The organism is Streptomyces sp. NPDC091972, assembly GCF_044756385.1.
Classification (GTDB): Bacteria; Actinomycetota; Actinomycetes; order Streptomycetales; family Streptomycetaceae; genus Streptomyces.
Genome location: NZ_JBIVSV010000001.1, coordinates 57070 through 283416 on the forward strand (window position 1 = coordinate 57070; position 226347 = coordinate 283416).

At 71.8% G+C, this 226347-nt stretch carries 211 protein-coding genes, 2 tRNA genes, 4 pseudogenes and 1 riboswitch (2 of these 218 cut by a window edge); of the genes and pseudogenes, 118 read left to right on the forward strand and 99 right to left on the reverse strand.

Annotated features, from left to right (window positions below):
* The 4 genes in view from opcA to tkt are tightly spaced (at most 19 nt apart) and all read right to left on the reverse strand, a layout consistent with a single transcriptional unit that may run on beyond the window.
* Nucleotides 1-57: the 5' portion of a glucose-6-phosphate dehydrogenase assembly protein OpcA gene (opcA, locus tag ACIQJT_RS00250; protein ID WP_365453950.1), read on the reverse strand. Its footprint begins 879 nt before the window's first position; the window shows 57 of its 936 coding nt (coding positions 1-57); it begins with the start codon at nt 55-57; the stop codon falls past the left edge of the window.
* Complete coding sequence (gene zwf / locus ACIQJT_RS00255; protein WP_365453953.1) at nt 54-1589, reverse strand: glucose-6-phosphate dehydrogenase; 1536 nt, start codon at nt 1587-1589, stop codon at nt 54-56. Before zwf ends, opcA begins: the two co-directional genes overlap by 4 nt.
* Nucleotides 1586-2731, reverse strand: a complete 1146-nt coding sequence (tal, locus tag ACIQJT_RS00260) for a transaldolase (protein ID WP_402638553.1) — start codon at nt 2729-2731, stop codon at nt 1586-1588. Before tal ends, zwf begins: the two co-directional genes overlap by 4 nt.
* A gap of 19 nt (nt 2732-2750) precedes the next feature.
* Nucleotides 2751-4826, reverse strand: a complete 2076-nt coding sequence (gene tkt, locus ACIQJT_RS00265; RefSeq protein WP_365453959.1) for a transketolase — start codon at nt 4824-4826, stop codon at nt 2751-2753.
* Nucleotides 4827-4972: 146 nt separating this feature from the next.
* Between tkt and ACIQJT_RS00270 the strand changes: the two genes are divergently transcribed.
* The 5 genes from ACIQJT_RS00270 to ACIQJT_RS00290 all read left to right on the forward strand — a co-directional run bounded on the left by ACIQJT_RS00270 (nt 4973) and on the right by ACIQJT_RS00290 (nt 9737).
* Nucleotides 4973-5887, forward strand: a complete 915-nt coding sequence (locus ACIQJT_RS00270; protein ID WP_402638556.1) for an AraC family transcriptional regulator — start codon at nt 4973-4975, stop codon at nt 5885-5887.
* 10 nt (nt 5888-5897) lie between these two features.
* Nucleotides 5898-6287: a VOC family protein gene (locus ACIQJT_RS00275; protein WP_402638558.1), complete on the forward strand. Its 390-nt coding sequence runs from the start codon at nt 5898-5900 to the stop codon at nt 6285-6287.
* 221 nt (nt 6288-6508) lie between these two features.
* On the forward strand, nt 6509-7399 hold the full coding sequence (locus tag ACIQJT_RS00280; RefSeq protein WP_402638560.1) for an alkaline phosphatase family protein: 891 nt from the start codon (nt 6509-6511) through the stop codon (nt 7397-7399).
* 5 nt (nt 7400-7404) lie between these two features.
* Nucleotides 7405-8718 carry an MFS transporter gene (locus tag ACIQJT_RS00285; RefSeq protein WP_402638562.1) on the forward strand — a complete coding sequence of 438 codons (1314 nt, stop codon included), beginning with the start codon at nt 7405-7407 and terminating at the stop codon, nt 8716-8718.
* Nucleotides 8715-9737: a TolB-like translocation protein gene (locus ACIQJT_RS00290; protein ID WP_365453974.1), complete on the forward strand. Its 1023-nt coding sequence runs from the start codon at nt 8715-8717 to the stop codon at nt 9735-9737. The genes ACIQJT_RS00285 and ACIQJT_RS00290 overlap by 4 nt, the downstream gene beginning before the upstream one ends.
* 57 nt (nt 9738-9794) lie before the next feature.
* On the opposite strand, the gene ACIQJT_RS00295 is transcribed toward ACIQJT_RS00290, so the two are convergent.
* Both ACIQJT_RS00295 and ACIQJT_RS00300 read right to left on the reverse strand, forming a co-directional pair.
* On the reverse strand, nt 9795-11180 hold the full coding sequence (locus ACIQJT_RS00295; protein WP_365453977.1) for a glycoside hydrolase family 16 protein: 1386 nt from the start codon (nt 11178-11180) through the stop codon (nt 9795-9797).
* Between the two features lie 188 nt (nt 11181-11368).
* Nucleotides 11369-12178: an SDR family NAD(P)-dependent oxidoreductase gene (locus ACIQJT_RS00300; RefSeq protein ID WP_402638565.1), complete on the reverse strand. Its 810-nt coding sequence runs from the start codon at nt 12176-12178 to the stop codon at nt 11369-11371.
* Nucleotides 12179-12240: 62 nt separating this feature from the next.
* Between ACIQJT_RS00300 and ACIQJT_RS00305 the strand changes: the two genes are divergently transcribed.
* Nucleotides 12241-13026: a helix-turn-helix domain-containing protein gene (locus ACIQJT_RS00305; RefSeq protein ID WP_402638568.1), complete on the forward strand. Its 786-nt coding sequence runs from the start codon at nt 12241-12243 to the stop codon at nt 13024-13026.
* A gap of 3 nt (nt 13027-13029) precedes the next feature.
* Here ACIQJT_RS00305 and ACIQJT_RS00310 read toward each other — a convergent pair whose 3' ends face one another.
* Both ACIQJT_RS00310 and ACIQJT_RS00315 read right to left on the reverse strand, forming a co-directional pair.
* Entirely contained in the window at nt 13030-14265 is a 1236-nt protein-coding gene (locus ACIQJT_RS00310) for an Ig-like domain-containing protein (RefSeq protein ID WP_402638570.1), read from the reverse strand.
* Between the two features lie 670 nt (nt 14266-14935).
* Entirely contained in the window at nt 14936-17038 is a 2103-nt protein-coding gene (locus ACIQJT_RS00315; RefSeq protein ID WP_402638571.1) for an MMPL family transporter, read from the reverse strand.
* Between the two features lie 211 nt (nt 17039-17249).
* Between ACIQJT_RS00315 and ACIQJT_RS00320 the strand changes: the two genes are divergently transcribed.
* Nucleotides 17250-17675, forward strand: coding sequence for a VOC family protein (locus ACIQJT_RS00320; RefSeq protein WP_365453992.1), 426 nt, complete (start codon nt 17250-17252; stop codon nt 17673-17675).
* On the opposite strand, the gene ACIQJT_RS00325 is transcribed toward ACIQJT_RS00320, so the two are convergent.
* Genes ACIQJT_RS00325 through ACIQJT_RS00340 form a run of 4 tightly spaced genes read right to left on the reverse strand, consistent with a single transcriptional unit; the run spans nt 17672 to nt 20792 of the window.
* Nucleotides 17672-18340 (reverse strand): response regulator transcription factor, encoded by a 669-nt coding sequence (locus ACIQJT_RS00325; RefSeq protein ID WP_365453995.1) that lies wholly within the window; start codon nt 18338-18340, stop codon nt 17672-17674. The two genes, ACIQJT_RS00320 and ACIQJT_RS00325, sit on opposite strands and share 4 nt — an antisense overlap.
* Nucleotides 18337-19533 (reverse strand): sensor histidine kinase, encoded by a 1197-nt coding sequence (locus tag ACIQJT_RS00330; RefSeq protein WP_402638574.1) that lies wholly within the window; start codon nt 19531-19533, stop codon nt 18337-18339. The genes ACIQJT_RS00325 and ACIQJT_RS00330 overlap by 4 nt, the downstream gene beginning before the upstream one ends.
* Before the next feature lie 57 nt (nt 19534-19590).
* Nucleotides 19591-20376 (reverse strand): IclR family transcriptional regulator, encoded by a 786-nt coding sequence (locus tag ACIQJT_RS00335; protein ID WP_402638577.1) that lies wholly within the window; start codon nt 20374-20376, stop codon nt 19591-19593.
* The gene (locus ACIQJT_RS00340; RefSeq protein ID WP_053847817.1) at nt 20373-20792 is read right to left on the reverse strand and encodes a MarR family winged helix-turn-helix transcriptional regulator; all 420 of its coding nucleotides are present in this window, start codon (nt 20790-20792) and stop codon (nt 20373-20375) included. Before ACIQJT_RS00340 ends, ACIQJT_RS00335 begins: the two co-directional genes overlap by 4 nt.
* A 218-nt stretch (nt 20793-21010) precedes the next feature.
* Between ACIQJT_RS00340 and ACIQJT_RS00345 the strand changes: the two genes are divergently transcribed.
* The 4 genes from ACIQJT_RS00345 to ACIQJT_RS00360 are packed head-to-tail and all read left to right on the forward strand — an operon-like array spanning nt 21011 to nt 24780.
* Nucleotides 21011-21928 carry an SDR family NAD(P)-dependent oxidoreductase gene (locus tag ACIQJT_RS00345; protein WP_402638581.1) on the forward strand — a complete coding sequence of 306 codons (918 nt, stop codon included), beginning with the start codon at nt 21011-21013 and terminating at the stop codon, nt 21926-21928.
* The gene (locus tag ACIQJT_RS00350; protein WP_402638584.1) at nt 21928-22803 is read left to right on the forward strand and encodes an amidohydrolase family protein; all 876 of its coding nucleotides are present in this window, start codon (nt 21928-21930) and stop codon (nt 22801-22803) included. The genes ACIQJT_RS00345 and ACIQJT_RS00350 overlap by 1 nt, the downstream gene beginning before the upstream one ends.
* A 10-nt stretch (nt 22804-22813) precedes the next feature.
* Nucleotides 22814-24328 carry a long-chain fatty acid--CoA ligase gene (locus tag ACIQJT_RS00355; RefSeq protein WP_402638586.1) on the forward strand — a complete coding sequence of 505 codons (1515 nt, stop codon included), beginning with the start codon at nt 22814-22816 and terminating at the stop codon, nt 24326-24328.
* Nucleotides 24325-24780: a MaoC family dehydratase gene (locus ACIQJT_RS00360; protein ID WP_365454014.1), complete on the forward strand. Its 456-nt coding sequence runs from the start codon at nt 24325-24327 to the stop codon at nt 24778-24780. The genes ACIQJT_RS00355 and ACIQJT_RS00360 overlap by 4 nt, the downstream gene beginning before the upstream one ends.
* A 32-nt stretch (nt 24781-24812) precedes the next feature.
* Here ACIQJT_RS00360 and ACIQJT_RS00365 read toward each other — a convergent pair whose 3' ends face one another.
* The 7 genes from ACIQJT_RS00365 to ACIQJT_RS00395 form a co-directional block, all read right to left on the reverse strand.
* Nucleotides 24813-26504, reverse strand: coding sequence for a histidinol-phosphatase (locus tag ACIQJT_RS00365; RefSeq protein ID WP_402638589.1), 1692 nt, complete (start codon nt 26502-26504; stop codon nt 24813-24815).
* Between the two features lie 19 nt (nt 26505-26523).
* On the reverse strand, nt 26524-28362 hold the full coding sequence (locus ACIQJT_RS00370; RefSeq protein WP_402638591.1) for a LamG-like jellyroll fold domain-containing protein: 1839 nt from the start codon (nt 28360-28362) through the stop codon (nt 26524-26526).
* Nucleotides 28363-28399: 37 nt separating this feature from the next.
* The gene (locus ACIQJT_RS00375; RefSeq protein ID WP_402638593.1) at nt 28400-31324 is read right to left on the reverse strand and encodes a glycoside hydrolase family 2 TIM barrel-domain containing protein; all 2925 of its coding nucleotides are present in this window, start codon (nt 31322-31324) and stop codon (nt 28400-28402) included.
* Complete coding sequence (locus tag ACIQJT_RS00380) at nt 31321-32160, reverse strand: carbohydrate ABC transporter permease (RefSeq protein ID WP_365454032.1); 840 nt, start codon at nt 32158-32160, stop codon at nt 31321-31323. Before ACIQJT_RS00380 ends, ACIQJT_RS00375 begins: the two co-directional genes overlap by 4 nt.
* Before the next feature lie 12 nt (nt 32161-32172).
* On the reverse strand, nt 32173-33123 hold the full coding sequence (locus ACIQJT_RS00385; RefSeq protein ID WP_053847828.1) for a carbohydrate ABC transporter permease: 951 nt from the start codon (nt 33121-33123) through the stop codon (nt 32173-32175).
* On the reverse strand, nt 33123-34409 hold the full coding sequence (locus tag ACIQJT_RS00390; RefSeq protein ID WP_365454038.1) for an extracellular solute-binding protein: 1287 nt from the start codon (nt 34407-34409) through the stop codon (nt 33123-33125). The genes ACIQJT_RS00385 and ACIQJT_RS00390 overlap by 1 nt, the downstream gene beginning before the upstream one ends.
* Before the next feature lie 64 nt (nt 34410-34473).
* Nucleotides 34474-35538, reverse strand: a complete 1065-nt coding sequence (locus tag ACIQJT_RS00395; protein WP_402638595.1) for a carbohydrate kinase family protein — start codon at nt 35536-35538, stop codon at nt 34474-34476.
* Between the two features lie 127 nt (nt 35539-35665).
* On the opposite strand from ACIQJT_RS00395, the gene ACIQJT_RS00400 reads away from it, so the two are divergent.
* The 3 genes from ACIQJT_RS00400 to ACIQJT_RS00410 all read left to right on the forward strand — a co-directional run bounded on the left by ACIQJT_RS00400 (nt 35666) and on the right by ACIQJT_RS00410 (nt 41036).
* Entirely contained in the window at nt 35666-36430 is a 765-nt protein-coding gene (locus ACIQJT_RS00400; protein ID WP_365454043.1) for a DeoR/GlpR family DNA-binding transcription regulator, read from the forward strand.
* Nucleotides 36431-36581: 151 nt separating this feature from the next.
* Nucleotides 36582-37919, forward strand: coding sequence for a 6-phospho-beta-glucosidase (locus ACIQJT_RS00405; protein WP_402638598.1), 1338 nt, complete (start codon nt 36582-36584; stop codon nt 37917-37919).
* Nucleotides 37920-37994: 75 nt separating this feature from the next.
* A complete protein-coding gene (locus ACIQJT_RS00410; RefSeq protein WP_402638600.1) occupies nt 37995-41036 on the forward strand; it encodes an alpha-mannosidase in 3042 nt (1013 codons plus the stop codon).
* A 150-nt stretch (nt 41037-41186) separates the two neighbouring features.
* Here ACIQJT_RS00410 and ACIQJT_RS00415 read toward each other — a convergent pair whose 3' ends face one another.
* A complete protein-coding gene (locus tag ACIQJT_RS00415) occupies nt 41187-42866 on the reverse strand; it encodes a carbohydrate binding domain-containing protein (RefSeq protein WP_402638602.1) in 1680 nt (559 codons plus the stop codon).
* 151 nt (nt 42867-43017) lie between these two features.
* A complete protein-coding gene (locus tag ACIQJT_RS00420) occupies nt 43018-44139 on the reverse strand; it encodes an ATP-grasp domain-containing protein (RefSeq protein ID WP_402638605.1) in 1122 nt (373 codons plus the stop codon).
* Nucleotides 44140-44402: 263 nt separating this feature from the next.
* On the opposite strand from ACIQJT_RS00420, the gene ACIQJT_RS00425 reads away from it, so the two are divergent.
* The gene (locus ACIQJT_RS00425; RefSeq protein ID WP_402638607.1) at nt 44403-45263 is read left to right on the forward strand and encodes a metallophosphoesterase family protein; all 861 of its coding nucleotides are present in this window, start codon (nt 44403-44405) and stop codon (nt 45261-45263) included.
* Nucleotides 45260-45940 (forward strand): 4'-phosphopantetheinyl transferase, encoded by a 681-nt coding sequence (locus ACIQJT_RS00430; protein WP_402638609.1) that lies wholly within the window; start codon nt 45260-45262, stop codon nt 45938-45940. Before ACIQJT_RS00425 ends, ACIQJT_RS00430 begins: the two co-directional genes overlap by 4 nt.
* Nucleotides 45941-46266: 326 nt before the next feature.
* Here ACIQJT_RS00430 and ACIQJT_RS00435 read toward each other — a convergent pair whose 3' ends face one another.
* From ACIQJT_RS00435 to ACIQJT_RS00445, 3 genes are all read right to left on the reverse strand, one after another.
* Nucleotides 46267-46515: a hypothetical protein gene (locus ACIQJT_RS00435; RefSeq protein WP_365454064.1), complete on the reverse strand. Its 249-nt coding sequence runs from the start codon at nt 46513-46515 to the stop codon at nt 46267-46269.
* A gap of 150 nt (nt 46516-46665) precedes the next feature.
* The gene (locus tag ACIQJT_RS00440) at nt 46666-47196 is read right to left on the reverse strand and encodes a toxin-antitoxin system, toxin component (RefSeq protein ID WP_365454067.1); all 531 of its coding nucleotides are present in this window, start codon (nt 47194-47196) and stop codon (nt 46666-46668) included.
* 32 nt (nt 47197-47228) lie between these two features.
* Nucleotides 47229-47885: a helix-turn-helix transcriptional regulator gene (locus ACIQJT_RS00445; protein WP_053848623.1), complete on the reverse strand. Its 657-nt coding sequence runs from the start codon at nt 47883-47885 to the stop codon at nt 47229-47231.
* A 224-nt stretch (nt 47886-48109) separates the two neighbouring features.
* On the opposite strand from ACIQJT_RS00445, the gene ACIQJT_RS00450 reads away from it, so the two are divergent.
* Nucleotides 48110-48760, forward strand: a complete 651-nt coding sequence (locus ACIQJT_RS00450; protein WP_053848624.1) for a hypothetical protein — start codon at nt 48110-48112, stop codon at nt 48758-48760.
* A 95-nt stretch (nt 48761-48855) separates the two neighbouring features.
* Here the strand turns inward: ACIQJT_RS00450 and ACIQJT_RS00455 are convergent, their stop codons facing one another.
* Both ACIQJT_RS00455 and ACIQJT_RS00460 read right to left on the reverse strand, forming a co-directional pair.
* Nucleotides 48856-49614, reverse strand: a complete 759-nt coding sequence (locus ACIQJT_RS00455) for a hypothetical protein (protein WP_402638612.1) — start codon at nt 49612-49614, stop codon at nt 48856-48858.
* A gap of 38 nt (nt 49615-49652) precedes the next feature.
* Entirely contained in the window at nt 49653-50393 is a 741-nt protein-coding gene (locus ACIQJT_RS00460) for a FadR/GntR family transcriptional regulator (protein ID WP_402638614.1), read from the reverse strand.
* 121 nt (nt 50394-50514) lie between these two features.
* On the opposite strand from ACIQJT_RS00460, the gene ACIQJT_RS00465 reads away from it, so the two are divergent.
* The 4 genes from ACIQJT_RS00465 to ACIQJT_RS00480 are packed head-to-tail and all read left to right on the forward strand — an operon-like array spanning nt 50515 to nt 54466.
* Complete coding sequence (locus ACIQJT_RS00465) at nt 50515-51552, forward strand: ABC transporter ATP-binding protein (RefSeq protein ID WP_402638617.1); 1038 nt, start codon at nt 50515-50517, stop codon at nt 51550-51552.
* A 14-nt stretch (nt 51553-51566) separates the two neighbouring features.
* A complete protein-coding gene (locus ACIQJT_RS00470; RefSeq protein WP_402640029.1) occupies nt 51567-52772 on the forward strand; it encodes an ABC transporter substrate-binding protein in 1206 nt (401 codons plus the stop codon).
* A gap of 3 nt (nt 52773-52775) precedes the next feature.
* Nucleotides 52776-53639 carry an ABC transporter permease gene (locus ACIQJT_RS00475; protein WP_365454079.1) on the forward strand — a complete coding sequence of 288 codons (864 nt, stop codon included), beginning with the start codon at nt 52776-52778 and terminating at the stop codon, nt 53637-53639.
* An 11-nt stretch (nt 53640-53650) separates the two neighbouring features.
* Nucleotides 53651-54466 carry an ABC transporter permease gene (locus tag ACIQJT_RS00480; protein WP_402638620.1) on the forward strand — a complete coding sequence of 272 codons (816 nt, stop codon included), beginning with the start codon at nt 53651-53653 and terminating at the stop codon, nt 54464-54466.
* A gap of 113 nt (nt 54467-54579) precedes the next feature.
* Here ACIQJT_RS00480 and ACIQJT_RS00485 read toward each other — a convergent pair whose 3' ends face one another.
* From ACIQJT_RS00485 to ACIQJT_RS00500, 4 genes are read right to left on the reverse strand one after another with little or no spacing between them, the layout of a single operon-like run.
* A complete protein-coding gene (locus ACIQJT_RS00485; RefSeq protein ID WP_365454084.1) occupies nt 54580-55377 on the reverse strand; it encodes an ABC transporter ATP-binding protein in 798 nt (265 codons plus the stop codon).
* 26 nt (nt 55378-55403) lie between these two features.
* Nucleotides 55404-56183, reverse strand: a complete 780-nt coding sequence (locus tag ACIQJT_RS00490; RefSeq protein ID WP_365454086.1) for an ABC transporter permease — start codon at nt 56181-56183, stop codon at nt 55404-55406.
* Entirely contained in the window at nt 56180-56953 is a 774-nt protein-coding gene (locus ACIQJT_RS00495; RefSeq protein WP_402638624.1) for an ABC transporter permease, read from the reverse strand. Before ACIQJT_RS00495 ends, ACIQJT_RS00490 begins: the two co-directional genes overlap by 4 nt.
* Nucleotides 56950-57921: an ABC transporter substrate-binding protein gene (locus ACIQJT_RS00500; RefSeq protein ID WP_365454090.1), complete on the reverse strand. Its 972-nt coding sequence runs from the start codon at nt 57919-57921 to the stop codon at nt 56950-56952. The genes ACIQJT_RS00495 and ACIQJT_RS00500 overlap by 4 nt, the downstream gene beginning before the upstream one ends.
* Before the next feature lie 161 nt (nt 57922-58082).
* Here ACIQJT_RS00500 and ACIQJT_RS00505 point away from each other — a divergent pair, with 161 nt between their 5' ends.
* Nucleotides 58083-58949: an IclR family transcriptional regulator C-terminal domain-containing protein gene (locus tag ACIQJT_RS00505; RefSeq protein ID WP_402638626.1), complete on the forward strand. Its 867-nt coding sequence runs from the start codon at nt 58083-58085 to the stop codon at nt 58947-58949.
* On the opposite strand, the gene ACIQJT_RS00510 is transcribed toward ACIQJT_RS00505, so the two are convergent.
* Genes ACIQJT_RS00510 through ACIQJT_RS00520 form a run of 3 tightly spaced genes read right to left on the reverse strand, consistent with a single transcriptional unit; the run spans nt 58864 to nt 61072 of the window.
* The gene (locus tag ACIQJT_RS00510; protein WP_365454096.1) at nt 58864-59802 is read right to left on the reverse strand and encodes a PDR/VanB family oxidoreductase; all 939 of its coding nucleotides are present in this window, start codon (nt 59800-59802) and stop codon (nt 58864-58866) included. The two genes, ACIQJT_RS00505 and ACIQJT_RS00510, sit on opposite strands and share 86 nt — an antisense overlap.
* On the reverse strand, nt 59799-60002 hold the full coding sequence (locus ACIQJT_RS00515) for a hypothetical protein (RefSeq protein WP_365454099.1): 204 nt from the start codon (nt 60000-60002) through the stop codon (nt 59799-59801). Before ACIQJT_RS00515 ends, ACIQJT_RS00510 begins: the two co-directional genes overlap by 4 nt.
* Nucleotides 59999-61072, reverse strand: coding sequence for a Rieske 2Fe-2S domain-containing protein (locus tag ACIQJT_RS00520; RefSeq protein WP_402638629.1), 1074 nt, complete (start codon nt 61070-61072; stop codon nt 59999-60001). Before ACIQJT_RS00520 ends, ACIQJT_RS00515 begins: the two co-directional genes overlap by 4 nt.
* Nucleotides 61073-61274: 202 nt before the next feature.
* Between ACIQJT_RS00520 and ACIQJT_RS00525 the strand changes: the two genes are divergently transcribed.
* The 3 genes from ACIQJT_RS00525 to ACIQJT_RS00535 all read left to right on the forward strand — a co-directional run bounded on the left by ACIQJT_RS00525 (nt 61275) and on the right by ACIQJT_RS00535 (nt 65018).
* A complete protein-coding gene (locus ACIQJT_RS00525; RefSeq protein WP_365454105.1) occupies nt 61275-61883 on the forward strand; it encodes a nucleoside deaminase in 609 nt (202 codons plus the stop codon).
* A 168-nt stretch (nt 61884-62051) separates the two neighbouring features.
* Nucleotides 62052-64106 carry a phosphocholine-specific phospholipase C gene (locus ACIQJT_RS00530; protein ID WP_402638632.1) on the forward strand — a complete coding sequence of 685 codons (2055 nt, stop codon included), beginning with the start codon at nt 62052-62054 and terminating at the stop codon, nt 64104-64106.
* A 63-nt stretch (nt 64107-64169) separates the two neighbouring features.
* Nucleotides 64170-65018 (forward strand): phospholipid scramblase-related protein, encoded by an 849-nt coding sequence (locus ACIQJT_RS00535; RefSeq protein WP_365454110.1) that lies wholly within the window; start codon nt 64170-64172, stop codon nt 65016-65018.
* 6 nt (nt 65019-65024) lie between these two features.
* Here ACIQJT_RS00535 and ACIQJT_RS00540 read toward each other — a convergent pair whose 3' ends face one another.
* Nucleotides 65025-65972, reverse strand: a complete 948-nt coding sequence (locus ACIQJT_RS00540; protein ID WP_402638635.1) for a hypothetical protein — start codon at nt 65970-65972, stop codon at nt 65025-65027.
* Entirely contained in the window at nt 65969-66811 is an 843-nt protein-coding gene (locus ACIQJT_RS00545; protein ID WP_402638638.1) for a phosphatase PAP2 family protein, read from the reverse strand. The genes ACIQJT_RS00540 and ACIQJT_RS00545 overlap by 4 nt, the downstream gene beginning before the upstream one ends.
* Before the next feature lie 233 nt (nt 66812-67044).
* Here ACIQJT_RS00545 and ACIQJT_RS00550 point away from each other — a divergent pair, with 233 nt between their 5' ends.
* A complete protein-coding gene (locus tag ACIQJT_RS00550; RefSeq protein ID WP_365454119.1) occupies nt 67045-67659 on the forward strand; it encodes a TetR/AcrR family transcriptional regulator C-terminal ligand-binding domain-containing protein in 615 nt (204 codons plus the stop codon).
* Nucleotides 67660-67809: 150 nt separating this feature from the next.
* Here the strand turns inward: ACIQJT_RS00550 and ACIQJT_RS00555 are convergent, their stop codons facing one another.
* Nucleotides 67810-68784: a DUF2510 domain-containing protein gene (locus ACIQJT_RS00555; protein WP_402638641.1), complete on the reverse strand. Its 975-nt coding sequence runs from the start codon at nt 68782-68784 to the stop codon at nt 67810-67812.
* 520 nt (nt 68785-69304) lie between these two features.
* Here ACIQJT_RS00555 and ACIQJT_RS00560 point away from each other — a divergent pair.
* Nucleotides 69305-71974 (forward strand): ATP-binding protein, encoded by a 2670-nt coding sequence (locus ACIQJT_RS00560; RefSeq protein WP_402638644.1) that lies wholly within the window; start codon nt 69305-69307, stop codon nt 71972-71974.
* 87 nt (nt 71975-72061) lie between these two features.
* On the opposite strand, the gene ACIQJT_RS00565 is transcribed toward ACIQJT_RS00560, so the two are convergent.
* From ACIQJT_RS00565 to ACIQJT_RS00600, 8 genes are read right to left on the reverse strand one after another with little or no spacing between them, the layout of a single operon-like run.
* Entirely contained in the window at nt 72062-72853 is a 792-nt protein-coding gene (locus ACIQJT_RS00565) for an SDR family NAD(P)-dependent oxidoreductase (RefSeq protein WP_402638646.1), read from the reverse strand.
* 49 nt (nt 72854-72902) lie between these two features.
* Entirely contained in the window at nt 72903-74024 is a 1122-nt protein-coding gene (pcaD, locus tag ACIQJT_RS00570) for a 3-oxoadipate enol-lactonase (RefSeq protein ID WP_402638648.1), read from the reverse strand.
* Nucleotides 74021-75352 (reverse strand): 3-carboxy-cis,cis-muconate cycloisomerase, encoded by a 1332-nt coding sequence (pcaB, locus tag ACIQJT_RS00575; protein ID WP_402638651.1) that lies wholly within the window; start codon nt 75350-75352, stop codon nt 74021-74023. Before pcaB ends, pcaD begins: the two co-directional genes overlap by 4 nt.
* Nucleotides 75349-75954, reverse strand: a complete 606-nt coding sequence (gene pcaG / locus ACIQJT_RS00580; protein ID WP_402638654.1) for a protocatechuate 3,4-dioxygenase subunit alpha — start codon at nt 75952-75954, stop codon at nt 75349-75351. Before pcaG ends, pcaB begins: the two co-directional genes overlap by 4 nt.
* Before the next feature lie 6 nt (nt 75955-75960).
* A complete protein-coding gene (pcaH, locus tag ACIQJT_RS00585; RefSeq protein WP_402638657.1) occupies nt 75961-76734 on the reverse strand; it encodes a protocatechuate 3,4-dioxygenase subunit beta in 774 nt (257 codons plus the stop codon).
* A gap of 17 nt (nt 76735-76751) precedes the next feature.
* A complete protein-coding gene (locus tag ACIQJT_RS00590) occupies nt 76752-77954 on the reverse strand; it encodes a thiolase family protein (RefSeq protein ID WP_402638660.1) in 1203 nt (400 codons plus the stop codon).
* Nucleotides 77951-78595, reverse strand: a complete 645-nt coding sequence (locus tag ACIQJT_RS00595; protein ID WP_402638662.1) for a CoA transferase subunit B — start codon at nt 78593-78595, stop codon at nt 77951-77953. The genes ACIQJT_RS00590 and ACIQJT_RS00595 overlap by 4 nt, the downstream gene beginning before the upstream one ends.
* Entirely contained in the window at nt 78595-79350 is a 756-nt protein-coding gene (locus ACIQJT_RS00600) for a CoA transferase subunit A (RefSeq protein ID WP_402638664.1), read from the reverse strand. Before ACIQJT_RS00600 ends, ACIQJT_RS00595 begins: the two co-directional genes overlap by 1 nt.
* 147 nt (nt 79351-79497) lie before the next feature.
* On the opposite strand from ACIQJT_RS00600, the gene ACIQJT_RS00605 reads away from it, so the two are divergent.
* Nucleotides 79498-79962 (forward strand): MarR family winged helix-turn-helix transcriptional regulator, encoded by a 465-nt coding sequence (locus ACIQJT_RS00605; RefSeq protein ID WP_402638666.1) that lies wholly within the window; start codon nt 79498-79500, stop codon nt 79960-79962.
* Here the strand turns inward: ACIQJT_RS00605 and ACIQJT_RS00610 are convergent, their stop codons facing one another.
* Nucleotides 79963-80979, reverse strand: coding sequence for a DUF3048 domain-containing protein (locus ACIQJT_RS00610; protein WP_402638668.1), 1017 nt, complete (start codon nt 80977-80979; stop codon nt 79963-79965).
* Nucleotides 80980-81174: 195 nt separating this feature from the next.
* Between ACIQJT_RS00610 and ACIQJT_RS00615 the strand changes: the two genes are divergently transcribed.
* Nucleotides 81175-82365 carry a zinc-dependent alcohol dehydrogenase gene (locus ACIQJT_RS00615; RefSeq protein ID WP_365454125.1) on the forward strand — a complete coding sequence of 397 codons (1191 nt, stop codon included), beginning with the start codon at nt 81175-81177 and terminating at the stop codon, nt 82363-82365.
* 681 nt (nt 82366-83046) lie between these two features.
* Here the strand turns inward: ACIQJT_RS00615 and ACIQJT_RS00620 are convergent.
* Nucleotides 83047-84108: an ATP-dependent DNA ligase gene (locus ACIQJT_RS00620; RefSeq protein WP_402638671.1), complete on the reverse strand. Its 1062-nt coding sequence runs from the start codon at nt 84106-84108 to the stop codon at nt 83047-83049.
* A gap of 65 nt (nt 84109-84173) precedes the next feature.
* Here ACIQJT_RS00620 and ligD point away from each other — a divergent pair, with 65 nt between their 5' ends.
* Complete coding sequence (ligD, locus tag ACIQJT_RS00625; protein WP_402638673.1) at nt 84174-85199, forward strand: non-homologous end-joining DNA ligase; 1026 nt, start codon at nt 84174-84176, stop codon at nt 85197-85199.
* Here the strand turns inward: ligD and ACIQJT_RS00630 are convergent.
* Nucleotides 85186-87378, reverse strand: coding sequence for an OmpL47-type beta-barrel domain-containing protein (locus ACIQJT_RS00630; protein ID WP_402638676.1), 2193 nt, complete (start codon nt 87376-87378; stop codon nt 85186-85188). The two genes, ligD and ACIQJT_RS00630, sit on opposite strands and share 14 nt — an antisense overlap.
* Nucleotides 87378-89810, reverse strand: coding sequence for a ThuA domain-containing protein (locus ACIQJT_RS00635; RefSeq protein WP_402638678.1), 2433 nt, complete (start codon nt 89808-89810; stop codon nt 87378-87380). Before ACIQJT_RS00635 ends, ACIQJT_RS00630 begins: the two co-directional genes overlap by 1 nt.
* Before the next feature lie 255 nt (nt 89811-90065).
* On the opposite strand from ACIQJT_RS00635, the gene ACIQJT_RS00640 reads away from it, so the two are divergent.
* The 3 genes from ACIQJT_RS00640 to ACIQJT_RS00650 all read left to right on the forward strand — a co-directional run bounded on the left by ACIQJT_RS00640 (nt 90066) and on the right by ACIQJT_RS00650 (nt 93144).
* A complete protein-coding gene (locus ACIQJT_RS00640) occupies nt 90066-91046 on the forward strand; it encodes a multicopper oxidase domain-containing protein (RefSeq protein ID WP_402638680.1) in 981 nt (326 codons plus the stop codon).
* 14 nt (nt 91047-91060) lie between these two features.
* Complete coding sequence (locus ACIQJT_RS00645; RefSeq protein ID WP_402638682.1) at nt 91061-91975, forward strand: ornithine cyclodeaminase family protein; 915 nt, start codon at nt 91061-91063, stop codon at nt 91973-91975.
* Between the two features lie 140 nt (nt 91976-92115).
* Entirely contained in the window at nt 92116-93144 is a 1029-nt protein-coding gene (locus ACIQJT_RS00650) for a LacI family DNA-binding transcriptional regulator (protein WP_402638685.1), read from the forward strand.
* 171 nt (nt 93145-93315) lie between these two features.
* Here ACIQJT_RS00650 and ACIQJT_RS00655 read toward each other — a convergent pair whose 3' ends face one another.
* On the reverse strand, nt 93316-94110 hold the full coding sequence (locus ACIQJT_RS00655) for a VOC family protein (RefSeq protein ID WP_402638687.1): 795 nt from the start codon (nt 94108-94110) through the stop codon (nt 93316-93318).
* Nucleotides 94111-94393: 283 nt separating this feature from the next.
* Between ACIQJT_RS00655 and ACIQJT_RS00660 the strand changes: the two genes are divergently transcribed.
* A complete protein-coding gene (locus ACIQJT_RS00660; RefSeq protein ID WP_365454152.1) occupies nt 94394-94669 on the forward strand; it encodes a WhiB family transcriptional regulator in 276 nt (91 codons plus the stop codon).
* A 178-nt stretch (nt 94670-94847) separates the two neighbouring features.
* Here the strand turns inward: ACIQJT_RS00660 and ACIQJT_RS00665 are convergent, their stop codons facing one another.
* The 3 genes from ACIQJT_RS00665 to ACIQJT_RS00675 form a co-directional block, all read right to left on the reverse strand.
* On the reverse strand, nt 94848-95825 hold the full coding sequence (locus tag ACIQJT_RS00665; RefSeq protein ID WP_053849156.1) for an acyl-ACP desaturase: 978 nt from the start codon (nt 95823-95825) through the stop codon (nt 94848-94850).
* A gap of 206 nt (nt 95826-96031) precedes the next feature.
* Nucleotides 96032-96808: a dimethylargininase gene (gene ddaH, locus ACIQJT_RS00670; RefSeq protein WP_402638690.1), complete on the reverse strand. Its 777-nt coding sequence runs from the start codon at nt 96806-96808 to the stop codon at nt 96032-96034.
* Nucleotides 96809-97371: 563 nt separating this feature from the next.
* Nucleotides 97372-98994 carry an ABC-F family ATP-binding cassette domain-containing protein gene (locus tag ACIQJT_RS00675; RefSeq protein WP_402638692.1) on the reverse strand — a complete coding sequence of 541 codons (1623 nt, stop codon included), beginning with the start codon at nt 98992-98994 and terminating at the stop codon, nt 97372-97374.
* 284 nt (nt 98995-99278) lie between these two features.
* Here ACIQJT_RS00675 and ACIQJT_RS00680 point away from each other — a divergent pair, with 284 nt between their 5' ends.
* Both ACIQJT_RS00680 and ACIQJT_RS00685 read left to right on the forward strand, forming a co-directional pair.
* Nucleotides 99279-99926 (forward strand): GPP34 family phosphoprotein, encoded by a 648-nt coding sequence (locus ACIQJT_RS00680; RefSeq protein WP_365454164.1) that lies wholly within the window; start codon nt 99279-99281, stop codon nt 99924-99926.
* A gap of 58 nt (nt 99927-99984) precedes the next feature.
* A complete protein-coding gene (locus ACIQJT_RS00685) occupies nt 99985-100821 on the forward strand; it encodes an isocitrate lyase/phosphoenolpyruvate mutase family protein (RefSeq protein WP_365454167.1) in 837 nt (278 codons plus the stop codon).
* Here ACIQJT_RS00685 and ACIQJT_RS00690 read toward each other — a convergent pair.
* Nucleotides 100815-101231, reverse strand: coding sequence for an SsgA family sporulation/cell division regulator (locus tag ACIQJT_RS00690; RefSeq protein WP_053849161.1), 417 nt, complete (start codon nt 101229-101231; stop codon nt 100815-100817). The two genes, ACIQJT_RS00685 and ACIQJT_RS00690, sit on opposite strands and share 7 nt — an antisense overlap.
* 250 nt (nt 101232-101481) lie before the next feature.
* On the opposite strand from ACIQJT_RS00690, the gene ACIQJT_RS00695 reads away from it, so the two are divergent.
* Together ACIQJT_RS00695 and ACIQJT_RS00700 are read left to right on the forward strand one after the other, a co-directional pair.
* Entirely contained in the window at nt 101482-102585 is a 1104-nt protein-coding gene (locus tag ACIQJT_RS00695; RefSeq protein ID WP_402638695.1) for a WD40/YVTN/BNR-like repeat-containing protein, read from the forward strand.
* 51 nt (nt 102586-102636) lie between these two features.
* A complete protein-coding gene (locus ACIQJT_RS00700; RefSeq protein ID WP_053849163.1) occupies nt 102637-102966 on the forward strand; it encodes a hypothetical protein in 330 nt (109 codons plus the stop codon).
* Between the two features lie 4 nt (nt 102967-102970).
* Here ACIQJT_RS00700 and ACIQJT_RS00705 read toward each other — a convergent pair whose 3' ends face one another.
* Nucleotides 102971-103267 (reverse strand): YciI family protein, encoded by a 297-nt coding sequence (locus tag ACIQJT_RS00705; RefSeq protein WP_365454171.1) that lies wholly within the window; start codon nt 103265-103267, stop codon nt 102971-102973.
* Nucleotides 103268-103309: 42 nt separating this feature from the next.
* On the opposite strand from ACIQJT_RS00705, the gene ACIQJT_RS00710 reads away from it, so the two are divergent.
* Both ACIQJT_RS00710 and mmpA read left to right on the forward strand, forming a co-directional pair.
* Nucleotides 103310-103999: an endonuclease V gene (locus ACIQJT_RS00710; RefSeq protein WP_402638698.1), complete on the forward strand. Its 690-nt coding sequence runs from the start codon at nt 103310-103312 to the stop codon at nt 103997-103999.
* Between the two features lie 62 nt (nt 104000-104061).
* Entirely contained in the window at nt 104062-104220 is a 159-nt protein-coding gene (gene mmpA, locus ACIQJT_RS00715) for a morphogenic membrane protein MmpA (RefSeq protein WP_402638700.1), read from the forward strand.
* A gap of 79 nt (nt 104221-104299) precedes the next feature.
* On the opposite strand, the gene ACIQJT_RS00720 is transcribed toward mmpA, so the two are convergent.
* The gene (locus ACIQJT_RS00720) at nt 104300-105478 is read right to left on the reverse strand and encodes a saccharopine dehydrogenase family protein (protein ID WP_402638702.1); all 1179 of its coding nucleotides are present in this window, start codon (nt 105476-105478) and stop codon (nt 104300-104302) included.
* Nucleotides 105479-105569: 91 nt separating this feature from the next.
* Between ACIQJT_RS00720 and ACIQJT_RS00725 the strand changes: the two genes are divergently transcribed.
* From ACIQJT_RS00725 to ACIQJT_RS00745, 5 genes are all read left to right on the forward strand, one after another.
* A complete protein-coding gene (locus ACIQJT_RS00725; protein ID WP_402638704.1) occupies nt 105570-105950 on the forward strand; it encodes an MmcQ/YjbR family DNA-binding protein in 381 nt (126 codons plus the stop codon).
* A 109-nt stretch (nt 105951-106059) separates the two neighbouring features.
* Nucleotides 106060-107214: a CaiB/BaiF CoA transferase family protein gene (locus ACIQJT_RS00730; protein WP_402638707.1), complete on the forward strand. Its 1155-nt coding sequence runs from the start codon at nt 106060-106062 to the stop codon at nt 107212-107214.
* Nucleotides 107211-108353, forward strand: coding sequence for an acyl-CoA dehydrogenase family protein (locus tag ACIQJT_RS00735; RefSeq protein WP_402638709.1), 1143 nt, complete (start codon nt 107211-107213; stop codon nt 108351-108353). The genes ACIQJT_RS00730 and ACIQJT_RS00735 overlap by 4 nt, the downstream gene beginning before the upstream one ends.
* Before the next feature lie 21 nt (nt 108354-108374).
* Nucleotides 108375-109589, forward strand: coding sequence for an acetyl-CoA C-acetyltransferase (locus tag ACIQJT_RS00740; protein WP_402638711.1), 1215 nt, complete (start codon nt 108375-108377; stop codon nt 109587-109589).
* A gap of 42 nt (nt 109590-109631) precedes the next feature.
* On the forward strand, nt 109632-111809 hold the full coding sequence (locus tag ACIQJT_RS00745; protein WP_402638714.1) for a 3-hydroxyacyl-CoA dehydrogenase NAD-binding domain-containing protein: 2178 nt from the start codon (nt 109632-109634) through the stop codon (nt 111807-111809).
* 75 nt (nt 111810-111884) lie between these two features.
* On the opposite strand, the gene ACIQJT_RS00750 is transcribed toward ACIQJT_RS00745, so the two are convergent.
* Nucleotides 111885-112619: a MerR family transcriptional regulator gene (locus ACIQJT_RS00750; RefSeq protein ID WP_365454198.1), complete on the reverse strand. Its 735-nt coding sequence runs from the start codon at nt 112617-112619 to the stop codon at nt 111885-111887.
* Nucleotides 112620-112839: 220 nt separating this feature from the next.
* Between ACIQJT_RS00750 and ACIQJT_RS00755 the strand changes: the two genes are divergently transcribed.
* The 5 genes from ACIQJT_RS00755 to ACIQJT_RS00775 all read left to right on the forward strand — a co-directional run bounded on the left by ACIQJT_RS00755 (nt 112840) and on the right by ACIQJT_RS00775 (nt 116965).
* A complete protein-coding gene (locus ACIQJT_RS00755) occupies nt 112840-114306 on the forward strand; it encodes an amino acid permease (RefSeq protein WP_402638716.1) in 1467 nt (488 codons plus the stop codon).
* A gap of 39 nt (nt 114307-114345) precedes the next feature.
* Complete coding sequence (locus ACIQJT_RS00760; protein ID WP_402638718.1) at nt 114346-114828, forward strand: macro domain-containing protein; 483 nt, start codon at nt 114346-114348, stop codon at nt 114826-114828.
* Between the two features lies 1 nt (nt 114829).
* The gene (locus tag ACIQJT_RS00765; RefSeq protein ID WP_402638721.1) at nt 114830-115765 is read left to right on the forward strand and encodes an adenosine kinase; all 936 of its coding nucleotides are present in this window, start codon (nt 114830-114832) and stop codon (nt 115763-115765) included.
* Nucleotides 115762-116175 (forward strand): hypothetical protein, encoded by a 414-nt coding sequence (locus tag ACIQJT_RS00770; protein WP_402638724.1) that lies wholly within the window; start codon nt 115762-115764, stop codon nt 116173-116175. The genes ACIQJT_RS00765 and ACIQJT_RS00770 overlap by 4 nt, the downstream gene beginning before the upstream one ends.
* An 85-nt stretch (nt 116176-116260) precedes the next feature.
* The gene (locus ACIQJT_RS00775; RefSeq protein WP_402638726.1) at nt 116261-116965 is read left to right on the forward strand and encodes a DUF6766 family protein; all 705 of its coding nucleotides are present in this window, start codon (nt 116261-116263) and stop codon (nt 116963-116965) included.
* Between the two features lie 56 nt (nt 116966-117021).
* On the opposite strand, the gene ACIQJT_RS00780 is transcribed toward ACIQJT_RS00775, so the two are convergent.
* The gene (locus ACIQJT_RS00780; protein ID WP_402638728.1) at nt 117022-118527 is read right to left on the reverse strand and encodes a M1 family metallopeptidase; all 1506 of its coding nucleotides are present in this window, start codon (nt 118525-118527) and stop codon (nt 117022-117024) included.
* 161 nt (nt 118528-118688) lie between these two features.
* On the opposite strand from ACIQJT_RS00780, the gene ACIQJT_RS00785 reads away from it, so the two are divergent.
* The 5 genes from ACIQJT_RS00785 to abc-f all read left to right on the forward strand — a co-directional run bounded on the left by ACIQJT_RS00785 (nt 118689) and on the right by abc-f (nt 126623).
* Entirely contained in the window at nt 118689-120665 is a 1977-nt protein-coding gene (locus tag ACIQJT_RS00785) for a Xaa-Pro dipeptidyl-peptidase (protein ID WP_402638730.1), read from the forward strand.
* On the forward strand, nt 120662-121900 hold the full coding sequence (locus ACIQJT_RS00790) for a M14 family metallocarboxypeptidase (protein WP_402638732.1): 1239 nt from the start codon (nt 120662-120664) through the stop codon (nt 121898-121900). Before ACIQJT_RS00785 ends, ACIQJT_RS00790 begins: the two co-directional genes overlap by 4 nt.
* An 88-nt stretch (nt 121901-121988) precedes the next feature.
* Entirely contained in the window at nt 121989-123689 is a 1701-nt protein-coding gene (locus tag ACIQJT_RS00795; protein ID WP_365454222.1) for a BCCT family transporter, read from the forward strand.
* Between the two features lie 213 nt (nt 123690-123902).
* Nucleotides 123903-124931, forward strand: coding sequence for an oxidoreductase (locus tag ACIQJT_RS00800; protein WP_402638734.1), 1029 nt, complete (start codon nt 123903-123905; stop codon nt 124929-124931).
* 48 nt (nt 124932-124979) lie between these two features.
* Nucleotides 124980-126623 (forward strand): ribosomal protection-like ABC-F family protein, encoded by a 1644-nt coding sequence (gene abc-f, locus ACIQJT_RS00805; protein WP_365454228.1) that lies wholly within the window; start codon nt 124980-124982, stop codon nt 126621-126623.
* Nucleotides 126624-126682: 59 nt separating this feature from the next.
* On the opposite strand, the gene ACIQJT_RS00810 is transcribed toward abc-f, so the two are convergent.
* The 3 genes from ACIQJT_RS00810 to ACIQJT_RS00820 form a co-directional block, all read right to left on the reverse strand.
* Entirely contained in the window at nt 126683-129061 is a 2379-nt protein-coding gene (locus tag ACIQJT_RS00810; protein ID WP_402638738.1) for a Tex family protein, read from the reverse strand.
* Between the two features lie 106 nt (nt 129062-129167).
* Nucleotides 129168-129299 (reverse strand): LPFR motif small protein, encoded by a 132-nt coding sequence (locus ACIQJT_RS00815; RefSeq protein WP_252100555.1) that lies wholly within the window; start codon nt 129297-129299, stop codon nt 129168-129170.
* Nucleotides 129300-129384: 85 nt separating this feature from the next.
* Entirely contained in the window at nt 129385-130254 is an 870-nt protein-coding gene (locus ACIQJT_RS00820) for a hypothetical protein (RefSeq protein WP_402638741.1), read from the reverse strand.
* A gap of 113 nt (nt 130255-130367) precedes the next feature.
* On the opposite strand from ACIQJT_RS00820, the gene ACIQJT_RS00825 reads away from it, so the two are divergent.
* Together ACIQJT_RS00825 and ACIQJT_RS00830 are read left to right on the forward strand one after the other, a co-directional pair.
* On the forward strand, nt 130368-131327 hold the full coding sequence (locus ACIQJT_RS00825) for a GlxA family transcriptional regulator (protein ID WP_402638744.1): 960 nt from the start codon (nt 130368-130370) through the stop codon (nt 131325-131327).
* 11 nt (nt 131328-131338) lie between these two features.
* The gene (locus ACIQJT_RS00830) at nt 131339-131974 is read left to right on the forward strand and encodes a DJ-1/PfpI family protein (RefSeq protein ID WP_402638746.1); all 636 of its coding nucleotides are present in this window, start codon (nt 131339-131341) and stop codon (nt 131972-131974) included.
* Here ACIQJT_RS00830 and ACIQJT_RS00835 read toward each other — a convergent pair.
* Nucleotides 131961-132719 (reverse strand): enoyl-CoA hydratase/isomerase family protein, encoded by a 759-nt coding sequence (locus tag ACIQJT_RS00835; RefSeq protein WP_365454243.1) that lies wholly within the window; start codon nt 132717-132719, stop codon nt 131961-131963. The genes ACIQJT_RS00830 and ACIQJT_RS00835 overlap by 14 nt on opposite strands.
* A gap of 69 nt (nt 132720-132788) precedes the next feature.
* Between ACIQJT_RS00835 and ACIQJT_RS00840 the strand changes: the two genes are divergently transcribed.
* Together ACIQJT_RS00840 and ACIQJT_RS00845 are read left to right on the forward strand one after the other, a co-directional pair.
* Nucleotides 132789-133394: a DUF308 domain-containing protein gene (locus ACIQJT_RS00840; protein WP_365454246.1), complete on the forward strand. Its 606-nt coding sequence runs from the start codon at nt 132789-132791 to the stop codon at nt 133392-133394.
* A 126-nt stretch (nt 133395-133520) separates the two neighbouring features.
* Nucleotides 133521-134045, forward strand: a complete 525-nt coding sequence (locus tag ACIQJT_RS00845) for an ATP-binding protein (RefSeq protein WP_053849007.1) — start codon at nt 133521-133523, stop codon at nt 134043-134045.
* A gap of 15 nt (nt 134046-134060) precedes the next feature.
* Here the strand turns inward: ACIQJT_RS00845 and idi are convergent, their stop codons facing one another.
* The 3 genes from idi to galE form a co-directional block, all read right to left on the reverse strand.
* On the reverse strand, nt 134061-134654 hold the full coding sequence (gene idi / locus ACIQJT_RS00850) for an isopentenyl-diphosphate Delta-isomerase (RefSeq protein WP_053849008.1): 594 nt from the start codon (nt 134652-134654) through the stop codon (nt 134061-134063).
* 186 nt (nt 134655-134840) lie between these two features.
* Entirely contained in the window at nt 134841-135776 is a 936-nt protein-coding gene (locus ACIQJT_RS00855) for a cation diffusion facilitator family transporter (RefSeq protein ID WP_402638750.1), read from the reverse strand.
* Nucleotides 135777-135928: 152 nt separating this feature from the next.
* Nucleotides 135929-136897, reverse strand: a complete 969-nt coding sequence (gene galE / locus ACIQJT_RS00860) for a UDP-glucose 4-epimerase GalE (RefSeq protein WP_365454249.1) — start codon at nt 136895-136897, stop codon at nt 135929-135931.
* A 277-nt stretch (nt 136898-137174) separates the two neighbouring features.
* On the opposite strand from galE, the gene ACIQJT_RS00865 reads away from it, so the two are divergent.
* The 20 genes from ACIQJT_RS00865 (at nt 137175) to ACIQJT_RS00960 (ending at nt 158194) form a co-directional block, all read left to right on the forward strand.
* Nucleotides 137175-138983 carry a DUF5941 domain-containing protein gene (locus ACIQJT_RS00865; protein WP_402638752.1) on the forward strand — a complete coding sequence of 603 codons (1809 nt, stop codon included), beginning with the start codon at nt 137175-137177 and terminating at the stop codon, nt 138981-138983.
* Nucleotides 138980-139732: a phosphocholine cytidylyltransferase family protein gene (locus ACIQJT_RS00870; protein ID WP_365454255.1), complete on the forward strand. Its 753-nt coding sequence runs from the start codon at nt 138980-138982 to the stop codon at nt 139730-139732. Before ACIQJT_RS00865 ends, ACIQJT_RS00870 begins: the two co-directional genes overlap by 4 nt.
* Nucleotides 139720-140781 carry an iron-containing alcohol dehydrogenase family protein gene (locus ACIQJT_RS00875; RefSeq protein WP_402638754.1) on the forward strand — a complete coding sequence of 354 codons (1062 nt, stop codon included), beginning with the start codon at nt 139720-139722 and terminating at the stop codon, nt 140779-140781. The genes ACIQJT_RS00870 and ACIQJT_RS00875 overlap by 13 nt, the downstream gene beginning before the upstream one ends.
* Entirely contained in the window at nt 140759-141538 is a 780-nt protein-coding gene (locus ACIQJT_RS00880; RefSeq protein WP_078959916.1) for a CDP-alcohol phosphatidyltransferase family protein, read from the forward strand. Before ACIQJT_RS00875 ends, ACIQJT_RS00880 begins: the two co-directional genes overlap by 23 nt.
* Nucleotides 141535-142419: a glycosyltransferase gene (locus ACIQJT_RS00885; protein ID WP_365454259.1), complete on the forward strand. Its 885-nt coding sequence runs from the start codon at nt 141535-141537 to the stop codon at nt 142417-142419. Before ACIQJT_RS00880 ends, ACIQJT_RS00885 begins: the two co-directional genes overlap by 4 nt.
* Before the next feature lie 106 nt (nt 142420-142525).
* Nucleotides 142526-143455: an ABC transporter permease gene (locus ACIQJT_RS00890; protein WP_365454262.1), complete on the forward strand. Its 930-nt coding sequence runs from the start codon at nt 142526-142528 to the stop codon at nt 143453-143455.
* A complete protein-coding gene (locus ACIQJT_RS00895; RefSeq protein WP_365454266.1) occupies nt 143448-144227 on the forward strand; it encodes an ABC transporter ATP-binding protein in 780 nt (259 codons plus the stop codon). The genes ACIQJT_RS00890 and ACIQJT_RS00895 overlap by 8 nt, the downstream gene beginning before the upstream one ends.
* Nucleotides 144228-144614: 387 nt before the next feature.
* Complete coding sequence (gene hpnC, locus ACIQJT_RS00900) at nt 144615-145517, forward strand: squalene synthase HpnC (RefSeq protein WP_402638758.1); 903 nt, start codon at nt 144615-144617, stop codon at nt 145515-145517.
* Nucleotides 145514-146464: a presqualene diphosphate synthase HpnD gene (gene hpnD / locus ACIQJT_RS00905; protein WP_365454271.1), complete on the forward strand. Its 951-nt coding sequence runs from the start codon at nt 145514-145516 to the stop codon at nt 146462-146464. The genes hpnC and hpnD overlap by 4 nt, the downstream gene beginning before the upstream one ends.
* Entirely contained in the window at nt 146464-146613 is a 150-nt protein-coding gene (locus ACIQJT_RS00910) for a DUF6380 family protein (protein ID WP_402638761.1), read from the forward strand. Before hpnD ends, ACIQJT_RS00910 begins: the two co-directional genes overlap by 1 nt.
* Nucleotides 146610-148004, forward strand: a complete 1395-nt coding sequence (gene hpnE, locus ACIQJT_RS00915; RefSeq protein WP_402638763.1) for a hydroxysqualene dehydroxylase HpnE — start codon at nt 146610-146612, stop codon at nt 148002-148004. Before ACIQJT_RS00910 ends, hpnE begins: the two co-directional genes overlap by 4 nt.
* A gap of 71 nt (nt 148005-148075) precedes the next feature.
* Nucleotides 148076-149140, forward strand: a complete 1065-nt coding sequence (locus ACIQJT_RS00920; RefSeq protein ID WP_402640031.1) for a polyprenyl synthetase family protein — start codon at nt 148076-148078, stop codon at nt 149138-149140.
* A 121-nt stretch (nt 149141-149261) separates the two neighbouring features.
* Nucleotides 149262-151253 carry a squalene--hopene cyclase gene (shc, locus tag ACIQJT_RS00925; RefSeq protein WP_365454279.1) on the forward strand — a complete coding sequence of 664 codons (1992 nt, stop codon included), beginning with the start codon at nt 149262-149264 and terminating at the stop codon, nt 151251-151253.
* The gene (locus ACIQJT_RS00930; RefSeq protein WP_365454282.1) at nt 151253-151894 is read left to right on the forward strand and encodes a 1-hydroxy-2-methyl-2-butenyl 4-diphosphate reductase; all 642 of its coding nucleotides are present in this window, start codon (nt 151253-151255) and stop codon (nt 151892-151894) included. Before shc ends, ACIQJT_RS00930 begins: the two co-directional genes overlap by 1 nt.
* Before the next feature lie 5 nt (nt 151895-151899).
* The gene (hpnH, locus tag ACIQJT_RS00935; RefSeq protein ID WP_280848174.1) at nt 151900-152922 is read left to right on the forward strand and encodes an adenosyl-hopene transferase HpnH; all 1023 of its coding nucleotides are present in this window, start codon (nt 151900-151902) and stop codon (nt 152920-152922) included.
* A gap of 4 nt (nt 152923-152926) precedes the next feature.
* Entirely contained in the window at nt 152927-154084 is a 1158-nt protein-coding gene (gene ispG, locus ACIQJT_RS00940) for a flavodoxin-dependent (E)-4-hydroxy-3-methylbut-2-enyl-diphosphate synthase (RefSeq protein ID WP_365454285.1), read from the forward strand.
* Between the two features lie 27 nt (nt 154085-154111).
* Complete coding sequence (gene dxs, locus ACIQJT_RS00945) at nt 154112-156013, forward strand: 1-deoxy-D-xylulose-5-phosphate synthase (RefSeq protein WP_402638768.1); 1902 nt, start codon at nt 154112-154114, stop codon at nt 156011-156013.
* Nucleotides 156010-157395, forward strand: a complete 1386-nt coding sequence (locus ACIQJT_RS00950; RefSeq protein WP_365454291.1) for an aspartate aminotransferase family protein — start codon at nt 156010-156012, stop codon at nt 157393-157395. Before dxs ends, ACIQJT_RS00950 begins: the two co-directional genes overlap by 4 nt.
* Nucleotides 157396-157469: 74 nt before the next feature.
* Nucleotides 157470-158075 (forward strand): XRE family transcriptional regulator, encoded by a 606-nt coding sequence (locus ACIQJT_RS00955; RefSeq protein ID WP_365454294.1) that lies wholly within the window; start codon nt 157470-157472, stop codon nt 158073-158075.
* Entirely contained in the window at nt 158072-158194 is a 123-nt protein-coding gene (locus ACIQJT_RS00960) for a DUF6126 family protein (RefSeq protein WP_053849724.1), read from the forward strand. The genes ACIQJT_RS00955 and ACIQJT_RS00960 overlap by 4 nt, the downstream gene beginning before the upstream one ends.
* A gap of 51 nt (nt 158195-158245) precedes the next feature.
* On the opposite strand, the gene ACIQJT_RS00965 is transcribed toward ACIQJT_RS00960, so the two are convergent.
* A complete protein-coding gene (locus ACIQJT_RS00965) occupies nt 158246-159043 on the reverse strand; it encodes a tyrosine-protein phosphatase (RefSeq protein WP_365454297.1) in 798 nt (265 codons plus the stop codon).
* Between the two features lie 207 nt (nt 159044-159250).
* Here ACIQJT_RS00965 and ACIQJT_RS00970 point away from each other — a divergent pair, with 207 nt between their 5' ends.
* The 4 genes from ACIQJT_RS00970 to ACIQJT_RS00985 all read left to right on the forward strand — a co-directional run bounded on the left by ACIQJT_RS00970 (nt 159251) and on the right by ACIQJT_RS00985 (nt 164639).
* Nucleotides 159251-161326 (forward strand): alpha-galactosidase, encoded by a 2076-nt coding sequence (locus ACIQJT_RS00970; RefSeq protein WP_402638772.1) that lies wholly within the window; start codon nt 159251-159253, stop codon nt 161324-161326.
* Between the two features lie 296 nt (nt 161327-161622).
* Nucleotides 161623-161793: riboswitch (cyclic di-AMP (ydaO/yuaA leader) on the forward strand.
* A gap of 4 nt (nt 161794-161797) precedes the next feature.
* Entirely contained in the window at nt 161798-162748 is a 951-nt protein-coding gene (locus ACIQJT_RS00975; protein WP_402638774.1) for a peptidoglycan DD-metalloendopeptidase family protein, read from the forward strand.
* Nucleotides 162749-162982: 234 nt separating this feature from the next.
* Entirely contained in the window at nt 162983-163708 is a 726-nt protein-coding gene (locus ACIQJT_RS00980) for a DUF6250 domain-containing protein (protein ID WP_402638777.1), read from the forward strand.
* 145 nt (nt 163709-163853) lie between these two features.
* On the forward strand, nt 163854-164639 hold the full coding sequence (locus ACIQJT_RS00985) for an SGNH/GDSL hydrolase family protein (protein WP_402640033.1): 786 nt from the start codon (nt 163854-163856) through the stop codon (nt 164637-164639).
* Between the two features lie 631 nt (nt 164640-165270).
* Here ACIQJT_RS00985 and ACIQJT_RS00990 read toward each other — a convergent pair.
* On the reverse strand, nt 165271-165879 hold the full coding sequence (locus ACIQJT_RS00990; protein ID WP_365454312.1) for a TetR/AcrR family transcriptional regulator: 609 nt from the start codon (nt 165877-165879) through the stop codon (nt 165271-165273).
* 48 nt (nt 165880-165927) lie between these two features.
* Complete coding sequence (locus tag ACIQJT_RS00995) at nt 165928-167106, reverse strand: Glu/Leu/Phe/Val dehydrogenase dimerization domain-containing protein (protein ID WP_402638780.1); 1179 nt, start codon at nt 167104-167106, stop codon at nt 165928-165930.
* Nucleotides 167107-167282: 176 nt separating this feature from the next.
* Between ACIQJT_RS00995 and ACIQJT_RS01000 the strand changes: the two genes are divergently transcribed.
* The 7 genes from ACIQJT_RS01000 (at nt 167283) to ACIQJT_RS01030 (ending at nt 174961) form a co-directional block, all read left to right on the forward strand.
* Nucleotides 167283-168458, forward strand: a complete 1176-nt coding sequence (locus ACIQJT_RS01000; protein ID WP_402638783.1) for an MBL fold metallo-hydrolase — start codon at nt 167283-167285, stop codon at nt 168456-168458.
* Nucleotides 168459-169408: 950 nt separating this feature from the next.
* Nucleotides 169409-172213 carry an ATP-binding protein gene (locus ACIQJT_RS01005; RefSeq protein ID WP_402638787.1) on the forward strand — a complete coding sequence of 935 codons (2805 nt, stop codon included), beginning with the start codon at nt 169409-169411 and terminating at the stop codon, nt 172211-172213.
* Between the two features lie 68 nt (nt 172214-172281).
* Nucleotides 172282-172716, forward strand: coding sequence for a roadblock/LC7 domain-containing protein (locus tag ACIQJT_RS01010; RefSeq protein ID WP_365454324.1), 435 nt, complete (start codon nt 172282-172284; stop codon nt 172714-172716).
* A gap of 2 nt (nt 172717-172718) precedes the next feature.
* Nucleotides 172719-173090 (forward strand): DUF742 domain-containing protein, encoded by a 372-nt coding sequence (locus ACIQJT_RS01015; protein WP_037716095.1) that lies wholly within the window; start codon nt 172719-172721, stop codon nt 173088-173090.
* Entirely contained in the window at nt 173068-173667 is a 600-nt protein-coding gene (locus ACIQJT_RS01020) for an ATP/GTP-binding protein (RefSeq protein ID WP_007386183.1), read from the forward strand. Before ACIQJT_RS01015 ends, ACIQJT_RS01020 begins: the two co-directional genes overlap by 23 nt.
* A gap of 58 nt (nt 173668-173725) precedes the next feature.
* Nucleotides 173726-174304, forward strand: coding sequence for a GAF domain-containing protein (locus ACIQJT_RS01025; protein ID WP_402638790.1), 579 nt, complete (start codon nt 173726-173728; stop codon nt 174302-174304).
* Between the two features lie 57 nt (nt 174305-174361).
* Nucleotides 174362-174961 (forward strand): TetR family transcriptional regulator C-terminal domain-containing protein, encoded by a 600-nt coding sequence (locus tag ACIQJT_RS01030; protein WP_365454330.1) that lies wholly within the window; start codon nt 174362-174364, stop codon nt 174959-174961.
* Here the strand turns inward: ACIQJT_RS01030 and ACIQJT_RS01035 are convergent.
* The 3 genes from ACIQJT_RS01035 to ACIQJT_RS01045 are packed head-to-tail and all read right to left on the reverse strand — an operon-like array spanning nt 174958 to nt 177089.
* Complete coding sequence (locus tag ACIQJT_RS01035) at nt 174958-175551, reverse strand: GPP34 family phosphoprotein (RefSeq protein ID WP_365454333.1); 594 nt, start codon at nt 175549-175551, stop codon at nt 174958-174960. The two genes, ACIQJT_RS01030 and ACIQJT_RS01035, sit on opposite strands and share 4 nt — an antisense overlap.
* Before the next feature lie 36 nt (nt 175552-175587).
* Nucleotides 175588-176742, reverse strand: coding sequence for a YbfB/YjiJ family MFS transporter (locus ACIQJT_RS01040; protein WP_402640036.1), 1155 nt, complete (start codon nt 176740-176742; stop codon nt 175588-175590).
* Nucleotides 176743-176798: 56 nt separating this feature from the next.
* Nucleotides 176799-177089: a muconolactone Delta-isomerase family protein gene (locus ACIQJT_RS01045; protein WP_365454336.1), complete on the reverse strand. Its 291-nt coding sequence runs from the start codon at nt 177087-177089 to the stop codon at nt 176799-176801.
* A gap of 108 nt (nt 177090-177197) precedes the next feature.
* Between ACIQJT_RS01045 and ACIQJT_RS01050 the strand changes: the two genes are divergently transcribed.
* The 9 genes from ACIQJT_RS01050 (at nt 177198) to ACIQJT_RS01090 (ending at nt 184505) form a co-directional block, all read left to right on the forward strand.
* A complete protein-coding gene (locus ACIQJT_RS01050; protein WP_402638794.1) occupies nt 177198-178136 on the forward strand; it encodes a LysR family transcriptional regulator in 939 nt (312 codons plus the stop codon).
* A 127-nt stretch (nt 178137-178263) separates the two neighbouring features.
* On the forward strand, nt 178264-178977 hold the full coding sequence (locus ACIQJT_RS01055; RefSeq protein ID WP_402638796.1) for an SDR family NAD(P)-dependent oxidoreductase: 714 nt from the start codon (nt 178264-178266) through the stop codon (nt 178975-178977).
* A gap of 32 nt (nt 178978-179009) precedes the next feature.
* Nucleotides 179010-179381: a YybH family protein gene (locus tag ACIQJT_RS01060; protein ID WP_402638798.1), complete on the forward strand. Its 372-nt coding sequence runs from the start codon at nt 179010-179012 to the stop codon at nt 179379-179381.
* A gap of 322 nt (nt 179382-179703) precedes the next feature.
* Nucleotides 179704-180732 (forward strand): L-threonine 3-dehydrogenase, encoded by a 1029-nt coding sequence (gene tdh, locus ACIQJT_RS01065; RefSeq protein WP_402638800.1) that lies wholly within the window; start codon nt 179704-179706, stop codon nt 180730-180732.
* Nucleotides 180733-180763: 31 nt separating this feature from the next.
* Entirely contained in the window at nt 180764-181957 is a 1194-nt protein-coding gene (locus ACIQJT_RS01070; protein ID WP_053850986.1) for a glycine C-acetyltransferase, read from the forward strand.
* Nucleotides 181958-181985: 28 nt separating this feature from the next.
* Nucleotides 181986-182888: a LysR family transcriptional regulator gene (locus tag ACIQJT_RS01075; RefSeq protein ID WP_365454351.1), complete on the forward strand. Its 903-nt coding sequence runs from the start codon at nt 181986-181988 to the stop codon at nt 182886-182888.
* 121 nt (nt 182889-183009) lie between these two features.
* Complete coding sequence (locus ACIQJT_RS01080) at nt 183010-183588, forward strand: XRE family transcriptional regulator (protein ID WP_365454354.1); 579 nt, start codon at nt 183010-183012, stop codon at nt 183586-183588.
* On the forward strand, nt 183585-184118 hold the full coding sequence (locus ACIQJT_RS01085) for a GNAT family N-acetyltransferase (protein WP_365454357.1): 534 nt from the start codon (nt 183585-183587) through the stop codon (nt 184116-184118). The genes ACIQJT_RS01080 and ACIQJT_RS01085 overlap by 4 nt, the downstream gene beginning before the upstream one ends.
* A 30-nt stretch (nt 184119-184148) precedes the next feature.
* On the forward strand, nt 184149-184505 hold the full coding sequence (locus ACIQJT_RS01090) for an MmcQ/YjbR family DNA-binding protein (protein ID WP_365454360.1): 357 nt from the start codon (nt 184149-184151) through the stop codon (nt 184503-184505).
* On the opposite strand, the gene ACIQJT_RS01095 is transcribed toward ACIQJT_RS01090, so the two are convergent.
* The gene (locus tag ACIQJT_RS01095) at nt 184495-185394 is read right to left on the reverse strand and encodes a transketolase family protein (protein WP_402638804.1); all 900 of its coding nucleotides are present in this window, start codon (nt 185392-185394) and stop codon (nt 184495-184497) included. The two genes, ACIQJT_RS01090 and ACIQJT_RS01095, sit on opposite strands and share 11 nt — an antisense overlap.
* Nucleotides 185395-185426: 32 nt before the next feature.
* Nucleotides 185427-186134 carry a transketolase gene (locus ACIQJT_RS01100; protein WP_365454366.1) on the reverse strand — a complete coding sequence of 236 codons (708 nt, stop codon included), beginning with the start codon at nt 186132-186134 and terminating at the stop codon, nt 185427-185429.
* 127 nt (nt 186135-186261) lie between these two features.
* On the opposite strand from ACIQJT_RS01100, the gene ACIQJT_RS01105 reads away from it, so the two are divergent.
* Nucleotides 186262-186338: transfer RNA gene (locus tag ACIQJT_RS01105), tRNA-Pro, on the forward strand.
* A 178-nt stretch (nt 186339-186516) separates the two neighbouring features.
* Here ACIQJT_RS01105 and ACIQJT_RS01110 read toward each other — a convergent pair.
* The 5 genes and pseudogenes from ACIQJT_RS01110 to glyA all read right to left on the reverse strand — a co-directional run bounded on the left by ACIQJT_RS01110 (nt 186517) and on the right by glyA (nt 192800).
* Nucleotides 186517-187128 (reverse strand): sarcosine oxidase subunit gamma family protein, encoded by a 612-nt coding sequence (locus ACIQJT_RS01110; RefSeq protein ID WP_365454369.1) that lies wholly within the window; start codon nt 187126-187128, stop codon nt 186517-186519.
* Nucleotides 187121-189946 carry a sarcosine oxidase subunit alpha family protein gene (locus ACIQJT_RS01115; RefSeq protein ID WP_402638808.1) on the reverse strand — a complete coding sequence of 942 codons (2826 nt, stop codon included), beginning with the start codon at nt 189944-189946 and terminating at the stop codon, nt 187121-187123. The genes ACIQJT_RS01110 and ACIQJT_RS01115 overlap by 8 nt, the downstream gene beginning before the upstream one ends.
* On the reverse strand, nt 189943-190224 hold the full coding sequence (locus ACIQJT_RS01120) for a sarcosine oxidase subunit delta (protein ID WP_402638811.1): 282 nt from the start codon (nt 190222-190224) through the stop codon (nt 189943-189945). Before ACIQJT_RS01120 ends, ACIQJT_RS01115 begins: the two co-directional genes overlap by 4 nt.
* A 33-nt stretch (nt 190225-190257) precedes the next feature.
* A complete protein-coding gene (locus ACIQJT_RS01125) occupies nt 190258-191478 on the reverse strand; it encodes a sarcosine oxidase subunit beta family protein (RefSeq protein WP_402638813.1) in 1221 nt (406 codons plus the stop codon).
* Nucleotides 191475-192800: pseudogene (gene glyA, locus ACIQJT_RS01130) on the reverse strand (serine hydroxymethyltransferase). Before glyA ends, ACIQJT_RS01125 begins: the two are co-directional and overlap by 4 nt.
* A gap of 95 nt (nt 192801-192895) precedes the next feature.
* Between glyA and ACIQJT_RS01135 the strand changes: the two are divergent.
* Nucleotides 192896-193555 (forward strand): GntR family transcriptional regulator, encoded by a 660-nt coding sequence (locus ACIQJT_RS01135; RefSeq protein WP_402638816.1) that lies wholly within the window; start codon nt 192896-192898, stop codon nt 193553-193555.
* A 115-nt stretch (nt 193556-193670) separates the two neighbouring features.
* Here the strand turns inward: ACIQJT_RS01135 and ACIQJT_RS01140 are convergent, their stop codons facing one another.
* A complete protein-coding gene (locus ACIQJT_RS01140) occupies nt 193671-193805 on the reverse strand; it encodes a hypothetical protein (protein ID WP_365454387.1) in 135 nt (44 codons plus the stop codon).
* A gap of 9 nt (nt 193806-193814) precedes the next feature.
* On the opposite strand from ACIQJT_RS01140, the gene ACIQJT_RS01145 reads away from it, so the two are divergent.
* A complete protein-coding gene (locus ACIQJT_RS01145; RefSeq protein ID WP_402638818.1) occupies nt 193815-194471 on the forward strand; it encodes a hypothetical protein in 657 nt (218 codons plus the stop codon).
* 5 nt (nt 194472-194476) lie between these two features.
* On the opposite strand, the pseudogene ACIQJT_RS01150 reads toward ACIQJT_RS01145, so the two are convergent.
* Together ACIQJT_RS01150 and ACIQJT_RS01155 are read right to left on the reverse strand one after the other, a co-directional pair.
* Nucleotides 194477-194756, reverse strand: a pseudogene (locus tag ACIQJT_RS01150) (DUF1905 domain-containing protein).
* A gap of 25 nt (nt 194757-194781) precedes the next feature.
* Nucleotides 194782-195459, reverse strand: coding sequence for a TetR family transcriptional regulator (locus ACIQJT_RS01155; RefSeq protein WP_402638820.1), 678 nt, complete (start codon nt 195457-195459; stop codon nt 194782-194784).
* A 75-nt stretch (nt 195460-195534) separates the two neighbouring features.
* Between ACIQJT_RS01155 and ACIQJT_RS01160 the strand changes: the two genes are divergently transcribed.
* On the forward strand, nt 195535-196212 hold the full coding sequence (locus tag ACIQJT_RS01160) for a class II aldolase/adducin family protein (RefSeq protein ID WP_402638822.1): 678 nt from the start codon (nt 195535-195537) through the stop codon (nt 196210-196212).
* Nucleotides 196209-197147, forward strand: a complete 939-nt coding sequence (locus ACIQJT_RS01165; protein ID WP_365454399.1) for a carbohydrate kinase family protein — start codon at nt 196209-196211, stop codon at nt 197145-197147. Before ACIQJT_RS01160 ends, ACIQJT_RS01165 begins: the two co-directional genes overlap by 4 nt.
* A gap of 186 nt (nt 197148-197333) precedes the next feature.
* On the opposite strand, the gene ACIQJT_RS01170 is transcribed toward ACIQJT_RS01165, so the two are convergent.
* From ACIQJT_RS01170 to ACIQJT_RS01185, 4 genes are read right to left on the reverse strand one after another with little or no spacing between them, the layout of a single operon-like run.
* Entirely contained in the window at nt 197334-197870 is a 537-nt protein-coding gene (locus ACIQJT_RS01170) for an NUDIX hydrolase family protein (protein ID WP_280848104.1), read from the reverse strand.
* A gap of 7 nt (nt 197871-197877) precedes the next feature.
* Nucleotides 197878-199059: an amidohydrolase family protein gene (locus tag ACIQJT_RS01175; protein WP_402640038.1), complete on the reverse strand. Its 1182-nt coding sequence runs from the start codon at nt 199057-199059 to the stop codon at nt 197878-197880.
* On the reverse strand, nt 199059-200462 hold the full coding sequence (locus ACIQJT_RS01180; protein ID WP_402638825.1) for a glutamine synthetase: 1404 nt from the start codon (nt 200460-200462) through the stop codon (nt 199059-199061). The genes ACIQJT_RS01175 and ACIQJT_RS01180 overlap by 1 nt, the downstream gene beginning before the upstream one ends.
* A gap of 40 nt (nt 200463-200502) precedes the next feature.
* Complete coding sequence (locus ACIQJT_RS01185; protein ID WP_365454405.1) at nt 200503-201315, reverse strand: SAM-dependent methyltransferase; 813 nt, start codon at nt 201313-201315, stop codon at nt 200503-200505.
* 201 nt (nt 201316-201516) lie between these two features.
* Here ACIQJT_RS01185 and ACIQJT_RS01190 point away from each other — a divergent pair, with 201 nt between their 5' ends.
* Genes ACIQJT_RS01190 through ACIQJT_RS01220 form a run of 7 tightly spaced genes read left to right on the forward strand, consistent with a single transcriptional unit; the run spans nt 201517 to nt 208396 of the window.
* A complete protein-coding gene (locus ACIQJT_RS01190; protein WP_365454408.1) occupies nt 201517-202149 on the forward strand; it encodes an XRE family transcriptional regulator in 633 nt (210 codons plus the stop codon).
* Between the two features lie 52 nt (nt 202150-202201).
* Nucleotides 202202-203527 (forward strand): M24 family metallopeptidase, encoded by a 1326-nt coding sequence (locus ACIQJT_RS01195; protein WP_402638827.1) that lies wholly within the window; start codon nt 202202-202204, stop codon nt 203525-203527.
* Complete coding sequence (locus ACIQJT_RS01200) at nt 203527-204504, forward strand: thiamine pyrophosphate-dependent dehydrogenase E1 component subunit alpha (RefSeq protein WP_402638829.1); 978 nt, start codon at nt 203527-203529, stop codon at nt 204502-204504. The genes ACIQJT_RS01195 and ACIQJT_RS01200 overlap by 1 nt, the downstream gene beginning before the upstream one ends.
* Nucleotides 204492-205472, forward strand: a complete 981-nt coding sequence (locus tag ACIQJT_RS01205; protein WP_402638831.1) for an alpha-ketoacid dehydrogenase subunit beta — start codon at nt 204492-204494, stop codon at nt 205470-205472. Before ACIQJT_RS01200 ends, ACIQJT_RS01205 begins: the two co-directional genes overlap by 13 nt.
* A 22-nt stretch (nt 205473-205494) precedes the next feature.
* Complete coding sequence (locus ACIQJT_RS01210; protein WP_402638833.1) at nt 205495-206841, forward strand: amidohydrolase family protein; 1347 nt, start codon at nt 205495-205497, stop codon at nt 206839-206841.
* Nucleotides 206838-207710 carry a cupin domain-containing protein gene (locus ACIQJT_RS01215; RefSeq protein ID WP_365454423.1) on the forward strand — a complete coding sequence of 291 codons (873 nt, stop codon included), beginning with the start codon at nt 206838-206840 and terminating at the stop codon, nt 207708-207710. Before ACIQJT_RS01210 ends, ACIQJT_RS01215 begins: the two co-directional genes overlap by 4 nt.
* Entirely contained in the window at nt 207707-208396 is a 690-nt protein-coding gene (locus ACIQJT_RS01220; protein ID WP_365454426.1) for an SDR family oxidoreductase, read from the forward strand. The genes ACIQJT_RS01215 and ACIQJT_RS01220 overlap by 4 nt, the downstream gene beginning before the upstream one ends.
* A 4-nt stretch (nt 208397-208400) precedes the next feature.
* Here ACIQJT_RS01220 and ACIQJT_RS01225 read toward each other — a convergent pair whose 3' ends face one another.
* Genes ACIQJT_RS01225 through ACIQJT_RS01250 form a run of 6 tightly spaced genes read right to left on the reverse strand, consistent with a single transcriptional unit; the run spans nt 208401 to nt 211832 of the window.
* Nucleotides 208401-209195 carry an SAM-dependent methyltransferase gene (locus ACIQJT_RS01225; protein ID WP_402638836.1) on the reverse strand — a complete coding sequence of 265 codons (795 nt, stop codon included), beginning with the start codon at nt 209193-209195 and terminating at the stop codon, nt 208401-208403.
* Between the two features lie 45 nt (nt 209196-209240).
* Complete coding sequence (locus tag ACIQJT_RS01230) at nt 209241-209888, reverse strand: endonuclease (RefSeq protein ID WP_365454432.1); 648 nt, start codon at nt 209886-209888, stop codon at nt 209241-209243.
* On the reverse strand, nt 209885-210217 hold the full coding sequence (locus ACIQJT_RS01235; protein WP_365454435.1) for a DUF3140 domain-containing protein: 333 nt from the start codon (nt 210215-210217) through the stop codon (nt 209885-209887). The genes ACIQJT_RS01230 and ACIQJT_RS01235 overlap by 4 nt, the downstream gene beginning before the upstream one ends.
* A 36-nt stretch (nt 210218-210253) precedes the next feature.
* Nucleotides 210254-210733: a DNA starvation/stationary phase protection protein gene (locus tag ACIQJT_RS01240; RefSeq protein WP_365454438.1), complete on the reverse strand. Its 480-nt coding sequence runs from the start codon at nt 210731-210733 to the stop codon at nt 210254-210256.
* Entirely contained in the window at nt 210730-210987 is a 258-nt protein-coding gene (locus ACIQJT_RS01245; RefSeq protein WP_053852095.1) for a WhiB family transcriptional regulator, read from the reverse strand. Before ACIQJT_RS01245 ends, ACIQJT_RS01240 begins: the two co-directional genes overlap by 4 nt.
* Nucleotides 210988-211031: 44 nt before the next feature.
* A complete protein-coding gene (locus ACIQJT_RS01250; RefSeq protein WP_402638840.1) occupies nt 211032-211832 on the reverse strand; it encodes a lysophospholipase in 801 nt (266 codons plus the stop codon).
* Nucleotides 211833-211919: 87 nt separating this feature from the next.
* Here ACIQJT_RS01250 and ACIQJT_RS01255 point away from each other — a divergent pair, with 87 nt between their 5' ends.
* Nucleotides 211920-213107: a thiolase family protein gene (locus tag ACIQJT_RS01255; RefSeq protein WP_365454447.1), complete on the forward strand. Its 1188-nt coding sequence runs from the start codon at nt 211920-211922 to the stop codon at nt 213105-213107.
* A 78-nt stretch (nt 213108-213185) separates the two neighbouring features.
* The gene (locus ACIQJT_RS01260; RefSeq protein WP_365454450.1) at nt 213186-213959 is read left to right on the forward strand and encodes a sulfite exporter TauE/SafE family protein; all 774 of its coding nucleotides are present in this window, start codon (nt 213186-213188) and stop codon (nt 213957-213959) included.
* On the opposite strand, the pseudogene ACIQJT_RS01265 reads toward ACIQJT_RS01260, so the two are convergent.
* Nucleotides 213939-214136, reverse strand: a pseudogene (locus ACIQJT_RS01265) (HAD hydrolase-like protein); the annotation flags it as partial. The gene ACIQJT_RS01260 and the pseudogene ACIQJT_RS01265 sit on opposite strands and share 21 nt — an antisense overlap.
* 78 nt (nt 214137-214214) lie before the next feature.
* Here ACIQJT_RS01265 and ACIQJT_RS01270 point away from each other — a divergent pair.
* A complete protein-coding gene (locus tag ACIQJT_RS01270) occupies nt 214215-214961 on the forward strand; it encodes a cobalt-precorrin-6A reductase (protein ID WP_402638843.1) in 747 nt (248 codons plus the stop codon).
* On the opposite strand, the pseudogene ACIQJT_RS01275 reads toward ACIQJT_RS01270, so the two are convergent.
* The 3 genes and pseudogenes from ACIQJT_RS01275 to ACIQJT_RS01285 all read right to left on the reverse strand — a co-directional run.
* Nucleotides 214951-215370 (reverse strand): annotated as a pseudogene (locus ACIQJT_RS01275) (hypothetical protein); the annotation flags it as partial. The gene ACIQJT_RS01270 and the pseudogene ACIQJT_RS01275 sit on opposite strands and share 11 nt — an antisense overlap.
* A 237-nt stretch (nt 215371-215607) precedes the next feature.
* Nucleotides 215608-216381: a precorrin-6A synthase (deacetylating) gene (gene cobF / locus ACIQJT_RS01280; protein WP_402638845.1), complete on the reverse strand. Its 774-nt coding sequence runs from the start codon at nt 216379-216381 to the stop codon at nt 215608-215610.
* Nucleotides 216382-216447: 66 nt separating this feature from the next.
* Nucleotides 216448-216966: a DUF309 domain-containing protein gene (locus tag ACIQJT_RS01285; RefSeq protein WP_402638848.1), complete on the reverse strand. Its 519-nt coding sequence runs from the start codon at nt 216964-216966 to the stop codon at nt 216448-216450.
* 99 nt (nt 216967-217065) lie between these two features.
* Here ACIQJT_RS01285 and ACIQJT_RS01290 point away from each other — a divergent pair.
* From ACIQJT_RS01290 to ACIQJT_RS01300, 3 genes are all read left to right on the forward strand, one after another.
* Nucleotides 217066-217139, forward strand: a tRNA-Pro gene (locus tag ACIQJT_RS01290).
* A 171-nt stretch (nt 217140-217310) separates the two neighbouring features.
* The gene (locus ACIQJT_RS01295; RefSeq protein ID WP_365454461.1) at nt 217311-217973 is read left to right on the forward strand and encodes an NUDIX domain-containing protein; all 663 of its coding nucleotides are present in this window, start codon (nt 217311-217313) and stop codon (nt 217971-217973) included.
* 87 nt (nt 217974-218060) lie between these two features.
* Complete coding sequence (locus tag ACIQJT_RS01300) at nt 218061-219044, forward strand: aldo/keto reductase (protein ID WP_402638850.1); 984 nt, start codon at nt 218061-218063, stop codon at nt 219042-219044.
* Between the two features lie 80 nt (nt 219045-219124).
* On the opposite strand, the gene ACIQJT_RS01305 is transcribed toward ACIQJT_RS01300, so the two are convergent.
* The 5 genes from ACIQJT_RS01305 to ACIQJT_RS01325 form a co-directional block, all read right to left on the reverse strand.
* A complete protein-coding gene (locus ACIQJT_RS01305; RefSeq protein ID WP_402638852.1) occupies nt 219125-219832 on the reverse strand; it encodes a TetR/AcrR family transcriptional regulator in 708 nt (235 codons plus the stop codon).
* A complete protein-coding gene (locus ACIQJT_RS01310; RefSeq protein WP_402638854.1) occupies nt 219822-220496 on the reverse strand; it encodes a family 16 glycoside hydrolase in 675 nt (224 codons plus the stop codon). The genes ACIQJT_RS01305 and ACIQJT_RS01310 overlap by 11 nt, the downstream gene beginning before the upstream one ends.
* Nucleotides 220493-221686, reverse strand: a complete 1194-nt coding sequence (gene wecB / locus ACIQJT_RS01315; protein ID WP_402638857.1) for a non-hydrolyzing UDP-N-acetylglucosamine 2-epimerase — start codon at nt 221684-221686, stop codon at nt 220493-220495. The genes ACIQJT_RS01310 and wecB overlap by 4 nt, the downstream gene beginning before the upstream one ends.
* A gap of 18 nt (nt 221687-221704) precedes the next feature.
* Nucleotides 221705-222988 (reverse strand): glycosyltransferase family 2 protein, encoded by a 1284-nt coding sequence (locus tag ACIQJT_RS01320; protein WP_402638859.1) that lies wholly within the window; start codon nt 222986-222988, stop codon nt 221705-221707.
* A gap of 108 nt (nt 222989-223096) precedes the next feature.
* Nucleotides 223097-224926 (reverse strand): DUF2334 domain-containing protein, encoded by a 1830-nt coding sequence (locus ACIQJT_RS01325; RefSeq protein WP_402638862.1) that lies wholly within the window; start codon nt 224924-224926, stop codon nt 223097-223099.
* Nucleotides 224927-225024: 98 nt separating this feature from the next.
* On the opposite strand from ACIQJT_RS01325, the gene ACIQJT_RS01330 reads away from it, so the two are divergent.
* Nucleotides 225025-226347: the 5' portion of a glycoside hydrolase family 15 protein gene (locus ACIQJT_RS01330; RefSeq protein ID WP_402638865.1), read on the forward strand. It continues 558 nt past the right edge of the window; 1323 of the gene's 1881 nt are visible here — the first part of the coding sequence; its start codon is at nt 225025-225027; the stop codon falls past the right edge of the window.

The following is a 226347-nucleotide window of genomic DNA, read 5'->3' on the forward strand; positions in this document are numbered from 1 at the left end:
CTGCACCAGCGCCTTGTTGATCTTGCTTGCCGTGGTGTCGGTCAGGTCGATCTTCATGGCCTGCGCCAGCTCCGTCCGTCTCGTGCGAGCATCTCGTCGGCTTCCTCGGGTCCCCAGGTGCCCGACGCGTACTGCGCCGGACGGCCGTGGTTCGCCCAGTGCTCCTCGATCGGGTCGAGGATCTTCCAGGACTCTTCCACTTCCTGGTGGCGCGGGAACAGGTTGGCGTCCCCGAGGAGGACGTCCAGGATGAGCCGCTCGTACGCCTCGGGGCTGGACTCCGTGAACGACTCGCCGTAGGCGAAGTCCATCGTCACGTCCCGGATCTCCATCGAGGTGCCCGGCACCTTCGACCCGAAGCGGACCGTCATGCCCTCGTCCGGCTGCACCCGGATGACGATGGCGTTGGAGCCGAGCTCCTCGGTGGCCGTGGAGTCGAAGGGCGAATGCGGGGCCGTCTGGAAGACGACCGCGATCTCGGTGACCCGGCGGCCCAGCCGCTTGCCGGTGCGCAGGTAGAAGGGGACGCCCGCCCAGCGCCGGTTGTCCACGTTCAGCTTGATGGCGGCGTAGGTGTCCGTGGTGGAGGCCGCGTCGATGCCCTCCTCCTCCAGGTAGCCGAGCACCTTCTCGCCGCCCTGCCAGGCGCCCGCGTACTGTCCGCGCACGGTGTGCCTGCCGATGTCCTCGGGCAGCTTCACGGCCCTGAGCACCTTCAGCTTCTCGGTGAGCAGCGACTCGGCGTCGAAGGCGGCCGGCTCCTCCATGGCGGTGAGCGCCATCAGCTGGAGCAGGTGGTTCTGGATGACGTCACGGGCGGCGCCGATGCCGTCGTAGTAGCCGGCCCGGCCGCCGATGCCGATGTCCTCGGCCATGGTGATCTGCACGTGGTCGACGAACGAACGGTTCCAGATGGGCTCGTACATCTGGTTGGCGAAGCGCAGCGCCAGGATGTTCTGGACGGTCTCCTTGCCCAGGTAGTGGTCGATGCGGAAGACCTGGTCCGGCTCGAACACGTCGTGCACGAGGGCGTTGAGCTCGCGGGCGCTCTTCAGGTCGCGGCCGAACGGCTTCTCGATGACCGCCCGCCGCCAGGACCCCTCGGGTGCGTTCGCCAGCCCGTGCTTCTTGAGCTGCTGGACGACCTTGGGGAAGAACTTCGGCGGTACGGACAGGTAGAAGGCGTAGTTGCCGCTGGTGCCGCGGGCCTTGTCCAGCTCCTCGACGGTCTGGCGCAGCTGCTTGAACGCCGTGTCGTCGTCGAAGTCGCCCGGGATGAACCGCATCCCCTCGGCGAGCTGCTGCCAGACCTCCTCACGGAACTCGGTCCGCGCGTGCTCGCGCACGGAGTCGTGCACGATCTGCGCGAAGTCCTCGTCCTCCCAGTCCCGGCGGGCGAACCCGACGAGCGAGAAGCCCGGCGGGAGCATCCCGCGGTTGGCGAGGTCGTAGACGGCCGGCATCAGCTTCTTGCGGGACAGGTCGCCGGTGACGCCGAAGATGACGAGGCCGGACGGTCCTGCGATCCGGGGGAGACGCCGGTCGCGCTCGTCGCGCAGGGGGTTCTCCCAGTCGGCGGTGATGGTCATTCCGCGTCCACTCCCTTGCTGTTCAGCGACTTCGTGACGGCGTCCAGCAGGTCCTGCCAGGCCGCCTCGAACTTGGCGACGCCCTCGTCCTCCAGCTGCTGCACGACCTCGTCGTACGAGATGCCCAGCGCCTCCACGGCGGCCAGGTCTGCGCGGGCCTGCGCGTAGCCGCCGGTCACCGTGTCGCCGGTGATCACGCCGTGGTCGGCGGTGGCGTCGAGGGTGGCCTCCGGCATGGTGTTGACCGTGCCGGGCGCGACCAGCTCGTCCACGTAGAGGGTGTCCTTGTAGGCCGGGTCCTTCACGCGGGTGGAGGCCCACAGCGGGCGCTGCCTGTTGGCGCGGGCGCCGCCGAGGGCGGTCCAGCGGGTCGAGGCGAAGACCTCCTCGTACGCCTGGTAGGCGAGCCGCGCGTTGGCGAGCGCGGCCTTCCCCTTGAGCGCGAGGGCCGCGTCGGTGCCCAGGACCGTCAGCCGCTTGTCGATCTCGGAGTCGACCCGGGAGACGAAGAAGGAGGCGACGGAGTGGATCGTGGAGAGGTCGAGGCCCTTCGAGGCCGCCTTCTCCAGACCGGCGAGGTAGGCGTCCATCACCTCGCGGTAGCGCTCCAGCGAGAAGATCAGCGTGACGTTGACGCTGATCCCGAGGCCGATGACCTCGGTGATGGCGGGGAGGCCGGCCCTGGTCGCCGGGATCTTGATCATGACGTTCGGGCGGTCCACCAGCCAGGCGAGCTGCTTGGCCTCGGCGATCGTCGCCCGGGTGTCGTGGGCGAGGCGCGGGTCGACCTCGATGGAGACCCGGCCGTCCCGGCCGCCGGTCGAGTCGTACACCGGGCGCAGCACGTCGGCGGCGGCGCGGACGTCGGCCGTGGTCATCATCCGTACGGCCTCGTCGACCGTCACACCCCGGGCGGCGAGGTCGCCGAGCTGCTCCTCGTAACCCGCTCCGGAGCCGATGGCGGCCTGGAAGATGGACGGGTTGGTGGTGACGCCGACCACGTGCTTCGTGGCGACGAGCCCGGCCAGGTTCCCCGACTCGATCCGCCCCCGGGACAGGTCGTCCAGCCAGATGGAGACGCCTTCGTCGGTCAGGCGCTTGAGTGCTCCCGCGGTCGCGGTCGCTTCGGTCACAGTGATCATCTTCTTTCTGGCGGTCGGATCAACCACGCGCGGCGGCCAGTGATTCCCTGGCTGCGGCGGCGACGTTCTCGGGGGTGAACCCGAACTCGGCGAACAGGGTCTTCGCGTCGGCGGAGGCGCCGAAGTGCTCGAGGGACACGATGCGTCCCGCGTCACCTGTGAAGCGGTACCACGTGAGACCGATACCGGCCTCGACGGCGACGCGGGCTCGCACGGACGGCGGAAGGACGCTGTCCCGGTACTCCCGCGGCTGCTCCTCGAACCACTCCACGGACGGCATGGACACCACCCGGGTGCCGATCCCCTCCGCCTCCAGCTGCTCCCGCGCGGCGACGGCGAGCTGGACCTCCGAGCCGGTGGCGACGATGACGACGTCCGGGGTCTCGGTGGAGGAGTCCCGGAGCACGTACCCGCCCTTGGCCGCGTCCGGGTTCGGGGCGTACGTCGGGACCCCCTGGCGGGTGAGCGCGAGGCCGTGCGGGGCCGGGTCGGTGGCATGCCGCTTCAGGATCTCGGCCCAGGCGATCGCGGTCTCGTTGGCGTCGGCCGGACGGACGACGTTCAGGCCCGGGATGGCGCGCAGCGAGGCCAGGTGCTCGACCGGCTGGTGGGTGGGGCCGTCCTCGCCGAGGCCGATGGAGTCGTGCGTCCAGACGTAGGTGACGGGCAGCTGCATCAGCGCGGACAGGCGCACCGCGTTGCGCATGTAGTCGGAGAACACCAGGAAGGTGCCGCCGTAGATCCGCGTGTTGCCGTGCAGGGCGATGCCGTTCATCTCCGCGGCCATGGAGTGCTCGCGGATGCCGAAGTGGACGGTACGGCCGTACGGGTCGGCCTCCGGCAGCGCGTTGCCCTTCGGCAGGAAGGAGCTGGTCTTGTCGATGGTGGTGTTGTTCGAGCCGGCGAGGTCGGCGGAACCGCCCCACAGCTCGGGAAGGACCGGACCGAGCGCCTGGAGCACCTTGCCGGAGGCGGCGCGGGTGGCGACGGACTTGCCCTCCTCGAAGACCGGGATCGCGGACTCCCAGCCCTCGGGGAGCTGGCCGGCGACGATCCGGTCGAAGAGCTCGGCCCGCTCGGGCTGCTCACCGCGCCATGCGGAGATCTGCTTGTCCCAGGCGGCGTGCGCCTCGGCACCCCGGTCCAGGGCCAGCCGGGTGTGGGCGAGGACCTCGTCGTCGACCTGGAACGTGCGCTCCGGGTCGAAGCCGAGGACGCGCTTGGTGGCGGCCACCTCGTCGGCGCCGAGCGCGGAGCCGTGGGCGGCCTCGGTGTTCTGGGCGTTCGGGGCGGGCCAGGCGATGATCGTGCGCATCGCGATGATCGAGGGGCGTCCGGTCTCCGCCTGCGCCGCCCGCAGGGCCGCGTACAGGGCGTGGACGTCGACGTCGCCGTCGGCGCCGGGCTCGATGCGCTGGGTGTGCCAGCCGTAGGCCTCGTAGCGCTTCAGCACGTCCTCGGAGAACGCGGTGGCGGTGTCGCCCTCGATGGAGATGTGGTTGTCGTCGTAGAGGAAGACCAGGTTGCCGAGCTTCTGGTGGCCGGCGAGGGAGGAGGCCTCGGCGGAGATGCCCTCCTCCAGGTCGCCGTCGGAGACGATCGCCCAGATGGTGTGGTCGAAGGGGGACTCGCCCTCGGGGGCCTCGGGGTCGAAGAGGCCGCGTTCGTAGCGGGCGGCCATCGCCATGCCCACCGCGTTGGCGACACCCTGGCCGAGCGGGCCGGTGGTGGTCTCGACGCCGGCGGTGTGCCCGTACTCGGGGTGGCCGGGCGTCTTGGAGCCGTGGGTGCGGAAGGCCTTGAGGTCGTCCAGCTCCAGCTCGTACCCGGAGAGGTAGAGCTGGGTGTAGAGCGTCAGCGAGGTGTGCCCGGGGGAGAGCACGAAGCGGTCACGGCCGGTCCACTCGGGATCGGCAGGGTCGTGACGCATCACCTTCTGAAAGATCGTGTAGGCCGCCGGGGCGAGGGCCATGGCGGTGCCGGGGTGTCCGTTGCCGACCTGCTGCACGGCATCCGCCGCCAAGAGGCGGGCGGTGTCGACGGCACGCCGGTCGAGTTCGGTCCATTCGAAGCGGTCCGGTGTCTGCGTGCTCATCTTCAAGAAGTCCTCGATCGGAGCGGGATGGCTGGTCTGACGTGTTCAAACTTAAAAGTCTGACTTTTACGAGGGAAGGTCGCCGTGTGTCAGCCTGTGGTGAAAGTGGGACACGGAACGCTCCAGGCAGGCGGCACGAGCAGGACATGGCGGACAGAACATCCCAAGCCTCCATCCAAGGTGGAGACGGTGACGGCGGTGTGGACGGGATCAGAACGTTCCCCTTCCCCAGCGAGCTGAGTGTGTGCGGAGTCGGCATGCAGGTCGGCCCCATGGAAGCCGACCGCACCTGGCACGCGGATGCCCCGTTGGAGCGCGTGCACCGCATCGACTTCCATGTCGTGATGCTCTTCGACGGCGGCCCCGTGCGCCACATGATCGACTTCGCCGAGTACGAGGCCACGGCGGGCGACCTCCTGTGGATCCGCCCGGGCCAGGTCCACCGCTTCTCACCGACGAGTGAGTACCGCGGAACCGTCCTGACCATGCAACCCGGCTTCCTGCCGCGCGCCACGGTGGAGGCGACGGGGCTCTACCGCTACGACCTCCCGCCGCTGCTGCGGCCCTCCGACGCCCAGTTGGCGGGCCTGAAGGCCTCGCTGGCCCTGCTGCGACGGGAGTACGAGGACATCACGACCCTTCCGCTGAGCCTGCACACCTCGGTGCTGCGGCACGCGCTGACCGCGTTCCTGCTGCGGCTCGCCCACCTCGCGGCGAGTTCGGCGGAGGCCGGGCGGCGCACCGAGTCGACGTTCACCCTGTTCCGGGACGCCGTGGAGAAGGGCTTCCACACGAACCACAGCGTCAGCGCGTACGCCGACGCGCTCGGCTACTCCCGCCGGACCCTGGTGCGCGCGGTGCGCGCCGCCACGGGGGAGACGCCCAAGGGGTTCATCGACAAGCGGGTCGTGCTGGAGGCGAAGCGGCTGCTGGCCCACACCGACATGCCGATCGGGCGGGTGGGGGCGGCGGTGGGGTTCCCGGACGCCGCGAACTTCTCCAAGTTCTTCCAACAGCACACCGACATGACGCCGGCCGCGTTCCGCGCGGACCTGCGATAGGAGGGACCGGATGGCCCGACTGCGCGACATCGTCCTCGACTGCGCGCGTCCCGCCGCCACGGCCCGGTTCTGGGCGGCCGCGCTGGACGGCTACGCCGTGGCTCCCTACGACGACGAGGAGTTGGCCCGGCTGCGGGCCCTCGGGATCACGGACGTCGAGGACGACCCGACCGTGCTCGTCGAGTCCCGCGAGGGCGGGCCCCGGATGTGGTTCCAGCTGGTGCCGGAGGGCAGGAGTTGCAAGAACCGGGTCCACCTGGACCTGGCCGCCCCGGACAGGCAAGCGGAGGCCGAGCGGCTGGTCGGGCTCGGTGCGACGGTCCTCGACAGGTTCCCGGACCATCTCGTGCTCGCCGACCCCGAGGGGAACGAGTTCTGCGTCATCGGTGAGGACGGGTGACATCCCGGGCGGGTGACATCCCGGGCGGCCGGTATCCCGTCAAACCGCGCATCCTGATGCCTGCTTGACCAACCCTTTGCTGTGCATGACCTGTGCGTGGGGCGATCTTTGCCTGGCGGAGCCCACGGTTCGCCCGGCCTTCACGCGGACCCGGCCGACGCCTCCTAGGGTTGCGGCGCCGCTCCCCCCGAACGTCCGTCACCTCTGTCCGGAGGACAGTCATGGCCGCCGTCAAGGCACCCCAGCGCAACCGACGTTCCCTCTCCGCACTCGCCGGAGCCCTCGCCCTCACCGCCACCTCGATCGGCGTGTGGGCCGCGACGGCCTCCACCGCCGAGGCGGCCGCTCTCCCCACCCCCGACCACGTCGTGGTCGTGGTGCTGGAGAACCACGCCTACTCACAGGTCATCGGCAGCTCCAGCGCCCCCTACCTCAACAACACCCTCAAGGCGGGTGGCGCCAACCTCACCCAGTCGTACGGCCTCACCCACCCCAGTGAGCCGAACTACTACATGCTCTTCTCCGGCGCCAACCAGGGCCGCACCGACGACAGTTGCGTCAGCGTCGGCTCGATCAACAAGCCCAACCTCGCCTCCGAGCTGATCGCCGCGGGCAAGACCTGGGCGAGCTACAACGAGTCGCTGCCGAGCCAGGGTTCGACGACCTGCAGCAGTGGGAACTACGCCCAGAAGCACAACCCCTGGTTCGGCTTCTCCAACGTGCCGACCAGCACCGCGAAGACCTTCGCGCAGTTCCCGACCGACTACACGACCCTGCCCAAGGTGTCCTTCGTCGTCCCGAACCTGTGCAGCGACATGCACGACTGCTCGGTCTCCACGGGCGACACCTGGATCAAGAACAACCTGGGCGCCTACGCCACCTGGGCCAAGACCCACAACAGCATCCTCGCCGTCACCTTCGACGAGGACAACAAACTCTCCGGCAACCGCATCCCCACCCTGTTCTACGGGCAGCACGTCGCCCCCGGCAGCTCCAGCTCCACGACCTACAACCACTACAACGTGCTGCGCACGGTGGAGGACCTGGCCGGTCTGAGCGCCCACGCGGGCAATGCCGCCTCGGCCTCCGACATCACCGGCATCTGGAACTGACGCCCGTGTACCTCGCGGACTCCCGGAGCACGGGTTCCCGCGGCACCGAGGCCGCCGTCGTCCCGGACTCCCGTCCGGGGCGGCGGCCGGCCGCCGTGCCCTCCACCGTGCTGGCGCTGGGCGCGGTCAGCCTGATCACGGACGTCTCCTCGGAGATGGTGACGGCCGTCCTGCCGCTGTACGTGGTCGCGGGCCTCGGCCTCTCGCCCCTCGGCTTCGGCCTCCTCGACGGCATCAACAACGGTGTCGGCGCCCTCGTCCGGCTGGCCGGCGGCCACCTCGCCGACCGGGGAAGCCGCCGCCACAAGGCCGTGGCGGGCCTCGGCTACGGCCTGTCGGCGCTGTGCAAACCGTTGCTGCTCCTCGCCCACACCCTTCCCGTGCTCAGCGCCGTGCTCGCCGTCGACCGGACCGGCAAAGGACTGCGCACCGCCCCACGGGACGCGATGATCTCCCTGTCGACCGAACCCGCCCAGCGGGGAAGGGCGTTCGGTGTCCATCGCACCATGGACACCACCGGCGCGCTCCTCGGCCCGCTCCTCGCCTTCGCCGTCCTGCGGGCCACCGTCGACGGCTACGACGCGGTCTTCGCGGTCAGCGGCTGCGTCGCCGTGCTCGGCGTCCTGGTGCTGGTGCTCTTCGTGCCCCGACGTATCGACGCCCCCGCCGACGCCGTACGACGGACCCCGCCGCCCGAACCGGACCGGCCCCCGGCGCTGCGCGACGCGGTCGGGCTGCTGAGGCGGCCCGAACTGCGCCGCCTCACGGTGTGCGCGGCCCTGCTCGGCCTGACCACCGTCAGCGATTCCTTCCTCTATCTGCTGCTCCAACGGGAAGGTAACCTGCCCGCCCACCTGTTCCCGCTGCTGCCGCTGGGCACCGCCGCCTGCTTTCTGCTGCTCGCCGTGCCGCTCGGCGCACTCGCCGACCGCGCCGGCCGCCGCCGGCTGTTCCTGGCCGGACACGGTGTCCTGCTGCTCGGCTACGGCCTGGTGCTCTCCCCGTGGCACGGTCTCCCGGCCGTGCTCGCCGTCCTCGTGCTGCACGGCACCTTCTACGCGGCCACCGACGGGGTGCTCGCGGCCGCCACCGCCGCGGTCGTCCCCGCCCGGCAGCAGGGCGCGGGGCAGGCGCTGGTCGGCACCGGGCAGGCGCTGGCCCGGTTCGCCTGTTCGCTCGCCTTCGGCGCGGCCTGGAGCCTGTGGGGCGGCCGGACCGCGCTCGCCCTGACCGCGGCCGCCCTGGCCGTCGGCGCCGTCGTGGCCGCGTTCGTCCTGCGCGGCACGGACGAGACCCCCACCACCGAGGTGCCCGCATGACGCGAACGACCCGTCTTGTGACCCTGCTCGCCGCCGTCGTGCTGCTCGGTGCGGTCGGCACCGGCTCGGTGCTGCACGCCGCCCACCGCTCGGACCGGCGGGACCGGCAGCAGGCCGACGGACCGACCGTGCGGGCCGGCACCGTCTCGCTCCGCCCGACGACCGGACGCCGCCTGCTGGTGCGCAACCTCGCCTGGGGCCCGCACCGCGACGAGATCGCCACGGTCCCCGCCGGCGACCCGCAGGGCCCGCGCACCGCCTCGGGCGTGAAGTGCCTGCGCTTCCACGCGGCGGCCGGCACCGGCATCTGTCTCCAGGCCGTGCACGGGGCGCTGGAGGACACCTACCGCGCGGTGGTGCTCGACTCCCACCTGCGCGAACGCCACCGCTTCCCGGCGGCCGGCATCCCCACCCGGGCCCGGGTCTCACCCTCGGGACACATGGTCGCCTGGACGGTGTTCGTCAGCGGGGACTCGTACGCCGGAACGAACTTCTCCACCCGCACGGCCGTCGTCGACACCCGCACCTGGGCGATCGACGACAACCTGGAGACCTTCCACATCGTCAAGGACGGCCACACGTACCACGCGGCCGACACCAATGTCTGGGGCGTCACCTTCGCCGACGACAACCGCTTCTACGCCACGCTGGCCACCGGCGGCCGGACGTATCTGGTACGGGGCGACGTCACCGCGCGCACCCTCACCACCCTGCACCGCAACGTCGAATGCCCCTCCCTCTCACCCGACGGCACCCGCATCGCCTACAAGAAGCGTGTCAAAGGGGCGTCCCCCGACGCCCCTTGGCGGCTGTACGTCCTGAACCTGCGGACCATGAAGGAGACCGCGACGGCCGAGTCCCGCACCATCGACGACCAGGCGCTGTGGGCCGACGACGACACCCTCGTCTACGCCCTGCCCGGCGACTACGGCTCCGATCTGTGGACCGTGCTCGCCGACGGCGGAGGCGCGGCCCGCCTCCTGATGAGCTCCGCGGTCGCCCCCGCCTACCTGGGGTGACACGGAGATGGTCCGCGAGTCCGCACGGCGCACTCGCGGACCATCTCAACCAGCCGGTCAGTGACCGAAGTTGAACCAGTTCACGTTCACGAAGTCGGCCGGCTGGCCGCTGGTGAAGGTCAGATAGACGTTGTGGGTGCCCGTGACGCCGCTGATGTTCGCTGGGACCGTCCGCCAGGACTGCCAGCCACCGGTGTTGGCGAGCGCGAAGCTGCCGATCGGGGTGGCGGTACGGCTGTCCAGGCGCACCTCGACCAGGCCGCTGACACCGCTCGCCGCGCCGCTCGCCACCCGGGCGACGAACTGCCTGGCCGCCGTGGAGCCGAAGTTGACGTTCTGGTAGAGCGCCCAGTCGCCGTTGGCGAGGGAGGCGATGTTCTGCCCGCCGCCGGTGTCGGTCGTGGTCTCGGTGCCGACACCGCTCTGGCTGCTGAAGGACTCCGCCTGGATGGTGCCGTAGGCGTCGACACCGCCCGTGGGCGGCGGCGTGGTACCGCCCCCACCCGCCGACAGCACCTGGACGTAGTCCACGACCATGGGCACGCCGGACTGGGTGCCGGAGTCGAGGCCGCCGCCGAACGCGTCCGGGAAGGCGCCGCCCATCGCCACGTTGAGGATGATGAAGAAGCCGTGGTTGGTGGCGTTGGCCCAGGTCGTCGCGTCCATCTGGCCGGCGTTGACCGAGTGGAACTGGGTGCCGTCGACGAAGAAGCGGATCGTCTCGGGGCTGACCGAGCGGTCCCACTCCATGGAGTAGGTGTGGAAGGCCGACTGGCAGGACGCGCCCGGACAGGGGACGTTGTTGCCGATGCCCGAGGTCTCGTTGCACGGGCCGCCGGGGTTGGTGCCGCAGTGCATGGTGGCCCACACGCGGTTCAGGCCCTGGACGTTCTCCATGATGTCCAGCTCGCCGACGCTCGGCCAGTTCTGGTAGTTGCCGCGGTAGGGAGCGCCCAGCATCCAGAAGGCGGGCCAGTAGCCCTCGGCCGCGGTGCCGGTCACGTTGGGCATCTGGATGCGGGCCTCGACGCGCAGCTTGCCGCCGGACGGGGGCTGGAAGTCGGTGCGGTTGGTCTCGATGCGGCCCGAGGTCCAGTTGCCGGCCGCGTCGCGCAGCGGGGTGATGCGCAGGTTGCCGTTGCCGTCGAGGGCGACGTTGCTCGTGCTGTTGGTCATCCTCTCGACCTCGCCGGTGCCCCAGTTGGCGGGGCCGCCCGGGTAGGAGGTGCCGGTCGCGTACTGCCAGTTGGAGGTGGAGACGCCGGTTCCGGCGGGGCCGTTGAAGTCGTCCAGGAAGACCTGCGACCAGCCCGAGGGAGGCGTGGGGGCGGAGGCGTCGGCGGGCAGGGTGGCGGCCGTCGCGAGGGCGGCCGCCAGTCCGAGGGTGCTCAGCACGGCGACGAGGGCCCGGCGCCGTCTGGGTATGCCGGAGGTTTCGCTCATGGGGGTGCCTCTCGGGTACGGGGTGGGGGTGCGAGTGCTCTTCGGGGGCGCTCTGAGAGCGCTCTCAAAGTGCGCCCAATGTGCTCTCGGCCACTCCGGTCGTCAAGAGGTGAAACAGTGAAAGTCGCCGCGCCGCAGGTGAGTTCACCGTGTGAAGGGGACGGATCGGTGCCCGCCGGCGCGTGGCCTCACGCCTTCGCGGCGAGCTCCCGCCACGCGTTCCACGTGGCCAGGCGCTGCCGGTAGGCCGCCTCCACGACGGGATAGGGGTACGTCCCGAGGAAGAGGCGCAGGGGCGGTTCGGCGGTGTCGACCAGGTCGAGGACGACCTGGGCGGTGGCCGCGGGGTCCCGGGGCGCGCGGGCCGCGGCGCCGGCCCGGCGTGCCTCGCGGACGGGGTCGTAGGCGTCGATGGGTTCGGCGTGCACCGCGGAGGAGCCCGACCAGTCGGTGCCGTACGGGCCCGGTTCGACGATGGTGACGCGGACGCCGAGCGGGCCGACCTCCTGGGCGAGAGCCTCGCTCATGCCCTCCAGCGCCCACTTGGAGGCGTTGTAGAGGCCGAGGGAGGGGAAGGCGGCCAGGCCGCCCAGGCTGGACACCTGGAGGATGTGCCCCGCGCGCTGGGCGCGCAGGACCGGCAGGGCCGCCTGGGTGACCCACAGCGGGCCGAGCACGTTGGTGTCCAACTGGGCGCGGGCCTGTTCCTCGCCGATCTCCTCGACCATGCCGAACAGGCCGTAGCCCGCGTTGTTGACGACCACGTCCAGGCGCCCGAAGGTGTCGGCGGCCCGTCGCACGGCGGTGAACGCGGCCGTCCGGTCGGTGACGTCGAGGGTGAGGGGCAGGACACGGTCGCCGTAGGTGTCGGCGAGGGGCTTCAAGGACTCGGCACGGCGGGCGGTGGCGGCCACGCGGTCGCCTCGGGACAGTGCGGCCTCGGCCCAGATCCGGCCGAAGCCGCGGGACGCGCCGGTGATGAACCAGGTCTTCTCCATGCCTCGACCCTGCGCCTTCGCCCTCACGGGAGCCAGCACCCCCGGAGGGTTACCCTTCCGCCATGGCGGCCGACAACGCGCTCGGAGAGTTCCTGAAGGCCCGGCGGGGCCGGGTCCCGCCCGCCCGCGCGGACCTGCCCGCCCACGGCAGGCGCCGGGTCGCGGGACTGCGCCGCGACGAGCTGGCCCGGCTGGCCGGCATCAGCGAGCCCTATCTGACCCGACTGGAACAGGGCGTCGACCGGCATCCCTCGCCCCAGGTGCTGGAGGCGCTCGCACGGGCGCTGGAGCTGGACGACGACGCCCGCGCCCACCTGTTCGCACTCGCCGCGCCCGGTCCCGCACGGACGGCGGAGACCGAAGTCGCCCCGGACGTGCACCGGTTGCTCGACGGGTGGGCGGGCACCCCCGCGTATGTGCGCGACCGGACGTTCGACGTGCTGGCCGCCAACAAGTGGGCCCGCGCGCTCGCCCCGATGTACGAGCCAGGGCACAACCTGGCCCGGGACGTGTTCCTCGACCCGGCGGCCCGCCGGCTCTTCCCCGACTGGCCCGCGATCGCCGCGCAGACCGCCGCCGCCCTGCGTGCCGAGGCCGGCCCGCGTGATCCCCGGCTCGCCCGGCTCGTCGCCGAGCTGGAGGCCGACGAGGACTTCCGCGCCCTGTGGGCGCGGCACGACGCGCGGCCCTCCCGCGACGAACTCAAACGCTTCGCGCACCCCGTCGTCGGCGAACTCACCCTGCGACGGCAGGCGTTGACCGTCGGGGGCGCGGAACAGCAGGTGATCGTCGTCTACCAGGCGGCTCCGGGAAGCCCCTCCGAGGCCGCCCTCGCCCGGCTCCTGTGACGGCTAGAGCGCGCTGCCGGTCTTCCAGTCCGACCACGACAGGTTCCAGCCGTTGAGTCCGTTGGACGCCTCGACGGTCCGCTCGCCGGAGTTCTTCACGATCACGACGTCGCCGAGCAGGGAGCTGTCGTAGAACCGGTAGCCGTCCACCGAGCTGTCGTTCGCGCCCTTCGTGTCGTGCAGGCCGATGCAGCCGTGGCTGGTGTTCTGGTGGCCGAACACCGCGGTGGACGCCCAGTAGTTGCCGTGCACGAAGGTGCCGGAGGTGGTCAGGCGCTGGGCGTGCGGGACGTCGGAGATGTCGTACTCGTCGCCGAGCCCGACCGTCGAGGACTCCATGCGGGTCTGCTCGAACCGTTCGCTGATCACCATGATCCCGGACCAGGTGGTGTGCTCGGCGTCGCCGCCGCTGACCGGGTAGGTGTCGACCGTCTCGCCGCCCCGCCGGACGGTCATCTCCTTGGTCGCCAGGTCGACCGTGCTGATCTGCTCGCGGCCGATGTGGAAGGTGACGTCCTTCGACTGCACGCCGTAGACGCCGTCCGCGCCCTGGACGTCCTTGAGCCGCAGACCGAGCGTGATCCTCGTGCCGGCCGCCCAGTAGGTCTCGGGCCGGAAGTCGAGCCGGGTGTCGCTGAACCAGTGGCCCACGATCTCCACCGCGGGCTCCGCGGTCACGGTGATCGCCTTCTGGACGGCGGCCCTGTCGGACACGGCACGGGTGAAGTTGATCGACACGGGCATGCCGACGCCGGAGGTGGAGCCGGCCTCGGGGGTGAAGTACCCCAGGAACGTCTCGCCGGGTGCTGCGGTGGTGAAGGTCGCCGTCTCCTCGGTGCCGCCCTGTGTCGTCACCGCGACCGTGTACCTCGTGCCCGAGTAGGGGTTCCTCGACGAGGTCCAGGCCGTCCTGTCGTCGTTGTAGGAGCCCTCCAGTACGGAGCCGTCGTTGCCGCTCACCTTCACCGAGGCGAGGGTTCCGTCGGTGACGACGACCTCGACGGGGGCGCCGAAGCCGGCCTTCGTGGCGCCGTCGGCCGGGGTGACCGTGACGACCGCCTTCTTCGTCGCCGCCCGCACGGACGCGGTCGCCGCCGGCCCCTGCGCGGTGTGCGCCGAACCGCTGCCGCACCCCGTCAGCAGGGTCGCGGCCGGTACGGCGCCGAGTGCGGCGAGGATCCCGCGGCGGGACCACTTCTCCGACTGCTCGGGCCGGTTCGATATGTGCGAGTCGCCCACGGGAGGCCTTCCTGAGATGTCCGCCTTTGCGGGTGCATCGTGCGCCTCGCACCTTGGGTGATCCTTTGAATCACCGGGCCGTGGGCTGAGATCTCGATGAGAGGCCCCCGAGGTGTGGCCCGGCCCTCCGCGGATGTGCCGGGGCGGTTTCGAGGGGTGTCCCTGGTCACCGGCGGGTGCAAACCGGGGCGGCGTCGAGGTCCGGCCCTGGCCGTGGGCATGCACCCGGGGGCTTCGGGTGGTGACTTCGAGGGGTGGCTCGGACCGCCGTCGGACAGCGGGAGCGGTGGCGCTCCGGCCGTCGGAGCACCACCGTCCGTGGTTGTCGGGCGTTCTTCGCCAGGGGCGCTCGGGCGTGGCCGCTTCCCGGGGCCCGGACCGGTGGTGCGCCCCGCCCGGCCGTCAGGCCCTCGTCGCCGCGGTCCGCTCGGGCGTGGCCACCTCCCGCAGCCCGAACCGGTCGTGCGCCCCGCCCGGCCGCCAAGCCCTCCTCGCCGTCGGAGCCTCGTCGCCAGGGTCCGCTCGACGGTGACCGCTTCCCGCGGCTCGGAGCGGTTGTGCGCCCCGCGCGGCGGTATCGGTGCCCGGGGGCCCGGCGGTCGGGCGGGGCGTGGTCGCCGGTTCCCGGGGACCGGCAACCATGGCTCCCTGGGCACCGGCCCCGTCGCCGTCAGGCCCTTGTCGCCGCGGTCCGCTCGGGCGTGGCCGCTTCCCTCAGTCCGAACCGGTCGTGCACCCTTCGCAGCGGCTTCGGCGCCCACCAGGCGCGTCGGCCGAGCAGCGCCATGGTCGCCGGGACCAGCAGCATCCGTACGACCGTCGCGTCGATCAGCACCGCCAGGGTCAGTCCGAGACCGATCTGCAGGATGGGGGAGAACCCGCCGGTCATGAAGGCGCCGAACACGACCGCGAGGAGCAGCGCGGCACAGGTGACGACCCGCCCCGACCGGCGCAGTCCGGTCACCACGGCCCCCTCGTCGCCGCCGCCGCGCTGCCGGGCCTCCCGCATCCGGGCCAGGATGAACAGCTCGTAGTCCATGGCCAGCCCGAAGGCGATCGACACGATCAGCGGCGGGGCGGTCAGGCTCAGCGCACCCAGCCCCTCGTCGCCGAGCAGCCCGGCCCCGTGGCCGTCCTGGAAGACCCACACCACCACACCGAGCGCCGCGCCCAGGCTGAGCAGGGTGGTCGCGATGGTGCGCAGCGGGATCAGCACCGAGCCGGTGAAGGCGAACAGCAGCACGAGGACGGCGGCCAGGACGGTCAGCGCCGCCCAGGGCGCCCGGTCGGCGAGCATCGCGCGGAAGTCGACCAGCCGGGCCGCGACCCCGGTCACCTCGACGGGCTGGTCACCGCGCAGGTCCCGTACCCGCTCGACCAGGCCGGTGGCCGCCTCGCCGTCCACCGTGCCGGGCGGCGGCAGCTCCACGACGGTGCTGCCGCCCGGCAGGTCACGGGACTCGGCGTGCGGGACCAGGGCGCGGACGCGGTCGGCGGTCGCGCGGTCGGTGCCGGGTCCGAGGAGGACGACCACGGGGGAGACGCCGGTGCCCTTCGGGAAGTGCGCGTCCACGGTGTCGTACAACTGCCGTGCCTCGGTGCTCGCGGGCAGCTGCCGGGCGTCGCCGATGGCGATGCGCAGGCCGGTCACGGGCAGCGCGAGGACCAGCAGGACCGGGACGACGGTGACCAGGACCGCGACCCGGCGGCGCTGCGCGAACCGGGCGAGGCGGGCGAAGACCCGGCCCTCCTCGTCCTCGGGACGTGCCTTCGAGGGCCGGATGCGCCCCCCGAACCTCGTGAGCAGCGCGGGCAGCAGCGTGACCGCGGCCAGCATGTCGACCACGACGACGGCCGCGGCGGCCAGGCCCATGCTGCGCAGGAACACGCTCGGGAAGACCAGCAGCCCGGTCAGGCTGACGGCCACGGTGAGGCCGGAGAACAGGACGGTCCGGCCTGCCGCGTCGACCGTGCGGTGCACGGCCTCGACCAGGTCCTCGGTGTGCCGTCGCTCCTCCCGGAAGCGGACCAGCAGCAACAGGGCGTAGTCGACGGCGAGTCCGAGCCCCAGCATGGTGGTGACCTGGATCGCGTACACCGAGATGTCGGTGACCTGGCTGAAGGCGAACAGTGCCAGGAAGGCGCCCGCGATCCCGCTCACCGCGATCACCAGCGGCAGCGCGGCGGCACGCAGTCCGCCGAACACGACGAGCAGCAGGGCGAGGACGACCGGCAGGGAGATCAACTCGGCGTTGCGCACGTCCTCCTGGGCCCGCTCGCCGAGCTGCCGGCCGAGCAGTTCGCCGCCGCTGACGTGGACGTCGGGCGCGTCGATCCGCTTGACGGTCTTGACGACCGTGTCCGTCGCCTCCTCCTCGGCCTCGTCGCTCAGGCCGCCCTCGAAGGTCACGGGGATGACGAGCGCCTGTCCGTCGCGGGCGGTGAGGCCGGGGGTGCGGTACGGGTCCGGCACGTGGGCCACTCCGGCGATCTCACGGACCTCGGCGACGGTCCGTTCGACCTGGGCGCGCAGCGCCGCGTCGGCGACGGCCTCGCCCGCGACGACCGCGGTGACGGACTCGCCGGACGGGTCGATGGCGGCGAGCCGGTCGTCGGCCCGGTCGGACTCGGTGCCCGGTACGTCGGGCACGTCGTCGGAGAGGTCGGCGAAGACACCCGTCCCGAGGCCGAAGCCCAGCATCAGGAAGGCGGCCCAGAGGCCGATGACGGTCAGCGGGCGGCGCGTCGCAGCCCGGGTGAGTGCGGAGAGCACGGGGGCCTCCCGGCGGGTCGGTGGTGCTCGGTGGTCGGTGGTCGGTGGCACCTCAGACTGCTGCCGCGGGCGTGCCCGCCGGATCGCCGGGGCGGGCGGTTTCGGCCCCTCCGCCGTACGGGTGAGGCGGGGTGGCCCCTCACTCCCGCGGGGGAGGAATCTCCGGTACCGGTCGGGGAGTTGACCGAGCAGACACCCATGAGGAGGCCGTATGTCCGAGGTACCGCCCGCTGTCCGTGAACTCCGGCTCGTCGTCACGGCGGACGACTACGACGAGGCGCTGCGCTTCTACCGGGACGTCCTCGGACTGCCCGAACGAGCAGCGTTCTCCTCGCCCGACGGACGGGTCACGATCCTGGAGGCCGGACGCGCGACGCTGGAGCTCACCGATCCGAACCACGCCGCGTTCATCGACGAGGTCGAGGTGGGGCGGCGGGCGGCCGGGCACATCCGCGTGGCGTTCCAGGTGGACGACTCGACCGTCATGACGGCGAGGCTGGCGCAGGCCGGGGCGGAGGTGGTCGCCGAACCGACCCGCACGCCTTGGAACTCCCTCAACTCCCGCCTGGAGGCGCCCGGTTCGTTGCAGTTGACGCTGTTCACCGAACTGGGGGACGAGGTCGGGGACAGGCCCTAGGGCGCACCCGGCGTCACCAGCCCCGTCTCGTAGGCGCAGATCACCGCCTGCACCCGGTCCCGCAGTCCCAGCTTGCCCAGCACGTTGCTGACATGGGTCTTGACCGTGTGCTCGCTGACGAACAGGGTCGTGGCGATCTCCGCGTTGGACAGGCCCCGGGCCAGCATCCGCAGGGTCTCCACCTCGCGGGCCGTCAGGACGTCCAGGCGGTCGGGGGCGGGTGCGGCGGCGGTCTCCTCGCGGCGGCGGCGCACGATGTCCGCGACCAGGCGGCGGGTGACGGTCGGCGCGAGCAGCGAGTCGCCGCCCGCCACCACGCGGACCGCGTGCACGAGGTCGTCCCGGCGCACGTCCTTGAGGAGGAAGCCGCTGGCGCCCGCGTACAGGGCGTCGTACACGTACTCGTCGAGGTCGAACGTGGTCAGCATGACCACCTTGCAGCTCGACCGGGCGCACACCCGCCGGGCCGCCTCCAGGCCGTCCATGACGGGCATCCGGATGTCGAGGAGCAGGACGTCGGGCGCGTGGCTGCGCACCGCCTCCACCGCCTCGGCGCCGTCCCCGGCCTCGGCGACCACCTCGATGTCCTGCTGCGCCTCCAGGATCATGGTGAAGCCGCTGCGGACCAGTTCCTGGTCGTCGGCGACGACCACCCGGATGCTCACCCGAGGGCCGCTTCCCGCTCGGCGGTCGCGGGCAGCCGTACGACGACCCGGAAGCCCCCCTCCGGGCCCGGACCGGCCTGCGCGCTGCCCCCGCAGGCGGCCGCCCGCTCCCTGAGCCCGATCAGCCCGTGGCCGCCCGCCGACTTCGCGGGGCCTGCGCCGTCGTCCGTCACCGTGAGGGTCAACCCGTCCTCCGACCAGTCGAGTTCCACCTGTGCGCAGGAAGCGTACGCGTGCTTCACCGTGTTGGTCAGGGCCTCCTGCACCGCGCGGTAGGCGGCGACCTCGGTGTCCTGGGGCAGCGGACGCGGCCGGCCGCGAACGCTCAGGTCGACCCGGAGCCCGGTGGATTCGGCGACCTGGCCGATCAGGGCGGGCAGCCCGGCGAGGTCCGGCTGCGGCAGCCGCACGGCACCGCCCAGGCGCTCCTCCTCCTTCAACACACCCAGGATCCGCCGCAGTTGGGCCATGGCGTCCCGGCCGCTGGCCGCGATCGCGTCGAACGCGGCCTCGGCGCGGGCCGGATCGCTGCGCACCACGACCGGCCCGGCCTCCGCCTGGACGACCATCAGGCTCACCGCGTGCGCGAGGATGTCGTGCATGTCCCGGGCGATGCGGGAGCGTTCCTGGGCGATGGCCCGCGCGGTCTCGGCGGCCCGCTCCCGTTCCAGCCGGCGGGCCCGGTCCTCGACGGCGGCGGTGTACGCGCGCTGGACACGGGCCAGGACGCCGAGGCCGTAGGCGCAGATCATGCCGGTGATGTGGAAGGCGTACTCGAAGGGCTCCGAGTGCTCCTTGTGCTGCATGGTCAGCACCGCCCCGAGCAGCCAGCCCGCCAGCATCGAGCGGCGCTGCCAGGGCAGGCTCTGGGCGGCCATGGTGTACAGGACGACCAGCCCGCCGTAGAGCACGTCGGGCGGTGGGGCGTGGTAGTAGGCCATGGCCGTGGTGGCCGCCGAGACGGCCAGGGCGCAGGAGCAGGGGAAGCGGCGGCGCCAGACCAGGGGGACGGCGGTGGCGGCGCCCAGCAGCCAGCCCGCCAGGGTCAGCCGGTCGTCGCCCTCGTCGGGGAACAGCCACTGAAGGGACGCGGCGAACAGCACCAGAAGGGCGAGCGCGCTGTCGACGACGTAGGGGTTCGTCGTCCTCAGACGGGTCACGACGGGGGCGTACCAGGACCGGGCGGCGGGCATGAGCGGCTCCTCGGGGCCGGGGCCGTTCCAGTATCACGACGCCGAGCGGCCGGGACCTCACCGGTGCGAGGGATATCCGGTGCCCGTCAGGGGCGTCACCGCCGGCTGCCAGCCCAGCGCCCGCGAGATCCCGAGCGCCGCGAGCCGTACCGCCGGGACCAGCGCCGGCACCTGGGCGTCGGCGTGCGCCACGACGACCGACACGGCCGCGACCACCGCCCCGTCGGGCCCCCGCACGGGGGCGGCCACCGACAGGGCGTCGTCGGTGACCTGACGGCTGCTCACCGCGACGCCGGTGCGCCGCACCTCGGCCAGGACCCGGCGCAGCCGCACCGGTTCGGCGATGGTGTACGGCGTGAAGACGGCGAGCGGGCCCGCGCAGTACTCCTCCTGCTCGTGCGGCTCGCAGTGCGCCAGCAGCACCAGGCCGACCCCGGTGGCGTGCAGCGGCCAGCGCGCCCCCACCCGGATGTGCACCCCGACCGACGAACGGCCCGCGATCCACTCGATGTAGACGACGTCCGCGCCGTCCCGCACCGCCAGCTGCACGTTCTCGTGGGTGGCTTCGTACAGGTCCTCCAGGTACGGCAGCGCGAGCTGCCTGAGCGCGACCCCGCGCGGCGCGAGCGCGGCGACCTCCCACAGGCGCAGTCCCACGTGGTAGACCCCGGCGTCGTCCCGCTCCAGCGCGCCCCAGTCGGCCAGCGCGCCCACCAGCCGGTGCGTGGTCGTCAGGGTGAGTCCGGCCCGCCGGCTGATGTCGGTCAGGGACAGTGCCGGGTGGTCGTGGTCGAACGCGGCGAGCACGGCCAGCAGGCGGTCCGGGGCGGAGCGCAGGGTCATGGCCGGTCGGCGACTCTCAGCAGGAGGGCCTGGAGGGTGTCGCGCTCGGCGGGGTCGAGCGGCGCGAGCAGGTCGTTGGTGACCCGTCTGCCCGCCTCGTCGGTGTCGCGCAGGAACGCCCGGCCCTTGTCGGTGAGCACGACGGTCTTGCTGCGGCGGTCGTCGGGGGAGGGGCGGCGCTCGGTCATGCCCAGCTTCTCCAGGTCGTCGACCAGGCCGACGATCGCGCTGGGGTCGTAGCCGAGCCGGGTGCTCAGCTCCCGCTGGAGGGCGCCCTCGGAGCCGGCCAGGTAGCGCAGCACCGCGTAGTGCCGCAGCCGCAGTCCCGACTCCTGGAGGAACGTGTTGAACAACTGACCCGAGCGCAGCCCCAGGCGGTACAGCAGATAGCCGGTGTCCGCGTGCAGCCCGCGCATCCACGGCTCCTCCGAGTCGATGGGCTTCGGGGTGACGTGCTGGCGTGTGATGGCGGGCTCCTCGTGCTCGGGGTGTCAGGGAGATTCCAGCATGACGCACCCGAAGGTCGCCAACAACTATTGACGTTGCCAATTATTGCTCTTAGCTTCGATCCCGGAGTCACACCGCGCTTTCCGAAGCCGCGTCACCCGCATTCCGTTCGTGAAGGGACCTCCTCGTGCCCAGCATCGATCTCACCGGCAAGGCCGCCGTCGTCACCGGCAGCGGCCGGGGCCTCGGCCTCGCCTACGCGCACGCCCTGGCCGCCCACGGCGCGTCCGTGGTCGTCAACGACGTCGACGAGGCCGTGGCCGAAGCGGCCGTGAAGTCCATCGCGGAGGCGGGCGGCACCGCCGTCGCCGAGGTCGTCCCGGTCGGCACCACCGAAGCCGCCGAGCGGCTCGTGAACCGGGCCGTGGCGGAGTTCGGGCGGCTCGACATCCTGGTCACCAACGCGGGCATCCTGCGCGACAAGGTGCTGTGGAAGATGACCGACGACGACTTCGACGCGGTCGTCACCACCCACCTCAAGGGCACCTTCACCTGCGCCCGCGCCGCCGCCGTCCGGATGCGCGAACAGGGCGAGGGCGGCACCCTGGTCCTGGTCGGCTCCCCGGCCGGCCAGCGCGGCAACTTCGGGCAGACGAACTACGCCGCCGCCAAGGCCGGCATCGCCGCCATGGCCCGCACCTGGTCCATGGAGCTGGGCCGCGCGAACATCACCGTCAACGCGATCGTGCCCGTCGCGGCCACCGCGATGACCGAGACCATCCCCGCCTTCGCCCCCTACGTCGAGGCCATGCGCAACGGCGAGCCGCTCCCCGACTTCCTCCGCAAGGGCGAGGGCTTCGGCACCCCCGAGGACTGCGCGGCCCTCGTCCCCTTCCTCGCCTCCGACGCCGCCCGGGGCATCACCGGGCAGGCCATCGGCATCGGCGGCGACAAGGTGGCACTCTGGTCCCATCCGCAGGAGATCAGGACGGCGTACGCCGACGGCGGCTGGACCCCCGAGACCCTGGCCGGCGCCTTCGCCACCTCGGTCGGCGCCGAGCTCCAGACCGTCGGCATCCCGGCACCGAAGCTTCCGGAGGCGTGATGGACATCGAGTCGCTGGTCGCCATCGACGTCCACACCCACGCCGAGGTCTCCTCCAAGGGCCACTCCTCCCTGGACGACGACCTCCACGACGCGTCCTCCGCCTACTTCAAGGTGGAGGGCAAGCGGAAGCCGACCCTGGAGGAGACCGCCGCCTACTACCGCGAGCGGAGGATGGCCGCCGTGATCTTCACGGTGGACGCCGAGTCCGCGACCGGCACCGCGCCGGTCCCGAACGAGGAGGTCGCGGAGGCGGCCGCCGCCAACTCCGACGTGCTGATCCCCTTCGCGTCGATCGACCCCTTCCGCGGCAGAGCGGGCGTCAAGCAGGCCCGCCGCCTGGTCGAGGAGTACGGGGTCAAGGGGTTCAAGTTCCACCCCAGCATCCAGGGCTTCTTCCCCAACGACCGCTCGGTGGCCTACGACCTGTTCGAGGTCATCGAGGAGACCGGCACCATCGCCCTCTTCCACACCGGACAGACCGGCATCGGCGCCGGGGTCCCGGGCGGCGGCGGGATCAGGCTGAAGTACTCCAACCCCCTGCATGTGGACGACGTGGCCGCCGACTTCCCGCACCTGAAGATCATTCTGGCGCACCCGTCGTTCCCCTGGCAGGACGAGGCCCTCGCCGTCGCCACGCACAAGCCGGGCGTGCACATCGACCTGTCCGGCTGGTCGCCGAAGTACTTCCCGCCGCAGCTCGTGCAGTACGCGAACACGCTGCTCAAGGACAAGGTCCTCTTCGGCTCCGACTTCCCCGTCCTCACTCCCGACCGCTGGCTCGCCGACTTCGAGAAGCTGTCGGTCAAGGACGAGGTGAAGCCGAGGATCCTCAAGGAGAACGCCGCCCGCCTGCTCGGGCTGACCAAGCCGTAAGGGGCCGTCCATGCGCAACGAGGGACTGGGGTCGTGGCCCGCACGCCGGGCCCGCAAGACCCCGCACCGCACCGCCCTGGTCCACGGTGGCACGACACTCACCTACGCCGGTCTGCACGCCCGCGTCACCCGCCTCGCGCACGCCCTGCGCGCCCGGGGCATCCGGCGCGGCGACCGGGTCGCCTACCTCGGCCCCAACCACCCCTCCTACCTGGAGACGCTGTTCGCGGCCGGCACCCTCGGCGCGGTCTTCGTCCCCCTCAACACCCGCCTCGCCGGACCGGAGATCGCCTACCAGCTCTCCGACTCCGGGGCCAGGGCACTGGTCCACGGTCCCTCGCACGCGGGACTCGTCGCCGGACTGCCGGGCGACACCGACGTCCGCACGTACGTCGAAGTCGGCGCGGAGTACGAGCGGTTGCTCGCCGAGTCGCCGGCCGAACCGGTCGACGAGCCGGTCACGCCCGACGACACCTGCGTCATCATGTACACCTCGGGCACGACCGGCCGCCCCAAGGGCGCGATGCTCACCCACGGCAACCTGACCTGGAACGCGATCAACGTCCTCGTCGACACCGACCTCATCGCCGACGAACGCGCCCTGGTCTCCGCCCCGTTGTTCCACACCGCGGGCCTGAACATGCTGACCCTCCCGGTGCTCCTCAAGGGCGGCACCTGCGTCCTGGTCGAGGCATTCGACCCCGACGCCACCTTCGACCTGATCGAACAGCACCGGATCACCTTCATGTTCGGGGTGCCGACGATGTTCGAGCAGGTGGCGAGCCACCCGCGCTGGCCGGACGCCGACCTGTCCTCCCTGCGCATCCTGACGTGCGGCGGCTCCCCGGTGCCGACCTCCCTCATCGCCGCCTACCAGGCACGCGGACTCACCTTCCTCCAGGGCTACGGCATGACCGAGGCCTCTCCCGGGACCCTGTTCCTGGACGCCGAGCACGCCGTCAGCAAGGCGGGTTCGGCGGGCGTGCCGCACTTCTTCAGCGACGTCCGGGTGGTACGGCCGGATCTCGCGCCCGTCGACGTCGACGAGACCGGCGAGGTGGTGCTCCGGGGGCCGCACGTCATGCCCGGCTACTGGGGGCTGCCCGAGGAGACCGCCGCCTCCTTCGCGGACGGCTGGTTCCGCAGCGGGGACGCGGCCCGCATCGACGAGGACGGATACGTCTTCATCGTGGACCGCATCAAGGACATGATCATCTCCGGTGGCGAGAACGTCTACCCCGCCGAGATCGAGGACCTGGTCCTCGGCCATCCGGACATCGCCGAGTGCGCGGTCATCGGCGTGCCGGACGAAAAGTGGGGCGAGGTGCCGCGGGCCGTCGTCGTCCCGCGCGAGGGCGCCACGCCCGACCCCGACGAGATCCTGGCCTCCCTGGCCGGCCGGCTCGCCAAGTACAAGATCCCCAAGTCGGTGGTGATCGCGGACGAACTCCCGCGCACCGCCTCCGGAAAACTCCTCAAGTCCCGGGTGCGCAAGCGCTACGGCAACAGCCAAGGAACCCCATGAGCCTCACCGTGAACGGCCTCGACGAACTCAAGAAGCTCGCCGGCAGCGACCTCGGCACCAGTGAGTGGATCGAGGTCACCCAGGAGCGCATCGACACCTTCGCCGACGCGACGGGTGACCACCAGTGGATCCACGTGGACCCGGAGCGCGCCAAGGACGGCCCGTTCGGCGCCCCCGTCGCCCACGGCTATCTGACCCTCTCCCTCTTCATCCCTCTCTTCACCGAACTGCTCGACGTCCGGGGCGTCACCACGAAGGTCAACTACGGCCTCAACAAGGTCCGTTTCCCCTCCCCCGTGAAGGCCGGCTCCCGCATCCGCCTGATCGCCAAGCTGACCGAGGCCGAGGACGTGCCGGGCGGGGTGCAGATCACCGTCGACGGGACGATCGAGATCGAGGGCGGAGCGAAGCCGGCGGCGGTGCTCCAGAGCCTTTCCCGGTTCTACGCCTAGGAAGTTCCCCGCACCCCTTCAGGGCGTCTGCCTCAACCGGTGACGTCGACGAAGACCGGGTTCGAGTAGAACCACGTGTCCTCCCACGGGTCCCCGTCGCCGGGCTCGTGGGGGATCGGGCCGTGCGGGTCGACGGAGGTGCCGAGGTAGCCCGTGCCGTGCCGCTTGCCGTCGCTGCCGCGCAGCCGGACGTAGAAGGACTCGTCCCCGGCGGTCAGCGGGACGCGCAGGGTGTACGTGCCCTTGCGGCCGGACACGTCCGTCGTCCGTACGACCCTGGTGTCCGGTGCCTGCCAGGCGTCCCGGTCGCCCACCGGACCGCGCACCGCGCCCCGGATCACGTCCACGTGCGCCAACTCGGGCAGGATTCCGTGGGGGTTCACGCGGGAGGCGCTGGTGACCGTCACGTACAGGGTGATCCGCTCGCCCTTGCGGACCCGCAGGCGCCCGCCCAGCGTGACACCGCGCCCCGCGTCGCAGTCCCGCTTCACACGGACGTCGAGTCCGTCGAGCAGGTGCCCGTGGTCCACCCAGACGCGGCCCGCGCGCAGGCCCGCCATCACCGGGCGGTAGCCGTACCGGGTCACGCCGACATGAGTGCGGCTGAATTGGCCGGGCCAGAAGTCGCTGCCGGGCTGCGGGGTGCCGGTGTTCACCGGGTCGGGCAGCCTGCCGGTGTTGTCGAAGTTCTGCCCGGCCGGCCAGTCGCCGTTCTTCCAGGTGTCGAAGACGGTGCGGTGGTTGTCGGAGTTCGTGGTGATCGAGAACAGGCCGCCCTCGGCCAGCATCGAGTCCCACAACCCGCCCACGGTCGCCGTCGCCCAGTCGAAACCGCCGTACGTCACGTACGCGTCCGCCGGATAGCCCGGCCAGGACTGCGCCGAGGGCTTGTTCTCGTACTCGCCGCGGACGGAGGCCGCCCCGCGCCGGCCCGGGATCGCCGCGCCCTGGGCGCCCGGCGCGCCCTCCATACCGATCATGATCTCCGGGGCACCTTCTCTCCCGCCGCCCCGCCCCGCGTCCCGCCAGTTCCGCATCTCGTGCGGCGAGTCGATGCCGAGCCGCAGCGGGTGGTTGGCGATGACGAGGACGTCGTCGACGTAACCCGAACGGCGCTGCTCCGCCAGCCACTTGAGAGCCTTGACGGCATGGGCCTCGTTGCGCGCGGTGTCGTCGGCGCCCGCGGAGCCCTCGGTGTAGCCGAGCAGCTTGCCGTCGTAGGCGAGCTCGAACTGCGTGAGAAGGTCGGTCTCGTGCGGGCCGGGTGCGGCGAACACCGTGCCGTGCTCGGCGGCCGGGATGTACCACTCCAGGCCCTGGAAGATCAGCTGACGCGGGTTCTCGGACCGCGCCCTGACGATCTCCGCGTGCTCCAGCTTCGCGCCGTGGTTCGCGTGCCCGAAGTTGGAGTGCTCGTTGAACACCATCCAGTCGAGGCCGTACCTGGCGGCGGCCCGCGCCTGCTGGGAGAAGGTGTACTTCGCGTCGTGGCTGTAGACGGAGTGCACGTGGTGGTCGCCGACGAGGTAGGCGAGGCGGGGGTCGTCGCCGCCCAGGCGAGGACGACCGGAGGCGGCCAGTGCCGGAGTCGCCGACCCCAGCGCGAAAGCCGCGCCGAACAGGCCCGCGCGGCGCAGGAGTCCACGTCGTGACACACCCTGCGCGTCGAGGTCGGCGGGGGAGACGGACGGGTCGGCCCAGGAAGGCAGCTGCTGCTCGGTCATGGTGATCCTCAAAAGCGGGTCAGTGAGTCATGAAGGACGAGACGGGCAGCGCCCGGGAGACGATCCGCACGTCGCCGAGGCGGCCGTGGAAGATCTGGTCGATCCTGTCGGCGTAGGTGTAGCCCCCCAGCAGCCAGGGCTCGCCGACCGAGGTGATCCCGACGGCCGACGCCTTCGGGTTGCGGACCACCGGGCAGCCCTGGACGTACAGCGTGGTGTGCTTCCCGTCGTTGACGACGGCGAGGTGCCACCAGGTCTCCAGCGGGGTCTCCTGGCCCCAGTTGGTGGCGATGCCCTCCTGGTCGGTCGGCCGCATAGCCCACTGCGGCTCACGGTCGTTGGACAACGACAGCGTGGCGAGCGGCTCGTCGGGGTCATCGGCCGTCCTGCCGGCGGCGCCGCCGGTACCGGTCCGGCTCACCAGGCCCGACCAGGCGTGGTGGTCCGGGTCCCAGTCCGCGGGGAGACGGTAGAACGCCTCGATGGTGTAACCGCCCCTGAAAGTCTCCGAGTTGAGGGGAGCGCCGTCGACCGTGCGCAGGTAGGCACCCCTGAGCGGCGACTTGTAGCCCTGGAACTCCAGGCTGCCGTGACCGGGCTGGTCGGGATGGTGGTCGGCGGACCAGCCGAGCGAACCGCCGCCGACCGACACGACGATGAGGTCGTTGCCGTGGCCGGAGAGGTCGCGGACCGTGCCGGAGACGGGCGACTCGAAGCGCCAGTACGCGGCCGTCCCGCGGATCAGCATCCTGGACACCGGACGGGCCGGCCGCTGCGGCACCGGGTCGAAGCCGGAGAAGCGCTTCTGGAAGTCGACGGCGACCGAGAACCGGTCGGCGTCACCGCTGAGTTCGATCTCCTGCCGCTCCAGTTCGTTGAGCCCCTCGGCGGCCCGGCCGAGGATCCACGGGGAGACCGTCTCCACGTCGATCACCCCGCGGTCGAGGTCGAAGCGGTACAGCCGGATCATGGCGGCGCCGCCGAAGTACCGGTTCTGATAGTTGGTCAGGTGCAGGTGGACGTCGTTGCCCGCCGTGTTCCTGAGGGTCGCCCGCCCGGCCGGCCAGTAGTGCCCGTTGAGGGTGAGGAAGATCTGGTCGTGGTCCTTGACCAGCCGGTCCCACAACTGCTGCCCGTACGCCGACAGGGTGTCGTCCTCGACGACCAGCTCGTGCGTGGTCAGGACGACCGGAGTCCTCGGGTGAGCGGCCAGGACCTTCTTCGCCCAGGCGTACCCCTGGTCCGAGAGCCGCCAGTCCAGCGCGAGCACCATCCACTCGCGGCCCGCCGCTCTGAAGAGGTGGTACGTGTTGTAGCCGTCGGCGGAGGCGCCGCCGAAGGTCCTGTGCCGTTCGAAACGGTCGGGACCGAACACGTCCAGGTACGGCGTCGGGCCACGCTGGTCGGTGCCGGACGGCTGCACGTCGTGGTTGCCCGCCAGGACGCTGTAGCCGACCCCGCGCCGGTCGAGCAGCGCGAACGCCTCGCCGATCGCGGCGAACTCGGCCGCGGTGCCGTTCTGCGTGAGGTCGCCGAGGTGGGACAGGAAGACGATGTTCTCCTCCTCGCCCTGCTCCAGCAGATACCGCAGCGAGGCCTCGACCGGCGCCTTGTCGATGCTCGGCCCGTCGAAGAGGTACTGCGTGTCGGGCATCACGGCGAGCGTGAAACGCCGGCTCTCCGTGTCGGGGCGCCACTTGGGCGAGGACGCGGAGGCGGTACCGGCCGCGGCGACGGGCAGGGCGACGCCCGCCGTGGCCGCGGCACCCAGCAGCGCCGTGGCCCGCAGGAAACCGCGCCGGCCGGCACCGGCCCGGGCGGCCTCCTGGCCGTGGTCGTGCTCATGCGAAGTACACACGTGTGCTCCAGGACATGACGGGGGGAACGGGGAGGGGTCAGAGCGTGCGTAGCGTCCAGCTCCAGCGGTGGACGCCCGGCGTGACGAGGTAGGAGGCGAAGGTGTCCGGGCCGCACGAGGCGGTGCCGAGGCCCCGGTGGGCGGCGTCGATGTGCACCACACAGCCCGCTCTAGGGACGAGTTCGTCGTGGTGGGCCACGGCGGTGAGGTCCGCCGCCCGGAATCGGGTCACGCCGACCTGGCGCGGTTCGTCCAGGACGACCGAGAGCCCTGTGGCGTCGGGTGCGCGAAGGCTGAAGTGCCGTACGCCGTGCCGCCCGCCGCTCTCCTGGGGGCGCAGATAGGGGGTGAACAGCTCGTCCACGGGGACCGAGTGGTGGCCGACGGGCGCCCCGGAGGCGCGGTCCGGGTACGACTCCCAGGGGCCCTGCCCGAACCACTCCATCAAGTCGAGCCCGGCGACCGTCTCGAACACGGAGCCGACCCGCGCCACATCGGCGAGGGCGTCCGGCAGTTCGGCCGACTCCTCGACGTGCACCCCGCCCTCCACCGCGGTGAGGACCTGCACATGACGGACCACACCCGCGTCGGACACGTACTCGGCACGGACGGTGACGCGTCCCGGGGTCTGCCGTATGTGCGCGACCTTGCGCACCAGGGCGTCCAGGCCCCAGGCGCGCCAGCGCGAGGCCGTCCCGCCCAGCTCGTCGTTGTCGGTGGGCGCCCGCCACAGGGACAGCGTGGGGGCGGCGGTGAGCAGCGGATGGACCAGGAGCCCGTCGTCGTCGACCTTGACGGAACGATTCTGCACCACCCTCGGTGCCTGGCGCTCCGCCTTCCGCAGACGCACCTGCGGCAGGCACACCACCGTCCCGCGCGGCGCCCACGGCTCGTCGCGCGCGGTCGTCACCCGCAGCGTCAGCCACGCCTCGCCGCCGTCCCCGGGCAGCTCGAAGGGCAGCGGCACCGCCGCCGTCTGGCCGGGCCGCAGGTCGGGCAGCTCGGCGGGCGCGGTCAGGACGCGGCCGTCGGCGAGGCAGAGCTCCCACTCGGCGGCCAGCCAGTCGAGGCCCCGGAAGTGCTGGTGGTTGCCGAGCACGATCCCCTCGTGCCGGAAGCACTCGATGCGCACCGGCGCCGCGATCTCCCGGTGCTCGTACATCACCGGCTTGGGCGTGCGGTCGGGAAGGACCACGCCGTCGGCGACGAAGGCGCCGTCGTGGTCGCCCTCGCCGAAGTCGCCGCCGTACGCCCAGCGGTACCCGGGCGCGGCGACACCGTTGTGATGGAGTCCGACGCCCCCACGTCCGACCGGTCTGCCGTCGTTCACACGCTGGAGGATGCCGTGGTCCCACAACTCCCAGATGAACCCGCCCTGAAGACCCGGCGTGGACTCGATGGCCGCCCAATGGTCCGCGAGCGTGCCGTTGCTGTTGCCCATGGCGTGGGAGTACTCGCACCAGATCAGCGGCTTGGTCTGCCGCCCGGACAGGGCGTGCTCCACGCACGCGTCGAGTGGGGCGTACATCGGGCAGGCGATGTCGGTGGCGTCGCCTACGGCCGCCCAGTCGAGCTTCGCCGCCCCCTCGTACTGCACCGGACGCGTCGGGTCGTGCCGCCGCAGCCAGCCCGCCGCAGCGTCGTGGTTCGCCCCGTAGTCGGACTCGTTGCCCAGCGACCAGATGATCACGGAAGGGTGGTTCTTGTCCCGCAGCACCATCCGCGAGACCCGGTCAACGAAGGCGTTCAGGTAGCGGGGATCGTCGGCGATCTCGTGGGCGTGGTCGTGCGACTCGATGTCCGCCTCGTCGACGACGTAGAGACCGAGCTCGTCGGCGAGGTCGTACAGCGCCGGGTCGTTCGGGTAGTGCGAGGTGCGGATCGCGTTGAACCCGAACCGCTTCAGCGTGACCAGGTCCGCGCGCATGTCGTCGTACGACACCGTCCGCCCGGTCAGCGGGTGGAAGTCGTGCCGGTTCACGCCCCGGACGAAGATCCGCTCGCCGTTGACGAGCAGGTCCCGGCCGGTGATCCGGACGTCGCGGAAGCCGATCCGGTGCCGTGCGGTGTCGGCGACCGTGCCGTCCGCGCGGTGCAGCCGGACGGTCAGCGTGTACAGCTCGGGCGTCTCGGCGGTCCAGGTGCGGACGTCCTCCACGACGGTCCGCAGCCGGGCCTCGCCGAGGAAGTCGGAGACCCGCTCGTCCTCCCGGTTGAACCGGTCGAACTCCGCGTCCTGCGCCAGCTCCAGTCCGTCCAGCTCCCCGCTGACGTACCAGCCCCCGGGCAGCGCGCCGGCCGCGTCCCGCACCCGGCAGTCCACCCGCAACGATCCGTCGCAGGAGGCCCGCACAGTCACGTCGGACAGGTGCAGCGGGTCCGTCGCGTACAGCAGCACCGACCGGGTGATCCCGCCGTGCCACCAGTGGTCCTGGTCCTCGATGTGCGAGGCGTCCGACCACTTGACCACGGTCAGCCGTACGACGGCCCGCTCGCCGGCGCGCACCCGTCCCGTCAGGTCGAACTCGGCCGCCAGGTGGGAGTCCTTGGAGATCCCGACGGGCCGCCCGTCCACATGGACGAGGAGCACGCTCTCGGCGGCCCCGACCTGGAGCACGATCCGGCGTCCGGCCCAGTCGGCGGGGACGTCCACCTCCCGCTCGTACACGCCCGTGGGGTTCGTGGCGGGGGAGTGCGGAGGGAACTCCGGGAAGGGCATGCGGACGTTGAGGTACCGCGGCAGGTCGCCGGTGTCCTGCATGGTCCAGGCGCCGGGGACGTGGGCCGTCGACCAGGAGCCGCCGACCGGCGCGTCCGGAGCGGGCAGCAACCGGAAACGCCAGTCGCCGTCCAGGGGGAGTGCTCCGGAGCGCCGGTCGACGGCGTTCGTGGGCAGCCGCCCCCAGGAGGTCACCTCGGGTGCCTCCCAGGGGCGCAGGGCGATCAGCGGATCGTCCGTCATCCGCGCACGGCTCCCTTCGCGAGGTCGCCGATGATCTGCTTGGCGCCGATCGCGAACACGATGAGCAGCGGGACGAGGGCGAGCAGGGCGCCGGTCATCACGATGCCGTAGTCGGTGGTGCCGTGGGTGCCGTTGAGCTGGGACAGCGCCACCTGGAGGGTCACGTTGTCCGGGTTGGTGAGGGCGATCAGGGGCCAGGCGAAGTCGTTCCACTGGCCCATGAAGGTGAAGATGCCGAGAAAGGCGAGGCCCGGCCGGACCACCGGGAGGGCCACGTGCCAGTACTGGCGCAGGAAGTTCGCGCCGTCCAGCCTGGAGGCGTCGAGCAGTTCGTCGTGGATGGCCGTCCTCATGTACTGGCGCATCCAGAAGATGCCGAAGGCGTTGGCCGCGGCCGGCACGATCAGCGCGGTCATCGAGCCGATCCAGCCGATCTTCGCCATGATCACGAACTGCGGGATGACCGACAACTGCGCGGGCACCATGAAGATGACCATGAGCAGCCCGAACAGCACGTTCTTGCCGGGGAATTCGAACTTGGCGAAGACGAAGGCCGCGAGCGAGTCGAAGAGCAGGACCAGGAAGGTCACCGACACCGCGACCAGCAGCGAGTTCCACATCGACCCGAAGAAGTCGACGGCGTCGAACAGGTTGCGGACGTTCTCCAGGAAGTGCGTGCCCGGCAGCAGCTTGGGCGGGTAGGAGAAGATCTCCGACGAGCTGTGCGTCGACATGATCACGGCCCAGTAGAACGGGAAGGCCGAGACGATCGTGCCGAGGACCAGCGGGAGGTGCAGCGCGATCCCTCTGCGGCGGGACCCCTTGATGGAAGCCATGACGGGCCCTTCCTAGTCGCCCCGGCGCTGCACGAGGCGCCAGTTGATGATCGAGAAGAGGACGACGACGAGGAAGATGCCCCAGGCCACCGCGGCGCCGTACCCGAAGTCGTTGTTGTCGAAGGTCTGCTGGAAGAAGTAGAGGACCATCGTCTGGCCGGAGTGGCCCGGACCGCCCGCGAACGTCGAGTCGTTGGAGGAGGTCTGGAGCAGCACCTGCGGCTCGGAGAAGCTCTGCAGGCCGGTGACGGTCGACACCACGAGGACGAACAGCAGGGTCGGCCGCAGCAGCGGGAGCGTGATCCGGAAGAAGGTCTGGACCGGGCCGGCGCCGTCCACCCGCGAGGCCTCGTACAGCTCGCCCGGTACGGTCTGGAGCCCGGCGAGGAAGATGATGGCGTTGTAGCCGGTCCACTGCCAGGTCATCAGGGCCGCGATGGTGACCTTGATGCCCCAGGGCGTGTTGAGCCAGGCCACCTGGTCGATGCCCACCGCGTGCAGGACGGCGTTCACCATGCCGGCGTTGGTGGAGAAGATCGAGCCGAAGACGATGGCGATGGCGACGACCGAGGTGACGTTCGGCAGGAAGTACGCGACGCGGTACAGGCCCTTGAAGCGGACCGCGGAGTTGAGCATCACGGCCGTGACCATCGCCAGGAAGATCATGGGGAAGGTGGCCAGCGCCCAGATGACGATCGTGTTGCCGATCGAGTTCCAGAAGTCGCTGTCGCTCAGCAGGTACTGGTACTGCGAGAGCCCGGCCCACTCCATCGAGCCGAGGCCGTCCCAGCGGTGGAAGGACAGGTAGAGCGAGAAGCCGACGGGGAAGAGACCGAAGGCGAGGAAGATCAGGTAGAAGGGGGAGATCGCGGCGTACAGGTGCCAGTACTTGCGCCAGCCCTTCGCGGGCCGGGCCGGCGAGGGCGGCGCCACCACGGGCGGGGTCTGCTCCAGAACGGCCATCAGTAGCTCACCCCCAGGTGCTTCGCGATCCGACGGCACTTGCTCATGGCGTCACTCCAGGCCTTCTTCGGGTCCTTGCCGAGGACGCCGACGTTCTTGATCTCGTCCTTGAGGGGCTGCCCGAGCGCGACGTCGAACGGGCTGTTGTAGGCGACCACGATCTTCTGCGCGGCGGGCCCGAAGACATCGGTGGTGACCTGACCGCCGAAGAAGGGGTCCGGCTCCTGCATCTGCCGGAGTCCGTAGGAGGCGGGCGTCGAGGGGAAGAGGCCCGCGTCGACGTAACCCTGCGCCTGGTTGGACGCGTTGAGGATCCAGGTGATGATCTCGAAGGCCCGCTCCGGCTCCCGGCACTCCTTGGTGATGGACAGGAACGAACCGCCGTTGTTCGCGGGGCTCACGGGCATCTGCGCCACCCGCCACCTGCCCTTGGTCCGCGGCACGCCGTTCTTGATGTCGAAGGAGGCCCAGGAGGCGTTGAGCTGGCTCGGCAGCTTGCCGTCCTGGATGGCGGAGAGCTGGTCCGGGGTACCGCTGACCAGGTCCGAGACGATGCCCCGCCGCTTGGCCTCCACGGCGAGCGCCCAGGCGCGGCGCACGTGCTCCTGGTCGCCGATGAAGTGGCGGTCCTTGTCGACGTACCGCTTCGCGCCCTGCTGCACGACGTTCTCGAAGACCGAGTTGACGTCGGTGAGCAGCTTCGCCCCCGACACGCGTCTGCCCAACTGCTCGCCCGCGTCGAAGAACTTCTCCCAGGTGTCGAGCCCGGCGGTCACGTCGTCGGGTTCGTACGGCAGTCCCGCCTTCCGGAACACGTCGTACTGGTAGTAGTGCGCGACCGGGCCGCAGTCGATCGGGAAGCCGACCATCGTGCCGTCGTCGGCGATGCCCTGGTCCCACTTCCAGGACAGGTACTGGTCCTTGTACTTCTCCGCGCCCAGCGTCCTGAGGTCGATGAACTGGTCGGCGTTGGGGAGGTAGGCGGCCATGTCCTCGCCCTTGAGCCCCGCGATGTCGGGGATGTGGGCCCGGCCGGTGAAGGTGGTGATGAGCTTGGAGCGGTACTGGCCGCCGATCTGGATGGCCTGGAGGTCCACCGAACCGCCGTAGCGGGCCTTGGCGTTCTTGACGACGGTGTCGCTCAGACCGCCGCTCCAGTACCAGAGGACCATGTTCCGGCCGGTGGAACCGGTCGGGACGGCACAGCCGGTGGCCAGGCCGCCGAGTGCCGCGGCGGCTGTACCGCCCAGGCCCGCGCGGAGCAGGCCTCTTCGTGAGAGCCGCACAGCTCCCACCGCCTTTCGATCTTTTCGGGACGTGCATGCGAAGAGCTTGTGGGGGGCTTGCGGATCAGTTCCGCCGTGCGGTGTCGGCTGGGGCGACGGGGGAGTGCGCGGCGGCCGGCCCGGCCGGGGGTGTGACCGGCGCGGGGTGCGGCGGCGGGCCCACGTCCGCGGGCAGGCGCTCGGCAAGGAAGCCGTACGCGCGCTTCAGGTCGGGGTCCGTCAGCGAGCGCCACCAGCGGTCCACTCCGTACCAGCCGGGGGCGGCCAGGGCCCCGCCGTGCCGCTGTACGGACAGACCCGCGGCGAGGACGGCGAACCGGAGCCGTTCCTCCAGCGGCCAGCCGCCCAGGGAGGCGGCGACGAACGAGGCGCCGAAGACGTCACCGGCGCCCGTGGCGTCGAGGACGTCGACGGGCAGGGCCGGGACGTCCGCGTACTCGCCGGTGAGCTGGTCGACGGCGACCGCACCGTCCCCGCCCCGGGTGACCACGGCCACCGGCACCAGCTCGGCGAGCGTGCCGAGGGCCGCGACCGCGCTGTCGGTGCGGGTGTAGGCCATCGCCTCGCCCTCGTTGGGCAGGAACGCGTGGCACAGGGCGAGCTGGTCGAGCAGGTCGGTGGACCACCGCTGGGTGGGGTCCCAGCCGACGTCCGCGTAGATCTGCGTGCCGCCGGCTGCGGCCTTGGCGAGCCAGGCGCGGGGTTCGGCCTCCAGGTGGACGAGGGCCGTGCGCGCCTCGGGCGGGTCGCCCATCAGCGCGTCCTGGGAGTACGGCGGCTCCTGGCCGTGGGTGACCAGGGCGCGGTCGCTGCCGTACGCGAGGGCGACGGTGACGGGGGTGTGCCAGCCGTCCGCGACCCGGGAGAGCGAGAGGTCGACGCCTTCCTGGCCCGCGAGGACCTCCTGGCAGTGGGCGCCGTAGAAGTCGTCGCCGAGGACCGTGGCCAGCGAGGTGCGCAGACCGAAGCGGGAGGCGGCCACCGCCAGGTTGGCGATGCCGCCGGGACCGCAGCCCATGCCGGCCGTCCAGATCTCCTCGCCGGGCGTCGGCGGCTTCTCCAGACCCGTCAGGACGAGGTCGTAGAAGAGCAGCCCGGTCAGCAGCACCTCGGGCCGGTCGTCGTCCACGTGCGCGCCTCTCGTCAAAACTCGTCAATTTCGATGACGGGAATCGTGCGCCGCTTGACGACATTGGTCAATACCCAAGCAGAACTGAGCATAGAAATGATTGAAGATGACGAGTAGTGTTCACGGCGTGCTGGCTGAACGACGACACCAACTCATCCTGCGGGCCCTGCGCTCGGGCGGCCCCGCGGCTGTGACCGACCTCTCCGAGCAGCTCGGTGTGAGCCCCGCCACCATCCGGCGCGACCTCGTCAAACTGGAGGAGGACGGGCTGCTCACCCGGGTGCACGGCGGAGCGCGCGCCGAGGAGGGCGACCAGCCCTTCGCCGAGGTCGCCGAGGTCCGGGTGGCCGAGAAGGACGCCATAGCCGCCCGCGCCGCGGCGCTGGTCCAGGACGGCCAGTCCGTACTGCTCGACATCGGCACCACCGCCTACCGGCTGGCCCGGCAGCTCCACGGCCGCCGGCTCACCGTGATCACCAGCAACCTGGTGGTCTACGAGGAGCTCGCCGACGACGAGGGCATCGAGCTGGTGCTCCTCGGCGGCATGGTCCGCCGCGAGTACCGCTCCCTGGTCGGCTTCCTCACCGAGGACAACCTGCGCCAGCTGCACGCGGACTGGCTCTTCCTCGGCACCAGTGGAGTGCGCCCGGGCGGGCAGGTGATGGACACGACGGTCGTCGAGGTGCCGGTCAAGCGGGCGATGATCCAGGCGAGCGACAAGGTCGTGCTGCTCGCCGACTCGGCCAAGTTCCCGGGCACGGGCATGGCGAAGGTCTGCGGTCCCGAGGCCCTGGACGTGGTGGTGACGAACGCGCCGGTCGACGCGGCGACCCGGTCCTCGCTGGAGGAGGCGGGCGTCGAGGTGGTCCTGGCAGGAAAGGGACCGGAGTGAGACCCCGCTCCCGTCCCCGTACGACAAGAACGGCTCGTGTGATCAGTGTGACAAGTGCAAGGAGGCCGCGCGTGTCCGCTTCCCGCGACGCGCTCGGTGACAGCCCGACCCACGCCCGGCCCGCCCGCCGGAGCACCTCTGGAGGACACCGGTGAAGCTGACGATTCTCGGCGGCGGCGGCTTCCGGGTCCCGCTCGTGTACGGCGCGCTGCTGACGGACCGCGCCGAGGGCAGGGTGACCGAGGTGGTCCTGCACGACCTGGACGCCGGCCGGCTCTCCGCCGTGGGCCGCGTCCTCGCGGAACAGGCCGCCGGCGTGCCCGACGCGCCCACGGTGACCGCGACGACCGATCTCGACGAGGCCCTGCGCGGCGCAGACTTCGTCTTCTCGGCGATCCGCGTCGGCGGTCTGGAGGGCCGTGCCGCCGACGAGCGGGTGGCCCTCGACGAGGGCGTCCTCGGCCAGGAGACGGTCGGCGCGGGAGGCATCGCCTACGGCCTGCGCACGGTCCCCGTCGCCGTCGACATCGCCCGCCGGGTGGCCCGGCTCGCCCCCGACGCCTGGGTCATCAACTTCACCAACCCCGCGGGCCTGGTCACCGAGGCCATGTCCCGGCACCTCGGCCACCGCGTCATCGGCATCTGCGACTCCCCGGTCGGCCTCGGCCGCCGTATCGCGCGCGTGCTCGGCGCCGACCCGAACGAGGCGTGGATCGACTACGTCGGCCTCAACCACCTCGGCTGGGTCCGCGGGCTGAGGATCGCCGGCCGGGACGAGCTCCCGCGTCTGCTGGCCGACCCGGACCTGCTGGGCTCCTTCGAGGAGGGCAAGCTCTTCGGCGTCGACTGGCTCCGGTCGCTGGGCGCCATCCCCAATGAATACCTGCACTACTACTACTTCAACCGCGAGGCCGTCCGCGCCTACCAGCAGGCCGAGAAGACCCGCGGCGCCTTCCTCGCCGACCAGCAGGCGCGGTTCTACGACGAGGTGGGCGCCCCCGGTGCGCGGGCGCTGGAGGTCTGGGACCGCACCCGCGCCGAGCGCGAGGCCACCTACATGTCCGAGAACCGGCAGACGGCCGGCGCCGGCGAGCGCGACGCCGACGACCTCTCCGGCGGCTACGAGAAGGTCGCCCTCGCCCTGATGCGGGCCATCGCGCGCGACGAACGCACCACCCTGATCCTCAACGTCCGCAACCAGGGCACGCTCTCCGTGCTCGACCACGAGGCCGTCATCGAGGTGCCCTGCCTCGTCGACGCCAACGGCGCCCACCCCGTCTCCGTCGCCCCGCTCCCGGACCACGCCACCGGCCTGGTCTGCTCGGTCAAGGCGGTCGAGCGGGAGGTGCTGGCCGCCGCCGAGTCCGCCTCGCGCACGACCGCGGTGAAGGCCTTCGCGCTGCACCCGCTGGTCGACTCCGTCAACGTCGCCCGCAGGCTCGTCGAGGGCTACACCTCGGTCCACCCTGGGCTCGCGTACCTTAAGTAGCGTCGGCTTTGGAAAGCGCTTTCCCCAGGCTTCCCGGCCTCACCAGCTCGCCCTCTCCCTCCCTGGAGACCCTTCATGCACGACGAACGCCGCCGCATCGAGGAGCGCGTCCAGCGCGCCCACGACCAGCGCATCAAGCCCGCGGTCTACGCGGCCACCGTCCCCTTCGAGGTGGCGGCCTGGCAGGCGCCGGGCGAGCCGGTCTCCTTCGAGGAGGCCGCGGCCGCCCGCTACGAGCCCTTCGCGATGAACACCCCGTGGGGGCCGCCCTGGGGCACCACCTGGTTCCGGATGCGCGGCGAGGTGCCCGCCGAGTGGGCCGGCAGGCGCGTCGAGGCCGTCATCGACCTCGGCTTCGTCGGCGACTGGCCCGGCAACCAGGCCGAGGCCCTCGTCCACCTGGCCGACGGCCGCCCCCTGAAGGCCGTCAACCCGCTCAACCAGTACGTCCCGATCGCCAACCCGGCCGCCGGCGGCGAGCGGATCGACTACCTGGTCGAGGCCGCCTCCAACCCGGACATCCTCAAGGACGACTTCTCCCGGCCCACGCCGATGGGCGACAGGCTCACGGCCGGCTCCGCGCCCCTCTACACCTTCCGGCGCGCCGACCTCGCCGTCCTCGACGAGGAGGTCTTCCACCTCGACCTGGACCTCCAGGTGCTGCGCGAGCTGATGGTCCACCTCGCCGACCACGAGCCCCGCCGCCACGAGATCCTGCACGCCCTGGACCGGGCCATGGACGCCCTCGACCTGGACGACGTCGCCGGCAGCGCGGCCGCCGTCCGCGAGGTCCTCGCACCGGTCCTGGCCAAGCCCGCACACGCGAGCGCCCACACGATCTCCGGGGTCGGCCACGCGCACATCGACTCCGCGTGGCTGTGGCCGATCCGCGAGACCAAGCGCAAGACGTCCCGCACCTTCTCCAACGTCACCGCGCTCGCCGACGAGTACGACGACTTCATCTTCGCCTGCTCCCAGGCCCAGCAGTACGAGTGGGTGCGCGACCACTACCCGCAGGTGTGGGCCCGCATCCAGGAGTCCGTGAAGAAGGGCCAGTGGGCCCCGGTCGGCGGCATGTGGGTCGAGGCCGACGGCAACCTGCCCGGCGGCGAGGCCATCGCCCGCCAGCTCGTCCACGGCAAGCGGTTCTTCATCGAGCACTTCGGCGTCGAGACCAAGGGCGTGTGGCTGCCGGACTCCTTCGGCTACACCGCCGCCTACCCGCAGCTCGCCAAGCTCGCCGGCAACGACTGGTTCCTCACCCAGAAGATCTCCTGGAACCAGACCAACAAGTTCCCCCACCACACCTTCTGGTGGGAGGGCATCGACGGCACCCGCATCTTCACCCACTTCCCGCCGGTCGACACCTACAACGCCCGCTTCAGCGGCGAGGAGATGGACCGCGCGGTCCGCAACTACGCGGAGAAGGGCGGCGGCACGCGCTCGCTGGCCCCCTTCGGCTGGGGCGACGGCGGTGGCGGCCCCACCCGGGAGATCATGGAACGGGCCCGGCGCCTCGCCGACCTGGAGGGTTCGCCCAAGGTCGTGATCGAGCACCCGGACGACTTCTTCGCCCAGGCCCGCGCCGAATACCCGGACGCCCCGGTCTGGGTGGGCGAGCTCTACCTGGAGCTGCACCGCGCGACCTACACCTCGCAGGCCCGCACCAAGCAGGGCAACCGCCGCTCCGAGCACAAGCTGCGCGAGGCCGAGCTGTGGGCGACGACGGCGGCACTGCACGCGCCGGGCTACTCCTACCCGTACGACAGGCTCGACCGGCTGTGGAAGACGGTCCTGCTGCACCAGTTCCACGACATCCTGCCGGGCTCCTCGATCGCCTGGGTGCACCGCGAGGCGGAGGCCGAGTACGCCCGCGTGGCAGAGGAGCTGGAGGCGCTGACCGCCGAGGCGGTGGCCGCGCTGGGCGCCGGCGGCACCCGGGTGTTCAACACCAGCCCGTTCGACCGGGCCGAGGTGGTCCGCACGTCCGAGGGGGCCCTGGCGTACGTCGAGGTGCCCGCGAACGGCAGCGCGCCCCTGGCGGACGCCGAGCCCGCCCGGCCGGTGCGGGCCGAGGGCCGCGTCCTCGACAACGGCCTGGTGCGCGTGGAGGTGGCGGAGGACGGCACCCTGTCGTCCGTGTACGACCTTCGGGCCGGGCGCGAAGTCCTCGGCGACAAGGGCAACCTGCTCCGCCTGCACACCGACCTCCCGAACTACTGGGACGCCTGGGACATCGACAAGCACTACAACAACCGCTACACCGACCTCCTCGAGCCCACGTCGGTCGAACTCGTCTCGGACGACCCGCTGCTCGGCGCGATCCGGGTGACGCGGTCCTTCGGCAAGGGCTCCACGATCACCCAGACCGTCACCCTGCGCGCCGGCAGCCCCCGCATCGACTTCGAGACCGACATCGACTGGCACGAGGCCGAGAAGATCCTCAAGGCCGCCTTCCCGGTGGACGTCCGGGCCGCGCACTCCTCCGCGGAGATCCAGTTCGGCCACGTCCAGCGGCCCACGCACACCAACACCAGCTGGGAGGCGGCCCGTTTCGAGGTCTCCGGCCACCGCTGGGTGCACGTCGGCGAACCGGGGTACGGCGTCGCGGTCGTCAACGACTCCACCTACGGCCACGACGTCTCCCGCACGGTCCGTGAGGACGGCGGCACGACGACCACGGTCCGCCTCAGCCTGGTCCGCGCCCCGCGCATCCCGGACCCGGAGGCCGACCAGGGCAGGCACCGCTTCACCTACGCGCTGCTGCCCGGCGCGAGCATCGAGGAGACCGTCGCCGAGGGCTACTCCCTCAACCTCCCACTGCGGGTGGCGGACGCGGCCGGTGCCCCCGAGCCGGTCGTCTCGGTCGAGGGCAGTGGCGTGACCGTCGAGGCGGTCAAGCTCGCCGACGACGGCTCCGGTGATGTCGTGGTCCGTCTCTACGAGTCCGGCGGCGGCCGCGCCCAGGGCGTGCTGCGCACCGGCTTCCCGCTGGCCGGCGCCCAGGTCACCGACCTGCTGGAGCGCCCCCTGGAGGACGCCGCCGTCGAGGAGGGGGGCGTGCCGGTCTCGCTGCGCCCCTTCCAGGTGCTGACGCTCCGGCTGCGCAGGGGCTGAGCGGGGCCGGACCGGGGGACGGGCCGGCGCTGATTCCCACGGAGCACGACGGAAACGGTGAAGCCCCTGGTCACGATCCCTTCCCGGGATCTGTGACCAGGGGCTTCGTCTTTCCGGCACCTGGGGTCCGGCCACCTGCCGTGGGACGGCTCAGCCGGTGAAGCCGGCCGTGATCGAGGTGAACTGCCAGGTGCTCTGGCTGATGCCGGAGCAGTTGCTGACGACTCCGCCGCCGGGGCACGGGCGGTCCCGGTTGACCGCCCAGTAGGCGAGCCGGGCGATGTGCCGGGAGTTCGCCCAGTCACGGATCTGCGTCCAGATCGCCGGGGTCGTGTTCTCCTGCTGGTCGGAGAGACCGTTCATGCCGGAGATGCCGATGTGGGAGTACGCGGTGGCGTCGTCCCAGCCGAAGGTGGACTTCAGCTTGTTCTTCAGCCCCTCCGTGGCGTTCACGGTGTTGCCGTACATGTCGGAGCCGCCGCCGAAGTCGAACGGCATGATGGTGAAGACGTCGATGCCGGCGTTGAGGGCCTTGGCCTGCTCGATGAGCCGGTTGCCCCAGTACGTCGGCCCGGTCGTCGTGGTGCCGAAGGTGAGGATCGTCCGCAGGCCCGGGTTGTTGGCCTTGACGATCTTCAGGGCGTTCAGGATCCGGTCCTGCACGGTCGCGTTCTCGAACTCGTCGGTGTTCTCGATGTCGACGTCGATGGCCTTGAGCCCGTAGGCGTCGATCACCTTCTGGTAGGCGCCGGCCAGCGCTTCGGGAGTCGAGCAGTTCGGCCCGAGCTTGTTGCCGCTCCAGCCGCCGATCGACGGGACGATGTCGCCGCCCGCGGACCGGATGGAGTTGATGACGGACTGGTCGTTGCCGCCGGTCAGCGGCCTGCTGCCGTCCCAGGCCGGGTTGCAGCCGCCGGAGGAGAGGATGAACGCCATCGTGAACCACTTGACGCCGGTCGCGCTCATCACCGAGGTCGCGCTCGGCGGGTCGCCCCAGCCGAGGTACAGGTAGGGAGCGGCCTGCTTGAACCCGGTTCCGCCACCGCCGCCCGTGTCGGTCGTCACGGACACCGCGTTGGAGGCGGCCGAGACGTTCCCGGCCGCGTCCCGGGCCTTCACGGTGAAGGTGTAGGAGGTGCCGGCCGCGAGCCCGCTCACGGTGGCACTCGTACCGGAGACGCTGAGCACCTGGTTGGACCCGCTGTAGACGTCGTACGCCGTCACCCCGACGTTGTCGGAGGAGGCGTTCCACGCCAGCGACACGGTGGAGGAGGTCTTCCCGGTGGACCGCAGGCTCCCGGGCACGCTCGGCGCCTGCGCGTCCGAACCACCGCCGCCACCGGGCCCGTCGAGGCTGATGTCGTCGGCGTAGTAGCTGCCCTGTGCGTACCAGCCGTGCACGTAGACCGTGGCGCTGGTCTGCGAGGCGCCGGTGGTGAAGGTGGTGGAGAGCTGGGTGTACGCCGAGGGCGAGGAGGTCCACGTGAACGATCCGCCGTCCACGCCGAGGTACACATAGCTGCCACGCACCCAGCCGCTCAGGCTGTACGACGTGTTGGGCTGCACGGAGACGGTCTGGCTGCACTTGGCGTTGTCGCTCGAACTCACCGCCCCCTGAAGGGCCTTGGAGCCCCCGTGGACGGGAGAGGAGACGACGGACCCGAGGTTGCCCGCGCAGGTCCAGGAGGAGAGGGTCCCGGACTCGAAGCCGGGGTTCGTCAGGACGTTGGCGGCCTGTGCCGTCTGGGGAAGAGCGACGGCCCCGACGAACGCGAGGGCGGCGGAACCGAGGAGGGCGAGGACTCTGGAACGTCTGAGTGGGTTGCGCACGCGATCTCCCTGAAGAAATGGGGGTGTTCGGGAGTGCAGAGAGGTGGTGCAGGGGGTGCGCAACCAAGTTGGTATGGACCAATCGTCGTGTCAAGGTGCACGACGGAATTGGTCCATACCGGTGAGGGAACCCCGCGGTGGGGGCGTCGGTCTAGAGCGGCAGAGCCCGAGCCGCTTCCACCGAGGGTGAGGGCGAGGGAACGGACGGCAGCAGCGGTGCGACCTCCTCGACCCGCTGGTGCGGCACCGACACGGGGCGCAGCGGCCTCGGCCCCGACACCACCGTGTAGTCCTGCCCGAGGAACGGCGGCTCGATCACTCCGGGGTCCTCACCCAGGGCCAACTGCACAGCCGCCCAGGGCACGTTGACCCCGCAGAGGGACAGCTGGTGCAGCCCGCCCGCCGGACGGGTGTTCACGTCCATCAGCACGGGCCGGTCGCCGAACATCCGGAACTGGATGTTGGACAGGTAGTGCAGCCCGAACCCCTCGGCGACCAGCCGGGCCGGCTCCAGCCACTGCTCGTGCCGCGTGAACCCGCGCCGCCGCCCGTTCTTGGTGCGGCCGATCGCCAGCCGCACCCGGTTGTCGGGCCCGGTGAGCGTGTCCACGGACACCTCGGGCTGCTCCAGACGCGGCATGACCAGCCAGTCCACCTGCTCGCCGGACCGCTCGAGCGCCTCGACGACCATGTCGAGCGACACGTACGGGCTGGGGAAGCCGTTGAGCTGCGAGAGGGAGAACGGCTCGCGGGTGACGACCCGGAAGCCGACCCCGCCCGCGCCGGACGCGGGCTTGAAGCAGGCCCGGTGACCGTCGGCCTCCAACTCCTCGACAGCCGCGACCAGTTCGTCCGCGGTCCGCACCCGCCACCACGGCGGCACCGGGACACCCACCGCCTGGACCGCCTCGTAGGCGATCACCTTGTCGTGGAAGACGGCCACGGCCTGGGGCGGCGGCGCGAGCAGCGCGGTGCCGATCGCGGCGAACTCGGCGCGGTGGGCGACGATCGCCGCCTGCTGAAGCCGGGGCACGAAGACGTCGATGCCGCGCTTCTGGCACTGGTCCAGGGCGAACTCGACGTAGGCGGCCGGGGACAGCCCCTCCGGCTCCAGCTCGGCGGTGTCGGCGGCGGCCAGCACGGGGGAGTCGGCGTCCCCGTGCGTCGCATGGATCTCGACGGCTCTGTCGCTGGGATTTCGGCGGAGCTGATCCATGAAGAACACGTTCTCCGCGTACGTGCGGTTGAGCCAGACGCGTACGCGAGAGTGCATTCAGGCCGCCTTTCGGGGTTTTCGGGCACGGCGAAGCGAGCCCGTGCCCGGGCAGGGTGATTGGAGGGACACCAAACCGCCCCTTGCGAAGGGAAGTTTCTGCGGTGGTGTTGGGGCGATCATACGGCTTTCAAGGGGCCACGCGTGCAACGCCCGTGTTACGGATTGACCGATCATGGAACGCCCCCGCTCCGGGCCACTCTTGTACCGGGAAACCAAATGTGTTCTCGTGGTCCCACTCGGGTGCTCGGAGGGGGCGAGAGGTGACAGGGACGGCCGGTGGCGCGGCACGGCTTCTGGCCGTGAGCGACCTGCACATCGGCTACCCCGAGAACCGCTCCCTCGTCGAGGCGATGCGCCCCGGCACCGACGACGACTGGCTCCTGGTGGCCGGTGACGTCGCCGAGACCGTCGACGACGTCCGCTGGGCCCTGGAGACCCTTGCCGGCCGCTTCCGCCAGGTCCTCTGGGCCCCCGGCAACCACGAACTGTGGACCCACCCGAAGGACACCGTCACCCTGCGCGGGGTCGCCCGCTACGAGCACCTCGTCGAGATGTGCCGACAGCTCGGCGTCCTGACCCCCGAGGACCCCTACCCGGTCTGGGACGGCCCCGGCGGACCCGTCGCCGTCGCCCCGCTGTTCCTGCTGTACGACTACTCGTTCCTGCCCGCCGGCTGCACCACCAAGGAGCAGGGCCTCGAGTACGCGCACGGCACCGGCATCGTGTGCAACGACGAGTTCCTGCTGCACCCCGACCCGTACCCGACCCGGGAGGCCTGGTGCCGGGCCCGGGTCGCCGAGACGGAGCGCAGACTCGCCGCCCTCTCCGCGGACCTGCCCACGGTCCTCGTCAACCACTATCCGCTGGACCGGCATCCGACCGACGTCCTGTGGCACCCCGAGTTCGCGATGTGGTGCGGCACCGAGCTGACCGCCGACTGGCACCGCAGGTTCCGCGTCGAGACCATGGTCTACGGCCATCTGCACATCCCCCGGACCACCTGGCACGAGGGCGTCCGCTTCGAGGAGGTCTCGGTGGGCTACCCGCGGGAGTGGCGCGAGCGGCCGGAGCCGCCCGGGCGGCTGCGCCGGATCGTGCCCGGGGAGGTCGGCGCCCGGTGATCGAGGAACTCCTGCCGGACTCGGTGGTGGCCGTCGAGGTCCACGGCCACGACGAGCCGGACAACGCCCGGCTGTACCCCGAGGAGGCCGCGCTCGTCGCGCCCGCGGTCCCCAAGCGCCGCCGTGAGTTCGCCGTCGTGCGGGCCTGCGCGCGCCGGGCCATGGAGAAGCTCGGTGTCCCGCCGCAGCCGGTGCTGCCCGGGGAGCGCGGTGCCCCGCGGTGGCCGGCCGGGCTCACCGGCAGCATGACCCACTGCGACGGCTACTGCGCCGCCGCGCTGGTCCGGGTCGCCGACCTGGCCTCGATCGGTATCGACGCCGAACCCCACGGACCGCTCCCGGAGGGCGTGCTGGAGAGCGTCTCCCTGCCGCAGGAGCGGGCCAGGCTGCGGGAGCTCGCCGAGGCGCATCCCGGGATCCACTGGGACCGGCTGCTGTTCAGCGCCAAGGAGTCCGTCTACAAGGCGTGGTTCCCGCTCACCGGCAAGTGGCTGGAGTTCACCGAGGCCGACATCGACATCCTCGTCGACCCGGGCCGGCCCGCCGGCGGCACCCTGCGCGCCGAGCTCCTCGTCCCCGGCCCCGTGGTCGGCGGCGCGCGGCGCGGCACCTTCGAGGGCCGCTGGACGGCCCGCGACGGCCTGGTCGCCACCACGGTGACGGTGCCGCACACCTGACCGCCGGGCCCACGGCGAGCTGGACGTCGCGGGACGGCCACCGGACCCCGGCAACACGACAGGACGTACGCTCGCGCCACCACGGCCGCCCGCCGGTGGGCAGACCTGCGGCGGCCGGCCGCGGTGGTGTGGCGTCCGTGGCTCGCGGCCGCGGGGCGCCGTCCGGTGCGGCGGGACCACGTGACCGCGCCGTCCCGTCCCGCCCGTCGGTGGGCAGGCCCGTGGCGGGACGGCTGTCCGCCGCGCAGCCCGCCGGGCGCAGCGGTCCTGTGGCTCAGGGCGCTGGGCGGCGGGGGTGCGTGGCTGTGCTGCGGCGTCCCGGGCGGTCAGGGCTGTGGGGTCTCCGGTGGGCACCAGGTGTGCAGGAGCCTGAAGAACGACTCCTCGTTGCCCGCGAGCCCCGCGTCCGCCAGGGCCTGCTCGGCCTCGGCGAGGACCGCCGGCGGGACGACCGGCGGCCGGGCGGCGTCGGGCGGGCCTGCCGCGGTGTCGAAGGCGGCTCGGACCGTGTGCAGCAGCCGCAGATACGCCTGGACGGCGGTGCGCTCACGGTCGGTCAGTACGGCGGTGGGCATCGGCGGCTCTCCCCAGGTCGGCGTCGGTCGCACCCCCGGACGGGGCGCGTCGGTCGCACACCGCACGGGCGTGCAACTCCAGCTTGCCGTCCGCCACTGACAATCCGGCTTCCGCGCCCGTTCCTTCGCCCGCCCGGCGGATGCGGAACCTCAGCTCTGCGGCCCCAGATACCCCAGGGACACCTCGATCCGCCCCGCCAGATGGTCCCGCTGCAACGGCCCCCGCAGCGGCGAACCCGCGAGCCACGTCCGGCACTTGCTCGCCAGCAGCAGGCCGAAGCTCTCCGCCTCCCGCTCGTCGTCGAGGTCGAAGCGGCTGCGGGCGGCGACCTTGCGGACCGTGGCCTGGAGGTCGGCGTCGTCGTGCAGGAGACGGGCGGCGACCGCGGCTCCCTCGACATGGTGGGAGCAGTGACCGGCGTTCATGTGCCACAGCTCGTGGCCGAGGATGACCAACTGGTGGTCGGGGGCGGTGCGTTCCTCGATCACCACGAGGTCCTGGTCGGCCATGTCGAGCCACAGTCCGCTGGCCGTGCCGGGCGGGAAGGGCGCCGTACGGAAGTGGACCGGGCGGCCCCGGCGTCTGCTCATCGCGTCGCACAGGGCGCCGTAGAGGTCCTGGGGCCGCGCCGGGGCGTCGAGTTCCAGTTCCGCCACCAACTCGCCGCTCAGGCGGCGCATGTGCCTACCGATGCCCACAGTTCTCTCCCGGATCAGGACTCGGGCCGCTTGACGCTCTCCAGGAGCATGTCCAGCCACTCGGCGACCTTGTCACGGTGCTGGTCGGTGGGCAGCTGCGCGGCCCGCCAGGCGATGCCGCGCACGCCGTGGTCCTGCAACAGCCGCTCCAGCGGGTCGCGGGCTGCCGCCGCGGCCTCCCGCTCCCGGTCGGCGAGCTTGTGCAGCAGCTCCTGCTCGGTGTGCTGGAGGGCGCCCGCGAGCGCCTCGGGGTCCTCGGCCGTGAGGAATCCGGCGTGCACCCGGAAGAACCGCTGGATGGCGTCGCAGTGCTCCATGGTGGGGCGCCGGTCGCCGTTGATGAGGGCGCCCGCCTGCTGCCGGGACATGCCCGCGCCGTCGGCGATCTCCTGCTGCGTGTACTTGCGGCCGTTGGGCTTGAGGCGGGTGCGGCGCAGCAGGTCGAGCCGTTGCAGGAACCGGGCCTGGACGTCGGGTTCGCCCGCCGGGCGCCCGCTCAGCAGGGCCTTGACCACGGGTTCGGGGACGCCCGAGGCGACGGAGAGGCGGCCGGTGTCGAAGACCTGTGCGTGCGGTACGCCGAGCCGGTCGGCGAGTGCGGTGACGCGGGCGACGACGGCCGTCAGTACGACCGTTGCCGCGTCGTCCGGGCTCTCGAGGCCATCCGACACCGACAGATCTCCTACGTCTCTCACCCGACTTCTCACAGGCGGTCGCCGTGAACTTCCCGGAGAGTAGCCCGTTGTTCGAACTCACATCCAGGTCTCGCCACAACTGTGGCCAATTTCAGCCGTCAACCGCTACGGAATGCCACGATAGTTGACACGACTCGTCCCGGGGAAGCAGGATCAAGGCGCCGCGTGAAGGCCGCATAGGCAAGAGGGGTGACCTCCCGATGGCGTATCAGGCAGGTGGGCAGCGGTCGGAACTGCGGCCCGCCCCCGAAGGGCTCGAAGCCCAGGCGTACCTTCAGGACTACGCCACACTCCTGGAAGCCGTCCCCTTCCCGTCCGTCGTCCTCGACCACCGCTGGGACGTCGTGCTCGCCAACACCGCTTTCGCGTCACTTTTCCGTGCCGTGGGTCCGCATCCGACGGCCATGCCGGGTGACAACTTCCTGCGGTTCGTCCTCTTCCATCCCGACGCGAGCAGCGTCCTCGGCGAGCACGAGTCGCGCTGGTGCCTGCCGATGCTCGCCCACTTCGCCGCCGCGGTGGAGCGGCACGGCCACGACCACGGCCTCCAGGCGATCCGCCGGGACATCGCCCAGGACCCGATCATGGACGCCGCCTACCGGCACGGCCTGCCGCACTGGATCCGCGCGGTCGGCGAACAGGCCGTGGAGCACGACGGCTCCGTACGCCCCCTCGTGCACCCCGACCCGCGCTGGGGCGCCACCGACTGCCGGGTCGTCGACGAGACCCCGCGCACTCTGCGCGACCTGGGCTACACGCGTCTGACGCTGGTGCTCCGCCCGGCCCCCGCCAGGCGCCGCCCGCGGCGCGCGGCGGCCCACCTCACGGTGGTGCCCGCCCCCGAGGCCTGACGGGCACCGTCGGCGTTCAGGTCGTCGACGGCGCCTCGTCAGTAGTTGCCGGTCCCCGTGGAGCAGGGGTGCTCCACGGGGCCGCCCGGTCCGGTTCACTCCGTCACCACCAGCACCAGCGGCACTCCCGCGCAGGGGATCAGCCGCACCCCGCCGGCCCGTCCCGGCCGGCCGGCCGCCAACGCCCCCGCGAGGTCGGGGCCCTTGTCGAGGGAGCCGACCAGGTGCCGCGGATCGCTGGACGCGGCGACCCGGCCACGGGCGTTCACCAGCCGTGCCGGGCCCGGGAGCCGGTGCAGCAGCGGCATCACGGCCGCCTCGAAGTGCCGCAGGTACACGTCCGCCGCGGCCACCCCGGCGAACCGGCCCGCCACCTCGACCGGCGCCGACAGCGTCAGGCTGTACTCGTCGGAGCAGAGGTAGTCGACGTACGGCCCGGCCACCGCCCGCTCCCCGGTGTCGCGGGGGAGCGCGAACCAGTCCCAGTGCGTGTAGTCGGCGTACGCCGAGTGCTCGGGGTCGAGGTCCGGCAGCAGCGGCCGTACGTCACCCTCCGCGCCCGTCTGCCACCATTCCAGCCACGCCGGTACGTCCGCCAGCAGGCCCGGGGCGGCGACGAACCCGACGCCGGACACCAGCGCGCACCGGGCGAGCCGTAGATGCAGGCCCGGGCGCAGGGCGGCCAGGTCGGCGGTGGCCGGGCGGCGGCCCTCGGCGGCCACGCGCTCCAGCAGGGCCGTGGTGTCGGCGCGGGTCGCGGCCACGGCGTCGAAGACCGTCTCGACGGCCGAGCGGACCCGTGCCGCGACCGACTCCTCCGGTGCCGTGCCGGGCACTGCCGTCGCGAGGCCCATGGCTGCCCTCCAGCGGACGGGGCCGCCGAGCGAGGCGGCTACAGCGTCAGACGCAGGGCGATCAGCCGTGCCGTCGACTCCCGTACGCATCGCTCGGCCAGCTCCCTGGCCGATTCGTGGACCCCATCCTGCACGGCCGAGATGACGAATCGGAGTCGCTCGGACACCTCTTCACGATATTCGCCGTCCCCGAGCACAAGACACAGCAGCGCCCCGACCTCCGTCTGCAATGCCACCTGCTCCCGCGTCAGCCGCGCCGACTGCGCGGCCGCCGCCAGCTCCACATGGAAGCGGCCGTAGAGACGACTGCACGCCGCCGCGTCCCCGGACCTCGTCAACTCCTCGGCCGTGCGCCGCAGATGGACGAGGTCCTCGGGCCCGGTGCGCTCGGCCGCGAGCCTCGCCGCCGTACCGGAGAGGGCGGCCCAGTGGTCGCCGAGGTCGCGCAGCTCCTCGGTGCTCCAGCCGCGCAGGCGGCCCCTGAGCCGTTCCTCGCCCGGGACTTCGGGCAGCGAGACGAAGGAGCCGCCGCCGCGGCCCCGGCGGGTGGTGACGAGCCCCTGCTGGCGCAGGGCCATCAGCGCCTCCCGCAGGGTCACCGTGGACACGCTGAGCCGGCCGGCCAGTTCGCTCTCGCCCGGGAGCTGCTCCCCGTCGGCGAGCAGCCCGAGCTCGATGGCGTCACCGATCCGGCGCACGACCGCGTCCACCCGGGCCCGGCTGTCCACCGGGGCGAAGACGGCCCTGCGGGCGTCGCCGTCGATGCGCTGCTGGTTCACGGCCACCACCTTGCACGTTGACTCAAGCTTTACCCTAAGGGGGCCTTGAGCTTTGAACTATGACTTCATATGTTTTCGGTCGATCGGTCAACGCCCGAGCGCGCCAGAAAGGTTCCCGCCCATGGAGGGAAGTGCGATCCGGCTGCACCACCTGCGGAAGTCGTTCGGGGAGACGACCGCCGTGGCCGGGATCGACCTGGAGATCCGGGACGGCGAGTTCTTCTCGATGCTCGGCCCCTCCGGCTCCGGCAAGACCACCGTCCTGCGCCTGATCGCCGGCTTCGAGACGCCCACCGAGGGCCGTGTCGAGCTCGCCGGGCAGGAGGTCACCGGCCTCGCGCCCTTCGAGCGGGACGTCCACACCGTCTTCCAGGACTACGCGCTCTTCCCGCACATGAGCGTCGAGCAGAACGTCGCCTACGCCCTCAAGGTCCGCGGGGTGCCCAAGGCGGAGCGGCTGGTGCGGGCCCGCAAGGCGCTCGGCGAGGTCCGCCTGGAGGGCTTCGGCAGACGCCGGCCGGCCCAGCTCTCCGGCGGACAGCGCCAGCGTGTCGCCCTCGCCCGCGCGCTGGTCGGCCGACCCCGCGTGCTGCTGCTCGACGAGCCGCTCGGTGCGCTCGACCTGAAGCTGCGGGAGCAGATGCAGGTCGAACTCAAGGCGCTCCAGCGGGAGGTCGGGATCACCTTCGTCCTCGTCACGCACGACCAGGAGGAGGCTCTGGCGATGAGCGACCGCATCGCCGTCTTCCACCGCGGACGCGTCGAACAGGTCGGCACCCCGGCCGAGATCTACGAACGGCCCGCCACCCGCTTCGTGGCGTCCTTCGTCGGCACCTCCAACCTCCTCGACGGGGACGTCGCCCGCCGGACCGTCGGCGCGGCGGGCACCTACAGCGTGCGGCCCGAGAAGATCCGGGTGCTGAAGGAGTCCGCGGACGCCGACGAGCCGGAGCACGCGAGTGCGACCGGGACCGTCGCCGAGGTGGTCTACCTGGGGGACGCCACCCGCTTCCTGGTCGACCTCGACGGCGGCGGCCGCCTCACGGCCCTCCAGCAGAACCTGGAGACGTCCTCCGAGGACGTGGCCGCCTACCGGGGCGCCCGGGTGCGCCTGCAATGGCACCGGCGGCACGCCGTGGCGGTGCCCACCACCGACTGACCCCCTTCTCGCAGATGGAGTACGTCGTGCGCATCCCCCTCACCGCGGCCGCGGCCGTCACCCTGCTGCTCGCCGCCACCGCCTGCGGCTCCTCCGACTCCGGCTCCGGCGGCTCCTCCTCCGGACTCAACCCGCCCGACCTCAAGGCGCCCACGAAACTCGGCGCCACCGAGGGACGGGTCAACCTGATCGCCTGGGCCGGCTACGTCGAGGACGGATCCAACGATCCCGAGGCCGACTGGGTCAGCGACTTCGAGAAGCGGACCGGCTGTCAGGTCGACTCCAGGACAGCGGCCAGCTCCGACGAGATGGTCAAGCTGATGAAGACGGGCCAGTACGACGCCGTCTCCGCCTCCGGCGACGCCTCCCTGCGCCTCATCGCCTCCGGGGACGCGGCCCCCGTCAACACCGACCTCGTCCCCAACTACCGCGACATCTTCAGCGGGTTGAAGGACGGCGCCTGGAACTCCGTCGACGGGCAGATGTACGGCATCCCGCACGGCCGGGGCGCCAACCTGCTCATGTACAACACCGGCAAGGTCAGCCCGGCCCCGACCTCCTGGTCCGCCGTCTTCGACGACGCGTCCAGGTACAAGGGCCACGTCACCGCCTACGACTCACCCATCTACATCGCCGACGCGGCGCTGTACCTGAAGGCGACCGAGCCCGGCCTCGGCATCAAGGACCCCTACGCGCTGGACCAGAAGCAGTTCGACGCTGCCGTCGCCCTGCTGAAGAAGCAGAACGCGAACATCGGCGAGTACTGGAGCGACTACCTCAAGGAGATCTCCGCGTTCAAGAGCGGCGACTCCGTGATCGGCACCACCTGGCAGGTCATCGCCAACCTCGCCGCCGACGAGGGGGCGAAGGTCAAGGCGTTCGTCCCCGCTGAGGGGGCGACCGGCTGGTCCGACACCTGGATGGTCTCCGCCAAGGCCAAGCACCCCGACTGCGCCTACAAATGGCTCGACTGGATCGTCTCGCCGAAGGTCAACGCCCAGGTCGCCGAGTACTTCGGGGAGGCGCCCGCCAACTCCGAGGCGTGCGACCTGACCAGCGACAAGAACTTCTGCGCGACCTACCACGCCTCCGACGAGGACTACTGGAAGAACATCGCCTTCTGGAACACGCCCATCGAGCAGTGCCTGGACGGCCGCACCGACGTCAGGTGCGTGCCGTACGCGAAGTGGGTGCAGGCCTGGACCGAGATCAAGGGCTGAGGCATGGCCTTGACGACACGGACCGCGGGGGCGCTGCACCGCCGCCCCCGCCTCCGGCTCGCCCTGCTCCTCACGGCCCCGCTGCTGTGGCTGGCGGTGCTCTACCTCGGCTCGCTGACCGTGCTGTTCGTCTCCGCGTTCTGGACGACCGACTCCTTCACCTCCGAGGTGGTCAAGGTCTGGTCGACCGACAACTTCCACGAGCTGTTCACCACGCCGGTGTTCCGGCAGGTGGTCCTGCGGAGTGTCGGCGTGGCGCTGGCGGTCACCGTCCTGTGCGCGGTGATCGCCTTCCCGGTCGCCTTCTTCACGGCACGGGTCGCACGGCCCCGGTGGCGACCGCTGCTGGTCGTCGCCATCCTCACCCCGCTGTGGGCGAGCTACCTGGTCAAGGTGTACGCCTGGCGGCTGATCCTGTCCGAGGGCGGGCTCGCCGACTGGATGCTGAGGCCGTTCGGGCTGACCGGACCCGGGTACGGGCTGACGGCGGCCGTGCTGACCCTGACGTACCTCTGGCTGCCGTACATGATCCTGCCGGTCCACACGGCGCTGGAGCAGGTGCCCGCCAACCTGCTCGACGCGTCGGCGGACCTCGGGGCGCGGGCCGGCCGGACCTTCCGCTCGGTGGTCCTGCCCATGGTGCTGCCGTCGGTGGCGGCCGGGTCGGTCTTCACGTTCTCGCTGAGTCTCGGCGACTACATCACCGTGCAGATCGTCGGCGGCAAGACCCAGCTCATCGGCAACCTCGTCTACTCCAACATCGAACTCAACCTGCCGATGGCCGCCGCGCTCGGCACGGTCCCGGTGGCCGTCATCGTGCTGTACCTGCTGGCACTGCGCCGCACCGGCGCGCTGAGTAGTCTGTAGAGGAGCCCGTCGTGCAACTCTCCCGTTCCGCACGGATCGCCCTGCGCGTCGGCGCCGGCCTCGGCTTCGCGGTGATCTACGTCCCGCTCGTGCTCGTCCTCGTCAACTCCCTGAACCCGGACCGGAGCGCGAGCTGGCCACCGTCCGGCCTGACCGTGCACTGGTGGTCGGTGGCCCGGGAGAACGCGGGAGCCCGTGAGGCGCTGTGGGTGTCGGTCAAGGCGGGCCTCGGCGCCACGGCCGTCGCCCTGGTCCTCGGCACGCTCATCGCCTTCGCCGTCGCCCGGCACCGGTTCTTCGGCCGGGGCACCCTCTCCTTCGTGGTCGTCCTGCCGATCGCGCTGCCGGGGATCGTCACGGGCATCGCCCTCAACTCGGCGTTCGGCACGGTGCTCGAACCGTTGGGCGTCGGCCTGGGCCTGTTCACGGTGGTCGTCGGCCATGCCACCTTCTGCATCGTCGTCGTCTTCAACAACGTCGTCGCCCGCCTGCGCCGCACCTCCGGTTCCTACGAGGAGGCCGCGATGGACCTGGGCGCGAACACCTTCCGCGCCTTCGTCGACGTCACCTTCCCGCTGGTCCGCTCGGCCCTCCTCGCGGGCGCCCTGCTCTCGTTCGCCCTCTCCTTCGACGAGATCGTGGTGACCACCTTCACCGCGGGCCCGGGCGTCGAGACCCTCCCCCTCTGGATCTTCGACAACATGACCCGCCCGCGACAGGCACCGGTGGTGAACGTGGTGGCCGCCGCCCTGGTGCTGCTGTCGGTGATCCCGATCTACGTCGCCCAGCGGCTCTCGGCGGACACGGCGACGGGGAGCAGGGTGTGAAGCAGGCTTTTCACGGCAGCCGACACCACTACGCAAGCGGCTTGCGTTTCTTGCGCACATGACGCGACGACTTGCCGAAGTTGGCAAGAAGGTCGGGGTCAGTGAGGCCACGGTCAGCCGGGTGCGTCCCGCACGGCCCCGCGCTTGGCCGCCTGGATCTGCTCGTACACATGGGTGCGCAGTTCGGCGAAGCGCGGGGCCACACGCGTGTGCAACTGGTCCCGCTCGTCCGGCAGATCGACCTTGAGCTGCTCCTGCACGACGGTCGGGGAGGCGGACAGCACGATCACACGCTCGCCCAGGTACACGGCCTCGTCGATGTCATGGGTGACGAACAGGATCGTGATGCCGCGCTCCCGCCACAGCCGGCGCACCAGGTCCTCCAGGTCGGCCCGGGTCTGCGCGTCCACGGCCGCGAACGGCTCGTCCATCAGCAGGACCTCGGGCTCGTACGCGAGTGCGCGGGCGATGGCGACGCGCTGCTGCATCCCGCCGGAGAGCTGCCAGGGGTAGGCGCCGGCGGCGTCCGCGAGACCCACCGACTCCAGCGCGTCGGCGACCAGGCCGCGCCGTTGCGTCCTGGTCAGGCTCTTCTGCTTCAGGGGGAGTTCCACGTTGTCGGCGACCCGCATCCAGGGGAAGAGGCTGCGGCCGTACTCCTGGAAGACGAAGGCCATCCCCGGCGGCGGGCCGCTCACCTTCCGGCCTGCCAGGCGGACTTCGCCGGCCGTCGGGTCGAGCAGGCCGCCCATGCACTTCAGCAGGGTCGTCTTGCCGCAGCCCGAGGGACCGACGAGACACACGAGTTCCCCGGCGTCGACGGTGAAGGTCAGATCGCGCACCGCCTCCACCCGGCGCCCGGACCCCTCGTAGACCTTCTTCAGGCCGGATACGCCAAGAAGCGCGTGCATGGACCGCCCTTTCGCGTTCGGATGATTCACGGGGACCGCCGGGTCGAGGCGCGCAGGCCGTGGTACCAGGCGAGGACCCGACGCTCGACCAACTGGAAGACGACGGAGAGCAGGAACCCGAGCAGACCGAGGACGAGGATCCCGGTCCACATGTCGGGGATCGCGAAACTGCGCTGGAACTGGACGATCGTGAAGCCGATGCCGTTGCTGGCCGCGAACATCTCGCTGATGACCATCAGGATGATGCCGATCGACAGGGCCTGGCGCAGGCCCGCGAAGATCTGCGGGCTCGCCGAGCGCAGCACCAGATGGCGCAGCCGGGAGTGCCCGGAGATGCCGTAGGAGCGGGCCGTCTCCACCATCACCGGGTCGACGGCGCGGACGCCCTCGACGGTGTTGAGCAGGATCGGCCAGACGCAGCCGCTCGCGATCACGGTGACCTTCATGGTGTCGCCGATGCCCGCGAACAGCATGATGACCGGGATGAGGACCGGCGGGGGGACCGCCCGCAGGAACTCCAGGACCGGTTCGCACACCGCGCGCACCCGCCGGTAGGAGCCGATGACCGTGCCGACGGCGATACCGGCGACGGCCGCCAGCGCGTAACCGGCCGTCAGGCGCCACAGGCTGGGCAGGACGTCGTCGCGCAGCCGCTCGGCGGTCCACACGTCCGGGAAGGTGCGCAGGATGGTGCGCAGCGGCGGCCAGAAGACGTCGGTGCTGCTGTCCGACGCCAGCCACCAGACCACCACCAGCAGGGCGGGCAGCGCGATGACGAGGGCCAGTTGGAGTGCGAAGCGCCTCACACCGCCACCTCCCCGCGCACCGACTGGTGCCAGGCCAGCGCCCGCCGCTCCACGGTACGCGCGCCGACGTTGATGAGCAGCCCCAGAAGTCCGGTCACCACGATCAGCGCGTACATCTCCGGCACCGCCTGCGAGTTCTGCGCCACCGCGATCCGGGCGCCCAACCCCGGTGCCCCGATGACGAGTTCACCGGTGATGGCGAGGATCAACGCGACGGCCGCGGCCAGCCTGACGCCGGTGAAGACGTACGGCAGCGCGGTCGGCCACAGCACGTGCCGGACCCGCGCCCAGGTGCCCAGACCGTAGGACCGTGCCGTCTCGTCGGCGACGGGGTCGACGTCCTGGACGCCGTAGAGCGTCTGGATGAGGACCTGCCAGAAGCTGGCGTACACCACGAGCAGCAGCACCGAGCGCAGTTCGCTGCCGTACAGCAGCACCGCGAGCGGGATGAGGGCGACCGAGGGGATCGGGCGCAGGAACTCGATCGTCGAGGCCGTCGCCTCGCGCAGGTACGGCACCACCGAGACGACCACGCCGGCGACGATCCCCGCCGAGGCGGCGATGGCCAGGCCCAGGGCCCAGCCGGTGAGGGTGTCGCCGAGCGCCGTCCAGAAGGCGCCGTCGGAGAGCTCGTCGGCGAGGGCGCGCGCGATGCGGCTGGTCGGCGGGAAGTACGCCTCCTCGACCAGGCCGAGCCGCGGCACCGCCTCGCCCAGGGCGAGGAAGGCCGCGAGCCCGGCGGCGCCCAGCGCCGCGTCCTGGAACCTCACGGAAGCAGCGCGCCGACGTCGGGGGTCTTCTTGAAGAACCCGTCGCCCTCGCCCAGCTCGGCGAGCGCCTCGACGGACTCCCTGTTCGGCTCGGCCGGCCATTTCGGCAGGGTCACCTGCGCGAGGACCGACGCCGGGATCTTGGTGTACGTCGTGATGACCGCGCGTGCCTCGTCCGGGTGGGCCTCGGCGTAGGCGAGGGACTCGGCGGTGGCCTGCTGGAACTTCTCGACCACGTCGGCGTGCTGCTGCTGGTACTGCGTCGACGTGAAGTACAGGGCGACCGTGGTGTCCTTGGCCACGTCCACCAGCGGGGAGGCGATCACCTGGCCGCCCTGGCTCTTGATGGTGGCGAGCGCGGGCTCGACCGCGCAGGCCGCGTCGACCTGGCCGCCGTCGAGAGCGGCCGGCATCTGGTCGAAGGCCAGCTCCACGAACTTCACCTTGTCGGGGTCGCCGCCGTCCTTGCGGACCGACTCGCGCACCGCGGACTCGTTGATGTTCTTCAGGGTGTTGATGGCGACCTTCTTGCCCTCCAGGTCCTTCGCGGACCGGATCGCGCTGCCCTTCTTGACCGCGATGCCCGCGAAGTCCTTGCCTTCCACCCCCGTCGAGGCGATGCCGTTGGAGACCGCCTTGACGGGCACCCCGGACGACTGGGCGATCAGCAGGGAGGTGACGTTGGAGAAACCGAACTGGAACTGCCCGCTGGCGACGCCCGGCACGATCGCCGCGCCGCCGGACGCAGTCGATATCTGGAGCTTGAGCCCGTGCTTGCTGTAGAAGCCCTTCTGCTGGCCGAGATAGATCGGCGCGACATCGACGATCGGGATGAGGCCGAGCTTGACGGTGGTGGTGCCGCCGGACGACGATCCCGAGTCCGAGGCCCCCGAGTCGCCGGACGAACCACAGGCCGACGCGGTGACCAGTAACGCTCCGGCCGCGAGGGCGACGAGCAGACGACGCATGGCTCCTCCTGTGCAGACTTCGTTGTTCCGACAGGCTGTGCTTACGACAGGCTGTGCGCAGACCGCACAGTGGTGCTCAGCGCGAAAGGTATTGGTCTCGCGGGTCGAGGTCAACACCTTTGGCTGACAATATTGTTGACACTTGCTCGACGGAGGCGACGATGTCCGAAGCAGCAGCCCGCGCCCCGCACTTCGTCCGCTCCCTGGAGCGCGGCCTCGCCGTGATCCGCGCCTTCGACGCCGACCACGCGGAACTGACCCTCAGTGAGGTCGCCCGCACCTGCGGACTCACCCGCGCCGCGGCCCGCCGCTTCCTGCTGACGCTCGCCGACCTCGGGTACGTGCGCGCCGACGGCCGCGCCTACCGGCTCACCCCGCGCGTGCTGGAGCTCGGCTACTCCTACCTGTCGAGTTTCTCGCTGGCCCAGATCGCCGAACCCCATCTGGAGCAACTGGTCGAGAACACAAGGGAGTCGTCGTCCCTGTGCGTGCTCGACGGCGACGACGTGGTGTACGTGGCCCGGGTGCCCGCGCGCCGTATCATGACCGCGTCGATCACCGTCGGCACCCGCTTCCCGGCCCACGTCACCTCGGTCGGCCGGGTCATCCTCGCGCACCTGCCGCCGGCGGAGGCCGAACTCAGGCTCGCCCGTGCCGTGTTGACCCCGCTCACGGCCCGCACGATCGTCTCCGCCGACCTGCTGCGGGCGGAGCTCGACCGGGTGCGGCGGCAGGGATACGCCCTCGTCGACCAGGAACTGGAGGAGGGGCTGCGCTCGATCGCCGCCCCGGTGCGGGACCGGGGCGGCGAGGTGGTGGCGGCGGTCAACATCCCCGTGCAGGCCGGGCGTACGAGCCTCGCCGCGGTCCGGCGCGACCTGCTGCCGCCGCTGCTGGAGACGGTCGCCGGGATCGAGACGGACCTGCGGATGTCCACCGGGGCTACAGGTCCAGCACGAGCCTCTTCCCCCGGCACCGGGACACGCAGATCATCATCGTGTCCCCGGCCTCCCGCTCCTCGTCCGTGAGCACGGAGTCCCGGTGGTCCGGGGTGCCGTCGAGGACATCGGTCTCACAGGTGCCGCAGGTGCCCTCGGTGCAGGAGAACAGCACCTCGACACCACTGGCGCGCACGGCGTCGAGCACGGAGACGTCCGGAGCGACGCTGATCGTCGTGCCGGTCCGCGCCAGCTCGACCTCGAACTCCGTGTTCTCGCCCTCCGGTTGCCCCTTCGGGGTGAACCGTTCCATGTGCAGCAGCCCGGCCGGGCAGCGCTGCTCCACTGCGTCGAGCAGCGGCCCGGGACCGCAGCAGTAGACGAGGGTGCCCTCGGGGACGTCGTCCAGCACCGAGGCGAGGTCCAGGAGCCCCGTCTCGTCCTGGGGGGCGACGGTGACACGGTCGCCGTAGCGGCTCAACTCCTCGGTGAACGCCATGGACGCGCGGGTCCGGCCGCCGTACAGCAGGGTCCACTCGGCACCCGCGGCCTCCGCCGCCGCGAGCATCGGCAGGACGGGGGTGATGCCGATGCCGCCCGCGACGAAGCGGTACCGGGGTGCCGGGCGCAGCGCGAAGTGGTTGCGCGGGCCGCGCACCCGGACCTTGTCGCCCCGCCCCAACTGCTCGTGCACATGGGCGGATCCACCGCGCCCGGCGGGCTCGCGCAGCACGGCGATCCGCCAGGCGGTGCGGTCGGCCGGATCGCCGCACAGCGAGTACTGCCGCTCCAGGCCGGGGCCGAGGACCACGTCGATGTGGGCACCGGGCTCCCACGCCGGGAGCTGTTCGCCCAGCGGGTGGCGCAGGGTGAGGGCGAACACCCCGTCGGCCGCGAGGTCCTTGCGGTCGACGACGAGTTCGGCTTCGTACGCGTCACTCATGAACCGTTTCCTTGCGACTCGTCGCCTTGCGGGGCGGGTCCCTGGGGTGAGTGCCCGTTCGGGTGGGCGAGCATCCACTCCCACATCTCGATCGGGTCCTGCGAGGTGTGCTCACGGCCGCAGTGACAGGTGCCGTGCAGGGTATCGGTGCCCGGCAGCCAGTCGACGCGGTAGATCTCCCCGGTGGGCGCGGCACTCACAGGACCTTCTCCACGGGCTTGTCGCCCTCCTCGACGAGGCGGGCGAGGATGCGGCGGGCGGCGAGACCGCCGGTGTCGATGTTGATGCTGAGCTCCTGGTAGCCGGAGCGCTCGGTGCCGAGCGTCTTCTGGAGCAGGTTGAGCGCGTCCACGTCCTGCATGACGACCGTGTGGTTGTTGCCCCGCAGGAACTCGGTGACCTCGGCGTCCTCGGTCGCCCAGTCGCGCGAGACCATCCAGAAGTCGTACACGTGACCGTCAACGGACGGCGTGATGGCGTACGTGATCTCGGTGTGGAAGCCGTTCGGGTCGCTGCCGTCGGCCTCGGGCAGCACGCCGACCGGGGCGATGCGGCTGTGCAGCAGGTACAGACAGGGTGCGTGGTACTCGATGTCCTGCCAGCGGGTGATCCGGCCCTTGATCCCGGTGGACCTGGCGTAGAACGGCGGGCACTCGGCGTCGTCCATGTGCCGGCTGACCCGGACGATGCCGGCGCCCTCGTCGACCTCCGTGCTGATCGGGGTCTCGGCGACCTCTGGGGTGCCGATGTAGCCGCCGTGCAGATAGGTCTCGTGGGAGAGGTCGAGGAGGTTGTCGACGAGCAGTCCGTAGTCGGCGTCGATCGGCTCCATGCCGCGCACGGTGACCCAGCCGGGGGAGTCGAGGTGCCTGGCCCGCGGAACGGTGCCGGCGTCGGCGAGGGCCGGGTCTCCGATCCACACCCAGACCAGGGAGTCCAGCTCGACCACGGGGTAGGAGGCGACCCGGGCGGTACGCGGTACGCGCTTCTGCCCCGGCACGTACACGCAGGTGCCCGTCGTGTCGTACGTGAACCCGTGGTAGCCGCACACGATCCGGTCGCCGTCGAGCCGGCTCGGCTTCTCGTGCAGCGGGAAGCGGCGGTGCACGCACCGGTCGGCGAGCGCGACGGGCGTCCCGTCCGCCTCGGTCCGGTAGAGGACGAGCGGTTCACCGAGGATCGTCCGGCCGAGCAGCTCCTCGCGCCCCACCTCTTGGCTGTAGGCGGCGACGTACCACTGGTTCCTGGCGAAGGCGGTCATGTGCGGCATCGTTGCGGCTCCCGTCTCTCTGCTGTGCTGGCATCGTCTTGGCGACCGGAGGGGCACGGCAACACCGCTTCCGTCTCACGGAAGAAGAAGGACGCGGAACCCGGTGGCACGGGCCGGGGCGGGTCCGAGCTCGTCGCGGACGCCGGGGGAACGCGCATGATGAGTGCCGAGATCGTTCGGCCCGGCCGCGGAGGAAGACATAGTGATCGACATCGCCAGGGAGTACCGCGTCACCCTGCCCGCCTGGATCGACGGCGAACTCGCCCGTGTGCCCGCCGCCCTGCCGTCCCGGGAGGACCGCATGCGTCTGGTGCACCGCCTCGCCGACCGCAACTGGCGCGCGGGCGACGGCGGCCCGTTCGCCGCGCTCGTCGCGGAACGCGAGACCGGCCGGATCGTCTCCGTCGGCGTCAACGTCGTCCTGTCCAGCGGGGTCTCCAGCGCGCACGCCGAGGTCGTCGCGCTCGGCCTCGCCCAGCGGGCGACCGGCGGCTGGGACCTCGGCGGTGCGGGACTGCCCGCGCACGAGCTGGTCGTCAACTGGCGTCCCTGCGTGCAGTGCTACGGCGCCACGATGTGGTCCGGCGTGCGCGGCCTGGTAGTGGCGGGGGAGGGCCCGGAGCTGGAGGAGCTCACCACGTTCGACGAGGGGCCGGTGGGCGCGGACTGGGCCGAGCAGTTCAGGGCACGGGGCATCGAGGTCGTCGGCGATGTGCTGAGGGACGAGGCGCTCGCGGTGTTCCGCGGCTACCGCAAGGCGGTCGACGAGGGCGAGGTCGCCGTCTACAACGCCCGCGGGGGAGCGGACTGATCCTCTCGCGCCGCGAGGAGCCGGAACACCGACCCCACCCGTACCCCCGACTTTCACATCAGCGCCACCGCACCCTTCCCTGACGTTTGTTGCTCTTGGAACACTCGCTGCGCGCACCTTCCGTCACCCTCGGGCCATCGATGCGCAGGATTGAGAGGTCCCTCACTCATGTCCGACGTCAACCGGCGCAGATTCCTCCAACTCGCGGGCGCCACCACCGCCTTCACCGCCCTGTCGAACAGCATCCAGCGCGCCGCCGCGCTCCCGGCCCACCACCGCACGGGGACGATCGAGGACGTCGAGCACGTCGTCGTCCTGATGCAGGAGAACCGGTCCTTCGACCACTACTTCGGCTCGCTCAGGGGCGTGCGCGGCTTCGGCGACCCGCGCCCGGTGACCCTGGAGAACGGCCGGTCCGTCTGGCACCAGACGGACCGGAACGGCAAGGAGATCCTGCCCTTCCGTCCCGAGGCCGACGACCTGGGCATGCAGTTCATCCAGGACCTCCCGCACGGCTGGAACGACGGACACGCAGCGTTCAACGGGGGCAAGTACGACAAATGGGTCCCGAACAAGGGGTCCACGACCATGGCGTATCTGACCCGCGAGGACATCCCCTTCCACTACGCCCTCGCCGACTCGTTCACCGTCTGCGACGCCTACCACTGCTCGTTCATCGGCTCGACCGACCCGAACCGCTACTACATGTGGACGGGCTACACGGGCAACGACGGGCAGGGCGGCGGCCCGGTCCTCGGCAACGACGAGGCCGGCTACGGCTGGACCACCTACCCCGAGCGCCTGGAGAAGGCCGGCGTCTCCTGGAAGATCTACCAGGACGTCGGCGACGGCCTCGACGCGAACGGCAGTTGGGGCTGGATCCCGGACGCCTACCGGGGCAACTACGGCGACAACTCGCTGCTCTACTTCAACCAGTACAGGAACGCCGAGCCCGGCGATCCGCTGTACGACAAGGCCCGCACCGGGACCGACTTCACCAAGGGCGAGGGCTACTTCGACCGGCTCAGGGCCGACGTCAAGGCCGGAAAGCTGCCCCAGGTGTCCTGGATCGTCGCCCCCGAGGCCTTCACCGAGCACCCCAACTGGCCCGCGAACTACGGCGCCTGGTACATCGCCCAGGTCCTGGACGCGCTCACCGCGGACCCGGAGGTGTGGGCGAAGACAGCGCTGTTCATCACCTACGACGAGAACGACGGCTTCTTCGACCACGTGGTCCCCGCCTTCCCGCCCGGCTCGGCGGCCCAGGGCAAGTCCACGGTCGACCCCGCCCCCGACCTCTTCAAGGGCGACGCAGGCCACCCGGCCGGCCCCTACGGACTCGGCCAGCGTGTCCCGATGCTCGTCGTCTCGCCCTGGAGCAAGGGCGGTTACGTCTGTTCCGAGACGCTCGACCACACCTCGATCATCCGCTTCCTGGAGCGGCGCTTCGGCGTCCACGAGCCCAACATCTCGCCCTGGCGGCGCGCGGTCTGCGGCGATCTGACCTCGGCCTTCGACTTCTCCCGCAAGGACACCAGGCCGGTCGCCCTGCCGGGCACCGACGGCTACGAACCGCCGGACCGCGAGCGCCACCCCGACTACGTGCCCGTCCCGCCCGCCGTCGGCACCCTGCCGAAGCAGGAGCCCGGCCTGCGTCCCGCCCGTCCCCTCAAGTACGTGCCGCGCGTGGACGGTTCGGTCGACGCGAGGAACGGCACCTTCACCCTCACCTTCGCCTCGGGCGCCAAGGCCGGTGCCGCCTTCCTGGTGACCTCCGGCAACCGCACGGACGGGCCCTGGAGTTACACCACCGAGGCCGGCCGGACGGTCTCGGACACCTGGAACTCGGCGTACTCCAAGGGGTCGTACGACCTGACCGTGCACGGCCCGGCCGGCTTCCTGCGCGCCTTCCGGGGGTCGAACAGGAGCGCCGGCCCCGAGGTGACCGCCCGCCACACCGGCGACGACGTCGAGCTGACGTTCACCAACAAGGGCTCCGGCACGGTCCGTCTGAAGGTGACGAGCGGCTACGGCGATCCCGCGCGCACCTTCACCGTGCGGGTCGGCGCCACCGTACGGCACACCTTCGGGCTCGCCAGGAGCCGCCGCTGGTACGACCTCACGGTCACCTCCGAGGCCGAGCCGGCGTTCCTCAGGCGATTCGCCGGACATGTCGAGAACGGACGTCCCGGGGTGAGTGATCCCGCCGTAATCACCAGGTAAAGCCGTACGCGGAGCGGTCGTACACATGGCCGGAATGCGGTGGTCCCGGGGTAGTGTGCCCCGGTGACCACGCATTCGAACACACCTGCAGGCTGGTACCCCGATCCGCACGGAGCCGCCCAGACGCTCCGGTACTGGGACGGGGCGCAGTGGACGCAGCACACCCACCAGGACCAGCAGGGGGCGGGGCAGGCCGTGCAGGCCCCGCCGGCCCCGGCACCGCAGATGCCCCAGCAGTCGGCCGGTCCCGACCCGCGCGTGCAGCGTCAGGTGCAGCAGCAGGCCGGCGTCACCGGCGGCGGTGCGGGCGGCGGCACGCTGTTCACCGAGCCGGTGCTCGTGGTCAACCAGAAGGCCAAGCTGATCGAGCTGACCAACGAGTACAAGGTCATGGACCAGCACGGCAACCAGCTCGGCTCCGTCACCCAGGTCGGGCAGAGCGCCTTCCGGAAGATCGTGCGGTTCTTCTGGAGCATCGATCAGTTCATGAAGATCAGGCTGGAGATCCGCGACGCCCACGGGCAGCCGCTCATGCTGCTGACCCGGCCGGGCAAGATCTTCAAGTCCCGGGTGATCGTGGAGCGTCCGGACGGTACGCCGGTCGGTGAGATCGTCCAGCAGAACATGATCGGGAAGATCAACTTCGCGCTGATGGTGGACGGCCGGCAGGTCGGCGCGATCAAGGCGGAGAACTGGCGGGCCTGGAACTTCGCGATCGTCGACCACACCGAGAACGAGGTCGCCCGGATCACGAAGACGTGGGAGGGGCTCGCCAAGACGATGTTCACGACCGCGGACAACTACGTGCTGCAGATCCACTACCAGCTGCCCGAGCCGCTGCTGAGCCTGGTCGTCGCCACCGCGCTGACGGTCGACACGGCGCTGAAGCAGGACGCCCGCGGGTTCGGCTGAGCGTCCCTACAGCGGTGTGAGGTGCCCCGGCCCCGGCTGCCGGGGCACTGTCATGTCCCGCAGGGCCGGTTCCACCGACGCCGTCGACGGTTCGAGGGCCAGGACCGCCGCCACCGGGTGGTCGTCGTCCACCGCCACCGAAGGCGTACGGGTCAGCAGCACCACACCCCAGGCCGCGAGGCCCGCGCCCGCCAGGGCGAGCAGCACGCCCGCCGCGCCGCCCCGCAGTCCCTCGCCCAGCAGGGACAGGCCGATCACCGCGGCGGCCAGCGGATTGGCCAGGGTCACCACCGCGAGCGGGGCGCCGAGGCCGTCACGGTAGGCGGTCTGGGAGAGCAGGAGCCCGCCCGCGGCGAAGGCCGCGACCAGCAGGGCCACGCCGATCACCTGGACACTCAGAAGTGACTCGGAACGGTCCGTCGCTGCCACCGTCACGGTCTGGGTGAGCGCGGACGCCACGCCCGAGGCGACCCCGGACGCCGACGCGTGCCGGATGCCGGGCTTGGCACCGGGACGGGCCAGCACGCCGATCAGGGCCGCCGTCACCGCCGCCACCGCCACCGCCTCGGACGTGCTCAGCACCTTGCCGGGCTCGGAGCCCGACGCCACCACGAGGATCGCGGCGAGGCCGGCCAGCGTGTACGCGGTGCCCCGCCACTCCGTCGCGCTGACCCGGCGACCGGCGATCCGGGCGCCCAGCGGCACCGCGGCGACCAGCGTGAGGGCGCCGAGCGGCTGGACCACGGTCAGCGGGCCGTACTTGAGGGCGACGACGTGCAGCAGCGCTGCCGACGCGTTGAGGGCGACCGACCCCCACCAGGCGCCCGAGCCCAGCATCCGCAGCACACCGGAACCGGGATCGCGGGAGGCGAGGCGCTCCTGGGCCACGGCCGCGGCCGCGTAGGCGACGGAGGAGAGCAGCGAGAGGGCGAGGGCGAGCAGGGTGGCGTTCATCGGCCCGCTCCGACCAGGACGTTCTCCTCGGACTCGGCCGGGACGGGCTTCCCCTGGGTCGGGGCCGCCGTGGTGGCCGTCCGGTGCCGGGAGCGGAGCGGGACGAGGGTTCCCCGGGGCGAGGTCAGGGGGCGGACGACGGCGAGGACGACGCCGAGCAGGGCCGTCACCACGATCGCGTCCATCCAGTAGTGGTTCGCCGTCCCGACGATCACCGCCAGGGTCACCAGCGGGTGCAGCAGCCACAGCCACCGCCAGCGCGAGCGGGTCGCCACGATCAGGCCGATCGCCACCATCAGGGCCCAGCCGAAGTGCAGCGAGGGCATCGCGGCGAACTGGTTGGAGAGGGAGTCGGTCTGCGGCGGGCCGTACACGGAGGGGCCGTAGACCTTCGCGGTGTCGACCAGACCGGCCGCCGCGAGCATCCGCGGCGGGGCCAGCGGGAAGACGAGGTGCAGCACCAGGGCGGCGCCGGTGAGGCCGGCGAGGACGCGACGGGCCCACAGGTAGCGGGCGGGACGCCTCAGGTAGAGCCAGACCAGGAAGGCGACCGTGGCCGGGAAGTGGACGGTCGCGTAGTAGGTGTTCGCGAGGTGCGCGAGGGTGTCGCCGTGCAGCAGCGGCGACTGGACCGAGCCCTCTTCGGGCAGGTGCAGGGTCCGTTCCCAGTCCCATACGCGGTCGGCGTTGCGGTAGGCCTCGGTGGTGTGGCCCGTGACCAGTTGCCGGCCGAACTTGTAGACGAGGAAGAGCCCTACGACGAGCAGGAGCTCACGGACGAGCGGCGGCCGCGCTGTGGCGCCCGGCTCCGCTTCTGAAGGCTCGGTGCGGGCATTCATTCCCCCGGCCCTTTCGCTGACGGTGGTGCTGATGCTGAATCCGAACAACGTGGTGACTCGTCCGGATTCCAAAACTCATCGATACGACCTCGTACCGATACGCCAGTGTACCGATACGGTCGGGTACCGGTACACTGGCGTATCGATTGACATACGACACACTGGAATCCGGGAATGAAACGCGGCGGCCGCGAAAGCAGACCGGCCGCCGGAGCGAAGGAAGGGAAGAGCTCATGACGTCGCAGGCCGCGGACGGACCGGAGACGGTCGCCGCCTCGCGCCGCTCCAAGATCACGCCCGAGCGTGAACAGGAGTTCTTCGACGCCGTGCTCGAACAGGTCCGCGAATGCGGATACGACGCCGTGACCATGGAGGGCGTCGCCGCCAGCACCCGGTGCAGCAAGTCCACCCTCTACCGGCAGTGGAAGACCAAGCCCCAGTTCGTGGTGGCCGCCCTGCGCTCCCGCCGCAGGGCGAAGTTCGACGGGATCGACACCGGATCGCTCGCCGACGACCTGCGCGAGGCCGCCCGCGCCGCGGGCCGGTGGTCGATGCACGACACCAAGCTGCTCCAGGCGCTCGGCCACGCCGTCACCCAGGACGCGGAACTCGCGCGGGCCCTGCGTGAGGCGCTGGTCGAACCTGAGATCGCCGCACTGAGGCACATTCTCCAGCGTGGGGTCGACCGGGGTGAGATCGCATCCGGACACCCGGCGCTGGAATACGTCCCGGCCCAGATGTTCGGCGTCATCCGCGCCCGGCCCGTCGTCGACGGGAAGTACGCCGACCCGGACTACCTGGTCCGCTTCGTCGAGGCCGCCGTACTGCCGGCGCTCGGCCTGACCTGAGACCCAGGCCGCCGTCCACGGGATGACTGGACGGCGACCTGTTCGCGCCGCACCGTGGGGACGGGGGCGGCGCGCACCCCCCGGCCGGGTGGGGTGCCTCCCGAGCGGGGAGGCGCCCCACCCGGCCGCCCCGGGCCCGGGGGCCGGGCGTCAGACGTCCTGGCCGCTGCCGCCGCCCGTCGACACCTTGATCCCCTTGGTGATGTCGTCGATCACGCTCTGGCCCTCTTCGACGTCGACACCGAAGCGCACCACCACGATCTGCTGCGGGTTCGCCGGGGACGGGAAGGCCAGGGACTCCACATAGCCGTCGGAGCCCTTGCTGGTGACCGCCTTCCAGCGGACCCGGTAGCCCTTCTGCCCGGCCACCGTCACCGCCTCGGAGTCGAGCACGTCGTGCGAGGTGATCGAACCGTAGGTCTTGCCGCCGTAGGACTGCTCCGCGTTCGCCTCGATGTCGGCCTTCGCGACCGCCTCGGCCGTGCTGCCCTTGGTGCCCAGGGCCAGGGCGGGCGCCGAGTAGGCACCGCCCTTCGTGCACTTCTGGGAGGTGTCGCCGGGGCAGGCATAGGAGTCGTTGGAGGTCACGGACGCGCCGACCTGGATCTCCTGGCCGTACCAGTCGTCCGGGACGGGAAGGCTGATCCCGTCGATGGAGTCGGTCACCGAACCGCTCTCGATCCTCGGCGCCTCGGACCCCCGCGGCGAGGGCGACGCGCCGCCGGAACCCCCGCTGCCGCCGGAGCCGCCGTTGCCGCCGAACGGTCCGCCCTGGCCGCCCGGGCCCTGCGAGGTGGCCGCGTCGTCCTTGCCGTTTCCGCTGTCGGCCAGGGCGTACACCCCCACGCCTATGCTCGCCAGCACCACGACCGCCACGGCCACGGCTATGCCCGTGCGGCCGCGCCGCGTTCCGGTCGGCGGCTGAGCGGGATACGGCGGATAAACCGGATAGGGCCCGGCGTCCCCGGGGCTCGCGACCTGTTCCGGGGGACCCCATGCGGCGGCCGATCCGGCGGGCCGGGTCCGCTCGGTCCACGCCTTGCCGTCCCACCAGCGCTCGGTGGCGGGACCGTCACTTGTCTGCCCGGGATCGGGGTACCACCCGGGGGGAGTCTCCTGCGTCATGCCCCCACCGTATGAGCACTCGGTGAAAGAGGGATGAGAGGGGCGCGGCCGATTCAGGCCGAGGTCCCGACGCGCGATCCAGCGCACCGGCCGTTCCCGCGCGGCCGGGGCGATCCGGCCGGTACGCCCTGATCGACCCCGAACCGTCCGCCGGGACGAGGAACTCGGGGACGTGGGCCGCCCCCCTTCAGACCCCGGGGCGTTCAGACCCTGCTCAGCTCTGGAGCCTCAACCGGGCGGCGGGCGGAACGAGGACGGTTGAGGTCGATGCGGACGCGATCGCGCGGCACCTCGGCAACGGGCGTCCCGCCTCCCCCCGGATGGACTCCAGGTGTTCCATGCACCAGGACTGACGGGCGGTCAGGTCCGTCCACGGCAGGTCATGGGCGGGGCGCGTCGCCCGCCCGTACCGCAGGTCACCCGACAAGGCAACAGGTACCCCGACCGCCCTCCGCTTCCGCACCCGGACGGCTACGCTCGAGATCTGTACGTCGTTCGGGCGACTTGGGGAGGTAGCGGGATGACGGAGGTACGGCCCATGGCGGCCGCCCCGGCCTCGCTGTGGGAACGCGACGAGGAACTCGCCGCCGTGGAACGGGTGATCGACTCCCTGTGCGCGGGCCGCACGTCCTCGGGCAGTGTGCTGGTCATCCGCGGCGAGGCCGGCTTCGGCAAGACCGCCCTGCTGGCCGAGACCCGCCGCATCGCCGAGGCACGCGGCTGCACCGTCTGGTCCGCCCGCGGCGGCGAGACCCTCAGGTCCGTCCCCTTCAACGTCGTACGCCAACTGCTCCAGCCGGCCCTCCTGTCGCTGATGCCCGAGGAGGCCCGCGAGTACCTCGGCGACTGGTACGACATCGCCGGCCCCGCCCTCGGCATCACGGACCCCGGTGAGCGCCAGGCCGACCCGCAGGGCGTGTGCGACGGACTGGTAGCCGCGGTGCGCCGGCTCGCGCGCCGGGACTGGCCCCTCGTGCTGATGGTCGACGACGCCCACTGGGCCGACCAGGAGACCCTGCGCTGGCTCGCCGCCTTCGCCGAGCGCCTGGACGACCTGTCCGTCCTGGTCGTGGTGGCCCGGCGCCCCGGCGAGGCCACCCCCGAGAGCGCCCGCCTCCTGGAGACCGTGGCCGCCGCCGCGGGCGGGCCCGTCACCAGCCTCAGCGCCCTCACCCCGGAGGCCACCGCGGGCCTCACCCGCGCGACCCTGGGCGAGCACGCCGACGCCCCGTTCTGCCGTGAGGTGTGGGCCGTCACCGGCGGCAACCCGTACGAGACCGTGGAACTCCTCGCCAAGGTCCGCGACAGCGACATGGAGCCCGGCGAGAGCTCCGCGAACGAACTGCGCGAGCTCAACCGCTCGGCCCGCGGCGGCGGACTCGTCGCCCGCCTGGAGGAACTCGGCATCGACGCCACCCGGTTCGCCTGGGCGGCCGCGATCCTCGGCACCGACATCTCCGTCGGCCTGGTGGCCAAGCTCGCCACCCTGAAGCCCGACACGGCGGCGCGCTGCGCCGAACTCCTGCGCAGCGCCCGCATCCTGACCAACTCCGGCGCGGAGGACGGCGAGCTGGAGTTCGTGCACCCGCTGATCGCCACCGCCGTCTACGACTCCATCCCGGACGCCCTGCGCACCGCCATGCACGGCATCGCCGCCCAGCTCGTCACCGACTCCGGGCTCGGTGCCGCGGCCGCCTCCCGGCACCTGCTCCAGGTCCACCCGGACGACGACGAGGAACTCGTCGAGCAGCTGCGCGAGGCCGCCCGCGAACACCTGCTCGTCGGCGCCCCGGACGCCGCCCGCCGCTGCCTGGAGCGCGCCCTCCTGGAACCCCCGGCACCCGAGGTCCACGCGCGCGTGCTCTTCGAACTCGGCTGCGCCACCCTCCTGACCGCCCCCGCCAAGACCATCGGCCACCTCCAGACCGCGCTCGCCATGCCCGGCCTCGAGGGCTCCGCACGGGTGGACGCCGTGATCCGCCTGTCCCAGGCGCTCATGCACAACAACCAGCTCGAGGAGGCGGTCCGCACCGTCGAGGCGGAGGCCGCCCGGCACGAGGAGGGCTCGGCCCGGCTCCGCCTCCAGGCCGTCCAGTACACCTGGGAGGGGCTCTACCCGGGCGAGGCCGGCTCACCGGACCGTTCCGAGCGCCTCGCGGCCCTGGCCGCGAAGTGCACCGGCCGGGACAACTCCGAGCGGGCCCTGCTGATCCTGCGGGGCTTCGACGCGATGGCCCGCGGCGAGAGCGCCGAGGAGATCGCCGAGGTCTGCGACCGCGCCCTCGTCAACGGCCGCCTCGCACCCGGCCTCGGCTGGACCGACACCGAGTGGGGCCTCGAACTGCCCCTCATGCTGGCCAGCGCGTACGCCTTCACGGACCGGCTCGACCGCGCCGAGGCCCTCTACAGCGACGCCCTGCGCACCTACGAGTCGGCCGGCTGGAGCGGCGGCCACCTCGCGCTCGCCCACGCCTACGTCGGCCTGGGGCACCGTCGGCGCGGCCGGCTCCGGGAGGCGGAGACCTCCCTGCGCGAGTCGCTGCGGCTCGCCGAACGGGTCGGACGCGGTCTGCCGCTGTACTGGTCGGCGACGTGCAACCTCGTCGACACGCTGCTCGCGCGAGGCCATGTCGAGGAGGCGTGGGCGATCGCCGAGCAGTACGGCTTCGCGCCGCCGTACCCGTCCACGATCGTGCTGCCCGACCCGCGGTCCGTGCGGGGACGGCTGTTGCTGGCCGTGGGCCGCACCAAGGACGGGATCAACGAACTGGACGCCGCGGAGAAGGCGGCGGCGGTCCGGGGCCACCACAACCCGGTGCTGGTGCCGTGGGCGGCCGACCTCGCGCGTGCTCTCGCCGTCGAGGACCCGGTGCGGGCCGCCCAGTTGGCCACGGAGGCCCGCCGGCACGCCGAGCGGCTCGGCACGGACACGGCGATCGGTGAGGCGCTGCGGTGTGCGGCGGCCCTGGAGACCGGGCAGCGGGCGGTGCGGCTCGCCGCGCAGGCGGTGGCGTACCTGGAGGCGTCGCCCTGTCAGTACGAGCACGCGGCGGCCCGGGTCGAGTACGGCATCGCGGCGCGGTCCGTGGCCGAGCTCAACCGGGGCCTGGCGCTGGCGCGTTCCTGCGGGGCGGACGGGCTGGCGGCGCAGGCCCGGGAGGTCCTGGAGACGGGGCGGGGGCTGCGCTGACCTCGTGCGCGGGCCGGCGGGGGCTGCGCTGACCTCGTGCGCGGGCCGGCGGGGGCCGGTCGCGCGGGTTCCCGCGCCGCTGGGCAGCTACGGCGCGAGGAGTCGGTCCGTCAGCGTCGCCAGGCGCTTCTGCACCTCCCTGTCGTACGTCTCCTCGTGCGCCCGCGCCGGACGCGTCCCGTCGAAGTAGCCGCCCGTTCCGAGATCTCGGGTGGCCAGGGCCAGCACACCGGGAGCCCCGTCCGCGACCGTCGACCACGGGGCGACGCCGCCCTCGCGCACCATCGCCGTGTCCATGAAGGTCGCCGGGTGCAGGACGTTGACCGCGACATCCGTGCCCGCCAACTCCTCGGCCAGGGCGAAGGTGTGGGCCGCGAGGGCGAACTTGGCACGGCAGTAGGCCGCGAACCCGTCATGGCCGCGGGTGAACTCCGGGTCGTCGAAGTCGATCGGCTCCTGGCCCGCGGACCCCACGTTGACGACGCGCGCGGGGGAGTTCGCCCGCAGCACCGGAAGCAGGGAGCGGGTCAGCGCCACCGGCGCCAGATAGTTCACCGCCAGCCGCAGTTCATGTCCGTCGGCGCTCACCTCCCGGCCCGTGCCGGGCGAGCCGGAGCCCACGCCCGCGTTGTTGACCAGGACGTCGAGCTCGGGGTGGGCGTCGGCGACCTTCGCGCCCAGCTCGCGCACCTGGTCCAGGGAGGCGAGGTCGGCCACGAAGCCCTCGGCCCGCCCCTCCGTCCGCAGTTCCGCCACCAGGCTCTCGGTGCGGTGCGGGTCACGGCCGTGGGCGAGGACGAGATGGCCGGAGCGGACCAGCTCGAAGGCGACGTAACGGCCGAGACCCGAGGTGGCACCGGTGATCAGGATGGTCGACATGCCCTCACGGTAGGCACATCGCCGTCCCTCGTGCCTGCCCCTGCCGGGGTCACCCTTCCGTCTCCTCCGCCAGCACCCGCTGGGCCGTGGCGAACGCCGAGTTCGCCGCCGGTACCCCGCAGTAGACGGCCGTCTGGAGCAGGACGGCCCCGATCTCCTCCGGGGTGAGGCCGTTGCGGCGCGCCGCCCGCACATGCATGGCCAGCTCGTCGTAGTGGCCGTGCGCGACCAGCGCCGTCAGGGTGATCATGCTGCGCTCGCGGCGGCTGAGCGTGGGGTCGGTCCAGATCTCTCCCCAGGCGTAGCGCGAGATGAAATCCTGGAAGCGGGCGGTGAACGGGGTCTGCCGGGCCTGCGCCCGGTCCACATGGGTGCCCCCGAGCACCTCGCGCCGTACCTCCATGCCCCGCTTGGCACCTCCGTCGAGGTGCGTGCGCAGGGCGGTGAGGACGGCCTCCGGGCACTGCGCCGGGGCCAGGTGCGAGGCCCCGGGGAGCTCGACGAGCGTGGCGCGCGGCACCCCGTCGGCGATCTCCCGCAGATGGGGCGGCGGGGTCGCCGGGTCCTCGCGGCCGGCGATCAGCAGGGTCGGCGCCAGGATCTGGGGCAGCCGCTCGCGCAGGTCGAAGGAGCCCAGGGCGTCACAGCAGGCCGCGTACGCCTCCGGATCGGCCTCGGCGTGGTCCCGTACGAGCTCCGGCACGCTGAAGTCGCCCGCGAACCAACGGGAGTTCGCGCTCTCCAGCAGCCACTCCATCCCCTCCCGGCGGACCCGTTCGGCCCGCTCCTCCCACGGCTTGCTGCCGTTGAAGTGGGCCGAGGAGCAGATCACCGTCAGCGACGCGACACGCTCCGGGTGGTGTACCGCCAGATGCAGACCGACCGCGCCCCCGAGTGACACCCCGGCGTACGCGAACCGCTCGACGCCGAGCGAGTCGGCGAGCGCCAGCACCAGATCGGCGAGGTCGCCCACGGTGGCGCCGGGGCCGATCAGGCCGGCCGCCGAACCGCCGTGGCCGGGCAGGTCCCAGCGGACCACCCGGTGGGTGAGGGACAGCTCCGGCGCCACCTTGTCCCACAGGGCGTACGAGGTCCCGAGCGACGGCCCCAGCAGCAGCGGGGGAGCGGAAGCGGGGCCCTCGGCGCGGTGGTTGAGGACTTGTGCGGTCAAGGTCGCTCCAGAGCACGGTCGGTGAGGGCACCGGCCGAGCCGGTGTAGTGGGTGGGGTCGGTGAGCTCGCCGAGGTCCACGTCCTTCAACTCGCTCTCTCGCGAAAGGAGTTCACCGAGAGAGGCACCTTCGGTGTGGGTCCGCCTGGCGAGTTCCGTCAGCAGTTCCTTGGCGCGGGCGCGTCCCAGGACGGGGGCCAGCTCGGCGGACAGCCGCTCGGAGACGATCAGCCCGTGGGTGAGGTCGAGGTGGGCGCGCATGGCGTCGGCGTGGACCCGGAGCCCCTCGGTCAGGTCGGCGGCGTCCCGCGCGGCTCCGCCGGCCAGCCGCAGCAGGTCCCTGAGGGGCTCCCACTCGGCGTGCCAGGCGCCGGCCGGCCGCTCGTCCTCGGCGGCCAGGGAGCCGTACAGCGTGGCCGCGAGCTGCGGCGCGCGCCGGGCGGCGGCGGCGATCAGCGTGGCCCGCACGGGGTTCGCCTTGTGCGGCATCGCCGAGGAGCCGCCCCCGCTGCCCTCCGCGACCTCGGCGATCTCGGTGCGGCCGAGCACGAGCACGTCGGCGGCGATCTTGCCCAGCGCGCCGGCGGTGAAGGCGAGACAGCCCGCGAGGTCGGCGATGGGGGTGCGCAGGGTGTGCCAGGGCAGTTCCGGTGCGCGCAGCCCGAGCTCCGCGGCGTAGGCCGCCGTGAGGTCCCGGGGGTCCTCGCTGCCGTACGCCGTGAAGGCCGCCAAGGTACCGGCGGCGCCGCCGAGTTGGACGGGCAGGGAGCCGCGCACCACCGCGACCCGGTCCCGCGCGTCCAGGACCAGCGAGCGCCATCCCGCCGCCTTGAGTCCGAACGTCGTCGGAACGGCGTGCTGCGTGAGGGTCCGTCCCGGCATCGCCGTGTCGCGGTGCTCGGCGGCGAGCCGGGCCAGGGCCTGCTGGACGCGGAGGAGGTCGGTGAGGACGAGGTCGAGCGTGCGGGAGGCGACCAGCATGGCCGCCGTGTCCAGGACGTCCTGGCTGGTGGCACCCCGGTGGACGTACGGGCCGTACTCCTCGCCGACCGCCTTGGTGAGGTCGGCGACCAGCGGGATGACCGGGTTGCCGCCGCCGCGCGCACGCTCCGCGAGGGACCGTACGTCGAACCGGGCCGCATCGGCCGCCTCGGTGACCGCGTCCGCCGCCTCCTGCGGGGCGAGCCCCAGACGGGCCTGCACCCGGGTCAGCGCGGCCTCCGCGGCCAGCAGCGCCTGGAGGTGGGCGGCGTCGGAGGTCGCGGAGGCGGCGGGGGAGGCCGCCCAGCCGGGGCCGAGCAGTCCGGTGTCCGGATCGGGAGAAGTCACTGGAACTCCAGGAAGACCGTTTCGCCTTCGCCCTGAAGGCGGATGTCGAAACGGTAGGTGCCGTCGCCCTGCCGACGCGCGATCAGCGTGTCGCGCCGCTCCTCCGGCACCCGGGCCAGCAGTGGGTCCGCGGCCAGGGCCGCCTCGTCGCCCGGCAGGTAGATCCGGGTGTACAGGTGCACCAGCAGCCCGCGCGCGAACACGCACACGCTGATGTAGGGGGCGCTCCGCCCACGCGCACCCGGCCGCAGCGTACGCGCGCTCCAGTGACCGTTGGCGTCGGTCTGGACCCGCCCCCAGCCGGTGAACTCCACGCCGTTGCGGCCGAGGTAGCCGCCGGTCGCGGGGTCGCGACGGATCGAGCCGTCGACGCGCGGGACGTTGCCGTCCGGGTCGGCGCCCCACAGCTCCAGGAAGGCGTCGGGCAGCGGGTTGCCCTCACCGTCGGTGACGTGGCCCTGGAGGACGATCGTGTCCGGATGGCCGACCGGGGCGATGTCGCCGCCGCCGGGGAAGGGCAGGGCGTGACCGTAGAAGGGGCCGACGGTGTGCGACGGGGTCGGCAGCACGGTCTCCGGACGACTGGTGTCGATCTTCGTCATGGCTGGTCAGCGTCCTTCTTCGATCCAGGTGGCCTGCGGTCCGTCGAGCACGATGTCCCAGTGGTAGCCCATCGAGAACTCCGGTACGGACAGGCTGTGGTCGTAGGTGGCGACGAGCCGCTGGCGGGCCGCGTCGTCCGTGACCGACTGGATGATCGGGTCGTAGGGGAAGAGCGGGTCGCTCGGGAAGTACATCTGCGTCACGAGCCGCTGGGTGAAGGCCGTGCCGAAGATCGAGAAGTGGATGTGGGCCGGCCGCCAGGCGTTGAGGTGCTGGCGCCAGGGATAGGGGCCCGGCTGGATGGTGGTGAAGCGGTAGAAGCCGCTGTCGTCGGTCAGCGTGCGCCCGACGCCCGTGAAGTTCGGGTCCAGCGGGGCGTCGTGCTGCTCGCGCTGGTGGGCGTAGCGGCCGGCCGAGTTGGCCTGCCAGATCTCGACGAGCTGACCGCGCAGCGGACGGCCGTCGCGGTCCAGGAGCCGTCCCTCCACGGTGATCCGCTCACCGATGGGCTCCCCTGTGTGCTGCCGGGTCAGGTCGTTGTCGATCTCGGTGATGTCCCGTTCGCCGAAGGCGGGGGAGTGCAGCTCGACCAGTTCCGGGTCCTGGGAGACGTCGATGCCGATCGGCGGCTGTTTCGGGTGCCGAAGGACCGAGGAGCGGTAGGGCGCGTAGTCGCGGCGCGGCTGGTGCTCGACGGGGGCGCCGTCGGCGAGCCGCTTCTCGTAGGCGGCGTGCTCGGCGGCGATTTCCCGGTCGATGTCCTGCTGGGTGAGAGTCATGGGATTCCTGCGTTCCGTTAGCGTTCGAGGACGAGAGCGAGACCCTGGCCGACGCCGATGCACAGGGAGGCGACACCCACTCCGCCGCCCCTGCGGGCGAGTTGGTGGGCGACGGTGCCCGCCAGGCGCGCACCGGAGGCGCCCAGCGGGTGGCCGAGGGCGATCGCCCCGCCCTGCGGGTTGAGGATCGCCGGGTCGAACTCGGGCCACTCGGCGACACATCCGAGCACCTGGGCGGCGAACGCCTCGTTCAGCTCCAGCACTGACAGGTCGTCAAAACCCTTGCCCGCCTTGGCGAGTGCCCGGTTGACCGCTTCGACGGGGGCGAGCCCGAAGTAGTGCGGGTCCAGGGCGTGGACTCCGGTCGCGGAGATCCGGGCCAGCGGCTCCCGGCCGGTCGCGGCGAGGCCCTCGTCGTCGACGAGCAGCAGTGCGGCGGCACCGTCGTTCAAGGGCGAGGCGTTGCCCGCGGTCACCGTGCCGCCGTCCTCGCGGAACGACGGCTTCAGCTTCGCCATGGCCGCGAGCGACGCGTCCGGCCGTACGCACTCGTCGGCGCCGAAGACGACCGGCTCGCCCTTGCGCTGCGGCACCGGCACGGGCGCGAGCTCGGCGTCGAACAGCCCCGCCGCCCGGGCCGCGGCCGCCTTCTGGTGCGAGGCCAGGGCGAACTCGTCCTGCTGCTCACGGCTGATCTTGTGCTTGTCGGCGATCAGTTCGGCCGACTCGCCCAGCGGGATCGTCCACTGCGGTTCCATCCGCGGGTTGACCATGCGCCAGCCCAGCGTGGTCGAGTACAGCTCGGCGTGCCCGGCGGGGAACGGCTTGTCGGACTTGGGCAGCACGTACGGCGCCCGGGTCATCGACTCCACACCCCCGGCGACGGCGACGGAGGCGTCCCCGACGGCGATCGCCCGGGCCGCCTGGATCACCGCCTCCAGACCCGAGGCGCACAGCCGGTTGACGGTCACGCCGGGAACGGAGGTGGGCAGACCGGCCAGCAGCCCGGCCATCCGGCCCACGTTCCGGTTCTCCTCGCCCGCGCCGTTGGCGTTGCCGAAGTACACGTCCTCGATCCGGGACGGGTCCAGGTCGGGTGTACGGGCGAGCAGTTCACGGATCGCGTGAGCGCCCAGGTCGTCCGGGCGGACCGGGGCGAGTGAGCCGTTGTAGCGGCCCATCGGGGTACGTACCGCGTCGACGATGTAGACGTTCCTCACCGCAGGTCCTCCGCGAGGGTCAGTTCGGCATCGGTCTTGGCGGTGATCTCCTCGACGCCCACCCCGGGCGCCGTCTCGACCAGCACCAGACCGTCCCCGGTGACGTCCAGGACGCCGAGGTCGGTGATGATCCGGTTCACGCACGCCTTGCCGGTCAGCGGCAGCGCGCACTCCTTGAGGATCTTCGGGCTGCCGTCCTTGGCGGTGTGGGTCATCACCACGATGACCGTGCGGGCGCCGTGGACCAGGTCCATCGCCCCGCCGATCCCGGTGATCAGCTTGCCGGGGATGGCCCAGTTGGCCAGGTCGCCGGTCTCGGACACCTGCATGGCGCCCAGCACGGCCACGTCGATGTGCCCGCCCCGGATCATGCCGAAGGAGAGCGCCGAGTCGAAGAAGGAGGCGCCCGGCAGCACGGTGACGGTCTCCTTGCCCGCGTTGATCAGATCGGGGTCGACCTGGTCCTCGGTGGGGTAGGGGCCGGTGCCCAGGATGCCGTTCTCGGACTCCAGGATCACCTCGACGCCCTCGGGGAGGTAGTTCGGGATCAGCGTCGGCAGTCCGATGCCGAGGTTGACGTACTGACCGTCCTGGAGCTCACGCGCGGCCCGCGCGGCCATCTGTTCCCGGGTCCAGGTCATCAGCTGCTCACCGTCCGCTGCTCGATCCGCTTGTCCCTCGCCTGCTCGGGCGTCAGCGCGAGGACCCGCTGCACGAAGATCCCCGGCAGGTGCACCGCGTCCGGGTCGATCTCGCCGGGTTCCACCAGCTCCTCCACCTCGGCGACGGTGACCTTGCCGGCCATCGCCGCGAGGGGGTTGAAGTTGCGGGAGGACTTGTTGAAGACCAGGTTGCCGTGCCGGTCGCCCTTCGCCGCCCGGACCAGGGCGAAGTCGGTGCGGATCCCGTGCTCGAGGACGTACTCCGTGCCGTCGAACTCCCGCACCTCCTTCGGCGGGGAGGCCAGGGCGACGCCGCCCTCGCCGTCGTAGCGCCAGGGCAGCCCGCCGTCGGCGACCTGGGTGCCCACGCCTGCCGGGGTGTAGAACGCGGGGATCCCGGCGCCGCCCGCCCGCAGCCGCTCGGCGAGCGTGCCCTGCGGGATCATCTCGACCTCCAGCTCACCGGCCAGGTACTGGCGGGCGAACTCCTTGTTGGCGCCGATGTACGAGCCGGTCACCCGGGCGATCCGGCCGGCGGCGAGCAGGACCGCGAGGCCCGACTCCATCGCCCCGCAGTTGTTGGAGACCACCGACAGGGAGCCGGTGCCCTGCTCGTACAGGGCCTGGATGAGCACGTTCGGCACACCGCTCAGCCCGAAACCGCCCACCGCGAGCGACGCGCCCTCAGGCACATCGGCCACCGCCTCCCGGGCCGTGGCGACCACCTTGTCCATCCGCGTAGCCCCATTCCAATTGCTCAGTGCACTGAGTATTTCAGCGAGGTTTCTCTTAAGCTGCCACTGTGGCAGCCTGGCGTCAAGACTCACTACTCTTCAGTGCACTGACTAAAACAGACCAGCCAACCTGACTCGGGAGCGCACATGGCCGCGGTGGACCTCACCACCCACCCCGGGCACCTCGCCCGGCGGCTCCAGCAGGCGCACTACCTGCTGTGGAACACGATGGTCTCCGAGGAGATCACCTCGCCCCAGTTCGCGGTCCTGAACGCGCTCGTCGCCGAGCCGGGGCTCGACCAGCGCACGGTGGGGGAGCGGGTCGGCCTGGACCGGTCCACCATCGCCGAGGTCATCAGCCGGCTCGGCCGGCGCGGACTGCTCGACAAGGTCCGCGACCCCCAGGACGGCCGCCGCTTCCTGCTGCGCCTGACCGACGACGGGGTGCGCACCCACCGCAAGCTGACCGTGCGCACCGCCCGGATGAACCAGGTCTTCCTGGCCCCGCTCTCCGAGGACGAGCAGAGCCGGTTCTTCGAGCTGATCCGCCGGGTCGCGGACGCGGCGGAGGGGCTCCGCAACCCCGCGGAGCCCCTCGTCACCCAGCCCTGATCAGGAGGCCTTCGCGAAGACGACCCACACCTGGCCCTCGGCGAAGTTCACCGGGGAGCCGTCCTTCGTGGTGAACTCCGTGCCGTCGGCGGCCTTCGCCCGCTTCCAGTTCACGTCGAAGGCGCGCCCGTCGCGCAGCACCTTCGCCTTCCCCGAGCCGACGGTCACCGTGTAGGGCGAGTTGTTGCCGAGGAAGTCGTGGAAGGCGGACTTGCGCACCTTCACGTACTGCACGACGACCGTGGCCGGGGCCAGCCTCTTCCCGTCGGCCGTCACGTCCGGTGCGCCGTCCATCGAGACCAGCCAGCGCTTCTTGCCCGGCGACCAGGTGAAGGTGAAGCGGGCGGCCGGGTAGCGGACCGTCTCCGAGGTGTCCCGGGTGCCTCCGGCCGGCGCGGGGCCGTAGCGGAAGCCTGTCGTCAGCGCGTCCGCGCCCGGCGTGGTCGGCACCAGGCGCTTCGGGCGCAGGTAGAGGTTGTGCGGGAGGACCTTGTCGGTGCCGCGGAAGTAGGCGTCGGCCGCCTTCTCGGGGGTCCGGGCGGTCAGCGGCGCCCCGTTGATCAGGGGCATCAGCTTGCCCTGGGCGCCGGAGAAGGCGAGCGTCGGGTCGTCGAACTGCCGCAGCAGCTCCAGGTCCGACTCGCGGGCACTGCGCACGGGGCCGACGGCCTTCGGCAGCTTTGTCGCGTACACGGCCATGAGACGGCTGAGGCCGCCCTCGACCTGCTCGGCGTAGACGACGTCCGCGGAGTCGAGGCCCGTCTGCGGCCGCGCCGCCCGTACGTTGTCGATCTTCACGGCGAGCACGGAGGGGTGGCGGGCCGTGCCGCTCGCCTCCGAGGAGTTCGGTTCCGAGGTGTCCGGTTGTGCCGTGCGGAACTGTCCGCGTCCGTCGTCGGTCGGGACACCGGGTGTGCCGTGTCCCGTGCAGCCCGCGGCGAAGAGGCCCGTGGCGGTCAGCAGTGCCGCCGCCGTACGGGCGCGTCTGGCGCGCGCCCCTTGCTCCGTACCCACCATGCCCACCGTGCCCGCCCGTCTCGTGTCTTTGATTGTGCGCTTATAAGTTCATTGGTGGCCATACCCGTCTGTTTCTGATTAGTCGCGTCGACTACGCCGATCGGCCCTGGATCGCGGTTGGGCGGGAGTCCCCCCGGGTACCCGGGGCGCCTGTCCGAGGACCGACACATGACCTGACGGAGGGAGTGCCGGGCGATGAAGGCAGTGACCTGGCAGGGCAAGCGGGACGTACGGGTGGAGGAGGTGCCCGATCCGAAGATCCAGGAACCGACGGACGCCGTCATCCGGATCACCTCGACCGGACTGTGCGGCTCCGACCTGCACCTCTACGAGGTACTCACTCCGTTCATGACGCCGGGCGACATCCTCGGTCATGAACCCATGGGCATCGTCGAGGAGGTCGGCGCCGCGGTCCCGGACCTCGCCGTCGGCGACCGGGTCGTGGTGCCCTTCCAGATCGCCTGCGGCAACTGCTGGATGTGCATGACCGGGCTCCCGACCCAGTGCGAGACCACCCAGGTCACCAGCGAGGGCATGGGTGCCGCCCTGTTCGGCTACACCCGTCTGTACGGTGCCGTACCGGGCGCCCAGGCCGAGTACCTGCGCGTCCCGCAGGCCCAGTTCGGGCCGATCAAGGTCCCCGAGGGCCCGCCGGACGACCGCTTCGTGTACCTCTCCGACGTGCTGCCCACCGCCTGGCAGGCCGTCGCCTACGCGGACGTCCCCGAGGGCGGCAGCGTCGCCGTGCTCGGCCTCGGACCCATCGGCGACATGGCCTGCCGGGTCGCCCAGGTGCGCGGCGCCGGGCGCGTCTTCGGCGTGGACCTGGTGAGCGAACGGCTGCGCCGGGCCCGGGCGCGGGGCGTGGAGACGTACGACCTCCGCAGCTTCGACAACGAGAAGGAACTGGTCCAGGCGATCCGCGACGAGACCGACGGGCGCGGGCCGGACGCCGTGATCGACGCCGTCGGCACCGAGGCCCACGGCAGTGCGGTCGCCCGCCTGGCCCAGAACGCCTCGGCCCTGCTGCCCCGGAAGATCAGCGGGCCGTTCGCCGAGCGCTTCAGCATCGACCGGCTCGCCGCCCTGCACACCGCCATCGAGCTGGTCCGCCGCGGCGGCACGATCTCCCTGAGCGGCGTCTACGGCGGCATGGCGGACCCGCTGCCCATGCTCACCATGTTCGACAAGCAGATCCAGCTCCGGATGGGCCAGGCCAACGTGCGTCGCTGGAGCGACGAGATCATCCCGTACCTCACCGACGAGGACCCGCTCGGCGTCGACGACTTCGCGACCCACCACGTACCGCTGTCGGACGCCCCGCACGCCTACGAGATGTTCCAGAAGAAGCGGGAGGGCGCGGTCAAGGTACTGATGCGGCCCTGACTTCGGCGGGCGGCACCGCGTCAGCCGAGCCGACGCTACGGGAGCGGCGCAAGCCGAGCCGCTGGGGTCTTGGCCCCACCGGCCGAACCCATGACGGTGAGTGCACCACACCAGCCGCGCGACGCACGCGGCACCAGTCCAGCCTGTACGGCCGGGGCCGCACCAGCCGAACCAACGCAGCCAGGACCCGCCACCAGCCACCCCCGCACGGTCGGAGCCGCTCCAGCCAGGCCGCGCACGGACAGGGCCGCCAAAGCCGGCGCTGCACGAGCCGCGCCAAGCCCAGGCCGGCCCAGCCCCCGGCTGCTGGTTTCCGGCCGCCCAGGTTCGGCTGGTGCGGTCGTGGCCTCGGCGGGTCCGGCGGGTGCCGTTCGGACCGCGCCCGGCTGTCGTGGACCTGACCGCGTCGGCTCTGCTGGTGCGGTCCGGCTCGAATGGCCGGGTGGCGTGGCGCCGGCCGCGCGGGCCCGGTCGCAGGAGGACCCGGTCGCGCGGGTTCGCCTGATGGGGTCCAGGCCCCCGCAGGCCCCGCTGGTGGCTCACGCCGCGTCCGCCCGGCTGGCTGGCTGGTGCGGTCCGGGCGGCTCCGACCCACCTGGTCGATCCGGCCGACGCGGTCCCCGCCTCTCCCGGCTCCGACCAACCCGGTCGACCCGGCCGGCGCCGTCCCCGCCTCGCCGTTCAGCCCAGGATTTCGTCCAGGTCGTAGCGCACCGGCTCCTCCAGCTGGGCGTACGTGCAGCTCTCCGGGGTGCGGTCGGGGCGCCAGCGGCGGAAGCGGGCGGTGTGGCGGAACCGTACGCCGTTCTCCATGTGGTCGTACGCCACCTCCGCCACCCGCTCCGGCCGGAGCGGCACCCAGGACAGGTCCTTCTTGCCCGACCAGCGGCTCGGCGCCCCGGGCAGCCGGGCGCTCTCGTGGGCGGCCTCCTCCGCCCAGGCGGCCCACGGATGCCCGGAGACGTCCGCCATCCGCAGCGGCTCCAGTTCTTCGATCAGCTCGGCGCGCCGCTTCATGGGGAAGGCCGCGGACACGCCGACGTGCTGGAGCGCGCCCCGGTCGTCGTGGAGGCCGAGCAGCAGGGAGCCGACCACGGGGCCGCTCTTGTGCAGCCGGTAGCCCGCGACCACGACGTCCGCCGTGCGCTCGTGCTTGATCTTGAACATGGCCCGCTCGTCCTGGAGATAGCGCAGGGTGAGCGGCTTGGCGATCACCCCGTCCAGGCCCGCGCCCTCGTACTCCTCGAACCACTGCCGGGCCACGTCGATGTCCGTGGTCGCCGGCGCCACGTGCACGGGCGGTGTCGTGCCGGACAGTGCCGTCGTCAGCAGGTTTCGGCGGTCGGTCAGCGGGACGTTCAGCAGGGACTCGTCCTCCAGGGCCAGCAGGTCGAAGGCCACGAACGAGGCCGGGGTCCGCTCCGCCAGGGTGCGCACCCGGGAGGCCGCCGGGTGGATCCGCTCGGTCAGCGCGTCGAAGTCCAGCCGTCCGTCCCGGGCGATGACGATCTCCCCGTCCATCACGCAGCGCTCCGGCAGCCGCTCCCGCAGCGCCTCCACCAGTTCGGGGAAGTACCTGGTCAGCGTCTTGCCGGTACGGCTGCCCAGTTCGACCTCCGCCCCGTCCCGGAACACGACGGCCCGGAATCCGTCCCACTTCGCCTCGTAGTGCATGTCCGGCGGGATCTTCGCCACCGACTTGGCGAGCATGGGCTTCACAGGGGGCATCACCGGCAGATCCATGGTCCGATTCTGCACGCGCATGCCCCGAAATGCCTGATATGCCGGGCTCGCTTACCGTGGCTCGCATGGGTGACGCGGTGGAACTGGAGGCGGGCGGCCGGACCGTACGGCTGTCCAGCCCGGACAAGATCTTCTTCCCGGAGCGCGGCTTCACCAAGCTGGACCTCGCCCGCTACTACCAGGCCGTCGCGCCCGGCATCCTGCGCGCCCTGCGCGACCGCCCCACCACCCTGGAGCGCTACCCGGACGGGGTGACCGGCGAGAACTTCTTCCAGAAGCGGGCCCCCAAGAACATGCCCGACTGGATCCCGACCGCCCACATCACCTTCCCCAGCGGCCGCAGCGCCGACGAGATGTGCCCCACCGAGGAGGCCGCCGTCCTGTGGGCCGCCCAGTTCGGCACGCTCACCTTCCACCCCTGGCCGGTCCGCCGCGCCGACGTCGACCACCCGGACGAACTCCGCATCGACCTGGACCCGCAGCCCGGCACGGACTACGACGACGCCGTGCGCGCTGCACACGAACTGCGGTCGGTGCTGGCGGAGTTCGGCGGTCTGCGGGGCTGGCCGAAGACCTCCGGCGGACGCGGCCTGCACGTCTTCGTGCCCATCGAACCGCGCTGGACCTTCACCCAGGTGCGGCGGGCGGCGATCGCGGTCGGGCGCGAGATGGAACGCCGGATGCCGGACCACGTGACCATCAAGTGGTGGAAGGAGGAGCGCGGCGAGCGCATCTTCCTCGACTACAACCAGACGGCCCGCGACCGCACGATCGCCTCCGCCTACTCGGTACGGCCCCGCCCGCACGCCCCCGTCTCCGCCCCCCTGCGCTGGGAGGAGGTCGGCGAGGCGCACCCGCGGGACTTCGACATCGCGACCATGCCCGCGCGCTTCGCCGAACTCGGCGACGTGCACGCGGACATGGACGATCACGCCTTCTCGCTGGAGCCTCTCCTGGAACTGGCCCGCCGTGACGAGCACGACCACGGCCTTGGCGATCTGCCGTACCCGCCCGAGTATCCGAAGATGCCGGGGGAGCCCAAGCGGGTACAGCCGAGCCGTGCCAGGAAGCCCGGTCCTACAGCTCCTTGATCCTGACGTCCCGGTACGAGATCACGTCCGTCGTGCTGTGCACCTGGAGTCCGATGTAGCCGGAGGAGAACCGCCGTCCGTCCGTGCCCGGGTCGTCCGAGCGGGCGGGGTAGAACTCCTGGCCGCCGATGTTGTCGAACTCGTTGATCAGCACGCCGTTGCGGTAGACCGAGTAGTGCTGGTCGACCACCCGGATCTCGTAGTCGTTCCACGTGCCCTTCTGGGTGACGCCCGCACCGGCGAGCCCCACCCGGTCGAAGCCGTAGACCGACCCGGTCTTGTACATGTCGCCGGACGGCGAGTCGAACACCTGCACCTCGTGGCCGTACTTGATGGCCGCCCACTCCGGCCGGGGCTCCTCCGGGTGGTCGTGGACCCACGGGAACCGCACGAACACACCGGAGTTGGCGTTGCCGGTGCCCGGGGCGTCGTCCCGCCACTGGAGCTTGAGCGAGAAGTCGCCGTACTTGCGTTCCGGGAACCAGAGCATGCCGAGACCGTCCCGCGTGGTGCCGGACGTGATCGTCCCGTCGCCGTTCGGGGCGAACGAACCGCCGCCCACCTGCTGCCACTTGGCGAAGGAGGCCGCGCTGCCGTCGAGGATCGTGCGGTAGCCCGCGGTCTGCCCCGGCCTGCCGATCCCGGACTCGCGGGCCGCCGCGTCGATCGCGTCGTACTCGCGCTCGTCGACGACCCCTTCCTTGTAGAGCTTGTCGAGGACCGTCTTCACGTGCTTGAGGAACAGCGCGTGGGACGTCCACTCCTTCTCGTCCTCGATCAACTCGTTGATACGGCACCGGCTGTTGGTGATCCGGTTCGGCACCCCGGAGTCGACCGTGCCGACGATCACCGTCAACCGCTCGTCGAGCTCGGCGCAGTTGGGCGCCGGGACCTGACTTGAGACCACAGTGAAGGTCACCGTGCGCGCCGCCGAGGTGTTGCCCGCCTTGTCGGTCGCCCGGTACGCCAGGGTGTGCGTGCCCGCCCGGTCGACGACCACGGGAGCGGTGTACGCGAGGTAGGGTCCGGCGTCGATCGAGTACTCGACCCCGGCGACACCCGAACCGCCCTCGTCCGTGGCGCTCACGGTGACGCGGGCGTTGCCCACGTAGGCCCCGTCGGAGTTCCGCGTGCCGTCCACGGTCACGCCGGTCACCGGCGGGACGGTGTCCTGCGGGGCCGCCGCGACCACCGTGAACCGGACGCTCTTCTCGGCGGCCACGTTGCCCGCCTTGTCGGTCGCCCGGTAGCGCACGGTGTGGGAACCGACCTGGTGCACCATCACCGGCATGGTGTACGGCTGCCAACTCCCGTCGTTCACCGCGTACTCGATGGTGTTGACCCCGGACCCGGTGTCGGACGCGGACACGGTCACCGTGGCCATGTCGATGTAGGTGCCGTCCGGGTTCTGCTCGCCGCTGACCGTCGCCGAGGTGTCCGGCGGGGTGGTGTCGTCGGAGGGCGGCGGGACGACCGTGAAGGCGACGCTCTTCTCGGCGGAGACGTTGCCCGCCTTGTCGACGGCCCGGTAGCGGACTGTGTGGTCGCCGACCTGGTCGACCACGACCGGGGCGGTGTACGGCTGCCAGGCGCCGGTGTCCCCGATCGCGTACTCGATCCGGTCGACGCCGGAGCCGCCGGCCTCGTCGGTCGCCGTGACCGCCACGCTCGCCGAACCGACGTACTGGCCCTGCGCGTTCTGCGTGCCGCTGACCTGGGCCGTGGCCGACGGCGCGGTGGTGTCCTCGCCGCTGCCCTCGGTCACCACGAGGATGCCCTGCATCTGGCCGTGGCCCGGGATCGTGCAGTGGTAGAAGTAGCGGCCCGGGGTGAGGGTGACCTCGGCGGTGTGCCGGCCGCCCATGTCGTCGTTGGGGTTGGCGAGGATGTTGAGCTGGACGTCGTCGTTGAACTCGGGGTCGCTGGTCACGAAGGTCAGCGTGTGCGGCATCCCGGTGGTGTTGCCGGTGGCCGCGCTGTTCTCGAAGACGATCGTGGCCGGACCCGCGACCGCGGTGGCCGGGGCCGAGGTGTACTTGGTGATGTCGTCGCCGGCGGTCCAGGTGAGTGTCTGGGCCGCCGCCGCGGCCGGGTCGGGCCGTGCCTCGGACGCCGACTGGAGGCCGAGCACCATCAGCAGGGCCGCCACCAGGACGGTCAGAGCTCTCCGGGGGTGCATCACTGCCCTCCTCTCGCGAGCTGTCCGGCGGCCGGGGTCGGCCCGCCGCCCGTGTAGGTGACCCGCCACAGCGCCGACTTGGCGTCCGAGGTGAAGAACCCGCGTCCGTAGTCGAGGACGTACAGCGCGCCGTCCGGGCCGAACTTCCAGGCCATGAGGTTCTTGATGCCGTCGTTGCCGATCGGCACGATCTTCTTCAGGGACTCGGAGTGGACGGGCAGCCCGCCCTCGCCGTGGTTCCCCGGGTCGGTGATGACCGCGTTGCGCGGCTGGTCGGCGTCGTAGAAGTCACCGACGAACCACTTGCCGTCCCAGTAGGAGGGCCACTTGACGGTGCTGCCGGCCGCGGCGGTGTCGTAGCGGTAGACCGGACCGTTCATCGCGGCCTGGCCGCCGCCCTTGAGCCAGGGCAGCAGGTACTTGGCCTGCTCCTGCTTGTAGGACGGGATGCCGCTCGCGTCGCGTGGGTAGTCCGGGGCACCGCCCTGCGGCGAGTACCAGATGTTGTTGCCGGTGACCGGCGGCAGGTTGACCAGACCGTCGTTGTTGGGCGACTCGTTCTTCGGATGGTCGCAGTCGTACCAGCCCAGCGGCTGGTCGGGGTTGGGCAGGTTGCGGTCCCGGTAGGGCTGCTTGTTGCCCATGCAGTACGGCCAGCCCCTGTTGCTCGCCTTGGTGATGACGGCGAAGGTGTCGTACTTGGCCGGGCCCCACGTCGTCGAGGGCGCGCCGGCGTCCGGGCCGACCCATCCGGCGTACAGGACGTCGGTCTTCTTGTCGACGGAGATCCGGGCCGGGTTCCTGACGCCCATGACGTAGATCTCGCCGCGGGTCTTGCCGCCGCCCTCGGCGGTCTCCTTGCCGGTGAAGAGGTTCCCCTCGGGCAGGGTGTACGTCCCGTCGGCCTCCGGGTGGATGCGCAGGATCTTGCCGTTGAGGTTGTTGGTGTTGCCCGCGGTGCGGCGCGCGTCCGCGAAGGAGACGCCCTTGTAGTTGGGCTGCGGGTTGTTGCCCGAGTAACCGCCGCTGAAGCCGCTGGAGTTGTTGTCACCGGTCGCGATGTACAGGTTGCCCTTCGAGTCCCAGGCCATCCCGCCACCAGCGTGGCAGCAACTGTGCACCTGTACCGGCCACTTGAGCAGGACCTTCTCGCTGTTCAGGTCCAGCTTGTTCGTGGCGAGGTCGAGCGTGAAGCGGGAGACCCGCCGCTCGGCCATCTGCGTGTCGCGGTTGAGGCGGGAGTGCGGGGTGTAGTGCAGGTACACCCAGCCGTTCTCCTCGAAGCGGGGGTCCAGCTCGATCCCGAGCAGCCCCTCCTCGACCTTGACCAGCTCGTCGCCGCCGCCCTTGTTGCCGAACACGGTCAACGCGCCCGCCAGGGTGACCTTCTTGGTGCTCGGGTCGTAGACGTGGATCTCGCCCTTGCCCTTGCCGATGTCGGGGTTGTTCCAGTCGGTGATCACGGGCTGGGAGGAGTCGGCGCCGCCCCGGCCGATGTACAGGACCCGTCCGTCGGGTGCGGTGACCAGGCCGTGCGGTTCGCCGATCTGGTCGTTCTGCCCCGGCTGGTTGGGCTGGGTGAGGCGCTCCGCCTTGTAGTTGGCGTTGATCGTGGCCTTGCAGTCGGCCTGGACGAGACGCGAGGTCCACAGCAGCGCGCCGCGCAGATGGGCCCGGAAGTCCGTCTCGTCGTACGAGGAGACCGTGCCGCCCATGCCCGTGTAGAAGGACCGGCCGCCGTCGTAGTCGCGGCACCAGCTCACCGGGTGGTCCCAGCCGTTGGCGCTCGCGCCGGGCTGGTAGGTCGACTCGCGCACCCGGGCCACGGTGTGCACGTCGCCGGAGGGGTTCTTCGTCCAGTTGAACCACTGGTCGGGGCGCTTCCACTGCACCGGCAGGTTCTTTGTCGCCGGGTGCTGCCGGTCGCCGACCTCGACGGTGGCCCGCTGGACGGCCGTCGGGCTGGAGGCGGCCGGGCGGGCGCCCACGAGCCCCGTGAACCAGTCGGAGTACGGCTCGGCGCGGGCCGCGTCATGGACGCCGACGAAACCGCCGCCCGCCTCCATGTAGGCCTCCAGGCCCGCTTCCTGCTCGGGGTCGAGGACATCCCCGCCACCGGTCAGGAAGACGATCGCGTTGTAACCGCCGAGCGCCTTCTCGTCGGTGAAGACCCTCGCGTCGTCGGTGGCCTCGGTCTCGAACCGCTGGTTCGCCGGACCGGACAGCCCGATGCTCTCGATCGCCGCGATCCCGGCGTTGACGACCGGCGACTCCTCCCCGCCGGCCGCGGAGCCGTAGAAGACCAGCACCCGCACGTCCCCGCCGCCCGGCGGCGACTTGACGGACATCGTTGTCACGGTCGGATCGGGAGCGGGCAGCGCCCCCGCGGCCGGTCCGGACATCAGCCCGGCGGCGACGACCCCCGCGGTCACGGTGGCCGTCCAGATCCGTCTCCTCGCACTTCCTCCGCTTCTCGCGCTCAACCCTCGTAAGTGCATGGGCACCTCCTCGGTCACAGCAACAGCGCCTTGGAAGCTAGACCCCTTTGCCTCACTCGCCAATACCTATGACCGGGATCGGACGAACTTTGTCCTGAGTGTGGATAAACGGCTCCGCGGCCGGTACCGTCTCACAGGTTCATCACAGGTACGTCTCGGCAAAACCCGTATCACGATGGGGAGTTCTGCATGGGCGCGCTGAACAGACGTGGCTTCAACCGGCGGGTGCTGCTCGGTGGCGCGGCGGTCGCGACATCGTTGTCGCTGGCCCCGGAGGCCCGCAGCGAGGCAGGTCCGGCGCAGGCGGCCCCGGGCGGCGGCGAGGTCAGGCGCATCAAGCTGTACGCCGAGAGAATGGCCGACGGACAGATGGGCTACGGCCTGGAGAAGGGGAAGGCGACCGTCCCCGGCCCGCTCATCGAGCTCAACGAGGGCGACACCCTGCACATCGAGTTCGAGAACACCATGGACGTCCGGGCGAGCCTGCACGTCCACGGCCTGGACTACGAGGTCTCCAGCGACGGGACGAAGCTCAACAACAGCGACGTCGAGCCGGGCGGCACCCGCACCTACACCTGGCGCACCCACGCCCCGGGCCGCCGCGCCGACGGCACCTGGCGGGCGGGCAGCGCGGGCTACTGGCACTACCACGACCACGTGGTCGGCACGGAACACGGAACCACCGGCATCCGCAAGGGCCTCTACGGGCCGGTGATCGTCCGCCGCAAGGGCGACATCCTGCCGGACGCGACCCACACCGTCGTCTTCAACGACCTGCTCATCAACAACAAGCCGGCGCACTCGGGGCCCAACTTCGAGGCCACGGTGGGCGATCGGGTCGAGTTCGTGGTGATCACGCACGGCGAGTACTACCACACGTTCCACATGCACGGTCACCGCTGGGCGGACAACCGCACCGGCATGCTCACCGGGCCCGACGACCCGAGCCAGGTCATCGACAACAAGATCGTGGGCCCGGCGGACTCCTTCGGCTTCCAGGTCGTCGCGGGGGAGGGGGTCGGGGCGGGCGCGTGGATGTACCACTGCCACGTGCAGAGCCACTCCGACATGGGCATGGTCGGCCTGTTCCTGGTGAAGAAGACGGACGGGACGATCCCCGGGTACGAGCCGCACGAGCACACCGGGCAGCGGACCGAGCACCATCACTGACCGATCATGGGCGGGTGACTCTTCTTCTCACGCGCGGCGACCTGGAGACGGTGCTGGAGCCGGCGACCTGCCTGGACGTGCTGCGGGACGGCTTCCGGGACGCGGACACCGAGTCGATCGCGGGACAGCGGGTGCGCACCGACCTCCCCTTCCCCGGTACGGCGACCGCGCTGATCCCGGGCCTGCTGCCCGGCGTTCCCGCCTACACGGTGAAGGTCAACGCCAAGTTCCCCGGCGCTCGGCCCGCCCTGCGCGGGGTGATCTGCCTGCACAGCGGTACCGACGGTGAACTGCTGGCGCTGCTCGACTCGGCGACGGTCACGGCATGGCGGACGGGGCTCGCGGCCGCGCTGGGCACGCACCTGCTGGCCGGGTCGGGGGAGACGGTCGGCGTCGTCGGGGCGGGTGCGCAGGCGGAGCTGATGGTGCGGGGCCTCGGGGTGCTACGGCCGCGCGGCGCCCTCGTCGTCCACGACACGTCCGCCGACCGCGCCGCGGAGTTCGCCGAGCGGCACGGCGGCCGTGTGCTGTCCTCCGCCGCGGAGGTCGCCGGGGCCGCCGTCATCGTCCTGTCGGCGACCTGGTCCCGGGAGCCGCTGCTGCACCTGCACGAGACCAGGCCGGGCCAGCACTTCACGAGCCTGGGCGTCGACGAGCCGGGCAAGGCGGAACTGGCGGCCGATCTGCTGGAAGCGGCACTGCTGGTGGTCGACGACCGCGAACTCGTCTCCGACGTGGGCGTGTTGCGGCGGCCGGACGCGACCCTGGGCGAGATCGTCCGCTCCGAGCACCCCGGCCGCGCGGCCGGCACGGACCGTACCGTCTACGCTCCCGTGGGCCTGCCCTGGCAGGACCTCGCGCTGGCCTGGGCGGCGTACGGGCGGGCCGACAGGGAAGGGATCGGGCGGCGAGTGGATCTGCTGGCCTGAAGTCGCTCACCCGATGTCCGGAAGACCGTGGCGTGCGGGGCGCTGGGCAGCCGGCCTCCGGCGCCCCTCCGGAGAGCGCTCTCACCGCGTCCTCGCCCCGGGGCTATCCTGATCCGCACCCGCCGACGAGGAGCCCCGAAGTGACCGAGACAGCGCCGCGCCCGACTCTGGAGGCCGTGGCGGCCCGGGCCGGGGTGTCGCGGGCCACCGTGTCCCGGGTGGTGAACGGCGGGGACGGGGTCAGGGAGCCGCTCGTCGAGCGGGTCCGCAGGGCCGTCGAGGAACTCGGCTACGTGCCCAACCAGGCCGCCCGCAGCCTCGTCACCCGGCGCCACGACGCCGTCGCCGTGGTCGTGGCCGAGCCGGAGACACGCGTCTTCGCCGACCCCTTCTTCGCGCTGCAACTGCGCGGGATCAGCAAGGAGCTGACCGCCCACGACAACCAACTCGTGCTGCTGCTCACCGAGGGCCGCGACGACCACGCCCGCGTCGGACGGTATCTCGCCGGAGGGCACGTCGACGGCGCGCTCGTCTTCTCGCTGCACCTCGACGACCCGCTGCCCGGACTGATCCAACGAGCCGGTGTTCCCACGGTGTTCGGCGGGCGGCCCGGCTGGAGCGACGGGACGACGGACGTCGTGTACGTCGACAGCGACAACCGGGGCGGCGCCCGCGCGGCCGTACGGCACCTCGCCGGACTCGGGCGCGGCCGCGTCGCCCACATCACCGGCCCCCTCGACCAGACCTCCGCGGCGGACCGGCTCGACGGCTACCGGGACGTCATGGGCGACGCCGACCCGGGGCTCGTCGTGCCGGGAGACTTCACCCCGGGCGGCGGGGAGCGGGCGATGCGGGAACTCCTCGCCCGCTGCCCGGACGTGGACGCGGTGTTCGCCGCCAACGACCTCACCGCCTCCGGCGCCCTGCGCGTACTGCGCGAGCACGGGCGCCGGGTGCCCGAGGACGTGGCCGTGATCGGCTTCGACGACATGCTGCCGGTCGCCGAGCAGACCGATCCGCCGCTGACGACGGTCCGTCAGGACATCGAGCAGATGGGCCGGTTGATGGCCCGCCTGCTGCTGCGGGACCTCGACCCCGCTCGCACGGGAGCCGCACCGGCGGGTGGTGTCGTCCTGCCCACCACGCTGGTGCGGCGCGCCTCCGCCTGACCCGATCGCCCGCCAGGGCCTGTCCGACAACTCCCGCCTGCCTCGCGACGCCAAGCACGCGCCCCCATCCTCGAACCTGCCGCACAGGACCCGGCCAGGGGGACCCCCGGAGCACGCACCTGACGCCGCGAGGCCGCCCTCCGGGCGACCACGGGAATCGTCGGACAGGTCCTAGGCCGCCTGCCGCGGATCGCTCTTGATCACCGCGAAGCGGGCGCCGTACGGATCGGCCAGCTTGGCGACCCGGCCGACACCGGGCACGTCCGTGGCGGGCAGCCGGACGGTGCCGCCCAGCTCCTGCGTCCGCGCGACCGTCGCGTCGGTGTCCGTGACCTCGAAGTACGGCATCCAGTACGGCCCGGCCTGCGCCTCCAGCGGATCGTCGACGAGCGGGACGATGCCGCCGAACATGGCGTCCTCGTCCTGGCCGTCCGGCAGCACGGTCGTGTACGTGCCGCCCGGGAAGTCGACACCGTAGGTCTCCAGGCCGAGCGCCGCGCGGTAGAAGTAGGCGGCCATCGGCAGGTCGGCCGTGTACAGCTCGACCCAGCACAGCGAGCCCGGCTCCTGCGTGACGTCGAGCCCCTTGTTCCGCCCGGGCTGCCAGATGCCGAAGGGCACGCCCGCCTTGTCGGCGAGGATCGCCATGCGGCCCTGGTCCATCACGTCCATGGGCTGCATCAGCACCGAACCGTGCGCCTCCTCGGCCGCCTTCGCGGTGGCGTCCGCGTCCGGCGTCTGGAAGTACACGGTCCAGGACGGCGGGCCCTGGTCCGGTGTGGTCTGCATGCCGCCCGCGGCGGTCCGGCCGCCGAGCCGGAAGAAGCCGTAACCGCCGGCCTCGGGCGGGCCCGGCTGGAACTCCCAGCCGAACAGGCCGCCGTAGAAGGTGGTGGCGCCGTCGATGTCGGGGGTGCCGAGGTCCAGCCAGTTCGGAGCGCCGGTGACATAACGGGTCGTGAGCATCTCTGCCCTCCTCTGAGGGGTCCCGTTGCCTGTACCGCCGAGTCTTGCACCGTCCACTGACAATCGCCGCCGGTACGCCGATGCGGGTCGGTGACGGCTCCGGTGGCCGCCCCGCCGGGGAACCCGGAGAGGTGCCGGCGGGGACGCGCCGGTGAACGGTTTCCGCGCGCCGCCGTGCCCGCCCGCACCGGGCAGGGGACCATCAAGGCGGCCGGAGGCCGTGAACGGCGGCGTTGATCGCGCGTTGATCGAACGTTTTTCGCCGCCCGGCACGATCTCGGCCATGCACATCGACACCATCACCCCGTCCGACCCCGCCTGGCAGGCACAGGCGTTGTGCGCGCAGACCGGGGCGGACTTCTTCTTTCCCGAGCCGGGCAGCTCGGTGCGGGAGGCGAAGCGCATCTGCGGCATGTGCGAGATGCGCTCGGCCTGCCTCGAGTACGCCCTGGCCAACGACGAACGCTTCGGCGTCTGGGGCGGCCTCTCCGAGAAGGAACGGCTGGCCATCCGACGCGGCTGCACAACCGACGAGGGGACGGGACGGGAGTGCGGTTAGGGGCCCGGGCCCGGCGCGGGCACACCGATGCGCCGCCGTACCCCTACGGCGGCGTCGGTGTCTGACAGGCCCAGGGAGAAGCCGACGGTCCGCCGGGCCGTGCCGCTGACACCCACGCCCGCGTGGCGATGCGGGCGGTGAGCCGCCTGCCGGATGTCCGCCGGGCCCGCCTGGGGCGTCAGGCTCCCGCGCGAGCCGCCATCCGCGCCTTGCGGGCCGCGAGCTTCTCGTCGAACTTCAGGGCCTCCGCGTCCAGCCCGTTCATATACAGACCGAGCTCGTCCTGCGCCCGCTGCCCCTCGGGCCCGAGGCCGTCGATCTCCATGACCTTCAGGAAGCGCAGGACGGGCTGGAGCACGTCGTCGTGGTGGATACGCATGTTGTAGATCTCGCCGATCGCCATCTGCGCGGCGGCCCGCTCGAAGCCGGGCATGCCGTGGCCGGGCATCCGGAAGTTCACGATCACGTCGCGCACCGCCATCATCGTGAGGTCGGGCGCGAGCTCGAAGGCCGCCTTCAGCAGGTTCCGGTAGAAGACCATGTGCAGGTTCTCGTCGGTGGCGATGCGCGCCAGCATGCGGTCGCAGACCGGGTCACCGGACTGGTGGCCGGTGTTGCGGTGCGAGACGCGGGTCGCGAGTTCCTGGAAGGACACGTAGGCCACCGAGTGCAGCATGGAGTGGCGGTTGTCCGACTCGAAGCCCTCGCTCATGTGGGCCATGCGGAACTGCTCCAGCTTGTCCGGGTCCACCGCGCGGGAGGCGAGCAGGTAGTCGCGCATCACGATGCCGTGCCGGCCCTCCTCGGCGGTCCAGCGGTGCACCCAGGTGCCCCAGGCGCCGTCCCGGCCGAAGAGCGAGGCGATCTCGTGGTGGTAGCTGGGGAGGTTGTCCTCGGTGAGGAGGTTCACCACGAGGGCGATCCGGCCGATCTCGGTGACCTTGGACTGGCCCTTCTCCCAGGCCTCGCCGTCCTCGAAGAAGCCGGGGAAGTTGCGGCCGTCGCTCCATGGCACGTACTCGTGCGGCATCCAGTCCTTGGTGACCTTCAGATGCCGGTTGAGTTCCTTCTCGACCACTTCCTCCAGCGCGTACAGCAGTCGCGCGTCGGTCCACTCGGAGGACGGGCTGCCGAGGTGAGGGGAAGTGATCGTCACAGGTACTCCAGGGGGACGCGACAGAACATGTACGGGGTCCGGCGGGCGGCGCCGGGAACCTACGGAATCGTAGGCTACGAAACCGTAGGTTACGAGGCCGTAGGTTAAGGGGGCCGTAAAGGCTCCTGATCAGCAGCGTTCCCCGGGCATGACAAGCGGCCCCGGAACCGCAGGTCCGGGGCCGCCGGAGTGAGGGGATCACCCGGTCAGGCGTACAGGTCGCGCAGCCGCACTGAGAGGCACGTCACACAGCCTTCGAGCTTCTCGAACTCGCTGATGTCGACCACGACCGGTTCGAACCCGAGGTCGGTGAGCAGCTCCGCGGTCTTCGGCGCGCTCGCCGACATGAGCAGCTTGGGGCCGCCCAGCAGGACGACGTGGGCGCCCGCCTCCTCCGGTACGGACAGGAAGCGCGGGAAGAGCGCGGGCCGGTCCACCTTGGGGATGTGCCCGATGACGGTCCCGTCGGGCAGCGCGGTGACCGCCGACTTCAGGTGCAGCACCTTGCTCACCGGCACGGCGACGACCCGGGCCCCGAGCGGTTCGAAGGCGGCCCGCACCTGCTGGACCCCGGCCGCGTTGGTGCGTCCGCCCCGGCCGACGTAGATCGTGTCACCGATCTTCAGCACGTCGCCGCCGTCCAGGGTGCCCGGTTCCCAGATCCAGTTCACCGAGCAGCCCAGGCGGGCCACGGCCTCCTCGACGCCCATGGTCTCCTCGCGCCGGGACTCGGCCCCGGGGCGCGCGATCAGGGCGACGTTCTTGTACATGACGACGGTGTCCTCGACGAACACCGAGTCCGGGCAGTCGTCCTCCGGGTCCACCTCGACGGTCTCCCAGCCGTGCGCGCGCAGGGCCTCGACGTACGCCTCCCACTGCTCGAGCGCGAGGTCGACGTCGACCTTCTCCCGCTCGACGTGCGTCACCAGACCTTCGGCGAGGCGCGGGCTGGGGCGGCGGACGAGGGCCTTCTTGCTGGGCACGAAAGAAACTCCGTATCGGCGGGGCAGGGGCGGCGCGCGTGACGGGCGCCGGTCAGCCATCATGCAGCGCCGGTCCGTGTCGACAAAACCCCCGCAGCCAGGCTGTGCCCCTCCTGAGACGCTCCGGGCCCGAGCTCCGTCACTCCCGTGACGGACCGCGCGCCCCGCACGGGCCTCCTGCCTGCCACACGCGCGCGTGCCGCTCACGCTCTCTACGGCGCCTGCCCGCGTGTGCCGCTCGGGGCCCGCGCGCGTGCCCCGCCCTCGCAACCGCGGCACCGACGCCGCCGTGGGCCCGACAGTACCGGCGCCCTCGCCCCCGCCGCCGGAGACCGCGGTGCCGCAAGCACGTGTGCCGCTCACGGTCTCCTGCGGCGACCGCACGCGCGTGTGTTGCTCTCGGGCCTCTCAGTACATACACGCGCATGGGCCGCGGCCTACGCCCCTCGCGGCAGCCGCACGGCCGTCCCAGTGCCCGCGTCGCCGGAGTGCGCGACGCCGGTCGCGGGACACCCGGTGGATGCCACGGGGACGGCGCCGCTCGGAGCGTGGGGGCGCCGTGGTCACGACAGCGACTCCAGGGTCTGTGGGGTCACCTCCCGCAGTTCCCCGTCCAGCATCAGCCAGCGTGTGATGCCGATCGACTCCAGGAACGGCAGGTCGTGGCTGGCCACGACCAGTGCGCCCTCGTACGACTCCAGGGCCGAGGTCAGTTGTCGCACGCTCGCCATGTCGAGGTTGTTCGTCGGCTCGTCGAGCATGAGCAGCTGGGGTGCGGGCTCCGCCAGCATCAGCGCGGCGAGGGCCGCCCGGAAGCGTTCGCCGCCGGACAGCGTCGACGCCTGCTGGTCGGCCCGGGCACCCCGGAACAGGAAGCGGGCGAGACGGGCCCGCACCCGGTTGTTGGTGGCGCCCGGTGCGAACCGCGCCACGTTCTCGGCGACCGACAGCTCACCGTCGAGGACGTCCAGACGCTGGGGCAGGAAACGGAGCGGGACGTGGGCCGTGGCCTCGCCCGACACCGCCTCCAGCTCCCCGGCGATCGTGCGCAGCAACGTCGTCTTGCCCGCGCCGTTGCGCCCGATCAGCGCGACCCGCTCCGGGCCCCGCAGGTCGAGGCCGCCCCTCACCCGAGCGCCGTAGGCGAGTTCCAGGTCCATGAGGGTCAGGACCGTACGGCCCGGCGGCACGGCCGTGTACGGCAGGTCGACGCGGATCTCGTCGTCGTCCCGTACCGCCTCCACGGCCTCGTCGAGCCGGTCCCTGGCCTCGGCCAGCTTCTCCTCGTGCATGATGCGGTGCTTGCCCGCGGAGACCTGGGCCGAGCGGCTCTTCAGCTTCATGACGGCCCGCGGCTCGCGCTTGGTGTCGTACATCTTCTGGGCGTAGCGCCTGCGGTGGGCCAACTTGACCTGGGCGTCCACCAGTTCGCGCTTCTGGCGGCGGAAGTCGGACTCGGCGACCCGCACCATCCGTTCCGCCGCCTCCTGTTCGACCGCGAGGGCCTCCTCGTAGGCGGAGAAGTTGCCGCCGTACCAGGTGACCTCCCCCGCGCGCAGGTCGGCGATCTGGTCGACCAGGTCGAGGAGTTCACGGTCGTGGCTGACCACCACCATGACCCCCGGCCAGGAGGCGACGGCCGAGTACAGCCGCCTGCGGGCGTACAGGTCCAGGTTGTTGGTGGGCTCGTCGAGGAGCAGGACGTCCGGCCGGCGCAGCAGCAGAGCGGCCAGGCGCAGCAGCACCGACTCGCCGCCCGAGACCTCGCCGATCCGGCGGTCCAGCCCGATGTGCCCGAGACCGAGTTCGCCGAGGGTGGCCAGGGCCCGCTCCTCCACGTCCCAGTCGTCGCCGACGGTCTCGAAGTGCTCCTCGGACACGTCGCCCGCCTCGATGGCGTGCAGCGCGGCCCGCTGCGCGGAGACGCCGAGCACCTCGTCGACCCGCAGTGCGGTGTCTAGCGTGACGTTCTGCGGGAGGTACCCGACCTCGCCGGCGACGCGCACGGTGCCGTCGGCCGGGGCGAGTTCACCGGCGATGAGCTTCAACAGGGTCGACTTCCCTGACCCGTTGACCCCGACGAGCCCCGTCCGTCCGGGGCCGAAGGCGATGTCGAGGCCCTCGAGGACGGGGGTGCCGTCGGGCCACGAGAAAAAGAGGGAGGTGCAGGTGACAGAAGCAGACATACGGGTCTCCGCGGTTGCTCGAAGCGAGAAGGGGCAAACGCGTATCGAGACACCCGCGACCACGGGAGGCGACAGGGAACCGGAGGGCACGGACAGGGTCCGGCACGTCGGAACGGCTCGTATGCCGAGGTCGCACGCGGCGGCACACACCTCAGGTGTGTGACACGGTGTCTCAGGACCTCAGACGAGCAACGTCCTTCTCCGATCGACGGCAACAGAAGCGTTCTACAACGTACGAGGCGGCCCCAGGGCTGTCAACGAGTTAACGCGCCTTAGGAGGCACCGTGCCCGACGGCCCGCTCTCCCTGCCGGCCCAGCTCTACCTGCTGGCCTGGGACACCTCGAAGTCCGAGACGGCCGGCGCCGCCCAGGTCCCCCAGGTGGTCCGGGCCGGTGCCCTCGTCGAGCTGGCCCGGCGCGGGCTGCTCCTCGACGTGGACGGGATCGCCACGCCGGTCGACATGGACGCCGAGACCGGGGACCCGGTCCTGGACGGGCTGCTCGAACTGGTCCGCGAGTCCCGGCCGCACCGGTGGCGGAGCTGGGTGACGCCCCACACCCGGGTCACCCTGGACGCCGTACGGGAACAGCTCACCGCAGGCGGGCACCTGGCCGCCCGCAAGCGGCGGGCCCTCGGGCTGTTCCCCACGGTGGAGTACGCCCTGGCCCGCCCGGCCGTCGTGCGGGCGCTCCAGGAGGAGGCCCGGCAGGTCCTGCGGGGACCGCTGTCGGCCGTGGACGTCCCCGAGCGGGACGCGGCCCTCGTCGCGCTCGCCGCGGCGGCCGGGCTGCGCACCCTGCTGCCGCGCGGGGAGCATCACGAGACCCGGGTCGAGGATCTGGTCGAGCGCTCCGGGCAGGTGGCGCCGGTGCTGCGGGAACTGGTCCACGGGGTCCGCGGGGCGGCGGCCTCGGTGGCGGCGCGCGCCTGAACGCCGGTGTCGGATTCCTGCCAGCACCGCTGCGGGGGCCGGTGGTTGGCTGGGACGCATGACCCACCAGGACACGCTCCGCGACCGCGCCCTCGCCTTCCGCTCCCTGCACGTCCCTGGCACCCCGCTCGTGCTGCCGAACGCCTGGGACCTCACCAGCGCCCGTGTCGTCGAGGACGCGGGCGCCGCCGCCGTGGCCACCACGAGCGCCGGGCTCGCCTGGGCCCTGGGCGCGGCGGACGGTGACCGCCTGGGCCGGGAGCGGGCCCTGGACGGCGTGCGGCGGATCGCCGCCGCGGTGGGCGTGCCGGTCAGCGCGGACATCGAGAGCGGTTACGCGCGGGACGCGGCGGGCGTCGCCGACACCGTGCGCGCGGTGCTCGCGGCGGGCGCGGTCGGGGTGAACATCGAGGATGCCCGGTACGGCGACGGGGGAGAACCACTGCGGCCGGTCGGCGAGCAGGCGGAGCGGATCGCGGCTGCCCGGCAGGCCGCGGACGCGGCGGGCGTGCCGTTGTTCGTCAACGCCCGGATCGACACGTTCCTGCGCGGAGCCGGGGGAGTGGACCTCACCGCGGAGCGGGCCGCCGCCTTCCTCGCCGCCGGCGCCGACGGGATCTTCGTCCCCGGGGCCGTCGACCCGGGGACCGTCAAGCTGCTCGTCGACGCGATCGACGGTCCGCTGAACGTCATGGCAGGACCCGGCGCCCCGTCCGTCGCCGAGCTGGCCTCACTCGGCGTGGCGCGGGTCAGCGTCGGCTCGGGCATCGCCCAGGCCGCGCACGCCCTGGTCCGCCGCGCCGCGCGGGAGCTGCTGGACGCGGGGACGTACGACGCGCTGGCCGACGGGCTCGACTACGGCGAGCTCAACGCCCTGCTGGGCGGAGGTCAGTAGGCGTCGCGCATCAGCTCGGCCAGGTCGTGGTCGAGGTCGAGCTGGAGGTGCTCCAGACCGGTCGGCACGAGGTCGTTGGTCGCTTCCAGGAACCGGCGCAGCTCGCCCGTGCGCACATGCACGACGGCGGTGCCCTCGGGGGCGTGGAACTCGAGAACGGTGCGGTCGTAGCCGTACGGCCGCACCCGGACGTCACCGTGGCCCTCGGGCTCGTGCAGGCCGGAGGTGAGCAGTTCGCGGCTGAAGGTCCAGCACACCTCGACGCCCTCCAGGGTGGCCGGGGCAGGGAAGGTCATGCGGACGGCGAACGGATCACAGCGGTCGTAGTGCAGGGTGGCGGGAATGCTCGGCATCCGCGGTGCCGCGGCGACGAGACGGGCCTCGACGGGCTGCTCGATGACGGTGGACAACGCCTTGCTCCCTCGTGACGGCTGACAGGGCTTCCGGGTGGGACGGGCACTGGAAGAGACGTCGGAATGAGTCAATCCGTGTACACGAAGGGCGAGTGACCTCTGTCACCGTCTTCATGCACCTGTGTGATCCAGTCCCTTTCCCGTGCCCCGGGAGGCACAGGTGACACCCGGCGCGCCGGTGGCCGGGCGTCCGAGGGCATCTGGACGGCGCCGGGAGCGTGGGCTAGCTTCGCCCGCCATGAGGCGCATGGGGATCACGCGAGGCAAGAGACGGACGGGCCTGACGATGCGGGCCATCACCGCGACAGCGGCCTGTGCGGCGGCGCTGGCCGCCCTGACCGCCGTACCGGCTGAGGCGCACGACCCGGACGGCCGTGCACCGCACTGGGAGCTCAAGGACAGCGGTACCCCCGAGGTGCGGTTCCGCGGGCTGTCGGCGGTCAGCCGGAACACCGCCTGGCTGGCCGGCACCCAGGGCACCGTGCTGCGCACCACCGACGGCGGGGCGAGCTGGCGCGACGTCTCACCGCCGGGTGCCGCCGAGCTCCAGTTCCGGGACGTCGAGGCGTTCGACGCGCGCCGCGCGGTGGTCCTGGCCATCGGGGAGGGCGAGGCGTCCCGCGTCTACCGCACCGAGGACGGCGGCGCGACCTGGACCGAGTCCTTCCGCAACACCGACGCCAGGGCCTTCTACGACTGCCTCACCTTCTTCGACCACCGCCACGGCCTCGCCATGAGCGACCCGGTGGACGGGAAGTTCCGCATCCTGTCGACCTCCGACGGCGGCCGCTCCTGGAAGGTCCTGCCGGACAAGGGCATGCCGGCCGCCCTCGACGGCGAGGCGGGTTTCGCCGCGAGCGGGCAGTGCCTGGTCAGTTCCGGGCCCCGGGACGTCTGGCTGGCCACCGGCGGCGCCGCACGCGCGCGTGTACTGCACTCCGCCGACCGGGGACTGACCTGGACGGCGTCCGACGCGCCGATCCCGGCGGGCGACCCGGCGAAGGGGGTCTTCGCGCTCGCCTTCCGCGACCGCGTCCACGGACTCGCGGTCGGCGGCGACTACCGCCCCGACCAGAGCTCGCCCAGCGCCGCCGCCCGCACCGGCGACGGGGGCGCGACCTGGCGGCCCGCCGCCGCCCCGGTGCCCGCCTACCGCTCCGGTGCGGCCTGGCTCCCGCACAGCCGTACCGCCGCCCTCGCGGTCGGCCCCACGGGCACGGACCTCACCCGGGACGGCGGCCGGACCTGGCGGACCGTCGACACCGGCTCGTACGACACCGTGGACTGCACGGCCGACGGCGGCTGCTGGGCGGCCGGGGAGAAGGGACGGGTGGCACGCCTGGAGAACTGAGTGGCGGAATGCGGGGTACCCGGCCGCCGACGGCGAAAGGAGTGATCCCCCATGCCAGCCGGTTCGAACTCGAAGCGGGAACGCCAGTACGAGCACATCAAGAAGAGCGCCGAGGACAGGGGTGAGAGCACCGGACGGGCCAAGGAGATCGCGGCGCGGACGGTCAACAAGGAACGCGCCCGCTCCGGGGAGTCCAAGACCGCCAGCCGCACCTCCACCAAGGACATGTCCTCGGGCAAGCGGGGCGGCCAGCGGTCCGGGAAGGGTTCCCAGGGCCCGACCTACGACCAGCTCTACGAGGAGGCCAAGCGCAAGGGGGTCAAGGGCCGTTCGGACATGAACAAGAGCCAGCTCCAGCGCGCCCTCGGCAACAAGGGCTGACCGGTCAGCCGGGCGTCTCCCGATACGGCTCCAGTGCCGGGGCCGTCTTCGTCGCGGCGAACTCGGTGACGCGGTACGCGCACACGCCGGCCGTGACGAAGGGGTCGCCCGCGGCGATCTCCTCGATCCGCGCACGGTCCTCCGCGACGGCGATGATCACCCCGCCGTCGCGGGGGTTCTTGGGCCCGGAGGCCAGGAACACACCCCGCTCGTACTGCTCCTCCAGCCAGGCGACATGCGCCGGCAGCACGGCGTCCACGGCGTCGAGCGGGGCGGTGTAGGTCAGTTCCAGTACGAACATGATCGCGAGCCTACGCCGCCCCGCCGTACGCTCGTGCCCACGATGACGACAGTGGACATCCCCGCGGGCTGGCCCGCGACCGAGGAAGAGGCCCGCGCGGTCCAGGACGATTTGCGGCCGCGGACGGTCCTCGACGAGCCGGGCCCGCCGCCCGGCACCGGCCGTGTCACCGGGGTCGACGTGGCCTACGACGACGACCGGGACGTGGTCGCGGCGGCGGCCGTGGTGCTGGACGCGGCGACCCTGGAGGTCGTCGCCGAGGCCACCGCCGTCGGCCGGATCTCCTTCCCGTACGTCCCCGGCCTGCTCGCCTTCCGCGAGATCCCCACGGTCCTCGCCGCCCTCGACGCCCTGCCGTGTCCGCCCGGCCTGGTGGTCTGCGACGGCTACGGCCTCGCCCACCCCCGCCGCTTCGGCCTCGCGAGCCACCTCGGCGTCCTCACCGGCCTGCCGACGATCGGCGTCGCCAAGAACCCGTTCACCTTCACCTACGACGACCCCGGCGCCCGGCGCGGTGCGTGGACGCCGCTGCTGGCGGGCCCGGAGGAGGTCGGCCGGGCCCTGCGCACCCGCGACGCGGTGAAGCCGGTCTTCGTCTCGGTCGGCCACCGCGTGAGCCTCGACAACGCCTGCGCCCACACGCTCGCGCTCACCCCGGCCTACCGCCTCCCGGAGACGACGCGCAGGGCGGACGCGCTGTGCCGACGGGCGCTGCGGGAGGCGACGTCCTGAGTACGTCGTCTGAGTATCTGTACGGATGTGCGGGCCCCGGCGCGCTCGGCAGGCTGTTCCGCATGACGACGCACCGCATGACCCACCGTTCCCCCAAGCCCCTCACCGACCCGAACCGGCCCGTCGAGCGCGCCGTGACCGCCGCGCTGGTGCTCGGCGTGCTCGCGGGGCTCGGCTGGATCGCGGCCATGATCTACACGGTGGTGGGCTGGTCGTTCTGACGGGGGCGCACCGGCTCGCCGCCGTACCGGCTTTCCGGCCGGCCGCCGCTAGGGTTGACCGGCCCCCCGCCGCGCGGGTTCACCGGGTCGCCGCCACCCGGAAGGTGATCCCGGCCCGCCGCAGGCGCTCGATCAGGGCGTCCCCCATCGCCACCGCCGTCGTGACCTGACCGGACGTCTCCGGGAGGTCGTCGAAGGCCAGGGACAGCGCCGACTCGGCGAACATCTTGGCCGTCTCGTCGTACCCGGGGTCGCCACCCTTGACCTCGGTGAACACCCTCCGGCCACCGCCCTCGCCGACGAAACGCACCGAGAACCAGCTCTTGGCACGCTTCTCGGGGCTCGGTCCGTCACCCGGCCTGACCCGGCCGGACAGCCAGCGCCGCGCGGGCGGCACCTGGGCCGCGGCGAACAGGGCGCCCACGGCCGCGACCCCGCCCACGGCCACCGGCAGCCGCCGTACGGCCGCGTAGTGCCGGTAGCGGAAGTCCGGGCCGTACCGCTCCAGCGCCTTCGCCGAGCGCCGCACGATCTGCGCGTCGATGGTCGGCAGCGGCAGGGCCCAGGCGCCCACCTCCGGCGCGTACCGCGGGGTGCCGGTCGGCGCGGCGGCCCGTCGGCCCACCAGGCGCGGTTCGTGCCGGGAGCGGTCCCGGGCGGCGGCGAGCATCTGGCGGCCGCGGGCGAACTGGTTGAGGGCCGACGCGAAGGTCCCGCCGGAGAACATGGCGTCCGCGGTCACGAACCCGTCGACGGTGAGCGGCACGCCCTCCGGCAGCTGCCGGACCGTGAACCAGGCACCCAGGTCGTGCGGGACCGAGTCGAAGCCACAGGCGTGCACCAGCCGTGCGCCCGTCTCACGCGCGCGTGCGTCGTGCCGGACGTACATCAGGTCCACGAACTCCGGCTCGCCGGAGAGGTCGAGGTAGTCCGTGCCCGCGTCCGCGCAGGCGGCGACGAGCTCCTCGCCGTACGTCAGATAGGGCCCGACGGTGGTGGCGACCACGCGCGCGTGCCCGGCGAGGGCGCGCAGCGACTCCGGGTCCGACACGTCGGCCGTGAGCACCCCGGCCTCGGTGCCCTCGGGCAGCCGGTCGCGCAGCGCCTGGAGCCTGTCCTCGCTGCGGCCGGCGATCGCCCAGCGCAGATCGTCCGGTCCGTGCGCGGCGAGGTACTCCGCGGTGAGCGCGCCCGCGAAGCTCGTCGCTCCGAAGAGCACGATGTCGTAGGGACGGTCCGACCTCTTCAGCCTGCTCATGACACTCCTGGATCCGCCGCACGCGCCGTTGTCGGTGGCCGAGGCTAGCGTGAGGAGTGCGGAGCCCGACGACGAACCCGGAGGTGGGGCGGTGACCGTGCCCAGGAATGCCCTGAAGAAGTGGGAGAAAGTGCGCGAGTTCGCCCTCGGGCTGCCAGGGGCGACGGAGGAGTTCCCGTGGGGCGAGACCGTCGCCAAGGTCAACAAGAAGGTGTTCGTCTTCCTGGGCATGAGCGACGGCAGCTACCCGATGGGCGTCACCGTGAAGCTGAAGGACGCCGAGGCCCACGCCCACGCGCTGACCTTCCCGGGCGCCGAGCCCGCCGGGTACGGCCTGGGAAAGGCCGGCTGGGTCCGCGTCCCGCTCGCGGAGAAAGGCGCCCCGGCGGCGGACCTGCTGTGCGACTGGGGCGAGGAGAGCTACCGCGCGATCGCGCCGAAACGGCTGATAGCGGAGCTCGACGAGCGGTGACCGCGCCGATAATTGGCTAAGCGCTTGCTCGTCCAGGTCTTGTGTCCACTGGAACGCGTTCTTAGCATCACTGGTGTTACATCGGTTGTGTCACGCCAATGGGGGCTGGATGACAACGGCAACGACGCCCGGGCACGGCCCGCTCACCGGCGTGCGCGTGGTCGAGCTGGCCGGCATCGGGCCCGGCCCGTTCGCCGGCATGCTCCTCGCCGACCTCGGGGCCGACGTCGTCCAGGTGTCCCGTCCGGGCGGCGCCGCCCTCTCGATCGACCCCGGCCACGACCTCACCAACCGGAACAAGCGCTCGGTGGTCGTCGACCTCAAGGCCCCCGGGGGAGCCGCGCGCGTGCTCGACCTCGCCGCCCGGGCCGACATCCTGATCGAGGGCAACCGCCCCGGTGTCGCCGAGCGCCTGGGCGTCGGCCCCGAGGACTGCCACGCCCGCAACCCCGCCCTCGTCTACGGCCGGATGACCGGCTGGGGCCAGGAGGGACCGCTGGCCCAGCGCGCCGGGCATGACATCGACTACATCGCGCTCACCGGCACCCTCGGCATGATCGGGGAACCGGGCCGCCCCCCGGCCGTGCCCGCCAACCTCCTCGGCGACTACGCGGGCGGTTCCCTCTATCTCGTCGTCGGCGTTCTCGCCGCCCTGCACCACGCGCGCGCGACCGGCACCGGCCAGGTCGTCGACGCGGCCATCGTCGACGGCACCTCCCACCTCTCCGCGATGATCCACGCCATGACCGCGGCCGGCGGCTGGCAGGACCGGCGCGGCGCCAACCTCCTGGACGGCGGCTGCCCCTACTACGGCACCTACGAGACCGCCGACGGCAAGTACATGGCGGTCGGCGCGCTGGAGCCGCAGTTCTACGACCTCTTCCTCGACCTGCTCGGCCTCCCGGACTACGCGGACGCCCGCAAGGACTGGACCCGCTGGGGCGACCTGCGCGAGGCGGTCGCGGCCCGCTTCCGCAGCCGTACCCGCGACGAGTGGGCGGCCGTCTTCGAGGGCACCGACGCGTGCGTGGCACCCGTCCTGTCGCTGCGGGAGGCCCCCGACCACCCGCACCTCGCCGCCCGCGGCACCTTCACCGACCACGGCGGCATCACCCAGCCCGCGCCCGCGCCCCGGTTCTCCGCGACCCCCACGGCCGTCCGTACCGGACCCGTCCGGGCCGGCGCCGACACCGCCGAGGTGGCACGGGACTGGGACGTGCCGGACCTCGTGAAAGACCAGGAACTCCGGAAAGGCCCCGAATGAAGCGGCAGCTGTTCGCCCCCGAGCACGACGCGTTCCGCGAGACCGTGCGCGCCTTCCTGGCCAGGGAGGTGCTGCCGCACTACGCGCAGTGGGAGAAGGACGGCATCGTCTCCCGCGAGGCCTGGCGGGCGGCCGGAAAGCAGGGCCTTCTCGGGCTCGCCGTGCCCGAGGAGTTCGGGGGCGGCGGCACCACCGACTTCCGCTACGCCACCGTCCTCGCCGAGGAGTTCACGCGCGCGGGCACTCCGGGACTCGCCCTGGGCCTGCACAACGACGTCATCGGCCCCTACCTCACCGGCCTCGGCACCGAGGAGCAGAAGCGCCGCTGGCTTCCCGGCTTCTGCGACGGCTCGCTGATCACCGCCATCGCCATGACCGAGCCCGGCGCGGGCTCCGACCTCCAGGGCATCCGCACCCACGCGGAGGACCGCGGCGACCACTGGGTGCTGAACGGCTCCAAGACCTTCATCTCCAACGGCATCCTCGCCGACCTGGTGATCGTCGTAGCGAGGACCACCCCCGAGGGCGGCTCCCGCGGACTGTCGCTGCTGGTCGTCGAGCGCGGCACGGCGGGCTTCGAACGCGGCCGCAACCTCGACAAGATCGGCCAGAAGGCCCAGGACACGGCCGAGCTGTTCTTCCACGACGTGCGCGTGCCCAGGGAGAACCTCCTGGGCGAGCACAACGGCGCCTTCGGGCACCTGATGACCAACCTCGCCCAGGAGCGCCTGAGCATCGCCGTCTCCGCGATCGCCGCCGCCGAACACCTCCTGGAGATCACCACCGCGTACGTCAAGGAGCGCGAGGCCTTCGGCCGGCCGCTCGCCACCAAGCAGCACATCCGGTTCGAGATAGCCGAGATGGCCACGGAGTGCGCCGTCACCCGGACGTTCGTCGACCGCTGCGTCGAGGACCACTCCGACGGGGGACTGGACGCCGTCCACGCCTCCATGGCCAAGTGGTGGGCGACCGAGCTCCAGAAACGGGTCGCCGACCGCTGCCTGCAACTGCACGGCGGCTACGGCTACATGAGCGAGTACCCGGTCGCGCGGGCCTTCACCGACGGCCGGATCCAGACCATCTACGGCGGCACGACCGAGATCATGAAAGAGATCATCGGCCGTTCCCTGCTGAGCTGACCCTCATCGAAAGGCTTCCCCGTGAGCACCGAAGCGTACGTGTACGACGCGATCCGCACCCCGCGCGGCCGCGGCAAGGCGAACGGCGCCCTGCACGGCACCAAGCCCATCGACCTGGTCGTGGGACTCATCCACGAGATCCGGGCCCGCTTCCCGGACCTGGACCCGGCGGCCGTCGACGACATCGTGCTCGGCGTTGTCGGGCCGGTCGGCGACCAGGGCTCCGACATCGCCCGGATCGCCGCGATCGCCGCGGGCCTGCCGGACACGGTCGCGGGCGTGCAGGAGAACCGCTTCTGTGCCTCGGGCCTCGAAGCCGTCAACATGGCCGCCGCCAAGGTCCGTTCGGGCTGGGAGGACCTGGTCCTCGCGGGCGGTGTCGAGTCGATGTCCCGGGTGCCGATGGCCTCCGACGGCGGCGCCTGGTTCAACGACCCGATGACCAACCTCGCCGTCAATTTCGTGCCGCAGGGCATCGGCGCCGACCTGATCGCCACGATCGAGGGCTTCTCACGGCGTGACGTCGACGAATACGCCGCTCTCAGCCAGGAGCGCGCGGCGACGGCCTGGAAGGAGGGCCGCTTCGACCGCTCCGTCGTCCCCGTCAAGGACCGCAGCGGCCTGACCGTCCTCGACCACGACGAACACCTGCGGCCTGGCACCACCGCCGACTCCCTGAGCAAGCTCAAGCCGTCCTTCGCGGACATCGGCGACCTCGGCGGCTTCGACGCCGTGGCCCTGCAGAAGTACCACTGGGTCGAGAGGATCGACCACGTCCACCACGCGGGCAACTCCTCCGGCATCGTGGACGGCGCCGCCCTGGTCGCGATCGGCTCCAAGGAGGTCGGCGAGCGCTACGGCCTCACCCCGCGCGCGCGGATCGTGGCCGCGGCCGTCTCCGGCTCCGAGCCCACCATCATGCTCACCGGCCCCGCGCCCGCCACCCGCAAGGCACTCGCCAGGGCCGGCCTGACCATCGACGACATCGACCTCGTGGAGATCAACGAGGCCTTCGCGGCGGTCGTCCTGCGCTTCGTGAAGGACATGGGCCTCTCCCTGGACAAGGTCAACGTCAACGGCGGCGCGATCGCGCTGGGCCACCCGCTCGGCGCGACCGGCGCCATGATCCTGGGCAGCCTGATCGACGAACTGGAGCGCCAGGACAAGCGGTACGGCCTCGCGACCCTCTGTGTCGGCGGCGGCATGGGCATCGCCACCGTCGTCGAGCGCATCTGACCCCCTCCCACGGATACGACGGATCACACGGAGCACTTCCACATGAGCACTCAGTCCACGACCATCCGCTGGGAACAGGACCGCACGGGCGTCGTCACCCTCGTCATCGACGACCCCGACCAGTCCGCTAACACCATGAACCAGGCGTTCCGCGACTCCCTCGCGGTGATCACCGACCGCCTGGAGGCCGAGAAGGACACCATCCGCGGTGTCATCATCACCTCCGCCAAGAAGACCTTCTTCGCCGGCGGCGACCTGCGCGACCTGATCCGGGTCACCCCCGAGACCGCGCAGGACCTGTTCGACGGCGGCCTCGCCATCAAGCGCAACCTGCGCCGCATCGAGACCCTGGGCAAGCCGGTCGTCGCCGCCATCAACGGAGCGGCCCTGGGCGGCGGTTACGAGATCGCCCTGGCCTGCCACCACCGCATCGCCCTCGACGCGCCCGGCTCCAAGATCGGCTGCCCCGAGGTCACGCTCGGCCTGCTCCCCGGAGGCGGCGGAGTCGTCCGTACGGTCCGCATGCTCGGCATCGCCGACGCCCTCCTGAAGGTCCTGCTCCAGGGCACGCAGTACGCCCCGCAGCGCGCCCTCCAGAACGGCCTGGTCGACGACGTGGCCGCCACGCAGGACGAACTCCTCGCCAAGGCCCGCGCGTTCATCGAGGCCAACCCCGAGTCCCAGCAGCCCTGGGACAAGCCCGGCTACCGCATCCCCGGCGGCACCCCCGCCCACCCCAAGTTCGCGGCGAACCTGCCCGCCTTCCCGGCGAACCTGCGCAAGCAGACAGGCGGCGCGCCCTACCCCGCCCCGCGCGCCATCCTCGCGGCCGCCGTGGAAGGCGCCCAGGTCGACTTCGAGACCGCGCAGGTCATCGAGGCGCGCTACTTCGTCGAGCTGGCGGCCGGCCAGACCTCGAAGAACATGATCCAGGCGTTCTTCTTCGACCTCCAGGCGGTCAACTCCGGCGCGAACCGCCCCAAGGGGATCGAGCCCCGGCAGGTCCGCAAGGTGGCCGTGCTCGGCGCCGGCATGATGGGCGCGGGCATCGCGTACTCGTGCGCCCGCGCGGGCATCGACGTGGTCCTGAAGGACGTGTCCGCGCAGGCGGCGGCCAAGGGCAAGGCCTACTCGGAGAAGCTCTGCGCGAAGGCGGTCTCCCGGGGCCGTACGACGCAGGAGAAGGCCGACGCGCTCCTGGCCCGCATCACCCCGACGGCAGACGCCCAGGACCTCGCCGGCTGCGACGCGGTCATCGAGGCCGTCTTCGAGGACACGGCGCTGAAGCACAAGGTCTTCCAGGAGATCCAGCACATCGTCGAGCCGGACGCGCTGCTGTGCTCCAACACCTCGACCCTGCCGATCACCGCGCTCGCCGAAGGCGTGGAACGCCAGGACGACTTCATCGGCCTGCACTTCTTCTCGCCGGTCGACAAGATGCCCCTGGTCGAGATCATCAAGGGCGAGCGCACGGGCGAGGAAGCCCTCGCGAGGGCCTTCGACCTGGTCCGGCAGATCAAGAAGACCCCGATCGTCGTCAACGACTCCCGCGGCTTCTTCACCTCCCGCGTGATCGGCCACTTCCTCAACGAGGGTGTCGCGATGGTCGGCGAGGGCATCGAGCCCGCGTCGATCGAACAGGCGGCGGCGCAGGCCGGCTACCCGGCCAAGGTCCTGTCCCTGATGGACGAGCTGACGCTGACGCTCCCGCGCAAGATCCGCAAGGAGACCCGGCAGGCGGTCGAGGAGGCGGGCGGCACCTGGACGCCCCACCCCGCCGAAGCGGTCATCGACCGCATGGTCGACGAGTTCGGCCGCACCGGCCGCAGCGGAGGCGGCGGCTTCTACGACTACGGAGACGACGGCAAGCGGTCGGCGCTGTGGCCGGGCCTGCGCGAGCACTTCACCCGGCCGGGCTCGGAGATCCCCTTCGAGGACATGCAGGAACGCATGCTGTTCTCCGAGGCCCTGGACACGGTCAGGCTCCTGGAGGAGGGGGTCCTGACCTCGGTCGCCGACGCCAACATCGGCTCGATCTTCGGCATCGGCTTCCCCGGCTGGACGGGCGGCGTCCTCCAGTACATCAACGGCTACGAGGGCGGGCTGCCGGGCTTCGTGGCACGCGCGCGTGAACTGGCGGACCGGTACGGCGAGCGTTTCACGCCCCCGGCGCTGCTGGTCGAGAAGGCGGAGAGCGGCGGCCGTTTCGCGGACGAGTGACCCGGACGCCGTGAACGCCGGGCGGGCGGTGCGGGCCCGCCCGGCGTCCGGGGCGGTGAGAGGACGCCGGAGACGTCAGGACCCCCCTCCCTCCGCCTCCGCACCCACCTCCGACGTCCACTCCCGCAGCTCCTCCTTCAGGGACCGCTGGAAGGTCGTCAACAGGGCCTGCACGACCAGGGGTTCCATGTGTGCGGACAGCGACTTCACGTCCCGCGCGGCACGTTCGGCCACCTCGCCCCGGAACAGCTGCGACAACTCGTGCGCGGCAGCCCGCGAGTGCTCGATGAGCACCTTCCGCGAGGCGAGGATCGCCTCCTGCGACAGCGGGACGTCGAGCAGGCCGACACCGAGCCGGAGCAGCCCCAGGTCCACGCGGTAGCCGTCACCGTCCCGCCGCACGACGTCCATCGCGGCGAGCCGCTCCAGGTCGTCGTCGCTCAGCTCCCGCCCCGCCCGCCGCCGCAGCTCCTCGCGCGTCACCCGCTCCACGACGTCCGGGGCCCAGGAGGCCACCACGGCCCGGTGGATCGCCAGGTCGTGGTCGCTCAGGTCGGCCGGGAGCTGCTGCACGTACCGCTCGATCGCCGCCAGCGTCATCCCCTGGTGCTGGAGCTCCTCGATCAGCGCGAGGCGTGCGAGGTGCTCACGGCCGTAGTGACCGACCCGGCGCGGACCGATCACCGGCGGCGGCAGCAGTCCTCGCGTGCCGTAGAAGCGGACCGTGCGGACCGTGACCCCGGCCCGCGCGGCCAGCTCGTCGACGGTGAGAGTCTGCTCCTCGGCACCGGGGGAGGGGTCGGTCGTCATGTGCAGCAGTATCGCTGTCTCACCACTTCTGTGACACCCGGTCGGCGGTCCCTCTCCGATCATGTGAGATGCGCCCCGCTGTGACGTCCGCCACCGCGTGCCGAGCCGTTTCCGGGGAAGGTGGCCCCTTGGCCTGTGCCTTTCACGAAGAGGTACGGGCCGACGCACGTCCGGACACCCGAGCGGGACCCGCCGGGGCGCACCAGAGAGTGGAACCACCGTGAGCAAGGACGCCGTGCAATCGGCACAGGCCGCCTCCCGCACCGACGTGGCCCGGGTGCCCGCCGACGCGGGCGACGCCGGTTACAGCAAGGACCTCAAGGCCCGCCACGTCAACATGATCGCCATCGGCGGCGCGATCGGCACCGGGCTCTTCCTGGGCGCGGGGGGACGCCTCCACACGGCGGGCCCGGCGCTGGCACTGGCCTACCTGGTCTGCGGGATCTTCGCCTTCTTCGTCGTCCGGGCCCTGGGCGAGCTGGTCCTCTACCGCCCCTCCTCGGGCTCCTTCGTGTCGTACGCGCGCGAGTTCCTCGGGGAGAAGGGCGCGTACGTCGCCGGCTGGATGTACTTCCTGAACTGGTCGACGACCGGCATCGCCGACATCACCGCGATCGCGCTCTACACGCACTACTGGAGCCTGTTCACCGACATCCCGCAGTGGACGCTGGCCCTCATCGCTCTCGCGGTGGCCCTCGCCGTGAACCTGATCTCGGTGAAGATCTTCGGCGAGATGGAGTTCTGGTTCGCGATCGTCAAGGTCGCCACGCTCGTCGGCTTCATGCTGATCGGCATCTTCCTGCTGGCGACGCAGCACGAGGTGGGCGGCCGGACGCCCGGCGTGTCGGTGATCACGGACAACGGCGGCGTCCTCCCGCACGGTGTGATGCCGGTCGTCCTCGTCATGCAGGGCGTGATCTTCGCGTACGCCGCCCTCGAACTGGTCGGTGTCGCGGCGGGCGAGACCGCGGAGCCGGAGAAGGTCGTCCCGCGTGCGGTGAACTCGATCATGTGGCGGGTGGGCCTGTTCTACGTCGGCTCGGTCGTCCTGCTGGCCCTGCTCCTGCCGGGCTCGGTGTACTCCGCCGACGAGAGCCCCTTCGTCACCGTCCTGTCGAAGATCGGGGTTCCGGCTGCCGGTGACGTGATGAACCTGGTCGTCCTGACGGCGGCGATGTCCTCGCTGAACTCCGGCCTGTACTCCACGGGCCGCATCCTGCGCTCGATGGCGACGGCGGGTTCGGCGCCGAGGTTCACGGCCCGGATGAACCGCAGCCAGGTCCCCTACGGCGGCATCCTCCTCACCTGCGCGGTCTGCGTCCTCGGCGTGGGCCTGAACTACCTCATGCCGAGCCAGGCCTTCGAGATCGTGCTGAACGTCGCCTCCCTCGGCATCATCAGCACCTGGGTCATCATCATGATCTGCCACCTGGTCTTCGTCCGCCGCGCCCGCTCGGGCCTGGTCACCCGCCCCTCCTTCCGCCTCCCGTTCAGCCCGGTCACCGAGATCACCACGATCGCCTTCCTCCTGGCCTGCCTCGGCATGATGGGGAACGACCCCGAGGTCGGCCGCAAGACCCTCCTGCTGATCCCCCTCATCGCGGTCCTGCTGGTGGCCGGCTGGTTCGGCGTCCGCAGCAGGGTGGAACGCACGACGGACCGAGAACTGACCGACCTCAGGAACTGACGAGGGGGCACTGTCAGTGGCAACCCTTACGGTGGCGTCATGGGGGAGATCAAGTACATCCGAGGCGACGCCACCGCTCCGTCCGCGAAAGGCGTGCAACTGATCGCGCACGTCTGCAACGACATCGGGGGCTGGGGCAAGGGATTCGTCGTGGCGGTGTCACGGCGCTGGCCGGAACCGGAGGCCGCCTACCGCGCCTGGCACCGTGGGCGCGCGTCGAACGATTTCGGGCTGGGCGCCGCGCAGTTCGTGCAGGTCGAGCGGTATGTCTGGGTGGCCAACATGATCGGGCAGCGGGGCATCCGCAAGGGCAGCAGGGGCGTCCCGGTCCGCTACGAGGCGATCGACGAGGCCCTCGGCCGGGTGGCCGACAAGGCGGTGGAGCTCGGCGCGTCCGTGCACATGCCGCGGATAGGGTGCGGACTGGCGGGAGGCCAGTGGAACCGCATCGAGCCCCTGATCGTCGAGAGGCTCCTGACGAGGGACCTCGCGGTCACCGTCTACGACCACGGGGAGGGCTGAGGTGCGCCGGGACATCGACGTGCTCGTGCTGGGCGGCGCCGGGGTGGACACCGTCGTGTACGTGCCCGAGCTGCCCCTGCCCTACGCCGACAGCTACATGATCGACTCCGGCATCCGCACCCGCGCCGGACAGACCGGGGACTTCGTCGCCGTGGGCCTCGGCGCCCTCGGCGTGCACACCCACCACCTGGACTTCCTCGGCGACGACCCGGAGGGCGACCTCGTCCGCGCCCTGCACCGCGACCGCGGCATCGCACTCACCGCCGTCCCCCAGCCCGCCGGCACCAAGCGGGCCGTCAACCTCGTCGGCCCCGACGGCAGGCGCCTGTCACTGTACGACACCAGCCGTGCCCACGCCGACGACCGGCTCCCCGCGGACATCCTCCGGCCGCTCGCCGAAGCCGCCCGCCATGTCCACGTCTCGATCACCCACCCGTGCGCCCACGCCCTCCCGCTCCTCAGGGAGACCGGCGCCACCCTCTCCACCGACCTCCACGACTGGGACGGCGAGAACCCGTACCACGAGGAGTTCGCCCTCGCGGCCGACGTGGTCTTCCTGTCCGCGGCCGCCCTCACCGACCCCGAGCGCACCCTGCGCGACGTCGCCGCCCGGGGCCGAGCCGAGGCGGTCGTCGCCACCGCCGGCGCCGAGGGCGCCTACCTCCTTGCCGACGACGCATTCACCCACGTCCCGCCGGTGACCCCACCCGCCCCCGTGATCGACTCCAACGGCGCCGGTGACGCCTTCGCCGCCGCCTACCTCTTCGGCCGCCTGGCCGGCGAGCCCCCGCACCGATGCGCCCTGTACGGCGCGGTGGCCGGCGCCCACGCCTGCACCGTGCCGTCGACGGAGACCGACGCGATCACCAGGGACGCGCTCCTCACCCGCCTGGCCGCTCTCTTGGAAGAGGAGGAAACGGGTACCCGGACCCGGTGAGCAAGCCGCACCGGATGAGCACCCTGACGTGCCTGGCCCTGCTGGGACTGGTCCTCTCCGGCTGCGGCAGCGTCCAGGAGCGCCGATCGGACGCCGGGACCTCGGCCGCCGGGTTCGAGCGGCTGCTGCGCGCCGACGACCCGGCCGGCCTCTGCGCGGCCCTGGCCCCGGAGACCCGCGGCGAACTGGAGGAGTCCGAGAAGGCGAGCTGCGCGAAGGCGATCTCCTCCCAGGACATCCCCCTCGGCGGCACCACTCACCGCGTCGACGTGTACGGCCGACAGGCCCGCGTCGTCCTCGACGCGGACACCCTCTTCCTCTCCCTGTTCCCCGACGGCTGGAAGGTCGTCGCGGCCGGCTGCACCCCCCGCCCGGGCCGGCCGTACCAGTGCATGCTCCAGGGAGGCTGACGAGTATGCGGACCCTGTTCACGCTCTGCCTGGTCGTCGTCCTCGGCGGCCTCGTCTACTTCACCGCCGTGGGGCTGATGCACCGATGACCACACGCAGACCGGCGACCACCCGCACCCGCGGTTTCCTCCGTGACAACGGCCTCGGCCTGGCCTTCGGCGTCGGATTCCTGCTGGCCCTGGCCGGACAGGCGATCGCGGGCTACGCGGACTTCAACAACCAGCTCGCCACCGAGGGACTCGCGCGGATCGGCTTCGGCGAGTACCTGATGTCCTCCGACTTCGCCGTCGACGTGACGGAGAACTGGCAGTCGGAGTACCTCCAGTTCTTCCTCTACATCACCGCGACGGTCTGGCTGCTCCAGCGCGGCTCGCCCGAGTCGAAGGAGATGCACAAGGCCGGGACGGAGTCCGACCGGGACCAGCGGGTCGGACGGTACGCCCACCGCGACTCCCCGCGGTGGGCCGCCGCCGACGGACTGCGCCGAGGGCTCTACTCGCACTCCCTCGGGCTGGTCATGGGCGCCGTCTTCGTCCTCTCCTGGCTGGCCCAGTCGATCAGCGGAGTCGCCGCCTACAACGAGGAGCAACTCCGCCGGCTGGAGGCCCCGGTGAGCTGGACCAGCTACATCGGGTCCGCGGACTTCTGGAGCCGCACCCTGCAGAACTGGCAGTCCGAACTCCTCGCGGTGGCCTCCATGGCCATCCTGTCCGTCTACCTCCGGCAGCGCGGCTCACCGGAGTCCAAGCCGGTCGGAGCGGCCCACACCTCGACGGGCGTCGAAGGATAGAACCGCCCCGGCCTGCCCCGGCCTGCCCCGGCCCCTCCCCGAAGCCGCCCCAGGCGCTACCCGACGTGCTCGTGCTCGTGCACGTCGTTCGTCGCCGCGATCCTCTTCCACGACCTCGGCTGAACGGGAGCCTCCGCGGTCCTCGCGATCGACGCACCCCGCGCCGCGGGCGCCCCCGGCTTCGACGGCTGGAACAGCCACGCGTCGAACAGCGCGGCCAGCGGCTGCCCCGACACCTCCTCGGCGTACCGCTGGAAGTCGGCGACCGACGCGTTGCCGTACGCGTGCTTCTGCGGCCAGCCCTTGAGCACCGCGAAGAACGCCTCGTCCCCGATTTCGTTGCGCAGGGCCTGAAGGGCCAGCGCGCCCCGGTCGTAGACGGCGATGTCGAACTGGTTCTCCGGACCGGGGTCACCCGGCCTGACCGTCCAGAACGCGTCGTCGGCCGGATGCGAGGCGTACACGTAGTCGGCGAGTTCCTGCGCGGTCCCCTCGCCCTCGTGCTCGGACCACAGCCACTGGGCGTACCGAGCGAAGCCCTCGTTGATCCAGATGTCCTTCCAGCCGCGCACCGACACCAGGTCGCCGTACCACTGGTGGGCCAACTCATGGACGACCACGGAGGTGTTGGAGCCGTTCGCGAACTGGCGCGGACTGTAGAAGGGCCGGGTCTGGGTCTCCAGGGCGTACCCGGTGGTCGTGTTCGGCACATAGCCGCCGAGCGCGCCGAAGGGGTACGGCCCGAAGTACCCGCTCAGCCAGTCGGCGATCTCCCCGGTCCGCTCGACACTCGCCCGTGCGGCACCGGAGTTGGCACCGAGGTCCTTGCTGTAGGCGTTGACGACCGGAATGCCGCTGTCGGTCGTGCCGGTGGTGATGTCGAAGCGGCCGACGGCGAGGGTCGCGAGGTAGGTGGCCTGCGGCTTGTCGGAGCGCCAGTTCCAGCGGGTCCAGCCGAGGCGTGAACTCGTCGACTGGAGCGTGCCGTTGGAGATGGCCTGGCTGCCGTCCGGCACCAGCACCGACACGTCGTAGGTGGCCTTGTCGAGCGGGTGGTCGTTGCTCGGGAACCACCACCAGGCGGCCTCGGGTTCGTTCGCCCCGACCCCGCCGTCCGGGGTGCGGTGCCAGCTCGTGAAGCCGTACGCCTGCTTCGACGACGGCACCCCGCGGTAGCGGACCACCACCGTGACGGAAGTGCCCTGGGGCAGCGGGGACTTCGGGGTGATCTCCAGCTCGTGCTCGCCGGAGGTGGTGAAGGACGCCTTCGCGCCGTTGACCCGCACCTCGCTCACGTCGAGGAGGAAGTCCAGGTCGAAGCGGGACAGGTCCTGGGTGGTGCGGGCCAGGAGGGTGGCGGTGCCCTCCAGTTCGTCGGTGGCGGGCTGGTACTTCAGCCGCAGGTCGTAGTGGGAGACGTCGTATCCGCCGTTGCCGTAGTCCGGGTAGTAGGGGTCGCCGATGCCCGGAGCGCCGGGGGAGAAGCCCGCCGCCGACGCCGGGATCGCCAGCATCAGGGAGGCCGCCGCGAGTGCGCCCGGTGCGATGAGTCTGCGGTGCACGAAAGCTCCAAGTCGTAGGGGCACGAAGTCTGTTCGCAGCCTATTCACCACCTGTGAGCTGGATGTGTCCACGAACACCCCTGTCACACGATCGCCATTCGGCCGTCACGGACCCAAGGGGCCCTCTTTTGTGCGGGAGTTGACCGCAGTACCGTCCGCGCATGCCGATACGCACGCGCTTCACGACCTGGAGACCGCTCGCGACCGCCGCCGCGGCCACCGCCGCCCTGCTGGCGACCTTCCTCGCCCCCGCGACCGCGCAGGCACTGGACAGGACGGGCCCGCGGGAGAGCCGGCCGGTCTACTCGTATGAGAACGCCGTCCGCGAGGCCGTCTGGGTGGACACCCGTCTCGACGGCGACGGGGACGGGAGGACCGACCGCGTCGCCGTCGACATCGTCCGGCCCCGCGAAGCAGCCCGGCAGGGCCGCAAGGTGCCGGTCATCATGGACGCCAGCCCCTACTACTCCTGCTGCGGGCGCGGCAACGAGAGCCAGCTGAAGACGTACGACGCGGACGGCCACGTCGTGCAGATGCCGCTGTTCTACGACAACTACTTCGTGCCCCGCGGCTACGCCTTCGTCGGTGTCGACCTCGCCGGGACCAACCGCTCCGACGGCTGTGTGGACGTCGGCGGCCGCTCCGACATCCAGTCCGCCAAGGCGGTCGTCGACTGGCTGAACGGCCGGGGCACCGCCTACACGAGCCGCACGGGCACCGCGAAGGCCAGGGCCGGCTGGACCAACGGCAGAACCGGCATGATCGGCAAGAGCTGGGACGGCACCATCGCCAACGGCGTCGCCGCGACCGGAGTCGAGGGTCTGCGGACCATCGTCCCGATCAGCGCCATCTCCACCTGGTACGACTACTACTTCTCCCAGGGCGCCCCGCTCTACGACTCCGGTCCCGACTGGCTCTCGAACTACGTCGACAGCCCCGACGCCCGCGCCAAGTGTGCCGCCGTCCAGCAGAAACTCGTCGACCAGGCGCCCCGCACCGGCGACCGGACTCCGCTGTGGACCGAGCGCGACTACGTGAAGGACGCCCGCAAGGTCAGGGCCAGTGTCTTCCTCGTCCACGGCATGCAGGACCTCAACGTCCGCCTCCAGCACGTCGGCCCGTGGTGGGACGCCCTCGCGAAGAACGGCGTCCAGCGCAAGATCTGGCTCTCCCAGACCGGGCACGTCGACCCCTTCGACTTCCGGCGCGCGGAGTGGGTCGACACCCTGCACCGGTGGTTCGACCACGAACTCCTCGGCTACGACAACGGCATCGACCGTGAGCCCATGGCCGACATCGAACGCCGGCCCGACCAGTGGGTCACCTCGAAGTCCTGGCCGCCGCGGGGCACGTCCCAGGCCACCCTGCGCCCCGCCCGGGGCGACCGGCCCGGCGTCGGCACCCTCGGTCTGACCAGGGCCAGGGGCACCGAGACCTTCACCGACGACCCCGCCCTCAGCGAGACCGACTGGGCCGCCCGGATCGACACCCCGACCCCCGACAAGGCGGGCTTCACCACCGGCACCCTCACCAGGGACCTCCGCCTGTCCGGCGCCTCCGAGGTGACCGTCACCGCGACGCCGACCACCTCGACGGCCCATCTCTCCGCCGTCCTCGTGGACCTCGGCCCCGACACCGTCCGCGACTACGCGGCGAGCGGGGAAGGCATCACCACCCTCACCGACCGCACCTGCTGGGGCCTGAGCACCACCGGTGACAGCGCCTGCTTCAAGGAGACGCGGGCGAGGACCACCGCCGTCGACCACACGGTGGTCAGCCGCGGCTGGGCCGACCTCGGTACCTGGGCCGACGCCGGGAAGGGCGTCCCGCTCACCCCGGGCAAGGCCTACACCATCACCCTGGACCTGGGCGCCACGGACCACGTCGTCCCTGCGGGCCACCGGCTCGCCCTGATCGTCGCGGGCACCGACAAGGACCTCATCGACCCGCCGTCCACCCGGCCCACCCTCACGCTCGACCTGTCCCGCACCTCGGCCCGCGTCCCGCTGGTCGGCGGCGCCTCCGCCTTCGCGCACGCGACGAAGGGCGCCGACAGGGCCGTACCGCAGGAGACAGGAGCCCTCGACGGTGTCCGGGCCCCGCGCACCGCCCACCGTGTCCCGGAGGGAGGACGATGATCCGAGCCGTCACCGCGAGCGTGGCGGCGCTCGCCGCGTCCCTGATCGCGGCACCGGCCGAAGCCGCCGAGGCCCCGCCCCGCACCGGCTTCGAGCAGTCGGCGGGCGCCCGCTGGACGAGCGAGGCCGAGGAGCTGGACTTCCTCACCCGGGTCGACCGGTCGAGCGGCCGGGTCTCCCTCGACCGCATCGGCACCACGAAACAGGGCCGACCCCTGCACCTCGTCCGGATCGGCGCACGCCACGCACCCGCCAAGGTGCTGCTCGTGTGCAGCCAGCACGGCGACGAGCCGTCCGGCCGCGAGGCCTGTCTGAGCAAGGTCCGCGACCTGGCGTACGCGAAGGACTCCCGCACCCGGCGCTTCCTCGACCGCACCACCGTGCTGGTCGTGCCCACCGCCAACCCGGACGGCCGGGCCGCCGACACCCGCGGCAACAGCGACGGCGTCGACATCAACCGCGACCATCTCGCCCTGGCCACCGCCGAGGCACGCGCCATGGCGCGGGTCGTACGGGACCGGCAGCCGGACGTGATCTACGACCTGCACGAGTACTCAGCCACCCCCCGCTACTACGACAAGGACCTCTTCGACCTCTGGCCCCGCAACCTCAACACCGCCGAGGCCGTCCACGACGAGGCCGAGACCCTGTCCCGGGCGTACGTACGACCGGCTGCCGAAGACGCCGGGTACACGACCGGCACGTACGGCATCTGGACCGACCCGGTCACCGGGGAACCCGTCCGGCAGGTCGCCGGTGACGGCCAGGAACGCATCCTGCGCAACATGTCCGGGATCAAGCACGCGGTCGGCCTGCTGATCGAGAGCCGGGTCGAACCGCTCGCCGCCACCGACGAGGCGGGCAACAACCGGCGCCGCGTGCACTCGCAACTGGCCGCGCTCAAGGGCCTGTTCCGGTTCGCCGAGGAGCGCCGCGGCCAGATCGAGAAGGCCACCGGCAAGGCCCGCCACCGGCCCTCGACGGGCCCCGTCCTCCTCGGCGGCGCCGACAACGACCCGCCCGAGCCGGCCGAGGTGATCCAGGACCCGCCCTGCGGCTACCGGCTCACCGACGCCCAGTACACGGAGGTGAAGGACGAACTCGCCCTGCACGGAGTGCGGACGAAAGGAACATACGTTCCCCTGGAACAGCCCCTGCGTGCCCTCGTCCCGCTGCTCCTCGACGCCCGCGCCCCGTACCACCTGACGGCCGGGGAGCCCGACACCGGCTGCTGAATCGGTCGAGATCTGCGGCACCTGTGGTAGGTCCTGGGGAACTGTGTGAAAACCGGGGTATCCACCGCTCCAGGGGAAGGTGCCGCAGATGACTGAAGACCTGAAGAAGAGAGGCGGCCGGGGATTTCCCGCGGGCATTCTCGGCCACGAGACCGACCGGGTGGTGTTCGGTGTCACCGCCGTCATCACCCTGGCCTTCGTGATCTGGGGCTGGGCGGCGACGGACTCCCTGGAGGACGTCTCCACCACCATGCTGAACGGGCTGATCCACAACGGCGGCTGGGCCTTCATGCTGGCCGCCTCGTGCTTCGTGGTGTTCGCCCTGTGGCTCGCGATGAGCCGCTACGGCCGCATCCACCTCGGCTCCGAGGGCGAGGAGCCCGAGTTCAAGACGGTGTCCTGGGTCGCGATGATGTTCAGCGCCGGCATGGGCATCGGCCTGATGTTCTACGGCGTCAGCGAGCCCCTCTCGCACTACACGACCCCGCCCCCGGGCACCGACCCCGCCAACTCCGGTGAACGCATGGAGACGGCGATGGCCACCACCCTCTTCCACTGGACGCTGCACCCCTGGGCGATCTACGCGGTGGTCGGGCTCGGCATCGCCTACAGCACCTTCCGCAAGCGCCGGCGCCAGACCATCAGCGCCGTGTTCACCCCCCTCATCGGGGAGAAGCACGCGAACGGCGCCGCCGGCCGGGTGATCGACATCCTCGCGATCATCGCCACCGTCTTCGGCTCCGCCGCCTCCCTCGGCCTCGGCGCCCTCCAGATCGGCTCCGGCTTCCAGGAACTGGACTGGATGGACGACGTCAGCACCGGCCTCCTCGTCACGATCATCGCCGTGCTGACCCTGGCCTTCGTGCTGTCGGCGGTCTCCGGCATCGAGCGGGGCATCCAGTGGCTGTCCAACACCAACATGGTGCTCGCCCTGATCCTCGCAGTGTTCGTGTTCGTCGCGGGGCCCACGATCATCGTCCTCGACCTGCTGCCCACCTCGATCTTCTCCTACCTCGGCGACCTGCCCCAGCTCGCCGGCCGCACCGAGGCCAGCGGCGGCAAGGGCGTCGCGGACTGGCTCGGCAGCTGGACCGTCTTCTACTGGGCCTGGTGGATCTCCTGGACGCCCTTCGTCGGCATGTTCATCGCCCGCATCAGCCGCGGCCGCACCATCCGCCAGTTCGTCGGCGGCGTCATCCTCGTCCCCAGCACGGTCAGCCTCGTCTGGTTCGCGATCTTCGGCGGTACGGCCATGAAGCTGAAGGAGGGCGGCGCGCTCGGCGGTGAGGACACCCCCGAGGGCCAGCTCTTCGGCGTGCTCCAGGAGTTCCCCGTCGCCACCGTGACCAGCCTGCTCGTGATGATCCTGGTCGGCATCTTCTTCGTCTCCGGCGCCGACGCCGCGTCCATCGTGATGGGCACCCTGTCCCAGAAGGGCGCCCTCGAACCGGGCCGGTTCGTCGTCGTGTTCTGGGGCGTGGTCACCGGAGCGGTCGCCGCGATCATGCTGCTCGTCGGCAGCGGCCAGGGCGACGCGCTCACCGGCCTTCAGAACCTCACGATCCTGGCCGCCGCGCCCTTCGTCCTCGTGATGATCGGCATGTGCGTCGCCCTCATGCGCGACCTGCGCCGGGACCCGGTCATCGTGCGCGGCGAGATGGGCTCCGAGGCCGTCGAACTCGCCGTGATCGAGGGCCACCGGAAGTACGACGGCGACTTCGGGATCCAGATCGGTCCGGGCCCCGGCACCGAGACGGAGGGCGACCCGCTGGGCCACGACCACGGCTGACCCCGGCGCGCGGCGGGAGGAGGCGAGCCCGTCCGCCTCCTCCGCGCGCCACGGTCACACCCGTTCCGACCGGTCCCCCTTCGACCACGCGTACGCCGCGGCGCCGGGCCGCGCCACCAACTCCCCCCGGCCGTCCGGCGGTTCCGCCGTCCCGCGGCGGCGGAATGAGGCATGCCGTGCTCAGACCGGCCCAAAGCCGGGAATACTCACACCATGTCTGCCGCATACGCGACCTTCGGCCTGGCACCGGCGATGCGTGCCGGTGGAGTTCTCGCCAACGGTGACGTCCAGGTGCACCGGGACTTCGTCGACTTCATCGTCGACGGCCGCCCGCTCCTCTTCCAGCTCTCCGACCTCGACGCCGTCTCCCCCCTCGCCTCCGACGTCCCGCCCGCCATCTTCACCGCCCAGGTCCGCAGCCTGCTGGGCGAGACGGAGGCCCCGCTTCCGAGCGGTCGCCACGTCATCTACGGCTGCCCCGAGTGCGCGGACCTCGCCTGCGGTGCCGTCACCGCCGTCATCGAGCGGGACGGCGACGACTTCATCTGGCGGGACTTCGCCTGGCAGACCGCCGAGGCCGTGGACCTCCAGCTCAACGGCTACCACGGAATCGGGCCGTTCCGTTTCCGGGGCGTCGAGTACCGGGCGGCGCTCGCCTCCCTCCTCCGGGACGGCGGCGAGTCCGAGGGCGCGCGCCGCCGCGTCCTGCTCATCGGCGCCCGTGTCGCCGTCCTCGCCAAACTGGCCGCCGCCCTGCGGACCATCGGCATCGGCGCCGACATCACCCGCGAGGTGGGCGACGTCCCCGCCGAAGAACTGCGCGGCTACGGCGCCGTCGCCTTCGGCCGCGCGGTCACCGAGGACGAACGAGCCGCCGTACGCCGCTCGTTCGCACGCGCCGGGGTCGACGTGGCGTACGTCGACGGTCTCGCCCCGATCGTCCCGCTGCTCGTGGCCCAGATAGAACACGCCCTGGACCGCAGCCCCCTCGAACAGCGCCGGCTGACCCGTCTGGTGGCCGCCGACGGCGAGGCGGGCGTCGAGGTCACCTCGCCCTGCCGGGTCCGCCTGACGGCGTACCGCCTGGACCGGCTGTACCGCACCCACGTGCGGGAGGTCTTCGACGGCGTCCTGGAGGCTGGCCGGCACCGGATCGCCCTGGACGCCAAGGCGGTCAGGGGGGAGTCGTTCGTGGTGGCGCGGACCTCGACAAGTGTGCTGGTGGAGGCGATGGCCCACTGATAACCGGGGAGCGCGCGGTCTCGGCCGGCCATTAGGATCGACGGTCTGATGACTGCCACCCTCGTCGCCAAGAACCTCGCCGCCGGCCACGGCGACCGCTCCCTGTTCAGCGGGCTCGACCTCGTGGTCGCCCCCGGAGACGTGATCGGCCTGGTCGGGGCCAACGGCGCCGGCAAGTCCACGCTGCTCAGGATGCTCGCGGGCCTGCTCGCACCCGAGGAGGGGGAACTCCGGCTCTCCCCGCCGACGGCCACCGTCGGGCATCTGCCGCAGGAGCCGGAGCGGCGCCAGGGGGAGTCCGTGCGCGCGTTCCTCGCCCGCCGCACCGGGGTCGCCGAGGCCCAGCGGGTGATGGACGAGGCGACCCAGGCCCTGGTCGACGGGGCCCCCGGCGCCGACGACGCGTACGCCACCAGCCTGGAGCGCTGGCTGGACCTCGGCGGCGCCGACCTCGACGAACGCGCCGAGGAGGTCGCCGACTCCCTCGGCCTCGCGGTCGACCTGGACCAGCCCATGACCTCCCTCTCGGGAGGCCAGGCGGCCCGGGCCGGTCTCGCCTCCCTCCTGCTCTCCCGCTACGACGTCTTCCTCCTCGACGAGCCCACCAACGACCTCGACCTGGACGGCCTGGAGCGCCTGGAGCGGTTCGTGAAGGGCCTGCGCGCCGGCACGGTGGTGGTCAGCCACGACCGCGAGTTCCTCACCCGCACGGTCACCAAGGTCCTCGAACTCGACCTGGTCCAGCAGCGGATCACCCTCTACGGCGGCGGCTACGACGCCTACCTGGAGGAGCGCGAGGTCGCCCGCCGGCACGCCCGGGACGACTACGAGGAGTACGCCGACAAGCGGGCCGCCCTCCAGGACCGCGCGCAGATGCAGCGCTCCTGGATGGACAAGGGCGTGAAGAACGCGCGCCGCAAGGCGGGCAACGACAACGACAAGATCGGCCGCAAGTTCCGCAGCGAGGCCAGCGAGAAGCAGGCCGCGAAGGCCCGTCAGACCCAGCGCATGATCGAACGCCTGGACGTGGTCGAGGAGCCGCGCAAGGAGTGGGAACTGCGCATGGAGATCGCCTCGGCCCCCCGCTCGGGCGCGGTCGTCGCGACACTGCGGGACGCCGAGGTGCGCCACGGCGACTTCGTGCTCGGCCCGGTGTCCCTCCAGATCGACTGGGCGGACCGGGTGGCGGTCACGGGCGCGAACGGCGCCGGCAAGTCCACCCTGCTCGGCGCCCTGCTGGGCCGGGTGCCGCTGACCTCCGGCCAGGCGTCCCTCGGCTCAGGCGTCCTGATCGGCGAGGTCGACCAGGCCCGCAAGCTGTTCCACGGCGAGGAATCCCTGCTGGACGCCTTCTGCGCGGCGGTCCCCGACACCGAACCGGTGGAGGTCCGCACCCTGCTCGCCAAGTTCGGTCTCAAGTCCGACCACGTCTCCCGCTCGGCGGCGACCCTGTCACCGGGGGAGCGGACGCGGGCGGCGCTGGCCCTTCTCCAGGGCAGGGGCGTCAACCTCCTGGTCCTGGACGAGCCGACGAACCACCTCGACCTGCCGGCGATCGAGCAGCTGGAATCAGCGCTGGACGCCTACGAGGGCACGCTGCTGCTGGTCACCCACGACCGCCGGATGCTGGACGCGGTGAGGGTGACGCGCCGCTTGGAGGTCGTGTCGGGCAAGGTGACGGAAGCGCTCTGAAGGGGCGCGGGGAACTGCGCGACCGGCCACAGCGGGCCCGCAGTTCCCCACGATCCGTCCTAGCGCCTGCCGTTCTTCGGATCGACCAGGCCCGCCTTGCGCAACGCGTCGGCCATCGCGCTGTTGGCCGGGGCAGGCGCCGACCGCTGCTGCTGACGCGGTTGCTGCCGCTGCCGCTGCTGAGGCGGCCGCCCACCCCGCTGAGGCTGACGCCGTTCCCCACCGGAGGACTTGGCCTGCGCCTCGTCGTCCAGCCGCAGCGTCAACGAGATCCGCTTGCGCGGGATGTCGACCTCCAGCACCTTCACCTTGACGATGTCACCCGGCTTGACGACATCCCGCGGATCCTTGACGAACGTCTTCGACAGCGCGGAGACATGCGCCAGACCGTCCTGGTGGACGCCGACGTCGATGAACGCCCCGAAGGCCGCCACGTTGGTCACGACCCCCTCCAGCACCATCCCGGGGACCAGGTCGGAGATCTTCTCGACGCCCTCCTTGAAGGTGGCCGTCCTGAAGGCGGGCCGGGGGTCGCGCCCCGGCTTCTCCAGCTCCTTGAGGATGTCGGTCACGGTGGGCAGACCGAACGTCTCGTCGACGAAGTCCTGCGGCCTCAGCGACCGCAGCACACCGGTGTTGCCGATGAGGGAGGCGACCTCCTGCCCCGCGGTCTTCACCATCCGCCGCACCACCGGGTACGCCTCGGGGTGCACGCTGGAGGAGTCCAGCGGGTCGTCGCCGCCCCGGATCCGCAGGAAGCCCGCGCACTGCTCGTACGCCTTGGGCCCCAGCCGCGCCACCTTCTTCAGCTCGGTGCGGGACTTGAAGGGGCCGTTCGCGTCGCGGTGCGCCACGATGTTCTCGGCGAGCCCGGACGTGATCCCGGAGACCCGGGCGAGCAGGGGAGCGGACGCCGTGTTGACGTCGACCCCGACGCCGTTCACACAGTCCTCCACCACCGCGTCCAGCGAGCGCGACAGCTTCACCTCGGACAGGTCGTGCTGGTACTGGCCGACGCCGATCGACTTGGGGTCGATCTTCACCAGCTCGGCCAGCGGGTCCTGGAGCCGGCGCGCGATGGAGACCGCTCCGCGCAGCGACACGTCCATGTCGGGCAGCTCCTGCGAGGCGAACGCGGACGCCGAGTACACCGACGCGCCGGCCTCGGAGACCATCACCTTGGTGAGCTTCAGCTCCGGGTGCCTGCTGATCAGTTCACCGGCGAGCTTGTCGGTCTCGCGGGAGGCCGTGCCGTTGCCGATCGCGATCAGCTCGACCGCGTGTTCCTCGGCCAGCCGGGCCAGTTTCGCGATCGCCTCGTCCCACCGGTTGGCCGGGACGTGCGGGTGGATGACGTCGGTGGCGACGACCTTGCCGGTCGCGTCGACCACGGCGACCTTCACGCCGGTACGGAAGCCGGGGTCCAGGCCGAGCGTCGCGCGGGTGCCCGCGGGGGCGGCGAGGAGCAGGTCGCGGAGGTTGGCCGCGAACACGTTGACCGCCTCGTCCTCGGCGGCCGTCCGCAGGCGCAGCCGCAGGTCGATGCCGAGGTGCACCAGGATGCGGGTCCGCCAGGCCCAGCGGACGGTGTCCGTCAGCCACTTGTCGCCGGGCCGGCCGCGGTCGGCGATCCCGAACCGGTGGGCCACGATGCCCTCGTAGGACGAGGGTCCCTCGGTGGGCTCCTCCGGCTCCAGGACGAGGTCGAGGACCTCCTCCTTCTCGCCCCGCAGCATCGCGAGGACCCGGTGCGAGGGAAGGTCGGTGAAGGGCTCCGAGAAGTCGAAGTAGTCGGCGAACTTGGCGCCCGCCTCCTCCTTGCCCTCCCGCACCTTCGCGGCCAGCCGCCCGCGCACCCACATGCGCTCGCGGAGCTCGCCGATCAGGTCGGCGTCCTCCGAGAACCGCTCGGTCAGGATGGCCCGGGCACCGTCCAGCGCGGCCTGCGCGTCGGGTACGCCCTTGTCGGCGTCGACGAACGCGGCGGCCGCGGCGAGCGGTGCGACACCCGGGTCCCCTAGCAGGCCCTCGGCGAGCGGCTCAAGGCCCGCCTCACGCGCGATCTGCGCCTTGGTGCGCCGCTTCGGCTTGAACGGCAGGTAGATGTCCTCGAGGCGCGCCTTGGTCTCCGCGCCCAGGATGCGCGCCTGGAGCTCCTCGGTGAGCTTGCCCTGCTCGCGCACCGAGTCGAGGATCGCGGTGCGCCGCTCCTCCAGCTCCCGCAGGTAGCGCAACCGCTCCTCGAGCGTGCGCAACTGCGCGTCGTCGAGCATCTCGGTCGCTTCCTTGCGGTAGCGGGCGATGAAGGGAACCGTGGAACCGCCGTCGAGCAGTTCCACGGCAGCCTTGACCTGCCGCTCCCGTACGCCGAGTTCCTCGGCGATCCTGCCTTCGATCGACCCTGCGCTGCTGGACCCGCTGGACCCGGGTGTCGTCACGATCCGGTACCGCCTTCTCACTGAGGTTGCGCGGCAATTGTGGCAGGCGGCACCGACAGTGGGGGATCAGGGCGCGGATCAGGGCGCGGTCATCGTGCCGTGGCCGTCAGGCCCGGCGGCTCCGCGTGGAGCCGGACGCGCCGCCGAAGAGCCGGGCCAGTGCCCGGAAGGGCAGGGTGACCACGGTGGCGATGGCGCCACCGATCTGGCGCAGGACGTCTGCGATAGCGCGGAACATGTGCATCCCCTTTCCTCTCCCGGCCACGACGACCGGGACAGGACGGGTACCTCCGGGACGGCCGGGCAATCTTCGCGGCCGGAAGTCAGCGCTTGCCGATCAGGTCCGCGGGATAGGCACCCGCGGCCACCGCCGCCCGCGCGAAGCCCACCGCGAGCTCCGTCAGCCGCCGGACGCCCTCGGCCCCGAGGTGCTCGTACGGGGCCCGGTCCAGCCGGTCCGTCTCCGCCTCGATCTCCTCCCGCAGGGCGGCGCCCCGCTCGGTCAGTTCGCCGTCGGCGTCCAGCAGCCCGCGCGCGCGGAGCCGTCCCCGGGCCGCGTCCCACTCCTCCCGGGTCCAGCCGCGCGTGGTGAACACCCAGGACGGCGTCATGCCCCGGCCCGTCGCGGTGTGGGTCACCAGAGCCTCGAGACCGTCCAGTTCGGCGGACATCAGGGCGGCGAGATGGCCGTCGCCGCGGTGCTCGCGCAGCAGCGTCGAGGCGTGCCAGAACGCCAGATGGGGCTCGCCGGGAACCGGTAGGTCGGCGTGGGCCGAGTACAGCGGGCGCGCGGCGCGCGAGCAGGCCTCCGCGGCCCGCAGCGCGAGCCGCGCCGCCTCGGCCATCCCGTCCGAGGCCACCGTCTCGTCCCCGAGCAGCCGGCGCAGGGTCGCGTCGACGGCACGCGCGCGTGCCGCGAGGACCTGTTCGGGCGCGGCGGTGCGCCACACGGCCGGCACGTGCTCGGCCACCAGCTCGTACTTGTAGTTGTAGAACGCGGCCGCCACGGTCCCCGGGCCCACCGGCCCCAGCGCGGCGGCCCGCACCGCGAAGTTGACGGCCCGCGGGTGCGTGACGCCGATCGCGGCCAGCTCCCTGCCCAGCTCGGGGGAGAAGTAGTGCGCGGAGTGCAGCGAGTTGAGCGGGTTGTGACAGCGGCGGCCGGCGCGCGGTTCCAGGACGGCAGTAGTCATGCCGAGCAGGTTACCGACCGCTTGGTATCCCGTCGTGGGGTGTGCCGGGCATGGCAGGAAAGGTGGGGAACTCGTCATTGCCGCCATCGCGCCACCGGCCAAGAATCGAGGACATGGCCCAGCGAACCGTTCTCCTCGTCCTCTTCGACGGCGTCCAGAGCCTCGACGTCACCGGCCCGCTGGAGGTCTTCGCCGGCGCCGAGCAGCTCGTACCGGGCACCTACCGCCTCCGTACCGCCTCGCTGGACGGCGCTCCCGTGCGCACCTCCAGCGGCCTGACCGTCGTACCGGACGAAGCCCTCGCCCGGGCCGGCGCCCCGCACACCCTCCTGGTGCCCGGCGGCCGGGGCACCCGGCGCCCCGACGCGCTCCTCACCGACTGGCTGCGCGTGCACGGGCCCCGGGCCGAACGCCTGGTCTCGGTGTGCACCGGCGCCATCCGGCTCGCCGAGGCGGGCCTCCTGGACGGCCGCCGGGTCACCACGCACTGGGCCTACTGCGACAAGCTCGCCCGCGACCACCCGGCCGTCGAGGTGGACCCCGACCCGATCTACGTCCGCGACGGACAGGTGTCGACGTCCGCCGGCGTCACCTCGGGCATCGACCTCGCGCTCGCCCTGGTCGAGGAGGACCTGGGCCGGGACGCCGCCCTGGCCATCGCCCGCCACCTCGTCGTCTTCCTGCGCCGGCCCGGCAACCAGGCCCAGTTCAGCGCCCAGCTCGCCGCCCAGACCGCGCAGCGCGAGCCGCTGCGCGAGGTCCAGCAGTGGATCACCGAGCACCCGGCCGGCGACCTGAGCGTCGAGGCCCTCGCCGCGCGCGCCCGCCTCTCGCCCCGCCACTTCGCCCGTGCCTTCCAGGCCGAGACCGGCATGACCCCGGGCCGGTACGTCGACCGGGTCCGCCTCGAACACGCCCGCCGCCTCCTGGAGGACACCTCCGACGGCATCGAGGAGATCTCCCGCGCCAGCGGCTACGGCACCGCCGAGGGCATGCGCCGCGCATTCGTCAAGGCGCTCGGCACGGCCCCCTCCGAGTACCGCCGCCGCTTCCACCCGACCCCCGCCCACTGAAAGGACACCCCGTGCAGATCGCGATCGTCCTCTACGACCGCTTCACCGCCCTGGACGCCGTGGGACCGTACGAGACCCTCGGCCGCCTCCCCGACGCGGAGACCGTCTTCGTCGCCGAGCGGGCCGGTCCCGTGCGCACCGACACCGGCCGGCTGGCCCTCACCGCCGACCGGACGCTCGCCGAGGTGCCGGGCCCCGACATCGTGATCGTGCCGGGCGGCCCCGGCCAGACCTCGCAGATGGAGAACCCGGTGCTGCTCGACTGGCTGCGCGCCGCCGACGCCACCAGCACCTGGACCACGTCCGTGTGCACCGGTTCCCTGCTGCTCGCCGCGGCGGGCCTGCTCCGGGGCCGCCGCGCGACCTCCCACTGGCTGGCCCTGGACTTCCTGAAGGAGTTGGGTGCCGAACCCACGGGCGAGCGGGTCGTGTTCGACGGCAAGTACGTCACCGCCGCGGGCGTCTCCTCCGGGATCGACATGGGCCTCACGCTGCTCGGCAGGATCGCGGGCGACGAACACGCCCGGGCCGTGCAGCTCCTGACCGAGTACGACCCGCAGCCGCCCTACGACGCCGGCTCGCCGCAGAAGGCGCCCGCGCACCTCGTCGAGGAGTTCCGCTCCAAGAGCCGCTTCATCCTGACGTAGTCCAGGTGAAGCGCGGCGTCCTGCGTTCCAGGAAGGCGGCGACCCCCTCCGCGGTGTCGCCGCTGCCGCGTGCCTGCCCGGACCAGTGGGCGTCCCGGTCGGTGCGGCCGTTCGCGAACTCCTTCGCGGCGGCCTGCGTGAGCTGCGAACGGGACGCCAGGACCCGGGTGAACTCCCCGACCCGCTTGGTGAGTTCGCCCTCCGGCAGCACCTCGTCGACCAGGCCGGTGCGCAGTGCCCGCTCCGCGTCGATCAACTCCCCTGAGAACAGCAGGTACTTGGCCGCGGCGGGGCCGACCAGCGCCACCAGCCGCCGGGTGGAGGAGGCCGGGTACACGATCCCGAGCTTCGCCGGTGTCACCCCGAACAGCGCGCCCTCCTCGGCGAACCGCAGGTCGCACGCCGCCGCGAGCTGTGCCCCGCCGCCCACGCAGTGCCCGCGGACGGCCGCCAGCGTCGGCTTCGGGAACGCGGCGAGGGCCTCCTCGGCCAGCATCGCGAGCCCCTGCGCCTCCTCGGGCGACCGGCGCAGCGTGGAGATGTCGGCGCCCGCGCAGAACGTCCCGCCCGCACCGGTCAGCACGAGCGCCCGGACACCGGGGTCGGCGGCCAGCGTGTCCAGCAGCGGCGGCAGCGCCCGCCACATCGCGGCCGTCATGGCATTGCGCTTGGCCGGATGGTGGATCACGACGGTGGCAACCGCGTCGGTGACGGTGTGCAGCAGCTGCGGTTCCGGGTACTCCATGGGTCGGATGCTAGCCCCACGCCCCGACCGTACGATCACGAAGGGGTCCGCAGTGCGAGGAGGCCCCGCATGGCAGTGAACAAGGCGGAGAACCCGGAGACGGCGAAGCTGAGCCGCGGTTTCGGCTGGCTCGCGGCGCTCGGCGTGGTCCTGGTGATCGCCGGACTGGTCGGGCTGGTCTACACCGGGGTGGCCACGCTGACCTCGATGATCCTGTTCGGCTGGCTCCTGCTGATCGGCGGCGTGGTCGGACTGCTGCACGCGGTCCAGGCCCGGGACTCCAACTTCTTCTGGCTCGGTGTCGTGGTCGCCGCCCTGAACATCGCGGCCGGTGTCGTCGTCATCGTGCGGCCGGAGGCTGCGGCAGCGGCACTGACCATGTTCGCCGCGCTGCTCTTCCTGACCGGAGGGGTGTTCCGGCTGGCCGGCAGCCTGGTGGTGCGGGGACCGCAGTTCGGCTGGACGCTCGTGCAGGGCGCCTTCGGACTGCTGCTGGGCATCCTGGTGCTGGCCTCCTGGCCGAGCAGCAGCAAGTACGTGATCGGCTGCTTCTTCTCGCTCGGCCTGCTCTTCGACGGCCTCGGGCTCGTCGCCACCGGCTTCGGCGGACGCAAGATCGTCGGGATGGTCACCGAACAGCAAGAAGCCGCCGCCAAGCCGACACCCTCCGAATAGTTCCGTGCGAATCCGGTCAGGGGCGCTCGATATGCGCTGACTTCTGTTCAGGCATCCGGACCGGAGCGAGCCGCTGCCAACACTCGACCTGTGGTGACAATCGAGCGCAAGGGTGGCGACCGAGGAATGGACGACCAGGGGCGCGGGTCGGACCCTCGCCCGCCGGACAGCGGAGAGGACCCCTTCCAACCGCCTCCCCTCGGCCCGGGCACACCGGACCCGCTGCCGTACGAGGGCGTGTGGCGGTTCACCGCCCCCGCCGTCGACGCCTCGGTCCCGCAGGCGCGGCACGCCGTGCGGGACCTGCTGCACCGCCAGGGAGTGCCCGTCTCGGACGACCTCGTCCAGGGCCTCCTGCTGATCGTCTCCGAGCTCGTCACGAACGCCGTCCGGCACGCGGCCCTGCTCTCGCCGATGCTCGCCGTGGAGGTGGCCGTGGGCGCGGAGTGGGTGCGGGTCTCCGTGGAGGACAACCACCCCTACCGGCCGACCGCCCTGGAGGCCGCGCACAGTGAGACCGGGGGCCGGGGACTGCTGCTGGTGCGGGAGATCACCCGGGAGGCGGGCGGCGTCTGCGACGTCGAGCACACGGCCGGCGGCGGCAAGGTGATCTGGGCCGCCCTGCCGCTCAAGTCCGTGCGCGTGTCCTGAGCGCCCGCGCGCTCCTCACCAGCCGGCGGACGGGCCCGTCAGCTCCCTGACCGCGGGACGGGCCGCGTCCAGCACCGTCATGAACCACGCGGAGAAGGGGTCCTTCGCGTGCCGCTCCGCCAGCTCGGCCGGGGTCACGAAGGCGGTCGTGGCGACCTCCTCCGGGTCCGGGCCGAGCGGGGCCTGCACCATGCCGACGAACAGGTGGTTGTACTCCTGCTCGACCAGGCCCGAGTCCGGGTCCGGGTGGTTGTAGCGGACCGTGCCCGCCTCGGCGAGCAGCGACGGGGAGACCCCCAGCTCCTCGTACGTGCGCCGGGCCGCCGCGGCGAAGGGCGCCTCGCCCGGGTAGGGGTGGCCGCAGCACGTGTTGGACCACACGCCGGGGGAGTGGTACTTGCCCAGCGCGCGCTGCTGGAGGAGCAGCCGGCCCCGTTCGTCGAAGAGGAACACCGAGAAGGCGCGGTGGAGCTGGCCCGGCGGCTGGTGGGCGGCGAGCTTCTCCGCGGTGCCGATCGTCACACCGTGCTCGTCGACCAGTTCCAGCAGGATCGCGTTCGCGGCGCCGTTCGACGGAGTGTGCGTCGTGGTGGCAGGTGTGGTCGGCATACCCATCCTTCACATCGGTCTTCGCGCCCCAAGTGTGCCGCACCGATCCGGCACTCCCGGCAGTTGTCGTGCCCGGCGCGGCGGGCGGGGAACCGCTCGGGGCGGGGCTGTGCGATGGAGGACGCGAAGGTGCGCCGGATCGCTGCATTCCGTCGGAACAGGCGTTTCATGCACCGTACACGTGTGTCAGTGGCACAGGTGCGCCTCGTGCTCCGCGTGCCCGACCGGCTCCAGCTGGAAGGTGCAGTGCTCCACGTCGAAGTGGTCGCCGAGGCAGTTCTGGAGCTCGTGCAGCATCTTCTCGTGGCCGATGGCGCTGAGCACGTCGGAGCGCACCACCACGTGCGCCGACAGGACCGGCATGCCCGAGGTGATCGTCCAGGCGTGCAGGTCGTGCACGTCCTCCACGCCGTCCAGGGCCAGGATGTGGGTCCGCACCTCCGCCATGTCGACGTCCTTGGGCGCCGCCTCCAGCAGGACGTCGAGGGTCTCGCGCAGCAGCTTGACGGTGCGCGGCACGATCATCAGGCCGATGACGAGCGAGGCGATCGGGTCGGCGGCCTGCCAGCCCGTGGTCAGGATCACCACCGCCGAGATCAGCACCGCGAGCGAACCCAGCGCGTCGGCCGCGACCTCCAGGAAGGCCCCTCGCACGTTCAGGCTCTCCTTCTGGCCGCGCATCAGCAGGGTCAGCGAGACCATGTTCGCCACCAGGCCGATCGCACCGAACACAATGGTCAGCCCGCCCTCGGTGCCGACCGGCGTGACGAACCGCTGGATCGCCTCGTACAGGACGTAACCGCCGACCCCGAGCAGCAGCAGGCAGTTCGCGAGGGCGGCGAGGATCTCGGCGCGGGCGTACCCGAAGGTGCGGTTGCCGGTCGCCGGGCGGCCGGCGAAGTGGATGGCGAGCAGGGCCATGCCGAGGCCGAGCGCGTCCGTGGCCATGTGCGCCGCGTCGGCCACCAGGGCGAGGGAGTCGGCGACGACCCCGCCGACGATCTCGACCACCATGACGGTGAGCGTGATCCACAGGGCCACCCGCAGCCTGCCGACGTACGCGGCGGTCGCCGTGCCGCCGGGCGGCGCGTGCGTGTGCCCGTGATCGTGCCCTGCCCCCATGGAAGCCGCCTCCGTCGCGTCGATCCCGAACATCCCGTCCGGGATCACAGTCAACTACGGGTGGGGGGTACCCGGCAACGCGGCACTGAACACCGTTGTCATGTGCCCTGACCTGCGGAAACGAAACGCAGGTCAGGGCGGCCCCGACGGGTTCAGCCGTGGTGCAGCAGCCATCCGCGCCAGGCGGACTCGATCATCTCGCGCACCCCCCGGCGGGCGCTCCAGCCGAGCGTCTCGGCGGCCCGGGCGGCCGAGGCCACCGAGACGGGGGCGTCCCCCGGGCGCCGGGGCTCCACGACCGCGGGCCGTCGGTCTCCGGTCACCTCTCCGATCACCGTGACCATCTCGCGCACGGAGACGCCCTCGCCGCGACCGATGTTGACCGTCAGGTCCCCGCGCCGGTCGCCGTCGGACAGCCGCCGGGCCGCCGCGAGGTGCGCCTCGGCGAGATCGGACACATGGATGTAGTCACGGATGCAGGTGCCGTCCGGGGTCGGGTAGTCGTCCCCGAAGATCCGCGGGGCCTCGTCGCGGGTGAGACGGTCGAAGACCATGGGCACGATGTTGAAGACACCGGTGTCCGCGAGCTCCGGCGCCGCCGCCCCGGCCACGTTGAAGTAGCGCAGGCACACGGTGGAGATCCCGTGCGCCTGTCCGGCCGCCCGCACCAGCCACTCCCCGGCGAGCTTCGTCTCGCCGTACGGGTTCACGGGGGCGCAGGGCGTCTCCTCCGTGATCAGGCCCACATCGGGGTTGCCGTAGACGGCCGCCGAGGAGGAGAACAGGAAGCGTTCGATCCCGGCCTCCGCGACCGCCTCCAGGAGGGTCGCGAGACCGCCGACGTTCTCCTGGTAGTAGCGGGTGGGCTGCGCCACCGACTCGGCGACCTGCTTGCGCGCCGCGAGGTGCACCACACCCGTCACCGCGTGCTCGGCCAGCACCCGCTTCAGCAGTCCGCCGTCCAGCGAGGAGCCGCGGACCAGCGGCACGTCGGCGGGCAGCCGCGCGGGCACCCCCGCCGAGAGGTCGTCCAGGACGAGCACCCGTTCCCCGGCCCCCGTCATGGCCCGCGCCACATGCGCCCCTATGTACCCGGCACCGCCGGTGATCAGCCACGTCATGGTCGTCCACCCTATGCCGACGCTCCCGGAGCCTGGCGATGTCCCGGATGTCCGCTCTGCGGAGGGCGGTTTGTGGGCGGGGGCCGTGATCACCCATGATGATCGCGGCAAAGGCCGGGGGAGTCGCTGTCGATCGGCCCGTTAACGGGCGGTGAACGCAGCCTTCTTGGCATCCGATAGCCTCTGCCGACATGCCGCCCGCCTGGTCCAGCCAAGGGGCGCCCCCATCGTGCACATGACCGGCGCCCGCGCGCCGGCACCCAGGGAGTGAGTTCGGTTGTCGACCGCCATCCTCACCGGTCAGCCGGTCCCCGGATCGTCGATCGAGGGTGATCTGCGGTCCCTCGGCTTCGACGTGCAGGTCGCCGCGGACGCCGCCGACGCCGAGCGGCTGGTCGCCGAGGCGCCCTGCGACCAGCGCGTCGCCCTCGTCGACGCCCGGTTCGTCGGCCACGTGCACGCGCTGCGCCTCGGCCTCACCGACCCCCGCTTCTCCCTCGCCGCCGTACCCGGAGCCGTCACCGCGCAGCCCGACGGCCGCGCGACCCTGACCCGGGCACTGGCCCGCGAGAACTCCGCGGGCGGCGGCACGGCCCTCGCAGTGGACAGCCTCCCCGACCGCATCGTCACCGCGCTGGCCGACGACGGCGCCGAGGTGCACCGCCCCGAGCTCGGCAGCCTGGTCGCCGCCGTCCCCGCCGACCCCCAGGCCCGCAACGAGGCACGGCAGGCCGTCGCGGACGTCGACGACGAGGCCGTACGCCTCAAGTCCGCCGTGAAGTCCCGGGACGGCTTCTTCACCACGCACTTCATCAGCCCCTACTCCCGCTACATCGCCCGCTGGTGCGCCCGCCGCGGCCTGACCCCGAACCAGGTCACCACGGCGTCCCTGATCACCGCGCTCGTCGCGGCGGCCTGCGCGGGCACCGGCACCCGGGGCGGCTTCGTCGCCGCGGGCGTCCTGCTCATCGCGTCCTTCGTCCTGGACTGCACCGACGGCCAGCTCGCCCGCTACTCCCTGCAGTACTCCACCCTCGGCGCCTGGCTCGACGCCACCTTCGACCGGGCCAAGGAGTACGCCTACTACGCCGGCCTCGCCCTGGGAGCGGCCCGCGGCGGCGATGACGTCTGGGCCCTCGCGCTCGGCGCGATGGTCCTCCAGACCTGCCGGCACGTCGTCGACTTCTCCTTCAACGAGGCGAACCACGACGCCACCGCCAACACCAGCCCCACGGCGGCCCTCTCGGACAAGCTCGACAGCGTCGGCTGGACGGTGTGGGTGCGGCGGATGATCGTCCTGCCCATCGGGGAGCGCTGGGCGATGATCGCGGTGCTGACCGCGCTGACGACTCCGCGGATCACCTTCTACGCCCTGCTCGTCGGGTGCGCCTTCGCGGCGACGTACACCACGGCGGGGCGGGTGCTGCGCTCGCTGACCCGCAAGGCCCGGCGGACCGACCGGGCCGCGCAGGCGCTCGCGGACCTCGCCGACTCCGGCCCGCTCGCGCAGGGTGTCGCGGGCGTCCTCAGGGCTCCCGCGCGCCGCCTGCCCGGCTTCGCCGCCCCCCTCGTGGCCCTGCTCGGCGGCCTCGTCCTCGTCGGCCTCGCCTGGCAGCCCGGCTTCGGTGGCCCCCTTGTCGTGGCCGGCGCCGTGATCTACGCCGTCACCTCGGGCCTCGCCGTCGCCCGTCCCCTCAAGGGCGCCCTCGACTGGCTCGTCCCGCCCTTCTTCCGCGCCGCGGAGTACGGCACCGTCCTGCTGCTCGCGGCCGAAGCGGACGTGAACGGAGCGCTTCCCGCGGCTTTCGGCCTGGTGGCGGCCGTCGCCTACCATCACTACGACACGGTGTACCGCATCCGCGGCAACGCCGGAGCGCCCCCGGCCTGGCTGGTGCGCGCCGTCGGGGGGCACGAGGGGCGGACACTGCTCGTCACCGTCCTGGCCGCGCTGCTCACCGCTTCGCAGTTCACCGTCGCGCTCACGGTCCTGGCCGTGGCCGTGGCCCTGCTGGTGCTCGTCGAGAGCATCCGCTTCTGGGTGTCCGCAGGGGCGCCCGCCGTACACGACGAAGGAGAACCCGCATGATCGGCCTCGTGCTGGCGGCCGGCGCCGGACGCCGACTGCGCCCCTACACCGACAGCCTCCCCAAGGCTCTGGTGCCGGTGGGCCCCGCGGGCATAGAGGGCGAACCGACGGTCCTGGACCTCACCCTCGGCAACTTCGCCGAGATCGGTCTGACCGAGGTCGCGGTCATCGTCGGCTACCGCAAGGAGGCCGTGTACGAGCGCAAGGCGGCCCTGGAGGCGAAGTACGGCCTCAAGCTCACCCTCATCGACAACGACAAGGCCGAGGAGTGGAACAACGCCTACTCCCTGTGGTGCGGCCGTGACGCCCTCAAGGACGGCGTGATCCTCGCCAACGGCGACACCGTGCACCCGGTCTCCGTCGAGAAGACGCTGCTCGCCGCCCGGGGCGAGGGCAAGCGGATCATCCTCGCCCTGGACACGGTGAAGAACCTCGCAGACGAGGAGATGAAGGTCGTCGTCGACGCCGAGCGCGGCATGACGAAGATCACCAAGCTGATGGACCCCGCCGAGGCCACCGGTGAGTACATCGGCGTCACCCTCATCGAGGGCGACGCCGCCCCCGAACTGGCCGACGCGCTGAAAACGGTCTGGGAGACCGACCCGCAACAGTTCTACGAGCACGGCTACCAGGAGCTCGTGAACCGCGGCTTCCGTATCGACGTCGCGCCGATCGGCGACGTCCCGTGGGTGGAGATCGACAACCACGACGACCTCGCCCGTGGACGGGAGATCGCGTGCCGGTACTGACAAGGCTGATCCCCTCGCCGGTCGTCGTGGACATCCGCCCGGGTGCCCTCGACGACCTGGCGTGCGTGCTCGCCGACGAGCGGATCTCGCACTCGGGCAAGCTGGCCGTCGCGGTCAGCGGCGGCTCGGGCGCGAGGCTGCGCGAGCGGCTCGAGCCCTCCCTGCCCGGGGCCACCTGGTACGAGGTCGGCGGCGGCACCCTCGACGACGCGATCCGGCTGGCCGGCGACATGAAGGCCGGTCACTACGACGCGGTCGTCGGACTGGGCGGTGGCAAGATCATCGACTGCGCCAAGTTCGCCGCCGCACGCGTCGGCCTGCCCCTGGTCGCCGTACCGACCAACCTCGCGCACGACGGCTTGTGCTCGCCCGTCGCGACCCTCGACAACGACGCGGGCCGCGGCTCCTACGGCGTGCCCAACCCGATAGCGGCCGTCATCGACCTGGACGTCATCCGCGAGGCCCCGGTGCGCTTCGTGCGCGCGGGCATCGGTGACGCGGTCTCCAACATCAACGCGATCGCCGACTGGGAGCTGGCGAACCGCGTCAAGGGCGAGAAGATCGACGGACTCGCCGCCGCCATGGCCCGCCAGGCCGGCGAGGCGGTGCTCCGGCACCCGGGCGGGGTCGGGGACAACGACTTCCTCCAGGTGCTCGCCGAGGCCCTGGTCCTCACCGGCGTCGCGATGTCGATCTCCGGCGACTCGCGGCCCGCGTCCGGCTCCTGCCACGAGATCAACCACGCGTTCGACCTGCTCTACCCCAAGCGTTCTGCCGCCCACGGCGAGCAGTGCGGCCTGGGCGCGGCCTTCGCGATGTACCTGCGCGGAGCCCACGAGGAAGCGGCCTACATGGCCGAGGTCCTGCGCCGGCACGGACTTCCGGTACTGCCGGAGGAGATCGGCTTCACGCCCGCGGAGTTCGTGCGCGCCGTGGAGTTCGCCCCGCAGACCCGTCCCGGCCGCTACACCATCCTCGAACACCTCGACCTCAAGACCGACCAGATCAAGGACATCTACGCCGACTATGTCAAGGCCATCGGTAGCTGAACTCCGTCCGGTCGTCCACCCCGCTGGGGTCAAGGACCGGCGCAGCGGTGAGCACTGGATGGGACGCCTCTACATGCGTGAGGTGTCCCTGCGGGTGGACCGCTACCTGGTGAACACCAGGGTCACGCCCAACCAGCTCACGTACCTGATGACCGTCTTCGGTGTCCTCGCGGCCCCGGCACTGCTGGTGCCGGGGATCCCGGGCGCCGTGCTCGGCGTGGTGTGCGTCCAGATGTACCTGCTCCTCGACTGCGTCGACGGCGAGATCGCGCGCTGGAAGAAGCAGTACTCGCTCAACGGCGTCTACCTCGACCGCGTCGGCGCGTACCTGACCGACGCGGCCGTCCTGACCGGCTTCGGTCTGCGCGCCGCCGACCTGTTCGGCAGCGGCCGCATCGACTGGCTGTGGGCCTTCCTCGGCACGCTCGCCGCCCTCGGCGCGATCCTCATCAAGGCGGAGACCGACCTGGTCGGTGTCGCCCGGCACCAGGCCGGCAAGCCGCCGGTGCAGGAGTCGGCCGCCGAGATGCGCTCCTCCGGCATGGCGCTGGCCCGCAAGGCCGCCTCCCTGCTCAAGTTCCACCGGCTGATCCTCGGCATCGAGGCGTCGCTGCTGATCCTGGTCCTCGCGATCGTGGACCAGGTGCGCGACGACCTGTTCTTCTCGCGGCTCGGCGTCGCGGTGCTCGCCGGCATCGCCCTGCTCCAGACGCTGCTGCACCTCGTGTCCATCCTCGCCTCCAGCAGGCTGAAGTGAGCCGCGGCATGAAGGTCGGCGCGGTCGTCATCACCATGGGCAACCGCCCCGAGGAGCTGCGTGCCCTGCTCGACTCGGTCGCCAAGCAGGACGGCGACCCGGTCGAGGTGGTCGTCGTCGGCAACGGCTCGCCCGTCCCGGACGTCCCCGCGGGCGTGCGCACCGTCGAGCTGCCGGAGAACCTCGGCATCCCCGGCGGCCGCAACGTCGGCATCGAGGCCTTCGGCCCCAGCGGTCGAGATGTCGACATACTGCTTTTCCTCGACGACGACGGTCTCCTGCCGAACCACGACACCGCCGAACTGTGCCGGCAGGCCTTCGCCGCCGACCCGAGGCTCGGCATCGTCAGCTTCCGCATCGCCGACCCCGAAACCGGCGTCACCCAGCGCCGGCACGTCCCCCGGCTGCGCGCCTCCGACCCGATGCGCTCCTCCCGGGTCACCACCTTCCTCGGCGGCGCCAACGCCGTACGCACCCAGGTCTTCGCCGAAGTCGGCGGCCTCCCGGACGAGTTCTTCTACGCCCACGAGGAAACCGACCTGGCATGGCGGGCCCTCGACGCGGGCTGGATGATCGACTACCGGTCCGACATGGTGCTGTACCACCCGACGACCGCGCCCTCGCGGCACGCGGTCTACCACCGCATGGTCGCCCGCAACCGCGTCTGGCTCGCCCGCCGCAACCTGCCCGCGCTGCTCGTCCCGGTCTACCTCGGTGTCTGGATGCTGCTCACCCTCGTGCGCCGCCCCTCACGGCCCGCCCTCAAGGCGTGGTTCGCCGGTTTCCGGGAAGGCTGGAGCACGCCGTGCGGACCGCGCAGGCCCATGAAGTGGCGTACCGTCTGGCGCCTGACCCGACTGGGCCGGCCCCCGGTGATCTGACAAGCTCGTTCCCGAGAGCGGCCGGGCCGCACCGCGGCCCACGCTCGTGCCCTGCCCGCCCAGGCCGCGCATCCCGAAGCATCCCGAAGAGGAAAGCTATCCACCAGTGAGTGAGACAACGCACGACGGCACGGTCGCGCTGAGCGCGCCCGCGTCGCCCGACGAGGGCCTCACGGCGGCACAGCTCGCCGACCGGTACGGCCTGTCCGTGAGCGGTGCCAGGCCCTCGCTCGTCGACTACGTCCGCCAGCTCTGGGACCGGCGCCACTTCATCCTCGCGTTCTCGCGGGCGAAGCTGACCGCCCAGTACAGCCAGGCCAAGCTCGGCCAGCTCTGGCAGGTGGCGACGCCGCTGCTCAACGCGGGCGTGTACTTCTTCATCTTCGGCGTCATCCTCAACGCCAGCCGGGGCATGTCGAAGGACGTGTACATCCCGTTCCTGGTCACGGGTGTCTTCGTGTTCACCTTCACGCAGAGCTCCGTGATGGCGGGTGTGCGCGCCATCTCCGGCAACCTCGGCCTGGTCCGCGCGCTGCACTTCCCGCGGGCGTCCCTGCCGATCTCCTTCGCGCTCCAGCAGCTCCAGCAACTGCTCTTCTCGATGATCGTGCTGTTCGCCGTGGCGGTCGGCTTCGGCCACTACCCGGACCTGTCCTGGGCGCTGATCGTCCCGGTGCTGATCCTGCAGTTCCTCTTCAACACCGGCCTGGCGCTGATCATGGCCCGCGCGGGCGCCAAGACGCCCGACCTGGCGCAGCTCATGCCGTTCGTGATGCGCACCTGGATGTACGCGTCCGGCGTGATGTTCTCCATCCCGATCATGCTGGCCGACAAGCCGCAGTGGCTCGCCACGGTGCTCCAGTGGAACCCGGCGGCCATCTACATGGACCTCATGCGCTTCGCCCTGATCGACGAGTACGGCGCCGAGAACCTGCCCGACCACGTCTGGGCGGCCGCGGGCGGCTGGGCCGCGCTCTTCGCGCTGGGCGGCTTCGTGTACTTCTGGAAGGCGGAGGAAAGGTACGGCCGTGGCTGAGGACACCAGGGACGGACGCACCCCCACCGTCATCGCGGACGAGCTGCACATCGTCTACCGCGTCAACGGCGCCAAGACCGGCAAGGGCAGCGCGACCGCCGCGCTGAGCCGCATCCTCAAGCGCGGGGAGGAGCGGGGCGTGCGCAAGGTGCACGCCGTCAAGGGCGTCTCCTTCGTCGCCTACAAGGGTGAGGCGATCGGCCTGATCGGCTCCAACGGCTCCGGCAAGTCGACCCTCCTGCGCGCCATCGCCGGGCTGCTGCCCGCCGAGAGCGGCCGCGTCTACACCCACGGCCAGCCCTCCCTGCTCGGCGTCAACGCGGCCCTGATGAACGACCTGACCGGCGAGCGCAACGTCATCCTCGGCGGCCTCGCCATGGGCATGTCCCGCGAGCAGATCAAGGAGCGCTACCAGGAGATCGTCGACTTCTCCGGGATCAACGAGAAGGGCGACTTCATCACTCTCCCGATGCGCACCTACTCCTCCGGCATGGCGGCGCGTCTGCGCTTCTCCATCGCGGCCGCCAAGGACCACGACGTCCTCATGATCGACGAGGCCCTCGCCACCGGCGACCGCAAGTTCCAGAAGCGCTCCGAGGAACGCATCCGGGAGCTGCGCAAGGAGGCCGGCACGGTGTTCCTCGTCAGTCACAACAACAAGTCGATCCGTGACACCTGCAACCGCGTCCTGTGGCTGGAGCGCGGCGAGCTGCGCATGGACGGCCCGACCGACGAGGTCATCAAGGAGTACGAGAAGTTCACGGGCAAGTAGTCCACCCCGCCCCGGACGAAGAACACCTCTCCGCTCGATCGGGCCCCGCCGGAACTGTTCCGGCGGGGCCACACGTCTGCAAAGGAAGCGTCAACTTCGGCGCCCCTTAGGAATCTTGGGGCCAATCGGTGTGTTGTTGTGATGTGCAGGACACCCCGACGATCCTTGCCGCGTTGTACAACGTAAGCTGTACCGGTGCCCAATCGCGGCAAGTGGGGCGATAATGCGCGACTCCCGATCACTGGGACGCCGCGCGGAGGGCTGGGCGGCGTGTCCGAAATAGTGCGTATTGGGTCGGCGGTGTAGAACGGGAGATGTGACGGCGATGGCTACGGAAACTCCCCAGCTCAACGCAGCACGTGCCGTCCCCGCCCCGGGCAGGCAGCGATGACGGAGACCGGCACGACGCGCCCCGGAGCGACGGAGCGCGGAACGCTCGACAAGGCCGCGGCGGAGAACTTCCCCGTGGCTCCCTTCTTCCTGCCCAAGGACTGGCGCACCGACCTGATGGCGGTCTACGGCTTCGCGCGCCTCGTCGACGACATCGGCGACGGCGACCTGGCCCCCGGCGGCGCCGACGCTCGCCTGCTCGGCGTGCCGCCCGAGGAGGCCGAGGACCGGCTGGTCCTGCTGGACGCCTTCGAGGCCGACCTGCACCGCGTCTTCTCCGGCGAGCCCCGCCACCCCCTGCTGCGCCGCCTCCGGCCCACGGTCCGCCGCCGCTCCCTCACCCCCGAGCCCTTCCTCGGCCTGATCGCCGCCAACCGCCAGGACCAGCTCGTCACCCGCTACGAGACCTACGACGACCTGCTCGCCTACTGCGAGCTGTCCGCCAACCCCGTCGGCCGTCTCGTGCTCGCCGTCACCGGCACCTCGACCCCCGAACGGATCCGTCTCTCGGACGCGATCTGCACGGCCCTCCAGATCGTCGAGCACCTCCAGGACGTCGCCGAGGACCTCGGCCGCGACCGGATCTATCTGCCCGCCGCGGACATGAAGCGCTTTCATGTCCAGGAGGCGGACCTCGCCGTGAAAACCGCGGGCGCATCGGTGCGCGCTCTGGTTGCATACGAGGCACAACGCGCCCGCGAACTCCTGAATGAAGGCGCCCCCCTGGTGGGTAGCGTCCACGGCAGGCTGAAGCTGCTGCTCGCAGGGTTCGTGGCGGGGGGAAGGGCGGCGCTCCGCGCGATCTCCGCCGCCGAACACGACGTACTTCCCGGCCCGCCCAAGCCCGGCAAGCTCCAGTTGCTGCGCGAGGTGGGCGTCACTCTGCGAGGAGAGGGGTGATCCGGACGGTGGAGGCACCACCACACGCGTCCGCGCCGGTACTCGCCGCCTACAGCTACTGCGAGGCCGTGACCGGACAGCAGGCCCGTAACTTCGCGTACGGCATCAGGCTGCTGCCGACGTCCAAGCGGCGTGCGATGTCGGCGCTCTACGCGTTCTCGCGGCGCGTCGACGACATCGGCGACGGCGCGCTGGCGGCCGACGTCAAGGCGGCGAGACTCGAGGACACCCGGGCGATGCTGGCCCGGGTGCGGGAGGGCTCGGTCGACGAGGACGACACCGATCCGGTGGCCGTCGCCCTCGCCCATGCCGCCGAGACCTTCCCGATCCCGCTGGGCGGCCTGGACGAGCTGATCGACGGCGTCCTGATGGACGTACGCGGCGAGACCTACGAGACCTGGGACGACCTGAAGGTCTACTGCCGCTGTGTCGCGGGCGCCATCGGGCGGCTCTCGCTCGGCGTGTTCGGCACCGAACCCGGGGCGCGCGCCGCCGAACGCGCGCCGGAGTACGCCGACACGCTCGGTCTCGCGCTCCAGCTCACCAACATCCTCAGAGACATCCGTGAGGACGCCGAGGGCGGACGCGTCTACCTGCCCGCCGACGACCTCGCCAAATTCGGCTGCTCGGCCGGCTTCACGGGGCCGAAACCGCCGGAGGGCGCCGACTTCGCGGGCCTCGTGCACTTCGAAGTGCGACGGGCCCGCGCCCTTTTCGCCGAGGGCTACCGGCTGCTCCCCATGCTCGACCGGCGCAGCGGCGCCTGTGTCGCCGCCATGGCCGGCATCTACCGCCGACTGCTCGACCGCATCGAGCGCGACCCGGAGGCGGTGCTGCGCGGGCGCGTCTCACTGCCCGGCCGGGAGAAGGCGTACGTCGCCGTCCGCGGTCTGTCCGGCCTGGACACCCGGCACGTGACGCGGCGTGCCGTCAGGAGGCGTGCCTGATGGATGACGTGGACAATTCGGTCCAAAGTGATGCCGCCGGAAAAGAACGGCACGCAACCCTCCGCTCGACGACGGCGTCCCTGACTGCGACGACCGGCCGTGCACCGTTCGAGCACCACGGCGTCCGGGCAGGGGAGGGGGTGCGATGACCGACGGACAGCGGTCCGGACGGGACGCCGTCGTGATCGGCGGCGGGCTCGCCGGCATCACCGCCGCGCTCGCGCTCGCCGACGCCGGGGTCCGCGTCACCCTGCTCGAAGGCAGGCCGCGCCTGGGCGGACTCGCCTTCTCCTTCCAGCGCGGCGAACTGACCGTCGACAACGGACAGCACGTCTACCTGCGCTGCTGCACCGCCTACCGCTGGTTCCTCGACCGCATCGAGGGGACGGCGCTGGCGCCGTTGCAGGATCGTCTCGACGTGCCCGTGCTCGATGTGACCCGGCCCGAGGGCCGGCGGCTCGGCAGGCTGCGGCGCGACGCGCTGCCGGTGCCCCTGCACCTGGGACGCAGCCTCGCGACCTATCCGCACCTCTCACTCGCCGAGCGGGCCGGGGTGGGGCGTGCCGCGCTCGCGCTCAAGGGCCTCGACCTCGCCGATCCGAGCCTGGACGCACAGGACTTCGGCAGCTGGCTGACCGCGCACGGTCAGTCGGCGCGTGCCGTGGAGGCCCTGTGGGACCTGGTCGGGGTCGCCACCCTCAACGCGGTCGCGGGCGACGCCTCGCTGGGGCTCGCCGCGATGGTGTTCAAGACCGGTCTGCTGTCCGACCCGGGCGCCGCCGACATCGGCTGGGCCCATGTCCCGCTGGGTGAACTGCACGACCGGCTGGCCCGCAAGGCGCTCGACTCCGCGGGCGTGCGTACCGAGGTCCGTACACGCGTCACCTCCATCTCCACTGAGGACAACGGCACTTGGAGCGTCCAGGTTCCCGGGGAGACGCTCCGGGCCGACGCGGTCGTGCTTGCCGTGGCCCAGGGCGAGGCTGCCGACCTGCTGCCGGAGGGCGCGCTGGACACCCCGGAAAGACTCCGCGAGATCGGCACCGCGCCGATCCTCAACGTCCACGTGGTCTACGACCGCAAGGTGCTCGACAAGCCGTTCTTCGCGGCCCTCGGCACCCCCGTGCAGTGGGTCTTCGACCGCACCGCCGCCTCCGGGCTGCGCGAGGGCCAGTACCTCGCTCTGTCCCAGTCGGCCGCGCACGAGGAGATCGACGAGCCGGTGGCCGAGCTGCGCCGCCGCTACCTGCCCGAGCTGGAGCGGCTGCTGCCGCTCGCCCGTGGCGCCGAGGTGAAGGACTTCTTCGTGACCCGGGAGCGCACGGCCACCTTCGCTCCCGCCCCCGGTGTCGGACGGCTGCGGCCCGGCGCCCGTACGAAAGCCCCCGGCCTCTATCTGGCCGGCGCGTGGACCGCCACAGGGTGGCCCGCGACCATGGAGAGTGCGGTCCGCAGCGGTGTGAGTGCGGCGGACGCCGCTCTCGCCGCCCTGGGCCGGCCCCGCCCCGCCCGTCTCTTCGAGTTCGAGGAGGCCGCGTGATGCTCGACCAGCACGGCGTATCCGGCCCCAGCACCTCCGGTACCGCAACAAGAGGAGAGACTGTGCCCACTGTGCCCCCGGCCGAGACGGCCGCTGCGAGGCCCGCGGTGGACGTGACCGCGCTCCTGGAGCGCGGCCGGACCCTGGCCACTCCGGTGCTGAAGGCGGCCGTGGACCGCCTCGCATCCCCGATGGACACCGTTTCCGCCTACCACTTCGGCTGGATCGACGCCCAGGGCAACCCGGCGGACGGGGACGGCGGCAAGGCCGTGCGACCCGCCCTCGCCGTCCTCTCCGCCGAGGTCACCGGCGCCGCGCCCGAGACCGGCATCCCCGGCGCGGTCGCCGTCGAACTGGTCCACAACTTCTCCCTGCTGCACGACGACCTGATGGACGGCGACGAGCAGCGCCGCCACCGCGACACCGTGTGGAAGGTGCACGGCCCCGCCCAGGCCATCCTGGTCGGCGACGCCCTGTTCGCCCTGGCCAACGAGGTCCTCCTGGAGCTCGGCACCGTCGAGGCCGGCCGCGCCACCCGCCGGCTGACCGCCGCCACCCGCGCCCTGATCGACGGCCAGGCCCAGGACATCTCCTACGAACACCGCGACCGCGTCAGCGTCGAGGAGTGCCTGGAGATGGAGGGCAACAAGACCGGCGCCCTGCTCGCCTGCGCCTCCTCCATCGGCGCGGTGCTCGGCGGCGCGGACGACCGCACCGCCGACACCCTGGAGAAGTACGGCTACCACCTCGGCCTCGCCTTCCAGGCCGTCGACGACCTCCTCGGCATCTGGGGCGACCCGGTCTCCACCGGCAAGCAGACCTGGAGCGACCTGCGCCAGCGCAAGAAGTCCCTGCCGGTCGTGGCCGCGCTCGCGGCGGGTGGTGCCGCCTCCGAGCGGCTCGGCGAGATCCTCGCCGCCGACGCCAAGAGCAGCGACTTCGAGAACTTCTCCGAGGAGGAGTTCGCGGCCCGCGCCGCCCTCATCGAGGAGGCGGGCGGCCGCGAGTGGACGGCCGCGGAGGCCCGACGTCAGCACACCATCGCCATCGAAGCGCTGAACGCCGTCGACATGCCCGGCCCGGTGCGGGACAGGTTCACGGCGCTCGCCGACTTCGTCGTCGTACGAAAGAGATGATCACTATCGGTCGAATAGCCCTCGCGTAGTCGCCGGCCGGTGCTGCGAGGAAAGGACAGGCACCGGCCGACGGCGGACCCACAGCAGAGCACCACATTGCACACTGCACGAAGGGGAAGCCATGACAGCGACGACCGACGGAAGCACCGGGGCCCTGCCGCCCCGCGCTGCCGCGGCCAGCGAAACCCGTCTCGAGACCCCCGTGGCGGCCGGGATACAAGAAGCCGCCGTGCGTGCCGTCCAGCGCGCCACCGACCACCTGCTCGCCCGCCAGGACGCCGAGGGCTGGTGGAAGGGCGACCTCGAGACCAACGTCACGATGGACGCCGAGGACCTGCTGCTCCGCCAGTTCCTCGGCATCCGCGACGAGTCGACCACCCGCGCCGCCGCCAAGTTCATCCGCGGCGAGCAGCGCGAGGACGGCACCTGGGCCAGCTTCTACGGCGGGCCCGGCGAACTCTCCACCACCGTCGAGGCGTACGTCGCCCTCCGCCTGGACGGCGACGCTCCGGACGCCCCGCACATGGCGAAGGCCGCCGCCTGGATCCGCGCCCAGGGCGGTATCGCCGCCGCCCGGGTGTTCACCCGTATCTGGCTCGCCCTGTTCGGCTGGTGGAAGTGGGAGGACCTGCCCGAACTCCCGCCGGAGCTCATCTACTTCCCCAAGTGGGTCCCGCTCAACATCTACGACTTCGGCTGCTGGGCCCGCCAGACCATCGTCCCGCTGACGATCGTCTCCGCGAAGCGCCCGGTGCGTCCCGCGCCCTTCCCGCTCGACGAGCTGCACACCGACCCGGCCGACCCGAACCCGGCCAAGCCGCTGGCCCCGGTGGCGAGTTGGGACGGCGCCTTCCAGCGGCTCGACAAGGCGCTGCACCAGCTGCGCAAGGTCGCCCCGCGCAGACTGCGCAGAGCCGCCATGAACAGCGCGGCCCGCTGGATCATCGAGCGGCAGGAGAACGACGGCTGCTGGGGCGGCATCCAGCCCCCGGCCGTGTACTCGGTGATCGCCCTGCACCTGCTCGGCTACGACCTCCAGCACCCGGTCATGCGGGCCGGTCTGGAGTCGCTGGACCGGTTCGCCATCTGGCGCGAGGACGGGTCCCGGATGATCGAGGCCTGCCAGTCGCCGGTGTGGGACACCTGCCTCGCCACCATCGCGCTCGCCGACGCGGGCGTGCCCGCCGACCACCCGCAGCTGGTGAAGGCCGCGGACTGGATGCTCGGCGAGGAGATCGTGCGGCCCGGTGACTGGGCGGTCAAGCGGCCCCAACTTCCCCCGGGCGGCTGGGCGTTCGAGTTCCACAACGACAACTACCCCGACATCGACGACACCGCCGAGGTCGTCCTCGCCCTGCGCCGGGTCCGGCACCACGACCCCGAGCGGGTGGAGAAGGCCATCGGGCGCGGGGTGCGCTGGAACCTCGGGATGCAGTCGAAGAACGGGGCCTGGGGCGCCTTCGACGTCGACAACACCAGTCCGTTCCCCAACCGGCTGCCGTTCTGCGACTTCGGCGAGGTCATCGACCCGCCGTCCGCCGACGTCACCGCCCACGTGGTGGAGATGCTGGCCGTCGAGGGGCTCGCCCACGACCCGCGCACCCGGCGCGGCATCGAGTGGCTGCTGGCCGAACAGGAGCCGGACGGCTCGTGGTTCGGACGCTGGGGCGTCAACTACATCTACGGCACCGGCTCGGTGGTGCCCGCGCTGACGGCCGCCGGACTGCCCGCCTCGCACCCGGCGATCCGGCGGGCGGTGGCCTGGCTGGAGAAGGTGCAGAACGACGACGGCGGCTGGGGCGAGGACCTGCGCTCCTACAAGTACGTCAAGGAGTGGAGCGGTCGCGGCGCCTCCACCGCCTCGCAGACGGCCTGGGCGCTGATGGCGCTGCTGGCCGCGGGGGAGAGGGACTCCAAGGCCGTCGAGCGCGGCATCGAGTGGCTCGCGAGCACCCAGCGCGAGGACGGCTCCTGGGACGAGCCCTACTTCACCGGCACCGGCTTCCCCTGGGACTTCTCCATCAACTACCACCTCTACCGGCAGGTCTTCCCGCTCACCGCCCTGGGCCGCTACGTCCACGGAGAACCGTTCTCCCGGACCGAGGCCCTCTGATGAGCACCCAGCCCGCCACCGCCCCGCTGCTGATCGCCTGCGCGCTCGGCATCGAGCACCTCGCCCTGCGCACCGGCGAGCGCGGCGGGGCCGGCGGGCCGGTCACCCTGCTCAGGACGGGCATGGGCCCCAGGGCGGCGGAACGGTCCGTCACCCGGCGCCTGGCCGACCCCGCCCTCGCCGGGGCCGCCGTACTGGCCACCGGCTTCTGCGCGGGGCTCGCCCCCGGGATGCACCCCGGCGACCTGGTCGTCGCCGAGGAGACCCGGGACCCGGACGGAACCGTTCCGTGCGCGGAGACCGACCTGCTCGTCAAGGAGCTGGTACGGGCCGTGCCGGGACGCACCGTGCACACCGGACCCCTCACCGGATCCGATCACGTCGTCCGCGGTCAGGAGCGGTCGGCGCTGCTGGCCACCGGCGCGATCGCGGTCGACATGGAGTCCGCGGCCACGCTCCTGAGCGCCGTGCGCACGGGCGAGCGCCCGGTTGCGGCCGTCCGGGTGGTCGTGGACGCTCCACAACATGAACTCGTCCGGATCGGCACGGTACGCGGTGGAATATCAGCCTTCCGTGTTCTTCGTTCCGTCCTTCCCGCTTTCTATGAATGGCACCGTTCCTTGCTGCTCCCCAGGAGGTGAGCCAGATGGCCATGCCACTGCGCCAGTCCATCAAGGTCGCTACGTACTTGGCCGAACAGAAGCTCCGCAAGCGGGACAAGTTCCCGTTGATCGTGGAGCTCGAGCCCCTCTTCGCGTGCAACCTCAAGTGCGAGGGCTGCGGCAAGATCCAGCATCCCGCGGGGGTGTTGAAGCAGCGCATGCCGGTCGCGCAGGCCGTCGGAGCGGTGCTGGAGTCCGGTGCGCCGATGGTGTCCATCGCCGGCGGTGAGCCGCTGATGCACCCTCAGATCGACGAGATCGTGCGGCAGTTGGTGGCGAAGAAGAAGTACGTCTTCCTCTGCACCAATGCCATGCTGCTGCGCAAGAAGATGGACAAGTTCACGCCCTCGCCCTATTTCGCCTTCGCCGTGCACATCGACGGGCTGCGTGAGCGGCACGACGAGTCCGTTGCCAAGGAGGGCGTGTTCGACGAGGCGGTGGAGGCGATCAAGGAGGCCAAGCGGCGCGGCTTCCGGGTCACCACCAACTCGACCTTCTTCAACACCGACACCCCGCAGACCATCATCGAGGTGCTCAACTTCCTCAACGACGACCTCCAGGTCGACGAGATGATGATCTCGCCCGCCTACGCCTACGAGAAGGCACCCGACCAGGAGCACTTCCTGGGCGTGGAACAGACCCGCGAGCTGTTCAAGAAGGCCTTCGCGGGCGGCAACCGGCGCAAGTGGCGGCTCAACCACTCCCCGCTCTTCCTGGACTTCCTGGAGGGCAAGGTCGACTTCCCGTGCACGGCCTGGGCGATCCCCAACTACTCCCTGTTCGGCTGGCAGCGACCCTGCTACCTGATGAGCGACGGGTACGTGCCGACGTACCGCGAACTCATCGAGGAGACCGACTGGGACAAGTACGGCCGCGGCAAGGACCCGCGCTGCGCCAACTGCATGGCGCACTGCGGCTACGAGCCCACCGCCGTCCTCGCCACCATGGGCTCGCTGAAGGAGTCGCTGCGCGCCATGCGCGAGACGGTCTCCGGAAACCGCGAGTAGCGCCATGACCGCCATTCCCTTGGGCGTCCCCGAGGTACCGGTCCGGCCGATCGCCGAGCGGCGCGCGTCGCGGCAGATCATGGTCGGGCCGGTGGCGGTCGGGGGCGGGGCCCCGGTGTCGGTGCAGTCGATGACGACGACCCGTACGTCCGACATCGGCGCCACGCTCCAGCAGATCGCCGAACTCACCGCGTCCGGCTGCCAGATCGTCCGCGTCGCCTGCCCCACGCAGGACGACGCGGACGCCCTCGCGACGATCGCCCGCAAGTCGCAGATCCCGGTGATCGCGGACATCCACTTCCAGCCCAAGTATGTGTTCGCCGCCATCGAGGCCGGCTGTGCGGCGGTGCGCGTCAACCCCGGCAACATCAAGCAGTTCGACGACAAGGTCAAGGAGATCGCGCGGGCCGCGAAGGACCACGGCACGCCCATCCGGATCGGGGTCAACGCCGGGTCGCTCGACAGGCGGCTGCTCCAGAAGTACGGCAGGGCGACTCCGGAGGCGCTGGTCGAATCGGCGCTGTGGGAAGCCTCGTTGTTCGAGGAGCACGGCTTCCGGGACATCAAGATCTCCGTCAAGCACAACGACCCCGTGGTGATGGTGGCCGCCTACCAGCAGCTCGCCGAGCAGTGCGACTACCCGCTGCACCTGGGGGTCACCGAGGCAGGGCCCGCCTTCCAGGGAACGATCAAGTCGGCGGTGGCCTTCGGGGCACTGCTCAGCAGGGGCATCGGCGACACCATCCGGGTGTCCCTGTCCGCGCCGCCCGCCGAGGAGGTCAAGGTCGGCATCCAGATCCTGGAGTCGCTCGGGCTCAGGCAGCGGCGCCTGGAGATCGTCTCCTGCCCGTCCTGCGGGCGCGCGCAGGTGGACGTCTACAAGCTGGCGGACGAGGTCACCGCAGGTCTCGAAGGCATGGAAGTGCCCTTGCGGGTCGCGGTGATGGGGTGTGTGGTCAACGGTCCCGGCGAGGCGCGGGAGGCGGACCTGGGGGTCGCCTCCGGCAACGGCAAGGGGCAGATCTTCGTGAAGGGCCAGGTCGTCAAGACCGTCCCGGAGTCGAAGATCGTGGAGACCCTCATCGAGGAGGCGATGAAGATCGCCGAACAGATGGAGCAGGACGGCGTCGCGTCGGGGGAGCCGGCCGTCACCGTGAGTTGAACAGCACGGACCGAAGGGGGCCCGACCGTGACCATTCTGGAGAACATCCGGGGACCACGCGACCTGAAGGCGCTGTCCGAGTCGGATCTCGGTGAACTGGCCGAGGAGATCAGGGAGTTCCTGGTGCACGCCGTCGCCAGGACCGGCGGTCACCTCGGGCCCAACCTGGGGGTGGTGGAACTCTCCATCGCGCTCCACCGGGTCTTCGAGTCGCCGGTCGACCGCATCGTGTGGGACACCGGCCACCAGAGCTATGTGCACAAGATCCTGACGGGACGTCAGGACTTCTCCAAGCTGCGCTCCAAAGGCGGCCTGTCCGGCTATCCCTCGCGCGCGGAGTCCGCGCACGACATCGTGGAGAACAGCCACGCCTCCACCGCCCTCGGCTGGGCCGACGGGCTCGCCAAGGCCCGCCAGGTGCGGGGGGACAAGGGGCATGTGGTCGCGGTCATCGGCGACGGCGCGCTCACCGGCGGCATGGCCTGGGAGGCGCTGAACAACATCGCGGCCGCCAAGGACCGGCCGCTGATCATCGTCGTCAACGACAACGAACGGTCGTACTCGCCGACCATCGGCGGCCTCGCCAACCACCTGGCCACCCTGCGCACGACCGACGGCTACGAGAAGGTGCTGGCCTGGGGGAAGGACGTCCTCCTGAGGACCCCGGTGGTCGGCAACACCATCTACGAGTCCCTGCACGGCGCGAAGAAGGGCTTCAAGGACGCCTTCGCCCCGCAGGGCATGTTCGAGGACCTCGGGCTGAAGTACGTCGGCCCGATCGACGGACACGACATCGGGGCCGTCGAGTCGGCGCTGCGGCGCGCGAAGCGCTTCCACGGACCGGTGCTGGTCCACTGCCTCACCGAGAAGGGACGCGGTTACGAGCCCGCCCTCGCCCACGAGGAGGACCACTTCCACACCGTCGGGGTGATGGACCCCCTGACCTGCGAGCCCCTCACCCCGGCCAACGGGCCCTCCTGGACCTCGGTGTTCGGAGACGAGATCGCCGCGATCGGGGAGGAGCGGGAGGACGTCGTGGCGATCACGGCGGCCATGCTGCACCCCGTGGGGCTGGGGAAGTTCGCGGCGCGGTTCCCCGACCGGGTGTGGGACGTCGGCATCGCCGAGCAGCACGCGGCGGTCTCCGCGGCGGGCCTCGCCACGGGCGGGCTGCACCCCGTCGTCGCGGTGTACGCCACCTTCCTGAACCGGGCCTTCGACCAGCTCCTGATGGACGTCGCCCTGCACGGGTGCGGGGTCACCTTCGTCCTCGACCGGGCCGGGGTCACGGGGGTGGACGGGGCCTCCCACAACGGCATGTGGGACATGTCGATCCTCCAGGTCGTGCCCGGACTGAGGATCGCCGCGCCCCGGGACGCCGACCAGCTCCGGGCGCAACTGCGGGAGGCGGTCGCCGTGGACGACGCGCCGACCCTGGTGCGGTTCCCGAAGGAGTCGGTGGGTCCGGCGGTGCCGGCGGTCGACCGGGTGGGGGGCCTGGACGTCCTGCACCGGTCCCCGGGAGTGGCGGACGTCCTCCTGGTCGCCGTGGGCGTGATGGCGCCGGTCTGCCTCCAGGCCGCCGAACTGCTGGAGGCGCGCGGGATCAACTGCACGGTGGTGGACCCCCGTTGGGTCAAACCCGTCGACCCCGCGCTGCCGGGCCTCGCGGCGGAACACCGGCTGGTGGCCGTCGTCGAGGACAACAGCCGGGCCGCCGGCGTGGGCGCAGCGGTGGCCCTGGCCCTCGGGGACGCCGAAGTCGACGTGCCCGTACGGAGGTTCGGGATCCCGGAGCAGTTCCTCGCGCACGCCAAGCGGGGTGAGGTGCTCGCCGACATCGGTCTGACGCCGGTCGAGGTGGCGGGACGGATCAGCGCGAGCCTGGCCGTGAAGGCCCAGGCCGACGTCAAGGAGACAGCTGAATGACCACGGAGTTCGACCTCGGCAGACTCCTGGCCGAGCGCGGGGCCGAGCGCTACGAGCTGCACGGCAAGTACCTCAACCACCAGCTCCCGCGCATGCTGCACACCATCGGCTTCGACAAGGTCTACGAGCGCGGCGAGGGCGCCTACTTCTGGGACGAGGACGGCAACGACTACCTGGACATGCTCGCCGGGTTCGGGGTGATGGGCCTGGGACGCCACCACCCCGTCGTCCGCAAGGCCCTGCACGACGTCCTCGACGCCTCTCTCGCCGACCTCACCCGCTTCGACTGCCAGCCGCTGCCCGGGCTGCTGGCGGAGAAGCTGCTCACCCACAGCCCGCACCTGGACCGGGTGTTCTTCGGCAACAGCGGCACCGAAGCGGTGGAGACCGCGCTGAAGTTCGCCCGGTACGCCACCGGGAAACCCCGCGTCCTCTACTGCGACCACGCCTTCCACGGACTGACCACGGGCTCCCTGTCGGTCAACGGCGAGTCCGCCTTCCGGGACGGGTTCGCGCCGCTGCTGCCCGACACGGCCGTGCCTCTCGGCGATCTCGACGCCCTGGCCGCGGAGTTGCGGAAGGGCGACGTGGCCGCTCTGGTCGTCGAGCCGATCCAGGGCAAGGGCGTGCACGAGCCGCCGCCTGGATATCTGCGGTCCGCGCAGGAGCTGCTGCGCCGGCACAAGGCGCTGCTCATCGCCGACGAGGTGCAGACCGGGCTCGGCCGGACCGGGGACTTCTACGCCTACCAGCACGAGGACGGGGTCGAACCCGACCTGGTGTGCGTGGCCAAGGCGCTCTCCGGCGGCTATGTGCCGGTCGGCGCCACCCTCGGTAAGGACTGGATCTTCAAGAAGGTCTACTCGTCGATGGACCGGGTCCTGGTCCACTCGGCGAGCTTCGGGTCCAACGCCCAGGCGATGGCGGCCGGGCTCGCCGTCCTGTCGGTCATGGAGAACGAGCAGATCGTCGCGAACGCCCGCGCCACCGGTGACCTGCTCAGGTCTAGGCTCACGGAACTGATCGACAAGTACGAGCTGCTCGCCGACGTGCGCGGCCGGGGCCTGATGATCGGCATCGAGTTCGGCAGGCCGAAGTCGCTGAAGCTGCGCAGCCGCTGGACCATGCTCCAGGCCGCGCGCAAGGGCCTGTTCGCGCAGATGGTCGTCGTCCCGCTGCTCCAGCGGCACCGGATCCTCACCCAGGTCTCCGGCGACCACCTGGAGGTCATCAAGCTGATCCCGCCCCTGGTCATCGGGGAGAAGGAAGTGGACCGGTTCGTCGACGCCTTCACGGACGTCATGGACGACGCCCACAGCGGAGGCGGGCTGATGTGGGACTTCGGCAAGACGCTGGTGAAGCAGGCGGTGGCCAACCGGTGACCGCCCCCTCGTCGGGCTTTTGCCTCTGAGGCAATGAATTTGCCGCAGAGGCAATACTCCGGCTCAATGGAGGTATGACCTCCCCGGAAGCCTTCACGGAGCTGCCCTCGGTGGCTCCCCAGCTTCGCGCACTGCGCCGTCGTGCCTCCCTCACCCTGGAGGCCGCGGCCGGTGCCGCGGGGCTGTCACCCGCCCATCTCTCCCGGCTGGAGACCGGACAGCGCCAGCCCTCGCTGCCGATGCTGCTCGCGCTGGCCCGTATCTACGGTACGACGGTCTCGGAACTTCTCGGTGAGACCGCGGCCGACCGGGACGCCGTGGTCCGCGCCGCCGACATGGAACCCACCGAGGCGGGCGGCTGGACGTACTTCCAGGCGGGCGCGGCCGGCCGGGGGATGCAGGCCCTGCGGGTGCAGGTGCCGCACGGCTCCCAGGGCGACATCGTGCGGGTGCATCCCGGCGAGGAATGGCTGTACGTCCTCAAGGGGCGGCTCCGGCTCCGCCTCGGGGACTCCACGCACCGGCTGGGCCCGGGCGACAGCGCGCACTTCGACTCGCTGACCCCGCACCGCATCGCCGCCCAGGATCCCGACGGCGTCGAGCTCCTGTTCGTCCACACCCTGTTGCAGAGCCCCACGGCCACGCTGTGCCTGGGCCCCACCCCTGGAGAGACGTCATGAGTGACATGGAGGAGAAGTTCCCCCGCGCCCTGTGGGTGCGCCTCATCATCTACCTGGCCGTCGGCCACGTCTTCGCGGCCTTCATCTACTTGCTCTTCGAGGTGGGAGCCGGGCAGTAGCGGCCGTACGGTTCCTCTTCTGGGGGGAGGGGGCAGGGGCGGCGCTGCCGGTCAGTCGAGCAGGCGCTCGCGCAGCCGCTCACGGATCTCGGGAGTCAGGCCGAGCCCTTCCTCCAGATAGGCGTCGACGCCGCCCCATGTCTCCTCGATGGTGTCGAAGGCCGCCGTCAGGTACTCGGCGCGGGCCTCGAACAGGGGGCTGAGCAGCTCCATGACCTCGGGGGAGTAGGCGTCGGCGGAGGTGCTGGTGCGGCGGACCTTGTAGCGCCGGTGCTTGGCGTTCGACTCCAGGTAGTCGGCGATGATCGCCTCGCGCTCCACGCCCAGGGCGAGCAGGGTCACCGCGACGGACAGCCCGGCGCGGTCCTTGCCGGCCGCGCAGTGCATGAGGGCGGGCACGCTGTCCTCGGCGAGGGAGCGCAGCACCTGGGCGTGCTCGGCGGTGCGCTCCTTGATCATCGTGCGGTAGGAGTTGATCATGCGGTCCGCGGCCTTGCCGTCGCCGAGAAGCTCGCGGAGCTGCTCTATGTCGCCGTCGCGGACCATCTTCCAGAACCAGGTCCCCTCCGCCGGGTCGCTCAGCGGCAGGTTCACATTGGTGACCCCCGGCAGCTCGACGTCGGGGCCCTCCAGCTTCTGGTCCGCCGCGTTGCGGAAGTCGAAGATCGTGTGCAGCCCCAGGGAGGCGAGGAAGGCCGCGTCGTCCTCGGTCGCGTGCGCGAGGTGACCGCTGCGGAACAGCACTCCGTGCCGCACCCGCCGCCCGTCCGCCGTCGGCAGTCCGCCCACGTCGCGGAAGTTCCGGACTCCTGCCAGTTCGGGTTCGGTCGACGGGATCTGCTGCGTCACGGGGGCTCCTCCCAGCCGGGCTCCGCCGACGCGGCTCGTCGGCGGGGCACGTCCTCGACGATACGACATGGATTCCTGGGCCAATGAGTTGTCCACAGGGCCGGTAATGACTTGTCCACAGCCATTGCAGCCAGGGCCGTCCGCCCTTGATGATGTTGGGGCCTGAGCGCCCCTGTTGGCACCTGTTCGGATCTGTGAGGAAGCACCATGCTGGAGATCGCCGAGAACGGCCGTACGTGGATTCTGTCCGGGCCGGCCAGCAGTTACGCCCTGCACCTCACCGCCGAGGACGAGCTGCTGCACCTGCACTGGGGGCCGAGGATCGCCCTGGCCGACGCCGAGGCCCTCGCCGTGAGTCCGCTGCCCGAGTACTGGCCCTTCGAGTCCCCGCTGGACGGCCGCGAGGAGTACCCCGTCGAGGGCGGTCCCCGCTTCACCCGACCCGCCCTGTCCGTCCGCACCGACGAGCGGCGCGGCACCGAGTGGAGCTTCGAGGCGTACGACACCGAGGGCGACGAGCTGCGGCTGCGGTTCCGCGACGGCGGACTCACCGTCACGCTGCACTACCGGATGCGCGACGACGTCCTGGAGCGCTGGGTGACCCTCGACAACCAGGGCCCGGCCCCGGTCGAGCTGCTGCGCGCCGACTCCGCCACCTGGACCCTGCCCGACCGCGAGGACGGCTGGCGGCTCTCCCAGCTGCACGGCCGCTGGGCCGCCGAGTCCCTGCTCACCCGAACCCCCCTCACCTACGGCGAGAAGGTCATCGGCAGCCGTCGCGGCCACACCGGGCACCAGCACCTGCCGTGGGTCGCGCTCGACACCGACGCCACCGAGGAGCGGGGCGAGGTCTACGGCGTCGCCCTCGGCTGGTCGGGTTCCTGGCGCATCGCCGTGGCGCAACTGCCCGACGCGCGCGTGCAGATCACCGGCGGCGCCGGACACGACGACTCGGGGCTGCTCCGGCTGGCGGCCGGGGAGTCCTTCACGACGCCCGTCTTCGCGGGCCTCTGGAGCGACGCCGGCCACGGCGGCGCGAGCCGCGCCTGGCACGCCTACCAGCGGGCGTACGTCATCCCGGACGCGGACCAGGACCGGCCCGTGCTGTTCAACTCCTGGGAGGCCACGAACTTCGACATCTCCGAGGAGCAGCAGGGCACCCTCGCCCGGCGGGCCGCGGCGATCGGTGTCGAGCTGTTCGTGGTCGACGACGGCTGGTTCGGCGCCCGCACCAGCGACCGGGCCGGCCTCGGCGACTGGGTGCCCAACCCCGACCGGTTCCCCTCCGGCCTCAAGCCGCTCGGTGACCAGGTGCACGCGCTCGGCATGCAGTTCGGCATCTGGGTCGAGCCGGAGATGATCAACCCGGACAGTGAGCTGTACCGCGCCCACCCGGACTGGGTGCAGTTCCAGACAGGACGAAAGCGGACGGAGTTCCGCAACCAGCTCGTGCTGAACCTCGCGCGCGAGGACGTCCAGGAGTACCTCTGGGAGCAGCTCGACACCCTGCTCTCCTCGGCCCCGATCGACTACGTGAAGTGGGACTTCAACCGCTGCTTCACCGATGCGGGCTGGCCAGGCGACGCCTACCCGCAGCGCCTGTGGGTCGACCATGTGCGCGGCTTCTACGCCCTCCTGGACCGGTTGCGGGAGGCCCACCCGGGCGTGGCCTTCGAGTCCTGCTCCGGGGGTGGCGGCCGGATCGACCTCGGGGTGCTCAGCCGCACCGACCAGGTGTGGACCTCGGACAACACCGACCCCCTGGACCGGCTCGCCATCCAGCACGGCTTCAGCCAGATCCATCCCGCGCGAGTGATGGCCGCCTGGGTCACCGACAGCCCCAACACCCAGCTCAACGGCAGGGTGAGCTCGCTGCGGTTCCGGTTCGTGAGCGCCATGGCCGGAGTGCTGGGAGTCGGCGGGGACCTCACGGAGTGGACCGACGAGGAGCTTGCCGAAGCCCGTCGGTGGGTGGACCTCTACAAGGAGATCCGGCCCGTGGTGCAGCGCGGCGACCTCCACCGCCTGCGGCCTCCGAGGGGCGGGCTGAGCGCGGTGCAGTACGTCCTCGGGGACGAGACCGTCGTTCTCGCCTGGCTCCAGGCGCAGTCGTACGGCGAGCCCGTCCCCGCGCTGCGGCTGCGCGGACTGGACCCGACAGCGACGTATGAATGCCTCGAAACGGGTGAAGTGCACCGAGGGGGCGTACTGCTGCATCACGGACTTCGTACCGGTTTGCGCGGAGATCTCGATGCGGCTGTTATCCGGCTGCGCCTCATCTAGGGCATCTGTCCTGTTTGGTGCTTTGCGCCCAACTCCGCTCAGGATGAGGGGCCCTGTGAATTCGTGGCGTGAGCAGCGTCATATCCGTGACGGTGCGTCGCGCGTCATGTTCACGTAATTCATGGGCCCCTCAAGGGGATTTGGCTGGGTGAAGGGTGCCCTATTCACGCAGGGTGACCGGTAATTCCCATGAGGGATCAACGGAAACGCCCGCACGGGCAACCCCTCACTTGTCCCTTTGCGTCTTGCTCGTTTACGTTCGCCACCGATCCGGTCGGACGCCCAATCCTGCCGCCGAACGGATTCCGCACATCCACTCACCCGTGTACGGCAGGAGCGGGGGACCCACAGGCACAACCGCCTGTTCCGGTCTCCGGAACAGGCTAGGGGTCAAGTCGCGTCTCGGCGCGGCCGAGCATCTCCAGCTCGCACCCGACAGCTCACCTCGCAGGCGCCGGAGAGGAATTCGTCATGCCCGCGAAGGGTAAGCACCGCCGTCCGAAGTCCCAGCGCTTCGCCCGCTCGATCGCCGTCGCCGGAACCGGGGGCGCCGCGCTCGCCCTCCCGCTCATGGGGGCCACCGGAGCGCACGCCGCGCCTTCCCAGTCCGTTTCGGAAAAGGCCGTTCAGTCGCTTCCGGTCACGCAGAAGTCCGTTGAAAAGACGGCCGCGAAGAAGGACAGCGCGAAGACCGCGACCGTGCGCACCTATTCGGTGCGGGTCGGCGACTATCTCTCGAAGATCGCCGACGAGCAGCACGTCAGTGGTGGCTGGAAGAAGCTGTACGCCGAAAATCGTGAGGCCGTCGGTGACGACCCGTCGCTGATCCACCCCGGTCTGAAGCTCTCGATCGGCAAGAAGGCCAAGACGGGCGCCACGAAGTCCCAGTCGTCCTCTTCGTCTTCCTCGGCGAAGACCGAGAAGGCGAAGACCCAGAAGGCGGAGGCGAAGAAGTCCTCGTCCGCCAAGCCTGCGACCGCCACCCAGAGCACCCGGAGTGCGACCACCGCCGGCGGCTTCACGCTTCCGGTCAGCGGTGCCACCGTCGGCACCGGGTACCGCGTCTCGGGCAGCATGTGGTCCAGCGGCTACCACACCGGCGTCGACTTCGTCGTCCCGACCGGCACCTCCCTCAAGGCCGTGGGCGCGGGCACCGTCGTCTCCGCGGGCTGGGGCGGCGCCTACGGCAACCAGGTCGTCATCAAGCTGGCCGACGGCTACTACGCGCAGTACGCCCACCTGTCCCAGCTCTCCGTCTCGGCCGGCCAGGCCGTGACCGCGGGCCAGCAGATCGGCCTCTCGGGGGCGACCGGCAACGTGACCGGCCCGCACCTGCACTTCGAGATCCGCACCACGCCGGACTACGGCTCCGACGTGGACCCGGTCGCCTACCTCCGTTCGAAGGGCGTCGCCGTCGGCTGACGACGCCTCATGTGCCACCGAAGGCCGGACCCCGATCCCCGGGTCCGGCCTTCGGTGTGTGCGGGGAGAGCGCTGCGGCTGTACCGGCCTGCGGTTTCATGATCGCTTCGTTGCGTTCTTGTGGCGGGCGCGCTCGGGGCGTCGACAGGCGGGGGAGGGGCGGGGCACAGTGAACTCCATTGCCGCGCAAGCGCTTTCTGGGGATCCAGTCCCTGCACGAAAGGACCGTCCGCCATGACGACCACGCGTAGAGCCTTCGGAGCCCTCGCCGCCGGTGCCGCCCTGGCGGCCCTCGCCCCCGCGGCCCCCGCGAGCGCCGCGGGTGCCGCGCCTCGCCACCGCCGCCTCCTCGCCCATGACGACTTCCGGCACGGCCTCGCCCGCTGGGCCGTGGAACTGGAGCAGGGCGGCACGGTCACCGCGCGGCGCGGGATCCTGGAGGTCGACGTGCCGGCCGGTGCGACGATCTGGTTCCGGCAGCCGCTCGAAGGGCCGTACGTCCTGGAGTACACCGCCACGCCCGTGTCCGCGGGCGGGGTCAACGACCGGGTGTCCGACCTGAACAACTTCTGGAACGCGGTCGACGTCCGGTCCCCCGACGACCTCTTCGCCACCCACCGGAGCGGGGCGCTCGCGGAGTACGACCACCTGAAGACGTACTACTCCGGCTACGGCGCCAACTACAACACCACGACACGGCTGCGCCGCTACGTCGGTGAACCGGGCGTACGGCCCCTGGTCCTCGACTACACCGAACCGCTGCTGGTGGCGAACGAGCCGAACCGGGTGCGGATCGTCTCCGACGGTTCCACGGTGCGGTGGTGGAACAACGGGCGGCTCGTCTTCGACCACGTCGACCCGGAGCCGTACACGCGCGGGCACTTCGCGTTCCGGACCACCTGGAGCCACTTCCGGATCAGCGACTTCAGGGTGTGGCGGTCGCAGCGTCAACATTCCTGATGAGAGGCCTATTCCTGGTTTGCCCAACACTTTAGGAGTGGCTTATCTCACCGCCCGTCAAGCTCTTCCTACGGTCGCGTAGGTCACATTCGAAGGTGAATCATGAACGGCTGTGGCAGACGATTCGAAGAATGACAGCAGCTCAGTGATCGGGTCGTACGTGGCGGTGGGGGACAGCTTCACCGAGGGCGTCGGCGACCCCGGCCCCGACGGGGCGTTCGTCGGCTGGGCCGACCGGTTCGCGGTGCTTCTCGCCGACCGGCGCCCCGAGGGCGACTTCAGGTACAGCAATCTCGCCGTCCGCGGGAAGCTCCTCGACCAGATCGTCGAGGACCAGGTTCCGCAGGCCGTCGAACTGGCGCCGGACCTGGTGTCGTTCTGCGCCGGCGGCAACGACATCATCCGGCCCGGTACCGATCCCGACGAGGTCGCCGAGCGCTTCGAGCGGGCCGTCGCCCGGCTCACGCAGGCGTGCGGCACGGTCATGGTGACGACCGGCTTCGACACCCGAGGCGTGCCCGTGCTCAAGCATCTGCGCGGCAAGATCGCCACGTACAACGGACATGTGCGGGCCGTCGCCGACCGGTACGGGTGCCCGGTGCTCGACCTGTGGTCCCTGAAGACCGTCCAGGACCGGCGGGCCTGGGACAACGACCGGCTGCACCTCTCTCCCGAGGGGCACACGCGCGTGGCGCTCCGCGCGGGACAGGTGCTGGGACTGGAGGTCCCGGCGGACCCTGACCAGCCCTGGCCGCCACTGCCTCCGCGCGGGACGCTGGACGTGCGGCGGGACGACGTGCACTGGGCGCGCGAGTACCTGGTGCCGTGGATCGGGCGCCGGCTGCGGGGGGAGTCCTCCGGGGACCATGTGACGGCGAAGGGTGTGCTGTCGCCGGACGACATCAAGACGCGGATCGCGCAAGTGGCCTGAGGCATGGGTGAGGCCCGTGCGCCGGGCCCGTGTGCCCTGGGGGAGTGGTCGGAGCGTGGGCGGGGCGCCCGGTGGGCGTTCCGCAGCGCACGGTCGGCTGGGCGGGCTCCGTGGGGGCAGGTGGCTCGAAGCGCGGGCGGTGCCGGTGCCTGGGCCGGGGTGGGCGCGTCCGGCGTTCGTGTGGGGGCCTTGTGCCGCCGCCTGGGCCATGTGTGGTTGCTGGGCGGGCGTCGAAGCGCGGAGTGGTTGAGACGTGCGGGCTGCTGGTGTGTCGCGGGCCGGGGCGGGGTGCGTACGGCTTCCGTGGCGGGGGTCCGGCGGGGGTTTCGCATGCGTGTGGTCGCTAGGGCGGGCCATGTGGGGTGAAGTGGTCCCAGCTGTGGGTTCTGCGGGTTCTGCGGGTTCCTGGTCCGGGGCGGGTTGTGTTCGGCGCCGGTGTGGGGCCTTGTGCGGGCGTCCGGGTCGTGTGCGGTTGCCTGGGCGGGCTCGTGGCGTGAAGTGGCTTGAGGCGTGCGTGGTGCCGGTGTGCATGGCTTGAGGCGTGAGTGGCGCCTGTGTGCCAGGGCTCGGGCGGGGTGCCCCCGGAGGCCGTGTCGGGGCGGCCGCCGGGCGTCCCGGCTGCGTGTCGGCGCTACGCGGGCTTCGCGGGGTCCAGTCCGAGTTCTCGTGACAGGGCCTCGTCCACCCACTCCTGGGCCCGGTACCTGGCCACCGCGCCCGCGTAGGACGTCAGTTGGACGGCCAGGCCGTCCAGGAGGGCGGTCAGGCGCAGGGCGGTGGCCTCCGGATCCGGGCAGTGGAACTCGCCCGCCGCCACGCCCTCGGCGATCACCTCCGTGAGCGCCGCCTTCCACCGTCTGTCGAGGTCGCGGGTGACCTCCCGGAGCGCCGGATCGCGCAGGGCCACCGCCCAGCCCTCGATCCACAGGCGCCAGCCCTTGGCCTGGCCCGTCGGGGCGTACCAGCGCACGGCCGACCGGAGCCGGCGGAGAGCGCTGGTCCGGCGGCCGAGGAGCTTGCGCAGACGGGCCAGGTCTTCCTCGGCGGCGTAGGTGAACGCGGCGGCGACCAACTGCTCCTTGGAGGAGAAGTGGTAGAGCACCAGGGCGTTGCTCACCCCGAGCGCCGAGGCCACGTCGGCGATCCTGACGGCCGCCACGCCCCGCGCCTCGATCTGCTCGATGGCGGCCCGCAGCAGCTCCTCGCGCCGCTCGGCCACCGTCAACCGCACTCTCGCCACGGGGTCACCCTAGTCCGTCCCCTGTGCGGCACCGCCTGACGGGCCAGGTCAGCGGTACCGGCCGAACCGCTCCGCGATCACCGGCAACCGGTCAGCGACCAGCGCGTGCGCGGCGGCCCGCGGCGAGATGCCGTCGGTCTCCGCGCGCGCCAGCACCTGCCCGACCAAGGCGCGCATGGACCGTCGTACGTGTGCGAAGGCCTCGTCCGCGTCCGGGCCGATGTCGCCGAACAGGGTCCACCACCACCAGGCGTTCGTGCCGGAGTTGACCACCACGTCCGGCAGCACGGTCACCCCGCGCCCGGCCAGCAGGGCCTCCGCCGCGGGCAGCACGGGCATATTGGCCGCCTCGACGATCCAACGGGCCCGGACCCGCTCCTGGTTTCCGGTGTCGATCGCGTACGACACCGCCGCGGGCACGAGTACCTCCGCGTCCAGGGAAAGCCAGGCATCGCCCGGCAGTTCGCGGTCGTCGGAGCGGAGCGCGGCGCGGTCCACGGTGCCGTGGGCGTCCCGGGCGGCCAGCAGCGCCTCGACGTCGAGCCCCGCCGGGTTGAAGACCGTGCCCTTGATGTCGGCGACGGCCACGACCGTGAGCCCCGCGCGCGTGAGGAAGCGGGCCGTGGCCCCGCCCATGGTGCCGAGTCCTTGCACGGCCACGCGCGTGCCCGCGTACGGAACTCCGGCCGAGTCCAGGGCCGTGAGCACCGACTCGGCCACCCCGCAGCCGCCCGCCAGGGCGTCCAGCCCGATGCCGTCCACCTCCACGGCGAACGCGTCCGCGAGCCGCCGCCGGGCCGCGGCCTCGTCGTCGAGCAGCGGATAGACCGCCTGGATCGAGGAGATCAGGCCGGCCTCCGCGGCGGCCCGGTCCACCAGGTCCTGGCTGAGCCCGAGATCCTCGCCGGTCGTCCAGAAGTTCTCGATGTACGGCCGCACGGCCCGCAGGTAGCGCACGAGCAGGCCGTACGCCTCCGGGTCCCGGGGGTCGCAGTCGATGCCGCCCTTCGCCCCGCCCAGCGGGACGTACCGGGCCGCGGGGTCGTAGTGCAGGGCCTCCTTCATGGTCATGCCGCGGGCGAGCCCGGCGACTTCGTCCAGCGTGCAGCCCGGGCGCATCCGCAGACCTCCGCTGGCGACACCCCGCACCAGCCGGTCGACGACCAGGAAGCCCTGGCGGCCGGTGACGTGGTCGGTCCAGGTGAGCGACAGCAAGGGGGTGGTCACACGGGCTCCGGTACGGGCGGACGGCTACTGAACGGGGAGTCAGTATTGGCATCCGGCCGAACCCTGTCAACGTGATCGGCTCCGGCGGCGTCCTCACGGGTGTGACCGGGCAGACCCCGGCACTGTCAGAGGGGCGGACCATAATGGATGCCTCAGCGACTCCACCTGGAGGTACCGTGACCGGCTTCCGTCCCCTGAGCTCCGGGCTCCGCGCGCTGCAGCCCGCGGCCTTCGGTGCGGACCCGAGCGGTGAGCGCATGGCGCGCATCCGTAGATCCCCCCACTTCGCGGACGGTGTCTTCCAGAACCCCGGCGGAACCGCCCGGACCCGGCCCGAGGGGTCGGCGCTGGAGTTCGCCAAGACCTTCTTCGACAGCGACGGACGGCGGCAGCGGGCTCCCGAAGGCCGGATCCCCGTGCACGCCACGACCCTCGCCGACCTCTCCAGGCCCCCCGCCACCGGGCTGCGGCTGACCTGGATGGGGCACTCCAGCGTGCTCGCGGAGATCGACGGGCGACGGGTTCTGTTCGACCCCGTGTGGGGTGAGCGGTGCTCCCCGTTCCCCTTCGCCGGGCCCCGGCGGCTGCACCCCGTGCCCCTGCCGCTCGCCGCGCTCGGGCCGGTCGACGTCGTCGTCATCTCCCACGACCACTACGACCACCTCGACATGCCCACGATCAAGGAACTGGCCGGCACGGACACCGTCTTCGCCGTGCCGCTCGGCGTGGGCGCCCACCTCGAGCACTGGGGCGTGTCCGCGGACCGGCTCCGCGAGCTGGACTGGCACGAGTCGACCCAGGTCGCCGGGCTGACGCTGACGGCCACCCCGGCACGGCACTTCTGCGGGCGGGGGCTGCGGAACACCCAGCACACGCTGTGGGCGTCGTGGGTCGTCGCGAGTGGGGAGCACCGGATCTACCACAGCGGTGACACCGGCTACTTCGAGGGGTTCAAGGACATCGGCGCGGCCTTCGGGCCCTTCGACGCCACGATGATCCAGCTCGGCGCCTACTCGGAGTTCTGGCCGGACATCCACATGACGCCCGAGGAGGCCGTGCGGTCCCATCTGGACCTGCAGGGCGGGGACGCGGCCGAAGGCGTGCTGCTGCCGATCCACTGGGGCACCTTCAACCTCGCGACGCATCCCTGGGCGGAGCCCGCCGAGCAGACGATGCTGCTGTCCCACAAGGCCGGGGTCGCCCTGGCCACGCCTCGGCCCGGTGAGCCGTTCGAGCCGGGGGCGGTCCCGGCGGTCGATCCGTGGTGGCGGGGCGTGGCCAGGGCGCCTGTCGGGGGATGGGCCGAGTTGCCGACGGTTGTGGGGGAGCCGGAGCCGTCGGCCGAGCGGTGAGTTGAGAGCGGGGGGCGACGCCGGTACCTGTGCGGCGCTGGGTTCGGTGGAAGGCCTGTCCCCGCGGCCCTGCCCGCCCCACCCCCGGCCGGCACCGCAACCCGCCCAGCGTCGGACCCAGCGCCGGGCAGTGCCGCTGCGGTCGACCGGACGGTCCGTGACTTGCCGTGCCGAGGGATTCCGACAGCCGTGCCCGGCCCCGTACCGGGATCCCGCCGCTGACGTGACCACCGGCACCCCGCCGGCCGCCCTCGGCATCCTCGCGGGCCGCGCCGACCGGGCGGAAGCCGACGGCCCTGAGGCCCGCGATCAGTTCGACGGCCGCCGTCGCGTGCGTTGGTCCCGCCTCGGTCCCACCTCGGTTCCGTCATCGGGACGGGCCCCCGCAGCGTGGCCCGGTGGGCTTGGACGCCGACACGGTCAGTGACGATCCGGAAGGCTCGGGCCAAGGCTCCGGAGGGGTGCCGGAGGGCCTGCCGTACCCGCGAGGCGGGGCGGTGCGACGACCGAGGCGCGCCTACGCGCCGGGTGTCTCGTCGGCCGCGCGTGACCGGTTCTGACCAGGGCTGATCGGTATTCACTCGTTCGAGGGTGCCCAGTGGGTCGGGTTGTCGTTCTGTCGTGCGAGTCCTCATACCAGAGCGGGACGCTCCACGGGCGAGTTTGTCAACTGCCGCTCGCACATGATGCGTTGGCGACTACTGTGAGTGTCCGCCGGGCGACGAGGTGTTGAAGTCTTCGGTTCTCTCGACCGGTACGCCATGACGCATGCCCACGGCGAACAGCCGAGGTGCGGGAAGGAGGGAGGCGACGCGCCGGTGACCGACGACCATGCCGCCGCACGAGCCGCCCGGAAGCCCGTAGGGGCACACGCCGGAGCCCGCCGACCCGGGCCGGCCGGCCCGGAGCCCTCCGGTCAACAGGACCGACGGACCAGTACAAGGACACCGATGTCTCACCTCCGCGCACCGGCCGCACGCGCAGACCGCCGCGAGGGCGGGCGGCACGGGCGGCCGGTCGCCCGTCCCGCCCCCTCGCTGCCTGAGACGCACATACGGCCGCAACTGCTGCGGCTGGCCGTGCTCCCGCCCATCGCGGTCGCCCTCAGCGGCTGCGCGGCCGTCCTGTTCACCGTCCGCTCCACCGGGGCCCAGCCCAGCCTCGTCCTGTGGGGTGTCCTGGCCGGCGCGGTCTCGGTGACCCTCGCGGGCATCCTCATCGCCGCCGTCGCGGCCGACCGCGCCGCGAAGACGGTGAGCGACCGCGTCGGAGCGCTGCGCCGCAGCAGCGCGCGCCGCGAGGCCGATCTGCGGGCCCTCGTCGAGGGACTGCGCCGCGGCGAGATCCCGTCCGCACGCACCCCGCGCGGCGGTCCGCCCGACGGCGCCGACGACTTCGAACTGCTCGCCGCCGACCTGGCCCGGGCCCACGACGGGGCCGTCACCGCCGTCGTCCAGGCCGCCCAGCTCTCCAGCCAGGCCGGCAGCGAACAGAAACTGGAGGTCTTCGTCAACCTCGCGCGGCGGCTCCAGTCGCTGGTGCACCGCGAGATCTCGATCCTCGACGAGCTGGAGAACGAGATCGAGGACCCCGACCTCCTGAAGGGGCTCTTCCACGTCGACCACCTCGCCACCCGGATCCGCCGGCACGCCGAGAACCTCGCCGTCCTCGGCGGTGCCGTCTCGCGCCGGCAGTGGAGCAACCCGGTCTCGATGACCGAGGTGCTGCGCTCCGCCATCGCCGAGGTCGAGCAGTACTCGCGGGTCAAGCTCGTGCCGCCGATCGACGGCACCCTGCGCGGGCACGCCGTCGCCGACGTCATCCACCTGCTCGCCGAACTGGTCGAGAACGCCACGGTGTTCTCGGCACCCCACACCCAGGTGCTGCTGCGCGCCAACCTCGTGACCTCCGGGCTCGCCGTGGAGGTCGAGGACCGCGGGCTCGGCATGCCGGTCGCCGAGCAGCACCGGATGAACGCCCTGCTGGCGGACCCGGACCAGGTCAACGTCGCCAGTCTGCTGGCGGACGGACGCATCGGGCTGTTCGTGGTCTCGCAGCTCGCGAAGCGGCACGGAATCCACGTCCGGCTCCAGTCCAACATCTACGGCGGTGTCCAGGCCGTCCTCGTCGTGCCGCAGACCCTGCTGGGTTCGGCGCCCGGAGCGATCGGAGCACAGCACCCGGAAGCGGCGGGGACGGGCGGCGCCGCCGGAGCGGCGGGGGCGGCCGTGGCACCGCGCGGGCCGGGCCAGGCACGGCCGGCGCACGAGGCACGGCACCGGGGAGCGCCCGCGGAGCCGCGCCCCGGAAGCGAACCGCAGCGGCGGGAGCACCGGGGCACGGAGTCCGGTCCGAACGGCAGTGCGGCGCCGGCGGCGAAGAACGGCACGATGGTTCCGCGGGGCGCCCGCCACGGACGCGACCGCCGCGAGCCAGGGGTGAACGGCAGTGGCCGCGCGGCGGGCCACGGTGGTCGTGTGCCGGGCGGCAGCGCGGACGTACCCGCCGGCGACGGGCCTGCGGCGGACGGCGGCGCGGCCGTGTCACGCCGTGGGGGACGTGGGCCTGGCGGCGGGCCTCTGCCCGGCGGCGATGGGTCCGCCCTGAACGGCGGCCCGGGCGTACCGGGTGCCGGCAGCCCGGTGTCCAGTGGAGCCTCACCGGCCCTTGGCAGCGGATCCGCGCTGAACGGTGGCCCGGCGGTGCCGGACGGCAGCGGCCCGGGGCACCTCGCGGGTGGGGCCGCGTCCGGTGGGAGTGGGGCCGGCGCCGGTCACGAGGGCACGGTGCCCGATCGGCAGCCCGGTGAGGGAGGCGGGCCCAACGGCGGAGCGCGTTCCGGGCGCCCCGCCCCGCTGCCCGTGCGCGGTGCCCGCGGGTCGCGGCCCACGCCCGCCGACGCCGTGCCCGGGATCAGGCCCGACGACCGGCCGCTGGTCGCGGAGCACGTGATCGCACCGCCCACCCCGCGCGCCGGGACCGTGCGCGGCACCATGGGCAAGCCCCAACTGCCCCGGCGCCGCGCCCAGGAGCACATCGCCCCGCAACTGCGCGGCGGACCGGCACCCCGGCAGGACGCCGAGCACCTCGCCGGTCACGACCCGGGACTGATGGCGGCCTTCCAGCGCGGGATCAGCCTCGCCGAGGCCCAGCAGCACCTGGAGTCGGATGACGGTGAACCGACCACGGCCGTGCCTCTGTCCCTGCCGGTGCCGTCGCCGCGTACGGAGGCCGACCACATGGTGTCCGGTCACACGGAGTCCGCCCACGTGGAGTCCGCCCACATGGAGTCCCCCCTCGTGGGGCCCGGCCCCACAGTGCCCGGCCACCCAGTGCCCGGCCACATGTCGCCCGGCCCCATGGAGGGCCCCCAACCCGCTGCCCGGGACGCGGCCGCCATGGAGTCCGCCCACATGGAGCCCACCCACACGGACCCTGCCCACATGGCTCCGGACCACCCGGACCCGGCGGCGACGGCCCGTCCGCACCGGGACACCGCCTATCCGGGCACGGACACCGGGGACCCCACAACCTCGGCGTCCGCCGCTCCGGAGTCCCGTCGCGCCCCGTCCCCCCACCCGTCCGCGTCCTTCGACTTCGCTATCGACCCGGACGCCCGCCGCACGGACGCCGCGCCGACGAGCGACGCCGCCCCTGACCCGACCTCCATGGAGCGGCCCCACATATCCGAGCCGCACGGCCTCGATCACGACCGCACCACCCCCCGGCACGACGGGAGCGCACCCGCCGGATGACCACCCCCGCGTTCACCCCACCCCCCAGCGCTCCCGCAGACCTTCGTACCTCAAGGAGTCGATCCACCATGGCGAGCGAAGCGCCGACCGGCCATGTATCCGATCTCGACTGGCTGATGAGCGGCCTCGTGCAGCGCGTGCCGCACACCAGGAGCGCGGTTCTGCTGTCCTGCGACGGACTCGTGAAGTCGGTCCACGGCCTCGACGGGGACAGCGCCGACCACATGGCGGCCCTGGCCTCCGGCCTGTACTCCCTCGGCCGCAGCGCGGGCGTCCGCTTCGGCGACGGCGGAGAGGTCCGCCAGGTCGTCGTCGAGCTCGACTCGACGCTGCTGTTCGTGACCACCGCCGGCTCCGGCACCTGTCTCGCCGTCCTGGCGGGACGCGAGGCCGACGCCGCCGTGCTCGGCTACGAGATGGCGATGCTCGTCAAGAGCGTGCGCCCCTACCTGGTGACCGCGCCCCGGCAGCACGCCGTCGATTCCCCGGCGATGAGGCCTTGAGCGTGGCGGCGGCCGGCGACGGGCCCTGGCTCGACGACGCGGCCGGGCGGCTGGTGCGGCCCTTCACGGTCAGCAACGGCCGCACCCGGCCGTCCATCGCGTTCGACCTGCTGTCGCACGTGATGGCCACCGGTGCCACCCCCATCGGCTACCTCGGCCCCGAGCACGCGCAGGCGCTCGACCTGTGCCGCGCGCCCGTCTCGGTCGCCGAGGTCGCCGCCCATCTCAAGCTGCCGGCGGTGGTCACCAAGGTGCTGCTGTCCGACCTCGTCGACTGCGGGGCGCTGACCACCAAGCCCCCCGAGTTCACCCACAACCCGACTGACCGGGCTCTTCTGGAGGCAGTGCTCGATGGACTACGACGACAGCTCTGATCCCTTCCCCACCGCACTGAAGATCCTGGTGGCGGGAGGGTTCGGGGTAGGCAAGACCACCTTCGTGGGTGCGGTCAGCGAGATCGCCCCCCTCAGCACGGAGGAACTGCTCACCACGGTCAGCGCCGCGACCGACAGCCTCGACGGCATCGAGAACAAGGTCGAGACGACGGTGGCCATGGACTTCGGCCGGATCACCCTCGACCCGGAGCACGTCCTGTACCTGTTCGGCACGCCCGGACAGGAGCGGTTCTGGTTCATGTGGGACGAGCTCTCCGAGGGCGCGCTCGGCGCAGTGATCCTCGCCGACACCCGCAGACTGGAGGACTGCTTCGCGGCCGTGGACTTCTTCGAGCAGCGCGGCCTCGGATTCATCGTCGCGATCAACGAGTTCGACGGGGGGTACCGCTACGACCCCGAGGAGGTCCGCGCCGCCATCGACCTCCCGCCGGAGATCCCGATCGTGCGCTGCGACGCCCGGATCTCCAGTTCCGGGGTGCAGACCCTGCTCACCCTCGTACGGCATCTCATCGCCCACAGCCCGGCGCCCGCGCCGAGCCACGGCGCCCACATGTGACCCCCGCACACACCGCCACGGAGCCGCACATGACCGACGTCGACAGCGACGGCCGCCCATGACCTACGACCCACCGCGCCCGGCTGGCCGGCTGCTGCTCACCCCGGAGGACAAGGAGGCCCCGGACCGGGCGCGACGGCTGCGCCTGCTCGGGCTGGGGGAGCATCCGGAGCCCGCCCTCGACACCTTCGCCGAGTGGCTCGCCGGGCACACGGGGGCGCCGTACGCGATGGTCAACTTCCTGGGTGAGCACCGGCAGTTCTTCGCCGGTCTCAGGATTCCGGCGGCCCGGCCCCCGGTGGACGGCGAGGAGGCCAAGCCGGAAGTGGGCCGCTATATGGCGCGCGATCATGGGTTCTGCCCCCATGTGGTCGCCCGCCGCAAGGCACTGGTCCTGGAGGACGTCCGTGACTACCCGCGGTTCGCGGGCAACCCGGTCGTCGACGAGTTCGGCATCCGCTCCTACCTGGGGGCCCCGCTCATCGACTCCACCGGGATGGTGCTGGGCACGGTGTGCGCGGCCGACGTGGAGCCGCGACCCTGGGGGAAGTCCGGCCTGGAGACCATCAAGTCGTCGGCGGCGGACCTGGTCGCGCGTCTGGAGCGACGACACGCCGACGGGCTCCCGGTGCTGTGACGGGCGAGACGGCCCCCTTACTAGCCGACCGGTCTAGTATCCGCGTACTCTTGCCGTGTGGGACGCACCAGTGATGCCAAGGAGAAGATCCTCGGTGCCGCGCGCTCGCTCATCGAGGCGCGCGGCTACTCGGCGCTGGGCGTGGCCGAGATCTGCAAGGCGGCCGGGGTGCCGAAGGGCAGCTTCTACTACTTCTTCGAGTCCAAGGAGGCCCTCGCGCTCGCCGTCGTCGACGAGCACTGGGCGGCCCAACGGGCCGAGTGGCAGAGCGCGTTGGGCGCGGACACGGATCCTTTGCGGCGGTTGCGCGCGCTCTTCGAGCTGACCGAGGCCGGCCAGCGCGCCGTGCAGGAGGGCCGCGGCACGGTGGCGGGCTGTCTGTTCGGGAACCTCGCCCTGGAGCTGAGCAACCACGCCGAGCCGGTGCGCGGACGGCTCCAGGAGATCTTCGACGCGCAGGTCGACATGGTGGAAGCCGTCGTCGCCGAGGCCCGGGAGCGCGGCGAGGTCACCGTGTCCGACACCCGGCAGGCGGCGCGGGCGGTGGTGGCCCAACTGGAGGGCCAGGTGATGTTCGCCAAGCTCTACAACAGCCCCCAGCGCCTGGGCGCGCTGTGGGACAACTGCCGGGCACTGCTCGGCGCGACCGGCTCCTAGTAACCGCGCCAGACGTTGTCGAAGGCCGCGTCCTCGATGACCTTGCGCTGGCGCACGGCCTCCAGTTCCATCACCGCGTCCCCGACCGCGGCCAGCACGGCGGCCGCCTCGTCGGTGAGTTCTCCGGCCGGTTCCCCGCCGATCCCGGCGGCGGCCGCGAGGGCGGCGAGGACGGGTTCGCCCGCCGCCCGGCGCTCCTCGGCCTGCCGCCGGGCCGCCGAGTCGACCAGCTCCGTCCGCCCGGTCCGCAGCGGGATCCGGCGGCCGCGTCGCCGGTCCGTGACTCCGGTCCGCTCCAGGTCGTCGACGTAGGCCGCGGACAGCCCGCGGCCCCGGCGCCACAGCCAGTCCTCGACCGACTCGTACGGTTCCTGCCGTACGAGCGCCTCGGCGGCCTCGTCCAGCAGGCGGTCGCCGGTGGGGGAGGGGGCGTTGGGCAGGAGGCGGTCGCCGTCCAGGACGAGGGCGCGGGCGTCGAGCAGGTCGAACACCTCGGCCGCCGCGAGCGCGAGCGAGAGATCGCCCTGTTCCACCGGCTTGTCGGCGGCCACGTCGAGGGCGACGATCGCGAGATCCCGTGCGGTGGTCATCGGCGGCTCCATGTCGGTCGGCCGGGTGCGGCGGTCTCAGGGGCCGGCCGGACCGGGCCGGGCGTCCCGGGTCGATTCTCGCTGCTGTCCGGGCACCGTGGCACCCGAAGCGACCATGTGGTGCGGATGACCGATGCGCAGCACCCCGGCCGCCACGGCCGCGGCCAGGACCACGAGGGCCGCCGTCAGCAGTGCCGGGTGGTAGCCGTAGTGCAGCAGCGGGGCCACGGCCAGGGGGCCCAGGATCTGACCGACCGAGTACCCGGCGGTCAGCAGCGCGACCGAGCGGGGGAACCGCAGATGTGCTCCGACGGCCAGGGCGAGCGTGCTGACGCCGATGAAGGTGGCGCCGAACAGCACCGCCGAGCCGAGGGCCGCTGCCGTACCGCCGACCAGGGCGGGCAGCGCGATGCCGGCCGCCTGGACCACGAGGGCCGTGAGCAGCAGCCCGGGACGGGACCAGCGGCGACCCAGCCGGGCCCACAGGGCCGCGGACGGTACGGCGGCCAGGCCCACGAGCACCCAGGCCCCGCTGCCGACCCAGCCGGGGGAGTCCTGTCCGACGGCGGCGACCAGGAAGGTGCCGGCGACGATGTAGCCGACGCCCTCCAGCGTGTAGCTGACGAACAGCGCCCCGAACCAGCGGTGCGTGCGGGGTCTCGCGGCGGTGCCCGCCACGGGAGCGACGGGTGCCTCGTCCGGCGGTAGCTGCCACGAGACGGCGGCGAGCAGCGCGGTGAGGGCGGCGGCGGCCCACCAGGCGGTGCGCCAGTCGCCGACGGGCCGTACCGCCAGGACCAGCAGGCCGGACAGGGCGATGCCGCCGCCGACCCCGCCGAACCCCCAGCCGGGCAGGTGCGACGGGTGGTCCCGCAGGAGGTGCAGGAGGGACCCGGCCGCGACGACGAACACCAGGGCGCTCGCCACGCCGGCCAGCAGCCGCAGCACGGCCCAGACAGTGGTGCTGTGGGTGAGGGGCATCGCGGCGACGGTGCCGGTCAGCAGGAGCAGACAGGCGCGCGGTACGGCGCGCGACCGGACCAGGACGGGGGCCAGGGTGCCCGCGAGGGCGCCGAGGAGGTAGCCGGCGTAGTTGGCGGTGGCCAGGGTCGCGCCGGCCCCGGCGGACAGGCCGGCCTGGGTGTGCATCAGGGGCAGGATCGGGGTGTAGGCGAAGCGGCCGACCCCCATGGCCGCCGCGAGCGCGGCCGCGGCCCGGGTGACGTGACGCCAGGGGGAGGGAGCGCTCACTTGGTGCCGGGGTCGTTGGGGTGCGGCTGGAGCGGGGTGACGGTGAGGGTCATCCACGGCCGCAGGGGCAGGGTGCCGAGCACCTTCGTGTGGAGCTCCTCCTCGTCGGCGGCCCGCCACACGCCGATGCTGCGCAGCTCGCCCACCGGGCGCCAGAGCCGGGACAGATGGCCCGAGGCGGCCAGTTCCCTCGCCCGGACGGCCTCGGCGGCCCGCCGCCGGTCCACCTCGGCCTGTCCGGTGCCCTCGGGAACGGTGGTGGTGATCTCGACCAGGAACTCTTCCATGACGCGCTCCACTCGACGTTGGTGAGCCCATCGTGCGCGCGTCACCTGCGCCGATGCCACGACCGGCTTCCTCGCTGCTGAGAGGCGCAGCCTCCCAGCGCGCGTACGATGACGCCCGTGGAACTGCGTCAGCTGCGCTACTTCGTCGCGGTCGCCGAGGAGCTGAACTTCGGCCGGGCCGCCGAGCGGCTCCTGATCGCCGGTCCCTCGCTCTCCCAGCAGATCAAGGCGCTCGAACGGGACCTGGGCGTCCGGCTGTTCGACCGGGACCGCCGCAAGGTGTCCCTCACCGCTGCCGGTGCCGCCCTCCTCCCGCACACCCGCGCCCTGCTGGACCGGGCCGAGGACCTCAGACACCGGGCCGGCCGGCTGTCCGGCTCGCAGTCGGTGCGGCTCGGATACGTCAACTGGCTGCCCTCGGACCTGATGGCGCGTACGGCGGCGGTGGCCCAGGTGCACGTGGACGCCTGGGTCGCCCCCTCCCACACCCAGGCCGCGCGCGTCGCCGACGGCAGCCTGGACCTCGCCGTGTGCTGGGTGCGCACCGACGACCTGCGCAGGCTCGGGCTGCGGGCCCGGCTGATCGGCGCCGACCGGCTCTACGCCGTGTCCAGGGGCGGCGACAGCGGCGAGGTGCCCGACGTGCCGGCCCGGGACACCGACGTGCTGATCGACGACGACCTCACCGCCTGGGCGTCCTGGAACGTGTACGGCGAGGAGCTCGCGCGGGCCACCGGCGCCCGGACGGTCCGCATCTCCGACGGCGCGATCACCGGTCCCGCCTTCTTCGACCACGTGCGCCGCTGCACCCGCCCGGTCGTCAACTCGCCCAAGGGGCAGACGAGTCCGCTCCCACCGGACCTGGTGCGCCGCGAGATCGTCGCACCGAAGGTGTACTGGACCTGGTCCCTGGTCCGGCGCGAGAACGAGGACCGCGCCGGTGTCCTGGCCGTCGTCGACGCGCTGTGCGAGGACGTCGGCGACCTCGGCATCCATGCCCCGGACGCCTGGCTGCCCGCCGACGACCCGTACGCGATCCCGGGCTGACCTGCACTGGGAGCCGGTGCCTCCCAGACGGGAGGAAGCCGGTCCTTCCCCCGCCCGTCGGACCGGCCTACCTTCCAAATAGTCGACCGGTCGGCTAGTACCGGTCACCGACTCGGAGAAGGTCACCATGAGCACCCAGAACCAGAAGGTCGCGATCATCACCGGCGCCTCGCAGGGGATCGGCGCCGCCCTCGTCGAGGGCTACCGCAAGCTCGGATACGCCGTCGTCGCCACCTCCCGCACCATCGCGCCCGTCGACGACGCGGACGTCCTCACCGTCCAGGGCGACATCGCCGACCCGGCGACCGCGGAGCGCGTCGTCGCGGCCGCCGTGGAACGGTTCGGGCGCGTCGACACCGTGGTCAACAACGCGGGCGTCTTCGTCGCCAAGCCGTTCACCGAGTACACGGCCGAGGACTTCGCCACCGTGACGGGCATCAACGTCGCCGGTGTCTTCCACCTCACCCAGCGGGCCGTCCCGCACCTGCTCGCCCAGGGCGGCGGCCACATCGTCAACGTCACCACCAGCCTCGTCGACAACGCGGACTCCAGGGTCCCGTCCGTGCTCGCCTCGCTGAGCAAGGGCGGCGTGCAGTCCGCCACCAAGTCCCTCGCCGTCGAGTACGCCACCCGCGGCATCCGCGTCAACGCCGTGTCGCCCGGCACCATCAAGACGCCCATGCACCCCGAGGAGACCCACGAGTTCCTCTCCGCCCTGCACCCGGTCGGGCGGATGGGCGAGATGAGCGACATCGTCGACGCCGTGCTCTTCCTGGAGACGGCGCCGTTCGTCACCGGCGAGATCCTGCACGTCGACGGCGGCATGAGCGCCGGCCACTGATGAAGCGTCAACTCACGGAAGGAGCAGCGGACATGACCGGCGAAGCCGACGACAAGGCGATCCTGAGCGGGGTCCTCGACCGGTGGAAGTCAGGTGTCGGCGCCCACCGCCCCGAGCAGGTGGCCGCCCTCTTCACCGAGGACGCCGTCTTCCAGGGACTGCACCCCTACAGCGTCGGACGGCGGGGCGTCGCCGAGTACTACGACTCCCAGCCGCCCGGCCTGAAGGCCGCCTACCGGATCCTGGAGACACGACGGCCGGCCGACGGCCTCGTCCTGGGCTACCTGGACGTCGAGTTCTCGTTCACGGACCGGCCCCCGCTCGCCGTCAAGCTGGCGGTGCTCCTGACCCGCGTGGAGGACGACTGGTACATCGCCCACTACCAGGTCTCCCGCCTCGACTAGGGCCCGCGCGTCGGTCCTCGACGCCGTGCCGTGTCCGCGAGCCGGGCCCGCGATGCCGCCGGGCCCGGCTCGCGGGGCGCCGGGTGCCGGCCGCGCGGTGCGGCCACGGGTGCCCGGGTTCACCCCGGTGGCCCACGCCGCCGACCTGGCGCCGGCCGGTCCGCGGATCGGCGGGCCGCCGAGCGGCGGCGCGTTCCCGGGGTCCGTGCGAAGGTGTGAAGCGGAGCTGTGGCACCGCTTAAGAAAGTCTCGATGGACCGCGGCGGTGCCGTACGGCAGATTGCTGGGCGTTTCCACCCCTCGTACCCACAGGAGCCGTACCTTGAAGGCGCTGGTCAAGGAGAAGGCGGAGCCCGGGCTGTGGCTCGCGGACGTCCCGGAGCCGGCCGTCGGGCCCGGTGACGTGCTGATCAAGGTGCTGCGTACCGGTATCTGCGGCACCGATCTGCACATCCGGAACTGGGACGGCTGGGCCCAGCAGGCGATCCGGACCCCGCTGGTGCTCGGGCACGAGTTCGTCGGCGAGGTCGTGGAGACCGGGCGCGACGTCACGGAGACCAAGGCCGGCGACCGGGTGAGCGGTGAGGGGCACCTGGTCTGCGGGAAGTGCCGCAACTGCCTCGCGGGACGCCGTCACCTGTGCCGGGCCACGGTCGGGCTCGGCGTCGGCCGGGACGGGGCCTTCGCGGAGTACGTCGTGCTGCCCGCCGCCAACGTCTGGGTGCACCGCGTCCCCGTGGACCTCGACGTGGCCGCGATCTTCGACCCGTTCGGCAACGCCGTGCACACCGCGCTGTCCTTCCCGCTCGTCGGAGAGGACGTGGTGATCACCGGCGCCGGACCGATCGGGCTGATGGCGGCGGCGGTCGCCCGGCACGCGGGCGCCCGCAACGTCGTCGTCACCGACGTCAGCGAGGAGCGCCTGGAGCTCGCCCGCAAGATCGGGGTGAGCCTCGCGCTGAACGTGTCGGAGGCGCAGATCGCCGACGGCCAGCGGGAGTTGGGGCTGCGCGAGGGCTTCGACATCGGCCTGGAGATGTCCGGGCGGCCGGAGGCCCTGCGCGACATGATCGCCAACATGACGCACGGCGGCCGGATCGCGATGCTGGGACTGCCGGCCGCGGAGTTCCCGGTCGACTGGGCCCGGATCGTCACCTCCATGATCACCATCAAGGGCATCTACGGCCGTGAGATGTTCGAGACCTGGTACGCAATGTCGGTCCTCCTGGAGGGCGGCCTCGACCTCGCCCCCGTGATCACCGGCCGGTACGGCTACCGCGACTTCGAGGCGGCGTTCGCCGACGCGGCGAGCGGCCGCGGCGGCAAGGTCATCCTCGACTGGACCAACTGACCTGACTGGACGACGGACTTAGGGACTGACGATGTTCGACTCCGTGCGCGACGACCTGCGCGCCACCCTCGACGAGATCCGCGCCGCCGGCCTGCACAAGCCCGAGCGCGTGATCGACACCCCGCAGTCGGCGACCGTGCACGTCTCCGCGGGCGGCCGCACCGGCGAGGTCCTGAACTTCTGCGCCAACAACTACCTGGGCCTCGCCGACCACCCCGAGGTGGTCGCCGCCGCCCACGAGGCCCTGGACCGCTGGGGCTACGGCATGGCCTCGGTCCGCTTCATCTGCGGGACGCAGGAGGTCCACAAGGAGCTGGAAGCGCGGCTGTCCGCCTTCCTCGGCCAGGAGGACACGATCCTGTACTCCTCCTGCTTCGACGCCAACGGCGGTGTCTTCGAGACCCTGCTGGGCCCCGAGGACGCGGTGATCTCCGACGCCCTGAACCACGCGTCGATCATCGACGGCATCCGGCTGTCGAAGGCCCGCCGGTTCCGCTACGCCAACCGTGATCTGGCCGACCTGGAACGGCAGTTGAAGGAGGCCGCGGGCGCCCGGCGCAAGCTGGTCGTCACCGACGGCGTCTTCTCGATGGACGGCTACGTGGCGCCGTTGGCGGAGATCTGCGACCTCGCCGACCGCTACGACGCCATGGTCATGGTCGACGACTCGCACGCGGTCGGCTTCGTCGGCCCCGGCGGCCGCGGCACCCCCGAACTGCACGGCGTCATGGACCGCGTCGACATCATCACCGGCACCCTCGGCAAGGCGCTCGGCGGCGCCTCCGGCGGTTACGTGGCCGCGCGCGCCGAGATCGTCGCCCTCCTGCGCCAGCGCTCCCGGCCGTACCTCTTCTCCAACACGCTCGCCCCGGTGATCGCCGCGGCCTCCCTGAAGGTCCTCGACCTGCTGGAGTCGGCGGACGACCTGCGGGTGCGGCTGCGCGAGAACACCGCGCTGTTCCGGCGCCGGATGACCGAGGAGGGCTTCGACGTCCTGCCCGGCGACCACGCCATCGCACCCGTGATGATCGGCGACGCGGCGAAGGCGGGACGCCTCGCGGAGCTGCTCCTGGAGCGGGGCGTGTACGTGATCGGCTTCTCGTACCCGGTGGTCCCGCAGGGACAGGCGCGTATCCGGGTGCAGCTCTCGGCGGCCCACTCCACCGAGGACGTGAACCGCGCGGTCGACGCCTTCGTCGCGGCCCGGGCCGAGCTGGCGGAGTAGGTCCGGACCTGTTGCGATAATCGATCCCATGATCGAGGCACGGCGGCTCCACATCCTCCGTGCGGTGGCCGACCACCGCACGGTCACGGCGGCTGCCGCCGCGCTCTATCTCACGCCTTCCGCGGTCTCGCAGCAGCTCACGGCCCTGGAGCAGGAGACCGGCCACCGCCTGGTGGAGCGCGGCGCCAAGGGCGTACGGCTGACCCCCGCCGGTGAGATCCTGCTCAGCCACACCAACGCGGTCCTCGCCCAGCTGGAGCGGGCCGAGGCCGAGCTGGCCGCCTACAGCTCGGGCGCGGCCGGCACGGTCACCGTCGCCGCCTTCGCGACCGGGATCGCCCTGGTCGTGGCGCCCGCCGTGGCCCGGCTCGCCGCGACGGCACCCGGCATCCGCATCCGCGTCCAGGACGCCGAGGGCGACGCCAGCCTGCCGATGGTCCTGGACCGGCAGGTCGACGTGGCGGTGGCGGTGGAGTACCGCGGGGCCCCGCCCGCCGACGACCCGCGCCTCGCGCACGTGCCGCTGTACGCCGAGCCCTTCGACGCGGTCGTACCGGTGAGCCACCGGCTGGCCGACGCGGGCGAGGTGCCGCTGGCGGAGCTCGCCAAGGACCCGTGGATCGGGCCCTACCCGGGCAACCCCTGCCACGACGTCGTGGTCCTCGCCTGCGAGCACGCCGGTTTCCAGCCACGCCTGGAGCACTCCTCCGACGACTTCCGCGCGGTGGTCGCCCTGGCCTCGGCGGACGCGGGAGTGGCACTGGTACCGCGTTCGGCGCTGATCGGGATGGACCTCACGGGAGTGGTCGTACGGCCCGTCGACGGGGTGGCCCCCACGCGCCGGGTCTTCGCGGCCGTACGGCGGGGAGCCGAGGAGCACCCCCTGATCCGTCCCGTCCTCGACGCACTCCAGGCCGTCGCCCAGGAGTAGGAACCGGCCGCCGGTCGAACACCATGACCGGGACCTCTACGGCACGCACTGGCGCGGACGCCGGCGGTGTTCGGTGGCAGGGAGTAGCGCTTCGTCCCGTATCCGGGATATCTTCCCGGATGTGAAACGAGACGGAACCGGGCCCGACCCGGTCGACACCCGCCTCGGTCTTCGCCTCGCCGAGCTGCGGGCCGAACGCGGCTGGTCCCTGGGCGAGTTGGCCGAGCGCAGCGGGGTCAGCAAGTCCACCCTCTCCCGTGCCGAGCGGGCCGAGATCAGCCCCACGGCCTCGCTGCTCAACCAGCTGTGCGGGGTGTACGGGCGGACCATGTCCCAACTGCTCAGCGAGGTCGAGACCGAGCCCGCCCCGCTGGTGCGGGACACTGACCAGCCGGTGTGGGAGGACCGGACCTCCGGGTTCGTCCGGAGGTCCGTGTCGCCGCCGCACCCCGGACTGCGCGGTGAACTCGTCGAGGGACGGCTCGCCGCCGGCGCCGACATCGCCTACGACCGGCCGCCCGTGCCCGGCCTGGAGCAGCACATCTGGGTCCTGGAGGGCACGCTCGACGTCACCGCCCAGGACGTCGTGCACCACCTCGGCACCGGGGACTGCCTGCGGCTGCGGGTGTGGGGGCCGACGCGGTTCCGGTGCGCGGGGCCCGATGCGGCGCGGTACGTGCTGGCGGTGGTCCTGCCATGATCATCACCCGCCTCGACGAGACCCGACTGGCCCAGCGCGCGGACGAGTTGGCGGAGCTCCTCGTCGACACCGTGGACGGCGGCGCCTCCGTCGGATTCCTCGCACCGATGGACCGCGCGGCGGCCGTCGCCTGGTGGAAGGAGCGTGCCGGCGCGGTGGCCGCGGGGCACGTGGCGGTGTGGGCGGCGCTCGACGGTCACCGCGCGGTCGGCACCGTCGGACTCGCCTTCCCCGACAAGCCCAACTCCCGGCACCGCGCGGAGCTGGTCAAGCTGATGGTGCACCGGGACGCCCGCGGGCACGGCCTCGGGCGCCGGCTCCTCGGCACCGCTGAGCAGGCCGCCCGCTCCGCCGGCATCACCCTGCTCCACCTGGACACCGAGACCGACAGCCCCGCCGAGCGCCTCTACGGCTCGGCCGGCTGGACCCGGGCCGGCATCATCCCCGACTACGCGGCGGACCCCGCCGGGGTGCTCCGGCCGACGACGCTCTACTACAAGCGGCTCGCAGGCACCGCTCCGACCAGGTGATTGTCAGTGGCGGCCGCTACGGTGCCTGTCATGCCGGACGCCGAAGACGTACGCCGAGTCGCCCTGTCCCTCCCGGACACGACGGAGAAGATCGCCTGGAGCATGCCCACGTTCCGGGTCGCGGACAAGATGTTCGCCACGCTGCCCGAGGACGAGACCTCCATCGCCGTGCGCTGCCCCAAGGAGGAGCGCGACGAGCTGGTGCTGGCCGAGCCGGAGAAGTTCTGGATCGCCGACCACGAGGCGCAGTTCGCGTGGGTGCGTGCCCGGCTCGCGGCCATCGAGGACGAGGGCGAGCTGCGGGACATCCTCGCCGACTCCTGGCGGCAGGCGGCCCCGACCCGGCTGCTCGACGCCTACCCGGAGCTGGGGCTGCCTAGGGGGTGAGGAAGGCGCCGATCCGCTCGCGCAGCGACCGGGCGTCCAGCCCGTGCGCGGCGACGTGTTCCTCGATCGTGCCGTACCGCCGCAGCTCACGGCGGCCCACCCCCAGGCCCAGCACCCGGTGCGGCACGTCGGCCAGGGCGTTGTTCGCCGCCGCGGTCGAGGTGCCCGCCAGGTAGGGCTCGACCAGGACGACATCGGCGCCCGCCGCCCCGGTGGCCCGGCGCAGCGCGGCCGCGTCGAAGGGCCGTACGGTCGTCGCGTACAGGACGGTGACGTCGAGGCCGTCCGTGGCGGCGAGCACGTTGTCGAGCATGGGCCCGACGGCCACCACGACCCCGGAGCGTCCCTCGCGCACGGTGCGGAACCGCCGGCCGTCGACGGGGAGCGCCTCCCGGTTGGCCTGGAGGGACAGCCGTACGTACACCTTGTCGTCGCCCGCGGCGACGGCGTGCCGCAGCAGGGTCTCGGCCTCGTCGGGGTGGCCCGGCACATGGACGGTCCAGCCGTCGAGGGTGTCCAGCAGGGCCACATCGCCGGGCGCCATGTGCGTGTATCCGCCCGCGGGCCAGTCGAAGGACGCGGCCGCGCTCACCAGGACCGCCCCCGTGTCCTGGTGTCCCAGGTCCAGCTTGACCTGCTCGAAGGGTCGCTCGACGAGGAAGCCGGCGAAGGTGTGCAGCACGGGCCGCAGCCCGGTCAGCGCCAGGCCGGCGCCCGCCCCGACGAGGAGCTGTTCGCGGATGCCGACGTTGACGACCCGGTCGGGATGCCGGCGGGCCGCCTCGGTGAAGCCGTCCCTGCCGATCTCGGCGAGGACGACCGCGACCCGGGGATCCTCGTCCAGCAGTCGCGAGGCGACGGTGGTGAAACGCTCACGCATGGTGTCCATGGAGCGGTGAACCTCTCTCGGAATCGGGATGCTCAGGCGGACTTCGGCTCGACGCGGGCCACGACCACGTGCGGCCGGCCCGGATGCGGCGCGGTGAACGCGGCGTGCAGCGCCTCGTGGTCACGGCCGTCCACGGTGACCGCGGACCAGCCGGCGGCCTCGAAACGGGCCGCGATTCCCCCCGGCCGGGCATGGCTGGCGGAGGCGTTGTCGACGACGACCGTGTGCAGGCGGTCGAGCCCGGCGGGCCCGGCGAAGGCGATCGCCTCGTGGTTGCTGCCCTCGTCCAGCTCGGCGTCCCCGACCAGCACCCACACCCGCGGATCGTCGAGGCCCTGGGCGCGCAGCCCCAGCGCGGTGCCGACGCCGATCGGCAGCCCGTGGCCGAGCGAACCGCTGCCGATCTCGGCTCCCGGCACCAACACGCGGTCGGGGTGGTGGCCGAGGGGCGAGTCGTACGAACCGAACCCGGGCAGCCAGTCCACGGGCAGGAACCCCTTCGCGGCCAGCACCGCGTAGTACGCCATCGGGCCGTGCCCCTTGGACAGCAGGAACCGGTCCCGCCCGGGGTCGTCGGGGCGCTCGGGGCGCACCCGCAGCACACGGTCGTAGAGCACCCACAGCACGTCAAGCGTGGACGTGGCCGCAGGTCCGTGCTTCTCGTCGCCCGTCATCAGCCCCATGAGCCGGGGCAGGTCGTCGTAGCCGTACCTCTGTCCTCGTTCCTCGGTGATCGTCATACGGACGATCGTGCAACCTCAACCAAAGTCGAGGTCAAGCGGAGAAAGGAGTGCGCGACCACCGACCTGAGTGCGGTATGGTTTCTCTGCGCGTTCGGCCAGGGGAAAGCCCAGGTCAGACGGGCACCGGGACGTGGCGCAGCTTGGTAGCGCACTTGACTGGGGGTCAAGGGGTCGCAGGTTCAAATCCTGTCGTCCCGACCAGCTTTGTTGCAGGTCGGAGGCCGTTCTCTCATCCACGGGAGGGCGGCCTTTCGTGTCGGTCATGGGCGGGCTTGCCAGCCGGCGGAAGAAGCGGCTGCCTCGGCGGCCCGACGAGCTGTCGGTGCCGTGTCCCGCGCCGGGCCGGCGTCCCCCGGTGTGAGGGGGCGGGGACACGTGTTCACGGCCGGCCGTACTCGCTCATCGCGTCGACGAGCCAGCGGGCCAGGTAGTCGGCGAACGACGACCGCGGCAGCAGACGGTAGGTCGGGGCGTCGTCGGTCTGCCACAGCAGCACCGCGACCGGACCGACCGTGGTCGACACCGCGCGGCCCGGGCCGAAGGCGCGGGGGTGCAGGTCCAGCGGGCAGCCCTTCTCCAGCACCTCGCGAGCACAGGGGCCGCTCAGCTCCAGGGTGGTGCGGTTCGCCGACACGTCCACGACCGAACCGGGCTCGCCCCCCAGGGCCTCCCGCAGTTCCGCGGTCACGGTGCCGGCGTCGGTCCGGGACAGCACGAGCCACTCGTCGGGGCCCAGCCAGACGGCCGTACGGTCGCCTCGGGACGCGGTGTCGCCGCAGTGGCGGGGGAGCGGCGCCCCCAGTGCCGTCCCGATCCGGCCGGCCGCCGCTGAGGCGGGGTCGACCCGTACGTTCACCATCGTGAGGAACGGCAGCTCGGCCAGCGTGACGCCCCGGGCGCCGGTGACGGCGGCGGCGCGCATCAGCTCCTCCAGGTGGGACAGGGGACTGGTGCGCAGGGCCACCGGGCCCGCCGTGGTCGGTTCAGCCATCTCGCCTGGTCCCTTCGGGGTCGTAGAGGACGAAGTCGGTCACCTCGACCGGCACCAGCGCCTCACCCACCGGGGCGAGCAGGGTCTGGCCCTTCCTCGCCCGGCCGTCGGCGACCAGGGCGAGGGCGAAGGGGCGGCCGAGGGCCGGGCTGTGGTAACTGGAGGTGACATGGCCGAGCATCGGCACCGGGACCTGCCCCAAGTCGACGTCGGGTGCGACGAGTTGGGTGCCCTCGGGCAGCCGGGTCGTGCGGTCGGCCGGGAGCAGGCCGACCAGCTGCTTGCGGTCGGTGCGGGAGGTGTCGGCGCGGGCGAAGGACCGCTTGCCGATGAAGTCCTTCTGCCGGGAGACCACCCAGTCCATGCCCGCGTCCTGCGGGGTGACCGTGCCGTCGGTGTCCTGGCCGACGATGATGTAGCCCTTCTCGGCGCGCAGGACGTGCATCGCCTCGGTGCCGTACGGGGTGATGCCGTACGGCCTGCCGACGGCGTCCACCTCCTCCCAGACCGAAAGGCCGTACCAGGCCGAGACGTTGATCTCGTAGGCCAGCTCGCCGGAGAAGGAGATCCGGCAGATCCGGGCCGGAACACCGGAGGCCAGGGTCGTCTCGCGGAAGGCCATGAACGGGAAGGCCTCGTTCGACAGGTCGACGTCCGGGGCGAGATGGGCGACGACCGCGCGTGACTGCGGGCCCACGACCGCGATCGTGGCCCACTGCTCGGTCACCGAGGTGCAGTGCACGTCGAGTTCGGGCCACTCGGTCTGGAGCCACTCCTCCAGCCAGTCCAGGACGTTCGCGGCGCCGCCGGTCGTCGTCGTCATGAAGTAGCGGTCGTCGTCGAGGCGGAGCGTCACGCCGTCGTCGAAGATCATGCCGTCGGGCTTGCACATCACGCCGTAGCGGCCCGTGCCGGGCTTCAGCTTCTTGAAGGCGTTCGTGTAGATCCGGTTGAGGAACTCGCCCGCGTCCGCGCCCCGGATCTCGATCTTGCCGAGCGTGGAGGCGTCCATGAACGCCACCCCCTCCCGGGCCGCCCGGCACTCGCGCGCCACGGCCGCGTCCATGTCCTCACCGGCCTGCGGGTAGTACCGGGGGCGCTTCCACTGTCCGACGTCCTCGAACTCCGCGCCGTGCGCCACATGCCAGCGGTGGATCGAGGTGGTCCGCTCCGGGTCGAACAGCGCACCTCGTTCCCGCCCCGCCAGGGCGGCGAACGCGATCGGCGTGTACGGCGCCCGGTAGGCCGTGGTGCCGATCTCGCCCAGGGAACCGCCGAGGGCCTCGGCGATCACCCCGATCGCGTTGACGCCGGACGTCTTGCCCTGGTCGTTCGCCGTGCCGAGCGAGGTGTACCGCTTGACGTGCTCGACGCCCCGCATCCCGGCACCGGTGGAGCGCCAGACGTCGGCGACCGTCACATCACGCTGGAGATCGACGAAGTGGCTGTCCCACGTGCCGGGTTCGCCCTCGCGGGCGGGCACCAGCCACAGGGCGCGCGTCGGACCTGGTGCGCGCCGCGGGCTCTCGGCCGGCACGGGCACCGGGAAGCCCGCCGCCGTCGCCGCCAGCGCTCCGGCCCGCGCCCCTTCGGCCAGACAGCCGCCGAGGTCGTACGTCCCCCGGGCCGCCCCCACGACCTGCTGGTCCCGTACGGTCCCGTCCGGGACGAACGCGACGAGGTCCGTGTCCCAGCGCAGCCTGCCCTGGCGCTGCGAGTGCAGGTGCACCACCGGACTCCAGCCGCCCGACACGGCGAGCAGGTCGCAGTCGAACGGCCGGGCCGCGCCCGTCGGTCGGCCTTCGGCGTCGAGTCCCCGGACGGTGACCCCGGTCAGCCGGTGCCCGCCCGCCGTGTCCACCACGGCGCTGCCCGTCAGGACCCGCACTCCGGTCGCCGCGGCCACCTCGGCGGCCCGCCCGGACAGTTCGGGGCGCGCGTCCACGACGACGGCCACGGGGATCCCGGCCGCGCACAGACCGGTGACCGTGTCGTAGGCGCTGTCGTTGGTCGTGGCCACCACGGCCCGCGAACCCGGTGCCACGGCGTACCGGTCGAGGTAGGTGCGCACGGCCCCGGCCAGCATCACGCCGGGCCGGTCGTTGCCCGCGAAGACCAGCGGGCGTTCGTGCGCGCCGGTCGCCAGCACGACCTGGCGGGCGCGGATGTGCCACAGCCGCTGCCGCGAGACCCCCTCGGGGGCGTCCGCGCCGAGGTGGTCGGTGCGCCGCTCGAGCGCCAGCACGTAGTTGTCGTCGTACGACCCGAAGGCCGTGGTCCGGTGCAGTACGACGGCCTCGGGCGCGGCGTCGAGGGCCGCCCGCAGTTCCTCCGCCCGCTCCCAGGAGTCCGGCCCGGGCCGCTCGTCGACGAGGTGCACGCGGGCGCCGGAGGCGGCGGCAGCGGAGGCCGCCGCGAGGCCCGCCGGTCCGGCGCCGACGACCAGTACGTCGGTGTGGACGTACTTCTTGTCGTAGACGGCGGGGTCCGGGGTGGGGTCGAGCCGGCCCATCCCGGAGAGCGTGGTCGCGGACAGGCCGTCGTACAGCTCGACGGTCGTCGCCGGGAGCATGCCCTCCGAGCACGAACCGCCCAGCTGCACCAGGGCGTTCGGCTCCTCGACGCCCGCGGCGACGATGCCCCGCGGGCGGCCGCGGTAGAGCGAGGGGGCGACCTCGATCAGGCCGTTCGCCAGCATCGCCGAGGCCAGGGTGTCGCCGGGGTGACCGGTCGACTCCCGTCCGTCGACGGTGAATCGCAGCAGGGTGCCGCGGTCGACCCGGCCGCCACGCGGCAGCCGGAAGCGCTGGTCGGTCATCGGTTCCCTCCGGGGCGGGGCTCGTCGGGCCGGTACGAGGACAGCACCTCGTGGGTGGCGGTGTCGCGCAGGACGTTGAACCAGCGGCGGCAGCCGATGCTGTGCATCCACCGCTCGGCGAAGGGGCCCTTGGGGTTGTCGCGGTAGAAGACGTACTCGGCCCACTGCTCGTCGCCGAGGTCGGCGGGGGAGTCCGGGTAGGGGACGTGGGCCTGTCCGCCGTAGCGGTACTCCGTCTCGTTCCGCGGCCCGCACCAGGGGCAGGTGATCAGCAGCACGGCGTTCTCCTCAATGCCTCAGGGCCTCGACGCTCAGTGGGCCACGGCCGCGGCGCCGTGCTCGTCGATCAACGCGCCGGTCGTGAAGCGGTCGAGGGCGAAGGGGGCGTTCAGCGGGTGCGGCTCGCCCGTGGCGATGGTGTGCGCGAAGGTCCAGCCGGCCGCCGGTGTGGCCTTGAAACCCCCCGTGCCCCAGCCGCAGTTGACGTACAGGTCCGCGACGGGGGTGCGGCCGATGATCGGCGAGGCGTCCGGGGTGACGTCGACGATGCCGCCCCAGGTGCGCAGCACATGGGCCCTCGCGAAGATCGGGAAGAGCTCGACGGCGGCGGCCATCTGCTGCTCGATCACATGGAACGAACCGCGCTGACCGTAGCCGTTGTACGAGTCGACGCCCGCGCCCATCACCAGCTCGCCCTTGTGGGCCTGGGAGACGTAGACGTGCACGTGGTTCGACATGACGACGGTCGGGTGCACGGGCTCGTGCAGCTCGGAGACCAGCGCCTGGAGCGGATGGGACTGCACCGGCAGCCGGATGCCCGCCCGCTCGGCCAGCACGCTGCTGTGCCCGGCGGCCGCGAGACCGACCCGGCCGGCGTGGATGCGGCCGCGGTTCGTCTCGACGCCCACGACCCGGTCGCCGTCCTTGAGGAAGCCGGTGACCTCGCAGCCCTGGATCAGGTCCACGCCCAGCTCGTCCGCCCGGCGGGCCAGCGCCCAGGCGACGTGGTCGTGCTTGGCGATGCCGGCCCGCGGCTGGAAGGTGGCGCCGAGGACCGGGTACCGGGTGCGGGGCGAGACGTTGAGGATGGGACAGACCTTGGCGACATCGTCCGGCTCCAGCCACTCGGCGTCGACCCCGTTGAGCCGGTTGGCGCCCACGCGGCGCATGCCCTCGCGGACGTCCTGGAGGGTGTGCGCGAGGTTCAGGACACCGCGCTGGCTGAACAGGAAGTCGTAGTCCAGCTCCTCCGGCAGCCGCTCCCACAGCTTCAGCGCGTGCTCGTAGATCGCCGCGCTCTCGTCCCAGAGGTAGTTGGAGCGGATGATCGTGGTGTTGCGGGCCATGTTGCCGCCCGCGAGCCAGCCCTTCTCCAGGACGGCCACCTTGGTGATGCCGTGGTTCTGGGCGAGGTAGTAGGCGGTGGCGAGGCCGTGGCCGCCGGCGCCGACGACGACGACGTCGTACGACCGCTTCGGGTCGGGGTTGCGCCAGAGGAAGTCCGGGTGCTCCGGCAGCGGTCCGGCGGTCATGCCGCGCCTCCGACGAGGTGGGGGTAGAGGGGGAAGGCGGCGGCCAGCTTCTCGACCCGGGCGCGCAGGTCGGCCTCGGGGCGTTCGCCCTTCAGGGTCTCGGCGATGACGTCGGCGACCTCGCGGAACTCGGTCTCGCCGAAGCCGCGGGTGGCCAGGGCCGGTGTGCCGATCCGCAGACCGGACGAGACCATGGGCGGGCGGGGGTCGAACGGCACGGCGTTGCGGTTCACGGTGATGCCGATGCGGTGCAGCCGGTCCTCGGCCTGCTTCCCGTCGAGTGCGGAGTTCCTCAAGTCGACCAGGATCAGGTGGACCTCGGTGCCGCCGGTCAGGACGGTGATCCCGGCCTCGGCCACGTCGTCGGCCAGCAGCCGGCCGGCGAGGATCTTCGCGCCCCGCAGCGTCCGCCGCTGGCGCTCCTTGAACTCCTCGCCCGCCGCGACCTTGAAGGCCACCGCCTTCGCCGCGATCACGTGCTGGAGCGGGCCGCCCTGCTGACCCGGGAAGACCGCGGAGTTGATCTTCTTGGCCAGGCCGGCGCGGCTGAGGACGACACCGCCGCGCGGGCCGCCGAGGGTCTTGTGGGTGGTGGTCGTGACGACGTCGGCGTACGGCACCGGGTTCGGGTGCAGTCCCGCCGCGACCAGCCCCGCGAAGTGCGCCATGTCCACCATCAGGTAGGCGCCCACCGCGTCGGCGATCCGGCGGAAAGCGGCGAAGTCGAGTTGCCGGGGGTAGGCCGACCAGCCCGCGACGATCATCTTCGGCCGGTGCGCGAGGGCGAGCCGTTCGACCTCGTCCATGTCGACGCGCAGGTCGGACTCGCGGACGTGGTACGGCACGACGTCGTACAGCTTGCCCGAGTAGTTGAGGCGCATCCCGTGGGTCAGGTGGCCGCCGTGCGCGAGGTCGAGGCCGAGGACCGTGTCACCGGGCTGGAGCAGGGCGAACATCGCGGCCGCGTTGGCCTGGGCGCCCGAGTGCGGCTGCACGTTCGCGGCCTCGGCGCCGAAGAGCTCCTTCACCCGGGCGATGGCCAACTACTCGACCACGTCGACGTGTTCGCAGCCGCCGTAGTAGCGGCGGCCGGGGTAGCCCTCGGCGTACTTGTTGGTCAGGACCGAGCCCTGGGCCTCCAGCACGGCGGCCGGGGCGAAGTTCTCCGAGGCGATCATCTCGAGCGTTGACTGCTGGCGGTGCAGCTCGGCGGCCACGGCGGTGGCGACGTCCGGGTCGAGTTCGCCGAGGGGGAGGGAGAGCGGGGAGGCGGGCGAGGTCGGCGGGGTGAGCGGCGAGGTGGGCGGCGTACTCGTTGCCATCTGTGCACCATCCTGGGAGCCGGCTAATGAGCAACTGATATATCAGCCTGTGCGGTAAGGTATGGGAGCTCGCCGCACAGGTCAAGGGGGCATCCATGCAGCAGGTCGCGACCGGGATCGAGGAGCTGTCGCTCGCCGAGCGCGCGTACCGCGCCATCCGGGACCGGCTCGTCATGCTGGAGATCCGGCCGGGCGCGCCGATCAACGAGGAACAGCTCGGGCAGTCCCTCGGCGTCGGACGCACACCCGTGCGCGAGGCGCTCAAACGGCTCCAGTACGAGCGGCTGATCACCACCTATCCCCGGCGCGGCACCTTCGCCACCGAGGTCAACATCACCGACCTCGTCCACATCTCCGAGGTGCGCCAGGAGCTGGAACCGCTGGCAGCGGCACAGGCCGCGCGCCGCGCCACGGCCGCCGACCGCGCCGGCCTGACGGAGCTGCGGCGCGAACTCGAGTCCGCCGGAGCCCCCGGACGGGACTCCGCCCAGCTCATGCACCTGGACCTCCAGGTGCACCGCGCCATCTACACGGCCACGCACAACCCGTACCTGGAGGACACCCTCGTCCGCCACGACAACCTCGCCACCCGCATCTGGTGCCTGTTCGTGGACCGGCTGTCGGACATGGCCGGCCATGTCGAGGAGCACGGCCCGCTGATCGACGCGATCGTCTCGGGCGACGCGGACAGGGCGGCACGGCTGGCCCGCAGCCACGTCGAGGGTTTCGAACAGGCGATCCGCCAGGCCATGTGAGACGGGCCGGCCGCCGCAGGGAGTTCCGTCCTGCGTTCCGCCGGCGGGCGGGGTTCGCACCGCCTAGGCACCGCCGGACGGGACCGGGTGGCCACCGCCGCGCGGAACGCCGGCCTCAGGTGCCGGCCCGGTCGCCGTCGAGGTCGGGCTCGGTGTCGGTCACGGCCGAACGATACGGGGCCCTGCGGGTGCGGCTGCCGGGGCGGCGCCCGGGGGAAATGCGTTCGGGTGCGGCGGCGTCGTCTGTCACGCTGGGCGGGTGCTGCTCAAGCTGACGGGTTCCAGCTGTTCCGGCAAGTCCACGCTCGCCCTGGCCGCGGCCGACCGGTTCCCGGGGATCGCCGTGCACGACTTCGACGAGATCGGTGTTCCCGACCGACCCGGGCCGCACTGGCGGCACCGCGCGACCGAGTGGTGGGTGCGGCGCGCGCTGGAGTACCAGGACCGCGGGATCGATCTCCTGCTGACCGGGCAGTCGCCGCTGGGCGAGGTGCTGGCCGTCCCGTCCGCGCCGCTGCTGGACGGGATCGCCGTGTGCCTGGTCGACGTCGACGACGACACCCGGCGTGCCAGGCTCGCCCGGCGTGACCCCGGCCGATGGGACGCCCGGGCGGTCGGCGCCTTTCTCGGCTGGGCCGCCTGGCACCGGGGGCACGCCCGTGACCCCCGGCATCTGCCCGGGGCCGTCGTCGACGGCGGCTGGCCGGAGATGGTCTGGCACCGCTGGACGTCATGGGCCGCCGACGACCCGCGCTGGCGCACCCACCTGGTCGACACGACCGGCAAGGCGCCCACGGCGTCCGCGGAAGCGGTGGCGCGCTGGGTGAGCGCACAGCGGGAAGCGCATCGGTCCGGACGGCTCGCCCTGAGCCGGGGCTGGACGGATGCCGGCGGTGCCCGCTCCGCGTCCCGGTGACCGGTTCAGGAGCGGACCGTCATCTCCACCCGCACGTCGTCCCCCGCGGCGAGCCCCTCTGGCACCGCACCCCGTTCTTCAGGGGCAGCAGACAGCCGCCGTCCTCCGGGAACAGGGAGGTCGTGAAGGCGACCTCGCCGATCCGGGCCTCGACCGGGATCACACCGCAGCCGTAGGTGGCCAAGCGACCCACATGTCGGCGGACTCCTGGCCGGGAACCGGCACGAAGCAGCAGGGGGCCGGGCCCCGCCGTTCGATCACCCGGCCGGTGAAGGCGAGTTGCACGAGACCCCCTCCTGTCCCGACGACGTCAGGACAGTCCGTACCGCGCCGCGATGTCCGTGAGATAGCCGCGCAGCATGATCTTCGCCTCCTCCAGGAGTGCCGCGTCCCCCTTGGTGTCCCGGCGGAACGCCTCCTGGGCGAGGGCGTCCGCGGCCAGGAGCGCGGCGTGGCAGACGCGGGCGAGGGTCTCGTCGTCCTCGGCGAGGTGAAGCGCGAGCAGGACGCGGCGGATCCCGTCGGCCATCCGGTGCTTGTGCTCGCGGTCCGCGGCCCGGGTCCGCTCGGTCAGCCCGCTGCCGAACCACAGGGCGCGGAAGCCGTGTTCGGTGCGGTAGATCTCGGCGTAGACGTCGACGAGGACACCCACCGGGTCCTCCCAGCGTTCCACGGCCGCCGCCTCCACCAGCGCGTCCATCGCCGCTTCGAGCTTCGCGAAGTAGCCGGCCGCGAGCGCCTCGATGATCGCCCCGCGGTCGGGCAGGTACTGGTAGAGCGAGCCGACCGACACCCGCGCCTCGGACGCGATCCGGGTCGTGGTGAGCGACTCGACGCCCTCCTCCACCAGGATGCGCTCCGCGGCTTCGAGCACCCTGGCCAACCGGGCCCGGCTGCGGGCCTGTTGGGGAGTGCGGCGCAGGGAGGCGATCCATGCGGCCGGGTCGGTGCCCGGGACGGACTCAGCCACGGGACGACCCTCGCTCATCCACGCGACGACCTCACGCGACGACCTCCGAACGTGAACGTGACTTTGTTTCAGGTTTAGGTTAGCGTCGCGCGCATGACCGACTCAAGCCCGGCGCTGAGCGAGGAGCGGGCCGCGGTGGCGGACGCCTGCCGCCGTCTGGGGGCCGAGGGACTGCTCATCGGTACGGCGGGGAACGTCAGCGTCCGCGTCGAGGACCGCGTGGCGATCACCGCGACCGGAGCGGTCCTCGCCGAGCTCACCCCGGACCAGGTGACCGTCGTTGACCTCGACGGGGAGATCGTGGCCGGCGGCCTCCTGCCGACCTCGGAACTCGACCTGCACCTGGGTGTCTACCGCCGCTACGGCACCGGCGCGGTCGTGCACACCCACGCACCGATGGCCACCGCCCTCTCCCTCGTCCTCGACGAACTGCCCTGCGTCCACTACCAGTTGCTGGCCCTCGGCGGCACCGTCCGGGTCGCCCCCTACGCCACCTTCGGCACCCCGGAGCTCGCCGAGTCGGTGCTCACCGCACTGGAGGGCCGGGGCGCCGCCCTGATGGCCAACCACGGGGCCGTCACCCACGCCCCGACTCTCGACAAGGCGGTCGAGCACGCGCTGCTGCTGGAGTGGGCCTGCGGTGTCTACCAGCGCGCCGCCGCCCTGGGACAGCCCCGCTTCCTCGACGAACAGCAGCAGATCGCGGTGATCGAGGCAGCCCTCGCCCGCAACTACGGCACCACGCAATCCGCACAGGAGGGAACCCGATGAAGGCGCAGAACGTGGTCACCATGGGCGTGCACGTGCTGGACGTCCTGGTCCGGCCGGTCGAGGAGATACCCGAGGGACAGGGCGCGACGCTCGTCGAGGACATCCGCATGACCGCCGCCGGCACGGCCGCGGGCACCGCCCTCACCCTCGCCAAGCTGGGCGCCTCGGTGCGCACCGCCGGCGCGATCGGTGCTGACCCGACGGGCGACCTGCTCACGGCCCTTCTCGACAAGGCGGGCATCGACACCTCGCTGCTCGTCCGCCGGATCGACACCTCCACCTCCGCGACGGTCCTGCCGATCCGCCCCAACGGCGACCGCCCCACCCTGCACCTGCTCGGCGCCAACGTCACCTACGGCCTCGACGACGTGCCCTGGGACGCGGTCGCCGAGGCGAGCCACCTGCACCTCGGCGGACCCGAGCTGATCGGCGCCGACGTCGCCGCCCGCATCCTGGCGCACGCCAAGGAGCACGGCGTGGTCACCTCGGTGGACCTCCTCGCGCCGGGCGAGCTCGGCACCTTCGACCAGATCGAACCGCTGCTGCCGTACGTCGACTTCCTGCTCCCCAACGAGGACCAGGTCCTCGGCTTCAGCGAGGAACAGGACGTCGTCACCGGCGCCAAGCGGTTCCTGGCCGGCGGGGTGGGCCTGGTCGCGGCCACCCGCGGCGGCGACGGCGCCCTCCTGGTGACCGCCTCGGGCACGGAGACGGTGCCGGCCTTCGAGACCGAGGTCGTCGACACCACCGGCTGCGGCGACGCCTTCTCGGCGGGCTTCCTGCGCGGGATGAGCCTGGACCGCACGCCACGCGAGGCGGCGGTCCTGGGCTGTGCCGCGGCGGCGCTGGTGGCACAGGGCCTGGGCAGCGACCATGGCGACTTCGACCTGGCGGAGGCCGACGAGTTCTCCATGACCAGCAGGACCCGCTCCTAGGCCGCAGCCATGCCCCGCGGTGTGCGAGGGCGCGGAACGGGCCTGGGGCGGCCGGTGTTGCGGCAGCATCGGGTCCGTACCGCGCCACCGCACACCTGGGAGTTCCCATGCCCCGCTCCGCCACCGGCGGCGCGCCCGGCACGACCCGGCCCGAGGAGACCGGCTGACCGGGCACGGGCGGGGGCCTCAGATCGCGCAGCCCACGTGCGCCAGCGCCTGCTTGAGCAGCACCCCGTGACCGCCGGGCATCTCGCTCGCCACCGCCGGTGACAGGGCCTCCTGCGGGCTGAACCACACCAGGTCCAGGGCGTCCTGCCGGGGCCGGCAGTCGCCGGTCACCGGGACGACGTAGGCGAGGGAGACCGCGTGCTGGCGCGGGTCGTGGTAGGGCGTGATGCCCTGCGTGGGGAAGTACTCCGCCACCGTGAACGGCTGGAGCGAGGAGGGGATCCGGGGCAGCGCCACGGGCCCCAGGTCCTTCTCCAGGTGCCGCAGCAGGGCGTCCCGGACCCGCTCGTGGTGCAGAACGCGGCCGGAGACCAGAGTCCGGCTGACCGTTCCGTCGGGTCCGATGCGCAGCAGCAGGCCGACGCTGGTGACTTCGCCGCTGTCGTCGACGCGCACCGGCACGGCCTCGACGTACAGGATGGGCATCCGGGCGCGCGCCTGCTCGAGATCGTCGGCGCTCAGCCAGCCGGGCGTGGTTTCGGTCAAGTCAGACATTGCTAGATCATACTTTCCGGGGACGGGGGTGCTCGGTCGCACCCGCCTGGTCGGACGGGGACGGGGCGGGAAGTCCGTAGAGGCGGCGGGCGTTGTCCCCGCTCGTCCAGGCCGCGATGCGCAGTGCGTCGGGCAGGCTCAGCTCGTCGGCGTCCACTCGTTCCTGGAGCAGCCCGGCGAGGCCCTGCCGGAAGGAGAGCGCGCCGAGCAGATGGAATTCGGCCACTCCGTAGGCGTCGGAGCTGTACAGCAGCTTGCGGAACGGAGTGATCTCCAGCGCCTCCGCCAGGACCGCCCGGGACCGCGCGGGGCCGACGTGGTGCAAGGTCAGGCCCACGTCCAGGTACACCTGCTCGAACACCGCGGCCAGGTAGGCGGCCTGCCTCTGGTACGGCCAGCAGTGCAGCAGCAGAACCGGGACCGTGCCCGCGGTCAGGTGCAGCCAGTCCGTGAGGTGGGTCGGATCCACCCGGTGCATGCGGATGTCGCTGTCACCGAACCCGGTGTGCAGCTGGAGCGGCAGCCCGAGCTCCACGGCGGTCCACAGCAGATGCCGTACGAGGACGGGATCGGCCAGCCGCCCGCCGCGGGCGAACCAGCCGGCGGCGGCCCGGGTGACCTCCGCGTCCGAGGGGCGCGCCGGGTCCAGGTCGAAACCCGTGCGGTAGGCGGCGACGGACTTGACGGCCACCACGTCCGGACGCCCCACGGCCTCCAGAGCGGCCGCCCGGAACGCGTCGGCGTACGCCGACGGCTCCACGCCCCGCGCGGCCACCGCCTCCGCGACACCCTCCAGGCGTACGACCTCGTAGGCCGTCCCGTCCGCGAGCGCGGCCAGTTCCCCGGGCGAGGTGACGCGGTCCGGCGTGTACCCGGTGTCGACGCAGAACACGCCCGCGCCCGCGGCGTTCAGGAAGCGGCGGTTGACCTCGTGCGGGCCGAGTTCGGCACGGCGGGCCAGATAGGCGTCGGGCGGCGCGTGGCGGGGGAGGTCCAGCAGGGGTGCGCAGTGCCGGCGGACCGCCATACCGACGGGGGTGTCGAAGGGGGAGATCCCGGGCCACGCATCGCCCTCGGTGAGCAGTGACTCGAAGCCCGCCCGGTCGAGGGCGCCGGTGACGACCCCGTGGCAGTGGTGGTCCACCAGCCGGGCGGCGGCGAGGGCTTCGTGGACGGGTCCGCTCATGATCAGTACTTCCAGCGGTACGCCGCCGCGATCTGCTCGTCGTCCAGGTCGGCCACGGAGTCGCTCTCCCCGAAGCGCACCGCGACCACCGCGTCGGCGAGGACCGGACCGAGCGCGGCCCGCAGCTGCTCGTCGGCGCGGAAGGCGCGGACCGCCTGGGACAGGGAGGTCGGCAGCCGGCGTACGCCCAGGGCGGCGGCCCGGTCTGCGGCGAGCAGGGCCGGATCGCCGGTGATCTCCCTGGGCAGGGGCATGGCCGAGGTCAGTCCGTCGAGCCCGGCCGCGATCAGACCGGTGAGCGCGAGGTACGGGTTCGCGGCCAGGTCCACCGGCTTCAGCTCCAGGTTGGCGGCCCGGTCGGTCAGGCCCGCGGTGCCGGTGACGATCCGGACGGCCGCCTCCCGGGTCTCCCGGCCCCAGGCGGTGAACACCCCCGCCCACTGCGAGGGCTTCAGGCGCAGATAGCTGGCCGGGCTCGGCGCGGTCAGGGCCGCCAGCGCGTGCAGGTGGGCGAGGACACCCGCGACGAACCACTCGGCCTCGCGCGTCATGCCGTACCGGCCCTTGCCGCCCGAGTGCAGGTTCACGCCGTCGCGCCAGGCGGAGAGATGCAGGTGGCCGCCGTTGCCGACGCCCTCGGCGAGGACCGCCGGGGAGAAGGAGACCACGAGCCCGTGGCGCTGGGCCACCGCCCGGACGGTCTGCCGGACCAGGACGCTGACGTCGGCCGCCGCCACCGGGTCCAGGGCACCCGTCGAGATCTCGAACTGCCCGGCCGCGTACTCGGGATGGAGCTGCTCGACCTCCACGCCCTGCTCGGCGCAGGCCGCCAGCACGTCGGCCGCGTAGTCGCTCAGCTCCACCTGCCGGGTGGCGCCGTACGCAGGTCCCGACACGGCGGGCACGAAGTCGCCCTCCGCCGCCGGGCCCCGCCCCACCGCCCACTCGATCTCGATGCCCGCCTCGAAGGTGATCCCGTGCCGCTCGGCGGCCGCCGTGACGATCCGCCGCAGGACCGTGCGGGAGCAGCCCGGGTGGCGCTCGCCCTCCTGGGTGATCCGGTCGACCGGCGCCCACGCCCAGCCGGGCTGCGCGGCCAGGGCCACGAGCCGGTCGAGGCCGGGGTACAGGCGCAGATCGCCGTCGGGGGAGCCCAGGCTGTCCGTGGTGACGATCGAGTCGTTCGCCAGGAAGGTGTCGAACACCGGTGACATGCCCACGCCCCAGGCCGCGGCCGAGGGCAGCTTCGCCGTCGGGATCGTCTTCACCCGGGAGATGCCCGCGGTGTCGACATAGGCCAGCACCACACCGTGCACGCCCTTCGCGGACAGCTCCTCGCTCAGTGCGGTGGCCCGGTCCACGTCCCCGGGACGGCCTCCGGGGACGGGGTCGGCAAGGGTGGTCATACGTCCTCCACGACGACGGGCTCGGCCGGACGGTCCCGCGTCAGGGTTTCACGGCCACCGCGCCGTACTGCGGTACCACGGCGGGGGAGTCGGAGCCGGCCCGCCACTGCGAGCAGGAGACCAGGCCCGGTTCGAGGAGGTCGAGCCCCTCGAAGAACGCGGCGATGTCCGCGCCGCTGCGGGCCGTGATCGGCGGAGTGGCGTTCTCGTTCCAGAACTTCATGGCGGGGATCTGGCCCTCGCCGCCGACTTCGCTGTCGAACGTCGGGTGGGTCAGCGCCAGATGGCTGCCGGCGGGCATCGCGGCCATGATCTCGCGGGCGATCCTGCGCGCCTCGTCGGTGTCGAGCACGAAGTTGAGGATGCCGAGCATCATCACCGCGACCGGCTTGCTGAAGTCCAGTGTCCGCGCGGCCCGTTCCAGGATGGCGGCCGGGTCGTGGACGTCGGCGTCGATGTAATCGGTGACACCCTCGGGGGTGCTGGTCAGCAGGGTGCGGGCGTGGACCAGGACGATCGGGTCGTTGTCGACGTAGACGATCCGCGCGTCGGGCGCGATGCGCTGGGCGATCTCGTGGGTGTTGTCCACCGTCGGCAGCCCGGTGCCCACGTCGAGGAACTGCCGGATGCCCTGCTCCTCGGCGAGGAAGCGCACCGAGCGGCCCAGGAACCAGCGGTCCGCGCGGGCGATCTCCCGGATGACCGGGAACATCCCGGCCACGTGGTCGCCTACCCGCTGGTCGACCTCGTAGTGGTCCTTGCCGCCGATCCAGTAGTTCCACACGCGCGCGTTGTGCGCCACACCTGTGTTCAGCCTCGCCGACGCACCCGACGGGGTGTGGCTCTCGCTCACGACTGTGCTCCTTCTCGCCCCTGCTGCCGTTGCCGCCATTGTGCCGTCCGATGATCAGCTTGTCCCGGAAACCGCGACGCGAACGCCCTGTCCCGCGGTGCCCCTGTCCGGCGTGCGTCGCCGAGGGCGGTGGCGCCGGTGCCCTTCCCCCTCCGGAGGCCCGGGTTGTTCAATGGGGCTGCACATGAGAGGAGGGCGCCCGTGTCCCCTGGACCCGTGCCGTCCGTCGGCGGGCGTATCCGGCAGGCGCGTCTGGAGCGCGGTCTGGGGCTGCGTGCCCTCGCGCGGGAGGTCGGGGTCTCCGCGAGCCTGGTCTCCCAGATAGAGACCGGCAAGAGCCAGCCCTCGGTCAGCACCCTGTACGCCATCACCACAGCCCTCGGCATCTCCGTGGAGTCCCTCTTCGAGGGGCGGGAGACCGCCGCGGCGGTGCCCGCGGGCCCCGTCATGCACGCCCTCGCGGCCTTCGCGGCCGACCCCGGCCGGCGCATAGGACCCCTGGTCACCCCGGGTGAGCGGGAGGTGCTGGAGCTGGACTCCGGCGTGGTGTGGGAGCGGCTGGGGCACGTCCCCGGCACGGACGTGGACTTCCTGCTCGTCACCTACCGGCCCGGCGGCTCCTCCTCCGGTTCGGGCGCTCTGATGCGGCACGCCGGGACCGAGTACGGCTATCTGACCTCCGGCGAACTCGTCCTCACCCTCGGCTTCGACGACCGGGTCCTGCGCCCCGGCGACGCCGTCTGCTTCGAGTCCGCCACCCCCCACCGCTACCGCAACGACGGCGAGGAACCGGCCGTGGGCGTCTGGTTCGTGGCGAGCCGAACTGTTCAGTGACACTTGACACTCCCCGAGGACGGTCGTTGACTCGACGGTGGGGGTGGTCGCGATGGCGATCCGCACATACGGCCCCAATGCCGTCGACTGGGAAGAGCGCGTCGACCTGGACCGGCTGCGCCGACAGCGCCTGGCCCGGCTCCACGACACGCTGAACCGCTCCGAGCTGGGCGCCGTGCTCAGCTTCGACTTCGCCAACATCCGTTACATGACCGCCACGCATATCGGCACCTGGGCGATGGACAAGCTGATCCGCTTCGCCCTGCTGGTCCGCGGCGGCGAACCGGTCGTCTGGGACTTCGGCTCCGCCGCCCGCCACCACCAGCTCCACAACCCGTGGCTCGACTACAGCGACGGCAAGGAGGGTCCCCCCACCGGAGCCCGCGCCGGCATCTCCACCCTGCGCGGCGCCTTCCACCCGGACGCCGGCATCGCCGAGGACGTCGCCGCGAAGATCGCCGCTGAGCTCCGGGCCCACGGCCTCGCCGGCGAACCGCTCGGGATCGACGTCGCCGAGATGCCCGTCCTCGCCGCCCTGCGCGCCGAGGGCATCGACATCGTCGACGGCCAGCAGGTCTTCCTGGAGGCCCGCCGCATCAAGACCGGCGACGAGATCTCCCTGCTCGCCCAGGCCTGCGCGATGGTCGACGCGGCCTACGAGGAGCTCTACGCCCACCTGCGCCCCGGCGTCCGCGAGAACGAGTGCGTCGGACTGGTCAGCAAGGTGCTCTACGACCTCGGCAGCGAGTACGTCGAAGGCGTCAACGCCATATCAGGGGAGCGCTGTTCACCCCACCCGCACGTCTACAGCGACCGCCTGATCCGCCCGGGCGACCCCGCGTTCTTCGACATCCTGCACAGCCACCTCGGCTACCGCACCTGCTACTACCGCACCTTCGCCGTCGGCAGCGCCTCCCGCGCCCAGCGGGACGCGTACGTCCGCTGCCGGGAGTACATGGACCAGGCCATCGCCCTCGTCCGGCCGGGCGCCACGACCGCCGACATCGTCCGGATCTGGCCGCGCGCCGAGGAGTTCGGCTTCGCCGACGAGACCGCCGCCTTCGCCCTCCAGTACGGCCACGGCGTCGGCCTGTCCATCTGGGAGAAGCCCGTCTTCAGCCGCCTGGTCTCCCTCGACCACCCCGAAGTCCTCGAAGAGGGCATGGTGTTCGCCCTGGAGACCTACTGGCCCGCCGCCGACGGCTGGTCCGCCGCCCGGATCGAGGAGGAACTCGTCGTCACCGCCGACGGCTGCGAGGTCATCACCAGGTTCCCGGCGGAGGAGCTGCTGGTCGCGGGCCGCAAGTACTGGACGGTGGGCGGCGAGCTGAACACCCGTCGTGAGTCGCAGTCGCATCTCAACAACGGGAAGCACTGATGGAACCGGCCGAACTCCTCGCCCTGTACGAGCGGATGACCCTCATCCGCCGTACTGAGAAGGCCGCCCACGACCTGTTCCTCCAGGGCCTGGTCAAGGGCACCACCCATCTGGCCGCGGGGCACGAGGCGATCGCGGTCGGCGCGAGCGCCGCCCTGCGCGACGACGACTACGTGTTCGCCACCTACCGCGGCCACCACCACGCCATGGCCCGGGGCGCCACTCCTGAGGAGTGCCTCGCCGAACTCATGCAGCGGGCCACGGGGTTGTGCCGGGCCAAGGGCGGCTCCATGCACCTCACCAAGGCGGCCACCCACATGCTCGGCTCCTACGCCATCGTCGGGGCCCACCTCCCGATGGCGGTCGGTGCCGCCTGGTCGGCGAGACTGCGCGGCACCGGCCAGCTCGCGGTCGCCTTCTTCGGGGACGGCGCCACCAACATCGGCGCCTTCCACGAGGCGCTGAACCTGGCCGCCGTGTGGCGACTGCCCGTGCTGTTCGTCTGCGAGAACAACCTGTACATGGAGTACACGCCCATCGCCGACGTCACCGCGGTGCCCCGGCCCGCCGCCGACCGGGCGTCCGCGTACGGCATCCCCGGCGAGGTCGTCGACGGCAACGACGTCGTCTCCGTCCGGGAGGCGGTGGCACGCCTGGCGGGCCGGGCCCGGGCCGGCGACGGGCCCGCCGTGCTGGAGGCCGAGACCTACCGCCACTTCGGGCACAGCCGGACCGACCCGGCCACCTACCGCCCGGCCGAGGAGGTCGAACGCTGGCTCAAGCACGACCCGTTGGACATCGCGCGGGGGCGGCTCGTCGAGGCCGGGGTGCCCGAGGAGAGGGTCACCGCGGCCGACGAGCGCGCGCGGGCCGTGGTACAGGAGGCGGTCGAGGCCGCGAAGAACGCGCCGCCGCCCGATCCCGGCGAGGCCTTCACCGACGTATGGGCGGACGGAGGTGCGGCATGGCGGACGTGATCTCGTACCGCGAGGCGGTCTCCGAGGGCATCGCGCGGGAGATGCGGCGCGATCCTTCGGTCGTCTGCCTGGGGGAGGACATCGGCGCGGCCGGCGGGGTGTTCAAGACGACCGTCGGGCTGCACAAGGAGTTCGGGCCCGAACGGGTGTGGGACACGCCGATCTCCGAACAGGCCATCGTGGGCGCCGCGATGGGTGCCGCGATGACCGGGATGCGGCCCGTCGCGGAGATCATGTTCTCGGACTTCCTGGCCTGCTGCTGGGACTACCTAGCCAACGAGATCCCCAAGGTGCGCTACATGACGGGCGGTCAGGTCACCGTGCCGCTCGTCGTGCGCACCGCCAACGGCGGCGGACTCGGTTTCGGCGCCCAGCACTCGCAGGCCACCGAGAACTGGGCGCTGACCGTGCCCGGGCTGAAGATCGCGGCACCCTCCACCCCCGCCGACGTCGTCGGGATGATGGCGGCCGCGATCCGCAGCGACGACCCGGTGGTGTTCTTCGAGCACAAGGGGCTGCTGGCCACCAAGGGCCCGCCCCCGCCGCCGGACCACGTGGTCGACCTGGGGCGGGCCGCAGTCGTGCGCGAGGGGGCCGACGTGACACTGGTCGCGCTCGCGTCGATGGTGCCGGTCGCGCTCACGGCCGCGGAGCGGCTCGCGGAGGAGGACATCGACGTCGAGGTCGTCGACCTGCGCACCCTGGTGCCGCTCGACACGGCCACCGTCCTCGCCTCGCTCGGGCGGACCTCCCGGCTGGTCGTCGTCGAGGAGAACCCGTACCAGGGCGGCTGGGGGGCGACCCTCGTCTCCGTCGTGGCCGACGAGGGGTTCGGGCTGCTGGACGCGCCGGTGCGGCGGGTGGCGGGGGAGTGCGTGCCGCTGCCCTTCGCGGACGCGCTGGAGGAACAGGTCATCCCCACCGTCGACAAGGTCGTGGCGGCCGTCAGGAGCCTCGCCGCGTACTGAACACCCCCTAGGAGGAAGCGCGATGACCCATCGGACACTCCTTCGCGCCGGACACGTGCTCTCCATGGACCCCGGCATCGGGGACCTGCCGAGGGGCGACGTCCTCATCGAGGACGGCAGGATCGCGGCCGTGGACCGCGAGATCAACGCGGACGCCGAAGTCCTCGACATGACCGGCCGCATCGTGATCCCCGGCTTCGTCGACACCCACCGCCACACCTGGGAGGCGTCGATCCGGAACGTGGCACCGGACGCCACCCTCGACGACTACTTCGTCGACATCCTCGACACCTTCGCCCCCCTCTACACCCCCGAGGACGTCTACGCGGCCAACCTCGCGGGCGCCCTGGAGTGCCTCGACGCCGGCATCACCACGCTCGTCGACTGGTCCCACATCAACAACACGCCCGAGCATCCGGACGCGGCGATCCGGGCCCTGACGGAGACCGGCATCCGCGCCCAGTACGCGTACGGCAGCGCCAACACCTCCCTCGCCGACTACTGGTTCGAGAGCAAGATCGCCATTCCGGGCGACGACGTGCGCAGGGTCCGCTCCGCGTACTTCTCCTCCGACGCCGGCCTGCTCACCCTGGCCCTCGCCACCCGGGGCCCCGGGTTCTGCGTGGGCGACGTCGTCACCTCCGAGTGGGCCCTCGCCCGCGAGCTGGACATCCCGATCACCGTGCACGTGGCCATGGGCCGGCTCGCCGGGCGCTTCGGCATGGTCAGGCAGCTCCACGACCTCGGACTGCTCGGCCCCGACACCACCTACATCCACTGCTGCTACCTCAGCGAGGAGGAGTGGCGGCTGGTCGCCGACAGCGGCGGCACGGTCTCCATCGCGCCGCAGGTGGAGACGCAGATGGGACACGGCTGGCCGCCGGTGATGAAGGCGATCGAGCACGGCCTGCGCCCCTCCCTGAGCATCGACGTCGTCACCACCGTGCCCGGCGACATGTTCACCCAGATCCGCGCGGCCTTCGGCGCCGAGCGCGCCCGCGTGAACGCGGCGAGCTGGGAGGCCGACGTCCCGGTACCGGAAACAATGCTGACGGCACGTCAGATGCTGGAGATCGCCACCCGCAACGGCGCCCATGTCGCCGGCCTCGAGGACCGCACCGGATCGCTCACCCCGGGCAAGCGCGCGGACGTGGTGGCGATCGACGCGACCGCCCTGAACGTGGCTCCCGTGCACGACGCGGCCGCCGCCGTGGCACTCAGCGCCGACGTGTCCAACGTGGACACCGTCATCGTCGACGGGGTCGTCCGCAAGCGCGACGGCAGGCTCACGGCCGACGTGGCGCGGGCCCGGCGCCTGGTCGAGGAGTCCCGCGGCCGGCTGCTGGCGGCGAAGGGGGCCCGGGCGTGACACGGCACCTGGTGCGCCGGGCCACCGACCCCCCGGAGCCGTCGTACGACGAACACGGCTACCGGCGCAGGGAGTTGGTCGGGGAGGCCGACGGCAGCTCGCACACCGGTTTCGGGGTGTGCGAGCTGCGCCCGGACGGCTCGGTCGCGGCCCATGTGCACTCGTACGAGGAGAGCTTCCACGTCCTCGACGGCGCCGTGGTCCTCGATGTGCCCGAGGGGTCGTACCTCCTGGAGGAGGGCGACTACGGGCTGCTCCCGACCGGCGTGCCGCACGCCTGGCGCGGTGCGGGGGACACCGTCGCGCGCTGGGCGGACATGCTCGCACCGGTGCCGCGCGCCCGGTACGGGTACGACACCCAGCCGGTGGCCCCGTGGCCGGTACGTCCTCCGGTCCGCGTCGACGTCCGTGACCCGCGCACCCGGTCCTTCGGGCACTTCGAACCCGCGCAGATGGACCCCGGCAAGCAGTCCCAGGACCTGCTCGCGGTGTCGGCGAGCATGCGGACCGCGCTGCTCGTCTACAGCGGGATCACCGTGAAGATGATGGTCGACGGTGACCTGGGCGCGGTGGCCTCGACGATGTTCATGGTGCAGTACGCGCCCGACGGCGTGGCGGGCACGCACGACCACCCCTTCGAGGAGACGTACCTGTTCCTGGAGGGCGAGGCGGACGCGGTCTTCGACGGCTCGCGCCATCGGCTCGGGCCGGGCGACTGCGCCTGGGCGGGCGCCGGTTGTGTGCATGGATTCTCCAACGCGGGTGACGGGCCGCTGCGTTGGCTGGAGACCCAGGCGCCGCAGCCGCCGGTGCGGCACTCCTACCGGTTCACACGGGACTGGGACTACCTGAGGGAGGCTTCGCGATGAGCGGCGTGGTGGTGGTCGGCGGCACCTCGGGCATCGGGCGGGAGTTCGCCCGGGTGCGGGCCGAACGCGGCGACGAGGTGGTGATCACCGGGCGGGACGCCCACCGCACCGACACCGCGGCCAAGGAGATCGGTGCCCGGGGGCTGGCCCTGGACCTCGCACGGCCGAAGGGCGTCGTCGACGCGCTGAGCGACGTGGGAACCGTCGACCACCTGGTGATCGCGGGCGTCTCCCGCGACGAGAACCGGGTCGCCGCGTACGACATCGACGCAGCCGTCCACCTCGTCACCCTCAAGCTCGTCGGCTACACCGCCGTCGTGCACGCGCTGCGGTCCCGGCTCCACGACGACAGCGCCGTCGTGCTGTTCGGCGGACAGGCCAAGGAGCGGCCCTACCCGGGCGCGACCACGGTGGCGACGGTCAACGCCGGGGTGACCGGGCTCATGCACACCCTGGCCCTCGAACTCGCCCCGGTGCGGGTCAACGCGATCCACCCCGGGGTGGTGGGGGACAGCCCCTACTGGCGGGGCAAGCCGGAGGAGGTCCTCGCCGGTCTGCGGGCCAGGACCCCGACCGGACGGCTCGCGACGGTGGCGGACGTGGTGGACGCCGTGGACTTCCTGCTGCGCAACGGCTCGGTCAACGCGGTGGAGTTGAGCGTGGACGGCGGATGGCTGCTCGGGTGACGGCTCAGCGCTTGACGCCGACCGCCCCGTACAGCGACACGGGATCGCCGTCCTCCCGCTCGTCCGGACGCCACCGCGACAGGGACACGATGCCGGGCTCCAGCACCTCGAGTCCCTTGAAGAACCGGCCGACCTCGTCGTGCGTGCGGGCCACCAGGGTGACTCCACTCGCCGTGTAGGCGGCGATGCCCGCCTTCACCCTCTCCGGGTCGAAGTCCGCCGTCATCGCCGACAGCACCAGGCAACTGCCCGGTGCCAGCGCGTCCACCAGCGTGTCCACGAGCTCGTGGGCGCCGTCCTCGTCGGAGACGAAGTGCAGCAGCGCGACCAGCGACAGCGCGACGGGCTGCTCGAAGTCGAGGACGGCGGAGGCGCCCTTCAGAATCCGCCGCGGTTCGCGGGCGTCTGCCTGGAGGTAGTGCGTCGCCCCCTCCGGGGTGCCGTGCAGCAGGGCCGCCGAGTGGGCCAGGACGATCGGGTCGTTGTCGACGTACACGACCCGGGCGTCCGGTACGGCGGACTGGGCGATCTGGTGCAGGTTGGGCTCGGTGGGGATGCCGGAGCCGATGTCGAGGAACTGGCGGACTCCCGCTTCCCGTACGACGACCCGGGTGGCCCGTTCCATGAACCGGCGGTTGGCGCGCGCCTGCCGGGGGGCGTCCCCCTGCGCGGTGATCCGGAGCCCGAGCTCCTCGTCCACGGGGTAGTTGTCCTTGCCGCCGAGGAACCAGTCGTACACCCGGGCCGGATGCGGCCTGCTCGTGTCGATCCCCCGCCCGGCCGAATCGGTCCCGGTCACTGGAAGGCTCCTCTGCTCGACAGGATGTGCGAGCAGTGTGCCATGTCACCCGGCGCGGCGGAGGCTGTCCTCGGCCACCTCGTCGTCGATGGCCGCCCGCACCAACGCGGCGGCCAGGACGGCCGGTTGGACGTCACCGGCGAGCTCGAGCAGTCGGTCGGGGTCCTTCGGCAGGCCCAGCCGCTCGGCGCCCGCCAGCACCTTCCCGTCCAGGCGGGGCGCCACCTCGGGCCAGACGCCCTGCACCTCGCGCAGGAAGATGTCGGCGCCGGCGGGCCCGATACCGGGGAACTCCTGGAGCAGGCGCCGCAGTTCGGTCACGTCGCCGTCCGCCTCGGCGCGCAGCCGGCGCAGGTCGCCGCCCCAGCGCTCGTTCAACAGGGCGGCACCGGCGCCGAGTTGGGTAGCCGTACGTTCGTCGTAGCGCCGGTATCCGCCGCGGCCCAGCGCGTTCACCCGCTCCCGCCGACCGGCCCGGGCCATGCCGCGGGGATCGCGCAGTTCGGCCCGGTGCAGTTCGCGGGCGGTGGCGAGCGCGACGGAGCCGCGGATGCGGGCACTGAGCAGAAGGGACAGCACCAGCAGCCGGTACAGGGGCTGCGGTGTGTCCTTCAGCGTGATGCCCGCCTCCGCGGCGTACGTCCGTCCGTGCGCGCCGACGAGTTCCCGTACGACGCGCTCCGCCCTGGTCACCGCCTGAGCGGGTCGTGCCCGACGGACATCAGCCGGTGCCTGCGGACACTGTCCTCCGCCCGGGGTTCGTCCTCCACGTCGGCGTCCGCCGTGACGGTGTCCACGACCGCGTACATCACCTCGATGTCCTCGTCGGTCAGATCCGTGCGCCGCTTCTGGAGGATCGCGAGGACGTGCTGCCCGGTCGGCTCACCCGCGTGCTCCGGCAGTGGCTCGGCGGACTCGTCGGCGTCGCTGACCCGCAGCCAGGCTGCCAGTTCCTGCGAGGTCATGTTCACCGCGCGGTGGAAGTCCTCCCACAGCGCGTCGAGTTCGAGAGCGTCGGTCATCGCATGCGCCTTTCCGTGGGTGTTCTTCCGGGACGGTCAGTCCCGCGGCCAGTTCTCGGCCTCGAACATCCAGCGCTGCTTCTCCAGCTCGGCGGTGATGCCGATCAGCAGGTCCTGCGTGACCGGGTCGGCCTTCTCGGTGGCCTCGATGCGCTCGCGCAGCCGGCCGATGGCCGCCTCCAGCGTCTCGACGATCAGCCGGACGACCTCGTCGTCCCGGATCCAGCCGCTCTTCGAGCCGGGCAGCGTGTAGGCGGCGGCGATCGTCTCGGGGCGGCCGTCCGGCGGCACGCCCAGGGCCGCGGCGCGCTCCGCCACGGTGTCGGAGAACGTGCGGGCCGTCGACACCACCTCGTCCAACTGGAGGTGGATGGAACGGAAGCGCGGGCCCACGATGTTCCAGTGCGCCTGCTTCCCGATCAGCGACAGGCCGATCAGATCCACCAGGGTGCTCTGCAGGGCCTCCCCGGCCGTCTCGCGGGCCGAGTCGGACAGGGTGCTCCTGACCACAGTCATACCGTGCTCCTCCTTCTGGCATGGTCGATGCCGCTACGGAGCAGTGCGTCGCGTTCCTGCTCGCAGGTTCCGCCCCACACGCCGGAGGTCTGCCCGCTGCCGAGCGCCAGATCGAGGCACTCCGCGGTGACCGGGCAGCGGGCGCAGACGCGCTTCGCCGCCGCTGTGTCCCGCAGCGCGGGTCCTTGCGTGCCCACGGGGAAGAACAGCTCGGGGTCCTCTCCCACACAGGCCGCTCGACGCAACCACTCCATGGGGGCGCGGGTGCCCCGGGCGTATTCGTGCAAACAGGGCGATCTCAGCGTGTGAGCACTCCGTCGATGAAGTCCGTCACATCTGCGAAGACCTCCGCCCTGTTCGTCTCGGTAAACACCTCGTGCCGGGCGCCGGAGTAGATCCGCTCGGTGCACGCCTCCCCCCTGATCTCCTCGATCCCGGCGCGGCTTCCGGCGAGCGGGACCAGCCGGTCGTCGTCGCCGTGCAGCCACAGCAGCGGGAGCGGGCCGAGCCGACCGCCCCCGGACACGGTCCTCAGGGTGCGGGCGAACGCCCCCACCGTCGGCCGCTTCATCGGCCCGTGCCAGACGAGGGGATCGGCCCGGTAGACGGCGCCCACCCGCGGGTCACGGGAGAGCGAGGCCGGGCTGACGGGGGTGTCCGGGATCTCGTCGAGGGCGAGCAGCGCCTCCGGCAGCTCCCAGGCGCCGATCACCGGCCCCGACAGCACGAGCGCGGCGAGCTCGGTGCCGTACCGCTGGGCGAAGCGGGCCGCGATCAGACCGCCCATGGAGTGCCCGACCATGACGAGCGGCACGCCGGGGTGGGCGCCCCGGGCCAGGTCCGCGACCGCGTGCACGTCCGTGACCACGTCCTCGAAGTCCTCGATCAGGACCCGCTCGCCCGCGGACCTCCCGTGCCCGGTGTGATCGGGTCCGAGGACGGCCGCGCCGTGCGCCGCGAGGACCCCGGCGAGCTCCTCGTACCGGCCGGCGTGCTCCCCGTACCCGTGCACCACGAGCGCCACGTACCGGGGGCGGTCGTGCGGCCACTCGCGCACGGTGAGAGGGCCGTGGGTTCCGGCGAGGACGTGGTCGGCCATGTCTGCTCCCGCTGCGCTATAGTCCGAAACTAGCGGTGCTAATTAAAGCTGTCCGGTTCCCCGATGACGACGGTCAGGAGTCCCCTCGTGCGCCCCGTCCACTTCGCGGCCGCCCGCCGCACCCCCATCGGCAAGCTGCGCGGCGCCCTGTCCGCCGTACGCCCCGACGACCTCGCCGCCACCGTGATCCGCGCCCTGGTCGCCGACGTGCCCGCGCTCGACCCGGCGCGCGTCGACGACGTCTACTGGGGCGCCGCCAACCAGGCGGGCGAGGACAACCGCAACGTGGCCCGCATGGCCGCGCTGCTCGCCGGACTGCCCGAGACCGTGCCCGGCGCCACGGTCAACCGGCTGTGCGCCTCCGGACTGGAGGCCGTGACCACCGCCGCCCGCACCATCGCCGCGGGCGAGGCCGACATCGTGCTCGCGGGCGGCTCCGAGTCGATGAGCCGCGCCCCCTTCGTGCTGCCGCGCCCCGACGAGGCCCTCCCGCACCGCATCGAGACCCACGACACCCGGCTCGGCTGGCGTCTGGTCAACCCGGCCATGAAGGAACTGCACGGCCTGCTGCCCATGGGCGAGACCGCCGAGGAGGTCGCCCAGCGCTACGGCATCGGGCGCGAACGCCAGGACGAGTTCGCCCTGCGCAGCCATCAACTCGCCGCCGAGGCCCGCAAGAACGGCCACTTCGACGACGAACTCCTCCCCGTCGAGCGCCCCGACGGTGTGCTCGTCGACAGCGACGAGTGCATCCGCGAGGACACGTCCTACGACAAGCTGGCCCGCCTCAAGCCCGTCTTCCGGGCCGGCGGCACGGTCACGGCGGGCAACGCCTCCCCGATGAACGACGGCGCGGCGGGACTCCTCCTCGTCAGCGAAGAGGCGCTGAACGACCTGGGGCTGGAGTCCCTCGGCCGCTACGTCGCCGGCGCCTCGGCCGGTGTCCACCCCGACGTGATGGGCATCGGCCCGGTCCCCGCCACCCGCAAGGCCCTCGCCCGCGTGGACTGGAGCATCGACGACATCGAGGAGGCCGAGTTCAACGAGGCCTTCGCCGCCCAGGCCCTCGCCTGCGTCGACGAACTCGGCATCGACCCCGATCGGGTCAACCCGACCGGCGGCGCGATCGCGCTCGGCCACCCGCTCGGCTGCTCCGGCGCCCGCATCCTCACCACCCTGCTGCACCGGATGCGGCGGACGGGCGCGGAGCGCGGGCTGGCGACGATGTGCGTGGGCGTCGGACAGGGCAGCGCGGTCCTGGTCGAACGGCACTGACGCCCGGGGCGCCAACAGGACCACTCGGCGAGACGGCACTTACCGGAGCGGTTGCCTGCATCTAGCATCGGTCTCCGCATGAACACGATGACGCTCTGGCACATCTCCGGCTGGGAGTTCGCCGCCCTCGCCGCCGCGGCCCTGCTCGTGGGCTTCTCCAAGACAGCCGTGAGCGGGGCCAACACGGTCAGCCTCGCGATCTTCGCCGCGGTGCTGCCCGCCCGCGCCTCCACCGGCGCGCTGCTGCCGATCCTGATCGCCGGGGACGTGCTCGCGGTGCTCACCTACCGGCGGCACGCCCACTGGCCCACCCTCTGGCGGCTGTTCCCGGCGGTCGCCGTCGGCGTCGTCGCCGGCACGCTGTTCCTGCAATGGGCGGACGACGGGATCGTACGGACGTCGATCGGCGCGATCCTGCTGTTCATGGCCGCGGTCACGGTCTGGCGCCGACGCACCGCCGACACCGAGGAGGAACCCGACTCGGTCGTCACCCGGACCGGCCGCGTCAAGGCCCGCTCCTACGGCGTCCTCGGCGGCTTCACCACGATGGTCGCCAACGCCGGCGGCCCGGTGATGTCGATGTACCTGCTCTCCGCGGGCTTCCGCAAGCTCGGCTTCCTCGGCACCTCGGCGTTCTTCTTCCTGATCGTCAACGTCTCCAAAGTGCCCTTCAGCGTCGGCCTCGGCCTCATCGACGGGCACTCGCTGCTGCTCGACCTGGCCCTCGTGGCGTTCGTCGTGCCCGGCGCCCTCCTCGGCAAATGGGCGGTCAACCGGATCAACCAGCGGCTCTTCGAACAGCTGGTGATTGCGGCGACGGTCGTGGGCGGTCTACAGCTCCTGCTGCGCTGACGCGGCGAGCAGCGCGGGCAGGTCCGCGAACGAATCGAGCACGTGGTCGGGCCTGCCACTGGCCGAGCGGTGCGTCTCCGGCAGGTACTTGCCGGTCCTCACCAGCACCCCGGCGAGCCCGGCATGCTGTGCGGCGTCCGACTCGATGTCGTCCACCCGCCCCTCCGCACCCACTCCCGCCAAAGGCTGTGACATCAGCCGGAGTCGCGGACCCGCCGTGTCGGCTCGCGCCCCTGACCTCGTACGCTTCCCGCCATGTCCCCGCACATCCTGATCCTCGGCGGCACCACCGAGGCCCGTGAACTGGCCGCCGCGCTCGCGGCACGGCCGGGAGTGCGCGTCACCACCTCCCTCGCCGGGCGGGTGACCCGGCCGGGAGCGGTCGCGGGGGAGGTACGGATCGGGGGGTTCGGCGGGGCGGAGGGCCTGGCCGACTGGCTGCGGCAGGAGCACGTCGACGCACTGGTCGACGCCACGCATCCCTTTGCGCGTGCCATCACCGCCCACGCGGCCCGGGCGGCCGCGGCGACCGGAGTGCCCTCCGTGGTGCTGCGCCGCCCGGGTTGGCGGCCGGGGCCGGGGGACCGCTGGCATCCCGTCGACTCCCTCGACGAGGCCGCCCGGCTGCTGCCGAGCCTCGGGCGACGGGTGTTCCTGACCACCGGCCGCATGGAGCTCGCCGCATTCGCCCACCTCACCGCACTGCACTTCGTCGTACGGTCGGTGGAGCTGCCCGAGCCGCCCATGCCCCCGCACACCGAAGTCCTGCTGGCCCGCGGCCCGTTCACGGCGGCCGACGAGTCGAGGCTCCTCCACGACCACTGCATCGACGTCCTGGTCACCAAGGACAGCGGGGGGACGGCCACCTCCGCCAAACTCACGGCCGCACGCGACCTCGCCCTGCCCGTGGTGGTCGTACGCCGACCGGCGCTCCCGGACGGGGTGACGGCGGTGCCGGACGTGGCGGGAGTCGAGAGATGGCTGGAGCTCGACCGGGCCTGACGGAGTCCCGCATGCGGTCGATCACCCGGAGCACCTCGTCACGGTTTTTGGCACGTTTGACCCAGGCGGGCAGCCGGGCGACGCAGGTCATCTTCCGGCCGTGCTCGTACCACGGTGCCCGCTCCCGCAGGGAGGCGGCCACGAACCGTCTGATCAGGTCCAGATGGGCGAGGTTGTACGCCCACAGCTCGCCGTGCCTGGTCCCGGCGCGCAACCACAGGGTGGGCGGGGCGCCCCTGGCGACCGGCCCGCACAGTCCGCACGAGCGGCAGATCACGCGGGGTCCCGGGGGCGTCCTGCGCTCGAAGCGGGCGACGCCGTCGCAGCGGGGGCAGCGCACGAGCACCGAGGCACTGAAGTGGTGGGCCGTCGCACCGGGGTCGTGGAAGCGCACGGGCGCAGGGGACATGCCCCGAGTATGGCGTCCGCCCGTCCCGCCCGGCACACGGTTTTCAGGCGGCGGCGCCGCGGGCCGATTGCGCGACCGCTGCGGCAGTCCGTGGTCGCGGTCCGCCACGAGGAGCCGCTCGGCGATCACGTCGACCGCGGCCCGCGGGTCCGTGTCCGGGCGGCCGGGATACCGCTGCCGGTGATCCATCCCTGAACGCGGGACGGTCCGACAGGGTGCCTGCCCCCGCCGCGGTGCCTACCGCTCCTTCGGCCGGCGGCGCAGCAGGTACGTGTCCATGATCCAGCCCTTGCGCTCCCGCGCCTCGGCACGCAGCCGCTCGATCCGGGGCGCGGCCTCGGCGATCGGACCGGAGGCGAGGATCTCGTCCGGCGTGCCGATGTACGCACCCCAGTAGATGTCGATGTCCTGGTCGGCGTACGCGCGGAAGGCCTGGTGGGCGTCGAGCATCACGACCACGTCGTCCACCCCGTCCGGGAACCCCTCGGCCAGGCGCCGCCCGGTGGTGATCTGGACGGGCCGCGCGACCCGGTTCAGCCCGGTGCGATGCCGGGCCACCAGCGCCGACACACTGCTGATGCCGGGCACGACGTCGTACTCGAAGGACACCGAGCCCCGCTCCAGGATCTCCTCCAGGATGCCGAGCGTGCTGTCGTACAGCGCCGGGTCCCCCCACACCAGGAACGCGCCGCTCTCCTCCTCGCCCAGCTCCTCGGCGATCAGGCGCTCGTAGATGTCGGCACGGGCACTGCGCCAGTCACCGACGGCGGGGGAGTAGGCGGAGCCGCCCGCGGCACGGTCCCGCTCCGGGTCCCGGGCCTCCACCACCCGGTACGAACCTTCCGGTACGTGCGTGTCCAGCAGGTCCCGGCGCAGTCGCGTGAGATCGCCCTTCACCTCGCCCTTGTCCAGGACGAAGAACACGTCCGTGCTCCGCAGCGCCCTGACCGCCTGGAGGGTGAGCTGCTCGGGGTCGCCCGCGCCGATACCGATGACATGAATCTTTCGCACACCCCGAGTCTGCCCCACGCCACTGACAGCGACGGCACCGCGTCCGGGTCGGGGCACCCGGGGGCCTCACCCCCGCAGCCGGGGACCGCACTCCCGCGCGTCCACCGCCGAGCCGCTCCCCTCCACGTCTCGCGCCAGCCCATGCGCCCACTCGACGAGCCCGGTCAGATCCATCCCGTACGGCCGTTCCTGCCCGCTGCCCGACGCGGACCACTCCTCCACCGCCCCGGCACCCCGGCGCAGCAGTCTGGCGCCGCCCGTGACGTTGCCGCGGGCCGCGTGGGTCAGGCCGACCGCGAGCTGGGCGAGGCCCCGCCACAGGGCCCGTTCCCCGTCGGGACCGGACTTCCAGGCGTCCTCGAAGACCTCGTGCGCATGGAACGGTCGCCCCGCGTCCAGCAGTTCCTGCGCCTCGGCCACGGTCTCCCGCGGGGTGCGGACCACGCCCTCCGGCTGCCGGGCGACGCCGTCCGCGCCGTACGGAAGCGGCCGGCCGAGCCCGTCCCGAGGCCGGGCGTTGCGTGCCCGCCCCTCGCCGTCCCGGTCCCGCGCGCCCGTCTGCCGTCCTGAGGATGTACTGGCCATACGTCGATTGTCCCGCGCCCGGTGCCGGCTTCGGTCCGGGCCCCGACGTGGGGTAAAGTTCTGTACGCGCGTTCCCGCGGTCACCGCGGGGCAGCGCACCGGGACGTGGCGCAGCTTGGTAGCGCACTTGACTGGGGGTCAAGGGGTCGCAGGTTCAAATCCTGTCGTCCCGACGGTGCGAAGGGTCTTCACAGGCGAGAGCCTGGAGGGCCCTTTCCGCGTTCCGTCCGAAGGGGTGCCGTGCGCGACTCCGGCCCGCCCGGAATGGTAGAAGCGGTCATGACCAACTCGCACCAAGACCGCTTCCACCGCTCCTCCCGCTCCTCCCGGACGCCGGGTGCCCGATGACCGAGGGCGCCGACATCCCCGACCGCCGCGGCCGCACCGGACTCGACCGCACCGGCCTGGACCTGACCGGCAACCCGCGTGTCAGGGTCCGGGAGGTGAAACTGCTGTCCAGCCACTGGTACGTCGAGCGGGCCACCACCTTCGACCTCCAGCGCGCCGACGGCACCTGGAGCACCCAGCAGCGCGAGACCCACGACCGCGGCAACGGCGCGACCATCCTGCTGTACGACACGGAACGCGAAACCGTCCTGCTCACCCGCCAGTTCCGCTTCCCGGTGTACGTCAACGGACACCCCGACGGACTGCTGATCGAGACCCCCGGCGGTCTGCTCGACGACGAGGACGAGCACCCCGAGATCGCGGTCCGGCGCGAGGTCGTCGAGGAGACCGGGCACACCATCGGCGAGGTGCAGCACGTCTTCGACGTCTACATGAGCCCCGGCTCGGTCACCGAACGCGTCAGCTTCTACGCCGCCGAGTACACCGCGTCGACCCGTACCCACGAGGGAGGCGGTCTCGACGAGGAGGGCGAGGACATCGAGATCCTCGAACTGCCCTTCCGCAGGGCCCTGGAGATGATCCGTACCGGGGAGATCGCCGACGCCAAGACCATCATGCTGCTCCAGTGGGCGGCGCTGGAGGGCCCGTTCGCCAAGTGAGCGTGAGAGTCCTTGACTTGAAGTGCGCTCCAGCATGAAGACTCCCGTGTGCACCCGTCCTCGGGGCACACACGGGAGGAGACCAGCATGCGATACCGCACCATCGGCACCGACCCGGCGACCCGCCGCGAGGTCAGCGTCCTCGCGCTCGGCGCGATGCTGTTCGGCTCACGGACCGACGAGGAGACCGCCTTCGCCGTACTCGACCGTTATGTCGAGGCCGGTGGCAACTTCATCGACACGTCCGACAACTACGCCTTCTGGGAGGACGGCGGCCAGGGCGGCCAGAGCGAGGAACTGCTCGGCCGGTGGCGGCGCAGCCGCGGCATCGGTGACGAGATCGTCATCGCCACCAAGCTCGGCGCCCGCCCCCTGGCCCCCGGCACCAGTTACGTCGACAACGCGGAGGGCCTGTCGGCCAAGGTGATCCGGGAGTCGGCGGAACGCAGCCGGGAACGCCTCGGCGTGGCCAGGCTGGACCTCCTCTACGCGCACATAGAGGACCACAGGGTCCCGCTCCGGGAGACGGTGGAGGGCTTCGCCGAACTGGTCGCCGAGGGCACGGTGGGGCTGCTGGGCGTGAGCAACCACGCGGTGTGGCGGGTCGAGCGGGCCCGTGCCCTGGCTGCGGCGGCCGGCCTGCCCGCGTACGAGGTCCTCCAGTACGCCCACAGTCATCTGCGCCCCCGCACCGACGTCCCGGAACCCCTCTTCCCCGACGGCAGCCCCGGCCACGCGGGCCCGGACCTGCTGAGCTACCTGCGCGCGGAGCCCGCCCTGACCCTGGTCGCGTACTCGCCCCTCCTGAAGGGCGCCTACGCGCATCCGGACCGCCTCCCCGCCGACTTCGACCACCCGGGCACGCCGTCCCGCCTGAAGGCCCTGACCGAGGTGGCGAAGGAGACGGGCGCCACCGTCAACCAGGTGGTCCTGTCCTGGCAGATCGGCTCGGACCTCCCGATCGTCCCGCTCGCGGGCGTCTCGTCCCTGGCGCAGCTGGAGGAGAATTTGGAGGCGGTGGACCTTGAGCTGACGGGGGAGCAGCGGGCACGGTTGGACGGCGCGCACTGACCCCGTCCCTCAGCCTCTGGTGTCCCTTCGGGCCCTGCCGTCCCTCCAGTCCCCGCGGTCCCTTCGGCCCCTGCCGACGATCAGTCCTTGCCGGCGAACCGGTCGAGCAGGGCGTCCAGCCCCGCCGCCAGCCCCTCCGGCCCCCCGCGCTCGGCGAGCGCGGGGGCGATCTCCCGGAGAACGGGCAGCTCCTGCGGCGGCATCCGGTGCAGCCCCAGACGGAACGCCGGCTCCGACTCGTCGGGGTTGTCGACCATCGGACGGAGTTCGACGGACACGTAGCCGAGCAGCCAGGCCGTCAAGGTCTGGAAGACGGCGACGACACGATCGTCGTCGAGCCCGCTGTCCCTGAGCAGCGCGAGCACCCGCTCGTGGTCCCTCAGAACCGCGAGCGGCCGACGGGCCAGCGGCACCGCGAGCATGCGGGTGGCGAGGAGCGGGACGGCCCGGGGGTGGGCGAGACAGGTGTCGTACGTCGCCCGCGCGACGCGATGGAGTCCCTCGCGCCAGTCACCGCCGCCGGGCTCGGCCTCCAGTCGTTCCTCCAGTTGGAGGTAAAGAGCCTCGACCAGGCCGTCCAGCAGCTCCTCCTTGCTGGCCGCGTACCGGTACAGCGCCATCGCCTCGACGCCGAGCTCGGCGCCCAGGCGACGCATGCTCAACGCGGAGAGACCTTCGAGGTCGACCAGCTCCAGGGCGGCCGACAGCACCCGCTCCCGGCTGAGCCTGCCGTGCCGTCCGCGGTCGCTCGCGCGTCGGGCCGGGGCTGCCCCCGAGTCATTCGCCACTCCCTGCCTCCTCGATGACGATGTCCTTGAACTCGGCGACGGCGTCCTCCGTGTAGAGGCCGACGGAACCGTTCGTGTACGGACCGTGACGGTCGGTGTACGTGGTCAACGGCTCGGAGTCCACCTCGATGGTCATCGTGGGGCCCGCCTGGCGCACCTCGATCCGGTGCCAGGAGCCGACCGGGTGGGGGGTGCCGTCCCCGGTGGCGAGGAAGCACTGCGTCTCGGCGCACTCGGGGGCCACCTTGCCCAACTCCCAGCCGTTGGTCTTGAGGGTGAAGTAGTAGAAGTGCGAGTCGTCGCGGTAGTGCCACACCGCCCAGGCGGTCTCCCAGGGGTTCGGCTCGGACCGGCGCACCTGAGCCCGGGTGCGCATGGTCAAGCGGTACGTGAAGTCGTTGTACGAAGCTGTCGAGAGGACCAGAGCGGCGTGCGTCTCGTCCTCGCGTCGGGCCGGGCGCGGAGTGAGAACCACGCTGTCCCCCCGTGCCGTGACGGAACCGGCGCCGTTGTACTGGGTTCGCCAGCGGCCGTGCACACTGCCCTCCGACCACTCCACCTCGCGTACCCGCTCCACCGGACGGGCTTCGCACGAGAGCAGGAGGGCGGCGAGGACGAGCAGGACGGTCGTACGCTCCACCAGTCGTGTTCGTCCGGTCCTCACGCGGCGACGATCCTCGGGGCCGGCGTCCGATTCATGTCCAGTCCGAAGTCACCGGCCAGGCGCTGGAGAATCCGGGCGGACGCGTGACCGTCACCGAACGGATTGCTCGCTTCCGCCATGCGGTCGTACTGCTTGCGGTCGTCCAGCAGGGACGTGACCGCGGCCTGGACCGCACGAGGGTCCGTCCCGATGAGTCTCGCGGCCCCGGCGCGGACCACCTCCGGACGTTCGGTCGTGTTGCGCAGGACCAGAACCGGTTTGTCGAAGCTCGGCGCCTCTTCCTGAACGCCTCCGGAGTCGGTGAGCACGAGCTCGCAGTCGTCGAGGGTCGAGATGAAGTCGAAGTAGTCCAACGGCTCCGTCAGCGTGATCCGTGGACATCCGGAGAGGACCGGCAGGAGGACGTCGCGGACGGCCGGGCTCTTGTGGACGGGCACCAGGAGTTCGACGTCCCGGCGCTCGGCCAGTCGCAGCAGTGCGGAAGCGAGGGCGCGCATCCTGCCGCCCTGGTTCTCCCGCCGGTGCAGGGTCACGATCACCCCTCGGCCGCGGGTGCGGAAGGCCGATCTGCCCGTACCGCGTTCACGGGCCCAGAGCAAGTTGTCGATGACCGTGTTCCCGGTGACGACGACCTGTTCGGCGGGAACGGCTTCCGCCGCCAGAGCCGCGGCGGCCCCCGGTGTCGGTGCGAAGTGCCAGCGTGTCATCCGGGTCACCAGCCGCCGGTTCAGCTCCTCGGGGAACGGGTCGTCGATCACGCCGCTGCGCAGTCCCGCCTCCACATGGGCCACCGGGATGTGCTCGTAGAACGCCGCCAGGGCACCGCACAGCGTGCTGCTCGTGTCACCCTGCACCACGAGGAGATCCGGTCGTGCCGCACGCAGGACATCGCCCAGGCCGCCCACCAGGCGGGCGGTGAGAGAGGACAACTGCTGGCAATGACGCATCACGGAGAGGTCATGGGTCGCCGTGAGCCGCAGTCGCCCGAGCAGCGCCTCCAGCATCTCCCGGTGCTGCCCCGTGTTGACGAGCACGGGTGAGAACAGCGAAGACGACTGCATGGCCCGGAAGACCGGGGCGAGTTTGACGGCCTCGGGCCTGGTGCCGAGAACGATCACCACGTTCAGCGCACGGCCCGGGGCCGTGTCACGGCGGGTGACCTCGGAGGACGGGGAGTCGGTGGGGAACACGTGATCACCATCGAGACGCTAGCTGGAGGGTTCGGGAAGACGCCGGCTTTTCGACCAGGTCCTGCGGCGTGACAACTGCCGCCATACGGCCAGCCATCCGACGGGCAGCCAGTGGTAGCAGTAGAAGCTGTACAGGAACGCGTAGGTCACGCCCTTGAGGAGGCCGGTCCGCGTGTCGGCCCTCATGTACGCGTACGCGCACACAGGTGCCACGCCGAACGAGACGAGGAACCAGAGGATCAGGACCGTGCCGTGGTTCGCGGTCAGCGGTGCCAGCACGTTCGCCGCCCCGTCGTTGCGCAGGGCGCTGAACGCGATCGCGTAGAAGGCGACCACCGAGAAGGTCGTCAGCAGGATCAGCAGCGGCAGCGTCAGGGTGATGAGCAGGTTCGCGGCGGTGGCCGCGGTGAGCTGCGCTCGCAGAATGCCGGGGATCTCCCGACCGCACTGGAGGTGCCCCTGGAACCACCGGGTGCGCTGACGCAGGAAGGGGCGTATTCGGGTCAGTGCTTGCTGGGAGACACAGGTGCGGGCGGTGAAGCGGGTCCGCCATCCCCGGCAGACCATGCGGACACCGAGGTCCAGGTCCTCGGTGAGACAGCGGCTCCATGGCGACTCGCCCAGGTCGTCGAGAGCGGAAAGCCGGGTGAACTGGCCGTTGCCGCCCAGGCCGGCACTGCCGATCCGGCTCCTCGCACGCTGGAAGATCTCGGTGAAGACGACGAACTCCATGTCCTGCAACCGGGCCAGAAGTCCGGACGCCGCGTTGTGGATCCGCACGGCGATCTGCACGCCACCGACCCGTGCGTCCCGGAACAGGGGAGCCACCGTCGACAACGCGTCCGGCGCCACCCGGCCGTCGGCGTCGAGCACGACGAGGATGATCCGGTCCCGGGTGTACCCGTGTATCCGCCATGCCCGCGCCAGTTCGCCGCCGATGTGGCGGTAGGCCGTGTTGAGTGCCTCGCCCTTGCCCTGACGAGCCAGTGGCGCACGTCGGCGCAGCAGCATGACGCGCGGATCGGGGTGACGCTCGACGATCTCCGCCGTCCGGTCGTGCGAATCGTCGTCCACGACGAGGGCCATCCACTGCCGGTCGGGCAGGGCCGACAGCCGGTCCAGGCTCGCGCGGATCACGAGTTCCTCGTCGAGACACGGCAGCACGAAGACGAAGAGGAAGCGCGACGCCTCGTCGGAGACCGGATCTTCTGGCTCGCGCCCGCCCTCCGTCCGGCCGAAGGCGAACATGCCCAGGACGTAGAGCAGAAAGCCGAGCAGGACGGCCGACGCCATCGGAATCATGTCTGTCGTGCCTCTCCGGCCGGTAGGTGCAGAACCACCGGGTGCGCTCGGGACCGCGCCCCGAGCGGCGTGGAGCCGTGCCGCCCGGGCAGCGTCACACGCGTGACCTCACGGGGCGTCATGGGACATCACCTCGTGGGGGCGGACGAACTCGTAACCGAGAGCGCGCAGGCCCCGCACGATCTCCCGGACCTTTCCGGTCCCCAGCGGCGGGTGGTAGAAGAAGCTCGCCACGCCGTCACGGACGACCAGGGCGCGCCGGGCCTCGTCGATGATGTCCGCCGGGCCGCGCTCGGCACGCCGGTCGGGGCCGGGCGCGTCGACATTGCCGAGGTTCTCCGGGACGACCGCCGTTCCGTAGGTGTCCCGGACGCCGTAGGGATAGACCTGGTCGACTCGTCTGTGCGGGTCGGGTGGTGACGCGTCGGCGTACGTCATCGTCTCGTCGTAGCGGTAGCCGAAGCGCAGCGCGACCGCCTCGTAGTCGTCGGGGCCCGCCGCGTAATGGGGGAACTCGAAGACCTGCGGTCGGGGAAGGCCCGCGGCCTCGAACTCGGCCAGGCCTCGGTCGAGACGTTGCAGGGTGCGGGCACGGGAGTGGCCCGGCACGAGCCCGTCGAGGACGACGCGGTGCGCGGAGTCCTGGTGTGCGACGAAGAACTCGTAGTCCTCGCCGGTGACACCGCTGTACGGGTTGTCCTTCTGGCCGAGTTGATGCGTCACGCCGTGCATCACCATGGTGCCGCCGTGGCTGGTCATGTAGCGCAGGGCCTTGACCACTTCGGGCCGGTCCCGGAGACCGAAGGTGGTCGGTGCGCCGTCGTGACTCCTGCCGCGCGGGTCCGTGTACACGGGGATGACGCCGAAACTGAAAGGCACCCGAGCCTGGTGGAGGCAGGTCGCCACGGCCATGAGCCGGTCCGGGTCGGCGTCGGGGGAGATGTCCTCCAGCCGCAGCAGGGCGCGGTGGCGTTCCGGTGTTCCGGGGGCGAGCACGTCGAACAGCACGTCGCCGAAGGCCAGGTAGCGGTCGGTCGCCGTCGTGTAGTCGAGGGGGCTCTCGGCGACGTACCAGAGGTTCGAGGCGTGTACCAGCCAGGGAAAGGCGCCGCCGTCCGGGCGTTGTCCGTGAGCCAGCACCTTCGCCACGGCCGGATCGGTGATCCGCACCCGCCTGACGCCCTCGCCCTGGGCCTGACGGGTCAGTGTGACGCCCCGGTACACGACGCTGTCGATGCCTCCCACATCGGGCCCCGACGCCGCGAAGGCGTACCGCGACCGCCAGACCGCGGGGTCACGGCGGGCCAGCTGCTCCACGTTCTCGTCGACCCAGAGGACCGGCACCCGGGCCCGCAGCACGTCGTCCAGGAAGGCGGGCGGAAGCACGGCGGACGGCGCCGACCCCAGGTACACGACGGCGCGGTACCCGCGTGCTTCCCGTGCCCTGTACGTGGACACGCCCTGGAGGGTCCAGGGGCCGAAGTGCGAGACGAGGACGGCGGTCTGACGGGCGGCCAGCTCGCCCGACCAGTCGTGTCCGCCGTCGTCGAAGAGGATCAGCGTGCGTCCCGCGTCACGCCGGGCCGTCGGTGCCGCCTGCCCGGAGAGGGTCCCTGCCGCGCCCGACGTGGGAGGGGTGCTGACCGCGGAGAAGCCGGGGGCCGGTCGGGTGTGCCGCCCTCCCGCCGCTCGGGCGGGCGCGGTGGACGCGCAGGTGGGGCTGTCGCCGGCGAGTCCGGGAGCGACCACGCGGGGCCAGGCCGCCACGGCCGCTCCCAGCACGATCACCAGTCCCACGGCCACCAGACCCCGTACGCCCCGGGTGAGGCCGGTGAACCACCGGTGGGCGCGGTGGCCGCCGAAAGCCGCTATGAGAATCCCGAGGATCAGCGGATAGGCGATGAGCGCGACGGCACCGAGGGTGATGATGCTCGTCATGCCCGAGGCTGTGCCGGTCATCAAATCCTCCGGAACCGTAAATATACGACGTACACATACATACGCTCTTTCCGGGTACTTATCAATAGAAGTCCGGTTTGCGTGCCGTTCCGGCGAGTGCGGCACGGCCCGGACCGCCATATCCTGGAACGGCGGCGAAGCGCACGACGGCGTGGTCCGGAATCATGAGTACGCCCATCGAGGATTACGCCCTCATCAGCGACCTGGAGACCGCCGCCATGGTCGGTCGGAACGGGTCCATAGACTGGCTGTGCCTGCCCCGCTTCGACTCGCCGGCCTGTCTGGCCGCGCTGCTCGGCACGGCGGACAACGGATTCTGGCGGGTGGCCCCGGCCGCGGGCCGCTCCACCACGCGCCGCGCCTACCGCCGGGACACTCTGGTCCTGGAGACCCGGTGGGACGGGCGGGACGGCGCGGTGCGCGTCACCGACTTCATGCCGCCCCGGACCGAACTGCCCTGCCTGGTCCGGTTGGTCGAAGGGCTCGCAGGAGCCGTCGACATGCGCAGCGAACTGCGGCTGCGCTTCCACCAGGGCCGTGTGGTGCCCTGGATCAGGGCCGTCGGACCCGGCACCGTCGCGGTCGCCGGTCCCGACGCCGTGTGGCTCCACGCCGACGGACTCGTACGGGCACCCGGCCGGCAGGACTCCACCGTGCTCGACTTCACCGTGCACGCCGGCCGGCGACTGGCCCTGACGCTGGTCTGGGCGCCCTCGCACCTGCCCGGCCCGCCGGCGCCGCTGGCCGTACCCGCGGAGACGGCTCTGAAGGAGACCTGCGACTTCTGGCGGTGCTGGGCCGGACGCTGCCGTTACCGGGGTCCGTGGCGTGACGCGGTGCTGCGCTCCCTCATCACCCTCAAGGCGCTCACCTACACGCCCACGGGCGGCATCGTCGCGGCCGCGACGACCTCGCTGCCCGGCTGCATCGGAGGGGAACGCAACTGGGACCACCGGTACTGCTGGCTGCGGGACTCCACTCTCGCCCTGTCCTGTCTGCTGCGCAGCGGTTACCGGGAGGAGGCCACGGCGTGGCTGGACTGGTTGGTGCGGGCCGTCGCGGGCGATCCCGCGGACCTCCAGACCGTGTACGGCGTCGGCGGACAGCGGCTGCTGCCCGAGACGGAGGCGCCCTGGCTGTCGGGCTACGCGGGTTCACGTCCGGTGCGGTTCGGGAACTCCACGGCGGGCCAGTTCCAGCTGGACGTCTACGGCGAGGTCCTCGACACGCTCTGGCTGTCCCTGCGGACGGGGATACCCATACCTCCCCATGTGTGGAACCTCGTCGAGGCGCTCATGGACCACCTCCACCGGCACTGGCGCGAGCCGGACCACGGACTGTGGCAGGTGCCCGGCCCGGGCCGGCGGTTCGTGCACTCCAAGGTCATGGCGTGGGTGGCC

Bases quoted from the DNA above. Each gene is read 5' to 3' on its own strand.
- zwf (WP_365453953.1), bottom strand. From the start codon at position 1,589: ATGACCATCACCGCCGACTGGGAGAACCCCCTGCGCGACGAGCGCGAC.
- tal (WP_402638553.1), bottom strand. From the start codon at position 2,731: ATGATCACTGTGACCGAAGCGACCGCGACCGCGGGAGCACTCAAGCGC.
- tkt (WP_365453959.1), bottom strand. From the start codon at position 4,826: ATGAGCACGCAGACACCGGACCGCTTCGAATGGACCGAACTCGACCGG.
- ACIQJT_RS00270 (WP_402638556.1), top strand. From the start codon at position 4,973: ATGGCGGACAGAACATCCCAAGCCTCCATCCAAGGTGGAGACGGTGAC.
- ACIQJT_RS00275 (WP_402638558.1), top strand. From the start codon at position 5,898: ATGGCCCGACTGCGCGACATCGTCCTCGACTGCGCGCGTCCCGCCGCC.
- ACIQJT_RS00280 (WP_402638560.1), top strand. From the start codon at position 6,509: ATGGCCGCCGTCAAGGCACCCCAGCGCAACCGACGTTCCCTCTCCGCA.
- ACIQJT_RS00290 (WP_365453974.1), top strand. From the start codon at position 8,715: ATGACGCGAACGACCCGTCTTGTGACCCTGCTCGCCGCCGTCGTGCTG.
- ACIQJT_RS00295 (WP_365453977.1), bottom strand. From the start codon at position 11,180: ATGAGCGAAACCTCCGGCATACCCAGACGGCGCCGGGCCCTCGTCGCC.
- ACIQJT_RS00300 (WP_402638565.1), bottom strand. From the start codon at position 12,178: ATGGAGAAGACCTGGTTCATCACCGGCGCGTCCCGCGGCTTCGGCCGG.
- ACIQJT_RS00305 (WP_402638568.1), top strand. From the start codon at position 12,241: ATGGCGGCCGACAACGCGCTCGGAGAGTTCCTGAAGGCCCGGCGGGGC.
- ACIQJT_RS00320 (WP_365453992.1), top strand. From the start codon at position 17,250: ATGTCCGAGGTACCGCCCGCTGTCCGTGAACTCCGGCTCGTCGTCACG.
- ACIQJT_RS00330 (WP_402638574.1), bottom strand. From the start codon at position 19,533: ATGCCCGCCGCCCGGTCCTGGTACGCCCCCGTCGTGACCCGTCTGAGG.
- ACIQJT_RS00335 (WP_402638577.1), bottom strand. From the start codon at position 20,376: ATGACCCTGCGCTCCGCCCCGGACCGCCTGCTGGCCGTGCTCGCCGCG.
- ACIQJT_RS00340 (WP_053847817.1), bottom strand. From the start codon at position 20,792: ATGCGCGGGCTGCACGCGGACACCGGCTATCTGCTGTACCGCCTGGGG.
- ACIQJT_RS00350 (WP_402638584.1), top strand. From the start codon at position 21,928: ATGGACATCGAGTCGCTGGTCGCCATCGACGTCCACACCCACGCCGAG.
- ACIQJT_RS00355 (WP_402638586.1), top strand. From the start codon at position 22,814: ATGCGCAACGAGGGACTGGGGTCGTGGCCCGCACGCCGGGCCCGCAAG.
- ACIQJT_RS00360 (WP_365454014.1), top strand. From the start codon at position 24,325: ATGAGCCTCACCGTGAACGGCCTCGACGAACTCAAGAAGCTCGCCGGC.
- ACIQJT_RS00365 (WP_402638589.1), bottom strand. From the start codon at position 26,504: ATGACCGAGCAGCAGCTGCCTTCCTGGGCCGACCCGTCCGTCTCCCCC.
- ACIQJT_RS00375 (WP_402638593.1), bottom strand. From the start codon at position 31,324: ATGACGGACGATCCGCTGATCGCCCTGCGCCCCTGGGAGGCACCCGAG.
- ACIQJT_RS00380 (WP_365454032.1), bottom strand. From the start codon at position 32,160: ATGGCTTCCATCAAGGGGTCCCGCCGCAGAGGGATCGCGCTGCACCTC.
- ACIQJT_RS00385 (WP_053847828.1), bottom strand. From the start codon at position 33,123: ATGGCCGTTCTGGAGCAGACCCCGCCCGTGGTGGCGCCGCCCTCGCCG.
- ACIQJT_RS00410 (WP_402638600.1), top strand. From the start codon at position 37,995: ATGCACGACGAACGCCGCCGCATCGAGGAGCGCGTCCAGCGCGCCCAC.
- ACIQJT_RS00420 (WP_402638605.1), bottom strand. From the start codon at position 44,139: ATGCACTCTCGCGTACGCGTCTGGCTCAACCGCACGTACGCGGAGAAC.
- ACIQJT_RS00435 (WP_365454064.1), bottom strand. From the start codon at position 46,515: ATGCCCACCGCCGTACTGACCGACCGTGAGCGCACCGCCGTCCAGGCG.
- ACIQJT_RS00440 (WP_365454067.1), bottom strand. From the start codon at position 47,196: ATGCGCCGCCTGAGCGGCGAGTTGGTGGCGGAACTGGAACTCGACGCC.
- ACIQJT_RS00450 (WP_053848624.1), top strand. From the start codon at position 48,110: ATGGCGTATCAGGCAGGTGGGCAGCGGTCGGAACTGCGGCCCGCCCCC.
- ACIQJT_RS00455 (WP_402638612.1), bottom strand. From the start codon at position 49,614: ATGGGCCTCGCGACGGCAGTGCCCGGCACGGCACCGGAGGAGTCGGTC.
- ACIQJT_RS00465 (WP_402638617.1), top strand. From the start codon at position 50,515: ATGGAGGGAAGTGCGATCCGGCTGCACCACCTGCGGAAGTCGTTCGGG.
- ACIQJT_RS00470 (WP_402640029.1), top strand. From the start codon at position 51,567: ATGGAGTACGTCGTGCGCATCCCCCTCACCGCGGCCGCGGCCGTCACC.
- ACIQJT_RS00475 (WP_365454079.1), top strand. From the start codon at position 52,776: ATGGCCTTGACGACACGGACCGCGGGGGCGCTGCACCGCCGCCCCCGC.
- ACIQJT_RS00485 (WP_365454084.1), bottom strand. From the start codon at position 55,377: ATGCACGCGCTTCTTGGCGTATCCGGCCTGAAGAAGGTCTACGAGGGG.
- ACIQJT_RS00500 (WP_365454090.1), bottom strand. From the start codon at position 57,921: ATGCGTCGTCTGCTCGTCGCCCTCGCGGCCGGAGCGTTACTGGTCACC.
- ACIQJT_RS00505 (WP_402638626.1), top strand. From the start codon at position 58,083: ATGTCCGAAGCAGCAGCCCGCGCCCCGCACTTCGTCCGCTCCCTGGAG.
- ACIQJT_RS00510 (WP_365454096.1), bottom strand. From the start codon at position 59,802: ATGAGTGACGCGTACGAAGCCGAACTCGTCGTCGACCGCAAGGACCTC.
- ACIQJT_RS00520 (WP_402638629.1), bottom strand. From the start codon at position 61,072: ATGCCGCACATGACCGCCTTCGCCAGGAACCAGTGGTACGTCGCCGCC.
- ACIQJT_RS00530 (WP_402638632.1), top strand. From the start codon at position 62,052: ATGTCCGACGTCAACCGGCGCAGATTCCTCCAACTCGCGGGCGCCACC.
- ACIQJT_RS00540 (WP_402638635.1), bottom strand. From the start codon at position 65,972: ATGAACGCCACCCTGCTCGCCCTCGCCCTCTCGCTGCTCTCCTCCGTC.
- ACIQJT_RS00545 (WP_402638638.1), bottom strand. From the start codon at position 66,811: ATGAATGCCCGCACCGAGCCTTCAGAAGCGGAGCCGGGCGCCACAGCG.
- ACIQJT_RS00550 (WP_365454119.1), top strand. From the start codon at position 67,045: ATGACGTCGCAGGCCGCGGACGGACCGGAGACGGTCGCCGCCTCGCGC.
- ACIQJT_RS00555 (WP_402638641.1), bottom strand. From the start codon at position 68,784: ATGACGCAGGAGACTCCCCCCGGGTGGTACCCCGATCCCGGGCAGACA.
- ACIQJT_RS00560 (WP_402638644.1), top strand. From the start codon at position 69,305: ATGACGGAGGTACGGCCCATGGCGGCCGCCCCGGCCTCGCTGTGGGAA.
- ACIQJT_RS00565 (WP_402638646.1), bottom strand. From the start codon at position 72,853: ATGTCGACCATCCTGATCACCGGTGCCACCTCGGGTCTCGGCCGTTAC.
- pcaG (WP_402638654.1), bottom strand. From the start codon at position 75,954: ATGACGAAGATCGACACCAGTCGTCCGGAGACCGTGCTGCCGACCCCG.
- pcaH (WP_402638657.1), bottom strand. From the start codon at position 76,734: ATGACTCTCACCCAGCAGGACATCGACCGGGAAATCGCCGCCGAGCAC.
- ACIQJT_RS00595 (WP_402638662.1), bottom strand. From the start codon at position 78,595: ATGACCTGGACCCGGGAACAGATGGCCGCGCGGGCCGCGCGTGAGCTC.
- ACIQJT_RS00600 (WP_402638664.1), bottom strand. From the start codon at position 79,350: ATGGACAAGGTGGTCGCCACGGCCCGGGAGGCGGTGGCCGATGTGCCT.
- ACIQJT_RS00605 (WP_402638666.1), top strand. From the start codon at position 79,498: ATGGCCGCGGTGGACCTCACCACCCACCCCGGGCACCTCGCCCGGCGG.
- ACIQJT_RS00610 (WP_402638668.1), bottom strand. From the start codon at position 80,979: ATGGTGGGTACGGAGCAAGGGGCGCGCGCCAGACGCGCCCGTACGGCG.
- ACIQJT_RS00615 (WP_365454125.1), top strand. From the start codon at position 81,175: ATGAAGGCAGTGACCTGGCAGGGCAAGCGGGACGTACGGGTGGAGGAG.
- ACIQJT_RS00620 (WP_402638671.1), bottom strand. From the start codon at position 84,108: ATGGATCTGCCGGTGATGCCCCCTGTGAAGCCCATGCTCGCCAAGTCG.
- ligD (WP_402638673.1), top strand. From the start codon at position 84,174: ATGGGTGACGCGGTGGAACTGGAGGCGGGCGGCCGGACCGTACGGCTG.
- ACIQJT_RS00630 (WP_402638676.1), bottom strand. From the start codon at position 87,378: ATGCACCCCCGGAGAGCTCTGACCGTCCTGGTGGCGGCCCTGCTGATG.
- ACIQJT_RS00640 (WP_402638680.1), top strand. From the start codon at position 90,066: ATGGGCGCGCTGAACAGACGTGGCTTCAACCGGCGGGTGCTGCTCGGT.
- ACIQJT_RS00655 (WP_402638687.1), bottom strand. From the start codon at position 94,110: ATGCTCACGACCCGTTATGTCACCGGCGCTCCGAACTGGCTGGACCTC.
- ACIQJT_RS00660 (WP_365454152.1), top strand. From the start codon at position 94,394: ATGCACATCGACACCATCACCCCGTCCGACCCCGCCTGGCAGGCACAG.
- ACIQJT_RS00675 (WP_402638692.1), bottom strand. From the start codon at position 98,994: ATGTCTGCTTCTGTCACCTGCACCTCCCTCTTTTTCTCGTGGCCCGAC.
- ACIQJT_RS00685 (WP_365454167.1), top strand. From the start codon at position 99,985: ATGACCCACCAGGACACGCTCCGCGACCGCGCCCTCGCCTTCCGCTCC.
- ACIQJT_RS00695 (WP_402638695.1), top strand. From the start codon at position 101,482: ATGGGGATCACGCGAGGCAAGAGACGGACGGGCCTGACGATGCGGGCC.
- ACIQJT_RS00700 (WP_053849163.1), top strand. From the start codon at position 102,637: ATGCCAGCCGGTTCGAACTCGAAGCGGGAACGCCAGTACGAGCACATC.
- ACIQJT_RS00705 (WP_365454171.1), bottom strand. From the start codon at position 103,267: ATGTTCGTACTGGAACTGACCTACACCGCCCCGCTCGACGCCGTGGAC.
- ACIQJT_RS00710 (WP_402638698.1), top strand. From the start codon at position 103,310: ATGACGACAGTGGACATCCCCGCGGGCTGGCCCGCGACCGAGGAAGAG.
- mmpA (WP_402638700.1), top strand. From the start codon at position 104,062: ATGACGACGCACCGCATGACCCACCGTTCCCCCAAGCCCCTCACCGAC.
- ACIQJT_RS00720 (WP_402638702.1), bottom strand. From the start codon at position 105,478: ATGAGCAGGCTGAAGAGGTCGGACCGTCCCTACGACATCGTGCTCTTC.
- ACIQJT_RS00730 (WP_402638707.1), top strand. From the start codon at position 106,060: ATGACAACGGCAACGACGCCCGGGCACGGCCCGCTCACCGGCGTGCGC.
- ACIQJT_RS00735 (WP_402638709.1), top strand. From the start codon at position 107,211: ATGAAGCGGCAGCTGTTCGCCCCCGAGCACGACGCGTTCCGCGAGACC.
- ACIQJT_RS00745 (WP_402638714.1), top strand. From the start codon at position 109,632: ATGAGCACTCAGTCCACGACCATCCGCTGGGAACAGGACCGCACGGGC.
- ACIQJT_RS00750 (WP_365454198.1), bottom strand. From the start codon at position 112,619: ATGACGACCGACCCCTCCCCCGGTGCCGAGGAGCAGACTCTCACCGTC.
- ACIQJT_RS00760 (WP_402638718.1), top strand. From the start codon at position 114,346: ATGGGGGAGATCAAGTACATCCGAGGCGACGCCACCGCTCCGTCCGCG.
- ACIQJT_RS00775 (WP_402638726.1), top strand. From the start codon at position 116,261: ATGACCACACGCAGACCGGCGACCACCCGCACCCGCGGTTTCCTCCGT.
- ACIQJT_RS00785 (WP_402638730.1), top strand. From the start codon at position 118,689: ATGCCGATACGCACGCGCTTCACGACCTGGAGACCGCTCGCGACCGCC.
- ACIQJT_RS00790 (WP_402638732.1), top strand. From the start codon at position 120,662: ATGATCCGAGCCGTCACCGCGAGCGTGGCGGCGCTCGCCGCGTCCCTG.
- ACIQJT_RS00795 (WP_365454222.1), top strand. From the start codon at position 121,989: ATGACTGAAGACCTGAAGAAGAGAGGCGGCCGGGGATTTCCCGCGGGC.
- ACIQJT_RS00800 (WP_402638734.1), top strand. From the start codon at position 123,903: ATGTCTGCCGCATACGCGACCTTCGGCCTGGCACCGGCGATGCGTGCC.
- abc-f (WP_365454228.1), top strand. From the start codon at position 124,980: ATGACTGCCACCCTCGTCGCCAAGAACCTCGCCGCCGGCCACGGCGAC.
- ACIQJT_RS00815 (WP_252100555.1), bottom strand. From the start codon at position 129,299: ATGTTCCGCGCTATCGCAGACGTCCTGCGCCAGATCGGTGGCGCCATC.
- ACIQJT_RS00820 (WP_402638741.1), bottom strand. From the start codon at position 130,254: ATGACTACTGCCGTCCTGGAACCGCGCGCCGGCCGCCGCTGTCACAAC.
- ACIQJT_RS00825 (WP_402638744.1), top strand. From the start codon at position 130,368: ATGGCCCAGCGAACCGTTCTCCTCGTCCTCTTCGACGGCGTCCAGAGC.
- ACIQJT_RS00835 (WP_365454243.1), bottom strand. From the start codon at position 132,719: ATGGAGTACCCGGAACCGCAGCTGCTGCACACCGTCACCGACGCGGTT.
- ACIQJT_RS00840 (WP_365454246.1), top strand. From the start codon at position 132,789: ATGGCAGTGAACAAGGCGGAGAACCCGGAGACGGCGAAGCTGAGCCGC.
- ACIQJT_RS00845 (WP_053849007.1), top strand. From the start codon at position 133,521: ATGGACGACCAGGGGCGCGGGTCGGACCCTCGCCCGCCGGACAGCGGA.
- idi (WP_053849008.1), bottom strand. From the start codon at position 134,654: ATGCCGACCACACCTGCCACCACGACGCACACTCCGTCGAACGGCGCC.
- ACIQJT_RS00855 (WP_402638750.1), bottom strand. From the start codon at position 135,776: ATGGGGGCAGGGCACGATCACGGGCACACGCACGCGCCGCCCGGCGGC.
- galE (WP_365454249.1), bottom strand. From the start codon at position 136,897: ATGACGTGGCTGATCACCGGCGGTGCCGGGTACATAGGGGCGCATGTG.
- ACIQJT_RS00870 (WP_365454255.1), top strand. From the start codon at position 138,980: ATGATCGGCCTCGTGCTGGCGGCCGGCGCCGGACGCCGACTGCGCCCC.
- ACIQJT_RS00880 (WP_078959916.1), top strand. From the start codon at position 140,759: ATGTCAAGGCCATCGGTAGCTGAACTCCGTCCGGTCGTCCACCCCGCT.
- hpnC (WP_402638758.1), top strand. From the start codon at position 144,615: ATGACGGAGACCGGCACGACGCGCCCCGGAGCGACGGAGCGCGGAACG.
- ACIQJT_RS00910 (WP_402638761.1), top strand. From the start codon at position 146,464: ATGGATGACGTGGACAATTCGGTCCAAAGTGATGCCGCCGGAAAAGAA.
- hpnE (WP_402638763.1), top strand. From the start codon at position 146,610: ATGACCGACGGACAGCGGTCCGGACGGGACGCCGTCGTGATCGGCGGC.
- shc (WP_365454279.1), top strand. From the start codon at position 149,262: ATGACAGCGACGACCGACGGAAGCACCGGGGCCCTGCCGCCCCGCGCT.
- ACIQJT_RS00930 (WP_365454282.1), top strand. From the start codon at position 151,253: ATGAGCACCCAGCCCGCCACCGCCCCGCTGCTGATCGCCTGCGCGCTC.
- hpnH (WP_280848174.1), top strand. From the start codon at position 151,900: ATGGCCATGCCACTGCGCCAGTCCATCAAGGTCGCTACGTACTTGGCC.
- ispG (WP_365454285.1), top strand. From the start codon at position 152,927: ATGACCGCCATTCCCTTGGGCGTCCCCGAGGTACCGGTCCGGCCGATC.
- ACIQJT_RS00950 (WP_365454291.1), top strand. From the start codon at position 156,010: ATGACCACGGAGTTCGACCTCGGCAGACTCCTGGCCGAGCGCGGGGCC.
- ACIQJT_RS00955 (WP_365454294.1), top strand. From the start codon at position 157,470: ATGACCTCCCCGGAAGCCTTCACGGAGCTGCCCTCGGTGGCTCCCCAG.
- ACIQJT_RS00960 (WP_053849724.1), top strand. From the start codon at position 158,072: ATGAGTGACATGGAGGAGAAGTTCCCCCGCGCCCTGTGGGTGCGCCTC.
- ACIQJT_RS00970 (WP_402638772.1), top strand. From the start codon at position 159,251: ATGCTGGAGATCGCCGAGAACGGCCGTACGTGGATTCTGTCCGGGCCG.
- ACIQJT_RS00975 (WP_402638774.1), top strand. From the start codon at position 161,798: ATGCCCGCGAAGGGTAAGCACCGCCGTCCGAAGTCCCAGCGCTTCGCC.
- ACIQJT_RS00980 (WP_402638777.1), top strand. From the start codon at position 162,983: ATGACGACCACGCGTAGAGCCTTCGGAGCCCTCGCCGCCGGTGCCGCC.
- ACIQJT_RS01005 (WP_402638787.1), top strand. From the start codon at position 169,409: ATGTCTCACCTCCGCGCACCGGCCGCACGCGCAGACCGCCGCGAGGGC.
- ACIQJT_RS01010 (WP_365454324.1), top strand. From the start codon at position 172,282: ATGGCGAGCGAAGCGCCGACCGGCCATGTATCCGATCTCGACTGGCTG.
- ACIQJT_RS01020 (WP_007386183.1), top strand. From the start codon at position 173,068: ATGGACTACGACGACAGCTCTGATCCCTTCCCCACCGCACTGAAGATC.
- ACIQJT_RS01025 (WP_402638790.1), top strand. From the start codon at position 173,726: ATGACCTACGACCCACCGCGCCCGGCTGGCCGGCTGCTGCTCACCCCG.
- ACIQJT_RS01035 (WP_365454333.1), bottom strand. From the start codon at position 175,551: ATGACCACCGCACGGGATCTCGCGATCGTCGCCCTCGACGTGGCCGCC.
- ACIQJT_RS01040 (WP_402640036.1), bottom strand. From the start codon at position 176,742: ATGGGGGTCGGCCGCTTCGCCTACACCCCGATCCTGCCCCTGATGCAC.
- ACIQJT_RS01045 (WP_365454336.1), bottom strand. From the start codon at position 177,089: ATGGAAGAGTTCCTGGTCGAGATCACCACCACCGTTCCCGAGGGCACC.
- ACIQJT_RS01050 (WP_402638794.1), top strand. From the start codon at position 177,198: ATGACGCCCGTGGAACTGCGTCAGCTGCGCTACTTCGTCGCGGTCGCC.
- ACIQJT_RS01055 (WP_402638796.1), top strand. From the start codon at position 178,264: ATGAGCACCCAGAACCAGAAGGTCGCGATCATCACCGGCGCCTCGCAG.
- ACIQJT_RS01060 (WP_402638798.1), top strand. From the start codon at position 179,010: ATGACCGGCGAAGCCGACGACAAGGCGATCCTGAGCGGGGTCCTCGAC.
- ACIQJT_RS01070 (WP_053850986.1), top strand. From the start codon at position 180,764: ATGTTCGACTCCGTGCGCGACGACCTGCGCGCCACCCTCGACGAGATC.
- ACIQJT_RS01075 (WP_365454351.1), top strand. From the start codon at position 181,986: ATGATCGAGGCACGGCGGCTCCACATCCTCCGTGCGGTGGCCGACCAC.
- ACIQJT_RS01085 (WP_365454357.1), top strand. From the start codon at position 183,585: ATGATCATCACCCGCCTCGACGAGACCCGACTGGCCCAGCGCGCGGAC.
- ACIQJT_RS01090 (WP_365454360.1), top strand. From the start codon at position 184,149: ATGCCGGACGCCGAAGACGTACGCCGAGTCGCCCTGTCCCTCCCGGAC.
- ACIQJT_RS01095 (WP_402638804.1), bottom strand. From the start codon at position 185,394: ATGGACACCATGCGTGAGCGTTTCACCACCGTCGCCTCGCGACTGCTG.
- ACIQJT_RS01100 (WP_365454366.1), bottom strand. From the start codon at position 186,134: ATGACGATCACCGAGGAACGAGGACAGAGGTACGGCTACGACGACCTG.
- ACIQJT_RS01110 (WP_365454369.1), bottom strand. From the start codon at position 187,128: ATGGCTGAACCGACCACGGCGGGCCCGGTGGCCCTGCGCACCAGTCCC.
- ACIQJT_RS01115 (WP_402638808.1), bottom strand. From the start codon at position 189,946: ATGACCGACCAGCGCTTCCGGCTGCCGCGTGGCGGCCGGGTCGACCGC.
- ACIQJT_RS01125 (WP_402638813.1), bottom strand. From the start codon at position 191,478: ATGACCGCCGGACCGCTGCCGGAGCACCCGGACTTCCTCTGGCGCAAC.
- ACIQJT_RS01135 (WP_402638816.1), top strand. From the start codon at position 192,896: ATGCAGCAGGTCGCGACCGGGATCGAGGAGCTGTCGCTCGCCGAGCGC.
- ACIQJT_RS01155 (WP_402638820.1), bottom strand. From the start codon at position 195,459: ATGAGCGAGGGTCGTCCCGTGGCTGAGTCCGTCCCGGGCACCGACCCG.
- ACIQJT_RS01160 (WP_402638822.1), top strand. From the start codon at position 195,535: ATGACCGACTCAAGCCCGGCGCTGAGCGAGGAGCGGGCCGCGGTGGCG.
- ACIQJT_RS01165 (WP_365454399.1), top strand. From the start codon at position 196,209: ATGAAGGCGCAGAACGTGGTCACCATGGGCGTGCACGTGCTGGACGTC.
- ACIQJT_RS01170 (WP_280848104.1), bottom strand. From the start codon at position 197,870: ATGTCTGACTTGACCGAAACCACGCCCGGCTGGCTGAGCGCCGACGAT.
- ACIQJT_RS01180 (WP_402638825.1), bottom strand. From the start codon at position 200,462: ATGACCACCCTTGCCGACCCCGTCCCCGGAGGCCGTCCCGGGGACGTG.
- ACIQJT_RS01195 (WP_402638827.1), top strand. From the start codon at position 202,202: ATGGCGATCCGCACATACGGCCCCAATGCCGTCGACTGGGAAGAGCGC.
- ACIQJT_RS01200 (WP_402638829.1), top strand. From the start codon at position 203,527: ATGGAACCGGCCGAACTCCTCGCCCTGTACGAGCGGATGACCCTCATC.
- ACIQJT_RS01205 (WP_402638831.1), top strand. From the start codon at position 204,492: ATGGCGGACGTGATCTCGTACCGCGAGGCGGTCTCCGAGGGCATCGCG.
- ACIQJT_RS01210 (WP_402638833.1), top strand. From the start codon at position 205,495: ATGACCCATCGGACACTCCTTCGCGCCGGACACGTGCTCTCCATGGAC.
- ACIQJT_RS01220 (WP_365454426.1), top strand. From the start codon at position 207,707: ATGAGCGGCGTGGTGGTGGTCGGCGGCACCTCGGGCATCGGGCGGGAG.
- ACIQJT_RS01235 (WP_365454435.1), bottom strand. From the start codon at position 210,217: ATGACCGACGCTCTCGAACTCGACGCGCTGTGGGAGGACTTCCACCGC.
- ACIQJT_RS01240 (WP_365454438.1), bottom strand. From the start codon at position 210,733: ATGACTGTGGTCAGGAGCACCCTGTCCGACTCGGCCCGCGAGACGGCC.
- ACIQJT_RS01245 (WP_053852095.1), bottom strand. From the start codon at position 210,987: ATGGAGTGGTTGCGTCGAGCGGCCTGTGTGGGAGAGGACCCCGAGCTG.
- ACIQJT_RS01250 (WP_402638840.1), bottom strand. From the start codon at position 211,832: ATGGCCGACCACGTCCTCGCCGGAACCCACGGCCCTCTCACCGTGCGC.
- ACIQJT_RS01260 (WP_365454450.1), top strand. From the start codon at position 213,186: ATGAACACGATGACGCTCTGGCACATCTCCGGCTGGGAGTTCGCCGCC.
- ACIQJT_RS01270 (WP_402638843.1), top strand. From the start codon at position 214,215: ATGTCCCCGCACATCCTGATCCTCGGCGGCACCACCGAGGCCCGTGAA.
- ACIQJT_RS01285 (WP_402638848.1), bottom strand. From the start codon at position 216,966: ATGGCCAGTACATCCTCAGGACGGCAGACGGGCGCGCGGGACCGGGAC.
- ACIQJT_RS01295 (WP_365454461.1), top strand. From the start codon at position 217,311: ATGACCGAGGGCGCCGACATCCCCGACCGCCGCGGCCGCACCGGACTC.
- ACIQJT_RS01300 (WP_402638850.1), top strand. From the start codon at position 218,061: ATGCGATACCGCACCATCGGCACCGACCCGGCGACCCGCCGCGAGGTC.
- ACIQJT_RS01320 (WP_402638859.1), bottom strand. From the start codon at position 222,988: ATGATTCCGATGGCGTCGGCCGTCCTGCTCGGCTTTCTGCTCTACGTC.
- ACIQJT_RS01325 (WP_402638862.1), bottom strand. From the start codon at position 224,926: ATGACGAGCATCATCACCCTCGGTGCCGTCGCGCTCATCGCCTATCCG.